This window comes from Caenimonas aquaedulcis, assembly GCF_015831345.1.
Lineage (GTDB): Bacteria > Pseudomonadota > Gammaproteobacteria > Burkholderiales > Burkholderiaceae_C > Ramlibacter > Ramlibacter aquaedulcis.
The window spans coordinates 286,179-512,056 of the sequence record NZ_JADWYS010000001.1 but is presented as its reverse complement, the minus strand read 5'-3'; the positions used below and the strand labels follow the sequence as shown (position 1 = coordinate 512,056).

At 66.9% G+C, this 225,878-nt stretch carries 214 protein-coding genes, 3 tRNA genes and 1 pseudogene (2 of these 218 cut by a window edge); 82 read left to right on the top strand and 136 right to left on the bottom strand.

Annotation, left to right across the window (positions count from 1 at the left end; genetic code table 11):
* The 7 genes from I5803_RS02335 to I5803_RS02305 all read left to right on the top strand — a co-directional run.
* A protein-coding gene (locus I5803_RS02335; protein WP_196984811.1) for a GTP cyclohydrolase II crosses the window boundary here: on the top strand, window positions 1-549 show its 3' portion. Its footprint begins 720 nt before the window's first position; only the last 549 of its 1,269 coding nucleotides appear in the window; its start codon lies off the left edge, out of view; it ends in the stop codon at window positions 547-549.
* Window positions 546-1,811, top strand: a complete 1,266-nt coding sequence (locus I5803_RS02330; RefSeq protein WP_196984810.1) for a URC4/urg3 family protein — start codon at window positions 546-548, stop codon at window positions 1,809-1,811. Before I5803_RS02335 ends, I5803_RS02330 begins: the two co-directional genes overlap by 4 nt.
* Before the next feature lie 7 nt (window positions 1,812-1,818).
* Window positions 1,819-2,448, top strand: coding sequence for a uracil phosphoribosyltransferase (upp, locus tag I5803_RS02325; protein WP_196984809.1), 630 nt, complete (start codon window positions 1,819-1,821; stop codon window positions 2,446-2,448).
* 119 nt (window positions 2,449-2,567) lie between these two features.
* Complete coding sequence (locus tag I5803_RS02320) at window positions 2,568-3,755, top strand: tetratricopeptide repeat protein (RefSeq protein WP_196984808.1); 1,188 nt, start codon at window positions 2,568-2,570, stop codon at window positions 3,753-3,755.
* Window positions 3,752-4,882 carry a HupE/UreJ family protein gene (locus I5803_RS02315; protein ID WP_196984807.1) on the top strand — a complete coding sequence of 377 codons (1,131 nt, stop codon included), beginning with the start codon at window positions 3,752-3,754 and terminating at the stop codon, window positions 4,880-4,882. The genes I5803_RS02320 and I5803_RS02315 overlap by 4 nt, the downstream gene beginning before the upstream one ends.
* Before the next feature lie 2 nt (window positions 4,883-4,884).
* Window positions 4,885-6,132: an amidohydrolase family protein gene (locus tag I5803_RS02310; protein ID WP_196984806.1), complete on the top strand. Its 1,248-nt coding sequence runs from the start codon at window positions 4,885-4,887 to the stop codon at window positions 6,130-6,132.
* Window positions 6,133-6,169: 37 nt separating this feature from the next.
* Window positions 6,170-7,135 carry a tripartite tricarboxylate transporter substrate binding protein gene (locus I5803_RS02305; RefSeq protein WP_196984805.1) on the top strand — a complete coding sequence of 322 codons (966 nt, stop codon included), beginning with the start codon at window positions 6,170-6,172 and terminating at the stop codon, window positions 7,133-7,135.
* Here I5803_RS02305 and I5803_RS02300 read toward each other — a convergent pair.
* A complete protein-coding gene (locus I5803_RS02300) occupies window positions 7,113-8,411 on the bottom strand; it encodes an MFS transporter (protein ID WP_196984804.1) in 1,299 nt (432 codons plus the stop codon). The two genes, I5803_RS02305 and I5803_RS02300, sit on opposite strands and share 23 nt — an antisense overlap.
* A 133-nt stretch (window positions 8,412-8,544) precedes the next feature.
* Between I5803_RS02300 and I5803_RS02295 the strand changes: the two genes are divergently transcribed.
* Genes I5803_RS02295 through I5803_RS02280 form a run of 4 tightly spaced genes read left to right on the top strand, consistent with a single transcriptional unit; the run spans window position 8,545 to window position 11,607 of the window.
* Window positions 8,545-9,507 carry a bifunctional helix-turn-helix transcriptional regulator/GNAT family N-acetyltransferase gene (locus tag I5803_RS02295; protein ID WP_196984803.1) on the top strand — a complete coding sequence of 321 codons (963 nt, stop codon included), beginning with the start codon at window positions 8,545-8,547 and terminating at the stop codon, window positions 9,505-9,507.
* On the top strand, window positions 9,504-10,427 hold the full coding sequence (locus I5803_RS02290) for a DMT family transporter (RefSeq protein ID WP_196984802.1): 924 nt from the start codon (window positions 9,504-9,506) through the stop codon (window positions 10,425-10,427). The genes I5803_RS02295 and I5803_RS02290 overlap by 4 nt, the downstream gene beginning before the upstream one ends.
* Before the next feature lie 8 nt (window positions 10,428-10,435).
* Window positions 10,436-11,038 carry a chromate transporter gene (locus tag I5803_RS02285; RefSeq protein ID WP_435520835.1) on the top strand — a complete coding sequence of 201 codons (603 nt, stop codon included), beginning with the start codon at window positions 10,436-10,438 and terminating at the stop codon, window positions 11,036-11,038.
* Entirely contained in the window at window positions 11,035-11,607 is a 573-nt protein-coding gene (locus I5803_RS02280) for a chromate transporter (RefSeq protein WP_196984801.1), read from the top strand. Before I5803_RS02285 ends, I5803_RS02280 begins: the two co-directional genes overlap by 4 nt.
* Window positions 11,608-11,613: 6 nt before the next feature.
* On the opposite strand, the gene I5803_RS02275 is transcribed toward I5803_RS02280, so the two are convergent.
* From I5803_RS02275 to I5803_RS02250, 6 genes are all read right to left on the bottom strand, one after another.
* Window positions 11,614-12,024, bottom strand: a complete 411-nt coding sequence (locus I5803_RS02275) for a PaaI family thioesterase (RefSeq protein WP_196984800.1) — start codon at window positions 12,022-12,024, stop codon at window positions 11,614-11,616.
* A 15-nt stretch (window positions 12,025-12,039) separates the two neighbouring features.
* A complete protein-coding gene (locus tag I5803_RS02270; RefSeq protein WP_196984799.1) occupies window positions 12,040-12,540 on the bottom strand; it encodes a GNAT family N-acetyltransferase in 501 nt (166 codons plus the stop codon).
* The gene (locus tag I5803_RS02265; protein WP_196984798.1) at window positions 12,537-13,028 is read right to left on the bottom strand and encodes a GNAT family N-acetyltransferase; all 492 of its coding nucleotides are present in this window, start codon (window positions 13,026-13,028) and stop codon (window positions 12,537-12,539) included. The genes I5803_RS02270 and I5803_RS02265 overlap by 4 nt, the downstream gene beginning before the upstream one ends.
* 68 nt (window positions 13,029-13,096) lie before the next feature.
* Window positions 13,097-13,666 (bottom strand): GNAT family N-acetyltransferase, encoded by a 570-nt coding sequence (locus I5803_RS02260; protein WP_196984797.1) that lies wholly within the window; start codon window positions 13,664-13,666, stop codon window positions 13,097-13,099.
* A 13-nt stretch (window positions 13,667-13,679) separates the two neighbouring features.
* Complete coding sequence (gene rlmB, locus I5803_RS02255) at window positions 13,680-14,414, bottom strand: 23S rRNA (guanosine(2251)-2'-O)-methyltransferase RlmB (RefSeq protein WP_196984796.1); 735 nt, start codon at window positions 14,412-14,414, stop codon at window positions 13,680-13,682.
* Window positions 14,415-14,439: 25 nt separating this feature from the next.
* On the bottom strand, window positions 14,440-15,111 hold the full coding sequence (locus tag I5803_RS02250) for an ABC transporter ATP-binding protein (RefSeq protein ID WP_196984795.1): 672 nt from the start codon (window positions 15,109-15,111) through the stop codon (window positions 14,440-14,442).
* Between I5803_RS02250 and I5803_RS02245 the strand changes: the two genes are divergently transcribed.
* Together I5803_RS02245 and mnmH are read left to right on the top strand one after the other, a co-directional pair.
* Window positions 15,110-15,772: an arylesterase gene (locus tag I5803_RS02245; RefSeq protein WP_196984794.1), complete on the top strand. Its 663-nt coding sequence runs from the start codon at window positions 15,110-15,112 to the stop codon at window positions 15,770-15,772. The genes I5803_RS02250 and I5803_RS02245 overlap by 2 nt on opposite strands.
* Entirely contained in the window at window positions 15,769-16,833 is a 1,065-nt protein-coding gene (mnmH, locus tag I5803_RS02240) for a tRNA 2-selenouridine(34) synthase MnmH (RefSeq protein WP_196984793.1), read from the top strand. The genes I5803_RS02245 and mnmH overlap by 4 nt, the downstream gene beginning before the upstream one ends.
* Here mnmH and I5803_RS02235 read toward each other — a convergent pair.
* The 22 genes from I5803_RS02235 to I5803_RS02130 form a co-directional block, all read right to left on the bottom strand.
* Entirely contained in the window at window positions 16,830-17,018 is a 189-nt protein-coding gene (locus I5803_RS02235; RefSeq protein ID WP_196988651.1) for a hypothetical protein, read from the bottom strand. The genes mnmH and I5803_RS02235 overlap by 4 nt on opposite strands.
* A gap of 65 nt (window positions 17,019-17,083) precedes the next feature.
* The gene (locus tag I5803_RS02230; protein WP_196984792.1) at window positions 17,084-18,295 is read right to left on the bottom strand and encodes a PLP-dependent transferase; all 1,212 of its coding nucleotides are present in this window, start codon (window positions 18,293-18,295) and stop codon (window positions 17,084-17,086) included.
* A gap of 31 nt (window positions 18,296-18,326) precedes the next feature.
* Window positions 18,327-18,851, bottom strand: a complete 525-nt coding sequence (locus I5803_RS02225) for a phosphoribosyltransferase (RefSeq protein ID WP_196984791.1) — start codon at window positions 18,849-18,851, stop codon at window positions 18,327-18,329.
* Window positions 18,852-18,865: 14 nt separating this feature from the next.
* A complete protein-coding gene (locus I5803_RS02220; protein ID WP_196984790.1) occupies window positions 18,866-20,194 on the bottom strand; it encodes an adenylosuccinate synthase in 1,329 nt (442 codons plus the stop codon).
* 25 nt (window positions 20,195-20,219) lie between these two features.
* Window positions 20,220-21,380: an ATP phosphoribosyltransferase regulatory subunit gene (locus I5803_RS02215; RefSeq protein ID WP_196984789.1), complete on the bottom strand. Its 1,161-nt coding sequence runs from the start codon at window positions 21,378-21,380 to the stop codon at window positions 20,220-20,222.
* A gap of 76 nt (window positions 21,381-21,456) precedes the next feature.
* Window positions 21,457-21,645, bottom strand: coding sequence for a DUF2065 domain-containing protein (locus tag I5803_RS02210; RefSeq protein ID WP_196984788.1), 189 nt, complete (start codon window positions 21,643-21,645; stop codon window positions 21,457-21,459).
* Between the two features lie 8 nt (window positions 21,646-21,653).
* A complete protein-coding gene (hflC, locus tag I5803_RS02205) occupies window positions 21,654-22,559 on the bottom strand; it encodes a protease modulator HflC (protein WP_196984787.1) in 906 nt (301 codons plus the stop codon).
* A 12-nt stretch (window positions 22,560-22,571) separates the two neighbouring features.
* Window positions 22,572-23,900, bottom strand: coding sequence for an FtsH protease activity modulator HflK (hflK, locus tag I5803_RS02200; RefSeq protein WP_196984786.1), 1,329 nt, complete (start codon window positions 23,898-23,900; stop codon window positions 22,572-22,574).
* Window positions 23,901-23,941: 41 nt separating this feature from the next.
* Window positions 23,942-25,135 carry a GTPase HflX gene (hflX, locus tag I5803_RS02195; RefSeq protein ID WP_231402323.1) on the bottom strand — a complete coding sequence of 398 codons (1,194 nt, stop codon included), beginning with the start codon at window positions 25,133-25,135 and terminating at the stop codon, window positions 23,942-23,944.
* A gap of 6 nt (window positions 25,136-25,141) precedes the next feature.
* The gene (hfq, locus tag I5803_RS22185) at window positions 25,142-25,390 is read right to left on the bottom strand and encodes an RNA chaperone Hfq (RefSeq protein ID WP_196984785.1); all 249 of its coding nucleotides are present in this window, start codon (window positions 25,388-25,390) and stop codon (window positions 25,142-25,144) included.
* 115 nt (window positions 25,391-25,505) lie between these two features.
* Entirely contained in the window at window positions 25,506-26,843 is a 1,338-nt protein-coding gene (gene der, locus I5803_RS02185) for a ribosome biogenesis GTPase Der (protein WP_196984784.1), read from the bottom strand.
* Window positions 26,844-26,864: 21 nt separating this feature from the next.
* Window positions 26,865-28,034 (bottom strand): outer membrane protein assembly factor BamB, encoded by a 1,170-nt coding sequence (gene bamB / locus I5803_RS02180; protein WP_196984783.1) that lies wholly within the window; start codon window positions 28,032-28,034, stop codon window positions 26,865-26,867.
* Window positions 28,031-28,723 carry a YfgM family protein gene (locus I5803_RS02175; protein WP_196984782.1) on the bottom strand — a complete coding sequence of 231 codons (693 nt, stop codon included), beginning with the start codon at window positions 28,721-28,723 and terminating at the stop codon, window positions 28,031-28,033. The genes bamB and I5803_RS02175 overlap by 4 nt, the downstream gene beginning before the upstream one ends.
* A 55-nt stretch (window positions 28,724-28,778) precedes the next feature.
* On the bottom strand, window positions 28,779-30,086 hold the full coding sequence (hisS, locus tag I5803_RS02170; protein WP_196984781.1) for a histidine--tRNA ligase: 1,308 nt from the start codon (window positions 30,084-30,086) through the stop codon (window positions 28,779-28,781).
* Between the two features lie 12 nt (window positions 30,087-30,098).
* Window positions 30,099-31,373: a flavodoxin-dependent (E)-4-hydroxy-3-methylbut-2-enyl-diphosphate synthase gene (ispG, locus tag I5803_RS02165; RefSeq protein WP_196984780.1), complete on the bottom strand. Its 1,275-nt coding sequence runs from the start codon at window positions 31,371-31,373 to the stop codon at window positions 30,099-30,101.
* Window positions 31,373-32,311 (bottom strand): helix-turn-helix domain-containing protein, encoded by a 939-nt coding sequence (locus I5803_RS02160; RefSeq protein WP_196984779.1) that lies wholly within the window; start codon window positions 32,309-32,311, stop codon window positions 31,373-31,375. The genes ispG and I5803_RS02160 overlap by 1 nt, the downstream gene beginning before the upstream one ends.
* Complete coding sequence (gene pilW / locus I5803_RS02155) at window positions 32,304-33,134, bottom strand: type IV pilus biogenesis/stability protein PilW (RefSeq protein WP_196984778.1); 831 nt, start codon at window positions 33,132-33,134, stop codon at window positions 32,304-32,306. Before pilW ends, I5803_RS02160 begins: the two co-directional genes overlap by 8 nt.
* Before the next feature lie 3 nt (window positions 33,135-33,137).
* Window positions 33,138-34,286: a dual-specificity RNA methyltransferase RlmN gene (rlmN, locus tag I5803_RS02150; RefSeq protein ID WP_196984777.1), complete on the bottom strand. Its 1,149-nt coding sequence runs from the start codon at window positions 34,284-34,286 to the stop codon at window positions 33,138-33,140.
* A gap of 19 nt (window positions 34,287-34,305) precedes the next feature.
* Entirely contained in the window at window positions 34,306-34,731 is a 426-nt protein-coding gene (gene ndk / locus I5803_RS02145) for a nucleoside-diphosphate kinase (protein ID WP_196984776.1), read from the bottom strand.
* Window positions 34,732-34,830: 99 nt separating this feature from the next.
* Window positions 34,831-36,228, bottom strand: a complete 1,398-nt coding sequence (locus I5803_RS02140; RefSeq protein ID WP_196984775.1) for a pseudouridine synthase — start codon at window positions 36,226-36,228, stop codon at window positions 34,831-34,833.
* A gap of 2 nt (window positions 36,229-36,230) precedes the next feature.
* Window positions 36,231-36,950: an SMC-Scp complex subunit ScpB gene (gene scpB / locus I5803_RS02135; RefSeq protein WP_196984774.1), complete on the bottom strand. Its 720-nt coding sequence runs from the start codon at window positions 36,948-36,950 to the stop codon at window positions 36,231-36,233.
* A gap of 88 nt (window positions 36,951-37,038) precedes the next feature.
* Window positions 37,039-38,037: an RluA family pseudouridine synthase gene (locus I5803_RS02130; RefSeq protein WP_196984773.1), complete on the bottom strand. Its 999-nt coding sequence runs from the start codon at window positions 38,035-38,037 to the stop codon at window positions 37,039-37,041.
* A 54-nt stretch (window positions 38,038-38,091) separates the two neighbouring features.
* Between I5803_RS02130 and I5803_RS02125 the strand changes: the two genes are divergently transcribed.
* The gene (locus I5803_RS02125; RefSeq protein WP_196984772.1) at window positions 38,092-38,895 is read left to right on the top strand and encodes an outer membrane protein assembly factor BamD; all 804 of its coding nucleotides are present in this window, start codon (window positions 38,092-38,094) and stop codon (window positions 38,893-38,895) included.
* On the opposite strand, the gene yoaA is transcribed toward I5803_RS02125, so the two are convergent.
* On the bottom strand, window positions 38,858-40,876 hold the full coding sequence (yoaA, locus tag I5803_RS02120; protein WP_196984771.1) for a DNA repair helicase YoaA: 2,019 nt from the start codon (window positions 40,874-40,876) through the stop codon (window positions 38,858-38,860). The two genes, I5803_RS02125 and yoaA, sit on opposite strands and share 38 nt — an antisense overlap.
* Window positions 40,876-41,079 carry a YdcH family protein gene (locus tag I5803_RS02115; RefSeq protein ID WP_196988432.1) on the bottom strand — a complete coding sequence of 68 codons (204 nt, stop codon included), beginning with the start codon at window positions 41,077-41,079 and terminating at the stop codon, window positions 40,876-40,878. Before I5803_RS02115 ends, yoaA begins: the two co-directional genes overlap by 1 nt.
* A gap of 108 nt (window positions 41,080-41,187) precedes the next feature.
* On the opposite strand from I5803_RS02115, the gene I5803_RS02110 reads away from it, so the two are divergent.
* Complete coding sequence (locus I5803_RS02110; RefSeq protein ID WP_196984770.1) at window positions 41,188-41,949, top strand: PP2C family protein-serine/threonine phosphatase; 762 nt, start codon at window positions 41,188-41,190, stop codon at window positions 41,947-41,949.
* Window positions 41,950-41,955: 6 nt separating this feature from the next.
* Here I5803_RS02110 and I5803_RS02105 read toward each other — a convergent pair whose 3' ends face one another.
* From I5803_RS02105 to I5803_RS02060, 10 genes are all read right to left on the bottom strand, one after another.
* On the bottom strand, window positions 41,956-42,585 hold the full coding sequence (locus I5803_RS02105; RefSeq protein WP_196984769.1) for a hypothetical protein: 630 nt from the start codon (window positions 42,583-42,585) through the stop codon (window positions 41,956-41,958).
* A complete protein-coding gene (gene zapE / locus I5803_RS02100; protein WP_196984768.1) occupies window positions 42,582-43,679 on the bottom strand; it encodes a cell division protein ZapE in 1,098 nt (365 codons plus the stop codon). The genes I5803_RS02105 and zapE overlap by 4 nt, the downstream gene beginning before the upstream one ends.
* Before the next feature lie 16 nt (window positions 43,680-43,695).
* Window positions 43,696-45,114, bottom strand: a complete 1,419-nt coding sequence (lpdA, locus tag I5803_RS02095) for a dihydrolipoyl dehydrogenase (protein WP_196984767.1) — start codon at window positions 45,112-45,114, stop codon at window positions 43,696-43,698.
* 11 nt (window positions 45,115-45,125) lie between these two features.
* Window positions 45,126-46,394 (bottom strand): 2-oxoglutarate dehydrogenase complex dihydrolipoyllysine-residue succinyltransferase, encoded by a 1,269-nt coding sequence (odhB, locus tag I5803_RS02090; protein ID WP_196984766.1) that lies wholly within the window; start codon window positions 46,392-46,394, stop codon window positions 45,126-45,128.
* Between the two features lie 30 nt (window positions 46,395-46,424).
* Window positions 46,425-49,295 (bottom strand): 2-oxoglutarate dehydrogenase E1 component, encoded by a 2,871-nt coding sequence (locus tag I5803_RS02085; protein ID WP_196984765.1) that lies wholly within the window; start codon window positions 49,293-49,295, stop codon window positions 46,425-46,427.
* Between the two features lie 152 nt (window positions 49,296-49,447).
* On the bottom strand, window positions 49,448-51,343 hold the full coding sequence (locus I5803_RS02080) for a propionate--CoA ligase (RefSeq protein WP_196984764.1): 1,896 nt from the start codon (window positions 51,341-51,343) through the stop codon (window positions 49,448-49,450).
* Window positions 51,344-51,361: 18 nt separating this feature from the next.
* Window positions 51,362-51,967, bottom strand: a complete 606-nt coding sequence (locus tag I5803_RS02075) for an isochorismatase family protein (protein WP_196984763.1) — start codon at window positions 51,965-51,967, stop codon at window positions 51,362-51,364.
* An 83-nt stretch (window positions 51,968-52,050) separates the two neighbouring features.
* Entirely contained in the window at window positions 52,051-52,695 is a 645-nt protein-coding gene (locus I5803_RS02070) for a GGDEF domain-containing protein (RefSeq protein ID WP_196984762.1), read from the bottom strand.
* A gap of 81 nt (window positions 52,696-52,776) precedes the next feature.
* Window positions 52,777-53,220, bottom strand: coding sequence for a response regulator (locus tag I5803_RS02065; protein ID WP_196984761.1), 444 nt, complete (start codon window positions 53,218-53,220; stop codon window positions 52,777-52,779).
* Window positions 53,126-55,438, bottom strand: coding sequence for a sensor histidine kinase (locus tag I5803_RS02060; protein WP_196984760.1), 2,313 nt, complete (start codon window positions 55,436-55,438; stop codon window positions 53,126-53,128). Before I5803_RS02060 ends, I5803_RS02065 begins: the two co-directional genes overlap by 95 nt.
* A gap of 164 nt (window positions 55,439-55,602) precedes the next feature.
* Between I5803_RS02060 and I5803_RS02055 the strand changes: the two genes are divergently transcribed.
* The 3 genes from I5803_RS02055 to I5803_RS02045 all read left to right on the top strand — a co-directional run bounded on the left by I5803_RS02055 (window position 55,603) and on the right by I5803_RS02045 (window position 58,046).
* Window positions 55,603-56,709 (top strand): hybrid sensor histidine kinase/response regulator, encoded by a 1,107-nt coding sequence (locus I5803_RS02055; RefSeq protein WP_196984759.1) that lies wholly within the window; start codon window positions 55,603-55,605, stop codon window positions 56,707-56,709.
* A 37-nt stretch (window positions 56,710-56,746) separates the two neighbouring features.
* Window positions 56,747-57,394 (top strand): response regulator transcription factor, encoded by a 648-nt coding sequence (locus tag I5803_RS02050; RefSeq protein WP_196984758.1) that lies wholly within the window; start codon window positions 56,747-56,749, stop codon window positions 57,392-57,394.
* Between the two features lie 88 nt (window positions 57,395-57,482).
* Complete coding sequence (locus I5803_RS02045) at window positions 57,483-58,046, top strand: C40 family peptidase (protein WP_196984757.1); 564 nt, start codon at window positions 57,483-57,485, stop codon at window positions 58,044-58,046.
* Here the strand turns inward: I5803_RS02045 and lpdA (I5803_RS02040) are convergent, their stop codons facing one another.
* From lpdA (I5803_RS02040) to aceE, 4 genes are read right to left on the bottom strand one after another with little or no spacing between them, the layout of a single operon-like run.
* Window positions 58,047-59,855: a dihydrolipoyl dehydrogenase gene (lpdA, locus tag I5803_RS02040; RefSeq protein ID WP_196984756.1), complete on the bottom strand. Its 1,809-nt coding sequence runs from the start codon at window positions 59,853-59,855 to the stop codon at window positions 58,047-58,049.
* A complete protein-coding gene (locus I5803_RS02035; protein WP_196984755.1) occupies window positions 59,852-60,442 on the bottom strand; it encodes an Ntn hydrolase family protein in 591 nt (196 codons plus the stop codon). Before I5803_RS02035 ends, lpdA (I5803_RS02040) begins: the two co-directional genes overlap by 4 nt.
* On the bottom strand, window positions 60,439-62,088 hold the full coding sequence (gene aceF, locus I5803_RS02030) for a dihydrolipoyllysine-residue acetyltransferase (RefSeq protein WP_196984754.1): 1,650 nt from the start codon (window positions 62,086-62,088) through the stop codon (window positions 60,439-60,441). Before aceF ends, I5803_RS02035 begins: the two co-directional genes overlap by 4 nt.
* Before the next feature lie 31 nt (window positions 62,089-62,119).
* Window positions 62,120-64,831, bottom strand: coding sequence for a pyruvate dehydrogenase (acetyl-transferring), homodimeric type (aceE, locus tag I5803_RS02025; protein WP_196984753.1), 2,712 nt, complete (start codon window positions 64,829-64,831; stop codon window positions 62,120-62,122).
* Window positions 64,832-65,016: 185 nt separating this feature from the next.
* On the opposite strand from aceE, the gene I5803_RS02020 reads away from it, so the two are divergent.
* Genes I5803_RS02020 through I5803_RS02000 form a run of 5 tightly spaced genes read left to right on the top strand, consistent with a single transcriptional unit; the run spans window position 65,017 to window position 71,859 of the window.
* Complete coding sequence (locus I5803_RS02020; RefSeq protein ID WP_196984752.1) at window positions 65,017-67,554, top strand: PAS domain-containing sensor histidine kinase; 2,538 nt, start codon at window positions 65,017-65,019, stop codon at window positions 67,552-67,554.
* Window positions 67,551-68,177, top strand: coding sequence for a response regulator transcription factor (locus I5803_RS02015; RefSeq protein WP_196984751.1), 627 nt, complete (start codon window positions 67,551-67,553; stop codon window positions 68,175-68,177). Before I5803_RS02020 ends, I5803_RS02015 begins: the two co-directional genes overlap by 4 nt.
* A 46-nt stretch (window positions 68,178-68,223) precedes the next feature.
* Window positions 68,224-69,084 (top strand): bifunctional methylenetetrahydrofolate dehydrogenase/methenyltetrahydrofolate cyclohydrolase FolD, encoded by an 861-nt coding sequence (gene folD, locus I5803_RS02010; protein ID WP_196984750.1) that lies wholly within the window; start codon window positions 68,224-68,226, stop codon window positions 69,082-69,084.
* Between the two features lie 55 nt (window positions 69,085-69,139).
* A complete protein-coding gene (locus I5803_RS02005) occupies window positions 69,140-71,185 on the top strand; it encodes a M3 family metallopeptidase (protein ID WP_196984749.1) in 2,046 nt (681 codons plus the stop codon).
* Window positions 71,186-71,205: 20 nt separating this feature from the next.
* A complete protein-coding gene (locus tag I5803_RS02000; protein WP_196984748.1) occupies window positions 71,206-71,859 on the top strand; it encodes a glutaredoxin domain-containing protein in 654 nt (217 codons plus the stop codon).
* Here I5803_RS02000 and rpiA read toward each other — a convergent pair whose 3' ends face one another.
* Complete coding sequence (rpiA, locus tag I5803_RS01995) at window positions 71,860-72,531, bottom strand: ribose-5-phosphate isomerase RpiA (protein WP_196984747.1); 672 nt, start codon at window positions 72,529-72,531, stop codon at window positions 71,860-71,862.
* A 34-nt stretch (window positions 72,532-72,565) separates the two neighbouring features.
* Here rpiA and I5803_RS01990 point away from each other — a divergent pair, with 34 nt between their 5' ends.
* The gene (locus I5803_RS01990; protein ID WP_196984746.1) at window positions 72,566-73,633 is read left to right on the top strand and encodes a quinone-dependent dihydroorotate dehydrogenase; all 1,068 of its coding nucleotides are present in this window, start codon (window positions 72,566-72,568) and stop codon (window positions 73,631-73,633) included.
* Here the strand turns inward: I5803_RS01990 and I5803_RS01985 are convergent.
* The 3 genes from I5803_RS01985 to I5803_RS01975 form a co-directional block, all read right to left on the bottom strand.
* Window positions 73,630-75,747, bottom strand: a complete 2,118-nt coding sequence (locus I5803_RS01985; RefSeq protein WP_196984745.1) for a TonB-dependent receptor family protein — start codon at window positions 75,745-75,747, stop codon at window positions 73,630-73,632. The genes I5803_RS01990 and I5803_RS01985 overlap by 4 nt on opposite strands.
* Window positions 75,744-76,868 carry an NAD(P)/FAD-dependent oxidoreductase gene (locus I5803_RS01980; RefSeq protein ID WP_196984744.1) on the bottom strand — a complete coding sequence of 375 codons (1,125 nt, stop codon included), beginning with the start codon at window positions 76,866-76,868 and terminating at the stop codon, window positions 75,744-75,746. Before I5803_RS01980 ends, I5803_RS01985 begins: the two co-directional genes overlap by 4 nt.
* A gap of 62 nt (window positions 76,869-76,930) precedes the next feature.
* The gene (locus I5803_RS01975) at window positions 76,931-77,848 is read right to left on the bottom strand and encodes a LysR family transcriptional regulator (RefSeq protein ID WP_196984743.1); all 918 of its coding nucleotides are present in this window, start codon (window positions 77,846-77,848) and stop codon (window positions 76,931-76,933) included.
* A 162-nt stretch (window positions 77,849-78,010) separates the two neighbouring features.
* On the opposite strand from I5803_RS01975, the gene I5803_RS01970 reads away from it, so the two are divergent.
* The 16 genes from I5803_RS01970 to I5803_RS01895 all read left to right on the top strand — a co-directional run bounded on the left by I5803_RS01970 (window position 78,011) and on the right by I5803_RS01895 (window position 92,815).
* Window positions 78,011-78,214, top strand: a complete 204-nt coding sequence (locus tag I5803_RS01970; RefSeq protein WP_196984742.1) for a hypothetical protein — start codon at window positions 78,011-78,013, stop codon at window positions 78,212-78,214.
* Complete coding sequence (locus I5803_RS01965; protein ID WP_196984741.1) at window positions 78,211-79,590, top strand: amidase; 1,380 nt, start codon at window positions 78,211-78,213, stop codon at window positions 79,588-79,590. The genes I5803_RS01970 and I5803_RS01965 overlap by 4 nt, the downstream gene beginning before the upstream one ends.
* A complete protein-coding gene (locus I5803_RS01960) occupies window positions 79,587-80,927 on the top strand; it encodes an amidase (protein WP_196984740.1) in 1,341 nt (446 codons plus the stop codon). The genes I5803_RS01965 and I5803_RS01960 overlap by 4 nt, the downstream gene beginning before the upstream one ends.
* A gap of 42 nt (window positions 80,928-80,969) precedes the next feature.
* Entirely contained in the window at window positions 80,970-82,139 is a 1,170-nt protein-coding gene (locus tag I5803_RS01955) for an ABC transporter substrate-binding protein (protein WP_196984739.1), read from the top strand.
* An 85-nt stretch (window positions 82,140-82,224) separates the two neighbouring features.
* Window positions 82,225-83,091: a branched-chain amino acid ABC transporter permease gene (locus I5803_RS01950; RefSeq protein ID WP_231402322.1), complete on the top strand. Its 867-nt coding sequence runs from the start codon at window positions 82,225-82,227 to the stop codon at window positions 83,089-83,091.
* The gene (locus tag I5803_RS01945) at window positions 83,075-84,046 is read left to right on the top strand and encodes a branched-chain amino acid ABC transporter permease (protein ID WP_196984737.1); all 972 of its coding nucleotides are present in this window, start codon (window positions 83,075-83,077) and stop codon (window positions 84,044-84,046) included. The genes I5803_RS01950 and I5803_RS01945 overlap by 17 nt, the downstream gene beginning before the upstream one ends.
* Window positions 84,043-84,825: an ABC transporter ATP-binding protein gene (locus I5803_RS01940; RefSeq protein WP_196988431.1), complete on the top strand. Its 783-nt coding sequence runs from the start codon at window positions 84,043-84,045 to the stop codon at window positions 84,823-84,825. Before I5803_RS01945 ends, I5803_RS01940 begins: the two co-directional genes overlap by 4 nt.
* Window positions 84,803-85,516 carry an ABC transporter ATP-binding protein gene (locus tag I5803_RS01935; RefSeq protein ID WP_196984736.1) on the top strand — a complete coding sequence of 238 codons (714 nt, stop codon included), beginning with the start codon at window positions 84,803-84,805 and terminating at the stop codon, window positions 85,514-85,516. The genes I5803_RS01940 and I5803_RS01935 overlap by 23 nt, the downstream gene beginning before the upstream one ends.
* A gap of 1 nt (window position 85,517) precedes the next feature.
* Window positions 85,518-86,315 (top strand): SDR family oxidoreductase, encoded by a 798-nt coding sequence (locus I5803_RS01930; RefSeq protein WP_196984735.1) that lies wholly within the window; start codon window positions 85,518-85,520, stop codon window positions 86,313-86,315.
* Window positions 86,316-86,400: 85 nt separating this feature from the next.
* Entirely contained in the window at window positions 86,401-87,225 is an 825-nt protein-coding gene (locus I5803_RS01925; protein WP_196984734.1) for a phytanoyl-CoA dioxygenase family protein, read from the top strand.
* Between the two features lie 15 nt (window positions 87,226-87,240).
* Window positions 87,241-88,137 carry a polysaccharide deacetylase family protein gene (locus I5803_RS01920; protein WP_196984733.1) on the top strand — a complete coding sequence of 299 codons (897 nt, stop codon included), beginning with the start codon at window positions 87,241-87,243 and terminating at the stop codon, window positions 88,135-88,137.
* Between the two features lie 15 nt (window positions 88,138-88,152).
* The gene (locus I5803_RS01915) at window positions 88,153-89,091 is read left to right on the top strand and encodes a polysaccharide deacetylase family protein (protein ID WP_231402321.1); all 939 of its coding nucleotides are present in this window, start codon (window positions 88,153-88,155) and stop codon (window positions 89,089-89,091) included.
* A 1-nt stretch (window position 89,092) separates the two neighbouring features.
* Window positions 89,093-90,088, top strand: a complete 996-nt coding sequence (locus tag I5803_RS01910) for an NAD-dependent epimerase/dehydratase family protein (RefSeq protein WP_196984732.1) — start codon at window positions 89,093-89,095, stop codon at window positions 90,086-90,088.
* A gap of 43 nt (window positions 90,089-90,131) precedes the next feature.
* On the top strand, window positions 90,132-90,770 hold the full coding sequence (locus I5803_RS01905; RefSeq protein WP_196984731.1) for a flavin reductase family protein: 639 nt from the start codon (window positions 90,132-90,134) through the stop codon (window positions 90,768-90,770).
* Between the two features lie 47 nt (window positions 90,771-90,817).
* Complete coding sequence (locus I5803_RS01900) at window positions 90,818-91,708, top strand: DMT family transporter (protein ID WP_196984730.1); 891 nt, start codon at window positions 90,818-90,820, stop codon at window positions 91,706-91,708.
* 27 nt (window positions 91,709-91,735) lie between these two features.
* Window positions 91,736-92,815 carry an isocitrate/isopropylmalate dehydrogenase family protein gene (locus I5803_RS01895; RefSeq protein WP_196984729.1) on the top strand — a complete coding sequence of 360 codons (1,080 nt, stop codon included), beginning with the start codon at window positions 91,736-91,738 and terminating at the stop codon, window positions 92,813-92,815.
* A gap of 14 nt (window positions 92,816-92,829) precedes the next feature.
* On the opposite strand, the gene I5803_RS01890 is transcribed toward I5803_RS01895, so the two are convergent.
* The 10 genes from I5803_RS01890 to uvrB all read right to left on the bottom strand — a co-directional run bounded on the left by I5803_RS01890 (window position 92,830) and on the right by uvrB (window position 101,286).
* Window positions 92,830-92,904 (bottom strand) — tRNA-Val (locus I5803_RS01890).
* 38 nt (window positions 92,905-92,942) lie between these two features.
* Window positions 92,943-93,656: a DNA polymerase III subunit epsilon gene (gene dnaQ / locus I5803_RS01885; RefSeq protein ID WP_196984728.1), complete on the bottom strand. Its 714-nt coding sequence runs from the start codon at window positions 93,654-93,656 to the stop codon at window positions 92,943-92,945.
* A gap of 9 nt (window positions 93,657-93,665) precedes the next feature.
* Window positions 93,666-94,004 carry an ISC system 2Fe-2S type ferredoxin gene (fdx, locus tag I5803_RS01880; RefSeq protein ID WP_196984727.1) on the bottom strand — a complete coding sequence of 113 codons (339 nt, stop codon included), beginning with the start codon at window positions 94,002-94,004 and terminating at the stop codon, window positions 93,666-93,668.
* On the bottom strand, window positions 94,005-95,858 hold the full coding sequence (gene hscA / locus I5803_RS01875) for a Fe-S protein assembly chaperone HscA (protein WP_196984726.1): 1,854 nt from the start codon (window positions 95,856-95,858) through the stop codon (window positions 94,005-94,007). It abuts the gene before it with no gap.
* A gap of 4 nt (window positions 95,859-95,862) precedes the next feature.
* A complete protein-coding gene (gene hscB, locus I5803_RS01870) occupies window positions 95,863-96,381 on the bottom strand; it encodes a Fe-S protein assembly co-chaperone HscB (protein WP_196984725.1) in 519 nt (172 codons plus the stop codon).
* Window positions 96,378-96,701, bottom strand: a complete 324-nt coding sequence (gene iscA / locus I5803_RS01865; protein WP_196984724.1) for an iron-sulfur cluster assembly protein IscA — start codon at window positions 96,699-96,701, stop codon at window positions 96,378-96,380. The genes hscB and iscA overlap by 4 nt, the downstream gene beginning before the upstream one ends.
* A 13-nt stretch (window positions 96,702-96,714) precedes the next feature.
* Window positions 96,715-97,101 carry a Fe-S cluster assembly scaffold IscU gene (gene iscU, locus I5803_RS01860; protein ID WP_196984723.1) on the bottom strand — a complete coding sequence of 129 codons (387 nt, stop codon included), beginning with the start codon at window positions 97,099-97,101 and terminating at the stop codon, window positions 96,715-96,717.
* A gap of 43 nt (window positions 97,102-97,144) precedes the next feature.
* Window positions 97,145-98,365, bottom strand: coding sequence for an IscS subfamily cysteine desulfurase (locus tag I5803_RS01855; protein ID WP_196984722.1), 1,221 nt, complete (start codon window positions 98,363-98,365; stop codon window positions 97,145-97,147).
* 58 nt (window positions 98,366-98,423) lie between these two features.
* Window positions 98,424-98,960: a Fe-S cluster assembly transcriptional regulator IscR gene (iscR, locus tag I5803_RS01850; protein WP_196984721.1), complete on the bottom strand. Its 537-nt coding sequence runs from the start codon at window positions 98,958-98,960 to the stop codon at window positions 98,424-98,426.
* A gap of 226 nt (window positions 98,961-99,186) precedes the next feature.
* Window positions 99,187-101,286 (bottom strand): excinuclease ABC subunit UvrB, encoded by a 2,100-nt coding sequence (uvrB, locus tag I5803_RS01845; RefSeq protein ID WP_231402320.1) that lies wholly within the window; start codon window positions 101,284-101,286, stop codon window positions 99,187-99,189.
* A gap of 118 nt (window positions 101,287-101,404) precedes the next feature.
* Here uvrB and I5803_RS01840 point away from each other — a divergent pair, with 118 nt between their 5' ends.
* On the top strand, window positions 101,405-102,601 hold the full coding sequence (locus tag I5803_RS01840) for an amino acid aminotransferase (RefSeq protein ID WP_196984720.1): 1,197 nt from the start codon (window positions 101,405-101,407) through the stop codon (window positions 102,599-102,601).
* On the opposite strand, the gene I5803_RS01835 is transcribed toward I5803_RS01840, so the two are convergent.
* The 3 genes from I5803_RS01835 to I5803_RS01825 are packed head-to-tail and all read right to left on the bottom strand — an operon-like array spanning window position 102,568 to window position 109,561.
* On the bottom strand, window positions 102,568-103,800 hold the full coding sequence (locus tag I5803_RS01835; protein ID WP_196984719.1) for a TIGR03862 family flavoprotein: 1,233 nt from the start codon (window positions 103,798-103,800) through the stop codon (window positions 102,568-102,570). The two genes, I5803_RS01840 and I5803_RS01835, sit on opposite strands and share 34 nt — an antisense overlap.
* Complete coding sequence (locus tag I5803_RS01830; protein ID WP_196984718.1) at window positions 103,797-107,051, bottom strand: UvrD-helicase domain-containing protein; 3,255 nt, start codon at window positions 107,049-107,051, stop codon at window positions 103,797-103,799. Before I5803_RS01830 ends, I5803_RS01835 begins: the two co-directional genes overlap by 4 nt.
* On the bottom strand, window positions 107,048-109,561 hold the full coding sequence (locus I5803_RS01825) for a PD-(D/E)XK nuclease family protein (RefSeq protein WP_196984717.1): 2,514 nt from the start codon (window positions 109,559-109,561) through the stop codon (window positions 107,048-107,050). The genes I5803_RS01830 and I5803_RS01825 overlap by 4 nt, the downstream gene beginning before the upstream one ends.
* 114 nt (window positions 109,562-109,675) lie before the next feature.
* On the opposite strand from I5803_RS01825, the gene trxA reads away from it, so the two are divergent.
* The 5 genes from trxA (at window position 109,676) to I5803_RS01800 (ending at window position 114,992) form a co-directional block, all read left to right on the top strand.
* On the top strand, window positions 109,676-110,008 hold the full coding sequence (gene trxA / locus I5803_RS01820) for a thioredoxin TrxA (RefSeq protein ID WP_196984716.1): 333 nt from the start codon (window positions 109,676-109,678) through the stop codon (window positions 110,006-110,008).
* 190 nt (window positions 110,009-110,198) lie between these two features.
* The gene (gene rho, locus I5803_RS01815) at window positions 110,199-111,464 is read left to right on the top strand and encodes a transcription termination factor Rho (RefSeq protein WP_196984715.1); all 1,266 of its coding nucleotides are present in this window, start codon (window positions 110,199-110,201) and stop codon (window positions 111,462-111,464) included.
* Between the two features lie 109 nt (window positions 111,465-111,573).
* Complete coding sequence (locus I5803_RS01810) at window positions 111,574-111,858, top strand: type B 50S ribosomal protein L31 (protein WP_196984714.1); 285 nt, start codon at window positions 111,574-111,576, stop codon at window positions 111,856-111,858.
* 90 nt (window positions 111,859-111,948) lie between these two features.
* Entirely contained in the window at window positions 111,949-113,640 is a 1,692-nt protein-coding gene (locus I5803_RS01805; RefSeq protein ID WP_196984713.1) for a hypothetical protein, read from the top strand.
* Window positions 113,637-114,992, top strand: coding sequence for an MATE family efflux transporter (locus I5803_RS01800; RefSeq protein ID WP_196984712.1), 1,356 nt, complete (start codon window positions 113,637-113,639; stop codon window positions 114,990-114,992). The genes I5803_RS01805 and I5803_RS01800 overlap by 4 nt, the downstream gene beginning before the upstream one ends.
* On the opposite strand, the gene phoR is transcribed toward I5803_RS01800, so the two are convergent.
* From phoR to pstS, 7 genes are all read right to left on the bottom strand, one after another.
* A complete protein-coding gene (gene phoR, locus I5803_RS01795; protein WP_196984711.1) occupies window positions 114,925-116,286 on the bottom strand; it encodes a phosphate regulon sensor histidine kinase PhoR in 1,362 nt (453 codons plus the stop codon). The two genes, I5803_RS01800 and phoR, sit on opposite strands and share 68 nt — an antisense overlap.
* 44 nt (window positions 116,287-116,330) lie before the next feature.
* Complete coding sequence (gene phoB, locus I5803_RS01790) at window positions 116,331-117,038, bottom strand: phosphate regulon transcriptional regulator PhoB (protein WP_196984710.1); 708 nt, start codon at window positions 117,036-117,038, stop codon at window positions 116,331-116,333.
* Window positions 117,035-117,739 carry a phosphate signaling complex protein PhoU gene (gene phoU / locus I5803_RS01785; protein ID WP_196984709.1) on the bottom strand — a complete coding sequence of 235 codons (705 nt, stop codon included), beginning with the start codon at window positions 117,737-117,739 and terminating at the stop codon, window positions 117,035-117,037. Before phoU ends, phoB begins: the two co-directional genes overlap by 4 nt.
* Window positions 117,740-117,754: 15 nt before the next feature.
* A complete protein-coding gene (gene pstB, locus I5803_RS01780) occupies window positions 117,755-118,540 on the bottom strand; it encodes a phosphate ABC transporter ATP-binding protein PstB (RefSeq protein WP_196984708.1) in 786 nt (261 codons plus the stop codon).
* A gap of 1 nt (window position 118,541) precedes the next feature.
* Window positions 118,542-119,429 carry a phosphate ABC transporter permease PstA gene (pstA, locus tag I5803_RS01775; protein ID WP_196984707.1) on the bottom strand — a complete coding sequence of 296 codons (888 nt, stop codon included), beginning with the start codon at window positions 119,427-119,429 and terminating at the stop codon, window positions 118,542-118,544.
* Entirely contained in the window at window positions 119,426-120,388 is a 963-nt protein-coding gene (pstC, locus tag I5803_RS01770) for a phosphate ABC transporter permease subunit PstC (protein WP_231402319.1), read from the bottom strand. The genes pstA and pstC overlap by 4 nt, the downstream gene beginning before the upstream one ends.
* 84 nt (window positions 120,389-120,472) lie before the next feature.
* Window positions 120,473-121,510, bottom strand: coding sequence for a phosphate ABC transporter substrate-binding protein PstS (pstS, locus tag I5803_RS01765; RefSeq protein ID WP_196984706.1), 1,038 nt, complete (start codon window positions 121,508-121,510; stop codon window positions 120,473-120,475).
* Between the two features lie 130 nt (window positions 121,511-121,640).
* Here pstS and ppx point away from each other — a divergent pair, with 130 nt between their 5' ends.
* Window positions 121,641-123,134, top strand: coding sequence for an exopolyphosphatase (gene ppx / locus I5803_RS01760; protein ID WP_196984705.1), 1,494 nt, complete (start codon window positions 121,641-121,643; stop codon window positions 123,132-123,134).
* Window positions 123,135-123,162: 28 nt separating this feature from the next.
* Here the strand turns inward: ppx and I5803_RS01755 are convergent, their stop codons facing one another.
* From I5803_RS01755 to I5803_RS01735, 5 genes are all read right to left on the bottom strand, one after another.
* Window positions 123,163-123,606 (bottom strand): hypothetical protein, encoded by a 444-nt coding sequence (locus I5803_RS01755; protein WP_196984704.1) that lies wholly within the window; start codon window positions 123,604-123,606, stop codon window positions 123,163-123,165.
* A gap of 134 nt (window positions 123,607-123,740) precedes the next feature.
* A complete protein-coding gene (gene glmM, locus I5803_RS01750) occupies window positions 123,741-125,075 on the bottom strand; it encodes a phosphoglucosamine mutase (RefSeq protein WP_196984703.1) in 1,335 nt (444 codons plus the stop codon).
* Window positions 125,072-125,923, bottom strand: coding sequence for a dihydropteroate synthase (gene folP / locus I5803_RS01745; RefSeq protein ID WP_196984702.1), 852 nt, complete (start codon window positions 125,921-125,923; stop codon window positions 125,072-125,074). Before folP ends, glmM begins: the two co-directional genes overlap by 4 nt.
* Window positions 125,924-126,002: 79 nt before the next feature.
* Complete coding sequence (ftsH, locus tag I5803_RS01740; RefSeq protein WP_196984701.1) at window positions 126,003-127,916, bottom strand: ATP-dependent zinc metalloprotease FtsH; 1,914 nt, start codon at window positions 127,914-127,916, stop codon at window positions 126,003-126,005.
* A gap of 135 nt (window positions 127,917-128,051) precedes the next feature.
* Window positions 128,052-128,735: an RlmE family RNA methyltransferase gene (locus I5803_RS01735; RefSeq protein ID WP_196984700.1), complete on the bottom strand. Its 684-nt coding sequence runs from the start codon at window positions 128,733-128,735 to the stop codon at window positions 128,052-128,054.
* Window positions 128,736-128,758: 23 nt separating this feature from the next.
* On the opposite strand from I5803_RS01735, the gene I5803_RS01730 reads away from it, so the two are divergent.
* Window positions 128,759-129,235: a YhbY family RNA-binding protein gene (locus I5803_RS01730; protein ID WP_196984699.1), complete on the top strand. Its 477-nt coding sequence runs from the start codon at window positions 128,759-128,761 to the stop codon at window positions 129,233-129,235.
* Here the strand turns inward: I5803_RS01730 and I5803_RS01725 are convergent.
* The 20 genes from I5803_RS01725 to rpsB all read right to left on the bottom strand — a co-directional run bounded on the left by I5803_RS01725 (window position 129,213) and on the right by rpsB (window position 149,694).
* Window positions 129,213-129,638, bottom strand: a complete 426-nt coding sequence (locus I5803_RS01725) for a DUF4149 domain-containing protein (RefSeq protein WP_196988427.1) — start codon at window positions 129,636-129,638, stop codon at window positions 129,213-129,215. The two genes, I5803_RS01730 and I5803_RS01725, sit on opposite strands and share 23 nt — an antisense overlap.
* Before the next feature lie 2 nt (window positions 129,639-129,640).
* On the bottom strand, window positions 129,641-130,117 hold the full coding sequence (gene greA / locus I5803_RS01720) for a transcription elongation factor GreA (protein ID WP_196984698.1): 477 nt from the start codon (window positions 130,115-130,117) through the stop codon (window positions 129,641-129,643).
* A 72-nt stretch (window positions 130,118-130,189) separates the two neighbouring features.
* Entirely contained in the window at window positions 130,190-133,420 is a 3,231-nt protein-coding gene (gene carB / locus I5803_RS01715) for a carbamoyl-phosphate synthase large subunit (protein WP_196984697.1), read from the bottom strand.
* Window positions 133,421-134,596 carry a glutamine-hydrolyzing carbamoyl-phosphate synthase small subunit gene (gene carA, locus I5803_RS01710; RefSeq protein ID WP_196984696.1) on the bottom strand — a complete coding sequence of 392 codons (1,176 nt, stop codon included), beginning with the start codon at window positions 134,594-134,596 and terminating at the stop codon, window positions 133,421-133,423. It lies immediately after the preceding gene.
* 125 nt (window positions 134,597-134,721) lie between these two features.
* A complete protein-coding gene (locus I5803_RS01705) occupies window positions 134,722-135,507 on the bottom strand; it encodes a TrmH family RNA methyltransferase (protein ID WP_196984695.1) in 786 nt (261 codons plus the stop codon).
* Window positions 135,504-136,157 (bottom strand): ribonuclease HII, encoded by a 654-nt coding sequence (gene rnhB, locus I5803_RS01700; RefSeq protein WP_196984694.1) that lies wholly within the window; start codon window positions 136,155-136,157, stop codon window positions 135,504-135,506. Before rnhB ends, I5803_RS01705 begins: the two co-directional genes overlap by 4 nt.
* Window positions 136,129-137,247: a lipid-A-disaccharide synthase gene (gene lpxB, locus I5803_RS01695; protein ID WP_196984693.1), complete on the bottom strand. Its 1,119-nt coding sequence runs from the start codon at window positions 137,245-137,247 to the stop codon at window positions 136,129-136,131. Before lpxB ends, rnhB begins: the two co-directional genes overlap by 29 nt.
* Window positions 137,248-137,270: 23 nt before the next feature.
* A complete protein-coding gene (lpxA, locus tag I5803_RS01690) occupies window positions 137,271-138,059 on the bottom strand; it encodes an acyl-ACP--UDP-N-acetylglucosamine O-acyltransferase (RefSeq protein WP_196984692.1) in 789 nt (262 codons plus the stop codon).
* Window positions 138,060-138,069: 10 nt separating this feature from the next.
* Window positions 138,070-138,510 (bottom strand): 3-hydroxyacyl-ACP dehydratase FabZ, encoded by a 441-nt coding sequence (fabZ, locus tag I5803_RS01685; protein WP_196984691.1) that lies wholly within the window; start codon window positions 138,508-138,510, stop codon window positions 138,070-138,072.
* Window positions 138,507-139,475 carry a UDP-3-O-(3-hydroxymyristoyl)glucosamine N-acyltransferase gene (gene lpxD, locus I5803_RS01680; protein WP_196984690.1) on the bottom strand — a complete coding sequence of 323 codons (969 nt, stop codon included), beginning with the start codon at window positions 139,473-139,475 and terminating at the stop codon, window positions 138,507-138,509. The genes fabZ and lpxD overlap by 4 nt, the downstream gene beginning before the upstream one ends.
* An 11-nt stretch (window positions 139,476-139,486) precedes the next feature.
* The gene (locus I5803_RS01675) at window positions 139,487-139,996 is read right to left on the bottom strand and encodes an OmpH/Skp family outer membrane protein (protein WP_196984689.1); all 510 of its coding nucleotides are present in this window, start codon (window positions 139,994-139,996) and stop codon (window positions 139,487-139,489) included.
* Window positions 139,996-142,290: an outer membrane protein assembly factor BamA gene (gene bamA, locus I5803_RS01670; protein WP_196984688.1), complete on the bottom strand. Its 2,295-nt coding sequence runs from the start codon at window positions 142,288-142,290 to the stop codon at window positions 139,996-139,998. The genes I5803_RS01675 and bamA overlap by 1 nt, the downstream gene beginning before the upstream one ends.
* A gap of 58 nt (window positions 142,291-142,348) precedes the next feature.
* Window positions 142,349-143,719, bottom strand: a complete 1,371-nt coding sequence (rseP, locus tag I5803_RS01665; RefSeq protein WP_196984687.1) for an RIP metalloprotease RseP — start codon at window positions 143,717-143,719, stop codon at window positions 142,349-142,351.
* A gap of 18 nt (window positions 143,720-143,737) precedes the next feature.
* Window positions 143,738-144,928: a 1-deoxy-D-xylulose-5-phosphate reductoisomerase gene (ispC, locus tag I5803_RS01660; RefSeq protein WP_196984686.1), complete on the bottom strand. Its 1,191-nt coding sequence runs from the start codon at window positions 144,926-144,928 to the stop codon at window positions 143,738-143,740.
* A complete protein-coding gene (locus I5803_RS01655; protein WP_196984685.1) occupies window positions 144,925-145,779 on the bottom strand; it encodes a phosphatidate cytidylyltransferase in 855 nt (284 codons plus the stop codon). The genes ispC and I5803_RS01655 overlap by 4 nt, the downstream gene beginning before the upstream one ends.
* An 11-nt stretch (window positions 145,780-145,790) precedes the next feature.
* Window positions 145,791-146,525, bottom strand: coding sequence for a polyprenyl diphosphate synthase (gene uppS / locus I5803_RS01650; protein WP_196984684.1), 735 nt, complete (start codon window positions 146,523-146,525; stop codon window positions 145,791-145,793).
* A 22-nt stretch (window positions 146,526-146,547) separates the two neighbouring features.
* Window positions 146,548-147,114 (bottom strand): ribosome recycling factor, encoded by a 567-nt coding sequence (gene frr / locus I5803_RS01645; RefSeq protein ID WP_196984683.1) that lies wholly within the window; start codon window positions 147,112-147,114, stop codon window positions 146,548-146,550.
* Between the two features lie 13 nt (window positions 147,115-147,127).
* On the bottom strand, window positions 147,128-147,850 hold the full coding sequence (gene pyrH / locus I5803_RS01640; protein WP_196984682.1) for a UMP kinase: 723 nt from the start codon (window positions 147,848-147,850) through the stop codon (window positions 147,128-147,130).
* 71 nt (window positions 147,851-147,921) lie between these two features.
* Window positions 147,922-148,845: a translation elongation factor Ts gene (gene tsf, locus I5803_RS01635; protein ID WP_196984681.1), complete on the bottom strand. Its 924-nt coding sequence runs from the start codon at window positions 148,843-148,845 to the stop codon at window positions 147,922-147,924.
* 96 nt (window positions 148,846-148,941) lie between these two features.
* Entirely contained in the window at window positions 148,942-149,694 is a 753-nt protein-coding gene (gene rpsB, locus I5803_RS01630) for a 30S ribosomal protein S2 (protein WP_196984680.1), read from the bottom strand.
* Window positions 149,695-149,875: 181 nt separating this feature from the next.
* Between rpsB and I5803_RS01625 the strand changes: the two genes are divergently transcribed.
* The 3 genes from I5803_RS01625 to I5803_RS01615 are packed head-to-tail and all read left to right on the top strand — an operon-like array spanning window position 149,876 to window position 154,005.
* Window positions 149,876-151,216, top strand: coding sequence for an amidase (locus tag I5803_RS01625; RefSeq protein ID WP_196984679.1), 1,341 nt, complete (start codon window positions 149,876-149,878; stop codon window positions 151,214-151,216).
* A 40-nt stretch (window positions 151,217-151,256) separates the two neighbouring features.
* Entirely contained in the window at window positions 151,257-152,531 is a 1,275-nt protein-coding gene (locus tag I5803_RS01620) for a D-amino acid dehydrogenase (RefSeq protein WP_196984678.1), read from the top strand.
* Window positions 152,532-152,565: 34 nt separating this feature from the next.
* Window positions 152,566-154,005, top strand: coding sequence for an NAD(P)H-hydrate dehydratase (locus tag I5803_RS01615; protein WP_196984677.1), 1,440 nt, complete (start codon window positions 152,566-152,568; stop codon window positions 154,003-154,005).
* Here the strand turns inward: I5803_RS01615 and I5803_RS01610 are convergent.
* A complete protein-coding gene (locus tag I5803_RS01610) occupies window positions 154,002-154,760 on the bottom strand; it encodes an SDR family oxidoreductase (RefSeq protein ID WP_196984676.1) in 759 nt (252 codons plus the stop codon). The genes I5803_RS01615 and I5803_RS01610 overlap by 4 nt on opposite strands.
* 25 nt (window positions 154,761-154,785) lie before the next feature.
* Window positions 154,786-157,008 carry a ribonuclease R gene (gene rnr, locus I5803_RS01605; protein WP_435520870.1) on the bottom strand — a complete coding sequence of 741 codons (2,223 nt, stop codon included), beginning with the start codon at window positions 157,006-157,008 and terminating at the stop codon, window positions 154,786-154,788.
* 42 nt (window positions 157,009-157,050) lie between these two features.
* Here rnr and I5803_RS01600 point away from each other — a divergent pair.
* Window positions 157,051-157,135 (top strand) — tRNA-Leu (locus I5803_RS01600).
* Window positions 157,136-157,193: 58 nt separating this feature from the next.
* On the opposite strand, the gene rimO is transcribed toward I5803_RS01600, so the two are convergent.
* The 5 genes from rimO to I5803_RS01575 form a co-directional block, all read right to left on the bottom strand.
* The gene (gene rimO / locus I5803_RS01595; protein ID WP_196984675.1) at window positions 157,194-158,600 is read right to left on the bottom strand and encodes a 30S ribosomal protein S12 methylthiotransferase RimO; all 1,407 of its coding nucleotides are present in this window, start codon (window positions 158,598-158,600) and stop codon (window positions 157,194-157,196) included.
* 29 nt (window positions 158,601-158,629) lie between these two features.
* Window positions 158,630-159,175: a polyhydroxyalkanoate synthesis repressor PhaR gene (gene phaR, locus I5803_RS01590; protein ID WP_354001610.1), complete on the bottom strand. Its 546-nt coding sequence runs from the start codon at window positions 159,173-159,175 to the stop codon at window positions 158,630-158,632.
* 138 nt (window positions 159,176-159,313) lie between these two features.
* Window positions 159,314-159,390: transfer RNA gene (locus tag I5803_RS01585), tRNA-Val, on the bottom strand.
* 49 nt (window positions 159,391-159,439) lie between these two features.
* Window positions 159,440-161,644, bottom strand: a complete 2,205-nt coding sequence (locus I5803_RS01580) for a RelA/SpoT family protein (RefSeq protein ID WP_196984673.1) — start codon at window positions 161,642-161,644, stop codon at window positions 159,440-159,442.
* Window positions 161,641-162,543 (bottom strand): alpha/beta fold hydrolase, encoded by a 903-nt coding sequence (locus I5803_RS01575; protein WP_196984672.1) that lies wholly within the window; start codon window positions 162,541-162,543, stop codon window positions 161,641-161,643. Before I5803_RS01575 ends, I5803_RS01580 begins: the two co-directional genes overlap by 4 nt.
* A 73-nt stretch (window positions 162,544-162,616) precedes the next feature.
* On the opposite strand from I5803_RS01575, the gene I5803_RS01570 reads away from it, so the two are divergent.
* The gene (locus tag I5803_RS01570) at window positions 162,617-163,387 is read left to right on the top strand and encodes a 3-hydroxybutyrate dehydrogenase (RefSeq protein WP_196984671.1); all 771 of its coding nucleotides are present in this window, start codon (window positions 162,617-162,619) and stop codon (window positions 163,385-163,387) included.
* On the opposite strand, the gene I5803_RS01565 is transcribed toward I5803_RS01570, so the two are convergent.
* Window positions 163,388-164,086, bottom strand: coding sequence for an SIMPL domain-containing protein (locus I5803_RS01565; RefSeq protein ID WP_196984670.1), 699 nt, complete (start codon window positions 164,084-164,086; stop codon window positions 163,388-163,390). It lies immediately after the preceding gene.
* Between the two features lie 186 nt (window positions 164,087-164,272).
* Here I5803_RS01565 and ompR point away from each other — a divergent pair, with 186 nt between their 5' ends.
* Together ompR and I5803_RS01555 are read left to right on the top strand one after the other, a co-directional pair.
* Window positions 164,273-165,004, top strand: a complete 732-nt coding sequence (gene ompR / locus I5803_RS01560) for an osmolarity response regulator transcription factor OmpR (protein WP_196984669.1) — start codon at window positions 164,273-164,275, stop codon at window positions 165,002-165,004.
* Window positions 165,005-165,014: 10 nt separating this feature from the next.
* Entirely contained in the window at window positions 165,015-166,472 is a 1,458-nt protein-coding gene (locus I5803_RS01555) for a sensor histidine kinase (RefSeq protein ID WP_196984668.1), read from the top strand.
* A 7-nt stretch (window positions 166,473-166,479) separates the two neighbouring features.
* Here I5803_RS01555 and ispF read toward each other — a convergent pair whose 3' ends face one another.
* Window positions 166,480-166,962: a 2-C-methyl-D-erythritol 2,4-cyclodiphosphate synthase gene (ispF, locus tag I5803_RS01550; protein ID WP_196984667.1), complete on the bottom strand. Its 483-nt coding sequence runs from the start codon at window positions 166,960-166,962 to the stop codon at window positions 166,480-166,482.
* Window positions 166,959-167,660, bottom strand: coding sequence for a 2-C-methyl-D-erythritol 4-phosphate cytidylyltransferase (ispD, locus tag I5803_RS01545; RefSeq protein ID WP_231402318.1), 702 nt, complete (start codon window positions 167,658-167,660; stop codon window positions 166,959-166,961). The genes ispF and ispD overlap by 4 nt, the downstream gene beginning before the upstream one ends.
* Window positions 167,661-167,737: 77 nt before the next feature.
* Between ispD and mfd the strand changes: the two genes are divergently transcribed.
* Window positions 167,738-171,208, top strand: a complete 3,471-nt coding sequence (gene mfd, locus I5803_RS01540) for a transcription-repair coupling factor (protein WP_196984665.1) — start codon at window positions 167,738-167,740, stop codon at window positions 171,206-171,208.
* A gap of 19 nt (window positions 171,209-171,227) precedes the next feature.
* Window positions 171,228-171,953, top strand: a complete 726-nt coding sequence (gene serB, locus I5803_RS01535; RefSeq protein ID WP_196984664.1) for a phosphoserine phosphatase SerB — start codon at window positions 171,228-171,230, stop codon at window positions 171,951-171,953.
* A 9-nt stretch (window positions 171,954-171,962) separates the two neighbouring features.
* On the opposite strand, the gene I5803_RS01530 is transcribed toward serB, so the two are convergent.
* Genes I5803_RS01530 through I5803_RS01510 form a run of 5 tightly spaced genes read right to left on the bottom strand, consistent with a single transcriptional unit; the run spans window position 171,963 to window position 178,351 of the window.
* Window positions 171,963-174,695, bottom strand: a complete 2,733-nt coding sequence (locus I5803_RS01530) for a sensor histidine kinase (RefSeq protein ID WP_196984663.1) — start codon at window positions 174,693-174,695, stop codon at window positions 171,963-171,965.
* Window positions 174,695-176,266 (bottom strand): alkaline phosphatase D family protein, encoded by a 1,572-nt coding sequence (locus tag I5803_RS01525; RefSeq protein WP_196984662.1) that lies wholly within the window; start codon window positions 176,264-176,266, stop codon window positions 174,695-174,697. Before I5803_RS01525 ends, I5803_RS01530 begins: the two co-directional genes overlap by 1 nt.
* A 15-nt stretch (window positions 176,267-176,281) precedes the next feature.
* Window positions 176,282-177,544 carry an MFS transporter gene (locus I5803_RS01520; RefSeq protein WP_196984661.1) on the bottom strand — a complete coding sequence of 421 codons (1,263 nt, stop codon included), beginning with the start codon at window positions 177,542-177,544 and terminating at the stop codon, window positions 176,282-176,284.
* Window positions 177,545-177,578: 34 nt separating this feature from the next.
* Complete coding sequence (locus I5803_RS01515) at window positions 177,579-177,905, bottom strand: hypothetical protein (RefSeq protein WP_196984660.1); 327 nt, start codon at window positions 177,903-177,905, stop codon at window positions 177,579-177,581.
* A complete protein-coding gene (locus tag I5803_RS01510; protein WP_196984659.1) occupies window positions 177,905-178,351 on the bottom strand; it encodes a hypothetical protein in 447 nt (148 codons plus the stop codon). Before I5803_RS01510 ends, I5803_RS01515 begins: the two co-directional genes overlap by 1 nt.
* Window positions 178,352-178,437: 86 nt before the next feature.
* On the opposite strand from I5803_RS01510, the gene I5803_RS01505 reads away from it, so the two are divergent.
* The 3 genes from I5803_RS01505 (at window position 178,438) to pssA (ending at window position 180,402) form a co-directional block, all read left to right on the top strand.
* Window positions 178,438-179,277 (top strand): helix-turn-helix domain-containing protein, encoded by an 840-nt coding sequence (locus I5803_RS01505; RefSeq protein ID WP_196984658.1) that lies wholly within the window; start codon window positions 178,438-178,440, stop codon window positions 179,275-179,277.
* A gap of 114 nt (window positions 179,278-179,391) precedes the next feature.
* On the top strand, window positions 179,392-179,679 hold the full coding sequence (locus I5803_RS01500; RefSeq protein WP_196984657.1) for an EF-hand domain-containing protein: 288 nt from the start codon (window positions 179,392-179,394) through the stop codon (window positions 179,677-179,679).
* A 96-nt stretch (window positions 179,680-179,775) separates the two neighbouring features.
* The gene (gene pssA / locus I5803_RS01495) at window positions 179,776-180,402 is read left to right on the top strand and encodes a CDP-diacylglycerol--serine O-phosphatidyltransferase (protein ID WP_196984656.1); all 627 of its coding nucleotides are present in this window, start codon (window positions 179,776-179,778) and stop codon (window positions 180,400-180,402) included.
* 17 nt (window positions 180,403-180,419) lie between these two features.
* On the opposite strand, the gene msrA is transcribed toward pssA, so the two are convergent.
* Window positions 180,420-181,121 carry a peptide-methionine (S)-S-oxide reductase MsrA gene (gene msrA, locus I5803_RS01490; protein ID WP_196984655.1) on the bottom strand — a complete coding sequence of 234 codons (702 nt, stop codon included), beginning with the start codon at window positions 181,119-181,121 and terminating at the stop codon, window positions 180,420-180,422.
* A 95-nt stretch (window positions 181,122-181,216) separates the two neighbouring features.
* On the opposite strand from msrA, the gene I5803_RS01485 reads away from it, so the two are divergent.
* The 7 genes from I5803_RS01485 to I5803_RS01455 all read left to right on the top strand — a co-directional run bounded on the left by I5803_RS01485 (window position 181,217) and on the right by I5803_RS01455 (window position 185,809).
* A complete protein-coding gene (locus tag I5803_RS01485) occupies window positions 181,217-181,666 on the top strand; it encodes a hypothetical protein (RefSeq protein ID WP_196984654.1) in 450 nt (149 codons plus the stop codon).
* Between the two features lie 64 nt (window positions 181,667-181,730).
* Window positions 181,731-182,345, top strand: coding sequence for an FHA domain-containing protein (locus I5803_RS01480; protein WP_196984653.1), 615 nt, complete (start codon window positions 181,731-181,733; stop codon window positions 182,343-182,345).
* A gap of 59 nt (window positions 182,346-182,404) precedes the next feature.
* On the top strand, window positions 182,405-182,980 hold the full coding sequence (locus I5803_RS01475) for a hypothetical protein (protein ID WP_196984652.1): 576 nt from the start codon (window positions 182,405-182,407) through the stop codon (window positions 182,978-182,980).
* Window positions 182,981-183,056: 76 nt separating this feature from the next.
* A complete protein-coding gene (locus I5803_RS01470; RefSeq protein WP_196984651.1) occupies window positions 183,057-183,317 on the top strand; it encodes a DUF1488 family protein in 261 nt (86 codons plus the stop codon).
* Between the two features lie 38 nt (window positions 183,318-183,355).
* A complete protein-coding gene (gene trxC, locus I5803_RS01465) occupies window positions 183,356-183,796 on the top strand; it encodes a thioredoxin TrxC (protein WP_196984650.1) in 441 nt (146 codons plus the stop codon).
* A gap of 47 nt (window positions 183,797-183,843) precedes the next feature.
* Window positions 183,844-184,833: an LLM class flavin-dependent oxidoreductase gene (locus I5803_RS01460; RefSeq protein ID WP_196984649.1), complete on the top strand. Its 990-nt coding sequence runs from the start codon at window positions 183,844-183,846 to the stop codon at window positions 184,831-184,833.
* Between the two features lie 55 nt (window positions 184,834-184,888).
* Window positions 184,889-185,809 (top strand): dienelactone hydrolase family protein, encoded by a 921-nt coding sequence (locus I5803_RS01455; RefSeq protein WP_196984648.1) that lies wholly within the window; start codon window positions 184,889-184,891, stop codon window positions 185,807-185,809.
* 13 nt (window positions 185,810-185,822) lie between these two features.
* Here I5803_RS01455 and I5803_RS01450 read toward each other — a convergent pair whose 3' ends face one another.
* Both I5803_RS01450 and I5803_RS01445 read right to left on the bottom strand, forming a co-directional pair.
* The gene (locus I5803_RS01450; RefSeq protein WP_196984647.1) at window positions 185,823-186,272 is read right to left on the bottom strand and encodes a DUF2721 domain-containing protein; all 450 of its coding nucleotides are present in this window, start codon (window positions 186,270-186,272) and stop codon (window positions 185,823-185,825) included.
* Window positions 186,273-186,310: 38 nt separating this feature from the next.
* Window positions 186,311-186,676 carry a YXWGXW repeat-containing protein gene (locus I5803_RS01445; protein ID WP_196984646.1) on the bottom strand — a complete coding sequence of 122 codons (366 nt, stop codon included), beginning with the start codon at window positions 186,674-186,676 and terminating at the stop codon, window positions 186,311-186,313.
* Between the two features lie 156 nt (window positions 186,677-186,832).
* Here I5803_RS01445 and I5803_RS01440 point away from each other — a divergent pair, with 156 nt between their 5' ends.
* Entirely contained in the window at window positions 186,833-187,648 is an 816-nt protein-coding gene (locus I5803_RS01440; RefSeq protein WP_196984645.1) for an aldo/keto reductase, read from the top strand.
* Between the two features lie 21 nt (window positions 187,649-187,669).
* Here the strand turns inward: I5803_RS01440 and I5803_RS01435 are convergent, their stop codons facing one another.
* The 5 genes from I5803_RS01435 to I5803_RS01415 all read right to left on the bottom strand — a co-directional run bounded on the left by I5803_RS01435 (window position 187,670) and on the right by I5803_RS01415 (window position 191,607).
* Window positions 187,670-188,488, bottom strand: a complete 819-nt coding sequence (locus tag I5803_RS01435) for a transglycosylase SLT domain-containing protein (RefSeq protein ID WP_196984644.1) — start codon at window positions 188,486-188,488, stop codon at window positions 187,670-187,672.
* A 121-nt stretch (window positions 188,489-188,609) separates the two neighbouring features.
* On the bottom strand, window positions 188,610-189,608 hold the full coding sequence (locus I5803_RS01430; protein ID WP_196984643.1) for a Bug family tripartite tricarboxylate transporter substrate binding protein: 999 nt from the start codon (window positions 189,606-189,608) through the stop codon (window positions 188,610-188,612).
* An 18-nt stretch (window positions 189,609-189,626) separates the two neighbouring features.
* Window positions 189,627-190,415: an SDR family NAD(P)-dependent oxidoreductase gene (locus I5803_RS01425; protein ID WP_196984642.1), complete on the bottom strand. Its 789-nt coding sequence runs from the start codon at window positions 190,413-190,415 to the stop codon at window positions 189,627-189,629.
* 10 nt (window positions 190,416-190,425) lie between these two features.
* Window positions 190,426-191,028 (bottom strand): DUF2889 domain-containing protein, encoded by a 603-nt coding sequence (locus I5803_RS01420; RefSeq protein WP_196984641.1) that lies wholly within the window; start codon window positions 191,026-191,028, stop codon window positions 190,426-190,428.
* A gap of 24 nt (window positions 191,029-191,052) precedes the next feature.
* Window positions 191,053-191,607, bottom strand: coding sequence for a YidB family protein (locus tag I5803_RS01415; RefSeq protein ID WP_196984640.1), 555 nt, complete (start codon window positions 191,605-191,607; stop codon window positions 191,053-191,055).
* A 63-nt stretch (window positions 191,608-191,670) separates the two neighbouring features.
* Between I5803_RS01415 and I5803_RS22365 the strand changes: the two genes are divergently transcribed.
* The 3 genes from I5803_RS22365 to I5803_RS01400 are packed head-to-tail and all read left to right on the top strand — an operon-like array spanning window position 191,671 to window position 192,351.
* Window positions 191,671-191,739 (top strand): TMEM175 family protein, encoded by a 69-nt coding sequence (locus tag I5803_RS22365; protein ID WP_196988425.1) that lies wholly within the window; start codon window positions 191,671-191,673, stop codon window positions 191,737-191,739.
* A 49-nt stretch (window positions 191,740-191,788) separates the two neighbouring features.
* Window positions 191,789-192,028 carry a type II toxin-antitoxin system ParD family antitoxin gene (locus I5803_RS01405; RefSeq protein WP_196984639.1) on the top strand — a complete coding sequence of 80 codons (240 nt, stop codon included), beginning with the start codon at window positions 191,789-191,791 and terminating at the stop codon, window positions 192,026-192,028.
* Complete coding sequence (locus I5803_RS01400; protein WP_196984638.1) at window positions 192,025-192,351, top strand: type II toxin-antitoxin system RelE/ParE family toxin; 327 nt, start codon at window positions 192,025-192,027, stop codon at window positions 192,349-192,351. Before I5803_RS01405 ends, I5803_RS01400 begins: the two co-directional genes overlap by 4 nt.
* A gap of 117 nt (window positions 192,352-192,468) precedes the next feature.
* Here I5803_RS01400 and I5803_RS01395 read toward each other — a convergent pair whose 3' ends face one another.
* Window positions 192,469-194,508 carry a penicillin-binding protein 1A gene (locus tag I5803_RS01395; RefSeq protein WP_196984637.1) on the bottom strand — a complete coding sequence of 680 codons (2,040 nt, stop codon included), beginning with the start codon at window positions 194,506-194,508 and terminating at the stop codon, window positions 192,469-192,471.
* A gap of 147 nt (window positions 194,509-194,655) precedes the next feature.
* On the opposite strand from I5803_RS01395, the gene I5803_RS01390 reads away from it, so the two are divergent.
* From I5803_RS01390 to I5803_RS01375, 4 genes are all read left to right on the top strand, one after another.
* Window positions 194,656-196,653 (top strand): hybrid sensor histidine kinase/response regulator, encoded by a 1,998-nt coding sequence (locus tag I5803_RS01390; RefSeq protein WP_196984636.1) that lies wholly within the window; start codon window positions 194,656-194,658, stop codon window positions 196,651-196,653.
* Window positions 196,654-197,314: 661 nt separating this feature from the next.
* On the top strand, window positions 197,315-198,688 hold the full coding sequence (locus tag I5803_RS01385; RefSeq protein ID WP_196984635.1) for an LLM class flavin-dependent oxidoreductase: 1,374 nt from the start codon (window positions 197,315-197,317) through the stop codon (window positions 198,686-198,688).
* Window positions 198,685-199,896: an MFS transporter gene (locus I5803_RS01380; RefSeq protein WP_196984634.1), complete on the top strand. Its 1,212-nt coding sequence runs from the start codon at window positions 198,685-198,687 to the stop codon at window positions 199,894-199,896. Before I5803_RS01385 ends, I5803_RS01380 begins: the two co-directional genes overlap by 4 nt.
* Before the next feature lie 68 nt (window positions 199,897-199,964).
* Window positions 199,965-201,227, top strand: coding sequence for a phospholipase D-like domain-containing protein (locus I5803_RS01375; protein ID WP_196984633.1), 1,263 nt, complete (start codon window positions 199,965-199,967; stop codon window positions 201,225-201,227).
* A gap of 8 nt (window positions 201,228-201,235) precedes the next feature.
* On the opposite strand, the gene I5803_RS01370 is transcribed toward I5803_RS01375, so the two are convergent.
* Entirely contained in the window at window positions 201,236-201,805 is a 570-nt protein-coding gene (locus I5803_RS01370; RefSeq protein ID WP_354001609.1) for a cytochrome b, read from the bottom strand.
* An 89-nt stretch (window positions 201,806-201,894) separates the two neighbouring features.
* Here I5803_RS01370 and I5803_RS01365 point away from each other — a divergent pair, with 89 nt between their 5' ends.
* A complete protein-coding gene (locus I5803_RS01365; protein WP_231402317.1) occupies window positions 201,895-202,326 on the top strand; it encodes a DoxX family protein in 432 nt (143 codons plus the stop codon).
* Here I5803_RS01365 and I5803_RS01360 read toward each other — a convergent pair.
* The 4 genes from I5803_RS01360 to I5803_RS01345 are packed head-to-tail and all read right to left on the bottom strand — an operon-like array spanning window position 202,283 to window position 204,655.
* On the bottom strand, window positions 202,283-202,693 hold the full coding sequence (locus I5803_RS01360) for a GFA family protein (RefSeq protein WP_196984632.1): 411 nt from the start codon (window positions 202,691-202,693) through the stop codon (window positions 202,283-202,285). The two genes, I5803_RS01365 and I5803_RS01360, sit on opposite strands and share 44 nt — an antisense overlap.
* The gene (locus I5803_RS01355) at window positions 202,690-203,166 is read right to left on the bottom strand and encodes an SRPBCC family protein (RefSeq protein WP_196984631.1); all 477 of its coding nucleotides are present in this window, start codon (window positions 203,164-203,166) and stop codon (window positions 202,690-202,692) included. Before I5803_RS01355 ends, I5803_RS01360 begins: the two co-directional genes overlap by 4 nt.
* A complete protein-coding gene (locus tag I5803_RS01350; RefSeq protein WP_196984630.1) occupies window positions 203,163-203,492 on the bottom strand; it encodes an ArsR/SmtB family transcription factor in 330 nt (109 codons plus the stop codon). Before I5803_RS01350 ends, I5803_RS01355 begins: the two co-directional genes overlap by 4 nt.
* 56 nt (window positions 203,493-203,548) lie before the next feature.
* Window positions 203,549-204,655 carry an S-(hydroxymethyl)glutathione dehydrogenase/class III alcohol dehydrogenase gene (locus tag I5803_RS01345; RefSeq protein ID WP_196984629.1) on the bottom strand — a complete coding sequence of 369 codons (1,107 nt, stop codon included), beginning with the start codon at window positions 204,653-204,655 and terminating at the stop codon, window positions 203,549-203,551.
* A 135-nt stretch (window positions 204,656-204,790) separates the two neighbouring features.
* Between I5803_RS01345 and I5803_RS01340 the strand changes: the two genes are divergently transcribed.
* From I5803_RS01340 to I5803_RS01330, 3 genes are read left to right on the top strand one after another with little or no spacing between them, the layout of a single operon-like run.
* Window positions 204,791-205,681 (top strand): peptidoglycan-binding domain-containing protein, encoded by an 891-nt coding sequence (locus I5803_RS01340; protein WP_196984628.1) that lies wholly within the window; start codon window positions 204,791-204,793, stop codon window positions 205,679-205,681.
* Between the two features lie 14 nt (window positions 205,682-205,695).
* A complete protein-coding gene (locus I5803_RS01335) occupies window positions 205,696-206,418 on the top strand; it encodes a hypothetical protein (protein ID WP_196984627.1) in 723 nt (240 codons plus the stop codon).
* Window positions 206,415-207,272 carry a hypothetical protein gene (locus I5803_RS01330; protein WP_196984626.1) on the top strand — a complete coding sequence of 286 codons (858 nt, stop codon included), beginning with the start codon at window positions 206,415-206,417 and terminating at the stop codon, window positions 207,270-207,272. The genes I5803_RS01335 and I5803_RS01330 overlap by 4 nt, the downstream gene beginning before the upstream one ends.
* Window positions 207,273-207,310: 38 nt before the next feature.
* Here the strand turns inward: I5803_RS01330 and I5803_RS01325 are convergent, their stop codons facing one another.
* Window positions 207,311-207,562: a hypothetical protein gene (locus I5803_RS01325; protein ID WP_196984625.1), complete on the bottom strand. Its 252-nt coding sequence runs from the start codon at window positions 207,560-207,562 to the stop codon at window positions 207,311-207,313.
* A gap of 192 nt (window positions 207,563-207,754) precedes the next feature.
* Here I5803_RS01325 and I5803_RS01320 point away from each other — a divergent pair, with 192 nt between their 5' ends.
* On the top strand, window positions 207,755-208,765 hold the full coding sequence (locus tag I5803_RS01320) for a CE1 family esterase (RefSeq protein ID WP_196984624.1): 1,011 nt from the start codon (window positions 207,755-207,757) through the stop codon (window positions 208,763-208,765).
* Window positions 208,766-208,972: 207 nt separating this feature from the next.
* On the opposite strand, the gene I5803_RS22360 is transcribed toward I5803_RS01320, so the two are convergent.
* From I5803_RS22360 to I5803_RS01265, 11 genes and pseudogenes are all read right to left on the bottom strand, one after another.
* Window positions 208,973-209,278 carry a CPCC family cysteine-rich protein gene (locus I5803_RS22360; RefSeq protein WP_196984623.1) on the bottom strand — a complete coding sequence of 102 codons (306 nt, stop codon included), beginning with the start codon at window positions 209,276-209,278 and terminating at the stop codon, window positions 208,973-208,975.
* A gap of 285 nt (window positions 209,279-209,563) precedes the next feature.
* Complete coding sequence (locus tag I5803_RS01310) at window positions 209,564-210,004, bottom strand: hypothetical protein (protein WP_196984622.1); 441 nt, start codon at window positions 210,002-210,004, stop codon at window positions 209,564-209,566.
* Window positions 210,005-210,086: 82 nt separating this feature from the next.
* On the bottom strand, window positions 210,087-210,497 hold the full coding sequence (locus tag I5803_RS01305) for a flagellar basal body-associated FliL family protein (protein WP_196984621.1): 411 nt from the start codon (window positions 210,495-210,497) through the stop codon (window positions 210,087-210,089).
* A gap of 23 nt (window positions 210,498-210,520) precedes the next feature.
* A complete protein-coding gene (locus I5803_RS01300) occupies window positions 210,521-215,230 on the bottom strand; it encodes an RHS repeat-associated core domain-containing protein (protein WP_196984620.1) in 4,710 nt (1,569 codons plus the stop codon).
* Between the two features lie 255 nt (window positions 215,231-215,485).
* On the bottom strand, window positions 215,486-216,685 hold the full coding sequence (locus I5803_RS01295; RefSeq protein WP_196984619.1) for a lanthionine synthetase C family protein: 1,200 nt from the start codon (window positions 216,683-216,685) through the stop codon (window positions 215,486-215,488).
* A gap of 48 nt (window positions 216,686-216,733) precedes the next feature.
* Window positions 216,734-217,243 (bottom strand): annotated as a pseudogene (locus I5803_RS01290) (dipeptidase); the annotation flags it as partial.
* A gap of 42 nt (window positions 217,244-217,285) precedes the next feature.
* Window positions 217,286-218,251, bottom strand: a complete 966-nt coding sequence (locus I5803_RS01285; RefSeq protein WP_196984617.1) for a hypothetical protein — start codon at window positions 218,249-218,251, stop codon at window positions 217,286-217,288.
* Between the two features lie 2 nt (window positions 218,252-218,253).
* Window positions 218,254-219,363, bottom strand: a complete 1,110-nt coding sequence (locus tag I5803_RS01280) for a DUF3696 domain-containing protein (RefSeq protein ID WP_196984616.1) — start codon at window positions 219,361-219,363, stop codon at window positions 218,254-218,256.
* A complete protein-coding gene (locus I5803_RS01275; RefSeq protein ID WP_196984615.1) occupies window positions 219,356-220,528 on the bottom strand; it encodes a DUF262 domain-containing protein in 1,173 nt (390 codons plus the stop codon). The genes I5803_RS01280 and I5803_RS01275 overlap by 8 nt, the downstream gene beginning before the upstream one ends.
* A 50-nt stretch (window positions 220,529-220,578) precedes the next feature.
* Window positions 220,579-221,787 carry an aminotransferase-like domain-containing protein gene (locus tag I5803_RS01270; protein WP_196988422.1) on the bottom strand — a complete coding sequence of 403 codons (1,209 nt, stop codon included), beginning with the start codon at window positions 221,785-221,787 and terminating at the stop codon, window positions 220,579-220,581.
* 249 nt (window positions 221,788-222,036) lie between these two features.
* Window positions 222,037-222,744 (bottom strand): hypothetical protein, encoded by a 708-nt coding sequence (locus I5803_RS01265; RefSeq protein WP_196984614.1) that lies wholly within the window; start codon window positions 222,742-222,744, stop codon window positions 222,037-222,039.
* A 163-nt stretch (window positions 222,745-222,907) separates the two neighbouring features.
* Here I5803_RS01265 and I5803_RS01260 point away from each other — a divergent pair, with 163 nt between their 5' ends.
* Window positions 222,908-223,642 carry a dienelactone hydrolase family protein gene (locus I5803_RS01260; protein ID WP_196984613.1) on the top strand — a complete coding sequence of 245 codons (735 nt, stop codon included), beginning with the start codon at window positions 222,908-222,910 and terminating at the stop codon, window positions 223,640-223,642.
* Between the two features lie 34 nt (window positions 223,643-223,676).
* Complete coding sequence (locus I5803_RS01255; protein ID WP_196984612.1) at window positions 223,677-224,645, top strand: Bug family tripartite tricarboxylate transporter substrate binding protein; 969 nt, start codon at window positions 223,677-223,679, stop codon at window positions 224,643-224,645.
* Window positions 224,646-224,672: 27 nt separating this feature from the next.
* On the opposite strand, the gene I5803_RS01250 is transcribed toward I5803_RS01255, so the two are convergent.
* On the bottom strand, window positions 224,673-225,878 hold the 3' portion of the coding sequence (locus I5803_RS01250) for an alpha/beta hydrolase family protein (protein WP_196984611.1). It continues 810 nt past the right edge of the window; the window shows 1,206 of its 2,016 coding nt (coding positions 811-2,016); its start codon lies off the right edge, out of view — the gene reads right to left on this strand; it ends in the stop codon at window positions 224,673-224,675.

Here is a 225,878-nt window from a genome sequence, read left to right as displayed (position 1 = left end):
GAGGTCGAGCTCACCGCCCGCGTGCACGACGAATGCAACGGCTCCGACGTCTTCGGCTCCGACATCTGCACCTGCCGCCCCTACCTCACCCACGCCATCGAGGAATGCATCCAGGGCGCGCAGCGCGGCGGGGTCGGGCTCGTCGCCTATTCGCGCAAGGAGGGCCGCGCGCTCGGCGAAGTCACCAAGTTCCTCGTCTACAACGCGCGCAAGCGCCAGGTCGGCGGGGACACGGCCGACCAGTACTTCGCGCGGACGGAGTGCGTGGCGGGCGTGCAGGACATGCGCTTCCAGGAGCTGATGCCCGACGTGCTGCACTGGCTGGGCATCAAGAAGATCCACCGGCTCGTCTCCATGAGCAACATGAAATTCGACGCGATCACGCAGTCGGGCATCGAGATCGGCACGCGCGTGAACATTCCCGACGAATTGATCCCCGCGGACGCACGCGTGGAGATGGATGCGAAGGTGGCGGCGGGTTATTTCAGCACCGGCCCGGTGCCGGATGCGGAGGAACTCAGGAAGCCCAAGGGCCGGGAGCTCACATGAGCACGCACCTCGGATCGCACCAGGAAGAGGCGTACGCGGCCGCCTCCGCGCTGCGCAAGACGTCCGCCATCCGCGACCGCGCGCGGCACCTGCTGTCCCGCGCACGGCACGGCGAGTCGTCGTGGTTCGTGGTGGACGAGGGCTTCATGGACACCGCCGTGCACGAAGTGGCGAGCGCTTCCAAGACGCGCTATCCCCGCGGACACATCCCCGTGCACAGCCGCTGGCGCCATTTCGAGGCGGGCGGCGTCGACCGCAAGGCGCAGCTCGACACGCTGCTCGCGGACCTGCCACCCACCGAACGGGCGCACGCGCTGATCGACCTCGCCGTGGTGAGCGTGCTGCTCGACGGCGGCGCGGGCGCGGATTGGAAGTACACGGAACCGGCGTCGGGCAAGGTGTTCACGCGCTCGGAAGGCCTCGGCATCGCAAGCTTCCATGCCTTCACGTCCGGCATGTTCTCCAGTGACCCGAAGCATCCGTACCAGGTCGACATGAACGGGTTGCGTGCGCTGCTGACGGAACATTTGGCGACCGCGTTCCAGGCGGCCGAGCACAACCGGCTCGTAGGCCTGGCGGAGCGAGCGACGCTCCTGCGGCGCCTGGGCGAAGTCATGGGCGAGCAGCCCGAGGTCTTCGGCGGTGCCGGGCGGCCCAGCGGCCTCTTCGACATGATGATCAGCCCCAACGGGCCCGGCGTGCCGCACACCGCCAGCGTGCAGGCGCACGACATCCTGTCGCAACTCCTCATGTCGCTCTCGGGCATCTGGCCGTCCGGCAATGCCATCGGCACCGTGCCGCTGGGCGATTGCTGGCGGCATTCGGCCGTGCGCGGTGAAGGTCTTACCGACGGGTGGATGCCGTTCCACAAGCTGTCGCAGTGGCTCACCTACTCGCTGATCGAACCCTTCGAGTGGTCCGGCGTGCAGGTGCGCGGGCTCGAGCAGCTCACCGCCCTGCCCGAATACCGCAACGGAGGGCTGCTGATCGACAGCGGCCTCTTGCGCCTGCGCGACGAGGCGGCCGCGCAGCAGGTCTGGCACCCGGGCGACGAGATCATCGTGGAGTGGCGCGCGTTGACGGTCGCATTGATGGACGACGTCGCCCATGGGGTGCGCAAGCACATGGGGCTGTCCGAGACGCAGATGCCGCTCGCCTGCGTGCTGGAAGGCGGCACCTGGGCCGCCGGACGGGAGCTCGCGCTGCGAAAGCGTGGCGGGCTGCCGCCCCTGCAGGTGATGAGCGACGGCACGGTGTTTTAATTCCATCATGAGCAACGTCCACCACATCACCCATCCCCTCGTCCAGCACAAGCTCACGCTGATGCGCAAGAAGGAGGCGAGCACCAACAGCTTCCGCCGCCTGCTCAACGAGCTCGCGATGCTGATGGCCTACGAAGTCACGCGCGACATGGCCATGCAGGATGTCGAGATCGAGACGCCGCTGGAGACGATGACGGCGAAGGTGATCGACGGCAAGAAGCTCGTCTTCGTCTCGATCCTGCGCGCGGGCACCGGCATCCTCGACGGCATGCTGAGCGTCGTGCCGGGCGCGCGCGTGGGCCACATCGGCCTGTACCGCGACCCGAAGACGCTGACGGCGGTGGAGTACTACTTCAAGATGCCGCAGAACATGCAGGACCGCGACGTCATCGTGGTCGACCCGATGCTCGCCACCGGCAACTCCGCGATCGCGGCCGTGGAGCGGCTGAAGGAGCTCAACCCGAAGTCGATCAAGTTCGTTTGCCTGCTCACCTGCCCGGAAGGCATCGCGGCGCTGCAGGCCGCGCACCCGGATGTGCCGATCTACACCGCAGCCATCGACCGGCAGCTGAACGATCACGGGTACATCCTGCCGGGGTTGGGCGACGCGGGTGACCGGATGTTCGGGACGAAATAAGGCAAGGACGCAGAATTCGCAGAAGTTACGCAGAAAGAAGCCCAGAAAATTCAATTTCTTTTTCTTGTCTTCATTCTGCGTAACTTCTGCGAATTCTGCGTCCAAAAAAACTCACCCCGATGCATAAAGTCCCAGCGATGCTCCTGGCTGCCGCAGTATGCGCAGCATTCAGCGCCACTGCCGCTCCCTTCACCCCCAAGTCCGACAGCGAAGTCGTCGAGCGCCTGCCTTCCACCGCCAACGATCCTTCCATTCGCCGCGTCGACTCCCTGCGCAAGCAGTTGATCGCGAAGCCCGAGGACAGCGCGCTGCGCATCGAAATCGCACGGCGCTATTTCGACCTCGCCATGGCGCAGGGCGACCCGCGCTATGTCGGGTATGCGGCCGCCGCGCTGAACCCGGCCGAGCGGTCGTCCGCGAAGGACGCCAACTTCTGGCTCGCGCGCGGCCTCCTCCAGCAGTACAGCCACGACTTCGAGGGCGCGATGAAGAGCCTGTCGAAGGCCAGCGAGCTCGATCCGCAATCCGCGGAACCGATCGCCTGGCGCGCCGCCATCGATATGGTGCAAGCCAGATATCCCGAGTCGCTCTCCGAGTGCACCAAGCTGGTCCCGCTCACGCATCCGCTGTTCGCGCAAGGCTGCACGGCCTACGTCCAGGCAGCGACAGGGCACCTGCCGGAAGCCTACGCGGCGTTGAAGAAGGAAGTCGCGGCCGCCGGCGCCACGGCGCCCGAACTGCAGCTGTGGGCGCAGACGCGCCTGGCGGAGATGGCGATCCGCCTCGGGCAACCCGCCGAAGCCGAAGCGCACTTCAAGGAGGCCTTGAAGCTCGGCGTGACCGACCAGTTCCTGCTCGGCGCCTGGTCGGATTTCCTCATCTCGCAAAACCGCTCCCCCGAGGCGATCAAGCTGCTCGCGGACTGGGAACGCTCCGACGTGCTGCTGCTGCGCCTCGCGCTCGCGGGCAAGGCGGCGAAGGATTCACGCGCCGCCAACTGGGCGTCACAATTGCGCGAGCGCTTCGACGCCGCCGCGCTGCGCGGCGACCGCCTGCATGAGCAGGAGGCCGCGCGCTTCGAGCTCGATGTCGAAGGCCGGCCCGACAAGGCGCTCGCCTACGCGACCCGCAATTACACGCAGCAGAAGGAATCGCGCGACGCGGAGATCCTCATGCGCACGGCCCTCGCGGCCAACCAGCCCAAGGCGGCGCAGCCGGCGCTCGACTGGCTGCGCGAATCGCACTACCAGGATGCGTCATTCACGAAGCTGGCCGACCAGCTGGCGGCCAAGGGAGCGACGCGATGAAACGCTGGCTCCTGTTCATCGCGTCGATGGTGGTGCTGATGCCGGCCTGGGCGCACAAGCCGAGCGACAGCTACCTCACCGTGCGCGCCGAAGAAGAGCGCGTCCTCATCCGCTGGGACATCGCCCTGCGCGACCTCGACTACGTGCTGCAACTGGACCGCGACGGCAACGGGGAGTTGACCTGGGGCGAGGTGAAGCAGCGCGGCAACGACATCACGCGATACGCCATCGACCATCTCGCGATCACCGGTGGCAACGCGGCATGCGTGCCCGCGGCGTCCGGCGACATGCAGCTCGACCATCACAGCGACGGCACTTACGCGGTGCTCACGCTCGCCGCGCCCTGCCCTCACCTGCGCAGCGGCCTGAAGCTGAACTACTCGCTGCTGTTCGACGTGGACCCGACCCACCGCGGACTCGTGCAATGGATCGCGCCCGGCTCCGCCAGCGCGCAGCCGCTGGTCTTCAGCACCGATTCCGCCGAGCAGGGCCTGCAGCTGCAGGCGCCGAGCGCGGGCGAGACGCTCAAGCAATACGTCGTGGAAGGCGTCTGGCACATCTGGATGGGATACGACCACATCCTCTTTCTGCTGTCGCTGCTGCTGCCCGCCGTCCTGATCCGCATGGCGGGCAGGTGGGAGCCGGCGCCCAGCCTGAAGAAATCGCTGCTCGAGGTGCTGAAGGTGGTGACGGCCTTCACGCTCGCCCACTCGATCACGCTCAGCCTGGCCGTGCTCGGCTTCATCAGCCTGCCCTCGCGTTTCGTGGAATCGACCATCGCGGCGTCGATCATCGTCGCGGCGCTGAACAACCTGCGCGGCTCGATCGAGAAGCGGCGCTGGGTGATGGCTTTCGTGTTCGGGCTGATCCACGGCTTCGGCTTCGCGTCGGCCCTGGCGGACCTCGGCTTGCCGCAGGGCGCGCTCGCGCTCGCGTTGGTCGGCTTCAACCTCGGCGTGGAAGCGGGCCAGATGGCGATCGTCGTGTGCTTCGTGCCGCTCGCGTTCTGGCTGCGCGGCACGAAGTTCTACCTTAGGGGCGTGATGCCGGTCGGCTCCGTCCTCATCGCCATCGTGGCGCTCTACTGGTTCATCCAGCGCGCGTTCGACTTCCAGGGACCGTTCTAGCCATGCTCGACCTCCTCGTCACCCATGCCACCTTGCCCGATGGGCGTACCGACATGTCCGTGGCGGTGCAGGCGGGAAAGATCGTCGAAGTCACGCAGGGCCTGACCGCCCCCGCCGCGGAGACGCACGACGCGATGGGCCACCTGCTGGCCCCGCCGTTTTGCGACGCGCACTTCCACATGGATTCCACGCTCACTTACGGCAGTCCGCGCGTGAACGAAAGCGGCACGCTGCTGGAAGGTATCCAGCTCTGGGGCGAGCTGAAGCCGACGCTGGTGCAGGACGCCATCATCCAGCGTGCCCTGCGCTACTGCGACATGGCCGTGGCGAAGGGCCTGCTGAACATCCGCAGCCACGTGGATACGAGCGACCCCAGCCTTCTCGCCGTGGAGGCGCTGCTGGAGGTGAAAAAGCGCGTGGCGGGCATCGTCAACCTGGAACTCGTGGCCTTCCCGCAGGACGGCGTCCTGCGCAGCAAGGGCGGCGTCGCAAACCTGGAGAAGGCGCTCGACCTCGGCGTGGACCTCGTCGGTGGCATCCCGCACTTCGAACGCACCATGAGCGAAGGCGCGGCCAGCGTGAAGCTGCTGTGCGAGATCGCGGCGGAGCGCGGCAAGCGCGTGGACATGCACTGCGACGAGACCGACGACCCGATGAGCCGGCACATCGAGACGCTGGCCTTCGAGGCGCAGCGCCTGGGCCTGCAGGGCCGCGTGACGGGCAGCCACTGCACCAGCATGCACAGCATGGACAACTACTACGTGAGCAAGCTGATCCCGCTCATCGCGGAAAGCGGTGTGAGCGTCATCGCGAATCCACTGATCAACATCACCCTGCAGGGGCGGCACGACACCTACCCGAAGCGCCGCGGGATGACGCGCGTGCCCGAGCTGATGGCCGGCGGCGTCACGGTCGCCTTCGGTCACGACTGCGTGATGGACCCGTGGTATCCCCTCGGGGCCGGCGACATGCTGGACGTTGCGCACATGGGGTTGCACGTTGCGCAGATGACGAGCGTGAAGGGCATCCAGGCGAGCTTCGACGCCGTGACGGCGAACCCGGCGAAGGTCATGGGACTGCAGGGCTACGGCATCGCGGCAGGCTGCGGCGCGAGCTTCGTGCTGCTGCAAGCGCGCGATGTGGTGGAAGCGATCCGCCTGCGCGCGCATCGGCTGAAAGTGTGGTCTCGCGGGCAATGCCTGGCGCATTCCCCCGAGGTACGGCCGAGCTTGTCCAAAGCGCTAAGCTAGCGCGCTCAATTCAGATTTCGTCGTACAGGAGACATCCATGCGCCTATCCCGCCGCTTCGCACTCGCCGCCGGCCTTGCCGCCACGCTCGCCGCCACCGGCGCCTTCGCCCAGGCCTGGCCGACCAAGCCGATCCACCTCATCGTGCCGTTCTCCGCGGGCGGCGCCAACGACCTGCTGGCGCGTGCCGCGGCCGAAGGCGCGTCCCAGGCGCTGGGCCAGCCCGTGATCGTCGAGAACAAGCCGGGCGGCAGCACGACACTGGGCGCGGACCTCGTGTCCAAGGCCGCGCCCGATGGCTATACCTTCCTCATCAGCGCCGCCGGCGTCATCTCCAACAGCATGATCAAGAAGACCATGCCGTACAAGGACAGCGACCTCGTGCCCGTCGCGATGATCGGCCTCGCGCCGTCCGTGGTGCTGGTGCCGGCCGATGCGCCGTACAACAACCTCAAGGAGTTCATCGCCGCCTCGCAGAAGGGCCCGGGCTTCCATTGGGCCACGGCCGGCACCGGCAGCACGCCGCACTTCGTCTCCGGCGTGCTCGAAACGAAATACGGCGCGAAGCTGGACATCGTTCCCTACAAGAGCGGATCGGAATCGATCACCGCGGTGCTGAGCAAGCAGGTGGAAGCCACCTCCGAGGCGAGCATCGTCGCGCTGGGTTTCCTCAAGAGCGGCAAGCTCAAGGCGCTGGCGGACACCTGGACGACGCGCATCTCGGCGTACCCGCAACTGTCGACCGCGCAGGAGCAGGGCTACGACGAGCTTCGCATCGCGCACTGGGCCGGCATCCATGCGCCGCGCGGCACGCCCGACGCGATCCTCGACAAGATGGCCGCGGCCGTCGATGCGGCGATGAAGACGCCGGCGATCGCAGAGCGGCTGAAGGGCATGGGCATCGAGCCGATCGGCGGCAATCGCGCGTCCTTCGTGAAGTTCGTCGGTGAGGAGCGGGCGCGTCTGGGGGCGGTGGTGAAGGCTACGGGGATGAAGGACGAGTGAGCAGAACGCCTGACGCCTTCCTCAGGGTCCCCAGGCTTGCCACAGCCACCAGGCACATCACGCCGGCCAGCAAAAACGCCGGCGCATAAGTCCCGAGCACATCCCGGCTCACACCCGTGCCAAACGCCATCACGCCCGCGGCCACGTGGTGCGAGGCGAAGATCCACGCGAACACCGCGGGCCCCATCTCCAGCCCGAAGGTCTGCACCGTCAGCTTCACCGATGGCGGGACGGTGGCGATGAAGTCCAGGCCGTAGATGACCGCGAAGATGGTGAGCCCCACCATCGACACGTCCGACATCACGAGCCATAGCAGCGCGAGGCCGCGCAGGCCGTAGTACCAGGCCAGCAGCCAGCGGTTGTCGTAGCGGTCCGACAGCCAGCCGGAGCCGATGGTGCCGATCAGGTCGCACACGCCGATCACCGCCAGCAACCACGCCGACGCAGCCAGGGGCAAGCCGAGGTCCCCGCAGAAGGGCACAAGGTGCGCCTGCGTCAGGCCGAAGCTGGAGATGCCGCAGATGCCGAACGTGAACACCAGCACCCAGAACACCCAGTTGCGCACGCCCAGTTGCAGCGCATCGAAGGTGAGCCGCACGAAGTTGTGCGTGGGCACCGGCGGGACGGGCGTCATCTGCGCCTGCCCGAACGCGGGCAGCCCGACATCCTGCGGGCGGTCATGGGCGAGCCACATGAACAGCGTCCAGCTCACGAGCGCGCCCACGCTGGGGATGGCGAGCGCCACGCGCCAGCCGTAGCGCTCCGCCACCCACGCGGCCAGGGGCATGAAGATGAGCGTGCCCGTGGCCACCGCGCCGCTCATGAGGCCCACGACCAGGCCCCGCCGCGCGACGAACCACCGCGAGGAGATCACCGCGGACAGCTGCATGGCCGTGAGGCCGGGCGCGAGTCCCAGAAGGACGCCCATTCCGAGCCAGAGCTCCCATTTCTGCGTCGTGATGACCGAAATGCCCAGTCCCAGCAGCAGCAAGGCGCCCGAAAGCGCCACCATCCGCCGCACGCCGTATCGCAGCATCAAGCCGCCCGCGAAGGGCGCTGCGAGGCCGAACAGCGCGAGCCGCAGGCCCTGCGGCGCCGACAGGTCCCCGATGCTCCAACCGAGCTCCTTCGACATGGGCAGGATGAGGATGCTCGGCACGCCCATGGCGGACGAAGAGAACACGGCATACATGAAGGCCAGGGCCACCATGATCCAGCCGTAGTGGACGTCCCGGCCGGCGAGCGTCCGCGCGAATCGGTGGCGAAGGGGTGTCATGCGGCGCCTCGGCGGAAGTGGACGGATGAGCTGGCCCGGCCGATCTTCCGGGGTTTGGGGCTGCCCGTCAATTCGAGGGGGCACGCCGCCCGATTGCTTGACTGCGGCAACCGATTGGCTGACCATGTCATCCATGAAGGCCTCCGCTTCGTCCCCTTCGACCGCATCGCCGGTCTCCCCCGCCCACGTCAAGGCCGTGCGCGGCTTCAACCGCTTCTACACGCAGCGCATCGGCGTGCTGGATCCCTACCTGGGCAGCGAGTTCTCGCTGACGGAAGTGCGCGTGCTCTACGAACTCGCGCATCGCGACCAGCCGACGGCGACCGAGCTCGCACGCGACCTCACGCTGGATGCCGGCTACCTGAGCCGGATCCTGCGCCGCTTCGAGTCGCGCGGATGGCTCGCGCGCTCGCCCTCGCCGGCCGATGCGCGCACGAGCCTGCTGCGCTTGACGGCTGCCGGGCACAAGGTCTTCGCGCCGCTCCAGCAGAAGTCGCGCGACGAGGCCGCGGCGCTCCTCGCGGCGCTTCCCGAGACACGCCGCACGGAACTGATCGCCGCGATGGGCACGGTGCAGCGGCTGCTGGACGGCGCGGCGTCGGCTCCAGGCTCGCGCACCATCGTCCTTCGCGACCCGCAGCCGGGCGACATGGGCTGGGTGATCGAGCAGCATGGCGCCCTCTATGCGCGTGAATGGGGCTACACGGCGGATTTCGAGGCGCTGGTGGCCGACATCGCCGCGCAGTTCATCCGGAAATTCGACCCGGCCTGGGAGAAGGCCTGGATCGCGGAGATCGACGGCGAGCGCGTCGGCTCGGTCTTCGTCGTGCGCAAGTCCGCGACCGTCGCGAAGCTGCGGCTGCTGATCCTCACGCCGCAGGCACGCGGGCTGGGCCTGGGCGGGCGGCTCACGGACGAATGCATCGCCTTCGCGCGGGCGAAGGGCTATCGCAAGCTGGTGCTGTGGACGCAAAGCGAGCTCCTCGCGGCGCGCGCCATCTACAAGTCGCGCGGGTTCGTGCGCACGGCCAGCGAGCGCAATAATGCGTTCGGCAAGCGGTTGACGAGCGAGACCTGGGAGCTCGACCTGCGATGAACCTCGCGCTCGTCGCGGCCGCCGCCACGGGCGTCCAGGTGGGCGCCGCGATCGTCGCGTCCCGCTTCGCCGTCGCGGAGATCCCGCCGCTCACGCTGGCCATGCTGCGCTATGCGATCGGCTTCACGTGCCTGCTGCCCTTCGCGATCCGCGCCTGGTCCCGGGACGGCAAGGTGCAACAAGCTCCCGTTCACGGCCGCACGGCGGACCTCCTGGCCATGGCGGCGCTCGGCATCGGCCAGTTCGGCGTCCTCATCGCGCTGCTGAATTTCGGCTTGCGGCATGTCGGCGCCGGACAGGCCGCGTTGATCTTCAGCCTGTTCCCCCTGCTCACGCTGCTGCTGGCGGCCGCCATGGGACGCGAGCGCATCACGCCCCGCCTGCTGGGCGGCGTGATCGTCTCCATCGCCGGCGTCGCGCTCACCCTGTGGCCCAAGCTGGGCGCCGCGTCCGGCCACTGGTGGGGCGAGGCGGCAGTGGCCGCCGCGGCGTGCACAGGCGCGCTGTGCAGCGTGCTGTACCGCCCCTACCTCCAGCGCTATCCGACCGTGCCTGTCTCGGCTTTCGCGATGCTGGCGTCCGTCGCCTTTCTCGCGGCCGCAGCGATTGGCGAGGCCTGGCCATCGCGGATCGCGACGTTCAGCGCTTCGGCATGGGCCGCCACGGCGTTCATCGGCGTCTCCAGCGGCATCGGGTACGTGTGGTGGCTGTACGCCCTCAAGCATGAGTCGCCCACCCGTGTCACGGTGTTCCTCGCCTTGAACCCGGTGACGGCGGCGGTGCTGGGCGTGCTCCTGCTCGGGGAGTCACTACCCGCGGCGTCTCTCGCAGCGGTGGCCCTGATCGGCCTGGGCCTGTGGCTCGCCACACGGCCCGGCAATGCCCGAGTGCCGGCGAGCGGATACGCGGCGCGCCGATAATCGCCCCCATGATGTCCACGACCGAGCCTTCCGCACCCACCGAAACGCGGAACCAGCCGAAGTCGCTGTCCGACCTCTTCATCTCCTTCACCCTGCTCGCCCTGCAGGGCTTCGGCGGCGTGCTCGCCGTGGTGCAGCGCGAACTGGTCGAGAAGAAGAAGTGGATGACGCGCGAGGAGTTCGTCGAGGAATGGGCCGTCGCGCAGATCATGCCGGGCCCGAACGTGATCAACCTCGCGCTGATGATCGGCGACCGCTACTTCGGCGTGCGCGGCGCGGTCGTCGCGGTGGCGGGCATGATGTGCGCGCCTTCGGTGCTGATCCTCATCCTCGCCCTGCTTTACGGCCAGTTCGCCGACAACACGCACGTCGCCGGCGCGCTGCGCGGCATGGGCGCGGTCGCGGCGGGCCTCATCACCGCGACGGGCCTGAAGCTGATGGGCGCGATCCGCAAGCACCCGCTGGGCATCCCAGCGTGCATCGTGCTGGGCATCGCCTCGTTCGTCGGCATCGCGCTGCTGCGCTGGCCGCTGGCGTGGGTGCTGCTCGGTCTCGGGGGCATCTCCTGCGTCCTCACCTACCGCGCCCTCGGCGCCCGGGAGGCCGCATGAACATCGTCATGACCGGCGCGGACTGGTTGTCGCTCTTCGTGCATTACCTCGCGCTGTCGCTGCTGTCCGTCGGCGGCGCCATCACCACCGCGCCGGACATGCACCGCTACCTGGTGGACGAGCGCCACTGGCTCACCGACCCGCAGTTCAGCGCTTCGGTCGCCATCGCGCAGTCCGCGCCCGGCCCCAACGTGCTGTTCGTGGCGCTCATGGGCTGGAACGTGGGCCTCAACGCGGGCGGCTATGCCATGGCCTTCTTCGGCACGATGGTGACGATGGTCGGCATAATGCTGCCCAGCACCACGCTCACCTACATGGCGGCGCGCTGGGGCCATGCGAATCGCGAGTTGCGCGGCGTGCGCGCCTTCAAGCAGGGCATGTCGCCGATCGTGATCGCGCTGCTGGTAGCCACCGGGTGGATCCTCGCCACCGGCGGCAGCTACGCCCGGGAGAACTGGCCGCTGTGGCTGCTCACCATCGTCACGGCCATCGTCGTGTGGCGCACACGGCTGCACCTGCTGTGGATGCTGGGCGCGGGCGCGCTGCTGGGCTGGTTCGGCTGGGTCTGAGCGCCGCTACGCGGCGGCGTCCATGATCAGCTGCGTCTGCGTGACGACGGCGCACAGCTTGCCCTGTGCATTGCGGATGGAGGTCTGCCACACCATCGTCGTGCGGCCCCGGTGCAATGCCACGCACTCGCCGGTGACGACCGTCCCCACCCGTGCGCTCCCGATGAACTTGGTGCTGGAGTCGGTCGTGGTGGTGCGCTTGCCATCCGACATGTTGATCACCGTTCCGACAGCGCCCAGGGTGTCCGCGAAAGCCATGTAGGACCCGCCGTGCAGGATGCCGCCGGCGGTGCAGAGGTCGGGGCGGACGGTGAGTTCGCCCAGCACGCGCTCCGGCTCCAGCACGGTCAGCTTCACGCCCATTAGGCCGGGAAGGAGCGGGTCCAGCATGCGCTGGAGGGTTTCGAGAGGAATCATTGGGTCTCCTTCGGCTCAGCGGGCCAGTATGGCCCAGCGCTCGTGATCGCGCCACCGCCCGCGGATCTTCAGGTAGCGGGGCGAATAGCCTTCCAGCTGGAAGCCGCAGGAGCGCACCAGCGCGATCGACGCGGCATTGGCCGGCTGGATGTTGGCCTCGAGGCGGTGCAACTTGAGCTCGGTGAAGGCCGTGCGCAGCAGCAGGCGCAGTCCCTCGCGCATCAAGCCCTGGCGCTCATGCCCTGCGAACGCGTAGTAGCCGAGGTAGGCGCTGTGGAACGAGCCGCAGACGATGTTGCTGATGTTGAAGATGCCCACGAGCGCGCCCGTGCGCGCGTGCCGCACGACGTAGCTCGCGTTGGCCGGCTCCCTCGATCGCTTGACGAGCGCACGAAACGCTTCCGGCGTCGCCGGGGCGGTGACCCACGGCGCATGGAGCCTTGCGCTGCGGCCGGCCGCTTCGAGGAAATCCGCCTGGTCGCGCGCGGAAACCCGGTCCAGCCGCACTCCGCTCATGGCGCGACCCCCTGCGCAGCCCGGTCCAGGCTTTTGACGAAGACGCGATTTTCGTAATGATCGTCCTCGAACACGTAATCGGTCGCCCCGCAGTCGGCGTAGCCCCGGCCCGCGTAGAACCGCAGCGCGCGGGGATTGCCGATCCAGGCCGTCAGCCACAGCGCCTGGGCGCCGTCCGAGCGCGCCTGCTGCTCGCACCGGCGCAGCAGCGCCTTACCGATGCCCTGGCCCGTGAATCGCTCGTGCACGTAGAGGCGCACCACTTCACTGGCGGGACGGACGTCGACCAGGTCGTGCGCCGTCCCCGAATCCAGCTGGGCGTACCCGACCAGGTGCCCAGCCGACTCCGCGAGAAGCACGACCGTCCCTGGGGTGCGCAAGACAGCCTCTGTCGCTTCGACGGAGAAGTGCTCCAGCACCTCCCGCGCCAGCGGCGGCCGCATGCCTTGGGGCGCATACGTGTCGAGGAAGACATGCGTTCCGAGCATCGCAACATTCAGCGCGTCGTCCAGGCGCCCTTGACGATAGGAGACCGCGGGGTTGGGCGCTTCCACGCTCATGGCAGGCGCGCGTAGAAGCAGGTGCTGCGCAGGTCGCCGGCCGCGGCGCGGCGGTCATGGCGGAAGGTGCCCTCCAGCGTGAAGCCGCAACGCTCGGCCACGCGGCGCGACGGCAGGTTGTCTTCGTCGGTGACGATCTCCAGGCGTACGGCGCGCATGTGGCGCGTCGCGTAATCGCACGCGGCTTCGACCGCTTCGGTGATGTAGCCGCGTCCGGCGCACGACGTGCGCACCCAGTAGCCGATCTCCGCTTTCGGCACCGCGAAGTTCACGCGATGCAGGCCGACGACGCCGGCGATGTCCCCGGTGGCCTTCTCGAAGATCAGGAAGGGAAAGTCCAGCCGTCCTGCGAAGTTCGCGTAGGCCTTGCGGCAGAACGCCTCGGCCGATTCCAGCGTCTGGTCCGCGGCGACCCACGGCAGCGCCCCGAGGTACATGCGCAGCTGGCCGATCGATTCCTCCAGCGCCGGCAACAGCGCGGCGCCGTCGCCCGCGCGGGGCGTGCGCATCGAGAGCCGCTCGCTCTCGAAAGTGTCGGGCAGGTCGATGAGCAGCGGCTCGGTCATCGCGGTCCTCGCTTCAACTGCGCTGGCGCAGCGCCTCGTAGAGGCAGACGCCGCTCGCCACGGAGACGTTCAGGCTTTCCACCGCGCCGCGCATCGGGATGCTGACGAGTTCGTCGCAGGTCTTGCGCGTGAGCTGGCGCATGCCCTCTCCCTCCGCGCCGAGGACCAGCGCCACGGGTGCCTTCAGGTCCGCCTGGTACACCGTGCGAGGCGCGTCGTCGCTCGTGCCGATGCACCAGATGCTGCGTTCCTTGAGCTCGCCCAGGGTACGCGCCAGGTTCGTGACCATGAAGTACGGAACGGTCTCCGCGGCGCCGCTCGCCACCTTCGCCACCGTCGCATTGAGGCCGACCGCATGGTCCTTCGGCGCGATCACCGCGTGCGCCCCCGCGCCATCCGCGACGCGCAGGCATGCGCCGAGGTTGTGCGGGTCCGTCACGCCGTCCAGCACGAGCAGCAGCGGCGGCCCTTCGATGCCGTCGAGCAGGTCGTCGAGCGAGTTGGAGACGGGGATGACTTCCACACGCGCGGCCACCCCCTGGTGGCCGTGGCTGCCCGCGAGCTTGGCAAGCCGCATGCCGTCCGCCTCGATGATGCGCGCCCCGGCCTCGTTGGCCCGTTCGAGGAATTGCCGCATGCGCGCGTCCCGGCGCGTGGGATCGACATAGATCTCGATGACGGATCGCGGCGCGGTCTTGAGGCGGACGCCGACGGCGTGGAAGCCGAAGAGGACTTTGGGGGAGGACATGCCACGATTATCCGTGGCCGGGCGCTCAGTCGACGATCCGCCCCGCCTCGATGGTGATGCGCCGCTCGCAGCGGGCCGCGATCGCCCGGTCGTGGGTCACCAGCACCAGGGTCGTGCCCAGTTCGCGGTTCAGGTCGAACATCAATTCCATCACCGTCTCGCCCGTGGCGAAGTCGAGGCTTCCCGTCGGCTCGTCCGCCAGCAGCACCGCCGGCTGCACGACGAAGGCCCGCGCCAGCGCGACGCGTTGCTGTTCACCGCCCGACAGCACGCGCGGATAGTGCGACAGGCGCTGCGCCAAGCCCACGCGCGCCATCATCTCCGTCGCGGCCTTGCGGGAGTCCTTGCGGCCCGCGAGTTCGAGCGGGAGCATCACGTTCTCCACCGCGGTGAGGTTGCCCAGCAGCTGGAAGCTCTGGAAGACGAAGCCGACCTGCCGTGCCCGCAGCGCGGCCCGCTCATCCTCGTCCAGCGAAAACAAATCGGTGCCCCCGAGGTGAACCGTTCCGCTCGTGGGCGTATCCAACCCGGCGATGATCGACAGCAGGGTGCTCTTGCCCGAGCCGGACGCGCCGACGATGGCCGCGGTCTCCTTCGGGGCCAAGGCAAAATCGATATCCCGCAGAATATCGAGCGTGCCCGTCGAATCGGTCACCGATTTGTACACGTGCGAGGCGGAAATGATGGGATCGGACATGTTGGATGGGTTTTGGAGCCGCCGCCACTTTATCGCGGCTGCGTTAGCCGCAGCTTATGCGCGGGCCGGGGCGGCGGGCCCGACCTCGATCGTCGTGGTCGGCGACTCGCTCAGTGCCGAGTATGGCCTCAAGCGCGGGACGGGCTGGGTCGCGTTGCTGCAAAAGCGCCTGGCCGCCGAAAAGGCGGCTGTCGAGGTCGTCAACGCCAGCATCAGCGGCGACACCACCTCGGGTGGGCGGTCGCGCCTGCCCGCCCTGCTCGCCCAGCACCACCCGGGCGTCGTGATCCTCGAGCTCGGCGCGAACGACGCCCTGCGCGGGCTGCCGCTGGCCATGACGCAGGAGAATCTCACGCAGATGGTGGTCGCGTCCCAGAAGGCCGGCGCAAAAGTGCTGGTGATCGGCCAGCAGGTGCCCCCCAACTACGGCGGCGATTATTCGGCCCGTTTCGCGGCGATGTTCGACTCCGTGGCGAAGGCCCACAAGGCGGCGCTCGTGCCGTTCATGCTCAAGGGCGTCGCCGACGGCGCGGACCCGCTGAAGCTCTTCCAGGCCGACCGCATCCACCCGAAGGAAGAGGCGCATCCGCAGATCCTGGACAACATCTGGCCCGAGCTCAGGAAGCTCCTGGCCTTGCGCCCGGCGAAGGCGGCGGCGTGAGCGTTCGCATGATCCCTGCCGCCGAGGCGATCGGGCGGCTGGACGACTTCAGCTCCATCATCGACGCGCGCAGTGAAGACGAGTTCGCGCTGGACCACCTGCCGGGAGCGGTCAGCTGGCCCTCCCTGGATAACGAGGAGCGCAAGCTCGTGGGCACGCTGTACGCGCAGGTCAGCCCCTTCGAGGCGCAAAAGCGCGGCGCGGCGCTCGTCGCGAAGAACATCGCCCGCCACATCGAGGCGCATGTCATGGACAAGCCCCGCACCTGGCAGCCGCTGGCGTACTGCTGGCGCGGCGGCAAGCGCAGCGGCTCCCTCGCGCTGGTGCTGGGCCAGATCGGCTTCAAGGTGAGCGTGATCGAAGGCGGCTACAAGGCTTTTCGAACCGCGGTGTTGGCCGCCCTGCCCGACCTCGCGGCCCGCCTCGACTACCGCGTCGTGTGCGGCCCCACCGGCTCGGGCAAGACGCGCCTGCTGCATGCGCTCGCGGCCGAAGGCGCGCAGGTGCTGGACCTCGAGGCGCTGGCCAGCCACCGCAGTTCGGTGCTGGGCCTGATCCCGGGGCAGGCGCAGCCTTCGCAGAAGCGCTACGACACGCTGGTGTGGGATGCGATGCGGCGCTTCGATCCTTCGCGGCCGGTCTACGTGGAAAGTGAGAGCCGCAAGGTGGGCAACGTCGCCGTGCCCGATGCGCTGATCGCCCGCATGCGCGCGAGCCCGTGCCTGAGCCTCGAGCTCGCGCACGAGGAGCGCGTGGCGCTGCTCATGGAGGACTACGACTTCTTCGTCACCGATACCGCGCTCTTCCAGGAGCGGCTCTCGGCGCTGACGGAATTGAGGGGAAAGGCCGTGGTGGAAGCCTGGCAGGCCCAGGCGGCGGCGGGCCGGGCGGAAGACGTGGTGCGCGAGCTGCTGCTGAAGCACTACGACCCAGGCTATGCCGCGTCGATGGCGCGAAATTTCAGGGAATTTCCGAGGGCGACACCGGTGGTGCCGGTGGACCGCTCACCCGCGGCCATGGCGGCGCTGGCGCGGGACATCCTGCAGGCGCAGGGCCGTTAGGGCTGGGCGGGGGCCGGGGGATTCTGGGAGGCGTTGTCGCCGTTGCCCTCGGATGACGCGTCGCCTTCGCCCTCACCGCCGGTGCCGGTCTTGCGATGCGCCTTTTCCCTCAGCTTGTCTTCCTTCTTTCGCTTCTTGGCCAGCTCCTTTTGGCGCTTTTCGTATCCGTAATTGGGTGTAGCCACGTGCTTTCCGTTTCAGTCTGTCGGGGGACCAATGTAAGCGATAAACGCGCGGCCGGGTAACGCGGCTAACCCAGCCGGTCCAGGGCCTGCTCCAGGTCCGCCATCAGGTCATCCACGGCTTCGAGACCGGCGGAAAACCGCACCAGCACGCCCTTGTTGGGCCAGGAACCCAGGCGTGGACTGCGCATGGACGCCACATCGTACGGGACCACCAGGCTGACCGGGCCGCCCCAGGAATAGCCGAGCTTGAAGAGCCGGAGGGCGTCGCAGAAGGCATCGATGCGCTCCGCGCCGAACCGCTCGTCGAACACGACCGAGAAAAGCCCTGCCGCCGCGCCGTCCCGCCCGCAGACGGCTTGCCAGTGGTGGTGCCCGGGCGAGTCCCCGAACGCGGGGTGCAGCAGCTGCGCGACTTCCGCGCGGCCCTGCAACCAGGCGGCCAGCTTGCGCGCAGTCGCATCCTGGGCGTGATAGCGCAGCGCGAGGCTGGGCAGCGATCGCAGGACGGCTTCCGCGTCGTTCGCCCCGATGCCCCAGCCGAGGCGCATGTGCGTGCCCTTCAGGCGCAGGTGCAGCGCCTCGTCGCGCGTGACGACGGAGCCCATCAGCACGTCGCCGCCCCCGCTGGGGTACTTCGTGAGGGCTTGCACGACGATGTCCGCGCCGCTGCCCGGCACGCGCGCACCCGCCGGCCCGAGGTCGAAGCCGTTGAAGGCGACCCCGGCGCTCCAGGTGCTGTCCAGCGCGGAGGTCACGCCGCGCTCGCGGCAGATGGCCGCGAGCTGCGCGAGCGGCACGAATTCCATGGTGACGGAGCCCGGCGCCTCCAGCCATACGAGCCGGGTGTTCGGCCCGATGCGCGCCTGCAGGTCGTCGGGGTTCATCGGGTCGTAGATCTGGTGGGTGATGCCCCATTGCTTCAACTCGCCCTCGGCCAGCGCCTTGTTGGGCCCGTACGCGTTGTCGGGGATCAGGACTTCATCGCCCGCCTTGAGGAGGGCCATGCCCGTGAGGGACACCGCGGCCAGGCCGCTGGGCAGCAGGATGCACTGCGTGCCGCCTTCGAGCGCCGCGATGCGCTCTTCCAGCATGAAGGTCGTCGGGGTGCCGTGCAGCCCGTAGGTGTAGCCGTTCTTGTTCTTCCAGTCGCGCGCGCGCATGGCGGCGACATTGGGGAAGATGACGGTGGAGGCCTTGAAGACCCCCGGCTGGGGCGCTTCGAAACCGCGCGGGGGCTGGTAGGGATGGTGGATGAGGTCGGTGATCTGGTGGCTCATGCAGCCATGTTAGCGCGGCCCACCCTGCATCTCACACCTTCCACTTCTCCAGCAGTTTCTCCGGCCCCATGCTGTCGTAGCCTTCGAAGGGCTGGTGGATCCAGGGATTCGTCGGCAGGTATTCCACCGAGTAGTCCGGCGTGAACTTGGAGATGCCCTTGGTCCAGATCACCGCGCTGCGCAGTTCGGTGATCGGCTTGTAGCTGGTGCGCAGCATCTCGAGCACCGCCTGCAGCGTGGCGCCGGAGTCGGCGAGGTCGTCCACCAGCAGGACCTTGCCCGCGATCTCGCCTTGCGGCGTGGTGATGTAGCGCGCGATGTCCAGGTGGCCCTGCACCGTGCCCGCGTCGGCCCGGTACGAGCTGGTGGACATGATCGCGAGCGGCTTGTCGAAGATGCGCGAGAGGATGTCCCCCGGGCGCATGCCGCCCCGCGCGAGGCACAGGATGGTGTCGAACTTCCAGCCGGACTGGTGGACCTTGATCGCGAGCTTCTCGATCAGGCTGTGGTATTCGTCGTAGCTGACGTACAGGTGCTTGCCGTCTTCGGTCAACATTCGGTGTGCTCCAGTCAGGCGAGGAAGGGGTGGCGCATCATGATCGTGTGGTCGCGATCGGGGCTGGTCGAGATCATATCGATCGGGACACCCGCCACCTGCTCGATGCGCTGGAGGTACAGGCGCGCATTGACGGGCAGCTTGTCGTATTGCGTCACGCCCACGGTGCTCTGGGTCCAGCCTTCGAGCGTCTCGTACACCGGCTTGCAGCGCGCGATCTCGTCCGCGCCGAGCGGGAGGATGTCCGTATGTTCGCCGTCCAGCTCGTAGCCGGTGCACAGCTGCAATTCCTTGATGCCGTCCAGCACGTCCAGCTTGGTGATGCAAAGGCCCGATAAGCCGTTCACCTGCGCGGACCGCTTCAGGAGCGCGGCGTCGAACCATCCGCAGCGGCGGCTGCGCCCGGTGGTCACGCCCTTTTCGGCGCCGACGGTGGACAGGTGGTAGCCCACGGTGCCCGGCGTGGCCCAGTCGAGCTCGGTCGGGAATGGCCCGCCGCCCACGCGCGTGCAATAGGCCTTGGTGATGCCCAGGATGTAGTGCAGCATGCCGGGGCCGACACCGGCGCCCGCCGAGGCATTGCCGGCAACGCAGTTGCTCGAGGTGACGTAGGGGTAGGTGCCGTGGTCGACGTCGAGCAGCGTGCCCTGCGCGCCTTCGAACAGCAGGTTGTCGCCGTGCAGGTGCGCCTCGTTCAGCTCGCGCGACACGTCGGCCATCATCGGCCGGAGCAGCTCCGCATGCTTCATGGCCTCGTCGAAGACCTGCTGGTAGTCCACGGCGGGTGCATTGAGGTACTTCGTCAGCACGAAGTTGTGCAGGTCCAGCACGACCTTGAGCTTTTCGCCGAAGCGCTCCGGATGCTTCAAGTCCTGCACGCGCAACGCGCGGCGTGCGATCTTGTCTTCGTAGGCCGGGCCGATGCCGCGGCCGGTGGTGCCGATCTTCTCGGTGCCGCCCTGCTCCCGCAGCGTCTCGCGCGCGATGTCCAGCGCGGCGTGGAAGGGCAGGATCAGCGGGCAGGCTTCGCTGATGCGCAGGCGCGAACGCACCTCGACGCCGGCCTTCTCCAGCCCTTCGATTTCCTCGAAGAGCTTGGCGGCCGAGAGCACGACGCCATTGCCGATGTAGCACTTCACGCCCGGACGCATGATCCCGCTCGGGATGAGGTGCAGCGCGGTCTTCACGCCGTTGATCACGAGCGTGTGGCCCGCGTTGTGGCCGCCCTGGAAGCGCACCACGCCCTGTGCCATCTCGGTGAGCCAGTCGACCAGCTTGCCCTTGCCCTCGTCACCCCACTGGGTGCCGACCACGACCACGTTGCGGCCCTTCGTCTTCGTCATTGCAGTTCCCGGAAAATTGAAAAGATCAGATGGCCTTCACGACCCACCGGCCGGTGTCATGCACCAGCTGGCGGTCGCAGTGGAATTCATCCACTTCGCTGTCGTGGCCCGGCAGGGCGCACACGACGGTCTCGCCCTTGCCCCGCAGCGCAGCGATCGCGGCGCGAAGCTCGGAGGCGCCCGTCCCGCTGTCCAGCCAGGGGGCGCGGATGGCGGGCCGCAGCGGCGGGCGCACCGCCACCGCAACGAGCTCCTTGATGTCGAGGCTGAAGCCGACGGCGGGACGGTTGCGGCCGAACACCGCGCCCACCTCGTCGTAGCGGCCGCCGCGCACCAGCGAGTCGCTCGCGCCGGGCGTGTAGATCGCAAAGCGCGCGCCGCTGTAGTACGCGTAGCCGCTCAGGTCGGCGAGGTCGAAGCTCACCTTCGCGCCTTCGAGATGCCCCGCAAGCCATTGCAGGTTGGCCAGGGCTTCACGCATGGGGGCGGTGGACGGCAGGACCTTGGCGGCCTCGGCCAGCACCTTCGAGTCGCCGTAAAGCGAAACCAGCGCCAGCAGGCCCTCGCGCGAGGCGGTGGGGAATGCCTTCGTGAGGGCGGCCAGCTCGCTCGCATCCTTCGCGGCCAGGGCCGCATGCACGCGCGCCAGCACTTCGGCATCCACCGGCACGCCCGCCAGCAGGGAACGCACGATGCGCGCATCGGCCATGTCCACGGTGAGGTCGCGCACCTGCGTGGCCTTCAGGCAATCCAGGGCGAGGAGCAGCGCCTCCAGATCGGCTTCGAGGCCGGCGTGGCCGTAGATTTCGGCGCCGAACTGGAGCGGTTCGCGCGTCGCGTGGGGGCGTCCGGGCCAGGTGTGCAGCACCGGGCCGCAATAGCACAGGCGGGCGACGCCGTCCCGATTGAGCAGGTGCGCGTCGATCCGGGCGACCTGGGGTGTGGTGTCGGCGCGCAGGCCCATCATTCGGCCGGAAAGCTGGTCGACGAGCTTGAAGGTCTGCAGGTCCAGTGCTTCGCCGGTGCCGGTCAGCAGGGATTCCAGGTGTTCCAGCAGCGGCGGCATGACGAGTTCGAACCCGTAGCCGCGCGCCGTGTCGAGCAGTTCGCGTCGGAGTTCTTCGATGTGCCGGGCCTCGGAGGGCAATACATCGGCGATGTGATCCGGCAGGACCCAGGCGGACATGATTTTGGGGCGCTGTTAAAAACGGTATTTTACAGGTCGCCCGGCACGCGCTACCCGGCGATTCCGGGGCAAGCGCTCAAGAGAGCAGCCAGAGCAGCAGCAGGCCCAGCACGATGCTGCACAGGCCGAAGAAGCGCAACTGCCCGTCGTGCAGGGCCATCAGCCGCTGGAACATCTGGCGCCAGCCGCGCGGCGAGAGGAACGGAAAGAGTCCCTCGAACACCAGCACGAGGGCCAGCGCCAGCCAGATCGTGTCGCTGTCCAACACCCGCCCTACTTGCGGGCGGGTGCGGCGGCCGCGCCGGCGGATCCCCGGAAGGCCTTGAAGAATTCGGAGCCCTGCGGATCGACCACCAGGACGTCGCCCTTCTTGTTGAAGCTGGCCTTGTAGGCTTCGAGGCTGCGATAGAACTGGGCGAACTGCGCGTCCCGTCCGAAGGCCTCCGCATAGGTGGCCGAAGCTTCGGCGTCGCCCTCGCCCTTGACCTTCTGCGCGTCGCGGTAGGCGTTGGCCACGGCCACTTCACGCTGGCGGTCGGCGTCGGCGCGGATCTTCTCGCCTTCGGCACCGCCGGTGGAGCGCAGCTCGTTGGCGACGCGCTTGCGCTCCGCCTCCATGCGGCGGTACACCGATTCGGTGATGGCATCGACGTAGTCGGCGCGCGTGATCCGCACGTCCACGACATCCACGCCCCAGGGCTTGGCTCCCTTCACGACCTGCAGGACTTCCTTCTTGACGTCCGCCATGAGTTGTTCGCGCTTCATCGAGAGGAGCTCGCGCACGGTGAAGCGGTTGATCTCTTCCTGGAAGGCGTTGCGCACGACGCGATTGAGCTGGTTCGCGCCCGCGGCCTCGTCCAGGCCCACGTTGCGGATGTACTGCAGCGGGTCCGTGATGCGCCAGCGCACGTACCAGTCGATCACCATGCGCTGCTTCTCCAGCGTCAGCATGGGTTCGGTGTCCGGGCTGTCCAGCGTGAGCAGGCGCTTGTCGATGTAGGTGACGTTCTGGAACGGCGGCGGCAGCTTGAAGTTCAGGCCGGGTTCGGTGATGACTTCCTTGATCTGCCCGAGCGCGTACACCACGCCGAACTGGCGCTGGTCCACGACGAAGAGCATCGAGCTCAGGAGCGCGAGGGCCACGAGGGCCGAGGTGACGACGAATCCGATTCTGTTCATTGTTCTGGTCCCTTATCGCGTTTCGCGGTCGCGCGTGCGCGAGTTGTCGCGGGTGCGGGAATCCGTCCCGGCGGAGGGCGGCGGGACCGGCGAAGGGGCTGCGCCCGGCGCAGGCACCGGGTCGACCGCCGCGGCGGCCCCGCCCTGAGCGACCTGCTGCATGATCTTGTCGAGCGGCAGGTAGAGCAGGTTCGAGCCCTGGCGCGAATCCACCATGATCTTGGTGACGTTGCTGTAGATCTGCTGCATGGAGTCGATGTACATCCGGTCCCGCGTGACCTGCGGCGCGCGCTGGTACTCGGCCAGCACGGACTTGAAGCGCTGCGCATCGCCCTGCGCCTGCGCGACCACGCGCGCCTTGTACGCGCTGGCCTCCTGGTTCAGGCGCGACGCCGCGCCCACCGCACGTGGAATCACGTCGTTGGCGTAGGCCTGCGCCTCGTTCTTGGCGCGTTCTCGTTCCTGGCCGGCCTTGAGCACGTCGTCGAAGGCGGCCTGCACCTGCTCGGGAGGCCGCACGCCGCCTTGCTGCAGGTTGATGCCCACGACTTCGACGCCGACCTTGTAGCGGTCCAGGATGGTCTGCATGAGCGCGCGCACGCGCGGCGCGATCTGGTCGCGTTCCTCGGACAGCGCCGAGTCCATCTTCATCTTGCCGACGACTTCGCGCACGGAAGTCTCCGCGGCCTGCACCACGGCGTCCTGCGGGTTCTTGCTCTCGAAGAGCCAGGCGCGCGCATCGCTCAGGCGGTACTGCACCGCGAACTTGATCTCGACGATGTTCTCGTCCTCGGTGAGCATCGCGGATTCGCGCAGGCCCGTGGCCTTCACGATGCTGTCCCGGCCGACGTCCACCGAGCGGATCTGCGTGACGAACACCAGCTCATGGCGCTGGATCGGGTACGGCAGGCGCCAGTTGAAGCCCGCGCCGACCGTCGACTTGTAGCGGCCGAACTGGGTGATCACGGCCTGCTGGCCTTCCTGGACGATGAAGAAGCCGGTGCCGAGCCAGATCAGCACGACCACCGCGGCCACCAGGCCCGCACCGATCCCGGCGCTTTTCATGTCGGGCTGGAAATTGCCGCCGCCACCGCCGAAGTTGCCGCCGTTGTCGGGCTTCTTGCCACGGCCGCCGCCGAAAAGGCCGCCGAGCTTGCGGTTGAAGTCGCGCCAGAGTTCGTCGAGGTCGGGCGGTCCCTGGTTGGGACCGCGGCCGTTGTCGGGCTTCTGGGGATCCGGGCGGTTGCCCTCCGACTTGTGGTCGTCGCCCCGGCCCCAGCGCGGATCGTTCAGGTTGAACAGTCCCCTGATCCGGGATAAGAGGTTCGTGGCGAGGTTCATGCGCTTCGTTTACTTTCTTGTTGCAGGCGGATTGTGCCCAATCACGCCGGCGTTTCGTCTAATTCCGCATCCCCCTGGGGGCTTGCATCGGCCGGGCGCCCGGCCAGCTCTTCCACCAGCTGGTGGCGCAGGAGGGCCAGCCCTTCGCCGGTGCGGCTGCTCGTGAAGATGCGCGGCACGCGATGGCCGTCGAGGTCGTAGACGTCGAGCAACTCGCGGGGCCGCTGTTCGGGGGGCAGCGCGTCGATCTTGTTGAAGACGAGCACCTGGGGAACCGACGCGGCGCCGATCTCGTGCAGCACGCGCTGCACTTCGGCGATCTGCTCCGGGTGGTCGGGATTGGAGGCGTCCACGACATGCAGGAGCAGGTCCGCGTCGACGGCCTCCTGCAAGGTGGCCTGGAAGGCATCGATGAGGCCGTGCGGCAGGTCGCGGATGAAGCCCACCGTGTCCGAGAGCGACACGCTCCGGCCGACACCGTTCTCGTCTTTCGAATCGGCCAGGTACAACTGCCGGGTGGTGGTGTCCAGGGTGGCGAAGAGCTGGTCCGCCGCATACGCACGGGCCTTGACCAGCGCGTTGAAGAGCGTGGACTTGCCGGCGTTCGTGTAGCCCACGATGGAAATCGTGAACGCGCCGCGGCGCTCGCGCTGGCGGCGCTGCGTCTGCCGCTGCTTCTTGAGCTTCTGCAGGCGCTCTCGCGTGCGCTTGATCGCATCGCCGATCATCCGCCGGTCCAGCTCGATCTGCTTTTCGCCCGGGCCGCCGCGCACACCCGCCCCGCCCGTCTGGCGTTCCAGGTGGGACCAGCGGCGGACGAGCCGGGTGCTCACGTACTGCAGGCGCGCGAGCTCGACCTGCAGCTTGCCCTCGTGGCTGCGGGCGCGCTGCGCGAAGATCTCGAGGATGAGCAGCGTCCTGTCGTTCACGGGGAGTTCGATGTGGCGCTCGAGGTTGCGCTGCTGGGCCGGGCTCAGCGACTGGTCGAACAGGACTTCCTGCGCACCCGTCTGCGCTGCCAGCGCCTTGATCTCGTCGGCCTTGCCGCTGCCGATGAACAGGGCGGTATCGGGCGCCTTGCGCTTGCACGAAACGCGGGCCACCGGGGTCATGCCTGCGGTTTCGGCGAGCTGGCCGAGCTCTTCCAGCTCGGCGTCGTAATGGGGCAGCCCCAGGTCCACACCGACGAGGATCGCGGGGGTGGAGGGGTGGTTTGGCGGTGTGGGAAAACTCAATGCGCGTTAGGCGGCGCCGGCTTCGGTGCTCTCGGCGGCCTGGAAGTTCACGGCGCGTCCCGGCACGATCGTGGAGATGGCGTGCTTGTAGACCATCTGGGTCACCGTGTTGCGCAGCAGGACCACGTACTGGTCGAAGGACTCGATCTGGCCTTGCAGCTTGATGCCGTTGACCAGGTAGATGGAGACCGGCACGTGCTCGCGGCGCAGTGTGTTGAGGAAGGGGTCTTGTAGTAACTGCCCTTTATTGCTCACGATATTCTCCGTGTTCCGTGTTCGGAAGTGTTGTTGGAAACTGCACCTTACCACAGCAAGACGGCCGTGCAAGTAGGCTGCGGGCGAAATCCGGCGGCAGTGCCGCGCCGGGCGCCTAATCCTTGTCCGCGTAAGGGTTGTGGGAGGTCTTCATCTCCACCCGCAGCGGGGTGCCCACCAGCTTGAATTCCGCGCGGAATCGCCCTTCCAGGAAGCGTTTGTAGGAGTCCGTCACGTGCTCCAGCGAGTTCCCGTGCACCACGATGACCGGCGGGTTCATCCCGCCCTGGTGCGCATAGCGCAGCTTGGGGCGGAACATGCCGGCTCGCTTGGGCTGCTGGAACGCCACGGCCTCCAGGAGCAGGCGCGTGAGCACCGGCGTGGGCATCTTGATCATGGCGGAGCGGTGGGCGGCGGCGATGGACTGCCACACCGGCCCGAGCCCCTGGCGCTTCTTCGCGGAGATGAGGTGCATCGTCGCGAACTTCAGGAATGCGAGCCGCGTCTCGATCTGCCGGTGCACCTGCTCGCGCTGGTACTCGTCCACGGCGTCCCACTTGTTGACGGCCAGCACCACCGCGCGGCCGCTTTCGAGGATGTAGCCCGCGATGTGGGCATCCTGGTCCGTCACGCCCTGCGTGGCGTCGAGCAGCAGGAGCACCACATTGGCCGATTCGATGGCCTGCAGCGTCTTCACGACGGAGAACTTCTCGATCGCCTCGAAGACCTTCCCCTTGCGACGCAGGCCCGCGGTATCGATGAGTTCGAATTTCTGCCCGTTGCGCTCGAAAGGCACCGTGATCGCATCGCGCGTGGTTCCGGGCAGGTCGAAGGCAACCAGGCGCTCCTCGCCCAGCCAGGTGTTGATCAGCGTGGACTTGCCGACGTTGGGCCGACCGGCCACGGCGAGCTTGATGACCGTCGGGTCCGGCGCCGTCTCTTCTTCGTCTTCTTCCGACAGCCCGAGGGGCGCCAGTGCCTCCTCGACCAGGCTGCGGATGCCCTGGCCGTGCGCTGCGGAAATCGCGTGGACCTCGCCCAGGCCGAGCTCGTAGAACTCGGTGAGCTGCACGCCTTCGGTCATGCCCTCGGCCTTGTTGGCGGTCAGCACCGTGGGCTTGCCCAGCTTGCGCAGATACTTGGCGATGTCGTAGTCCTGCGCGGAGAGGCCGCCGCGCGCATCGACGACGAAGATGACGACGTCGGCTTCGGCCACGGCTTGCCGCGTCTGCTTGGCCATCTCCATGTAGATGCCGCTCTCGGCCGTCGGCTCGAAGCCGCCGGTGTCGATCACGATGAATTCGTGCTTGCCGTGCTTCGCGTTGCCGTAATGGCGGTCGCGTGTGAGGCCGGCGAAGTCCGCCACGATGGCGTCGCGCGACTTGGTCAACCGGTTGAACAGGGTCGACTTGCCGACGTTGGGGCGGCCCACCAGGGCCATCACGGGTTTCACGTCGGTGGGTCTCGTGTTGGGTTATTCGGGCACGAAGCCGTACACGCCGCCGTTGCGCGTGACCACGACCATCGTGTTGCCCGCGGCGACGGGCGCGCCGACGATCGCCGAGCCGTCGGTGGCCAGGCGGTTGAGCAGCTTGCCGTCTTCGCGCGACAGCATGTGCACGAAGCCGCTGCTGTCGCCCACGATCACCGAGCGGCCCAGTGCCAGGGGCGCCGACAGGCCGCGGTGCAGCAGCAGCTCGCTCGTCCAGGCCCTGTCGCCGTTCTCGCGCTTCCACGCCAGGACCTTGCCGTCGGCTTCCGCACCGAAGACGGTCTTTTCGTCGCCAGTGAGTCCCTCGTGACCATTGGCGGGCTTGACCCACACCAGGGCGCCGCGGGAGGCGTCGACACAGCCGACGTTGGCCTGGAAAGCCCGCGCGCACAGGTTGTTGCCGACGCGGCTCACGGGGCCTACGAGGTCCACCAGCCGCTCGACGTCGTTGATGCCGCGCGGCGAGGCAATGGGGACCTCCCAGCGCGCCGTGCCGTTTTGCGGGTTCAGTCCGGCCAGCCGGCCCGACAGCCCCACCACCAGCGTATCGCCGACGGCGAGCATCACGCCCGCGTTGCGCAGGACGAGCGGCTCGCCCGGGCGCTGCTGTTGCCACAACTTGCGGCCGGTCTGGCCGTCGTAGGCGGACACGGCACGGTCCGCCGTCAGCACGAATACGCGGCCGCCCGCGACGAAAGGCGCGGTGTATGCCACCGCGGAGAGCTTCTGCCGCCACGCCTGCTTGCCGGCGGACATCACCACCAGTTCGTTCGAACGCGTGACGACGGCGAGTGTCGTGCCGTCGCTGCCGACACCTGCGGCGATCGGGGCGCCGGCGTTCGCACGCCAGACGTCCCGCCCGGAAGCCGGGTCGATGACCGCCACGGTGCCGTCGCCGCCCGCGACCGCCAGCATGCCGCCCGACGTGTTGACGGCCAGCGGGAAGTTGGCCTCGCCCACACGCGAGGTCCATGCCTGCCGGACGCCGATCAGGCCAGGGTTGGGCACGAGTTCGGCCGGCTTGACCTTGTCGGATCCACCGAAGCTCAGGAAGGACGGCATGGACGGCAGCATCGAGCAGCCGGAGAGCGTTGCCGCGGCGAAGGCCGCGGCCAGCGCGGAGCGTGCGCGCATCCTGGGGAAATGGGTCATGGCTTGGCGCCTCCGGAAGCTGCGGTGGCGGCAGGTGCCGCGAGTTTTTGCGCATCGACGCCCAGCGCGTTCAGCTTGAATTCCACCAGGCGGCGGTACTCGTTGCGTTCGTCCAGGCCGGTGTACGCCTTGGCGTACTCGGCCTTGGCTTCGGCCTTCTTGCCCTGGAGGCTCAGGATATCCCCGCGGCGATCCGCCACCAAAGGTTCGAAGTCCTTGGGAAACTCTCCGGCGAGCTGCTTCGAAGCTTCGTCGTACGCCTTCGCGTCCATCAGGATCGCCGAGAGGCGCAGGTGCGCAAGCGCCTGGAGGCCATCGTCCGACGACTTGTCGGCCACCCAGACCAACGCCGCCTTGGCGCCGTCGGTGTTGCCCTTTTCGACCAGCGTCTTGGCCGCCACCAGGCCGGCCTGCTGCGCATAAGTCGTGGACCCGAACTTGTCCTTGATGTCCGCGAAGGCGCGCTGCACGCGTTCCGTGTCCCCCGCCTGCGCGGCGCGGTCCACCTCGTCGTAGAGCGCGGCCGCCTGCGCGGCCTGCGAAGCCTGCCAGCGCTGCCAGCCGGTCCACGCCGCGATGGCGCCGAACACGAGAATCACCACCCAGGTGATGAGGTTGCCGTACTCGTTCCAGAAGTGCTTGAGCTCGTCAAGCTGTTCCTGTTCCTCGAGGTCGAGATTGTTTGCCATTGTTGCTGTGTGTCCTGCTCGCGAGCCTGCGATTGTATGAGGGTGGGCGTGCGCCCTAGCGCAGCTGCGATATCGTCGCGGCGCCGCCGTCGTCGAGCGGCACTTCCAGTTGCGCGGCGTCACGGTCGCGCAGCAGCTTGACCTTGACGGTGTTGGACGCCAGTTCCTGCTCCCCGAAGATCAGCGCGAAGGCCGCCCCGCTCGCATCGGCCTTCTGCAACTGGTTCTTCAAGTTGCCCCCGCCGGCATGCATGAAGACGCTCAGGCCCTGCGCACGCAGTTTCTCGATGAACGGCAGCGCACGCGGGACCGCCGCTTCGGCCGGGATGACTGCGTAGACCTGCGCGAGGCCCGCGGGCACGGGCAGGTCCAGTTCCTGCACGAGCAGGAGCAGGCGTTCGATGCCGAGGCCGAACCCGATGGCCGGCGCCGGCTTGCCGCCCATCTGCTCGATCAGGCCGTCGTAGCGTCCGCCGCCGCAAATCGTTCCCTGGGAGCCCAGGAGGTCGGTCGTCCACTCGAAGACCGTGAGGTTGTAGTAGTCCATGCCCCGCACGAGCCGCGGGTTGATGCGGTAAGCGACGCCCGCAGCATCCAGCAGCGTCCGCAGGCCATCGAAGTGCGCGATGGATTCGGCGCCGAGAAAATCGAGCAGCTTCGGCGCGGCTTCGAGCACCGCTTGCATCGCAGGATTCTTGCTGTCCAGCACGCGCAGCGGGTTGGTGTGCACGCGCCGCCGGGCCTCTTCGTCGAGCACGTCCATGTGCTGCTCGAGGTAGCCCACGAGCGCCTGCCGGTGGGCTGCGCGTTCCGCGGACTGGCCCAGGCTGTTGATTTCGAGGCGCACCTGCTCGCCTTCGACGAGTCCCAGCTCGCGCCACAGCGCGCGCCCCATGAGGATCAATTCCACGTCGACATCCGGCCCCGGCAAGCCGAGGGCTTCCACGTCCAGCTGGTGGAACTGGCGGTAACGGCCCTTTTGCGGGCGCTCGTGGCGGAACATCGGGCCCATGGTCCAGATGCGCAGCGGCCCGTTGTAGAGGGCGTTGTGCTGCACCACCGCACGCACGATGCCGGCCGTGGCTTCCGGCCGCAGCGTGAGCTGGTCCTGGTTCATGGAATCGACGAAGGAATACATTTCCTTCTCGACGATATCGGTCACCTCGCCGAGGCCCCGCACGAACAGGGCCGTCGGCTCCACCACCGGGGTCACGATGTACTGGTAGCCGTAGCGCGCCAGCACGTCGCGCACCACGCCGTCGAACCAGTGCCAGATTGCGGACGTGGGCAGTTTTTCCTTGCGCGAGACGGAGCCCGGCAATATGTCGTTCATGCCTTTGACGGCATTCAGTTTCTCGGCCATGTGTTCAGGGAGTCAGGCGTGCTCTGCCACTTCGGGGTGGCCGAACCGCTTCTCGACGTAGTTTTCGACGAGCTGGTGGAATTCGTTGGCGATGTTGTCGCCGCGCAGGGTGAGCGCTTTCTCGCCGTCGATGAAGACCGGCGCGGCCGGCGCCTCGCCGTTGCCGGGCAGGCTGATACCGATGTCGGCGTGCTTGCTCTCGCCGGGACCGTTCACGATGCAGCCCATCACGGCGACCTTCATCTTCTCGACGCCCGGGTACTTCTCGCGCCACACCGGCATGTTGGCGCGCAGGTGGTCGTCGATCTGCTTGGCGAGTTCCTGGAAGGTGGTGCTGGTGGTGCGGCCGCATCCGGGACACGCGGTGACGCTCGGCACGAAGCTGCGCAGGCCCAGCGACTGGATGATTTCCGAGGCGATCACGACCTCCTGCGTGCGTGATTCGCCGGGCTGCGGCGTGAGCGACACGCGAATCGTGTCGCCGATGCCTTCCTGCAGCAGGATGCCGAGCGCCACGCTCGACGCCACCGTGCCCTTGGTGCCCATGCCCGCTTCGGTGAGGCCGAGGTGCAAGGCGTAGTCGCAGCGCTTCGCGAGTTCCCGGTAGACCGAAACCAGGTCCTGCACGCCGCTCACCTTGCACGACAGGATGATCTGGTTCGCGTCCATGCCCATTTCGACGGCGCGGTGCGCGGATTCGACAGCCGACGAGATGAGCGCTTCGTACATCACGGACTTCGCTTCCCACGGCTGGGCGCGCGCGCTGTTCACGTCCATGAGGTGGGCCAGCAGTTCCTGGTCGAGGCTGCCCCAGTTGACGCCGATGCGCACGACCTTGTTCCAGCGCATCGCCGCCTCGATCATCTGGCCGAACTGGCGGTCGCGCTTGTCGCCCTTGCCCACGTTGCCGGGGTTGATGCGGTACTTGGACAGGGCCTGGGCGCAATCCGGATAGTCGGTGAGCAGGCGATGGCCGTTGTAATGGAAGTCGCCCACCAGCGGCACGTCGATACCCATGCGATCGAGTTGCTCGCGGATGTACGGGACCTGCGCGGCGGCTTCGGGCGTGTTCACGGTGATGCGCACGAGCTCCGAGCCGGCGATCGCGAGTTCCTTCACCTGGATCGCGGTGCCGATCGCATCCACCGTGTCGGTATTCGTCATCGACTGAATCCGCACGGGAGCATCGCCGCCGATGGTGACGGTGCGAGAACCCCAGACGGCGCGCGCCTGGCGGGATCGCCGCGCCTTGGGCGCAGCGGGTTCGATGGGAAGGCAGTCGGACATCACTTGACCTCGAATCTCGCGACGTTGTCGCGCGACACCGGGCGCAGGTCGAACGACTTGCCGCGCACCTGCACCTCCGTGTTGTCCACCCGGCCGATCGTCACGCGAAGCGGCAGCGCACCGGAGACGCCGGCGGCCTCGCCGGACTCCATCTGCCGCCGCAGCACCATGGCGCCCCTGGCATCCGTCACCTCCACCCAGGACTGGCCCTTCGTGCGGACAACGACGATGCCGCTGGCGGGAGCGGCCGGCGCGGCGGGTGCACTCGCACTGGCACTGGCAGTGGCGCCCGAACTTGCGGCGGACGGGGCGGCCACCGGCGGCGCAGCGCTGCTCACTGCGGGCGCCGGCGCCACCGGCGGGGCGGCTGCCGCCACGGGCGTGGAAGCCGCGGCAGCCGGAATGTCCATCGTCGGCGCCGGATTGGGTGGCGGCACCAGGACAGGTTGCGCCTCCGTCGGCATGAGCGCCACGGGCGGCGCCTCATGGCGCGCAGGCAGCAGGATGATCACGATGGCCCCCAGCAGGATGGCGAACACGACCAGGAAGACCGGCTTCGTCACCTGGTCGTACCAGCTGGGCGGCGCCGCATCGCTCGGCGCGCGGAACGGGGCGTTGATCCCTTCGCTGGCCTGCATCAGCCGAGGCGCCGGCGTGCGGGGCAATCGGTCCAGGATGGGCTGCGGATCGACTTTCAGGTTGCGGCAGACGCTGGACGCCAGCGCGCGCACGAACACCGAATCGGTCAGCACGTCCCAGCGGTTGTCCTCCAGGGCTTCCAGCTTTCGCACCGGCACCTTGAGTGCCACGGCCAGGGCGGCGACGTGCAGTCCGGCTGCTTCGCGGGCCTGGCGCAGCAAGGCGCCGGCGGTCACGGAATCGGCGGCCGCCGGGGGCGCCTGGACATCCTGCCCTTCTTGCGCCCAGGACTCACTCATCGAAGGCTCCGCGGTCGTACGCGAGCGCCTCGCGGGTGCGCGGGAAGCGCTTCTTGAGCTGGTCGCCGAGCTGCTGCATGGCCACGCGGTCTCCCAGGCTGCGCTCCACGCGCACGCCGAGCCACAGGGTTTCCGCGTTCGCGGCATCGCTGTTGTTCAGGCGCCGGATGTAGAACTGGGCCCGCACGAAGTCTCCGCGGCGAAACAGCAGCCCCGCCAGCGTGTACCCGGTGACAGGGTTCGCCGCGTCCAGCTCGTACGACCGGGCGAGCGAACGTTCGGCTTCGGCAAGCCGCCCCGCCTTCGCCTCGCAGATGCCCTGCGCCATCAAGGTCTTCGCGCGGCCGGGATAGACGGGGCTTGCCATCGCCGCCTCGAAGGCACGGCCCGCCTCTTCGTAGCGGGCCTGCTGGCACAGGAGCCAGCCGTAGTTGTGCTGGACGTTGCCATCTCGCGGATTGAGCGACACGGCGCGCCGAAAGCTCTCCTCGGCCTGCCGGATGTCGTTCAGCCGCATGTAGATCAGCCCGCGCAGGTTGTACGCATCGGGGTAGGCGGGATCGATCGCGATCACCTGCTTAAGCTCGTCGAGTGCCACGTTGGTCTGGCCCTGCTCGAAATAGCCGACGGCCAATTCCATGCGGATGCGGGCGCGACGCCGCGCTTCGGGTTCATCGGACTCGGTCAGGATGTCGGGCGCCCCGCCGCCTTCGGGCCGCGAAGGGGATGCGCAGCCGCCCAGGGCAACCAGCAGCGCACCCGCCAGCCAGGCCCAGGCCAGCAGCTTCCTCGGGTCGCGGCGGACCGCGGCGGCGTTCGTCATCGTTCAGGTCTCCTTCGCGCCAGCCGCCCGGGCCGGCACCTGCTTGAGCATCACCGTGCGCTGGCGGGCCATCCGCTGGTCGACGCGGGTGCGGTCCTTGACGTCGCCGGCGAGCTGGCCGCAGGCTGCGTCGATGTCGTCCCCCCGTGTCTTGCGCACAGTGGTGACGATACCAGCATCGCTCAGCAATTTCGCGAATGCGAGCACCTGTTTGTGGGGCGAACGCGTCAGGCCGGATTGCGGGAACGGGTTGAAGGGAATCAGGTTGATCTTGCAGGAGACGCCCTGCCCGCCATGGGAGCGCAGGAGTTCGACGAGCTGGCGCGCATGCTCGGGCTGGTCGTTCACGCCATCGAGCATGCAATATTCGAACGTGATGAAGTCGCGCGGCGCGTGGACGAGGTAGCGGTTGCACGCGTCGAGCAATTCGGCAAGCGGGTACTTCTTGTTCAGAGGGACGAGGTTGTCGCGCAGCGCGTCGTTCGGTGCGTGCAACGACACAGCCAGGGCGACGGGACAGTCGATCCCGAGCCGATCCATCATCGGCACCACGCCCGACGTGGAGACCGTCACGCGCCGGCGCGACAGGCCGTAGCCATGGTCGTCGAGCATCACGCGCAGGGCGGGCACCAGGGCCGAATAGTTCTGCAGCGGCTCGCCCATGCCCATCATCACGACGTTGGAGATGACGCGTTCGGCGCCGCCCGTGCGCGCGCGCAGGAAATGCTCCGCGAACCAGAGCTGCGCGACGATCTCGCCGGTGGTGAGGTTGCGCGAAAAGCCCTGGTGGCCGGTGGAGCAGAAGCGGCAGCCGACGGCGCAACCCGCCTGCGACGACACGCAGAGCGTGCCGCGGTCGTCCTCGGGAATGAACACCGCTTCCACGGCATCGCCATTGCCGACATCGAACAGCCATTTGATGGTGCCGTCGGTCGATTCCTGCTGGGAGATGACCGAGAGGCCTTCGATGCGGGCGGTGGTCTTGAGCTTTTCGCGCAGGGACTTCGCGAGATCGCTCATCGCGTCGAAATCGCGGGCGCCGCGCTGGTGGATCCAGCGGAACAGCTGGGTGGCGCGGAAGCGCTTTTCACCCAGGGTTTCGCAAAACGCGGCCAGACCTTCGAGGTCGAAGTCGAGGAGGTTGGCCGTCATCGCATGGGCAATCCCGGGGTTAGCGGGAATACACGTTCATGCCGGGGAAGAAGAACGCGACCTCGCCCTTGGCGGTTTCGGGCGCGTCGGAGCCGTGCACCGCGTTGGCATCGATGCTGTCGGCGAAGTCCGCGCGGATGGTCCCCGCGGCGGCCTTCTTCGGGTCGGTCGCGCCCATCAGGTCGCGGTTCTTCAGGATGGCGCCCTCGCCTTCCAGCACCTGGATCATCACGGGGCCGGAAATCATGAACTCCACCAGGTCCTTGAAGAAGGGACGCTCCTTGTGCACGGCGTAGAACTGCTCGGCTTCGCCACGCGACAGGTGCGCCATGCGGGCGGCGATGATCTTCAGGCCGGCGGCCTCGAAACGCGCGAGGATCTGGCCGATGACGTTTTTCGCCACGGCGTCGGGCTTGATGATGGAGAGGGTGCGTTCGATGGCCATTTGATTTTTTCCTGAGCTGATGAAGTTAAGTTCTCGCCGCGTCGCGAAAGTTCGGCAAAGCCCGCTATTTTAACCCGCGGGCGTGACAGGCGCATGGCCTCAACGGCCCCGGCCCCCGCCGCCCCGGCGCTGGCCGCCCCCGCCCCCACCGCCGCCCCCGCCGCCGCCTCCACGCCGCGGGCCGCCGGGGCCCTGCCCGCCTCCCTGGCGCTGCCGGGTGAAGCTGTCGGCGCCGATGTAACCGAAAGACGTCTTCATCGGGTCCGGCTGGGCCGCCCCGCCGCCCTGGCGGTCGCCTCCGCGGTCCTTGCGGCGTTGCTGCCCTTGCCCGCCACCGCCGCCCGCGCCCTGGAATGGCTGGCCCTGGCCTCGCCCTTGCCCACCACCGTCGCGATTATTCCCGCGGGGGCCGCCGTTACGGTTGCCGCGGCGCCGGTTCCGTCCTCCCTTTGCGCCGTCGCCCCGCTCGCCGTCCCCGCCTTCGCCTTGCGGCGCGCGACGGGATTCGCCCGCGCCAGCGGCATGCAGCAAGGCGCGAATGTCGTGTTCGTCGAGCTCCATGAACGCGCCGCGCTTGAGGCCCCGCGGCAGAAGCATCGCGCCATAGCGGATACGGATGAGGCGGCTCACCGCATGGCCCAGCGCTTCGAAGAGGCGCCGCACCTCGCGATTGCGCCCTTCCGAAATCGTGACGCGGTACCAGGTGTTCGCACCTTCGCCGCCGCCGTCCTCGATGGAGCCGAACTGCGCCCGGCCGTCCTCGAGCTCGACCCCGTCGAGCAGGCGCTGCTTCTCTTCGTTGCTGAGCGCGCCCAGCACGCGCACGGCGTACTCACGCTCGAGGCCGAAGCGCGGGTGCATCAGCTTGTTGGCGAGCTCCCCGGAGCTCGTGAAGAGCAGCAGGCCTTCGGTATTCAGGTCGAGCCGGCCCACGGATTGCCATTTGCCCTGCACCAGGCGGGGCAGCTTGCGAAAGACGGTCGGGCGGTTCTGCGGGTCGTCATGCGTGACCACCTCGCCCACCGGCTTGTGGTATGCGATGACGCGCGCCGGCGGCGGTGCGATGCGAAAACGGATGGGCTTGCCGTTGACCTTGACCTGGTCGCCGAACTGGATGCGCTGCCCGATGTGAGCGGGCTCGTTGTTGACCGAGATGCGCCCTTCCATGATGAGCTGTTCCATCTCGAGGCGGGACCCCAGTCCCGCCTGCGCGAGCACCTTGTGAAGCTTGGGCGTTTCGGCCTGCGGCAGCAGGACGCGCTTGGGCAGGGTGACGTCCGGACTTTCGACTTCCTTGTCGAACTGGCCGGAGATGACGTCCTGGAAGCTGATCGGCACGGTGGGTTCGGACGGCTCGGCGGAACCTTCGCCGCGCGCCTCGCCCTCGCCGTCGTCATCGGCCTCGTCCCAGAGTTCGTCTTCCCGGTCGCGCGAATCGTCCTCCTCACGCATGTCGTCGGCAGAGGGGGCGGGACCGCCCGGCAGGGGTTCGTTCATGTTCAACTTTCGACGGCTTCGGGCGTGTCATCGGCGGCGCCATCGCCGGCCTGCCCCGTATTCGGGGCCTCAAGGGATTCGGCCTCGGGGGCCTGGGGGGCCTCGACGGCCTCTCCGGTCGGGACTTCGGGCGCCGATTCGGTGGGGGCTTGCAGCGCGAGTTCGGCTTCGCCGTCCATCGCCAGCGACGCGAGCAGGTTCGCCTGCTGCGCGGGGCCGTCGAGGACCGGCAACTGGTCCAGCGATTCGATGCCGAGGTCGTCCAGGAATTGCCGGGTGGTCGCGAAGAGCGCGGGCCGCCCGACGGTTTCGCGGTGCCCGATGACCTCGATCCAGCCGCGATCCTCGAGCTGCTTGAGGATCAGCGCGTTGATGGTCACGCCGCGGATGTCTTCCATGTCGCCGCGCGTCACGGGCTGCCGGTACGCGATGATCGCCAACGTCTCGAGCACGGCGCGCGTGTACTTGGGGGGCTTTTCCGGGTGCAGCCGGTCCAGGTATTCGCGCATCTGCGGGCGGCTCTGGAAGCGCCAGCCGCTGGCGACATGCACGAGCTCCACGCCGCGCTGCGCCCAGTCGTTTTGGAGGTCCGCGAGTAACGCCTTGATGGTGTCGGCGGCGAGTTCGTCGTCGAACAGGACACGCAACTCGCGAACCGGCATCGGCTGCTGCGAGCAAATCAGGGCGGTTTCGAGGACGCGCTTCGCATCCGTCGTATTCATGGTCTTGCCGTTCCGGGAAAAGGCGCCAGCGGCGCGCAAATCAAAGGCTGAACAGGGGGCGCTGGAAAAAGTGCGCGTGCCACCCAGGCTAGCCGGGGGCGTGGCTCGTGAGCCATTCGAGGCGATTGTAGCGCAGGCCCCAGGCCGCGAGCGCCCCGCACAGGTCGTCGGGCAACTCCGCGCGGAAATCCAGCGGCACCCCCGTGACGGGATGCGCGAATGCGAGCCGCCAGGCGTGCAGCGCCTGACGCGCCATCCCCGCCGCTGGCGCGCCGCCGTAGACCTCGTCGGCCACCAGCGCGTGGCCGATGTGGGCCATGTGCACGCGGATCTGGTGCGTGCGGCCCGTGCCCAATGTCGCGTGAACCCAGCAGCCCGCCTCGGCATCCTGCAGCAGGCGAAAGGTGGTGGACGCGGGCTTGCCGCCTTCGACGACGGCCATGCGCAAACGGTTGCGGGGATCGCGCCCGATCGGCGCATCCACATGGCGGGTGGCGCCGCCGCTCCAGGGCCGGTGCGCGAGGGCGGCGTATTCGCGCGAGACCTCGCGCGCCGCGATCATGCGCACCAGCGCATCCATTGCGACCCGCGTGCGCGCGACCACCATGAGACCCGACGTGTCCTTGTCCAGGCGATGAACGATGCCGGCGCGCGGCAGCATCGCGGCACCCGGGTCGCGGGCCAGCAATCCGTTGAGCAAGGTGCCGCTCCAGTTGCCGGGCGCGGGATGCACGACGAGGCCCGGCGGCTTGTTCACCACGAGCAGGTGCTCGTCCTCGTGCACGACGTCCAGCGGCATGGCCTCCGGCCGGAAAGCCTGGCTCTGCGGCGTCGGACGCAGCTCGAGCGTGCCTGCCTCTCCCGCCTTCACCTTGCGGGAGGAACGCGAAGCGCGCTCCTGCCCGATCGTGACGGCGCCCGCCTCGATCAATTGCTGCAGGTAGCTCCGCGAAAACTCGGGTGCGAAGTCCGCGAGCGCGCGGTCGAGCCGACCGCCGTGATGCGCCGCGTCGATGACGAACGCCCGCGCTTCGACGTCGGGTCCCGCGTCGGCGAAGTCTTCAGTGACCGCGCTGGTGTCGGTCATGTGGAGGTCGGTCGATATAATGAATTGGCCCTGTTTCCAAGAAAGTCGAGTTACATGCTCCGAGGCAAATTATCGGTCGTCCACGCGGCGGCCCTCTGCATCACCGCACTGCTGGCAGCGTGTTCATCGACCTCCGACGACAAGACGGAAAACTGGAGCCCCAACAAGCTCTACTCCGAAGCGCGCGACGAGGCGAACAACGGCGCCTACGACAAGGCCGTCCCGCTGTTCGAAAAGCTCGAAGGCCGCGCGGCCGGCACGCCGCTGGCCCAGCAGGCTCAGCTCGAAAAAGCTTACGCGCAATACAAGAGCAACGACCAGGCGTCGGCGCTCGCCACGCTCGACCGCTTCATGAAGCTGCATCCGGCCAGCCCGGCGATCGACTACGCCCTGTACCTGAAGGGCATCGTCAACTTCAACGACAACCTCGGCGCCTTCAATTTCCTCGCGCGGCAGGACCTGTCGGAGCGCGACCAGAAAGCAGCCAAGGAATCGTTCGAGTCCTTCAAGGAACTCGTGACGCGCTTCCCGGATTCGCGCTACGCGCCGGATTCGCGCGCGCGCATGACCTACATCGTCAACTCGCTCGCACAGTATGAAGTGCACGTCGCGCGCTACTACTACAGCCGCGGCGCCTACGTGGCCGCGATCAACCGGGCGCAAAGCGCGGTCACCGACTACAAGGAAGTCCCTGCCATCGAGGAAGCGCTCTTCATCCTCATGCGCTCGTACGACGAGCTCGGCATGACGTCCCTGCGGGACGACACGCGCCGCGTGATGGAGCGAAGCTTTCCGAAGAGCGAATACCTGACCCGGGGCTTCAAGTCCAGGCAGGATCCGTGGTGGAAATTCTGGTAGCCGCCAGGCCATCCAGCACCTCCAGGAATTCGTCGTCGCCCTTGAGCACGCGCATCGGCGGCAGCGCCGCCATCAGCCGCCTTCCGTAGCCCATCGTCGCCAGACGCGTGTCGCATACCACGAGCACGCCCTGGTCCGTCTCGCGGCGGATCAGGCGCCCGGCTCCCTGCTTCAGCGCGACCGCCGCCTCCGGAATGAAGTAATCGTTGAAGGGACTGCGGCCCTGCGATTCGAGCCGCTGCGAACGCGCCTCCACCAGCGGGTCGCCCGGCGGCGGGAACGGCAGCTTGTCGATGATCACTAGCTGCAGCGCATCGCCGGGGACGTCCACGCCTTCCCAGAACGATGCCGACGCCACGAGCAGGCAGCCCGGCTTGCCTTGCGACGCGCCTTCGCGGAACCGGTCGATGAGCCGCCGCTTGGGCCACTGACCCTGCACCAGCACTTCGATGCCCGAAGCGGCGTCGAACTGCCGCTGCAGTTCCTCGCCAATGGTGCGCAGCGCTCGCAGTGTCGTGGTCAGCACCATCGTGCCTCCACCCAGCTGCCGGACCGCTTGCGCCGCGAGCGCCGCCACCTGCCCGCTGTGTGCCGGGTCGCCGGGCTTGGCGAGATGCCGTGGGACATACACCGCGGCCTGCGCCGGGTAGTCGAACGGGCTCTCCACCTGCAAGACCTCCGCCGACTCGAGACCGCACGGTTCGGTAAACCACGAGAGCCGCGAATCGTCGCCCAGCGTGGCCGAAGTGAAGATCCAGGACTTCTTCGATGATTCATCGCCGCTGCTGCGAAGGAGCTTCTCGCGGACCGCCTTTGCGATGTCCAGCGGGGACTCGACCAGGCGCAGCTGCGCACCGGCGTCGACCCAACGGACGGAGCCGGCTTCGCAGGGTTCGCAGAAGGCTTGCGCGCGCGTGCCGAGGATGTCCGCGCGCTCGATCAGGCGGGCAAAGTCCGGTGCGATTTCACTGACGGTGGCAAGCGCTTCGGCGGCCCCGGCGCAAGCCTCGCGGACATCCGAAAGCGCGGCTTCCCACGCATCGGGATCAACGTCCGCCGGCGCCTGCGCCACCCATCGCAGGCGGGCGCCGGGCGCCGTGCGGCCGACGACGAGACGCAGGTCGCGCGCGCTCCGCTCCAGGGTGCCGGCCACCTGCTGCCAGTCGACCAGGCCGCGCGCCAGTTGCAGGCCCGCCGCCAGCATGTCGCGGCTGAAATCCAGCAGCTGGCCCGTCGTGAGCTGCGTGCCGAGGAACTGCACCCCCGTCTCGTTCAACTGGTGAGCCTCGTCGAAGATCGCGACACGCACCGTGGGCAGCAGCTCCGCCATGCCGGATTCGCGCACCGCGAGATCCGCGAAGAACAGGTGGTGGTTGATCACGACGACGTCGGCCGCGAGCGCTTCGCGCCGCGCGAGATTGACGTGGCAGGCGCGAAACTTCGGGCACTGCGAGCCCAGGCAGTTCTCGCGCGTCGAGGTGACGAGCGGGATCACCGCCGAGCGTTCGTCCAGGCCGGGGAGTTCCGCGAGGTCGCCCGTGCGCGTCGACTGCGACCACTCCTCGATCTTCGCGAGCACGCGGACCGCACTTCGATCGGGCAGGGTCGAATCCTGCCGCGCCTGCTCCATGCGATGCAGGCAGAGGTAACTGCCGCGCCCCTTGAGCAGCGCGGTGCGCACCGGCAGGCCCAGCGCCTGCACCAGCTTCGGCAGGTCGCGGCCGAAAAGCTGGTCCTGCAGCGTCTTCGTCGCGGTGGACAGCAGGACGCGCTCGCCGCTCAGCAGCGCCGGCACAAGATAGGAAAAAGTCTTGCCGACGCCCGTGCCGGCCTCGACCACCAGCGCCCCGCCCGACTCGATGGTCCTCGCCACGGCCATGGCCATGTCGGTCTGTCCCGGGCGGGGAAGGAAATGTTCGGCGGCGCGCGACAGCACACCGCCCTCGGCGAAGGCTTCGCGAACCGGATCGTGCAGGGGCATCAGGCGGGTTCTTTGGGGTCGTTGGCCAGTTCGAGGCGGGCGATCAGGTCCCGCAGGGCCAGGCGGCGCTTTTTCAGCCGCCGCATCATGAGCTCGTCGACCGGGCTTTCCTGGGAGGCGCGGTCGATCATCGCGTCGAGGTCGGCATGTTCCATCCGCAGTTCGATCAGGCGCCGGTCGGGGGAGTGAAGGTTGGAATCCAAGGAATCTGGGGGCGCGGCGGCCGCCACGGCCGGGTTCGTTCGATAATGCGATTTTCGCAGGGAATGATCCGGCGCACCATAGATAATGGGGCATCGAACCAGCAAGACATGTCCAAGGGATACCGACTCACCGCATCCACCGGCATCCACAAGGGTGACCGCGAATACCAGCAAGACCAGGTCGGGCTGCTCAGTCATCCGCGCCAGCCGGGCTGCGTGCTCGGCATCGTCGCCGACGGCATGGGCGGCCGCAGCGGCGGCCGCAAGGCCTCCGACCAAGTGATGATGACAGCCAAGCAGCTGTTCGAACGCTACTCGCCCGATCACGACGACGCACCCTCGCTGCTCACGCAGATCGTCCACGAAGCGCATATCGTCATCAAGCTGACAGCCATTTCCTCCGAACAGGAGCCGCACAGCACCGTCGCCGCCTACCTGATCAACCCCGGCGGCGACTGCCACTGGGTGCATGCCGGCGATTCGCGCATCTACCACTTCCACAGCGGCCGCCTGGTGTCGCGCACTATGGATCATTCCTATGTGCAGACGCTGGTGGAACGCGGCGAGCTCACCGAGGAAGAAGCCAACGTGCACCCCCAATCCAACATCCTGATGGGTTGCCTGGGCGCCGAGGACGATCCGCCGGCGACGCACCACTTCATTCCCCAGCTCAAGCCGGGCGACGTGCTCATGGCCTGCAGCGACGGCGTGTGGCACTACTTCAGCCCGAGCGAGCTGGGTTCGGTGCTGTCGTCGCTGTCGCCGCGCGAGGCCACGGAATTCCTGATCGAGAAGGCGCGTTCGCGCGGCCGGGGCGGCGGCGACAACCTCTCGCTGGTGATCGTCAAGCTGGAACCGCTCGAGGCCTGAGCCCGGTCAGGGCGGCACGGGCAGGGAACTCGCCGGGGGCTTCTTGCGGGCGGCGATCCGCTTTTCCAGCGCAGCCTTGCGCTCCCTGGCATCCGCCTCCGCCTTCAATCGACGCGCCTTGTTGTCGGCGGCATCCTGCTCGAGCCGGGCACGCGCCTGCGCCATATCCGCCTCCTTGCGGCGCTGCGCATCGCGCGCCTGCGACGCCCGCGCTTCCGCAGCCGCGGCGCGGTCCTGATGCTCGGCAGCTTTCCCGGCGCCACGCACTTCCTTTTCACGCTGGGCCTGCGCCGCCTTCGCCCGCTCCGCCGGGTCCTTGCGTTGCCTTTCCAGCTCGGCGCGTTCATCGTTCTCGCGCTGCCGCTCGGCGCCGCGGCGCCTGCGGATCGAATCGTTGAGGGAAATCTCCTGCCGGCGCAGGTCCGCGATGACCACGCGCCGCTTCGCGCGGGCCTCCTTCAGGCAATCGTTCACGGCGAACTTGCCGTAACAGGCCTTCTCCTGCTGGACGAATTCGGCCTCGGCCTTCGACCGATCGGCGGCGATCCGCGCACGGTGTGCCGTGACTTCGGCGTCTTCCTGCGCCGCCGCGGCGACAGCGCAGCAGAGCGTCGCGAGCAGGACCAGCTTTTTCATGTGAGGCGCGTATCCACGGTGCGGTGCTCCAGGGCCAGGAACTCGGCGGATTGCATTTCGTGCAGGCGCGAAATGGTGCGGGGAAATTCGTGGGCCAGGGGGCCCTCGGTGTACAACGCATCCGGCGGCACGGCAGCCGACATGATCAGCTTCACGCGCCGGTCGTACAGCACGTCCACGAGCCAGGTGAAGCGTCGCGCCTCGGACGCCATGCGCACGGGCATGTGCGGCACGTCGGACAGCAGCACGGTGTGGAACTGCGTCGCGATCTCCAGGTAGTCGTTCTGCGAGCGCGGGCCGCCGCACAGCGTGCGGAAATCGAACCACACGACGCCGCCTGCCTTGCGCCGCGCGCGGATTTCGCGCGCTTCGATGTGAAGCACCGGGTCTTCGTCGCGGGATTCGGCGAGTTGCGTGAAGGCTTCGTCCATCGCCTTGTCCGCCTCGGGGCCGAGCGGCGTATGGTAGAGCTGCACCTGCTCCATCATGCGCCCGCGATAGTCGACGCCGTTGTCCACGCTGATGACTTCCAGCTTCTCGTTGAGCAGGTCGATCGCGGGCAGCAGGCGGTCGCGATGCAGGCCGTTCGGATAGAGGTCGTCGGGCTTGAAGTTCGAGGTCGTGACGAAGCCCACGCCGTTGTCGAAAAGCGCGTCGAGCAGGCGATGCAGGATCATCGCGTCGGTGATGTCCGCGACGTGGAACTCGTCGAAGCAGATCAACCGGTAGCGCTTGGCAATACGCTCGCCCAGCGCATCCAGCGGGTTCACGGTGCCCTGGAGTTCCCCGAGTTCGCGGTGCACTTCGCGCATGAACTCGTGAAAGTGAAGGCGTGTCTTGCGCACGACGGGCACAGCCGTGAAGAAGCAGTCCATGAGGAAGCTCTTGCCGCGCCCCACCCCGCCGTACATGTACACGCCGCGCGGGATGTCGGGTCGGTTGATGAGCTTCTTGAAGACGTTGGAGCGCTGCTCCTTGTATTGCGCCCACTCGGACGCGCAGCGGTCCAGGGCCGCGACGGCGCGCAGCTGCGCGGGGTCACTCACGTAACCGCGCTGCGCCAGCTCCTTGTCGTACTGCTCCTTGACGCTCATCTGCGTGCAAGGAGCGTCAGAAGTTCAAGGTCCGCTTGTCGACGGCCAACGCCGCTTCCTTGGTCGCCTCGGACAGCGACGGGTGCGCGTGGCAGATGCGCGCGATGTCTTCGGCCGACGCCCGGAACTCCATCGCCACGACGGCTTCCGAAATCAGCTCGCTCGCCATCGGGCCGACGATGTGAACGCCCAGGATTTCGTCCGTCGTGGCATCCGCCAGGAACTTCACCATGCCCGTCGTGTCGCCCAGCGCGCGCGCGCGGCCGTTCGCCATGAAGGGAAAGGTACCCGCCTTGTACTTCACGCCGGCGGCCTTGAGCTGCTGCTCGGTCTGGCCGACCCATGCGATCTCGGGGCTGGTATAGATCACCCAGGGGATGGTATTGAAGTTGACGTGCCCGTGCTGGCCCGCGATGCGCTCGGCCACCGCGACGCCCTCTTCTTCCGCCTTGTGCGCGAGCATCGGGCCTCGCACGACGTCCCCGACCGCCCACACATTGGGCAGGTTCGTCTTGCAGTCCCCGTCGACGACGATCGCGCCGCGCTCGTCGAGCTTCAGGCCCACGCCTTCGGCGTTCAGGCCGATCGTGTTCGGCACGCGGCCGATCGACACGATCAGCTTGTCGACTTCGAGCGTCTGGGCCTCGCCCTTCGCATTCGTCCAGGCGACCGACACGCCTTTCTTGCCGGACTTGATCTCGCCGACCTTGACGCCGAGCTCGATCTTCAGGCCCTGCTTGTCGAACGCCTTCTTGGCTTCGCGCGCGATCTGTTCGTCCACGGCGCCGAGGAAAGTCGGCAGCGCCTCGAGCACGGTCACTTCCGCACCTAGGCGGCGCCACACGGAACCCATCTCCAGTCCGATGACGCCGGAGCCGATCAGCCCCAGCTTCTTCGGCACGCCCTGGATACGCAGCGCGCCGTCGTTCGAGAGGATGTTCTCTTCATCGAAGGGCGTGCCGGGCAAGGCGCGCGCATTCGAGCCCGTGGCGACGATGATGTGCTTGCCGACGAGCGACTCCTCGCCGACCTTGATCTCGTAGCCGCCGTCGGCCGCCTTCGCGAAGGAGCCGCGGCCGTGGAAGAACGAGACCTTGTTCTTCTTGAAGAGAAACAGGATGCCGTCGTTGTTCTGCTTCACGACCGTGTCCTTGCGGGACAGCATCTTCGCGAGGTCGAGGTCGAGGCCCTTGACCTGGATGCCATGGTCGGCGAAGTGCTTGCCGGCGTGCTCGAAATGTTCGGACGACTGCAGCAGCGCCTTGGACGGGATGCAGCCCACGTTCGTGCAGGTGCCACCGGGCGCCGGGCCGCCTGCGGCGTTCTTCCACTCGTCGATGCAGGCCGTGTTGAAGCCCAGTTGCGCAGCGCGGATGGCCGCGATGTAGCCGCCGGGGCCGCCGCCGATGACGATGACGTCGAAGTTCTTGGACATCTTCGCGCTCCTCAGATGTCGAAGAGAAGTCGAGCCGGGTCTTCCAGCGCTTCCTTCATCGCGACCAGGCCCAGCACGGCTTCGCGGCCGTCGATGATGCGGTGGTCGTACGACATCGCGAGGTAGTTGATCGGGCGAACCACGACCTGGCCGTTCTCCACCACCGCGCGGTCCTTCGTGGCATGCACGCCGAGGATCGCGGATTGCGGCGGGTTGATGATGGGCGTCGACAGCATCGAGCCGAACACGCCGCCATTGGAGATCGAGAACGTGCCGCCGGTCATCTCCTCGATGCCCAGCTTGCCGTCGCGCGCCTTCGCGCCGTATTCGGCGATCTTCTTTTCGATGTCCGCAAAGCTCATTTGGTCGGCGTTGCGCAGGATGGGCACGACCAGGCCACGCGGCGAACCGACGGCGATGCCGATGTCGAAGTAACCGTGGTAGACGATGTCGTTGCCGTCGACCGACGCGTTGAGCACCGGATACTTCTTGAGCGCATGCACCGCTGCCTTCACGAAGAAGGACATGAAGCCGATCTTGACGCCGTGCTCCTTCTCGAACTTCTCCTGGAAGCGCTTGCGCATCTCCATCACGGGTGCCATGTTCACTTCGTTGAACGTGGTGAGGATCGCGTTGGACGATTGCGACTGCAGCAGGCGCTCGGCGACGCGCGCGCGCAGGCGGCTCATCGGCACGCGCTGCTCGGGGCGCTGGCCGAGATCGGGCGCGGGCGTCGGCGCATTGACCTGCGGCAGCGCCGTCTTCGGCACGCCGGTCGGCGCGGCCACGGGCGCCACGGCGGGCTTCGCGCCGCCGGCGACGGCGCCGAGCACGTCGCCCTTGGTCACGCGGCCATCCTTGCCGGTGCCGGGCACGGAGCCCGTCGCGAGGTTGTTGTCGGCCATGATCTTGGCGGCCGCGGGCATGGCGACGCCGGCCTTCGACCCGCCCGTCGCGGCAGCGGCGGACGCAGGGGCCTGCGCCGGCGCTGCGGGCGCGGCAGCAGGAGCCACGGCGGGCGCGCTCGCGGCGGCCTTGCCTTCGGTGTCGATCTTCGCGATGACCTGTTCGGCGGCGACGGTCGCGCCATCGGCCTGCACGATCTCGGACAGCACGCCGGCGGCGGGCGCCGGCACTTCGAGCACCACCTTGTCGGTTTCGATCTCGATCAGGATTTCATCCAGGGCCACGGCTTCACCGGGCTTCTTCTTCCATTGCAGCAGCGTGGCTTCGGCCACCGACTCCGACAGCTGGGGCACTTTGACTTCGACGAGAGACATTTGAGTTTTTCCTTGGGGAGAGCTGTCGTTTTACTTCGTGAGGACGAAGCCCTTCAGCTTCGCGAATGCGCCGTCGACCAGCGCCTTTTGCTGTTCCTGGTGAAGGTGCGAGTAGCCCACCGCCGGGGAAGCGGAAGCCGCGCGGCCGGAATAGCCCAGCTTCTGGCCATCGAGCATGTTCTCGTGGATGTTGTGCTGGATGTGGAACCAGGCGCCCTGGTTCTGCGGCTCGTCCTGCGTCCAGACGATGTCGGTCGCGTTGGGGTACTTCTTGAGCTCGGCCGCGAACACCTTGTGCGGGAACGGATAGAGCTGCTCGATGCGCAGGATCGCGACGTCGTCCAGCCCCTTCTCCTCGCGCTTCTTGGCGAGGTCGTAGTAGACCTTGCCGGAGCACAGGACCACGCGCTTGACCTTGTCGTTCTTCAGGTCCTTGTTCTCCGGGATCACGGTCTGGAAACCGCCCTTGGTGAATTCGGACAGGGGCGAGGTCGCGTCCTTGTTCCGCAGCAGCGACTTCGGGGTCATGATCACCAGCGGCTTGCGCAGCGGGCGGATCATCTGGCGGCGCAGCACGTGGAAGATCTGGCTGGCGGTCGTGGGCTGCACGACCTGCATGTTGGTGTCGGCCGACAGCTGCATGAAGCGCTCGAGGCGCGCCGAGCTGTGCTCCGGGCCCTGCCCTTCGTAGCCGTGCGGCAGCATCAGCGTGATTCCGTTGACGCGGCCCCACTTCACTTCGCCGGAAGCGATGAACTGGTCGATGACCACCTGCGCCCCGTTGGCGAAATCGCCGAACTGCGCCTCCCAGATCACCAGCGTGTTCGGGTCGTTGGACGCGTAGCCGTATTCGAAGCCCAGCACCGCCTCTTCCGACAGGATGGAGTCGATGACGACGAACGGCGCCTGGTTCTCGGCGACGTTGCACAGCGGGGTGTAGGTGCCCTCATCGAATTTCTCGCGCTTCTGGTCGTGTAGCACCGCGTGGCGGTGCGTGAACGTGCCGCGGCCGCAATCTTCGCCCGAAAGGCGCACCGGATAGCCGCTCGCCACGAGCGACGCGAACGCCATGTGCTCGCCCATGCCCCAGTCCACATTGACCTCGCCGCGGCCCATCGCGGCGCGGTCGTCCAGCACCTTCTTCACGAGCGGATGCGGCGTGAAGTCGGCGGGCACGGCGGTGATCTTCTCGGCCAGGCGCTTCCACTCGGCCGTCGGGATCGCGGAGTCCGCGGCATCCGTCCACTTGCGGTTGAGGTACGGGCTCCAGTCCACCGCGTACTTGCTCTTGAAATTCGTCAGCACGGGGTCGACCGTGTGCTTGCCGTCGTCCATCGCCGCGCGGTAGGACTTCACCATGTCGTCGCCGAGCGTGTCGCCCAGGCCCTGCGCCGCGAGCTTGTCGGCGTACAGCTTGCGCGTGCCAGGGTGCGCCGCGATCTTCTTGTACATCAGCGGCTGGGTGAGCGACGGGGTGTCCTGCTCGTTGTGGCCGAGCTTGCGGAAGCAGACGATGTCCACCACCACGTCCTTGGCGAATTCCATGCGGTAGTCGAGCGCGAGCTGCGTCGCGAGCACCACGGCTTCCGGGTCGTCCCCGTTCACGTGCAGCACCGGCGCCTCGATCATCTTGACGACGTCCGTGCAGTACAGCGTGGAGCGGCTGTCGCGCGGGTCGGAGGTGGTGAAGCCGATCTGGTTGTTGATGACGATGTGCACCGTGCCGCCGGTGAAGTAGCCGCGCGTCTCGGCGAGCGCCAGCGTCTCCATCACCACGCCCTGGCCCGCGAAGGCGGCGTCGCCGTGCACCTGCACGGGCAGCACCTGCTTGCCCTTGGGGTCGGCGCGGCGGTCCATGCGGGCGCGCACCGAGCCTTCGACCACCGGGTTCACGATTTCCAGGTGCGAGGGGTTGAACGCGAGCGACAGGTGGACCGGGCCGCCGGGCGTCGTCATGTCGGAGCTGAAGCCCTGGTGGTACTTCACGTCGCCGGCGGGCAGGTCTTCCTTGGCCGTGTGGTCGAACTCGGCGAACAAGTCCGCGGGCATCTTGCCCATGGTGTTGACGAGCACGTTCAGGCGGCCGCGGTGCGCCATGCCGATCACGATTTCCTGCACGCCCTTCGCGCCGGCCTGCTGGATGAGCTCGTCCATGGAGGCGATGAAGCTCTCGCCGCCCTCGAGCGAGAAGCGCTTCTGGCCGACGTACTTGGTGTGCAGGAAGCGCTCGAGCCCCTCGGCCGCCGTGATGCGATCCAGGATGTGGCGCTTCTGCTCGGCCGTGAAATTCGCCTTGCTGCGGATCGACTCCAGCCGCTGCTGCCACCAGCGCTTGTGCGTCTGGTCGCTGATGTACATGTACTCGGCGCCGATGGTGCCGCAGTAGGTTTCGCGCAGCGCGTTGATGAGCTCGCGCAGCGACATCGATTCCTTGCCGAAGAAGGTGTTGCTGGTGTTGAACACCACTTCCTGGTCGGCGTCGGAGAAGCCGTAGAAGGACGGCTCCAGCTCGGGAATCTTCTCGCGCTCGGCGCGCTTGAGCGGATCGAGGTCGGCCCAGCGCACGCCCACGTTGCGGTAAGCCGCGATGAGCTGCTGCACGGCCGTGCGCTTGCGGGCGGTTTCGAGGTCCGCACCGCCGGCGATGACGACCTGCGTGCCGCCCTGCTTCGCGCGCTCGGCGAAGGCATTGACGACCGGCAGGTGCGGGACGTCCTTGGCATTGCTGCCGTCGACGGCCGGAACGTGCTGGAGGGCGTCGAAATACTCGCGCCAGGTGTCGGGGACGCTGCCGGGGTTGGCGAGGTAGTTTTCGTACATCTCCTCGACATACGGCGCATTGCCGCCGAAGAGATAGGAATTGCCCTGGTAAGCCGTGTAGACGGTGCCGGGATCGCTCATGTTTGCGCTACTTTCCGCCCCCCTTCAGGAGGCATTAGCTGGTTGGGAAACCTTCCGCGACACGGCTGGACCGGTTGGCGGATGCGACGGTGCCTGGGTTGGGGAAGGCCTTTGTTGCGGGCTCAATTGTGCCACTTTCGGGCGACCCGGGCTCACCCCTGCCCCAGCTGGTCCCTGATCTGCTGTAGCGCCGTGGGGTCTTCGATCGTCGTGAGGTCGCCCGCATCGCGTCCTTCCGCCACGGCCTGGATCGCGCGCCGCAACAGCTTGCCGCTGCGGGTCTTGGGCAGGAGCGTCACGAAGTGAACCCGCGCCGGGCGCGCCACGGCCCCGAGCTGGCCGTCCACGACTTTCATGATGTTGCCTTCGAGCTTGAGCCTCGCGGCGGCATCGGCGATCGCCGTCGCATCGCGTGGGACCACGAAAGCCATCGCGACCTGCCCCTTCAATGCATCGGCGACCCCGACCACGGCGACTTCGGCAACGCTGGGATGGCTCGAGATGCTTTCCTCGATTTCCCGCGTACCCAGGCGATGCCCGGCGACATTGATCACGTCGTCGGTACGCCCGAGGATGAAGTAATAACCATCGGCGTCGCGGATGCCCCAGTCGAAGGTGCTGTAGACCATCTTTCCCGGCACGGTCTCCCAGTACGTCCTGACGTAGCGTGCGTCGTCGCCCCAGACGGTCTGCATGAAACCCGGCGGCGTGGGACCCTGGATCACGACGACGCCCTTCTGGCCGGGCGCCGTGAGTTCCTCGCCCGTGGATTCGTGCACCAGGCGCACATCGAAGCCGTACATCGGCACGCCCGGGCTGCCGAAGCGGCTGTCCTTGCGCTCCACGCCATTGGCCACCGTGAGGATCGGCCAGCCGCTTTCCGTCTGCCAGTAGTTGTCGATGATGGGGACGCCCAGTCCTTCGCTGATCCACCGCGCCGTCGGCTCGTCGAGCGGCTCGCCCGCCAGGAACAGCGCCTTCAGGCTGGACAGGTCGTACTTGCCGAGGAAGGCCGGGTCCTGCTTCTTGAGCACGCGCACCGCCGTCGGCGCGCTGAACATGCCCGTCACCTTGTACTTTTCGACCAGGCTCCACCAGATGCCCGCGTCGGGGCGGATCGGCAGGCCTTCGTACATGATGGTCGCCATGCCGGCGATCAGCGGGCCGTAGACGATGTAGCTGTGGCCCACGACCCAGCCGATGTCGCTGGTCGAGAAGAAGGTACCGCCCGGCTCGCCCATGAAGATGTGCTTCATGCTTGCCGCCAGCGCGACCGCGTAGCCCCCGACATCGCGCTGCACGCCCTTGGGCCGCCCGGTGGTGCCGCTCGTGTAGATCGTGTAGCTGATGTCCGTGGCGTCCAGCCATTCGCACGCGACGCCGGCGCTCGCATGTTGCGCGCACAGGGCGGCCCAATCGTGGTCCCGCCCGGCGGTGCGCTCCATCGGCACGAGCCCCCGATCGACCAGCAGCACGGCCTGGGGCTTGTGCGAGGACAGGCGGATCCCCTCGTCCAGCAGCGGCTTGTACGCGACCACCTTGCCGCCGCGCGAACCCGCGTCGGCGCTCACGATGACCTTGGGCGTCGCGTCTTCGATGCGGGACGCGAGGGAGACGGAGGCGAAGCCTCCGAACACGACCGAATGGATGGCGCCGATGCGCGCGCACGCCAGCATCGCAAACGCGGCCTCGGCGATCATGGGCATGTAGATCAGCACCCGGTCGCCCTTGCGAACGCCCAGGGCGAGCAAGGCGGCGGCCGCGCGTTGCACTTCGCCGTGCAGCTCGCGAAAACTGTAGGTGCGTTCGTCGCCGGTTTCGGTGGAAACGTAGATCAGCGCGGGTTGGTCCGCGCGATCGGCAAGGTGCCTGTCCACGGCGTTGTGGCACAGGTTGGTCTTCCCACCCGCGAACCACCGCGTGAACGGAGGATGGGAGTTGTCGAGGATTTGCGGCGGCGCCTCGTGCCAGTCGATCAATCCTGCCTGTTCGGACCAGAACGCCTCCGGCTCGTCGATCGACCGGCGGTAGAACATGTCGTAGGTCATGCGCAGTCTCCTCGGGATTTATTTCAGCAAGGCCAGTACTTCCTTGAAATCGGGATGTTCCGCGGTGCGCAGCCACTCGAAGGCGACCATCTCCGTCGTGACCAGTTCAGCCCCGGCGCCCGCGAGCCGGTCGAACGCCGCGTCGCGATTGCGCTCCGTCCGCGAGCCGCAGGCATCGGTGACGACCCACACATCCATTTCCTCCTCGAGCAGGTCCAGCGCGGTCTGCAGCAGGCAAACGTGCGCCTCGCACCCGGCGATCACGATGGTATTGCGATGCTCCTGCGCCGCCGCGGGTTTCTGCAAGTGCTTGGGCAGGCTTCGCGCGTTGCCGCCGCGCTGGGGCGGCGCGGGCGGCCGAAGCCAGTCGACGAGTCCGTCCGCGACGGCGCTGAAAGCCTGCTTCTCCAGCGTGCGCCGGCAGAGCGACTTCAGCTCCGGCGCCATCGCACCCAGGCCCTGCGGGTTCTCCTCGGTGCCCCATACCGGCAGGTCGAACAACTGCGCGATGCGGGCAAGCCGCCCGGCATTGCGCAGCACGAGCTGCGCCTCGTGGATGGAGGGCATGAGGCGATCCTGGTAGTCCACCAGGACCAGTTGGGATTCGTCGGCGTCGAGGAGCATGGATGGGGCGCTTTCAAGGGATGGCTGGATTATTCCAGTCCCATCCAGGGAAACGCGCCCCGGCCGCGAAAACTCTCCCGGGGTCAGGCCGCCTGGGCCGCGGGCAGCCCGGCGAGCGCCATGGGGCGGGAGTGACGCTCGCGCTCGCGCTGCATCTGCCGATGGCGGCGCTCCTCGCGGGCGTGCAGCGCGGCGAGCTCCGTGCGCAGTTCGCGCTGCAGCTCGCCGACGGACATGGTGCAGGCATCGGCCGTTTCGAGCTGGAATTCCGGGACCATCACGATCTCGCTGCCCCCCGCGTCGAATTCGACACGCATCGGGCTGCCCAGCACGCGGCGGATGCGGGCCACGGCCTTGTCGCGGCCCATGCGGGGCAGGACCACAGTGAATTCCGCGGGGCCGGTCCGGGCCGCGAAACCCCGGTGACCGGCGACGATGCCGAGCTGTCCCACCACGAAGCGCGTCAGCTTGCGGGCCAGCTCCTGGCCATAGATCGCCCGGACTTCCAGCAGGTCGGCGAAGTCGAACACCACGACCGTGAGCGGCCTGCCTCCGTCCTGGCAGCGCTCGAGCAAGGCGTCGCCGCGCGCGTCGAACCCGGCCTGGGTGTACAGCGAAAGGCCCGCATCCATCCGGCCCGCCTGCGCGATGCGCAACAGCACGAACCGGACGGCGACCAACAGGACGACGGCCAGCAGGGCGGCGATGGGAGCTTGCGTTGCATTCATGGTGCCCATGAGACCACGCAGCGCGGGCGCCGCCTTACGGAAAGGCGACGGCGCGCTTAGGTCAATTCCCTAGCGGCCGCCTCAGCCTCCCAGTTGCGGCTCGTGAACGAGGAGCCAGTACACCTGCAGGCGCCGCACCTGTTCGACGAAGAGGCCGAAGTCGACCGGCTTGCGCACGTAGCTGTTGGCGCCGTTCTTCAGGCTCGCCAGGATGTCCTCCTCCTCGCTGGACGAAGTGAGGATGACGACGGGAACGAACCGGGTGCGCTCGTCGTCGCGGATCCGCCGCAGCACCTCGATGCCGCCCAGCTTGGGCAGCTTCAGGTCCAGCAGGACCAGGGCGGGCACGTCGCGCGGATCGCGTCCTTCGTGGCGGCCGGTCCCGAAGAGGTACTCGAGCGCCTCGATGCCGTCGTTCGCCACGACGATTTCATTGCGGACGTTGTTCTCCTCCAGTGTCATCAGGGTGAGCTCCCGGTGGTCCGGGTTGTCCTCCACCAGGAGGATGCGGCTGCTGGCTTTCATCGACTGCTCCAGACTTCAGGGTGAACAGGAATGTGGCGCCCTCGCCGGGACGCGCCTCGGCCCACACGCGCCCCCCATGGCGGGTGACGACGCGATGGACGGTCGCCAGGCCGATCCCGGTGCCTTCGAAGTCGGTCGCGGCGTGCAGGCGCTGGAACGGCTGGAAGAGCTTGTCGGCATAAGCCATGTCGAAGCCCGCGCCGTTGTCCGCCACGTAGATGACGCACTCGCCGGCCCCGGCCGGCTTGCGGCCGACGCGGATGCGGGCGTCCGGGGTGCGGGCGGTGAACTTCCATGCATTCTCGAGCAGGTTTTCCAGCACGATGGCCAGCAGCCGCACGTCACCGGTACAGCGCATGTCGTCGTCGATCTCCACGGCGACCTCGCGCAGGGGAAAGCGCTGGCGCAGCCGCTCCACGGCCTGCGCGGCACGGGGCGCGAGGTTGAGGGGCTCCGTCCGCAGCTCGGTGCGCGTGACCCGCGCGAGCGACAGCAGGTCATCGATCAGCTCGCCCATCTGCCGCGTGTTCTCCCGGATCCGGCTCAGGTAATGCCGCCCCTTCTCGTCCAGCGATTCGCCGCAGCGCGCCACCAGGGACCGGCTGAAACCGTCGATCACCTGCAGGGGCGCGCGCAGGTCATGCGACACCGAGTACGCGAACGACTCGAGCTCGCTGTTGGAGAGCGCCAGTTCGCGGGTGCGCTCCGCCACGCGCCTCTCCAGCGTGTCGTTCATCTGCAGCACGGCCTGCTCGGCGCGGTAGGCTGCCGTGATGTCGCTGAAGACCACCACGACGCCGTCGCGCGTGCCTTCCGGCGCGCGCAGCTCGCGCGTGTCGCCCTGGATGATCTTCTCGGCACCGCCCGACAGGCGCCCGCGCACGACAAGGCGGAAGTGGTCCATGGTCTGGCCCGCCAGGGCGCGCAGCGCGGGTCGCCCTTCGTGCGGCAGCGGCGTGCTGCCGTCCAGCTCGTAGATACCCCAGTCGCCTTCGGCCGGCCGCAGCTGCGAGCCCTGCCGGTTCATCTCCGAGAGCCCGGGCAGGATGCGATGCGCCGCCGAATTGATGTGGATGAAGCGTCCTGCGTTGTCGAGCACCAGCACGCCCTCGGCCATGCTTTCCAGGATCGACTCGAGCAATGTTTTCTGGCCCGCGAGCTCGGAGAGCGCTGCGTCGCGCAGGACCGCGCGCGCGCTGAGGCTGCGAGCCATCTCCTCGAAACTTTCGTCCAGCACGCGAAGCTCCTTGAGGCCCGAGGGCGCGGCGTCGGGTGCCGCGACTTCGTTTCGCCGCAGGGCCTCGATGCGTGCGAGCGTCCTGGAGATCGGCCCCGCCACGACGCGATCGCCGAAGAGCCACGCCGCGACTGCGGCGGCCAGCGCGATGAGCGCCAATGCCGCGAGCTGCACGTGAAGCCGCCGCGTCGATGACGCGAGCAGGTCCGCACTGGACATCATGGCTGCCACGTACAGCCGCCCCTCGGAGCCCCCGCCGGTGGGCTGAACGGCGTAGAGCCAACGTTCGCCGTCCGCGCCCGTCTCGTGGGCGAACCCTGGCCGGTTCGCGGTCACCGCGCCTCGCAGGAACTCCTCCGGCAAGGGGACGCCGATGCGGCCTGCCCGTGGACCCGCCGCCGCCATCACGGTCCCGTTGCCATCGGACACCAGCATGGTCATCTCCGGGGCGAGCGCGAGGCGCCGCAGCTGTGCGTCGGCTTGCGTCAGGTCGAGCGCCAGGTAGGCGACGCCGCGCAGCTGGCTTCGCGCTTCGTCGGCGTAGACCGGCAGGCCGAACGTCAGCACGGGGCGGCCGCTGGCACGGCTGATCGTGAACTCGCCCACGCTGAACCGCCCCGTCTTCAGGGCGTTGCGAAAGAACAGCCGGTCGCTGGAGTTGACGGGCGTGGCGGGAGGCGTCGCGCGACAGGTGAGGTTGCCTTGCGGATCCAGCACGCCGAAGATGCCGAATCCGCTGGGATATTGGTTCTGCAGGCGGCGCATGTAGGCGCTGCAGGCCTGCGCGTCTCCCTGGTAGACCGGCGGCGCGTAGGCGACGGCGGCCAGCACCTGCCGCGCGCCTTCGATGAACCTTTCCTGTTGCGCCGCGCCAAGCTGAACCATGGAACGCAGCGAGGCCTCCGCGCGTTCCACGCGCGCGCTGCTCTCGGCGAGCGAGGCCTGCACCACGACCCCGAACACCGGCGCGATCGCAATCAACACCAGCAGCGTCAAAGCAGAACGCAGCCCGAAGGAACGTATCACCCTGTCTTCCCTGTCGCTTGTTGTGGGTCGAGTGTCGCCCGGTGGCGTGTGCTGTCAAGTGAGAAGTTCACATCGGCGCTCCGTGAAAGCACCTAAACTGAACGCATCCACGCCGCGCCATGAACCTACTCGACGCTGAACCAACCTCCGGGTCTCCGCAGCCCATCCGTCTGCTTTGTGTCGAGGACAACCCCGACGATTTCGACCTGCTGGGATTTGCCTTGGAGCGCGCGGACCCGCAGCGCCGATATGCGCTGGAGCGCGTCGAGGACGCCGCGTCGTTCACGCAGGCGTTGCAGAAGGAATTCGACGCCATCCTGTGCGACTTCAACCTGCCGCGCTTTTCGCCTTATGCCGCACTGCAGATCCTGCTGGCCCGCCGCTCGGGAACGCCCCTGGTCGTGGTGACGCGCGCGATCGGCGAAGAAGCAGCGGTGCACGTGCTGCGATGCGGCGCGAAGGACTACGTCACCAAGGACAAGCTCGGCACCCTCCCCCAGATCATCGACCGGGTGATGACGGAGCGGCATCGCGTGCTCGAACAGGAACGCCTGGGGCGCGAACTGGAGGCGGCCTACGGCCGGCTGAAGCGGCTGTCGGCGCGCCTGGTCGTGGCCCAGGAGCGCGAGCGCACGTTGATTTCACGCGAGCTCCACGACCAGCTCGGCCAGACGCTGACGGGCATGGTCATTCACCTCCATGCGGCCAAGCGCGCCGCTGCGGAGGCCGACGCGCAAAAACACACCGACACGGCCATGGACATGGCGCAGGCAGCGGTATCGCAGCTGAAGACGCTCTCGTTCAACCTGCGCCCGGCGCAGCTCGACTATCTCGGGCTCACGGCGGCCGCGCAAACCGCGGTGCAGCGGATGGCCGAGCCCGCGGGCATCGCCTTCAGTGTCGTCGCCCGCGGAGCCGAACCCGCGCCGCCCGGCGACGCCGCCTCCGTGGCACTGCGGCTCATCCAGGAAGCCCTCACCAACATCATCCGCCACGCGCGCGCCTCCTTGATCACCGTGCGGCTCAGGTACCTCCCGGGCGGCCGCATCGGCGTGCTGGTGGTCGACGACGGCGTGGGGTTCGACAAGCACCAACTGCTCGATGGGCAGACGAGCGAGCGCAACTTCGGCCTGCACGGAATGATCGAACGGACCGAACTCGCCGGCGGAAAGCTGCACATTCGCACGAGGCCCGGACAGGGCGTGGCCATCCGGGCTGTCTTGTGAAGGAGGCCTGCGGTATAACGGCAAGCAAGGAGGCTCCATGAGAAACAACGCGCCATCCAAGCACGTTCGCATCGTGCTCGCCGACGACCATGACCTGGTCCGCTCCGGCATCAAGGCGCTGCTGTCGATGATCGAGGGCGTCGAGGTGATTGCCGAGGCGCGCGACGGCAATGAGCTGATCGCCCTGGTGGACGATCTCGACCCCGACATCGTGATGACCGACATCTCCATGCCCGGCATGGACGGCATCGCGGCCATCGCCGAAATTCACGCGAGGAAGCCCGGCACGCGGATGCTCGTCCTGTCGATGTACGACACGGTGGATTTCGTCAAGCGTGCGGTGGCCAGCGGCGCTTGCGGCTATCTCATGAAAGACGCTCCGCCGTTCGAGCTCGAACAGGCCGTGCGCAGCGTGATGGCCACGGGCAGCTATTTCAGCCCCGCCATTGCCCAGCGCCTGTTGCAACCCTCCGAGCCGACGGTGGACGACGAGCTCACCAACCGCCAGGTGGAAATCCTGAAGCTCATCGCCCAGGGACGCGCCTCCAAGGAGATCGCCTACCAGCTGGGCCTGTCTCCCAAGACTGTGGACGTGCACCGGGCGCGCATCATGGAGCGCCTGCGCCTGAACGACATCGCCAGCCTCACGCTCTATGCCGTGCGAAAAGGGCTGATCAAGCCCTGACGACCTGTTGCTTTTTTATAAAAATCAAGGGTTTACGCGCGAATGCTCACTTGACTTCTCACGATCTGGGCGGCTATCCTTGGCCCCAATGTCCAGATGGCTCATCCTTGTCCTGTTGGCGGCCGCCAGCGCCGCCCATGCGGCCCCGCCTGCTTCGGCGGAGGACGACATGACGCGCTTCATGGAAGAGAAAGGCCTGCTCGGCAAGCTCGAGAAGGTGCGCGTCAACATGTCGGACCGCGCCTCCGAACTGGTGGTCACCGCGATGGGCTTCCTCGGCGTGCCCTATCGCCGCGGAGGCAACAACGCGGATACCGGGTTCGACTGCAGCGGTTTCGTCCGCGCGATGTACGAGCAGACCGTCGGCCTCGTCCTGCCCCGCCGCGCCAATGAGCAGGCCGCCGCGACCCAGACGATCGACCGCAAGGACCTGCAGCCCGGGGACCTCGTGTTCTTCAACACGATGAAGCGCGCGTTCAGCCATGTCGGCATCTACGTCGGTGAAGGCAAATTCATCCACTCGCCCAAGCCCGGCGCGCAGGTGCGCGTGGAGGACATGAGCGGGAATTACTGGCAGCAGCGCTTCAACGGCGCCCGCAGGGTGATGCCCAGTCCGCAGGCCGCGGCCGAAACACCCTCCCTGCAGCCCTGATCAGCTTTTGCGCACCGGCGGCACGTCCGTGCAGGTGCCGTGCGCGATTTCCGCCGCCATGCCGATGCTCTCGCCGAGCGTCGGGTGCGGGTGGATCGTCTTGCCGATATCGATCTCGTCCGCGCCCATCTCGATCGCCAGGGCCACCTCGCCGATCATGTCGCCCGCATGCGTGCCGACGATGCCGCCGCCGAGGATGCGGTGGGTCTGCGCGTCGAACAGCAGCTTGGTGAAGCCTTCGTCGCGCGTGTTCGCAATGGCCCGCCCCGAGGCCGTCCAGGGGAAGTGGCCCTTCTTGATCGCGATGCCCTGCGCCTTCGCCTGGTCCTCGGTGAGACCGACCCACGCGACTTCCGGGTCGGTGTAAGCCACGCTCGGGATCACGCGGGCGTTGAACGCGGAGTTCTCGCCGGCCGCGACTTCCGCGGCCACGTGTGCCTCGTGCACCGCCTTGTGCGCCAACATGGGCTGCCCCACGATATCGCCGATCGCGAAGATGTGCGGCACGTTCGTGCGCATCTGGATGTCCACGGGGATGAAGCCGCGGTCGCTTACCGTCACGCCGGCCTTCTCCGCGCCGATCTTCTTGCCGTTGGGGCTGCGGCCCACGGCTTGCAGCACCAGGTCATAGAGCTGCGGCTCCTTCGGCGCCTGCTCGCCCTCGAACTTCACGAGGATGCCATCCTTGGTCGCTTCGGCGCCGACGGTCTTCGTCTTGAGCATGATGTTGTCGAAGCGCGGCGTGTTCATCTTCTGCCACACGCGCACGAGGTCGCGGTCCGCGCCCTGCATGAGGCCGTCCAGCATTTCGACCACGTCGAGCCGTGCGCCGAGCGTCGAATACACCGTGCCCATCTCCAGGCCGATGATGCCGCCGCCGAGGATCAGCATGCGCTTGGGGTTGCCGGCGAGTTCCAGCGCGCCGGTGGAGTCCACCACGCGCGGGTCCTTGGGCATGAAGGGCAGCTGCACCGCCTGTGAGCCCGCCGCGATGATCGCGTTCCTGAACTTGATCGTCTGCTTCTTGCCCGTCTTCTCCAGGGCGGCGCCTGAGGTCTCCTCGACCTGCAGGTGATACGGGTCCACGAACTGGCCGAGGCCGCGCACTACCGTCACCTTGCGCATCTTGGCCATGGCCGAGAGGCCGCCGGTGAGTTTGCCCACGACCTTGGCCTTGTGGGCGCGCAGCTTGTCCAGCTCCACCTTGGGCTTGCCGTAGCTGATGCCGAGCGCCTCGAAGTGGCTCACTTCGTCCATGACTGCGGCGACGTGGAGCAGCGCCTTGGAAGGAATGCAGCCGACGTTGAGGCAGACGCCGCCGAGCGTCGCATAACGCTCGACCAGCACCACCTTCATGCCCAGGTCCGCCGCCCGGAACGCGGCGGAATAGCCGCCGGGGCCCGCGCCGAGCACGAGCATGTCGCATTCGAGGTCCGCGCCGCCGCCGTACGTGGAGGCGACCGGAGCGGCCACCGGCTTGCTCGCTCCACCGCCGGGGGAGGGTTGGGGTGGGGCCACTGCAGCGGCGGCCGGGGCTGGCGTGGGCGAGGCACTGGCGGCTGCGGCAGCGCCGGCGGCTTCCACCGTCAGCAGCACTGTCCCCTCCTTCACCTTGTCTCCCAGCTTGACCTTCATCTCCTTCACCACGCCCGCGTGCGTCGACGGAATCTCCATCGACGCCTTGTCGCTCTCCACCGTCACGAGCGACTGCTCGGCCTTGATCGTATCGCCGGCCTTCACCAGCACTTCGATCACCGCGACCTCGTCGAAATCGCCGATGTCCGGGACCTTGACGTCGACGAGGCTCATTTGGCTTCCTTCATCTTCAAGGTGAACACGTCGGCGGGGGCGGCCGAGTTGCGGTCGAATTCGCAACCGGCGGCGATGCCGGCTTCGGCCACTTCCTTGGCGGTCTTCGCCTTGCCGTAGATCGAGTGCATCGCGCCGAGCGCGAAGCTGCGTCCGGAGCCGATGCCCCAGAACTCCTTGAACTCGAACACTTCACGGTAGCTGTACAGGCCGTAGATGCCGGTGGCGTTGGCGATCACCACGCTGAACTGGCTGGACTCGTAGGGGTCGCTGTCTTCTTCCTTGGTCTGCAGGAAGAAGTTGTCCTTGAGGTAAGGATGCAGCTTGGTGAAGGTATCGAAGACGTCGTCGCGGCTGCCCAGCTTGAGCAATTCGCGCGGCATCGAGCCGATCGCCTTGCGCAGCACCGGGAAGTGCGCCACCGTGCCGGCCATGCCGAGGAAGCTCGGCCCGGCGTCGGTGTCGACCTTGAAGATCTTCGTGTTGTCCTCGTAGCGATTGGACAGCCGCGTGTCGCCGAAAGTCACCAGCGTGTCCGCGGCGATGGCCACTTGCCCCGCCTTTTTTACTACCACCACAGTTGTCATAGGAGAACGCGGCGGAAGTCCGCGAGTATCTGGCCCAGGTAGGCGTTGAAACGGGCTGCCGACGCGCCATCGATGACGCGGTGGTCCCACGAAAGGGACAGCGGCAGCATCAGCCGGGGCTGGAACTGCTTGCCGTCCCAGACCGGTTCGGTCTGGCTCTTGCACACCCCGAGGATTGCGACTTCGGGGGCGTTGATGATAGGCGTGAAATAGCGCCCGCCGATGCCGCCGAGCGACGAAATCGTGAAGCACGCGCCGGACATGTCGGCAGGGCCGAGCTTGCCGTCGCGCGCCTTCTTCGCGAGTTCGCCCATCTCCTGGCTGATCTGCAGCACACCCTTCTTGTCCGCGTCCTTGATGACCGGCACGACCAGGCCGTTGGGCGTGTCGGCGGCGAAAGCGATGTTGAAGTACTGCTTGAGGACCAGCTGGTCGCCGTCCAGCGACGAGTTGAACTCGGGGAATTTCTTCAGCGCCGCGACGCAGGCCTTGATGAGGAACGCGAGCATCGTGACCTTGACGCCGGACTTCTCGTTTTCCTTGTTCGTCGACACGCGGAACGCTTCGAGCTCGGTGATGTCCGCGTCGTCGTGGTTCGTGACGTGCGGGATCATCACCCAGTTGCGGTGCAGGTTGGCCCCGCTGATCTTCTTGATGCGGCCCATCTCCTTGCGCTCGACGGGACCGAACTTCGCGAAGTCGACCTTGGGCCAGGGCAGCAGGCCGAGCGCCTCGCCACCGCCGCCGCCCGCAGGCGCCTTGCCCGCGGCAGCCTTGGTGCTGGCCTCGCCCTTCATCACGGCCTTGGTGAAGGCCTGCACGTCTTCCTGCGTGATGCGGTTCTTGGGACCCGTGCCCTTCACTTCCTCCAGCGGCACGCCGAGTTCGCGCGCGAACTTGCGCACGGAAGGCGACGCATGGGGAAGCGCGCCGGTGGGCGCCGACGGCTCATGCGGAGGCAGTGCCGCGGTGGGCGGCGTGCGCTCCGGAGCCGGACTCGCACCCCCGCCGGGGGAGGGTTGGGGTGGGGGCATCGGCGCAGCAGCCGCTCCCGGAGCAGCGGAGGCTGCGCCCGCCCCTTCCACGATCCCGATCAGGTCTCCGATGTTGACCTTGTCGCCGACCTTGACCTTCAACTCCTTGAGCACACCTGCCGAGGACGAAGGGATCTCCATCGATGCCTTGTCGGACTCGACGGTGATCAGCGATTGCTCGACCTTGATCGTGTCGCCGGGCTTCACGAGCAGCTCGATGACCGCGACGTCCTTGAAGTCGCCGATGTCCGGGACGCGGATCTCGATGGACTTGCTCCCTCCCCCAGGCGAGGGTTGGGATGGGGGCACCGGGGCGGCAGCGGGTGCGGGAGCGGGCGCGGACGGCTGGGGAGAAGGCACAGCCGCGGCTGCACCCACCCCTTCCAAAACCAGGAGCACAGATCCTTGCTTCACCTTGTCGCCGAGCTTGACCTTCAGCTCCTTGACGACGCCGGCCTGGGACGACGGAATCTCCATGGAGGCTTTGTCGGACTCGACCGTCACGAGCGACTGCTCCGCCTTGACGGTGTCGCCGGGCTTGACGAGCAGTTCGATGACCGAAACCTCGTCGAAGTCCCCGATGTCGGGGACCGTCACTTCAATCGATGCCATGTTTCTTGTTCTCCGGTCTTCTTGTTTTGCGTCAAGCGTACAGCGGATTGATCTTGTCTGTCTTGATGCCGTACTTCTTGATGGCCTCGCTGACCTTCGCGACCGGGACGGTGCCGTCCTCGCTCAGCGACTTGAGCGCGGCCAGCACGATGTAGTGGCGGTTGACTTCGAAATGCTCGCGCAGGCGGCTGCGGAAGTCGCTGCGGCCGAAACCGTCGGTGCCGAGGACCTTGTAGGTGCGGCCCTTCGGCATGAACGGGCGGATCTGCTCGGCGTAGGCCTTCATGTAATCGGTGGAGGCCACGACCGGGCCGCTGTGCTTTTCGAGTTGTTGGGCGACGAAGGGTAGCCGGGGTTTGCCTTCCGGGTGCAACAGGTTGTACCGTTCCGCATCCTGGCCTTCGCGCGTGAGCTCGTTGAAGCTCGGGCAGCTCCACACGTCCGCGGCGATGCCCCATTCCTTCTCGAGCATCTCCTGCGCGGCGATCGACTCGCGCAAGATGGTCCCGCTGCCGAGCAGCTGCACGCGCGGCGCCTTTGCCATGGCCGGGCCCTGCTTGCACATGTACATGCCCTTGACGATCTGCTCCTCGGTCCCCGCCGTGAGGCCGGGCATCGCGTAGTTCTCGTTGAGCAGCGTGATGTAGTAGAAGACGTTCTCCTGCTTCTCGACCATGCGCTTGAGGCCGTGCTGCATGATGACCGCCACCTCGTGCGCGAAGGTCGGGTCGTAGCTCACGCAGTTGGGGATCGTGCCCGCCATGATGTGGCTGTGGCCGTCCTCGTGCTGCAGGCCCTCGCCGTTGAGCGTCGTGCGGCCCGACGTGCCGCCCAGCAGGAAGCCGCGTGCCTGCATGTCGCCGGCGGCCCAGCAGAGATCGCCCACGCGCTGCAGCCCGAACATCGAGTAGTAGATGTAGAACGGGATCATGATGCGATTGTTCGTGCTGTACGACGTCGCCGCCGCCACCCAGCTCGCCATGCCGCCGGCCTCGTTGATGCCCTCCTGCAGGATCTGCCCGTTGACTTCTTCCTTGTAATAGGAGACCTGGTCGCGGTCCTGCGGCGTGTAGTTCTGGCCCGCCGGGTTGTAGATGCCGATCTGGCGGAACAGGCCCTCCATGCCGAAAGTGCGCGCCTCGTCCACGAGGATCGGCACCACGCGGGGCCCGAGTTCCTTGTCGCGCAGCAGCGCGGTGAGGAAGCGCACGTAGGCCTGCGTCGTGCTGATCTCGCGGCCTTCGGCCGTCGGGTCGGTCACCGACTTGAAGGCGTCGAGCCCCGGCACGGTGAACTGCTCGTCCGCCTTCACGCGGCGGTGCGGCAGGTAGCCGCCGAGCGCCTTGCGCCGCTCGTGCAGGTACTGCATCTCGGGCGTGTGCTCCTCGGGCTTGTAGAACGGGATGTCGGCGAGCTTGTCGTCCGGGATCGGGATGTTGAAGCGGTCGCGGAAGGCCCGCACGTCGTCGTCGCCGAGCTTCTTGGCCTGGTGGGCGATGTTCTTGCCCTCCCCGGCCTTGCCCATGCCGAAGCCCTTGACCGTCTTGATCAGCATGACGGTGGGTTGGCCCTTGGTGTTCACGGCCTTGTGGTACGCCGCATAGACCTTCTGCGGATCGTGGCCGCCCCGCTGCAGGCGCCAGATGTCGTCATCGCTCATCTTCGCGACCATCTCCAGCGCCTTGGGATGGCGGCCGAAGAAGTTCTTGCGCACGAAAGCGCCGTCGTTCGCCTTCATCGCCTGGTAGTCGCCATCCAGCGTGTCCATCATGATCTTGCGCAGGATGCCTTCCTTGTCGCGCGCCAGGAGCGGATCCCAGTAGCTGCCCCAGATCAGCTTGATGACGTTCCAGCCCGCGCCGCGGAATTCGCCTTCGAGCTCCTGGATGATCTTGCCGTTGCCGCGCACCGGGCCGTCGAGGCGCTGCAGGTTGCAGTTGACGATGAAGATCAGGTTGTCGAGCTTCTCGCGCGCGGCGACGCCGATCGCGCCGAGCGATTCGACTTCATCCATTTCGCCGTCGCCGCAGAACACCCACACCTTGCGGTTCTCGGTGTTCGCGATGCCGCGTGCGTGCAGGTACTTCAGGAAGCGCGCCTGGTAGATCGCCATCAGCGGGCCGAGGCCCATCGACACCGTGGGGAACTGCCAGAACTCGGGCATGAGCTTGGGGTGCGGATAGCTGGACAGGCCCTTGCCGTCCACTTCCTGGCGAAAGTTCAGCAGCTGTTCCTCGGTGAGCCGGCCTTCGAGGAAAGCACGCGCGTAGATGCCCGGGGAGCTGTGGCCCTGGATGTAGAGGCAGTCGCCGCCGTGGCCTTCGCTCTCCGCATGCCAGAAATGGTTGAAGCCCGCGCCGAACATGGTGGCGAGCGAGGCGAAGGAGCTGATGTGGCCGCCGAGGTCGCCGCCGTCGGCGGGGTGCAGGCGGTTGGCCTTCACCACCATCGCCATCGCATTCCAGCGCATGTAGGCCCGCAGGCGCTCCTCGATCTCGAGGTTGCCGGGGCAGCGCTCCTCGTCGCCGGGCTCGATGGTGTTGACGTAGCCGGTCGTGGCGGAGAACGGCAGGTCGATGCCCTCCTGTCGGGCCTGTTCGAGCAGCTGCTCGATCAGGAAGTGGCCGCGCTCACGGCCCTCCGAGGCGATGACGGCGGAAAGCGCGTCGATCCACTCGCGGGTTTCCTGGGCGTCCGCGTCGTTGGCGGCTGAGCCGAACAGGTTGTCGGGCTGTGCTGACATGTCTTTGTCTCCTGAATTGCGCGCCGTGTGGCGTCACGTAATTTAGTACGGCCTCTCCGTACCGTGACGCGAGTGTGGCACAGATTTTTTAACATTTCAAATGGTGCTTGTCGATTTCATATTGTGGTTTGCACGTACGCAGGACCCGCATCCCCCGAATGCACTGCCCCTACACTCGAAGCTTCATGCAAGACTCCACCCACGCTCCCGACATGCACGACGCCGCAGTGCCAGCGTCCTGGTGGCGGCACTGGTGGCGCCGCCAGACGCCGGTGCGCCAAGACCGCTTCGCGATGCTCGCGCCGCTCGCCGCGGTCCTGCTCTTCCTCGCCGCGATCGTCTCCGCATTCGGATACCTGCGGCTCGAGGAGATGGACCGCGAGCAGGAAGCGGTGAAGCGCGACGTCGAATACGCGCAGCAGCGCATCCGCCTGCGCCTGCTCGAGCGGCAGGAACAGCTCATGCGGATCGCGCGGGACATCTCCAACAAGGAAGTGGACGCCGAGGAATTCATCGGCCGCGCCGAGTCGATGGTGATCCAGTACCCAGAGCTGCAGGCCGTCACCTGGATCGACGAGAAGCGGCGCATCAAGGCGACCTACGCCGCGCCCAGCCTCGGGAGCCAGCAGGTGCGCAATCCCGGGGAAGTGCTTCGCACAGGGGAGACCGAAAGCATCTACACGCTGGCCCGCGACCTGCAGCAGCCCGTCTACTCGCAGCCGGCCCCGAATGCGGAAGGCAACACCGGACTGCTGCAACTGCACATTCCCCTCACCGACCAGGGTCGCTTCGCCGGCGTGATCCTCGGCGAATACTCCATCGACGGCCTGCTGCGTTACGGCGTGCCCACCGAGGTGTCGGCGAAGTACGCCGTCGCGCTGCTGGACGGCAAGTCGCGTGTGCTCGCCGGCAGTTCGGTGCCGCCGCGCAACCCCGCGACCCAGCTGCTGCCCTGGGCAGCGCAGCCCAACGAATACGAGGTGCCCGTCTCGCCCGTCGGCAACGGCCTCATCATCCGCGCACAGGCGTACCGCACCTCGCTCGGCGTAATCGGCAGCGGCCTTTTCTGGCTCGTGATCGCCCTGTCGGCCATGACCGCCTGGATGCTGATCGGCAACTGGCGCCACACGCGGCGCCGCATGCAGGCGCAGCAGGCGCTGCTCGCCGAGACGAGCTTTCGCCGCGCGATGGAAAATTCCATGCTCACGGGCATGCGCGCGCTCGACCTGCAGGGGCGCATCACCTATGTGAACGCGGCGTTCTGCCAGATGACGGGCTGGAGCGAGTCGGAGCTGGTCGGGCGCACGCCGCCCTTCCCCTATTGGCCCGAGGATGACCGCGACCTGCTGGCCGCGCGCCTGGATGACGAACTCCAGGGCCGCACCACCGCCGGCGGGTTCCAGGTTCGCGTGAAGCGCAAGGACGGCAAGCTGTTCGACGCTCGCCTGTACGTGTCCCCGCTGGTCGATGCGAAGGGCCACCAGAGCGGCTGGATGACCTCGATGACGGACATCACCGAGCCCAACCGCATCCGCGAGCAGCTCTCGGCCTCCTACGAGCGCTTCACCACGGTGCTGGAAGCACTCGACGCGTCCGTCTCCGTCGCGCCGCTGGGCAGCGAGGAACTGCTGTTCGCCAACAAGCTGTATCGCCTGTGGTTCGGTGTGCAGACGGCCGGGCACCTGCAGATGGTCGCGCAGGCCGGCGTGCCCGAGCAGCCGCGCACCGACGAATCGCTCGACGAGGTGGACTCGTTCGTGGGCCTGCCCACAGGCGGCCTCACCGCCGCGCAATCCGAGAACGCCGAGATCTTCGTCCCCGAACTGGGCAAGTGGCTGGAAGTGCGATCGCGCTACCTCAACTGGGTCGATGGGCGGCTCGCGCAGATGGTGATCGCGACGGACATCACGCCGCGACGCCATGCCGAGGAAATGTCGGCGACGCAGGCCGAGCGCGCCCAGTCGGCCAGCCGCCTCGTGACGATGGGCGAGATGGCATCCAGCGTGGCGCATGAATTGAACCAGCCGCTCACGGCCATCAACAACTATTGCAACGGGCTGGTCTCGCGCATCAAGGGCAAGCAGATCAACGAGGAAGACCTGCTCGCCGCGCTCGACAAGACCGCCCGGCAGGCGCAGCGCGCGGGCCAGATCATCCAGCGCATCCGCTCCTTCGTGAAGCGCAGCGAGCCCAACCGCACGCTCTCCGACGTGGCGCTGATGGTCAACGAAGCGGTGGAACTCGCCGAGATCGAACTGCGCCGCCGCAACGTGCGGCTGTCGCACTACGTCGCCGCGCGCCTGCCCCGGCTGCTCGTGGACCCGATCCTGATCGAGCAGGTGCTGGTGAACCTGCTGAAGAACGCGGCGGAATCGATCGAGCACGCGCGGCGTCCGGCGTCGCGCCGCAGCGTGGAGCTGCGCGTGATCCCGCGGCAGATCGAGCAGCTCTCGGTGGTCGAGTTCTCGGTGCTCGACTCCGGCGCGGGCCTCGCGCCCGAGGTGATGGACAGGCTCTACGAAGCCTTCTTCTCCACCAAGGTGGAAGGCATGGGAATCGGCCTGAACCTGTGCCGCACCATCGTGGAATCGCACCAGGGGCGCATGCAGGCCGAGAACATCTACAATGGCGCGGAAGTTGCCGGCTGCCGCTTCTCCTTCTGGATTCCTGTCTCCGGCGCTACAAATAGCATAGCTAACAAGGACGCCGGGATTACAGTATGAGTTTGATTCCCAAGAAGGGCACCGTCTATGTGGTCGACGACGACGAAGCGGTCCGCGATTCCCTGCAATGGCTGCTCGAAGGCAAGGACTACCGCGTCCGCTGCTTCGATTCCGCCGAATCCTTCCTCTCCCGCTACGACCCGCGCGAAGTCGCCTGCCTGATCGTCGACATCCGCATGGGCGGGATGACGGGGCTGGAGCTGCAGGACCGCCTGATCGAGCGCAAGTCGCCGCTGCCCATCGTCTTCATCACCGGCCACGGCGACGTGCCGATGGCCGTGAACACGATGAAGAAGGGCGCGATGGATTTCATCCAGAAGCCCTTCAAGGAAGACGAGCTCGTGAGCCTGGTCGAGCGCATGCTCGACTACGCGAAGGGCGCGTTCGCCGAATCCCAGAGCGCCGCGAGCCGCGACGCCCTGCTGTCCAAACTGACGTCGCGCGAAGCGCAGGTGCTCGAGCGCATCGTCGCAGGCCGCCTGAACAAGCAGATCGCGGACGACCTGGGCATCAGCATCAAGACGGTGGAGGCGCACCGCGCCAACATCATGGAAAAGCTCAACGCGAACACGGTCGCCGACCTGCTGAAGATCGCGCTCGGCCAGAACGCCCCCAAGGGTTGACGGGTTCAACGCGACCCTCGCGGGACGCGTCCTATTTCCTCCTTTCATGACTGCATCCATCATCGACGGCAAGGCGCTTGCCCAGCAGATCCGCGCCGAAGTGCTCGGGCGCACGCAGGCGCTGAAGGCGCGGGGCATCCAACCGGCGCTTTCCATCATCATGGTCGGCGACGACCCCGCCAGCGCGGTCTACACGAAGCACAAGGTCAACGACAGCACCGAGACCGGCTTGGCGGCGACGCTGGAGCGCTATCCGGCCACGCTGACGCAGGACGAGCTCCTCGCCCGCATCGAGGCGTTGAACAACGACCCCGCCGTCCACGGCATCCTCGTGCAGCTGCCGTTGCCCAGGCACATGGATTCGCAGCGCGTGATCGAGACCATCGCTCCCGCCAAGGACGTCGACGGCTTCCACGTGGCCAACGCCGGCGCATTGATGGTCGGGCGCCCCGGATTCTGGCCGTGCACGCCGCACGGCTGCATGAAGATGCTGGAATCCATCGGCTATGACCTGCGCGGCAAGCACGCCGTCGTCATCGGACGCAGCAACATCGTCGGCAAACCGATGGCGATGATGCTGCTCGGCCGCAACGCGACCGTCACCATCTGCCACAGCGCGACGCGCGACCTGAAAGCGATGACGCTCCAGGCCGACGTGGTCGTGGCCGCTGTCGGCAAGCGCAATGTGCTCACCGCCGACATGGTCAAGCCCGGCGCGGTCGTCATCGACGTCGGAATGAACACCAACGAGGCCGGCAAGCTCTGCGGTGACGTGGATTTCGCCGGGGTGAGCGAGGTCGCCGGCTGGATCACGCCCGTCCCTGGAGGCGTGGGGCCCATGACGCGGGCGATGCTGCTCGTCAATACGCTGGAAGCAGCGGAGCGGGCGGCGAATCGCGCCCATTGAGAACGGCAATGCCGCGGCCCGTTGAAAGGGCCGCGGCTGACGCAAAATGAGGGGGATGAGCAATCCCCTACTCGACTTCACCGACCTTCCCCTCTTCGACGCCGTGCGTCCGGAGCACGTCGCCCCCGCGATGGATTCGCTGTTGGCGGACGCCGACGCCGCGCTGGAGCAGGTGACGCAACCCGGCTTCCCGAGCCGCTGGGACGACATCGCCAGGGTGCTTGACACCGCGACCGAGCGCCTCGGCCGCTCATGGGGCGTCGTGAGCCACCTCAATGGCGTGGCCGACACGCCCGAACTGCGCGCGGCCTACAACGAGTCGCTGCCGAAAGTCACCGAGTTCTGGACGCGCCTCGGCTCGGACGAGCGGCTCTACGCGAAGTACAAGGCGATCGACCCCGCGAACCTCAACCCGGAGCAGCGCCAGGCCCACAAGAATGCCATCCGCAACTTCGTGCTGGGCGGCGCCGAGCTGACCGGCGCCGCGAAGGAGCGGTTCGCCGCCATCCAGGAAAAGCAGGCGGAAGTCGGGCAGAAATTCAGCGAGAACGCACTGGATGCCACCGACGCCTTCGCGTACTACGCGAGCGAGGGAGAACTCGGCGGCGTGCCGGAAGACGTCGTCCAGGCGGCCCGCGCAGCGGCGCAGGCCGACGGCAAGGACGGCTACAAGCTCACGCTGAAAATGCCCAGCTACCTGCCCGTGATGCAGTTCGCCACCGACCGCGCCCTGCGCGAGCGCATGTACCGCGCCTATGTGACCCGCGCGAGCGACCAGGGCGATACGAAGTTCGACAACAGCGCCAACATCCGGGAGATCCTGTCCCTGCGCAAGGAAGAAGCGCAGCTCCTGGGCTTCGCCAACTTCGGGGAGGAATCCCTGGTCGCGAAGATGGCCCACTCGCCCGCGGAAGTCGTCAACTTCCTGCGCGATCTCGCCAAACGCGCCCGGCCCTACGCCGAACAGGACGTGGCCGACATGCGCGATTTCGCCGCGGCGAAGCTCGGTATCGCAGACCCGCAATCCTGGGACTGGCCCTTCATCGGCGAGAAGCTCAAGGAGGAGCGCTACGCGTTCAGCGAGCAGGAGGTGAAGCAGTACTTCACTGCGCCGAAAGTGCTGGCTGGCCTCTTCAAGATCATCGAGACGCTGTTCGAAGTGACCATCCGCCGCGACGTCGCGCCCGTGTGGAACCCGGGCGTCGAGTTCTATCGCATCGAGCGCGAACGCAAGCAGGGCGAGCGGATGACGACGGAACTCGTCGGCCAGTTCTACCTCGATCCCGCGGCGCGGACGGGCAAGCGCGGCGGCGCGTGGATGGACGACGTGCGCGCCCGCTGGCTGCGCCCGGACGACGGCCGGCTGCAGACCCCCGTCGCGCATCTCGTGTGCAACTTCGCCGAGGGCGTGGACGGCAAGCCGCCGCTGCTCACGCACGACGACGTCATCACCCTCTTCCACGAATCGGGCCATGGCCTGCAGCACATGCTCACGCAGGTGAACGAACGCGACGTCTCGGGCATCAGCGGCGTCGAGTGGGACGCGGTGGAACTGCCCAGCCAGTTCATGGAAAACTTCTGCTGGGAATGGAGCGTGCTGCGCCACATGACCGCCCATGTGGAGACCGGCGCGCCGCTGCCGCGCGAACTCTTCGACAAGATGCTCGCCGCCAAGAATTTCCAGAGCGGCCTGGGCACCCTGCGCCAGATCGAATTCGCGCTGTTCGACATGCTCCTGCACACCGAGCACGACCCGGCCGAGGATTTCATGCCCCTGCTCGCCAAGGTGCGCGAAGAAGTGTCCGTTCTGCAGCCGCCTGCGTTCAGCCGCACGGCGCACACCTTCAGCCACATCTTCGCGGGCGGCTATGCCGCCGGCTACTACAGCTACAAGTGGGCCGAGGTCCTGAGCGCCGACGCGTACGCCGCCTTCGAGGAAACGGCGGGCAAAGACGGCTTGCCAAGCATCGAAACCGGGCGAAAATACCGTCAAGCCATCCTGGAATCCGGCGGAAGCCGGCCCGCCATCGAGTCTTTCAAGGCGTTCCGCGGGCGCGAGCCCACCCTGGACGCCCTGCTGCGGCACCAGGGCATGGCGTGACACTCAAGGAGATGACACCGATGATTCTTGCCCGCCCCATCGCCGCCGCCGCCGTCCTCGGGTGCCTCGCGCTCACCGGAATCGGTGCAAGCGATGCAAATGCGCAACAGATCTATCGCATCGTCGGGCCGGATGGCCGCGTGACCTTTTCCGACAAGCCGCCCGCCGACGGAAGCGGCTCCAAGGGTTCGACGCTGTCGCTGAGCGCTGCCACGGACGCCGCGTCGTTCCCCTTCGAGCTGCGGCAGGCCGCGACCCGCTATCCCGTCACGCTCTACACCGCGCCTGGCTGCGGGCCCTGCACGACGGGCCGGGGCATGCTGATGGCGCGCGGGATCCCGTTCAGCGAAAAGTCCGTCACGAGCAATGAGGACATCGAGGCGCTCAAGCGCCTGGCCGGCGCGAGCTCGGTTCCGTTCCTCACCATAGGCGGCCAGCAGTTGCGCGGCTATTCGGAAGTCGAGTGGACCCAGTTTCTCGACGCGGCAGGCTACCCCAAGACATCGCAGCTGCCCGCGGGTTACGCAAGGGCGCCGGTGACGCCGCTCGTGGCAGTCCAGGAGCAGCAGGCGGCGAGGCCGGCCCCGCCGCCGCCGCCAGCGCCGGCCACTGCCGCGGGCCCTGCCGCGGAGCCCGGCCCGACGCCCGACAACCCCAAGGGCATCCGCTTCTGATCAGTATTCGATCGTCCTGACGCCGCCGGCGGTGCCCAGCAGGCACACGGCGGCCTTCTGGTGCGCGAATACGCCCACGGTCACCACGCCGGGCCACTGGCTCACTTCATCCTCGAATGCCAGCGGGTCCGCGATGCGCAGCCCGCTCACGTCCACGATGGACTGGCCGTTGTCGGTCACCAGCGCCTTGCCATCCTTCATCCGCACTTGCGCGCTGCCGCCCATCGCCGCGAATTGCCGGATCAGGCGCTGCGTCGCCATCGGGATGACCTCCACCGGCACGGGGAAACGCCCGAGCGTCCCGACCAGCTTCGATTCGTCCGCGATGCAGACGAAGCGCCGCGACTGCGCGGCGACGATCTTCTCGCGCGTGAGGGCGGCGCCGCCTCCCTTGATCATGTAGCCGCGCCCGTCGATCTCGTCGGCGCCGTCGATGTACACCGAGAGTTCTTCCACCGCGTTGCTGTCGAACACCGGGATGCCCAGCGCCTGCAGGCGCTCGGTAGAGGCGACGGAGCTCGACACCGCGCCCTTGATCCTGTCCTTCATCGAGGCCAGCGCGTCGATGAACTTGTTGACGGTCGATCCCGTGCCGACGCCCACGATTTCTCCTGGCACCACGTATTGCAGCGCCGCCTGGCCGACCAGCGCTTTCAGTTCATCCTGGGTCATTTGAGACAATTCCTTCAGTTCACGCAAATTATCCATGTCGCTGCTCCCCTACTCGCTCGCCCGCCCCTTCCTGTTCGGCCTGGACCCGGAGACGGCGCATGAATTGACGATGCAATCGCTCGCACGGCTGCAGGGCACGCCGCTCGCGTGGGCATACACCAACGGCATGGTGCAGGACCCGGTGGAGATCGCCGGCCTGCGCTTTCCCAATCGGGTCGGGCTGGCCGCCGGCCTCGACAAGAACGCGCGCTGCATCGACGGGCTGGGCGCGATCGGCTTCGGTTTCGTCGAAGTGGGCACGGTAACGCCCAAGCCGCAACCGGGCAACCCGAAGCCGCGGATGTTCCGGCTGCCGCGCGCGGGCGCGCTGATCAACCGCCTCGGCTTCAACAACGACGGCCTCGATGCCTTCATCGCGAACGTCAAGCGCTCGTCCTTCCGCGCGAAGGGCCGCATCCTCGGGTTGAACATCGGCAAAAACGCCGCCACCCCGATCGAGAACGCGACCAGCGACTACCTCACCTGCCTGGACGGCGTGTATCCGCATGCGGACTACGTGACCGTCAACATTTCCAGCCCCAACACGGCCAACCTGCGCTCCCTGCAGTCCGACGAGGCGCTGGACGGCCTGCTCGGCGCCATCGCGGCCCGGCGGGAGGAACTGGCGCGCCTGCACGGACGGCGCGTGCCCGTCTTCGTGAAGATCGCCCCGGACCTCGACGAAGCGCAGGTGCGCCTGATCGCCGCGACCTTGAAACGCCATGGCATGGATGGCGTCGTCGCGACGAACACCACCATCAGCCGGGAAGCGGTCAAGGGGATGCCGCATGCGGAAGAAGCGGGAGGCTTGAGCGGCGCGCCGGTGCTCGCGGCGAGCAACCGCGTGATCTCGCAACTGCGTGCAGCGCTAGGTCCGGATTTCCCGATCATCGGGGTGGGCGGCATCATGAGCGCCGAAGACGCGGTGAGCAAGATTCGCGCGGGCGCGGACCTGGTGCAGGTCTATACCGGCCTGATCTATCGCGGGCCCGACCTCGTCAGCCAGTCCGCCCGGGCGATCCGCGAGCTGGCGCGCGAACGGCAGGCCGCCCGACCGTCCTAGAACGCGTAGCTGCCCGCGAATTTGACGATGTAGCTGCGGCCCGGCGCGGGCTCGAAGTAGCGGCCGTTCCCTTCGTTCACGATCACGGATCCCGCGTAGCGGCGATCGAGCAGGTTGTCGATGCGCGCCGTGACGGCGAGCGTCCAGGGCTGCAGGTCGAACACGTAGCCGCCATTCAGTGCGACCGTCGTGAATGCGGGAGCGGCATCGCTGTTGCTGTCGTTCACGTAGACGCGGCTGGAGCGGCGCAGTTCCGCACCCGCCTGCCAGCCGGTGCGTGGCGCCCAGGCCACTTCGGCCGCCGTGGTCGAGCGCGCGGTGCCGGGAATGCGATTGCCGGAAGGAACCACGAGGGACGGCGCCGCGCAGGGCGTGACCGCGCACGTGCGGAAGGCCTCCCGGTACCGGGCATCCAGCCAAGTCTGCGCGAACTGCATGCGCCACCCGGGCGCCAGGCTTGCGGACCAGGAGAGCTCCACGCCTTCGCGACGCGTGGTGCCGGCGTTCTGGAAGGTGCTGCGGCCGGCGCCGTTGGTCTGGGTCACGATTTCGTCGCGCGTCCGTGTGCGGAACCAAGCCGCGCTCCAATGCGTGCGAAGCGAGGCGATGTCGCCGCCGCGTCCCTTGATCCCGGCCTCCAGGTTCGCGCTGCGCGCGGGCCGCAGCGCGAAGTTGAGTCCCGGCGTCCCGTCCGGCCGGTACGCGAGCTCGTTGAAGGTCGGCGTTTCGAAGCCCCGTCCGGACGCCACATAGACACGCGTGTCCGGCGCCAGTGCGAACATCAGCGCGGCGGCAGGCAGGGTTGCGCTGTACCGCACGCTGCCGCTGTCGTCGCCGTTCGCGCCCGACACGTAGCGGTCGCTCGACGAGAAGCGCACGCTGCTGTGCCGCACACCGCCCGTGAGCGTCCAGCGCGGCGCGAGCTTCCACACTCCCTGCAGGTAGGGGTCGAGGTTCGAGACGCGGTTGTCTTCATCGCGCCGCAACGCACCTTCGACACCGAGCAGCGGCCCGATGAAGTTCTGGCGCCCCACGCGGTGTTCGTCCATCGTGTCGAAGGCCACGCCCCCAACCCACTCGAGCGCCTGACCGGCGAGCTCGCCCTTCGACGTCCAGCGCAGGTCCGCACCTGTATAGCGGCGAGCCAGCCCGATCACGCCTCCGGGATGCAAGGGGCTGGCCTGCGCACCGACGGGGATCGCCTGGAACTGCTGTGTGTCCCGCTGACCGCCGTACACCATCACGCGCAGGCTGTTGCCGGCGCCGAGTTTTCTCTCGTTCACGAGTCCCAGCTGGCTTTGCCGCACGGTCTTTCGCGTGTCGAAGGCCCCGGCGGACGCGTCCACGCTCCGCGGCGCGGTTTCGAACTGCGCGCGCGAGAGGCCGAGCGGATCGTCCGCGCGCAAGTCCAGCGCGTTGGCCACCAGCATCCAGTCGCTGTCCGCGCCATGCTGCCAGTCCAGCCGTGCGTTGGCGACGTCGCGTTGCGCGCCGCTGTGGTCGCGAAAGCCATCGGTCGTGAAATGGCTGGCGCCCACCGAATAGCCCAGCGATGGTGTCGAGCCGCTGGCTCGAACGGACGGGCGCGACAGCCCGTCGCTGCCGGTTGCGAAGCTTGCGGAAACGACAGGCGGGCCGGCACCGCGCTCGGTGAACACCTGAAGTACCCCACCGGACGAATTGCCATACAGCGCGGAAAAAGGCCCGCGCAGCAATTCCACGCGGCCGGCCGACGACAGGTCGATGTGCGAGAGCTGGCCTTGGCCGTCGGGCATGGTCGCGGGAATGCCGTCGACATAGATGCGCACGCCGCGCACGCCGAAGGTCGAACGCGCTCCGAAGCCGCGGATGGACAGCTGCAGGTCCTGCGCGTAGTTCTGCCGGTCGCGCGCGGCGACGCCGGGCACCCCCGCGATGCCTTCGGACAGGTTGACTTCCGCACGGCCCGCCGAGCGCAGCCTGTCGCCTTCGATCACGTCCACGGACGCCGGTACTTCGAAGGGCGCGGCTTGTGTTCGTGTCGCGGTGACGGTGACCGCCGGCAAGGACTGCGCGGCCGCGTGCCCCGCCAGCGCCGCAACGAGCCACGCGATCCAGGAGAGGGGCCGCTTCATGCCGCTGCGTCGCCCAGCAAGGCGTCCACATGCTCCGCGATCGCCAGCGCGCTGGTGAGGCCGGGCGACTCGATGCCGAAGAGATTGACCAAGCCCGGGACGCCGTGCAGCGACGGTCCGTCGATGCGGAAGTCGGGCGCGAGCTCGCCCGGCCCGTGGATCTTGGGCCGCACACCGCTGTAACTTGGCTGCAGCGCGCCGTCGGGCAGTGCGGGCCAGTAGCGGCGAACCTCGGAGTAAAAACCGTGGGCACGGTGCGGATCCACCGTGTAGTCGATCTGAGACGGGTCGCGGACGTCCAGCCACTCGAAGTCCGGGCCGAACTTCGCCTGGCCACCCAGGTCGAGCGTGAGGTGCACCCCCAGCCACGAGTCCGCCGGCGCGGGATAGATCAGCCGGGCGAAGGGGGCGCGTCCGGCGAGCGAGTAGTAACTGCCCTTGGCAAAATAGTCGTGCGGGATGAAACGTTGATCCAGACCTTCGAAATGGCGGGCCAACGCGCATGCGTGCAAGGCGGCGGAGTTGACAACGATGCGTGCTGCCACCTCGCTGCCGTCGGCGAACGTGACGACATGCGGTTCGCCGCCCTTCCCCAGTCGCGCCGACACGACAGCCGAACCCAGCGCGACCATGCCACCGGCGGCTTCGAAATCGCCCTGCAGCGCGAGCATGAAACCGTGACTGTCGACGATCCCGGTGGTGGGCGACGAAAGCGCCGCAACACATTGCAGCGCGGGTTCGAGCTCCCGTGCCTGGCTGGCGTCCATCCAATCCACCGGGACGCCGTTGGCCATCGCACGATCCTGCAAGCCCCTCAGCGCAGCGATCTCGTTTCCGGTACAAGCGACGACCAGCTTGCCGCAGTTGCGGTGCGAAACCCCGTGCGATGCGCAGAGTTCGTACAGCAATTCCTTGCCGCGCACGCAAAGCCGCGCCTTGAGCGAGCCAGGTGCGTAGTACAGCCCTGCGTGGATCACCTCGCTGTTACGGGAGCTCACGCCTTGCCCTATGGCGGTTTGCGACTCGCACGCGATGGTCTCGAGTCCAGCATGGGCCAGCGCGCGAGCCACCGCCAGGCCCACGGCGCCCGCACCGATCACGATTGCATCGACTTTGTCCATGTTTTCGATTGTGGCGCAGCGGTGCGGCGCCTGCGGCAGCACCACTCGACGAACCGCCTTGGTCAATTCGCTGCGGAAGCGCCGGATATCTTTTGAATGGCCGGGTCACTCGGCACCATTTCCTTCAGTACCTGTATGAACGCACGCGCGGCAGGCCCGAGCAATCGCTTGCTGCGATAGAGCACTCCCAGCTCCCGTCGGGCCACTTTTCCCGGCATCGGTTCATAGTGCAGGCCTTTGACATTCAGGCCGGACAACGCGCTCCCCGGCAAGACCGTGATGCCCATGCCATGGCGAACCAGGGCAAGCGCCGTGGCCATGTGGGCTACTTCGAAAGCCGGCGTCACCCTGACCTTGCTGAGCTGCAATGCGCGCTCCGCGGAACCCGAGCCGAGCAGGATCAGTGGATGCCTGCCGAGCGTTTCCCAACTCACTTTGCCCTGCACGGCCGGGTGACCCATCGGCGCGACGACCATCAGGCGGTCGGTGAAAAGCGGCATGAATTCGAGTTCCGGATCGCCCGACAGGGCACCGGCAATGCCGAGTTCCACCTCACCTTGCTTCACCGCACTGATGACGCCGGTGTTGAGCGCCTCCCTCATCTGCATGCGGACGTCGGGATATTGCAGGTGAAAGACGCTGACCGCCTCGGCGAGGATCCCGGAGGCCAGCGATGCCACTGCCGCGATCTCCACTTTGCCCCGTCGACCTGCGCTGATGTCGCGGGCGTGCTGGTAGACCGACTCCAGGTCCTGCAGCACCGCATGAGCTTCCTCGTAGAAGGACGCACCGGCCGCCGTCATATGGCAACTGCGGGTGGTGCGCTCAAAAAGCTGCATGCCCAGGTCGTGCTCGAGTTCGCGGATCAGGACCGAAAACGAAGGCTGCGTGACCGCAAGCGCATCGGCAGCGCGGACGAAGGATCCGAGTTGCCCAGCAAGCGTAAAGGCCTTCAGCTGCCTGTACTTGATGTTCATCATGAGCTTCTCCCGTACGTTGGTCGCGTCCACACTGTCCAGCTGTATGAGCCAGCTTATCACTGCTTATAGTCATTCGCTAATAATCGCTAACGATTATCAAATACAAACTTCATTTCAACCTGATTTACTTCGAGCACTGCAAAACGAAATCAAGGTATCGACATGGCGGATCAGGAAGTCCTGATGCTTGACGAAGCTCATAGGCTGCTGCTGTCCGAAGCAGGCCTGGAAGAGGCGATGGCCCTGTTTCCGGCGGACGTTATGGCCGCAGTCAGAACCGCAATCAATGTCCGTGAATCCTTTGCGGCGTTGATCCGCGCAGACAGCGGGCTGTCGCCGGCCATCGCGGAAACGGATGGCATGTGAGCGACCTTCACTGGTTGACCGCCACCGAAATCGGCGCTGCCTACGCGAGCCGCGAGCTCTCGCCTGTCGAATTGGTGGGCAGCCTGCTTCAGCACATCGAGCACACCGAGCCACGGTTCAACGCCTTCATCCGGATCGAAGCCGATAGCGCGATGGATATGGCGGCGCTCGCAACCAGGGAGATTGCCGCGGGCAGATCACTCGGCCCGCTGCACGGCGTACCCGTCGGCATCAAGGACATCATCGATGTCGCAGGGTTGCCGACCACCTGCCACTCGAAGATCATGCTGGACAACATCGCTGCGTCGGACGCGGACGTCGTGAGCCGGCTGCGCGCCGCCGGCGCGATTTTCCTGGGGAAGCTGGCATTGCACGAATTTGCCATCGGCGGGCCGGCACATGACTTGCCCTTTCCACCGGCGCGAAATCCCTGGAGCCGCAACCACCAGCCCGGCGGCTCGTCTTCGGGAAGTGGCGCGGCAGTCGCGAGCGGCATGCTGCCGGTCGCGCTGGGCACCGACACCGGGGGCTCGATTCGCAACCCCGCCGGACACTGCGGCATCGTGGGCCTCAAGCCGACTTACGACCTCGTGTCGCGCCGCGGCGTATTCCCGCTTTGCCACACACTCGACCACGTCGGGCCCATGGCGCGGACGACGGCCGACCTGGCCCTGATGATGGACACCATTGCATCGGTCGTCGCCCACGAGTGCCGGCCTCGGTATGGAGCGGACCTCGACCGCGGCGTGCGCGGGCTACGGATAGGCCTGGTGCGGCAGTTCCACGAAACCGACCTTCCGGCATCGCCTGAAGTCACCGCCGCGATCGACGACGTGATGCGCGTGCTGCAACACGATGGAGCTGTCGTGCGCGACATCGGACTGCCGCGGCTGCAGAAGTTCACGGCGGTGCAGCGCGTGATCTTCCACGCCGAGTCCTGGGCCGTCCATGCCAAATGGATGGCCGAGCGACCGGCCGACTACTCGGGCATCTCGCGCCGCAAGCTGATCCCGGGCGCGCTGCTGTCGGCGGGCCAGTATGTGCAGGCGCAGGAGGAGCGTGGCAGGCTGATCTGTGCGGTCGAAGATGCCTTTCGCGATGTGGACATCCTGGTGGCGGCCAATTCCCTGGACCCGGCCTGCGAAATCGACGACGAAGAGGCCTGCACGCGCACCTACTCGCGCAATGCGCGCTCGCCGTTCAATCTGACGGGCCATCCCGCACTCGCATTGATGGCGGGCTCGTCGCAAAGCGGCCTGCCGCTGTCGGTGCAGTTCGTCGGCCGGCAGCACGATGAAATCACCGTGCTGCGCGCCGGCGCGGCGTATGAGCGCGCAACGCGGACGATGCAGCGCCGACCGGGTATCCCGCCATGACCGCACAGTTCATCGAACCGACGCAACGTGGGCTGCCAGCCTGGCGGCGGGCCCTTGATATCACAGCCGCGATCGACGGCGGCCAGGCGACGCCCGAGAGCGTCATGGAGGAATGCCTCGAGCGCATCGCGCAACGCGAGCCGCATATCAAGGCCTGGGCCTGGCATGACGCCGCCCAATCACGGCGCGCGGCAGGCGCGCTCAAACCCCGCACCTCCGTGCAGCCGCTGTATGGCGTGCCGGTCGGCATCAAGGACATCATCGACACGGCAGACATGCCGACCGGCTACGGCTCGGCACTCTACGAAGGCCACTGTCCGGACACCGACGCGACCGTCGTCAGCCGCTTGCGCGCGGCGGGCGCGATCATCATGGGCAAGACAACCACGACCGAGTTCGCGTACGTGCATCCTGCGGCCACCTGCAATCCGCATGACGTGCGGCACACGCCCGGTGGTTCATCCAGCGGCTCGGCGGCCGCGGTAGCCGACGGCATGGTGCCGGTCGCCCTCGGATCGCAGACCGGCGGATCCACCATCAGGCCTTCGGCCTATTGCGGCGTTGTCGGGTTCAAGCCCTCGTTTGCCGCGGTGACGATGGCGGGGATCCGCCCGTTGGCGCCCAGCATGGACACGATAGGCATCCATGCGCGCAGCGTCGCCGATGTCGCACTCATGTATCCAGTGCTGGCCGGGATGCACGTACGTACTGGACAACCGGCGGCGCCACGGCGCGAGCCCCTGCGCGTTGGTGTGTATCCGGGCCCGCACGTTGACGAAGCAGATGCGGCCTCGCGCGAGGCGCTCGAGCTGGCTGCGCGACGGATGCGGCTGCACGGGATGACCGTCAGCCCCGCCGATCTGCCCTTGTCCCTCTTTGCCGGATTGAGTACAGCGAACCGCACCATCATGGCCTATGAGGGTGCGCGCATCGCCGACGACGACTACCGGCGCGGGCGCGAGCTCCTGGGACCCCCTACGCTCGCATTGATAGAAACCGGCCGGTCGATTACCGACACAGACTACGACAACGCGCGCAAACTCGCGCAGAACTGCCGCCGGATATTCGCGGCGACGATGCTTCACTTCGACCTGCTGCTCAGCTTCAGCGCGCCAGGCGAAGCGCCGGTCAAGAGCGAGGGAACCGGCAGTTCCACCTTCAATCGTGCGTGGACCACCTTGGGAGCGCCCTGCCTGACCTTGCCGTTCGGTCACGGCAAATCCGGGGTCTTGCCACTGGGCGTGCAGCTCATCGGTGCTTGCGGCGCCGATCAGGCCCTGCTGGACAGCGGGGCGCTCGTCGAAAGGGCACTGGATGCAACGAAGCTGAATCTTTGACGCAGGCACTGGTTGTGCATTTAATTTTTACTGGAGTACGACATGTTTAAGAAATTGAAAGCGATTGCTTTTGTCGCGGCTTGCCTTCTCGCGGGGAGCGCTGGTGCGCAGGAGGAACTGAAGATAGGCGGCATTGGCCCGCTGTCCGGCGGCGGCACCGCGTGGGGCATCGCACTGCAGCGAGGCATGCAGATGGCGATCGACGAAGTACAGGCTGCCGGCGGGCTGAAGATCGGTGGCAAGACGTACGCGCCCAAGCTGGTGATGTTCGACGATCAGTACACCTCAGCCGGTGGCCGTCTCGCGGCCGAGCGCCTCGTCAACGTCGAGAAGGCCAAGTTCATCATCGGCCCCATCGGTTCGCCGTCTGTCCTGAGCGCGGTCGCGGTGACCAGCCCGGCCAATGTCCTGCTCCTGTCGAACGGCTTTTCCAGCGCCATCCTGAAGAACGACGCCGGATCGCCCTACAACTTTCGCGTGATGGACAGCACGACGGAGTTCGCGCCGGCCATGATCAAGTGGTATCGCGCCGCCCATCCCGAGACCAAGAAGGTCGCATTGATCGCCCCGAACGACGCGGTCGGTCAATCCGTCGTTCCGATGCTGGAGGCCTATTACAAGGAAAACGGCTTCACGGTCTGGAAAGAACTCTACGATCGCGGCACCAAGGAGTTCACGCCGCTGTTGACACGCATGATGGCGCAAAACGTGGACCTGCTGGACCTCAACAGCAATGCCCCCGGTGAATCCGCGCTGCTGGTCAAGCAGGCGCGCCAGGCGGGATTCAAGCCGCCGATCTGGCAGGTGGGTGGCCCGTCGGTCGACGAAGTGATCGACATTGCCGGCCCGCTGGCGGAAGGCTTCACATCGCTCAACGTGTTCGATTTTTCGCAGCCCGAGGCTCAGAAATTTCTCAAAACCTACAAGGATAAGTACGGCAATAGCGTGCTGAACGCACAGACACCTGTCTGGTACAACGCCACTCGCATCATGTTCGAAGCAATGCGCCGCGCCGGCACCACCGATGTGACCAAGGTGCGCGACACGCTGGAGAAAATGGACGGGTACGATGCAGGCCTGTTTGGCCCGGTGAAGTGGGGCGGCATGGGCGACTATGGCGTGCGCCACCAGTTGCTGCTCAAGTTCTGGATCGTCGAAGTCAAGAACGGCAAGCAGGTCACGCGCGCCGTTGTGCTCCCCGAGCAGCGTTGAGTAGCGAAACCCAATAACGCACTGTCGCCGACCCGTCCGGGCGATTCGCCCGCGGGTCCGCCAAACATCGCTCCCGGAGTACCCTATGTTTACCTTGCCGATCCTGATTCAGGTGCTGATCAATGGCCTGAGCCTGAGCGCGATCTATGTGCTGGTGGCCCTGGGTTTCACACTGCTGTTCGGCATTATGAAAGTCGTCAACTTCGCGCACGGCGGCTTTGCGATGCTGGGCGGGTATGCACTGTATTACCTGTACGGCGTCTACGACCTGCCGTACCCGGTCGCGATCCTGGGTGGTGCGCTGCTGGTGGCGCTGGGTGCGATGATTCTCGAGCGCCTCGTCTTCCGCTGGTTCTATCACAAGATGTTCCAGAGCATGATCGCCCTGCTCGGGCTGAACATGGCTATCGTCTATGGCGCGGTGATGCTCTTCGAGGTGAATGAAAAATCCATCCCGACAGCGGCGCGCGGCATCCTGCAAGTGGCTGGCATGGTCGTGCCGTACGACCGCCTCGTGATCATGGGCGTTGCGCTCGTCGTGCTTGCTGCGTTCTGGTTCTTCGTGACCCACACACGGCACGGCCTGGCGATGCGGGCAGCGTCGCAGGATGTCGAGATCGCGGCGTCGCAGGGCGTGAACACGGTTTTCATCTACAAGCTGGCCTTCTTCATTGCCGTGTTCATGACGGCGCTGGCCGGCGGTCTCTACGCGCAGACGTATGCGCTCTCGCCGTTCATGGGCGAAAGGCCGCTGATGGTGGCGTTCATCGTCGTCATCCTGGGCGGCATGGGGAGCATCCCGGGGGCCGCGTTGGGCGGTGTGCTGCTCGGCTTCGCCGAGAGTTTCCTGTCTACGTTCTATGGAGCGTCCGTCTCTGCTTTCCTGTCATTCGGCGTGGTGATCGCCTTGCTCATCTTCAGACCGTGGGGGCTTCTTGGAAAACCCGAATAACGCCCGAAGCCGGGTCTGGTCCTGTACCGGCCTGGGCATCCTGCTGGTCGTGTTGCTGACCTGGCCGCTGGTCTTCAGCAATCCGTTTTACGTGACACTGGGTACCATGCTGGTCCTGGCGACCATAGGTGCGACCAGCCTGAACCTGATCATCCGCACCGGACACATCTCGCTGGCACACGCTGCGTTCATGGGCGTCGCCGCCTACACCTGCGTGGTGCTCGAGATGCGAATGGGCTGGCCGTTCTGGTTTGCGATCACCGCCGGCTGCTGTGCCTCGGGGCTGCTCGCGCTGATGCTGGGCCCCGTGGTGCTGCGCCTGACCGGCAAGTACTTCGTGCTGGTCACTTTCCTCGTCGGCGAAATCATCCGGATGGTGTTCGTCGAATGGCAAGGCATCACAGGCGGCGCCAACGGAATCCAGCAAATCCCTTTGAGCCTGGACTTGTTCGGCTCTTCGCTCCAGTTTTATTACTTCGCGCTGCTGGTTTCGGCGATCTGCGTGGGCATCGTCTGGCGCATCCTCACTTCCGACCTCGGGCGCGTCATCGATTCGGTGCGCGAAGCCGACCGGGTTGCCGAGTGCTCGGGAGTGCCGGTGATTCGCATCAAGGTCATGGTGTTCGTCATCGCGTGCATGCTGGTCGGCATCCAGGGCGGGCTGCAGGCGCACCTGGTGCGCGCCATCGACCCAAGCGCCTACAACATGGACGCCTCGCTCAACATGGTGGTGATGAACGTGCTTGGAGGCATGTACTACCTGGCGGGCCCGCTGGTCGGCACTGGATTCATGGTTGCGCTGCCCGAGATGCTGCGCGGTTACGTCGAACTGCAGCAAGTCATCTTCGGCATCATCCTGATCATCGTGATGGCCGTTCTGCCTGGCGGCATGATCGGCGCTTTCGCACTGGGCCGCGCGCTGCTGCGAAGATTCCTGCATAGGGAAAAAGCATGAGCAACCTCCTTGAAGTCAAAGGACTGTCGCGCAGGTTTGGCGGCCTCCACGCCGTGCGCGACCTCGACTTTTCCGTGGCGCAGGGCGAAATTCTCGGACTGATCGGGCCGAACGGCGCCGGAAAGACCACTGTCGTGAACCTCGTGAGCGGCATGATCCTGCCGGACAGCGGCACCGTCACCTTCGACAGCGAAGACGTCACCCGGCTCGCGCCACACAAGCGGGCGCGCCGCGGCCTGGTGCGCACCTTCCAGTCCACGGCGGTTTATGGCAGCCGCACGGTTCGCGAAAACGCCATTCGCGGCGCCTTCCTGCATTGCTACCCGGGCCATTTCGCAGCCTTCTTTGGAACGGCCCGCGCACGCGAATTGCAACGCAAGACCATCGAGCGCGTGGAGGGCCTCATGAACTGGCTGGGCCTTGAAAGCGTCGCATCCGCGCAAGCCGATGCGCTGCCCTATGGTTACCAGAAGACCCTCGGCATCGTCATTGCGCTCGCGGCCGAGCCGCGAATGATCCTGCTCGACGAACCGGTCGCCGGGCTCAGCGCCGAGGAGACCGACCAGGTGCGCGACACGATTAAGCGGGTACGCGACCGCGGCATCACGGTCGTCGTCATCGACCACAACATGCGCTTCATCTCCGGCCTGTGCGACCGGCTGGTCGTCGCGTCGCAGGGGGAAAAAATCGCGCAGGGCACACCGCAAGAGGTGCTGGGCAATCCATTGGTGATCGAAGCCTATCTGGGAAAAGCATATGCCGCTGCTAAAAGTCACTGACCTCCACGTTCGCTACGGCCACATCCAGGGAACCAATGGCGTGTCGTTCGAGGTCGAGGCCGGCGAGACGATGGCGCTGATCGGCTCGAACGGGGCGGGCAAGAGCAGCACGCTCAAGGCCATCCTCGGCATGGTGCCGATCGCCGGTGGCCTGATGGAGTGGGAAGGCGGGAAGATCAACGACGTCAAGCCCTACAACATCCTGCGCCTGGGCATCGGCTTTTCACCTGAAGGCCGCCGCGTTTTTCCGGGGCTGACGGTGGGCGAAAACTTGAAGATCGGCGGCTACACGCGCAGCACCGCGGAAATCCAGGCGCGCATGGAGCAGATGTTCAATTACTTTCCCCGCCTGCGGGAGCGGCACAAGCAGGACGCGGGCAGCCTGAGCGGCGGCGAGCAGCAGATGCTCGCGATCGGCCGCGCACTGATGTCGTACCCGCGCCTCTTTCTCCTGGATGAGCCTTCGCTAGGCCTGGCACCCATCATCGTCGAGCGGATCGGCGAAATCCTGCTGGAGATTCAGGCGACCGAAAAGATCGCCGTGATCCTGGCCGAGCAGAACGCGACCTGGGCGCTCGGCATCGCTTCGCGCGCGGTGATCCTGGAGCTTGGAAAGAATGTCGCCGAAGGCACGTCGCAAGAGCTGATCCAGAGCCCGAAAATCCGCAGCGCCTATCTCGGGATTGAATGACATGACCCATCCTGCAGGCAGCATGCCGGCGTCGTCTCAAAAACTCGCGGGCCGCGTCAGCATCATCACGGGGGCGGCCTCGGGCATAGGCGCCGCGACGGCCGAGCTCTTTGCGTCGCACGGCTCGAAAGTCGCCCTTATCGACATCGATGGCACCGGCCTCGAGCAGGTGGCGGGGAAATTGCGCCTCCAGGGCGCGGAAGTATTCACCGGCGTCGCGGACGTCACCGCCGGCATCGCCGCTCGCGAGACGGTCGCGGCGATCGTCGCGCGTTGGGGTCGCATCGACGTGGTCATGCCGTGCTCCGGCATCTCCGTCGGCGGCACCGTCGCCACGATCGACGAAGCCATGTGGGACAAGGTCTTCGCAGTGAACGTCAAGGGCAGCTACCTCTGGATGCATGAGGCGCTGCCCCACATGATCGAGCGTTGCAGCGGCTCGGTCATTCTCCTGGGCTCGCAGCTTGTCGCGTCCAGCGCCGGGAACAATGCCGCCTACATTGCCTCCAAAGGCGCGCTCGCCACCCTTGCGAAGACCATGGCCGTCGACCATGCGCGCGACGGCATCCGCGTCAACGTGCTGATGCCGGGTGTGATCGACACCGCGATGTCGCGCAAATCGCTCACCCGATATCCGGATCCGGCCGCGACGCGCGAGCGCTGGGCAAATCGCCACGCGATGCAGCGGTTCGGACAACCGGAAGAGGTCGCGCGTGCGGCACTTTTCCTTGCGTCGGATGACTCGTCCTTTACCACCGGCAGCCAGCTGTTCGTCGATGGCGGGTGGTCCGCGATGTAGGTCGTGCGCCGCCCGCCGAGCGAACTTCCACCGATTCAACTCTTTCCATTCGTCCACCTTCCAAGGTTCATCAAAGGAGATCACCATGGGTAAAAAACTCAGCCAAGACCAGATCGATCACTTCAACCACAAGGGATTTGTCGCGCCCATTGACGTGTTCAGCCGTGAGCAGGCCAAGGCATACCTCGACATGCTCGAGTCCTTCGAGCAATCGCAGAACCTGGAGCTGGGCAAGGGCTTCAACTTCAAACCGCACCTGCTTTTCAAGTGGGTGGACGAGATCGCCCGGCACCCTGCCGTGCTCGACGCGGTCGAAGACCTGATCGGCCCGAACATCCGCCTCTTTCACCTGTCGGTGTGGCCGAAGAAGGCCAATGACCCGGCCTACATCGGCTGGCACCAGGACGCGACCTATTTCGGCCTCGACCCCAGCACCCAGATCACCGCGTGGGTCGCGCTTTCCGATGCGCCGGTCGCGGCTGGCTGCATGGAAGTCGTTCCAGGCTCTCAAAGATTGGGGCAACTTCATCACGCGGAAAATCACACCAACAACATTCTGCTTTCGAAGGGGCAGACCGTTGACGTGCCCTTCGACAAATCGCACACCGAATTCATGCCAGTGGCGGCGGGGCAGATGTCATTGCACGACACCTACCTGGTGCACTGCTCGGGCCCCAACGAAACCAATTTCCGCCGCGTCGGGCTGGGTTTCAGCTACATCCCGACGAACGCCCGCAGCACCAGCAAGACACGCCTGACCTCAGCCCTGGTGCGCGGCGTCGACGAATATGGGTACTACGACGACGAGCCGCGTCCGCAAACCGACTACGGGACCGCCGAGCGGAAATTCCACGCGGACGCAGTCGCCCGGTTTCGCGCCTCGAACGACGAACAGGCTGCCAAGTACTGATCCAACGAGTTCGACATGCATCTTCCCCACCACGGCCGCTACGACTATTCGGCCATTCCCCGCCGTCCGGACTATTCGTTTCCGGATGGCAAGCGTCTTGGAATCTACTTCGCGCTGAACATCGAGCACTTTGCATTCGGTGCGGGCCTGGGCCATGCCGTCTCCAACGAACTCCCCCCGCCCGATGCGCGCACCTTTGCGTGGCGCGACTATGGCAACCGGGTCGGCGTCTGGCGGCTGTTCGACCTGCTCGAAGAATTCGGCCTGCCGGCCTGCCATCTGGTCAACACCGCCGTATTCGACTATTGCCCCGAAGTGATCGAGCCGATCATCGCGCGGGGCGATGAAATCATCGGCCACGGCCGCACCAATGCGGAGCGGCAGGGCCAGTGGTGGGAAGCTGACGAAGCGCACATGATCGCCGCGGTCCGGGACACCATCCTCGAGAGAACCGGTCGCGCGCCACGTGGCTGGATGGGTCCCTGGATGTCGCAGAGCCGTGTCACCCCTGACCTCCTCAAGGAGGCCGGCTACCTGTTCGAGATGGACTGGCCTTGCGACGACCAGCCGATCTGGCTGCGGACGCGCGACGGCGGCAAGCTGATGTCCATGCCCTATTCGCTGGAGATCAACGACTCCCCACAGGTACTGGTGCGCCACCACTCCGGCGAAGAGTTCGCCAACATGATCGTCTACCAGTTCGAGGAAATGCTGCGCCAGTCCGAACGGCAACCCCTGGTGCTCGGCATTGCGCTGCACACCATGATCGTCGGCCAGCCTCATCGCCTCCATTCGCTGCGCAAGGCGATCGAGCACATCGTCAACCATCCGCAGCGCGACAAGGTCTGGATCACGCGCCCCGGGGAAATCTACGACCACTGCGCCGCGCTGCCGCCGGGCATCATGGTCTGACGCACGGTACCTCACATGACAACTGGCAAAGCCCCCACCACGCCGCCGACACGCATGCCGCTGCCGACGCACGATCGCTATCCGTTTTCCGTCATCGACCAGCGCAAGGATTTCAGCTGGCCCGGTGGCAAGCGGCTGGCTTTCTACCTGTGTTTCAACATCGAGTACTTTGCCTTCGGCGCGGGCATGGGCTCGGACGTCGGGCTGGCGAACCCGGCGCCCAACCATCGCAGTTACGCGTGGCGCGACTACGGCAACCGTGTGGGCCTGTCCCGGATGCTGGACCTGGTGGACGAACTCGACCTGCCGGCGTGCCACAACGTGAACTCGTTCCTCTACGACGCCCATCCCGAAATCTTCAAGCGCATCCGCGCGCGGGGGGATGAAGTCATCGGCCACGGCCGCACCAACGCCGAGCGCATTCTTCCCGCGTGGGAAGAGGACGAGCGGCGCCTGATCGCCGAGGCCACCGCGGCCCTCAACCGCAACGAAGGCAAGCCACCCAAAGGCTGGCTGGGCCCCTGGCTGGCCGAGACCTGGGTGACGCCCGACTTGCTCAAGGAGGCGGGCTACACCTATCTGCTCGACTGGGCCTGCGATGACCAACCGATCTGGATGAACACGCGCGCAGGAAAGATCCTGTCGGTGCCTTATCCCATCGAAGTCAACGATTCCCCGGCGATCGTATTTCGCCATCATTCGGCACGCGAGTTCGCCGACATGATCGTCGACCAGTTCGACGAGATGCTCAGGCAGTCGGAGCGCCAGCCCTTGGTCTGCCCCATCGCACTGCATACGTTCGTCGTCGGCCAGCCATTTCGCCTGGGGCCGCTGCGCCAGGCGCTCAAGCACTGCAAGACCCACCCGCAGGCCGACCGTGTCTGGTTCACGCGCCCCGGCGAGATCGCGGACTATTGCTACTCGATGCCACCGGACACCCTGGTGTCGGGCTGAGATGCGCGTCCTGATCACTGGCGGGACGGGGTTCGTCGGCCTCAACCTGGCGCAAGCCCTGCTCGGGCACGGTCACCAGGTTGACTTCTTCGACTTGCGCGAGCCGCCTGCGCCCTTCATGCAGGCCATCGGCGACGCGCGGGCACGCGTGCGCGTTGAAACTGGGGATGTCTGCAATGCCAGCCACATCGAGCGGGTCTTCGGTGCGGGAGGCATCACGCACGTCTTCCATGGCGCGGCGATCACACCCGGCCCCGCCCGGGAATCGCTTGCGCCCCAGCAGATCATCGACGTCAACTTGTCGGCAACCCTTGCCATCGTGCGAGCGGCGGCGCAGGCGGGTGTGCAGAGGCTGCTGTTTCCGAGCTCGCTGACGGTCTACGGCGAGCATCTGTATGGAACCGCGCCACTCGATGAAGAGACGACTCCACCGGTCCCCGACAGTCTCTACGCCATCACGAAGTACGCCGCCGAACGGGCGGCCTTGAAGTTGGGAAAGGCCTGGGGCCTGGACGTCATCGCGGGTCGCATCGGTGCGGTCTTCGGTCCGTGGGAAGGCAACACCCAGGTGCGCGACCTGCTCAGCCCCTTCTGCCAGGTCGCCGCGGCTGCGGCGCGAGGCAAGCCAGCCGTCCTGCCCGAGGTGTATGCACCGCGCGAGATGATCTACAGCCGCGACCTCGCCGACGCCTTGATGCTGCTGCTGTCCGCCCAACGCCCCGCCCACAAGGTTTACAACCTGTCGGTCAATGCGGATTGGAGTGGCGTGCTGCCGCAGTGGTGCGACATGCTCCAGGGACGCATGCCAGGCTTCTCATGGCGCTACCGGTCCGAAGCCGATATCCCTACGATCCATTTTCCGGACAACCGCCCTCGCACCACGCTGAGCACGGACCGCCTTCGCGGCGATCTGCATTTTTCGCCGCAGTTCACGGCTGCCCCAGCGTTGGCCGATTACGCCGGGTGGCTGGCAAGCCACAGCAGCTACTTCCACTGAATCCTTGAACCGTTTTCCGCATACGTGCTCCGAAAAGCGCTCCATGAAAATCGACATCAACGCCCTTCCCCCTGCGGACCAGTACAAGCTGCTCTCATCCACCATCGTGCCGCGCCCTATCGCGCTCGTGAGTACCTGGTCGGAAAAGGGCGGCGACAACGCCGCGCCTTTCAGTTTCTTCAATGTCATGGGCGAGAACCCACCGGTCCTCGTGCTGGGCCTGGAGACCAAACGTGGGAGCGGCGCCCTGAAAGACACGACGATCAACATCCGCGACAACGGGCAATACGTTGTCCACATGGTCGATGAGGCACTCGCGCAGGCCATGAATATCTGCGCCATCGATTTCCCCAGTGGTGAAAGCGAAACCAGTCACGCCAAGCTGGAGCTTGCCGAATCGAGCCTGGTCAAACCGAAACGCATCGTCGCGGCGCCCGTGGCCTTCGAATGCGAGCGCATCGCGCTGCTGCAGGTCAGCCCCGGTAGAAACATCGCGCTGGGCAAGGTCGTCATGATGCATGTGCGCGATGGCTTGCTCGACCCCGTCACCCACTACATCGATCCGGAGAAGTACCACCCGATCGGCCGCATGTTCGGCAGGCTCTATACGCGAACCCGTGACCATTTCGAGATGGTGGTGCCGGGCCATGCCGACTGGCTTGCGAATCAAGCCGACGTTTGAATACTTCAACGACCGGGGAAGTTTCGCCGGAAGCTTCGGCAAGTCGCTTGCGCCCGCTCTGGCCTACCTACCTCAAGCTCACCGGCGTCGCCATATTCTGGGCCGGAACCTTCGTCGCGGCCCGGACCATTTCGGCAAGCCTGCCACCTGCGACTGCCGCCCTGCTCCGGTTCGTGGTGGCGGGCCTGGTGCTGGCGGGGACGCTTCATTTTTCCCAGGGCCTTGGCGTACTGAGACAGGTCACCCGCCCGCAGTTGATCGGGACCATGGTGATGGGCGCCAGCGGAATCCTGCTCTACAACCTGTGTGTGTTTTACGCCGCGAGCTTGATGGAAGCCAGCCGCACCTCCGTCTTTGTCGCGCTCAACCCTGTCGCGACCTTGCTGCTCGCGGCGGTGTTCCTGCGCGAACGCATCTCGCCCGCGCGCTGGCTGGGCGTCGTGATGGCGGTCGCAGGCGTCTGGATCGTGGTCGCGCGAGGAGACTTCGCCAACCTGTCGATGTCCTTTGGCAAGGGGGAGCTCGCCATGCTGGCCGCTGTGCTCGGATGGTCGACCTACACGCTTCAAGGCCGCAAGACCCTACGCACCATGGAGGCAATGGTCGCGTCGCTGCTGGCATCGCTCTGGGGCACGCTCTTCCTGGCGATCATTGCGGTTCCGGAATGGGCCGGCATCACTTCCAGCGCGTTCACCCCGGGGGTCATCGCCTGCTGCATCTACACCGGCGTGTTCGGCACGGCCATTGCCTTCGTCTGGTATTCCCAGGGCATCAGCCACATAGGCGCCGCAAAGACGGTGGTGTTCAACAACCTGGTGCCGCTGCTGGGAGTGGGTTTCGGCTGGTTGTTCCTCAACGAGCCACTGACTGCCAGCAAGCTTGCCGGTTGCGTGCTCGCGATTGCCGGTGTTTTTCTGGTGAACCGCACTGCACGTTGAATGCGTCATTCCTTACGCGAAGGTTTTATGAAAATCGTTGTTTTGCCAGGTGATGGCATCGGCCCCGAGACCATGGCTGCGACGGTTGCCGTACTCGAAGCGGCGTCCAGGCGTTTCAGCTTGAACCTCGAACTCGTACACGACATTGCCGGCCACGAAAGCCTGAAGCAGCATGGCGCCACCGTGACCGCTGCGCTGCTTGAAAAGGTTCGGTCAGCCGACGGCCTGATGCTGGGGCCGATGGCAACCTATGAGTTCAAGGATGAATCCAGAGGGGAAATCAACCCGTCCATGTTCTTTCGAAAAAACCTGGACTTGTACGCCAATATTCGACCCGCCCGGACTTATCCGGGCATGCGGGCCCGGTTGGGTGAATTTGACCTCGTCGTGGTGCGCGAAAACACGGAGGGCTTCTACTCCGACCGCAACATCGAGTCGGGCAGCAGCGAAATGTTGGTCACGCCCGACGTGGTCATTTCGCTGCGGCGAATCACCCGAAAGTGCTGCGAACGAATCGCGCGCTCTGCCTTTGAGCTGGCGATGACACGCAACAGGCACGTCACCATCGTGCACAAGGCGAATGTCCTGAAAATGGGCGATGGCATGTTCATCGACATCTGTCGCCAGATAGGCAAGGAGTTTTCGGGCGTTCAGATCGACGAATTTATCGTCGACGCCATGATGGCGCATGTCGTGCGTGCGCCGCAACGCTTCGACGTGATCGTGACGACCAACATGTTCGGCGACATCTTGTCGGACTTGACGGCCGAGTTATCAGGAAGCATCGGGCTGGGTGGCTCACTGAATGCTGGCTACGACCACGCCATGGGGCAGGCTGCCCATGGATGCGCACCCGATATCGCAGGCCAGGACATTGCCAATCCGTTCTCGCTGATCCTGTCAGCAGGCATGTTGCTGGGCTGGTATGGCCAACGCAAGGGCAATCAATCTTTTCTGGACGCAAGTGCCGCCATTGAAAGAACTGCCGTGTCGGCGGTGGCGGCAAACGAGGTGACGCGCGATGTTGGCGGCAAGCGCGGCACGCGTGAAACGGGAGCGGCGTTCGTGGCGCGCCTCCTCAACGAAGGGCACCCCAAGGTGCCGTAACTCGTTGAATCCGCTGGTGGGTGATGCAGGGTTTGAACCTGCGACCCCTGCCGTGTGAAGGCAGTGCTCTACCGCTGAGCTAATCACCCTTCTCTCTCGAGACTGCCCCTTGCGGGACAGCCTCAGATTATGCCATAGGCTGAGTCTGGATCCGCCAGAGCGTCTTGCCTCCGCTCGCCTTGTCCAACTGCTTGAGCACTTCCTCGTGGGCACTGGTCTCCTGGTCGTTCGCGAGCAGCACCTGCAGCGTGAACTGCGTGAGGTCCACGCGCGTGACGATACCGCCCATGGTGTCGTTGTCCTGGATATCGATCAGCAGCGCGTCCTGGCCGCGCGTCAGGTTGATGTAGACGTCGGCCAGCAGTTCGGCGTCCAGCAGCGCGCCGTGCAGCGTGCGGCTGGAGTTGTCCACGCCCAGGCGGTCGCACAGCGCGTCCAGGCTGTTGCGCTTGCCCGGGTACATCTCCTTGGCCATCGCGAGCGTGTCGGTGACCTGCGCGCAGAACGTCCTGAAGCCGGGCTTGCCGAGCAGCTCGAGTTCCTTGTTCAGGAAGGCGACGTCGAACGCGGCGTTGTGGATGATGATCTCGGCGCCCGCGCAATAATCCATCAATTCGTCGGCGATCGCCGCGAACTTCGGCTTGTCGCGCAGGAACTCGTTGCTGATGCCGTGCACCTTGAGCGCGTCCTCGTGGCTGTCGCGCTCGGGATTCAGGTAGAAGTGCTTGTTGTTGCCGGTGAGCTTGCGTGCGACGAGTTCGACGCAGCCGATTTCGATGATGCGGTCGCCGCCTTCGGCGGACAACCCGGTGGTTTCGGTGTCGAGGACGATCTGGCGCATGCCGCGATTTTAGTGGTTCTCTTTCGCGTGGTTGATCGAGTATTTCGGAATTTCCACCACCAGGTTCTCCTGCGCCACGATCGCCTGGCAGGACAGGCGCGAGTTGGGCTCCAGCCCCCACGCCCGATCCAGCAAATCTTCCTCGTTCTCGTCCATTTCGTTGAGGGACTTGAAGCCCTCTCGCACGATCACGTGGCAAGTCGTGCAGGCGCAACTCATGTCGCACGCATGTTCGATCGCGATGTCGTTGTCCAGCAACGCCTCACAGATCGACGTGCCCGCAGGCGCCTCGACTTGGGCGCCCTGCGGACAGTATTCCGGATGGGGCAGGATCTTGATGATGGCCACTTAAATCGTCTCCACGTTCTTGCCTGCCAGCGCTTTCTGGATGCCGTGATTCATGCGCTCGGCCGCGAAGGCTTCCGTGCCTTTGGCCAGCGCCTCGGTTGCCGCTTCGATCGCGGCGGCGTCCACGCTGTTGTCCGCGATGGCGCGCAGCGAGGCCATGAGGGCGTCGATGCGCGCGCGCTCCTGCGCGTCGAGCAGTTGTCCATCGGCGTCCAGCGCGGTCTGCGTCGCGAGCAACATGCGGTTCGCGTCGAGCTTCGCCTCGGCGATCGAGCGGGCCTTCATGTCCTCTTCCGCCGTCGTGAAACTTTCCTGCAGCATCCGGGCGATCTGCTCGTCGGACAGGCCGTAGGAAGGCTTCACATCGATGCGTGCCTCGACGCCGCTGCCCTGTTCGCGCGCCGACACGCTCAAGAGCCCGTCGGCATCCACGGTGAATGTGACGCGGATGCGCGCGGCGCCGGCCACCATCGGCGGGATGCCGCGCAGCTCGAAGCGTGCGAGGCTGCGGCAATCCTTGACGAGGTCGCGCTCACCCTGGACGACGTGCAGCGCAAGCGCCGTCTGGCCATCCTGGTAGGTGGTGAAGTCCTGCGCCTTCGCGGTGGGAATGGTCTCGTTGCGCGGCACGATGCGCTCGACAAGGCCGCCCATGGTCTCGATGCCCAGGGACAGCGGGATCACGTCGAGCAGGAGCAGGTCGCCGGCGGAGTCGTTGCCGGCCAGCTGGTTCGCCTGGATCGCGGCGCCCAGCGCCACGACTTCATCGGGGTTGAGGTTGGTCAACGGTTCGCGGCCGAAGAATTCGGCCACGGCACGCCGCACCTGCGGCATGCGGGTGGAGCCGCCCACCATCACGACGCCGCGGATGTCGTCCTTGCCCATCTTCGCGTCGCGCAAAGCCTTGCGCACGGCGGCGATGGTGCGAGCCGTGAGTTCGGCCGTCGCCGCTTCGAAGTCGGCGCGCGAAACATGGATCACTTCGCTCGAATTGGGGACGCGTATCGCGGCACGTTCGGAAGATGAGAGTTCTTCCTTCGCCACGCGCGCCGCCATCTTGATCGCCGCCTTGTCGCCGGCAGCCTGGAGCGTCACGCCGGACTTCGCCAGCACGTGGTCCGCCAGTGCGCGGTCGTAGTCGTCGCCCCCGAGCGCGGAGTCGCCGCCGGTCGCAACGACTTCGAACACGCCGCGCGCCAGCCGCAGGATGGAGATGTCGAAGGTGCCGCCACCGAGGTCGTAGACGGCATAGACACCTTCGCTCGCGTTGTCCAGGCCGTAGGCGATTGCAGCCGCGGTGGGCTCGTTGATCAGCCGCAGCACCTTGATGCCCGCGAGCTGGGCGGCGTCCTTGGTGGCCTGCCGCTGCGCATCGTCGAAGTACGCGGGCACGGTGATCACGGCGCCGTAGAGGTCATCGTCGAAAGTGTCTTCCGCGCGAAAGCGTAGCGTCGCGAGGATCTCCGCGCTGATCTCCACGGGCGACTTCTCGCCGGCACGGGTGTGCAGCGTCACCATGCCGGGCTGGTCGATGAACCGGTAGGGCAGCTTCTCGCGACTGGCGATGTCGGTGAGGCCCCGCCCCATGAAGCGCTTCACCGAAGCGATCGTGTTTTCCGGATCGTCCGCCTGCGCGGCATGGGCGTCGTGACCGATCTGCCGCCCGCCGTCCTCGAGATACCGAACGACCGATGGAAGGATGACGCGGCCCTGTGCATCGGGCAGGCACTCGGCCACGCCGCTTCGCACGGCAGCGACGAGCGAATGCGTCGTGCCCAGGTCGATGCCCACGGCGATGCGGCGCTGGTGCGGATCGGGGGCTTGCCCGGGTTCTGAAATCTGTAGGAGCGCCATCGGACTATTGTCCCAGTTGATCGACGCGTTGCTCCACGTCGTGCGCGAATCTCTCGATGAACATGAGGGCTCTCACCTGCCGGGCCGCGGCCCTGGCGTCGCCCGTGTCATCCAGGAGCGATGCGATCCGCTTCAGGATGTCCTGGCGTGACCGATCGAGCACGCCCTCGAGCGCTTCGAGGTCTTGCGCGCTGCGTGCTTCATCGAGCTGCTCGCGCCACTCCATCTGCTCGACCAGGAAGTCCGCGGGCATGGCCGTGTTGTTCTCCGCCTCGATGGGTGCGCCGCGCAATTCGCACAGGTAGGCGGCGCGTTGGAGCGGATCGCCCAGGCGCTTGTACGCTTCGTTGATGCGCACCGACCATTGCATGGCCACGCGCTGGGCCGCATGGCCCTGGGCGGAGAAGCGGTCGGGATGGGCTTCGCGCTGCAGTTCCTTCCAGCGCGCGTCGATGGCGCCGCGGTCCTGCTCGAACCGCTCGGGCAGGCCGAACAGCTCGAAATCCGTCGACTGGAGGTTCACACCCGGAACGATTCCCCGCAGCCGCAGCGGTCGCGTTCGTTCGGGTTGTTGAACTTGAAGCCTTCGTTCAGCCCTTCGCGGACGAAGTCGAGCTGCGTTCCGTCGATGTAGGCAAGGCTCTTGGGGTCGATCAGCACCTTGACGCCGTGGTCTTCGAACACGACGTCCTCGGGCGCGATCTCGTCCACGTATTCGAGCTTGTACGCGAGGCCGGAGCAACCCGTGGTCTTCACGCCCAGGCGCACGCCGACGCCCTTGCCGCGCTTGCCGAGATACCGCGTGACGTGCCGTGCCGCCGCTTCTGTCAGGGAGATTGCCATACGTCCGGAACGATCAGTGAGCGTGCTTCTTCTTGTAGTCGTCGACAGCCGCCTTGATGGCGTCTTCGGCGAGGATCGAGCAGTGGATCTTCACCGGCGGCAGCGCGAGCTCTTCGGCAATCTGGCTGTTCTTCAGCGCCGCGGCCTGGTCCAGCGTCTTGCCCTTGACCCATTCGGTCACGAGCGAGCTGGAGGCGATGGCGGAGCCGCAGCCGTAGGTCTTGAAGCGCGCGTCCTCGATCACGCCCGTCTGCGGGTTGACCTTGATCTGCAGCTTCATCACGTCGCCGCAGGCGGGCGCGCCCACCATGCCGGTGCCGACGGACTCGTCACCCTTGTCGAAGGAGCCGACGTTGCGGGGGTTTTCGTAGTGGTCTACGACTTTTTCGGAATAAGCCATGGTGAACTCCTGTGTCTCTCGTGTCTCTCGTGTCTCTCGTGTCTCAATGCGCGGACCACTGGATGGCCGAGATATCGACGCCATCCTGGTACATCTCCCACAGCGGGCTCAACTCGCGCAGGCGCGCGACGTTTTGCCGGATGGTGGAGATCGCGTAGTCGATTTCTTCCTCGGTCGTGAAACGGCCGATGGTCATGCGAAGGCTGCTGTGCGCGAGCTCGTCGCTGCGGCCCAGGGCGCGCAGCACGTAGCTGGGCTCCAGCGAGGCCGACGTGCAGGCGGAACCGGACGACACCGCCAGACCCTTGATGCCCATGATCAGCGACTCGCCCTCGACGAAGTTGAAGCTGATGTTGAGGTTCTGCGGCACCCGGTGTTCCAGGTTGCCGTTGATGAACACCTGTTCGACGTCCTTCAGGCCGTCCAGGAGGCGCTGCTGCAGCGCGCGCGCCTTGGCGTTGTCCTGCGCCATCTCGGCCTTGGCGATGCGGAAGGCTTCGCCCATGCCGACGATCTGGTGCGTGGGGAGCGTGCCCGAACGCATGCCGCGCTCGTGCCCGCCGCCGTGGATCTGCGCTTCGAGGCGCACGCGGGGCTTGCGGCACACGTACAGCGCGCCGATGCCCTTGGGGCCATAGGTCTTGTGCGAAGCGAGGCTCATCAAGTCGACAGGCAGCTTCTTGACGTCGATCTCCACCTTGCCCGTGGCCTGCGCCGCGTCGACGTGGAAGATGATGCCCTTCTCGCGGCACAGCGCGCCGATGGCCGGGATGTCCTGGATCACGCCGATCTCGTTGTTCACGAACATCACGCTCACGAGGATGGTGTCCGGCCGGATCGCGGCCTTGAGCACGTCCATGTCGAGCATGCCGTCTTCCCGCACGTCGAGATAGCTCACCTCGAAGCCCTGGCGCTCGAGCTCGCGCATCGTGTCCAGCACGGCCTTGTGCTCGGTCTTCACGGTGATGAGGTGCTTGCCGCGCGTCTTGTAGAAGTTGGCGGCGCCCTTGATCGCGAGGTTGTTCGATTCGGTCGCGCCGGAGGTCCACACGATCTCGCGCGGGTCCGCGCCGATCAGGTCGGCCACTTCGCCGCGGGCCTTCTCCACGGCGGCTTCCGCTTCCCAGCCCCACGCATGGCTGCGCGACGCCGGGTTGCCGAAGTGCTCGCGCAGCCAGGGGATCATCGCGTCGACGACGCGCGGGTCCACCGGCGTCGTGGCGCCGTAATCCATGTAGATCGGGAAATGCGGGGTCATGTCCATGGCTGGATCTTTGAAAACGAAGGGTGGCTGGTCGGGACTTGGCGAACGGGTTGCAGTCTTAGGACTTGGCAAACGAGTTGCCAAGGGCGAACACCGAATTCGGCGCATTCACGCGAATCGGCTTGACCACCGGCTGGCTCGAGATCGCGCGCTTCATCGCGGGCTTGTCCTCGATCTGCATGCCCTTGGCGAGCTGGTCGTCCACGAGCTTTTGCAGCGTCACGGAGTCGAGGAACTCGACCATGCGCTGGTTCAGCTGGGACCACAGCTCGTGCGTCATGCAGCGGCCGCCGTCGCCATGGCAGTTTTCCTTGCCGCCGCACTGCGTGGCATCGATGGGTTCATCGACCGAGACGATGATGTCGGCCACGGTAATCGCATCCGCCTTGCGGCCGAGCGTGTACCCGCCGCCCGGGCCACGGGTGGACTCCACCAGCTCATGGCGGCGCAGCTTGCCGAACAGTTGCTCGAGGTACGACAGAGAAATCTGCTGGCGCTGGCTGATGGCCGCCAGCGTGACCGGACCGTTGTTCTGGCGCAGGGCCAGGTCGATCATGGCGGTGACCGCAAAGCGGCCTTTGGTAGTGAGACGCATCGCAAGCTCCTTGTGTTGCTTACCTATCCTGAATCCCCGGGAAACCAGTTCCCGGGGCCCGTCTCCATCCCCTGGTCCGGCTCCCGCCGGCCTCCATCAATGCTGTGCAAGCCATTGACTTCATTGAACTTTTTGGAGTTTTGGGCTGTTCTTGAGTGATTCCGTCAAGTATACCAGAAAGCCCATTGTTTCGCTCGGGTATACCCCAGCAGGGGCGCTCGGCCCGTCAGCTGCGCTGGCCGGCCTGGATGGGCACCACGTTGTCGTGGACGACGGCGCCGAAAGCCTGTTCCTTGAGGATCGCGAGCTGGTCCCGCACGCGCGCCGCCTTTTCGAATTCCAGGTTGCGGGCGTGCTCCAGCATCTGCTTTTCCAGCCGCTTGATCTCGCGGGCGATGTCCTTCTCGGACATGTCCTCGACCATCGCGCGCTGCAGCTCCTGCTTTTCCATCTCGCGCTCGGTCTTGGCGCTGTACACGCCGTCGATCAGGTCGCGCACTTCCTTCTTGATGCTGCGGGGTGTGATGCCGTGCAGCTCGTTGTGGGCGATCTGCTTGACGCGGCGGCGCTCGGTTTCGCCGATCGCTTTCTGCATCGATTCGGTGACCCGGTCAGCGTAGAGGATGGCCCGCCCGTGCAGGTTTCGCGCGGCCCGGCCGATGGTCTGGATGAGCGAACGCTCCGCGCGCAGGAAGCCTTCCTTGTCGGCGTCCAGGATGGCGACGAGCGAGACCTCCGGGATGTCCAGTCCTTCGCGCAGCAGGTTGATGCCCACCAGCACGTCGAAGGTGCCCAGGCGCAGGTCGCGCAGGATTTCCACGCGTTCGACGGTGTCGATGTCGCTGTGCAGGTAGCGCACCTTGACGCCGTTGTCGGACAGGTAGTCCGTGAGCTGCTCGGCCATCCTCTTGGTGAGCGTGGTGATCAGCACGCGCTCGTTCTTCTCGACGCGGATTCGGATCTCCTGCAGCACGTCGTCCACCTGGTGGGTGGCCGGGCGCACCTCCACTTCCGGGTCGATCAAGCCCGTGGGACGCACCAGCTGTTCGACGACCTGGCCGGCATGCTCCTGCTCGTAAGCCGCCGGGGTGGCCGACACGAAGATCACCTGGCGCATGCGCGTCTCGAACTCCTCGAACTTCAGCGGCCGGTTGTCCAGCGCGGACGGCAGGCGAAAGCCGTATTCGACCAGCGTCGTCTTGCGCGAACGGTCGCCGCTGTACATCGCCCCGAGCTGGCCGATCATCTGGTGGCTCTCGTCCAGGAACATCAGCGAGTCCTTGGGCAGGTAGTCCGTGAGCGTGGATGGCGGCGCCCCGGGCGGCGCGCCCGACAGGTGGCGTGTGTAGTTCTCGATGCCCTTGCAATGGCCGATCTCGCTGAGCATCTCCAGGTCGAAGCGCGTGCGCTGCTCCAGGCGCTGCGCCTCCACCAGCTTGCCCATGCCGACGAGCTCCTTCAGCCGCTCGCCCAGTTCGAGCTTGATCGACTCCACGGCGGACATCACCTTCTCGCGCGGCGTCACGTAGTGGCTGGACGGGTACACCGTGAAGCGCGGGACCTTCTGGCGGATGCGCCCCGTGAGCGGGTCGAACAGCTGCAGCGATTCGATCTCGTCGTCGAAGAGCTCCACGCGGATCGCGAGCTCGCTGTGCTCTGCGGGGAAAATGTCGATCGTGTCGCCGCGCACGCGGAAGGTGCCGCGCGAGAAGTCCTGCTCGTTGCGGTTGTACTGCATGCGGATCAGCTGGCTGATGATGTCCCGCTGGCCGATCTTGTCGCCCACGCGCGTGATGAAACGCATCTGCGTGTAGTCCTCGGGCGCGCCGATGCCGTAGATCGCGCTCACCGTCGCGACGATGATCGTGTCGCGGCGCTCCAGCACGCTCTTCGTGGCCGACAGCCGCATCTGCTCGATGTGCTCGTTGATCGAGCTGTCCTTCTCGATGAACAGGTCGCGCTGGGGGACGTACGCCTCGGGCTGGTAGTAATCGTAGTAGCTGACGAAGTACTCGATCGCGTTGCGCGGGAAGAATTCACGGAATTCGCTGTACAGCTGCGCGGCCAGGGTCTTGTTCGGCGCGAACACGATGGCCGGCCGCCCCAGGCGCGCGATCACGTTCGCCATGGTGAAGGTCTTGCCGGAGCCCGTCACGCCCAGCAGGGTCTGGAAGACCTCGCCGTCGCGCACGCCCTCCACCAGCTTGTCGATCGCGGCGGGCTGGTCGCCCGCGGGCGGATACGGCAGGAACAGCTCGAAAGGGGAATCGGGGAAGGAGATGAACTCGCCCTTCCTGTCCTCGGTGACTTCTGAAATCTCTTGCATGGCCTTATGTGGGAACTGCTGGGTCGTCAACGGTAAAATCCAGGGCAGCCGGACAGGTTACCGCAACCCCGCCCCGCTGTGCTACTGACAACTCTCTCTCCACGCTTGAAGGAAACCCATGTCCCTGTTCTCCGCCGTCGAGATGGCCCCGCGCGACCCGATCCTGGGCCTCAACGAGCAATACAACACCGACGCGAACCCCCACAAAGTCAACCTGGGCGTGGGCGTGTACTACGACGACGAGGGCAAGCTGCCGCTCCTGAAGTGCGTCCAGGCCGCGGAAAAGCAGATGATGGAAGCGCCCAAGGCCCGCGGCTACCTGCCGATCGACGGGATCGCGGCTTATGACAGCGCCGTGAAGAGCCTCGTATTTGGGGCCGAAAGCGAGCCGGTCAAGTCCGGCCGCGTGGCCACCGTGCAAGCCCTCGGCGGCACGGGCGGCCTGAAGATCGGCGCGGACTTCCTCAAATCGATCAACCCCACCGCCAAGGTGCTCATCAGCGACCCGAGCTGGGAGAACCACCGCGCCCTGTTCACCCAGGCCGGCTTCACGGTCGAAACCTATCCGTACTACAACGCTGCGAAACGCGGCATCGACTTCGACGGCATGCTGACCGGCCTCAACATGGCCCCCGAGGGCACCGTGGTCGTGCTGCACGCCTGCTGCCACAACCCGACAGGCTACGACATCACCGCCGAGCAATGGGACCAGGTCATCGCCGCCGTGAAGGCCCGCAAGCTGGTGCCCTTCCTCGACATGGCCTACCAGGGCTTCGGCCACGGCATCGCCGAAGACGGCGCGGTCATCGCGAAGTTCGTCGCGTCGGGCCAGAACTTCTTCGTCTCCACGTCGTTTTCCAAGAGCTTCAGCCTCTACGGCGAGCGCGTCGGCGCCCTGTCGGTGCTCTGCCAGGACAAGGAAGAGTGCAGCCGCGTGCTGTCCCAGCTGAAGATCATGATCCGCACCAACTACAGCAACCCGCCGACGCACGGCGCGACGGTGTGCGCGACGGTGCTCAACACGCCCGAGTTGCGCGCGATGTGGGAGAAGGAGCTCGGCGACATGCGCCTTCGCATCAAGCAGATGCGCCTCGCGCTGGTGGAAAAGCTCAAGGCGGCCGGCGTGAAGCAGGACATGAGCTTCATCACCGACCAGATCGGCATGTTCAGCTACTCGGGCCTCTCGAAGGACCAGATGGTGCGCCTGCGCAATGAATTCGGCGTCTACGGCACCGACACGGGCCGCATGTGCGTCGCCGCGCTGAACAGCAAGAACATCGACTACGTCTGCGCGTCCATCGCCAAGGTGCTCTGATACGCGAGCGCGCCTGACGCCGCGGCGCGGCCCGTGGCGAAGCAGGCCGTCAGGAGGTAGCCGCCGGTCGGCGCCTCCCAGTCCAGCATCTCGCCCGCGCAAAACACGCCGGGCATGGCGCGCAGCATGAGGTGTTCGTCCAGCGCCTCGAAGGCGACGCCTCCTGCCGTGCTGATCGCCTCCGCCACCGGCCTCGCAGCCGACAGGCGGACCGGCAACCCCTTGATCGCCGCGGCCAATCGCTCCGCATCCTGGAAGGCATCCTTCGGCAGCAACTCGTGCAGCAGCGCGAGCTTGATCGCGTCGAGTCCCAGCCGGCTCTTCAAATGGCTGGAGAGCGAACGCGAGCCGCGCGGATGGCGCACCTGCGCCAGCACGTCCTCGCGCGAACGCACGGGCAGCATGTCGAGCTCGAAGTTCGCCTCGCCGCGCGCCAGGATGGCGTCGCGCAGCAGCGCGGATGCGGCATAGACGAGGCTGCCCTCGACACCGGTGGCAGTGGCCACGAATTCGCCGGCCTTGTGGAAGCCATCGAAGTTGATGGCGACGGACTTGAAGGGCTGGCCCGCGAACCGCGAGGAGAAATGTTCGCTCCAGCCTCCCTGCACATCGAATCCGCAGTTGGACGGCAGCAAGGGGGCCACCTGCACACCGCGCTGCTGGAGCAACGGGGCCCAGGCGCCGTCCGATCCGAGACGCGGCCAGCTGGCCCCGCCCAATGCGAGCACCGTGCAGTCCGCGGCGACGGTGCGAGTGCCCTGCGGGGTGGCGAAGCAAAGGGCCCCGGTCGCATCCCACCCCGTGAACCTGTGCCGCATGTGGAACTTCACGCCCCGCTCGCGCAGCCGATGCAGCCACGCGCGCAGCAGGGGTGCCGCCTTCATGTCGGCGGGAAACACGCGGCCCGAAGTCCCCACGAAAGTGGCGATCCCGAGGCCTTCTGCCCACTCGCGCAGCGCGGCCGCATCGAATGCCGCCACCAGCGGCTCGAGCCGCGCGCGCCGGGGTCCGTAACGGGACAGGAAGGCCTCGGCCGGCTCCGCATGCGTGAGGTTCAGCCCGCCTTTGCCGGCCAGCAGGAATTTGCGGCCCGCGGAGGGCATGGCGTCGAAGACTTCGACCTGGCGCCCCGCGCCGGCCAAGACCTCTGCCGCCATCAACCCTGCCGGACCGGCACCGACGATCGCGACGGGTGTCATTCGACCACCACCAGCCTGCCCTGGCCGGTCAGGAAGGCAGCCCGCACGACGGCACCGGGATGGGCCGCTTGCACGGCCGCGCGGTAGCCGCGCATCTGGTCCTGCAACACTGCCTGGTCGTGCGGCCGCGAGGCGGTCTTGTAGTCGAGCACCCACCACTCGCCCGAATCGGAGCGGCGCACCAGGCGGTCCAGCCGCAGCGCAGCGCCGGCATGGGCGACCGGCACTTCATTCGCGTGCCAATCGACCAGCGCGGAATCCCAGGCCCAGGCGCCCTCGCCTTCCAGGATCCGCCGCGCCACGGCTGCGGCATCACGGGCGCCTGCATCGTCCAGCGCGAACTGGCGCGCCACCGCCCGCAGGTGCGCCGGAGGAAAAGCGCCGGGGCCGGACGCCAGTTCCAGCAGCCGGTGCACGGCTTGGCCGAACCGGGATGCATCGGTGTCGTCGGCGGGCGCCCTGGCCGTCGCAGGCGGGGCGCGCCTGGCTGCTGCGATAACGGGCAAGGCACGAACCGCGAAGCGATCGCCCTGCCGCCCTGCATCTCCACGAGCCACGACGTCCGCCGGTGCGGCAAGCGTCGCACACAGCGGCTGCACGCGCTGCCACCAGCTGGTCGCGTTCTGCACATGCGGCTGTACGCTGGACAGCACGAGCCGCACGCGCGCGCGCGTCATCGCGACATACAAGCCGTTGAGCTCCTCGCGCTCCCGCGCCGCACGCTCGACGTCTAGCGCGACCGTGCTGCACGGGGGCAGTCTCGTTTCGCTGGCAATGAACGAGAAGCGCCGCGGCGCCGGCAGCTCCCCGGGCCAATCGACGATCACGCCCATGGTGTCGGCGCGCGGCGGCGCGCTGTCGGTATCCAGCATGAGGACGGTCGAGGCTTCCAGGCCCTTCGCGCCATGCACGGTCAGCAGCTGCACCGCGTCGGCGGCCGAAACCGCGGGGGCCTGGATGCCGCCCGCCTTGAGCGCCCGGACGAATGCGTAGGGCGTGGCATAGCGCGCGCCGGCCACCTGCAGTGCCGCGCCCGGCAGGGCGCGCAGCCGCGCCATCACCGGCTCCCGCAAAGGTGCCGGCGCGGCCGCACCGAACTTCTCGATCACCCCGGCCTCGCGGTAAATGATCTCGAGCAGGTCGTGGGGCGGCAGCGTATCGACCAGGGGCCTCCACCGGCGCAAGGCGGCGGCCGCCGATTCCAGGCCCGGTGCCTGCACCGCGCCGGACAGCAGCAGGTCGAACCAGCTTCGCGCCGGGCCGTCGTCGCGACTCGCGCGCGCCGCGACTGCCAGTGCGACGAGCGCATCGTCCCCCAGGCCGAACAGCGGCGACTTCAGGGCGCGTGCGAGCGACAGGTCGTGCGTGGTCGACACCAGCACGTCCAGCAGCGCGGTGATGTCCTGCACCTCCGGGGCCTCGCACAGGTCCGACTTCTCCGGCTGCTGCGCGGGAATATGCAGCTCGCGCAATTCCTCTTCCATGGCCGCCAGGCGATCGCGTCGGCGCGCGAGGACCATGATGTCGCCCGGCGGCGTGCCCGCGGCGATCCCGTTTGCGATCCACCGCGCCGCTTGCCGGCACTCGAGCGCCACCAGCTTTTCCTCGGGAAGTTCGCGCGGCGTCAGCAGGCTGTCGCGCCATTGCAGGCCTTCGCCTTCATCACCTGGGGCCGGAACGCGCTGGTCCCGTGCGATCGCAGGCAGGCCCGCGACGACGCCGGAAGCATCCGACTGGGTCGTGTGCGCGCGAAAGCCTTCGTACTCGCCGGCATCCTGCGCACGCGTCATCACGTCGTTGACCGCCGCCAGCACCGCCGGCGCGTTGCGATGCGTGTGGTCGCAGCTGAGCAGGTCGCCCTCGAAGGACTGCACCACGAAGGCCTGCGCCGCCCTGAATACCTGAGGCTCGGCGCGGCGGAAGCGGTAGATGCTCTGCTTCGGGTCGCCGACGATGAAAAGCCCGGGCGCACCCGCGCCCGCGCCTGCATACCCGGAGAGCCAGGATTGCAGGGCCTGCCACTGCAGCGGATTCGTGTCCTGGAATTCGTCGATGAGCAGTTGCGACACGCGAGCGTCCAGGCGTTCCTGCATCCATCCCGCCAGCACCGGGTCCGACAGCATGACGAAAGCCGTGCGCTCCACGTCGTTCATGTCGATCCAGCCGCGCTCCCGCTTGAGCTGTGCGAACTCGCGAATCAGCACGCGCGCCAGCCGGGTCATGCGTCCGTGGTGCAGCCAGGCCGCGTGCTGCGCCTGCGCCTCGCACAGCACACGCAGTTCCGCCTCGGCTTCCTGCGCGGCCTCGAACTTCGTGAGGTGCTGCGTCAGCCGGTCCTCCGACGCGACGAAGAACCCCTTGCGCAACATCGCCGCGCGTTCGCCGAGATGCGGGATCTCGAACGCATCGATGATCGCCTGCGCCGCCTTTTGCGGCGTCTTGTTGGTTTGCGTGCCCAGCGCACGGGCGCGCGCATGCCACCGGGCGCGCACGGCCTCGCCGTCGACCAGCATTTCGGGTTCCGCATGGCCGGCCAGCGCGGGCGAATGCGCCGTGAAGTGCAGCACGGACGGCTCGACCGCGCCCTGCGCGTCGGCCAGGACGAACTCCACGCGCTTGGCCAGCGCCGCCAGCAGCGCCTTCTGGGTATTGAACCGGCCGTGCGCCGCGACCGATGCCTCGAAGTCGGCACGCGCGGCGGGATCGGCCGAGACCGCGACGTGAAAACGCCGCCAGACCAGCGCGATCGCTTCGCTGTCGTTCTCCAGGAGTTCGTAGCGCGCGGGCAGTTGCAGTTGCTCCAGCACCGCGAGCGGCGCGTTGCGCACGAGCGCGGCGAACCAGCTGTGGAAGGTGCGGATCTGCACCGGCCGGCCGATCGCGAGCAACGCGGCGTGAAGGCCGCGCAGCGCGGCGACCTCCGCATCCGACGCCTGCGGCACGCCGCGCATGGCGAGTTCGCGCCGCAAAGCCGCATCGTCGGCCACGGCGAAATCGGCCAGCCAGTCGTGCAGGCGTTCGCGCATCTCGCCGGCCGCCTTGCGCGTGAAGGTGATCGCGAGGATCTCGTGCGGCGGCGTGCCGGCGAGCAGCGCGCGCAAAATGCGCGAGACCAGCATCCAGGTCTTGCCCGCGCCCGCGCAAGCCTCCACCGCCACGCTGCGCCGCGGGTCGCAGGCGATGGCGTAGAAGCGCTCGCGCGCGACGTGCGCGCCGTTGTGCTGGTAGGCGGCTTCCAGGGCGGCGTTCATGACCAGAAATCCCGGCGGCACAGGCCGCGCGCCGCACAGAACTCGCAGGCCTTGCCCTCGCCCAGCGCGTGCAGCGGCTCGCCCGAGCGGATGCGCGACAGGTCGTGAAGAATGCCGTCCACCAGCATGTCGCGCGCGTCCACGACGTGTTCCTGCTCCACGGTATCGGTCTTGCCCCGCTCGCCGACGTTGATGTATGCGGCGCGCAGCGTGTCGTCGTGCAGGAGCGCCGCGTAGAACGCGAGCTGCGTGTCCTCGCCCGGGTTGCGCACGCGCTCCACGCTCGCGGGCCGCGCTTCCGTCTTGTAGTCCATCACCATGCGCCGGCCGTCCGGCAGCGCATCGATGCGATCGATTCGGCCGACGAGCTGGATGTCGCCCAGAGAGGTCTCGTGCCTGCTCTCCGCGCTCTCGAAACGCGCGCCTTCCTTGGCCTCGTGGTTGGCCAGCCATTCCAGATAGCCATCGCGCACCTGCGGCCAGGCCGCGGCGAACGGCAGGAACTCGCCCTCCTCGAAGCGTTGCGCCCGCGTGACCTCCTCGGCGGTGATGTCCAGCAGCGTGCGGCGTCCCGGGCCCGGCGGCTCCCAGCTGTCCGCCATGGCCGTGTGGAAATTGCCGAGCACGTCGTGCAGCCAGTTGCCGAAGTCGCGCTTGTCCAGGTCCGCGTCGATCTCGTCGGCCTCCTGTAGGTTCAGCTGGCGCATCGCAAAGAAGCGGTAGGGGCACCTGCGCAAGTCCTCGTAGGCGCTCGCCGAGAGCTGTTGAACCGGGAGTTCATTGCCCAGCGCTTCGGGACGCGCGGTCGGCGCGGCCTTCACATCCACCAGCGGCCGGGGGTCCGCGGCAGGCACCGCAGCGCGCTCCTGTTGCAACGCCTGCACCAGGGGACTGGCGAGTATCGATTCGCCGCTGTCGTCGTGCGTGCGCCAGAGCAGGTCGGCATGCGGCACCTGGAGCGCCTGGCGCCACGCGGCGCGCAACTCGGCCTCCAGCGTTTCGCGGGGGGGCAGTCCGAGAACCTCCCGTTGCGCGGCCGTCCAGCCGCCCTCGGGCTGCGGCGAGGGCGCCAGCCGCGTCTCGTCGCAACCCGCGAGCACCATCGAAGCGAAGGGACGTCCCAGCATCTGGTGCAATGGGAGGATCACGACCTGCGGATCCGCGCAGGACGCCTTGAAGCTATGCGCTTCCAGCGTTTCGTTCACCCACGCCGTGAAGGCATCGAGGCCGAAGCGGCGGGACGCCTGCGGCAATTCCGCCCATTCGAGCGCCGCGCCTTCCTGCAGCCGCAGCGCGGAAATGACGGAATCGCCCGCGGCGTCTGCGACGAGGCCATTCCATTGGCCTGTGTCTTCCAGGACGCTGCGCAAGTCCGCCAGCCAGCGCGTCAGCGGCCGTGCGGCCTGCAAGCGCTCGCGCCAGGCATTGACCCGCTCCAGCAGCGCCTGCTGGCCGTCGGTGAAATCTCCGGCGCGCACCGAACGCCAGTCGCGAATGCCCGCGCGCCGCACCCGCCGCTCGATGGCGAGCACCGTATTCGCGGGAACGAGCGGGGCATTCTTCAGCCAGTCGAGCACCGCATCGGCCCCGGCGCTCCAGGTGCTCGCGCGCAGCGCCAGCATCACGTGCGCGCCGGCCCGCGTGGTGGACAGCTTCCACCCGGTCTCGTCGGAGATCGCGACCTGGTCTTCGAGCATGGCGCGCACGCGCCGCGCGAGGATGCGATCGAGCGCGGGCAATGCCACGGGCACGCGCCCCGCCGCCACGTGGCGCAGCACGCAGGCCGCGGCGCGCGCCGCTTCGTCGGCCGGATCGAGCGCCTCGTGCAGGTGCAGGTCGCCCGGCGTTCCCTGCGCATCGAGCTCGAGCAGCTCGGCGCGTCCCGGCATCGTTTGCGCCAGTGCGGTGGCGAATGCGTCCGAGCGCAGGCCGCGGACCACCACGAGCAGGTCGACCGACGACGCCGCGCGCGGATCGAACAAGGCATCGCCCGGATAGGACGAAGCAGCTGCCCATTCGAGCGCGACACGCGACACGGCTGCTTCGAGCGCGAGCACCGGCGCGTCCTGCCCCTGCGCCAGACTCGCGCGCGCAGCCGCCGCCCACGCCGCGCGGCGACCTGGCGCAACGGCGGCCGCGGCGCCCGCGAGCTGGCCCGCGGCTTCGACGAGGCGCTGCGCGAGCACGTCGGAGCGAGCGCCGAGGCCCGCGCGTTCCAGCAAGGCCTGCGCCGTCAGCAGGTCCCGTCCCACGTCGCCGGTCCAGTCGTCCGGTCCGGGCGAGAACAGGTGTTGCGCCGCCCAGGTCTGCGTCGTCTCGAAGCGGGGCGTGAAGCCGTCGGGCGAATGCAGGGCCCACGCGTCCCGCGCAAGCGGAAGGAGGTGCATGAACGGCATGAGCACGACAGTACGCGCGGGATGCGCGCCATGCGTACGCATCCGCTCGCGCAACTGGCTCATCAGCGCGTCGAGCGCAAGGGTGGCGCGATGTGTTTGGGCTATCGCATCCATAGGATTCGGGAGGGCGTGCACAGGCGACGCGGGGACTTGGTTTCTGTCACAATTCCCTCACTGTACTTGGACCGGCGCAGCGTCTTTGCCGGCTCGCAACAACAAGGAACAATCATGGCCAGCGATCTCATCAAGCATATTTCCGATTCCAGCTTCGAAGCCGACGTGCTGCAAGCCGGCAAGCCGGTGCTCGTCGATTACTGGGCCGAGTGGTGCGGTCCGTGCAAGATGATCGCGCCCATCCTCGACGAAGTCGCGGGCACCTATGGCGACAAGCTGCAGATCGCCAAGATGAACGTCGACGAGAACCGCGACATCCCCGCGAAGTTCGGCATCCGCGGCATCCCGACGCTCATGCTGTTCAAGAACGGCGAACTCGCGGCGACCAAGGTCGGTGCGATGAGCAAGGCGCAGCTCACGGCCTTCATCGACCAGCAACTCGCCTGAACCGGCGCGGGCCCGCCCCGCACCGATCGAACAAGGGCCCCATCGGGCCCTTTGTTTTGCTCTATACTCCCCTCCAGATCACCGGCTGGCCACACGAAGGCTTCCGGTTCGAGTTTCCGGCACGCGAGGCCATCTCGCCCCGCGCCACCTCCCCCCAAGATTTCAACAAACTCCGTCCAGGAGTCACTCCATGCACTTAAACGAACTCAAGGCACTGCACGTGTCCGAGGTCCTCAAGCAGGCCGAAGAGCTCGAAATCGAAAACACCGGCCGCATGCGCAAGCAGGAGCTGATGTTCGCGATCATCAAGAAGCGCGCCCGCGCCGGCGAACAGGTGTTCGCCGACGGCGTGCTGGAAATCCTGCCGGACGGCTTCGGCTTCCTGCGCAGCCCCGACACCAGCTACACCGCGAGCACGGACGACATCTACATCTCGCCGAGCCAGGTGCGCCGCTTCAACCTGCACACGGGCGACATGGTCGAGGGCGAAGTCCGCACGCCGAAGGACGGCGAACGTTATTTCGCGCTCACCAAGCTCGACAAGGTGAACGACGGCCCGCCGGAGCAGAACAAGCACAAGGTGATGTTCGAGAACCTGACGCCCCTGTTCCCCAAGGAGCAGATGAAGCTCGAGCGCGACAACTTCAAGGGCGAAGAGAACGTCACCGGCCGCATCATCGACATCATCGCCCCCATCGGCAAGGGCCAGCGCGCGCTGCTGGTCGCTCCGCCCAAGAGCGGCAAGACGGTGATGATGCAGCACATGGCCCACGCGATCGCGGCCAACTACCCGGACAGCCACATGATGGTGCTGCTCGTCGACGAGCGGCCCGAGGAAGTGACCGAAATGCAGCGCTCGGTGAAGGCCGAGGTGATCGCCTCCACCTTCGACGAGCCCGCCGCGCGCCACGTGCACGTGGCCGAGATGGTGATCGAGCGCGCCAAGCGCCTGGTCGAACTCAAGAAGGACGTGGTGATCCTCTTGGACTCCATCACGCGCCTGGCCCGCGCCTACAACAACGTCGTGCCCTCGTCGGGCAAGGTGCTCACCGGCGGCGTGGACTCCAACGCCCTGCAGCGCCCCAAGCGCTTCCTGGGCGCCGCGCGCAACGTGGAAGAGGGCGGCTCGCTGACCATCATCGCCACCGCGCTGATCGACACCGGCTCGCGCATGGACGAAGTGATCTTCGAAGAGTTCAAGGGCACCGGCAACAGCGAAATCCACCTGGACCGCCGCCTGTATGAAAAGCGCGTGTTCCCGTCGATCCAGCTCAACCGTTCCGGCACCCGCCGCGAGGAGCTCCTGCTGGCCCCCGAGATCCTGCAGAAGACCCGCATCCTGCGCCAGTTCATGTACAACATGGACGAGATCGAGGCCATGGAAATGGTCCTGAAGTCCATGAAAGCCACCAAGACCAACGTCGAGTTCTTCGACATGATGCGCCGGGGCGGCTGAGCCCCGGGCGGAGCTGGTAAGTGGTTGATTTCTATGTATAATTGAAGGCTTCGCGGAAAGTAGCCTGGAATCGTCCGGGCCGGCTACCGCTACCGACACAAGGAAGACCATGAAAGAAGGCATTCACCCCGGCTACCGCGAAGTTCTCTTCGTGGACCTCTCCAACGGTTTCAAGTTCGTGACGCGCTCCTGCGTGCAGACGAAGGAAACCGGCAAGACCGACGACGGCCGCGAGCTGCCGCTCTTCAAGCTGGACACCTCCAGTGAATCGCATCCGTTCTACACGGGCACCCAGAAGTCGGTCAACGACATGGGCGGCCGGGTCGACAAGTTCTTCAAGAAGTTCGGCAAGAAGCCAGAAGGCGACGCCAAGGGCGACACCAGCGCCGCCTGATCGCAGCGCCACCGCCAGAGTCAGGGCAGCCCGGGTCACCGCGCTGCCCTTTTTCATGCCGCGGCCTCCCGCCGCACCATAATTGCGCGCTTGAACCAGCCGACCCCCGCCATCGTCACCCAGGACGCCGTGCGCCGCCTGCCGCGGGCGGCCCTGCTGCTGTTTTGCCTGGCCTACGTGGTACCCGGGTTCATCGGCCGCGAACCGTGGAAGAACGCGGACGTCACCGCGTTCGGCTACATGTTCGAAATGGCGCGCGGCGCGTCCTCCTGGTTCGCGCCGGTGCTGGTCGGCCAACCGCCCGAATTCGACGCGCTGCTGCCCTACTGGCTGGGCGCGTGGGCCATCCAGGCTGCCCCGGCCTGGATCCCCGCGGACTTCGCGGCCCGCATTCCGTTCATCCTGCTGCTCGCGCTCACCCTGCTGTCCACCTGGTACGGCGTCTATGCCCTCGCGCGCAGTCCCCGTGCCCAACCCGTGCCCTTCGCCTTCGGCGGCGAAGCCAGTCCGCCGGATTACGCGCGCGCGATGGCCGACGGAGGCCTGCTGGCCCTCATTGCCACCCTGGGACTTGCGCAGTTCACGCACGAGACGACGCCATCGCTCGCCCAGATCGCGTTCACCGCGCTGGCGTTCCAGGGCATGGCGGCGCTGCCGCGGCGGCTCGTCACGGCAGGGGCCTCGCTGATGGCAGGCCTCGTGGGGCTGTCGCTCAGCGGGGCGCCCGTCATGGCGGTGCTGTTCGTCGCGGGCGGACTCGCGATCGAACTCGCCGACAGCAGCCCGGACGACGAATTGCGCGGCCATTCGAGGGGCACATGCGTCGCGGTGCTCGCCGGGTCGCTGGCCGCGACAATCGCGCTCGCCACCTGGCTGGGCCTGTGGCAATGGCGCATCAGCGCGGACTGGCTGGCCCGCGACTGGGGCCCGCTCGGGCGCCTCCTGCTGTGGTTCACCTGGCCGGCGTGGCCCCTGGCCCTGTGGACGCTGTGGCGCTGGCGCCGTCAGCTCGCGGCACGCCACGTCGCCCTGCCCTTGTGGTTCGTCGTGGTGGCGGTCGGCACTTCGGTGGCTGCCCCTTCCTCGGACCGCTCGCTGCTGCTCGCCCTGCCCGCCCTCGCGACCCTCGCCGCGTTCGCGCTGCCCACCTTCAGCCGCAGCGTCGGCGCGTTGATCGACTGGTTCACGCTGCTCTTCTTCAGCGGCTGCGCGATCGTCATCTGGGTGATCTGGATTTCGCTGCAGACCGGCGTGCCCGCGAAGCCCGCGGCCAACGTCGCGCGGCTGGCGCCGGGCTTCGAACCGAGCTTTTCGATCTGGGCCTTCGCTGCCGCACTGCTGGCCACCATCGCCTGGGCCTGGCTGGTGCGTTGGCGCACGGGCCGCCACCGGACCGTGATCTGGAAAAGCCTCGTGCTGCCCGCCGGAGGCGCGGCACTGTGCTGGCTGCTGCTCATGACGCTGTGGATCCCGGTGCTCGACTACGCGCGCAGCTACGGTCCCGTGGTTCGCGGCGTTTCGCGGCTGATGGAGCGTCCGGGCTGCGTAGAGACCTTCGGCTTGAGCCGCGGCCAGCTCGCCGCCTTCCGCTTCCACGGCGGCATGGACCTGCGCGTCGCCGCGCGCGCGCCGGCGTGCCCCTGGCTCCTGGCCGCGGCCGACGTGCAACCCGCGATGCCCGTCGCCCTCGACATGCGTGCGTGGCAACTGGTTTCCAGCGTGCGGCGTCCCGCAGACGCCAACGACAACGTGCTGCTGTTTCGCCGCGCGACCCGCCCGTGACGGAGCTGCGCCACATCCTGCGGCAAGCGACGCCCGTGCTTGTCGGGCAACTCGCGGTCATGGCCTTCGGCGTGACCGACACCATCGTCGCCGGACGCTTTTCGCAGCAGGCGCTGGCCGCGCTGTCGGTCGGCTCGGCGGTCTACATCAGCGTGTTCGTCGCGCTCGTGGGCGTGCTGCAGGTCTTGCTGCCCGAATGGTCCGAACTGCATGGCGCGGACCGGCCGGCGCACCTCGGGCGCGCAGTCCGGCAGTCGCTCTACCTCGCCGCGATCATCACGGTCGTCGGCTTCGTGGTGCTCGTGTTCTCCGGCCCGCTCCTGTACTGGACGGATGTGCCCGAATCGCTGCAGGCCGACGTCAAGGCCTACCTGTCCGCGCTGGCGCTCGCCCTTCCGGCCGCGCTCCTCTTTCGCATGTACGGCACGCTCAACCAGAGCCTGCACAAGCCGCTGCTCGTCACCTGGCTGCAGGCGCTGTCGCTGGCGCTGAAGATCCCGCTGTCGATCTGGTTCACCTTCGGGGGCTTCGGGCTGGACGCGCACGGCGCCGTCGGCTGCGCGTGGGCGACGGTGGTCGTCAATTACCTGCTGCTGGCCGGCGCTCTGGTGCTGCTGCGCACGCAGTCGCTGTATAAGCCCTACGCGCTCTGGTCGCGCCTCGAGCCGCCCGACTGGCCGGCCATCGGGCGGCTCTTTCGCCTCGGCATCCCCGCAGGGCTCGCCGTCATGGTGGAAGTGACCTCCTTCACCCTGATGGCGCTCTTCATCGCGCGCCAGGGCACGCTCGCTTCCGCCGCGCACCAGGTCGTGACGAACCTCGCCGCGGTGATCTACATGATCCCGCTGTCGATCGCGATCGCCACGAGCGCGCGCGTGAGCTACTGGCTGGGCGGCAACGACGCGAAGAAAGCGCGAGGCGCGATCCGCGCGGGCCTGAAGCTTGCGATCCTCACCGCCCTCTTCCTGTCCATCGCGCTGTGGGTCACCCGCGAGCAGGTCGCGGCCATCTACACGTCCAACCCCGAAGTCGTCACTCTCGCGGCCTCGCTGCTCGCCTGGCTCGCGCTCTACCAGGTCGCCGACGCCACGCAGGCCGTGTGCATCTTCATCCTGCGTTGCTACCGCGTCGCGGTGGCGCCGCTGGTCGCGTATTGCGTGCTCCTCTGGGGAGCGGGTTTGACGGGCGGCTACCTCCTCGCCTACCGAGGCATCGGCCCGTGGCCCGCGCTGAATTCGCCGGCGGCCTTCTGGATCATGAGCACCGTCGCGCTGGTGCTGCTGGCTATCGTCCTGCCGCTGATTCTGTGGCGGGCCGTGCGTTCGTACCCGCCGTTGCAGAAGCCGGCCTGAGCCGTCCGGCGGGCAGCACGATCGCAAACGTCGAGCCGACGCCCGGCGTGCTGTCGATGCGCAGTTCCGCGCCGTGCCGTTGCACCACGTGCTTGACGATCGCAAGACCCAGGCCCGTGCCGCCCGTCTCGCGCGAACGGCTGCGGTCGACGCGGTAGAAGCGTTCGGTCAGCCGCGAGATGTGTTCGGGTGCGATGCCCACGCCGGAGTCACGCACCGAAATCTCTCCCCGTCCGTCGGGCAGGTCTCGCCATTGCACGTGCACCGAACCGCCGTCGAGCGTGTAGCGCACCGCGTTGCCGACGAGGTTGGACATGGCGCTCAGCAACTCGTGGGGTTCGCCCGAAATTTCCAGGGCCGGCGGCGGTCCGAACTCGATGTGCAGGTCCTTGGCTTGCATCGCCGCGAGCGCTCTCGCGTCCTCTTCGCACTGCACCATCAGCGTCGCCATCGGTGTCCACTCCGCGGCGCGCGGCGGCGGGCTGCCTTCCAGCCGCGACAGGGTCAGCAGGTCGCTCACGAGGGTCTGCATGCGCTGCGCCTGCTGCGACATGAGCGCGAGGTAGCGCGCACGGTCCTCCTCGCCGAGCGGCAGGGTCTGCAGGGTCTCGATGAATCCGCCGAGCACCGTGAGCGGCGTCCGGATCTCGTGCGACACGTTCGCGACGAAGTCGCGCCGCATGGCCTCGGCCTGCTCGATGCCCGTGATGTCGCGCGTCAGCAGCAGGCGCCGCCCGCGGCCGTAGGGATGCAGCTGCACGGACACGCGCATCGGCCGCGACGGCGAGCTGTCCCGCCCCTGGATCACGATCTCCTGCGTCAGGTCGGAGCCGGCCTGGTAGGCAGCGAACCCGGGGTCGCGCAGCAGGTTGCCGATCAACTGTAGCAGGTCGCGCTGCGGATCGATGCCCAGGTGATGCGCCGCGGTCTGGTTGCTCCATTCGATGCGGCCGTCGGCATCGAGCAGCACGACGCCATTGGGCGAAGCCTGGATCGCGGCAAGGAAGTCCTGCAACCGCTCCTGCGCCTCGACGACCTGGTGGTCGCGCGCGCGCAATGCGCGCCGTGTGCGGTCCGCCGCTTCGCCCCAGAGCCCACCCATGGCAGGCGCAGGCTCCGGCGAGCCCGCGCGCAGCCAGCGCACCATCCGGGCACCGCGGGAGCCGTCGAAAATGAACCAGCCCAGCCCACCCGCGACGGCGCCTGCCGCGGCGCCCGTTTCGGCGCCCGCGAACCCTCCCAGGGCGACGCCGGCGACCTGGCATGCGAGGAAGGCGAAGAGGCGCCAGAACATGATGGGATTGTGCGGGCCGTTGATGAATCCGGCGCCATGACTTGTCAGGCCGCCGAGCCCACCGGGATCTGCCCGCTGATGCGGTAGCCCGCTCCGCGCACGGTTTCGATCAGGGCGCCCGCGGGGCCCAGGGCTTCGCGCAGGCGCTTCACGTGCACGTCGACCGTACGCTCCTCGATGAAGACGTGGTCGCCCCACACCTTGTCGAGCAGCTGCGAGCGGCTGTGGACACGCTCCGGGTGCTTCATCAGGTATTGCAGCAACTTGAATTCCGTCGGGCCGACCTTGACGGGCTTGTCCTTCCACGTGACACGGTGCGTGGAGGCATCGAGCGCGAGCCCGGCGATCGCCACGATGTCGCCCGCGTGTTCCGGTGCGCGGCGGCGCAGCACGGCCCGGATGCGCGCGAGCAGCTCCTGCGTGGAGAACGGCTTGCTGATGTAGTCGTCCGCGCCCGCATCCAGGCCCGCGACCTTGTCGGGCTCGTCGCCGCGCGCGGTGAGCATGAGGATGGGCACGGCGCGGGCCCGCGCATCCGCGCGCCACTTGCGCGCGAGCGCCAGCCCGCTCTGGCCGGGGAGCATCCAGTCGAGCAGGATCACATCCGGCAGCACGGAGTCGATTTCCCGCTGCGCGGCAATGCCGTCCTCGGCCCACACGGGCTGGAAGCCGTTGTGGCGCAGGTTCACCGCGACCAGCTCGGCGATCGCGGGTTCGTCTTCGACGATCAGGACGCGCGGTACTTGCTTCATTTGACTGCGGACTCGATCTCTTCCATCGAAGTATGGCGGACGTCCGCCCCTTTGACGATATAGATGATGAACTCGGCGATGTTCTTCGCGTGGTCGCCGATCCGTTCGATCGCCTTCGCGAGGAACAGCAGGTCCAGGCTCGCCGAGATCGTGCGCGGGTCTTCCATCATGTAGGTGATGAGCTTTCGAACGAAGCCGTCGAACTCGCGGTCGATCAGGTCGTCTTCCTTCAGGATCGCGACGGCGGTGGTCGTGTCGAGCCGCGCGAACGCATCGAGCGCCTTGCGCAGCAGGCCGGAAGCGAGATCGGCGGCCACGCGCAGTTCGGACGACGGCAAGGCGCGCACCGTGCCGCTCTTCTCGACGATCGACAGCACCATGCGGGCGATCTTCTGTGCCTCGTCACCGACGCGTTCGAGGTTCGCCGTGGTTTTGGAAATCGCCATGAGCAGGCGCAGGTCGCGCGCCGTGGGTTGGCGGCGGCCGATGATGGAGGACACCTCGCGGTCGATGTCGACTTCCATCGCGTTGACCGTGGTCTCGATCTCGATCACCTTCTGCGCCGACTCGGAGCTGAATTGCGACAGCGCGTACATCGCGTGCCGCAGCTGCGATTCGACCAGCCCGCCGAGTTCCATGACGCGCGAGGACACCGCGTTGAGTTCGCTGTCGAATTGCGTAGAGAGATGCTTGTCAGCCATGTCGTCTTCCCCTGCCTAGCCGAAGCGGCCGGTAATGTAGTCTTCCGTCTCTTTGCGCTTGGGCTTGAAGAAGATCTGCTCCGTCTCGCCCACTTCCACGAGGTCGCCGAGGTACATGTATGCCGTGTAGTCGCTGCAGCGCGCGGCCTGCTGCATGTTGTGCGTGACGATCACCACGGTGTAGTCGGCCTTCAGCTCGGCGATCAGCTCCTCGATCTTCGCGGTGGAGATCGGGTCGAGCGCCGAGCACGGCTCGTCGAGCAGCAGCACCTCGGGCTTGATCGCGATGCCGCGCGCGATGCACAGGCGCTGCTGCTGGCCGCCGGACAGGCCCGAGCCGCTCTGCCCCAGCTTGTCGCGCACCTCGCCCCACAGCGCGGCCTTGCGCAACGCCCACTCGACGCGTTCGTCCATGTCGGTGGCGCCCAGATTTTCGAAGAGGCGCACGCCGAAGGCAATGTTGTCGTAGATCGACATCGGGAACGGCGTGGGCTTCTGGAACACCATGCCGATCTTCGCGCGCAGCAAGGCGACGTCCTGCTTCGAGGTGAGCAGGTTCTCGCCGTCCAGCACGATCTCGCCTTCCGCGCGCTGCTCGGGATAGAGCTCGAACATGCGGTTGAAGGTGCGCAGCAACGTGGACTTGCCGCAGCCCGACGGCCCGATGAAGGCCGTGACCTTCTTTTCCGGGATTTCCAGGTTGATGCCCTTCAGGGCGTGGAACTTGCCGTAGTAGAAGTTCAGGTCCTTGACCGAGATCTTGGAGGCGGTGTCGCCGGCGGTGAGGGTGGTGCTTGGCATGTCAGGTCCTGTTGCGCGTGACCAGGCGGGCGACGATGTTCAGCCCCAGCACGGCCAGCGTGATGATGAAGACCCCCGCCCAGGCCAGCTGCTGCCAGTTCTCGTAGGGGCTCATCGCGAATTTGAAGATGGTCACGGGCAGGCTGGACATCGGCTGCGACAGGTCCGTCGTCCAGAACTGGTTGTTGAGCGCGGTGAAGAGAAGCGGCGCCGTCTCCCCGGAGATGCGCGCCACCGCGAGTAGCACGCCGGTGACGACCCCCGCGCGCGCCGCGCGCAGGGTGATCCCGAGGATGACCTTCCACTTCGGCGCACCCAGCGCATACGCCGCTTCGCGCAGGCCCGACGGCACGAGCATCAGCATGTTCTCCGTCGTGCGGATCACCACCGGGATCACGATCAGCGCGAGCGCGAGAATCCCGGCCCAGCCGGAAAAGGTCTTGTAGCGCGCGACCACGACCGCATACACGAAAAGGCCGATCACGATGGACGGCGCCGACAGGAGGATGTCGTTGACGAAGCGCGTCAGCGACCCCAGCCAGCCCTTCACGTCGTATTCGGCCAGATAGATGCCCGCCATGATGCCGATGGGCGTGCCGACGAAGGTGGCAAGCGTCACCATCACGAGCGATCCCCACAATGCGTTGGCGAGGCCGCCCGCCTCGTTGGGCGGCGGCGTCATCTGCGAGAACGTGGCCCAGGCCAGGCCGCCGACACCCAGGCGCACCGTTTCCCACAGGATCCACACCAGCCAGAACACGCCGAAGGCCATCGCCAGCAGCGACAGCGTCAGCGCAACCTGGTTCACCCGCTTGCGGCGCGCGTACACGCGCTCGCGTTCCGTCGCCCGGTCGGCCGCCTGCAGGAGGTGCGCGCCTGTTCCCTTCACGATTTCGCCCCTTCGCCCTTGCGCATGCGCGCCAGCAGCAGCTTGGAGAACGTCAGCACGACGAAGGTGATGAAGAACAGCACGAGGCCGAGGTAGATCAGCGCCGCCTGGTGCAGCCCGGAGGCGGCTTCCGCGAATTCGTTGGCCAGCGCGGAGGTGATGCTGTTGGCCGCCTGGAAGAGGGAGAGCGAATCGAGCTGGTTGAAGTTGCCGATCACGAAGGTGACGGCCATGGTTTCGCCGAGCGCGCGGCCCAGCCCCAGCATGATGCCCCCCACGACGCCCGCCTTGGTGTAGGGGAGCACCACGCGGGAGACGACCTCCCAGGTCGTCGAGCCCAGCGCGTATGCGGACTCCTTGAGCATCGGCGGCGTCACGTCGAACACGTCGCGCATCACCGACGCGATGAACGGGATGATCATGATGGCGAGGATGATTCCCGCGGACAGGATCCCGATGCCCACCGGAGGACCGGACACCAGCGCGCCGAGGTAAGGCACGCCCGCGAAGAGCGACTGCAGCGGCTGCTGCACGTAGGTCGAGAGGATCGGGCCGAACACCAGCAGGCCCCACATGCCGTACACGATGGAAGGCACGGCCGCGAGCAGTTCGATCGCGGTGCCGAGCGGGCGTTTCAGCCATGCCGGCGACAACTCCGTGAGGAAAAGCGCGATGCCGAAGCTCACCGGCACCGCGATCACCAGGGCGATCAACGAGGTGGCGACGGTGCCGTAGATCATCACCAGCCCGCCGAATTCCTCGCCCACCGGGTCCCACACGCTGGACGAGAGGAAACCCAGTCCGTACTTGTGGATCGCGGGCCAGGCCCCCACCACCAGCGCGACGAGGATGCCCAGCAGCAAGCCCAGCGTCAGGAGCGCCGCGCCCCTGGCCGCCCACCCGAACAGGCGGTCGGCCATGGCGGCGAAGCGGCGGGACACGGGCGATGGCGGTGTCATGCCGCGCTCGCGCCGCCCGGGGACGGCGCGGGAGAGTTCCAGTGTGGCCTCATGGGCCGGGAGTGTAGAGGACAGGATGCCTCCCTACTTGGCGGCGTAAACGGGTTTGCCGCCTGCGTCCTTGATGTCGCCCCAGGCCTTTTCGACCTTCGCCTTGACCGCATCCGGCATCGGCACGTAGTCCAGTTCGTCGGCGGTCTTGTCTCCGTTCTTGAATGCCCATTCGAAGAACTTCAGCGTCGCGGCGGCTTCGGCCGGCTTGTCCTGCGACTTGTACATGATGATGTACGTCGGGTTGGTCAGCGGCCAGGCGTCCTTGCCCGGCTGGTCGGTGGTGATCTGGTAGAAAGTCTTCGCCCAGTCGGCGCCGGCGGCCGCGGCCTTGAAGGCGGTGTCGCTCGGCGGCACGAAGTTGCCGTCGCGGTTCTTGAGCAGCGTGTAGGTCATCTTGTTCTGCTTGACGTACGCGTATTCGACGTACCCGATCGAATTGGGCAGGCGCCCGACGAACGCGGCCACGCCCTCGTTGCCCTTGCCGCCCGCGCCGGCCGGCCAGTTGACGGCCGTGCCCTCTCCCACCTTGGACTTCCACTCGGGGTTCACCTTGGACAGGTAGTTGGTGAAGATGAAGCTGGTGCCCGAGCCGTCGGCGCGGCGCACCACCGCGATGGCGGCGTCCGGCAGGGACACGGAGCCGTTCAGCGCCTTGATCGCGGGGTCGTTCCACTTGGTGATCTTGCCCAGGTAGATGTCGCCGAGCACCTGGCCGTCGAGCTTGAGCTGGCCGGGCGCGATGCCCTTGATGTTCACCACCGGCACGACGCCGCCGATCACGACGGGAAACTGCATCTGGCCCTTCTTGGCCAGGTCCTCATCCTTCAGCGGCATGTCGGACGCACCGAAAGCCACCGTCTTCGCGTCGATCTGCTTGATGCCCGCGCCGGAGCCGACGGATTGGTAGTTGATCTTCACGCCGGTCGCCTTGTTGTAGTCGGAGGCCCACTTGGCGTACAGGGGAGCCGGGAAGGTCGCGCCCGCGCCGGTCACGTCCTGGGCCAGGGCGGCGCCCGAAAAGGCCAGCACGGCGGTGCCCGCGAGGAGGAAGCGAAGGTTCTTTTGCATGAGGTTCACCTCTGGGGTTGGAAAACTGTGTTGCAGCGACTGTATGAAGGCTATGTGACAGTGGCATGACACGCGACATCTCGGGCGCCGCCCGCCCGCAGCACCGGACGCTGCGCTATGCTGGCCCGACATGCAAAACGGAACACTCGTCGCCGCCGTCGATCTCGGGTCCAACAGCTTCAGGCTCGAGATCGGTCGCTTCAACCACGGGCAGGTCCAGCGCGTCGAATACCTCAAGGAAACCGTGCGCCAGGGCGGCGGGCTCGACGAGTCGCGCAACCTGACCCCGGAGGCGATGCAGCGCGGCTGGGAGTGCCTGTCGCGTTTCGGCGAGCGGCTGGCCGGCTTCAGGAGAGCGCACGTGCGTGCCGTGGCGACCCAGACGTTAAGGGAGGCGCGCAATCGCGACGTGTTCCTCGCGCAGGCGAACAAGGCGCTGGGCTTTCCGATCGACGTCATCTCCGGCCGCGAGGAGGCCCGCCTGATCTACCAGGGCGTCGCCCACCTGCTGCCCCAATCGGATGAGCGCCGGCTGGTCGTGGACATCGGCGGTCGTTCGACCGAACTCATCCTCGGCTGCCGGTTCGACGCGCAGGTCACCGAAAGCTACCGCGTGGGCAGCGTGGCGTGGTCGATGCGCTATTTCCCGCACGGACAATTCAGCGAAGCAGCGTTCCAGGCAGCTGAAATCGCAGCCAAGGCGGTGCTCGACGAGGCGCTGGGCGACTATTCGCGGAACCGCTGGGACGTCGCATACGGGTCGTCCGGCACCATAGGTGCCGTGGCGGACGTCCTCGTGCAGCACGGGGCGCCGCCCGGCCTCGTGACCCGTGAAGGCCTGGATTGGCTGCATGCCGAGTTGCTCGCGGCCCGCAACGCGGATCGCGTGCGGCTGGACGGACTCAAGGAAGACCGGCGACCGGTGATCGGAGGTGGTGTCAGCGTGCTGCGCGCCGTCTTCGACCTGCTTGAGATCGACGAGATGCGCGCAGCCGAAGGCGCGCTGCGCCACGGGCTGCTCTACGACCTGCTCGATCGCGAGCAGGGTGAAACCGATGTCCGTTCCGCGACGGTACAGCGGCTGGCTTCGACATTTCGCACCGATGCGGCGCAGTCGGAACGAGTGTCCGCCGTGGCCCGGATGCTCTTCGCGCAACTGCAAGCATCGGACGATGGCAACGACCTGGAAGCTCACCAGCGCACCCTCGGCTGGGCCGCGCAATTACACGAGATTGGGAGCGCGATCTCCCACAGCGACGGCCACAAGCACGGCGCGTATATCCTCGACAACTGCGACGCGGCAGGATTTGCGCAGCCAGAGCTGCATCGCCTGGCACGGCTGGTCTTCGGCCATCGCGGAAAGCTGCGCAAACTGGAGGGCGAGCTGGACGATGAGTCGTTCGTGCACCAATTGGTGTGCCTGCGCCTGGCGGTGATCCTTTGCCACGCAAGGCGCACGCCCGACACGGAGGGCCTCGAGCTGGCCCACCGGGGCGATCAATTCGTCGTTACCGTCCGGCCCGGATGGTCGGCAGAATATCCGCAATCCGCCCACCTGCTGCGCGAGGAGGTTCTCGCTTGGCAGAAGACGGCCTGGCCGCTCTCGCTAGAGGGTGCGAGCTGATCCGACGCGCATCACCTGGCGGCAACGCTCAGAACTTCATACCGGCCGAGAAACGCAGGGTCTCGGCGGGCGTCAGCATGAATTTGGAGTCGTACGACAGGCGCACGAAATAGCGCGGCCAGTCGTAGCTCAGGGAGAGGCCCAGGCGGTCGGCGCCCCGTCCGCCGGTGAGCTGCAACGACAACGATTGCCCGTTGTCCCAGCGGTAGCCTCCCGCGATGCTGAGCGCATCGGCCGAGCCCGGTCCCGAAGTCACCGGGCTGTACTGCGCGCCGCGCCCTACCGCGACCTGCGCATACCAGTTCAACCCTGCGTTCAGCGACAGGCCCGCGCCGGAAAACGACTCGCTCTTCACGAGCGCGGGATGGATGCTGTAATCGGCCGCGAAAGCCTGGGCGTTCGCGGTGAACGGGCAAGCGAGCACCACCGCCGCCAGCGGTGCCCGAAGAGGAGTGAGGATGGCGGCACGCATGAGTTCAATGTAGACGTTGCGTGCGTTTCCCTCCAGCATTTCGCCGACGGCGTGTCGCTTCGGTGCGACGGGCGGCCATGCGCGGTTCGCAACCCTGTACGGGCATACATCGCCGCGCTGCGGCGATGGCGGGGTCACCCGGCCCGGATGGCCTTGGCCAGGCGCTCGGCCGATGCCTTTGCGAGTGCCGCATCGCGCGCTTCCACCATCACGCGCACGACGGGTTCCGTTCCGCTGGCCCGAATCAGTACGCGACCGTGGTCGCCCAGCTCCGACTCCACGGCGCGCGTTTCGCGCGGCAGCGATTCGCCCTTCTTCCAGTCCTGCCCCGGCTGCAGGCGCACATTGATCAGGGTCTGCGGGAAGAGCGTGACGTCCTCGAGCAGCTGCGCGAGCGACTTGCCGCTGCGCACGCTGGTCATCAACACCTGCAGTGCGCTCACCAGGCCGTCGCCGGTGGTGTGCTTGTCGAGCGCGAGCAGGTGGCCCGAGCCCTCGCCGCCCAGGATCCAGCCGCGCTTGTCCAGTTCTTCGAGCACGTAACGGTCGCCGACCTTCGCGCGCACGAACTCGATCCCCTGCCCCTTCAAGGCCACTTCCACGGCCATGTTGGTCATGAGGGTGCCCACCACGCCCGGCACTTTTTCGCCGCGCGCGATGCGGTCCATCGCCATCAGGTAGAGCAGCTCGTCGCCGTTGTAGAGGCGCCCGTTCGCGTCGACGATCTGCAGCCGGTCCGCGTCGCCGTCGAGCGCGATGCCGATGTCCGCCTTGTGCGACTTCACGGCCTGCACCAGCGCCTCCGGGTGCGTCGCGCCGACGTGGTCGTTGATGTTCAGGCCGTCCGGAGAGCAGCCGATGCTGATCACCTCGGCGCCCAGTTCATGGAACACCTTGGGCGCGATCTGGTAGGCCGCGCCATGGGCGGCGTCCACGACGATCGTCATGCCGCGCAGGCTCAGGTCGTTCGCGAATGTGCTTTTGCAAAATTCGATGTAACGGCCGGCCGCGTCGTCCAGGCGCCGGGCCTTCCCCAGAGATGCCGAGTCCGCCCAGACCGGCGGTTCCTCGAGGGCCGCCTCGACAGCGGACTCCCATTCGTCCGGCAGCTTGGTGCCCTGCGCGCTGAAGAACTTGATGCCGTTGTCGGGAAACGCGTTGTGACTTGCGCTGATGACTACGCCGAGGCTCGCGCGCTGCGCACGCGTGAGGTAGGCGACGCCGGGCGTCGGCAGCGGCCCCAGCAGCACGACGTCGACGCCGGCGGAGTTGAAACCCGACTCCAGCGCGCTTTCCAGCATGTAGCCGGAGATGCGCGTGTCCTTGCCGATGAGGACGGTGGGGCGTTGCTGTTTCTGCTTCAGCACGCGCCCCACCGCATGGGCGAGGCGTAACACGAAGTCGGGGGTAATGGGGGGCTGGCCAACCGTGCCGCGGATGCCGTCGGTGCCGAAATACGTTCTGCTCATGGGGTGGATTGTGCTTCGTTTTGGGCCGCGAGCACGGCCTGCCGGACCTCGATCACAGCCAAGGTCTCGCGCACATCGTGGACGCGCACCACGTGCGCGCCGCGCTCCACCGCGAGGAGCGCGGCCGCGAGGCTGGGCGCGAGGCGCTCGTTCACAGGCAAGCCTGTTACCGTGCCGAGCGACGACTTCCTCGACCAGCCCGCGAGCAAGGGATAGCCGTCCACCAGCAGCTCTTCCTGCCGCGCGAGCAAGGCGAAGTTCTGATCGATCGTCTTGCCGAAGCCGATGCCCGGATCCCAGGCGATGCGGTCGGCGGCGACGCCTGCCGCGCGAAGTCGGGACGTCGCCTCCTGCAGGAAAGCGTGCACCTGCGGCACCGCATCGCCTTCCATGGGCGAGCGGTGCATGGTTCGGGGCTCGCCGTGCATGTGCATCACGCAGACCCCGCAGTTCGCATGGCCCGCAACCGCGTCGATGGCACCGGGCTGCCGCATGCCCCAGATGTCGTTGATGATGTCCACGCCCAGGGCCAGCGCTTCGCGCATGACTTCGGGCTTGTAGGTGTCGACGGAGACCGGAACGCCGAGCGTCACCGCCTCGCGCAGGACCGGCAGGACGCGCGCCAGCTCTTCATCCAGCGGCACCGGCGGCGTGCCAGGGCGGCTCGATTCGCCGCCGATATCCAGGATGTGCGCGCCGTCCACCAGCAGCTTTTCGCAGTGGGCGAGCGCCGCGCTCGTGCTGGCGAAATGGCCGCCGTCGGAAAACGAATCCGGCGTCACGTTGACGATGCCCATCACCTTCGGGCGTGAAAGATCGATGCAAAAACGCGTGGTCTGCCAGTGCATGCGCGCGATTGTGCAGTACAAAAGTACGAAGGGGCCGCATGGGCCCCTTTCGTTTACTTCCTGATGCTTTCCGCCATCGTTACGCGGCGTTCGGCGCCGGGTCGGCAGCAACGGCGGACCCGCCGGAACCGCCATTGCCCGACGAAGGCGAACGGGGCGTCCAGTCCTTGGGCGGACGCGGATCCTTGCCGGCCATGATGTCGTCCAGCTGTTCCCGGCCGATGGTTTCCCATTCGAGCAGGGCCTTGGTGATCGCCTCGACCTTGTCGCGCTGGCTCTCGATGATGCGGCGCGCCATGGCGTACTGCTCGTCGATGATGCGGCGCACTTCGGAGTCGACCTTCTGCATCGTCGCTTCGCTGATGTTGGTCGTCTTGGTGACCGAGCGGCCCAGGAACACCTCGCCTTCGTTGTCGGCGTAGACCATCGGGCCCATCAGGTCCGACATACCGTAGCGCATGACCATGTCGCGGGCGATGGCGGTGGCGCGCTCGAAGTCGTTGCTCGCGCCGGTCGTCATCTGGTTCATGAACACTTCCTCGGCAATGCGGCCGCCAAAGAGGCTCGCGATGTTCGCGAGCATGTATTCCTTGTCCTGCGTGTGCCTGTCCTTCTCGGGCAGGTAGAAGGTCACGCCGAGGGCGCGGCCGCGCGGCATGATCGTCACCTTGTGCAGCGGGTCGTGCTTGGGCAGGTTCAGCATGACGATCGCATGGCCGGCCTCGTGATAGGCCGTCGTCTTCAGGTCTTCGGCGTCCATCACGGCGCTCTTGCGCTCCGGGCCCATGAAGATCTTGTCCTTGGCCTTCTCGAAGTCCTGCATCTCCACCACGCGCGCATTGCGGCGCGCGGCCATCAGGGCGGCTTCGTTGCAGAGGTTGGCAAGGTCGGCGCCCGACATGCCCGGCGTGCCGCGCGCGATGATGCTCGCGTTGACGTCCTGGCCGATCGGGATCTTGCGCATGTGGACGTTCAGGATCTGTTCGCGGCCGCGGATGTCCGGCAGCTGCACGTAGACCTGGCGGTCGAAGCGGCCGGGTCGAAGCAAGGCGGCGTCCAGGATGTCCGGGCGGTTGGTCGCGGCCACGACGATCACGCCGAGGTTGGTCTCGAAGCCATCCATCTCGACCAGCATCTGGTTCAGGGTCTGCTCGCGCTCGTCGTTGCCGCCGCCCAGGCCCGCGCCACGCTGGCGGCCCACGGCGTCGATTTCATCGATGAAGATGATGCAGGGCGCGTTCTTCTTGGCGTTCTCGAACATGTCGCGCACGCGGGCCGCGCCCACGCCGACGAACATCTCGACGAAGTCCGAACCGGAGATCGAGAAGAAAGGCACTTTCGCTTCGCCGGCGATGCTCTTGGCGAGCAGCGTCTTGCCGGTGCCGGGAGGCCCGACCAGCAGCAGGCCGCGCGGGATGCGTCCGCCGAGCTTCTGGAATTTCTGCGGGTCCTTCAGGAAGTCGACAACTTCCTTCACTTCTTCCTTCGCCTCGTCGCAACCGGCGACGTCGGCGAAGGTGACGGTGTTGTTGTTCTCGTCGAGCATGCGCGCCTTGCTCTTGCCGAAGCTGAAGGCGCCGCCCTTGCCGCCTCCCTGCATCTGCCGCATGAAGTAGATCCATACGCCTATCAGCAGCAGCATCGGTCCCCAGCTGACCAGGAGCGTCATGAGGAGCGAGCCCTCCTCGCGCGGCTTGACGTCGAACTTGACGTTGTTGTTGATCAGGTCGCCGACGAGGCCGCGATCGAGGTAGGTGGCCGTCGTGCGGATCTTGCGGTCATCGGTGGTGATCGCGACGATCTCGGTACCGCCCTGGCCTTCCTGGATGATGGCGTTCTTGATCCGCTTGCCGCGGACCTCTTCGAGGAAGTCCGAGTAGCCCATGACGGTTGCGCCGGCGGCGCCGCGCGTGTCGAACTGCTTGAATACGGTAAAGAGCACGAGGGCGATGACCAGCCACACGGCAATTTTGGAAAACCACTGATTGTTCACTGCGTCTCCGGAGATGTTGGCGGGCGCCCCAAGGGCCGTCCGGCGTACTTGCTGCCCATTCTAGGGGTTTCAAGCTGGGCAATGATGTATTTTCGCTACGCGGCCTATAGCCTGCAGGGCGATTTCAGGGGCAATTCACGGATTCGTCGCCCCAGGGGCCTTGACGCCCGGCTTCAAACCGATCCCCACGAGAAAGGTCTCGGAGGACCGGTCCCGCGACGCCTTTGGCTTCATCGGCTTGACGGTGCGGAAGGTTTCCTTGAAGAGCTTGACGAGCTGGCTGTAGCCGCTGCCGTGAAAGACCTTGGTGACCAGCGTTCCCTCGGGCTTCATGTGGTTGACCGCGAATTCGATCGCAAGTTCGACGAGGTGGGCAATTCGAGCAGAATCCGCCGACTCGATGCCCGACAGGTTGGGCGCCATGTCGGACACGACGATGTCTGCCTTCCGGCCCCCCACGGCATCGACCAGGCGGGCGAGCACCTCGGGTTCACGAAAGTCGCCCTGCAGGAAAGTGACGCCTTCCACGGGCTCCATGGGCAGGATGTCCAGCGCGACGATCGTGCCGTTGAGCTGCCCGGAGGCCGCGCCCTCCGGCGCCATCTTTCGGCGCAGGTACTGGCTCCACGCCCCGGGCGTGGAGCCCAGATCCACGACGAGGTGCCCGGGCTTGACCAGCCCGAGCGTCTCGTCGATCTCCTTGAGCTTGAACGCCGCGCGCGCGCGATAGCCCTCTTTCTGGGCCATCTTCACGTACGGGTCGTTCATGTGGTCGTTCAGCCACGCGCGATTGACCTTCTTGCTCTTGGATTTCTTCATTGCCGTTCTCGGATAATACGTTCATGCCCGCCATACAACTCACCATCGCCGAACGCAAGGCGCACCGCGCCGACGCCCACCATCTCGACCCCGTCGTGATGATCGGCAACGACGGACTCACCCCCGCCGTCAAGAAAGAGGCGGACGCCGCCCTGAACGCCCACGGGCTCATCAAGATCCGCGTGCAGGGCGACGACCGGGCGGCACGCGAGGCGGTCTACCTGGAACTCGCCGACAGCCTCAATGCGGCCCCCATCCAGCACATCGGCAAGCTCCTGGTGCTGTGGCGCCCCAAGCCGGAAAAGGTCAAGCCCGTGGACGAGGACCGCAAGGCCGCGCCCAAGGACTTCAAGGTGCTGAAGTACAGCTCGCGGGGCGGCCAGCGGCCGGAAGTCAAGACCTTGCGCGTGCTGGGCAACCAGCGCCTCACGCCCGGCGGGCAGGTGAAGCGCGCCAAGCCGCCCAAGCAGAAATCGATCAAGAAGGGCCGGATGACCTGAGCGAGGTCAGTTTCCAGAGCGCCACGCCGGCGCACAACCATTGCGCCAGGTACATCGCGCTGCCCAGCCCATGCCAGAGCGCCAGGTTCTCCCGCGCCACGATGCGCGGCGCCACGGCGAATTCCACGAGGAGCGCCAGCAGCACCCCGGCAAAGACGTACACCAGCACCCCGCCAGCCCAACCCATGCGAGCCTCGCCATCCCGCGGGCGCGACGCCATCATCACGAGCACACCGCAGGCAATGCTGAGCCAGGTCTGGCCGCTGAAAAGCCTCGCGGCGGTCTGGCCCGCCATCGCCGGCGTGGGAAGCACGTTGAAGAGCAAAGGCACGACGAGGAAACCGACCGCTGTGAGCGAGCCCCACCACAGCGCCGCGGCGAACACCGGGACGCGCGCCCGCAGGTTCACAGGTAGCGGACCGCGACGATCTCGTAGCGCTTGACGCCGCCGGGCGCCTGCACTTCGGCCGTGTCGCCCTCCTCCTTGCCGATCAGCGCGCGCGCGATCGGGCTGGAGATGTTGATGAGCCCCTGCTTCAGGTCGGCCTCGTCCTCGCCCACGATCTGGTAGGTCACCTTCTCGCCGGTGTCCTCTTCCTCGAGGTCGACGGTCGCGCCGAAGACCACCTTCCCGTTCGCATCGACGGCCGACGGATCGATGACCTGGGCGGCCGACAGTTTGCTGTCGATCTCCTGGATGCGGCCTTCGATGAAGCCCTGGCGATCCTTTGCGGCTTCGTATTCGGCGTTTTCCGAGAGATCGCCCTGGGCACGCGCCTCGGCGATCGCGTTGATCACCCAGGGGCGGTCCACGGTCTTGAGCTTGTGCAGTTCGGCCTTGAGCTTCTCGAAGCCGCGCGTGGTGAGGGGGATGGTGGCCATGGTGCAGTGTGTTGGATAAAAGCAAAACCGCCGAGCGTTGCCGACCGGCGGTTTGTTCTTGGAATGGCTGGATTATGCCAGTTGGGCGTGCAGTTCCTGCAACGAGTACACGTCGAGGTTGTCCATGTACTTCATGCCTTCGACGGCGGCCTCCGCGCCGGCGATGGTCGTGAAGGTCGTGACGCGCGCCAGCAGCGCCGACGTGCGGATCGCCCGCGAATCCGCGATGGCATTGCGCCGTTCTTCCACCGTATTGATCACCATCACGATCTCGTTGTTCTTGATCATGTCGACGACGTGCGGACGGCCTTCCGTCACCTTGTTGACCGTTTCGCAGGCGATGCCCGCGGCGCCGATGGCGGCGGCCGTGCCCTTGGTCGCGACGATGTCGAAGCCCTGCGCGGCCAGTTGCCGGGCGACTTCGACCGCGCGCGGCTTGTCGCTGTTCTTCACCGTGAGGAACACCTTGCGGGCGGCATCCGTCGGGCGCGGCAGCTTGGTGCCCGCGCCGAGCTGGCTCTTGATAAACGCCTCGCCGAAGGTCTTGCCGACGCCCATCACCTCGCCCGTCGACTTCATCTCGGGGCCGAGGATGGTGTCCACACCAGGGAACTTCACGAACGGGAACACCGCTTCCTTCACGCTGAAGTAAGGCGGCGTCACCTCGGCCGTGATGCCTTGCGACTTCAAGGTCTGGCCCACCATGCAGCGTGCGGCGACCTTCGCGAGCTGGATGCCCGTCGCCTTGCTCACGAAAGGCACGGTGCGCGAGGCGCGCGGATTGACTTCCAGCACGTAGATGACGTCCTTGCCGTCCTGCTCCTGGATCGCGAACTGCACGTTCATCAGGCCCACGACGTTGAGGGCACGCGCCATCTCGGCGGTCTGGCGCTTGATCTCGTCGATCGTGGCCTTCGACAGCGAGTACGGCGGCAGCGAACACGCGGAGTCTCCCGAGTGCACGCCGGCCTGCTCGATGTGTTCCATCACGCCGCCGATGAAAGTCTGCTGCCCGTCGGACAGGCAGTCGACGTCGCACTCGATTGCGTCGTTGAGGAAGCGGTCGAGCAGCACGGGCGAGTCGTTGGAGACTTTCACGGCCTCGCGCATGTAGCGCTCGAGGTCGCGCTGCTCGTGCACGATCTCCATCGCGCGGCCGCCGAGCACGTAGCTCGGGCGCACGACGAGCGGGTAGCCGAGCGCCGCGGCCTTTTCGAGGGCCTCCGGCTCGGTACGCGCCGTGGCGTTCGCGGGCTGCAGAAGCTTCAACTCATGCAGCAGCTTCTGGAAACGCTCGCGGTCCTCCGCGGCGTCGATCATGTCTGGCGAGGTGCCGATGATGGGCACGCCCTCGGCTTCCAGGCCCAGCGCGAGCTTCAAGGGGGTCTGGCCGCCGTACTGCACGATCACGCCGAAGGGTTTTTCCTTGTCGACGATCTCGAGCACGTCTTCCAGCGTGAGCGGCTCGAAGTACAGGCGGTCCGAGGTGTCGTAGTCGGTGGACACGGTCTCGGGGTTGCAGTTGACCATGATGGTCTCGTAGCCGTCTTCGCGCATCGCGAGCGCCGCGTGAACGCAGCAATAGTCGAACTCGATGCCCTGGCCGATGCGGTTGGGCCCGCCGCCCAGCACCATGATCTTCTTGTTGTTCGTCGGCTCCGACTCGCACTCGTCCTCGTAGGTCGAGTACATGTACGCGGTGTTCGTGGCGAATTCGGCTGCGCAGGTGTCCACGCGCTTGTAGACCGGGCGGATGCCCAGCGCCCGGCGCCTGTCGCGGATCACCTTGTCGGTGGTCTTCAACTGCCTCGCGAGGCGGCGGTCCGAGAAGCCCTTCTGCTTGAGCATGCGCAGCGTGGGTGCGTCGATCGCGTCGAGCGTCGTCTTCTCCAGCTCCAGCTCGATCTGCACGATCTCCTCGATCTGCGCGAGGAACCACTTGTCGATCTTCGTGAGGTCGTAGACCTCATCCACCGACAGGCCCATCGCGAAGGCGTCGCCCACGTACCAGATGCGCTCCGGGCCCGGCTCGCCGAGTTCCTTCTCGAGCACTTCGCGGTCCTGGGTCTTTTCGTTCAGGCCGTCCACGCCGACCTCGAGGCCGCGCAGGGCTTTCTGGAACGACTCCTGGAAGGTGCGGCCCATAGCCATCACTTCACCCACCGACTTCATCTGCGTGGTGAGGCGCGAGTCGGCCGTCGGGAACTTTTCGAAGGCGAAACGCGGGATCTTCGTCACGACGTAGTCGATGCTCGGCTCGAAGCTCGCGGGCGTCGCGCCCCCGGTGATGTCGTTGCGCAATTCGTCGAGGGTGTAGCCGACGGCCAGCTTGGCCGCGACCTTCGCGATCGGGAAACCCGTCGCCTTGGAGGCGAGCGCGGACGAGCGCGACACGCGCGGGTTCATCTCGATCACGATCATCCGCCCGTCCTTGGGGTTGATCGAGAACTGCACGTTAGAGCCGCCGGTGTCCACGCCGATCTCGCGCAGCACCGCGAGCGACGCGTTGCGCATGATCTGGTATTCCTTGTCGGTCAGCGTCTGCGCGGGAGCGACGGTGATCGAGTCGCCCGTGTGCACGCCCATCGGGTCGAGGTTCTCGATCGAGCAAATGATGATGCAGTTGTCCGCCTTGTCGCGCACCACTTCCATCTCGTACTCTTTCCACCCGAGGAGCGATTCCTCGATCAGCAGTTCGCTGGTGGGAGAGGCTTCGATGCCGCGCTTGCAGATCGTCTCGAACTCTTCCGGGTTGTAGGCGATGCCGCCGCCTGTGCCGCCAAGCGTGAAGCTCGGGCGGATCACGACGGGGAAGCCCACCGTCTTTTGCACCGCCCACGCCTCGTCGAGCGTGTGAGCGATGCCCGAGCGCGCGGAACCCAGTCCGATGCGCGTCATCGCATCCTTGAACTTCAGGCGGTCTTCCGCCTTGTCGATCGCCTCGGGCGTGGCGCCGATGAGTTCCACCTTGTACTTGTTCAGCACGCCGTGGCGCCACAGGTCGAGCGCGCAGTTGAGCGCCGTCTGGCCGCCCATCGTGGGCAGGATCGCGTCGGGCTTTTCCTTGGCGATGATCTTCTCGACCGTCTGCCAGGTGATCGGCTCGATGTAGGTGACGTCGGCGGTGGCCGGGTCCGTCATGATCGTCGCCGGGTTGCTGTTGATCAGGATGACCTTGTAGCCCTCCTCGCGCAGCGCCTTGCACGCCTGCACGCCGGAGTAGTCGAACTCGCAGGCCTGCCCGATGACGATGGGGCCGGCGCCGATGATGAGGATGCTCTTGAGGTCTGTTCGTTTGGGCATTTACTTTTTCTCCCCGGCCTGGTCCATCAACCCGGTGAACCGGTCGAAGAGGTAGCCGATGTCGTGCGGGCCGGGCGAGGCTTCCGGGTGGCCCTGGAAGCAGAACGCAGGCTTGTCGGTGCGGGCAAGGCCCTGCAGCGTGCCGTCGAACAGGCTCACATGCGTGGGCCGCAGGTTCGCGGGCAGCGTCTTCTCGTCCACCGCGAAGCCGTGGTTCTGGCTGGTGATGCTCACGCGGCCGTTGTCGAGGTCCTTCACGGGATGGTTCGCGCCGTGGTGGCCGAATTTCATCTTGAAGGTCTTGGCGCCCGAAGCGAGCGCCATGATCTGGTGGCCCAGGCAGATGCCGAAGGTCGGGTAGCCTTCCTCGATCAGCTCGCGCGTCGCGGCGATGGCGTAGTCGCACGGCTCCGGGTCGCCCGGGCCGTTGGAGAGGAACACGCCGTCCGGCTTGAGCTTTTTCACTTCGGACGCGGGGGTCTGCGCCGGCACCACCGTGACCTTGCAGCCGCGCTCGGCCAGCATGCGCAGGATGTTCTTCTTCACGCCGTAGTCGAACGCGACGACGTGGTACTTCGCATCCTTCTGCTCCCCGTAGCCGGAGCCCAGCACCCATTCGCTTTGTGTCCAGTCGTAGGGCTTGGTGACAGACACCACCTTCGCCAGGTCCAGCCCGCTCATGGCCGGCGCGCCGCGCGCCGCGGCCGTCGCGCGCGCGATCGCATCGGGCGTGGCCTGCTCACCCGCGGCCAGCGCGGTGATGCAACCGTTTTGCGCGCCCTTGTTGCGCAGCAGCCGCGTCAGCTTGCGCGTGTCGATGTTCGCGATGGCCACGGTGCCCTGCGCGAGCAGATAGTCGCTGAGGGTCTGGCTGGTGCGGAAGTTGGACGCGACCAGCGGAAGGTCGCGGATGATGAGGCCCGCGGCATGGACCTTGCCGGCTTCGACGTCCTCCTCGTTGACCCCGTAGTTGCCGATATGCGGATACGTGAGCGTCACGATCTGCTGGCAGTAGCTGGGGTCGGTGAGGATTTCCTGGTAACCGGTGATCGCCGTGTTGAACACGACTTCGCCGGTGGTGGAGCCGGGGGCTCCGATCGAGTTGCCGATAAAGACCGTGCCGTCTGCAAGCGCCAGGATGGCGGTCGGGGCGGTTCCCTGTCGAGACAAAAGCACTGGGTTCTCCGTGATGGTGACGGGTACGCCCAAACGCAACCAAGAGCGGCTCTTGTTTGCTTGCTTTGTTCAGGGAGTGGCTGGATTGCGCTAGGCGTACGGGGGGTTTGCGGGAAAGCCCTTGATTATAACCTTGCGGGCGCGGCGGCCGCGCTCGCGTGCAGGCAAATGGCTGCAGCCGTGGCGACATTCAGGGATTCCTCCCCGCCCGGCTGGACGATCCGCACCGCCGCCGAAGCGCGGGAGGCGACGTCATCGCCGACGCCCTGCCCCTCGTGGCCGAACGCCCACGCGCAAGGCCATGGCAATTGCTGCTGGTGCAGCAGGCCGCCCTGGTGGGAACTCGTCGTCAGGATGGGCACTGCAAGCTTGTCGAGCACCGAGGGATCGGCGGCATCGATGAGCGACAGCCCGAAATGCGCGCCCATGCCCGCGCGCAGGACCTTCGGGCTCCACAACGCCGCCGTGCCCTTGAGCGCCACCACCTGCGTGAACCCGAAAGCGGACGCGCAGCGCAGGATCGCCCCGACGTTGCCCGCGTCCTGGACCCGATCGAGCACGACAGTGGGCGCCATGGGCGCCAGCGCAGGTTCATCCGGCAGGGCCAGCACGAAGCCGATCGAAGCCGGCGACTCGAGGCCGCTGATGCCGGAGAAGAGCGCAGCAGGCAGGACGACGTTGCGTGGCGCGGCCGACGCAAGCGACGCGTCCGCCAAGGACCATGCTGACTCGGTGAACACGCCGGTGGCGGGCTTCACGCCCCGAGCGAGCGCCGCCCGGCAGAGGTGATCGCCTTCCAGCCAGACCTGGCGCTGCTTGCGCCACGCGCCCGCGTCCTGCGCAAGGCGCCGCAGGTCCTTCAGCCAGGCGTTGTCGCGAGAACTGATGAGCTGGGGGCCGCTGGTGGTCACGAATCCGCCAGGACGATGGTGTGCCCGTCCGGCGTCATGAAGGTCGCGGCGACAGGACCGAAGAACTTGCGGTGATGCCGGCACGCGCCGTGCAGGCGCAGCGCTTCCAGGTGTTCCGGCGTGCCGTAGCCCTTGTGCGAGGCGAAGCCGTACTGCGGAAATTCCTCGTGCAGGTCTTTCAGCAGGCGGTCGCGATGCACCTTCGCGAGGATGGACGCGGCGGATATCGAGCGCACCGTGGCGTCGCCCCCGATCACGGCCTCGGCGAGGACGTCGATGGTCGGGAGGCGGTTGCCGTCCACCAGCACTTTCGCGGGCTTCAGCCGAAGCCCTTCGACCGCGCGCTTCATCGCAAGCATCGTCGCGTGCAGGATGTTCAGCGTGTCGATCTCGTCCACCGTGGCCTGCGCGACGGAGCAGCACAGGGCCTTCTCGCGGATCTGGTCGTAGAGACGGTCGCGCTGCAGCGGGGTGAGGACCTTGGAATCGGCCAGGCCGCGGATGCGTTTGCTGTCGTCCAGGATGACGGCGGCGGCGACCACCGGGCCGGCCAGGGGCCCGCGCCCTGCTTCATCGACGCCGGCCATCAGGCCCACGGGATCCCATTGGAGGCGGGCCTGTTCAGCCTTCGAGAACTTTTTGGATGGCATCGCTGGCAAGTCGCGGGGTGTCGCGCCGCAAGACAAGATGCAGCGCCCGGAATTTCTCCTGTACGGCCGCCATTGTGTCAGGGGACTGCAGCCAATCGAGCAGCGCCGCAGCAAGCGCGTCGGGATTGGCGTCGTGCTGGAGCAACTCCGGCACCACGAATTCGCCGCAGAGGATGTTGGGCAGGCCGACCCAGGGCTGCAGTTGGCGCGGCCGCATGATGCGGTGGGTGAGCCAGTTCACCGCATAGGCGATGACCATCGGGCGCTTGAACAGGGCCGCCTCCAGCGTCGCCGTGCCGCTCGCCACCAGCACGAGGTCGCAGGCGGCCAGCACGGCGTGGGACTGGCCGTCCACGATCCGGACCTGGCCGTCCAGCCTGGACGCCCGCACAGCCTTCTCGATGCCGTCCCGCCGGCCGGGCGCCGCGGGAACCAGGAAGCGCAGGCCGGGGCGGGATTTTCGCAACAGCACGGCGGCCCCGAAAAATCGCGGCGCCATGTGCGCGATCTCTGACGCGCGGCTGCCCGGAAGGATGGCGAGAACTTCCTCGGCCGGCCCGATCCCCAGCGCCTGCCGTGCCGCAGACTTGTCCGGCTCCATCGGAATCACGCCGGCCAGCGGGTGACCGACGTAGGTCGACGCGATGCCGTGCGAGGCGAGCAATTCGGGCTCGAAGGGGAAAAGGCACAGCACGTGATCCGCACTGGCCCGCAGTTTCTCCGCGCGCTCGGGGCGCCATGCCCAGATCGAGGGGCAGACGAAGTGCACGGTCCGGATGCCGCGCTGCTTCAACGCCGCCTCCAGGTCGAGGTTGAAATCCGGCGCATCGACGCCGACGAAAAGATCGGGCGGCTCCTGCAGCAGCCGCTCGCGCAGGCGATTGCGGATGCCGACGAGTTCCCGGTAATGGCGCAGCACTTCCACGTACCCGCTGACGGCCAGCTTCTCGTGCGGCCACCAGCTCTCGAAGCCCTGCACACGCATCTGCGGACCGCCGATGCCGGCCGCCCGCAGCCCGGGCCAGCGCGCATGCAAGCCTTGCAGCAAGAGACCGGCCAGCAGGTCGCCGGACGCCTCGCCGGCGACCATGGCGAGTCGCGGTGGCGTCATGGTCAGCGCGCGATGCCGCGGGTGGCGGCCGTGAGGAAAGCGCTCATCAACGCCACGTCCTTCGCGGACTCGGGCGACTGAGCTGCCAGCCCCTCGATCGCTGTGCGCGCCTGCTCGAGCGTGCGGCCCTCGCGATACAGCAGCCGGTGCATCTGCTTCACGACGGCGATGCGCGGCGCATCGTAGTCGCGGCGTTTCAGGCCCGTCGCGTTGATGCCGCGCACCGCCAGCGGATTGCCGTCGACCAGCATAAAAGGCGGCACGTCCTGCGACACCGCGCTGGCGAACCCGACCATGGCGTGCGGGCCCACCTTCACGAATTGGTGGATGCCGCTCAGGCCGCCCACCGTCACCCAGTCGCCCAGCTCGACATGGCCGCCCAGCGTGGTGTTGTTGGCGAGCGTGGTGCGGTTGCCGACCTGGCAGTCGTGCGCGATGTGCACGTACGCCATGATCCAGTTGTCGTCGCCGATCCGGGTGACGCCGCCGCCGCCGGGCGAGCCGATGTTGAAGGTGGTGAACTCGCGGATGGTGTTGCGGTCGCCGATCACCAGTTCGCACGGTTCGCCGTCGTACTTCTTGTCCTGCGGGATCGCACCGATCGAGGCGAACTGGAAGATGCTGTTGTCGCGACCGATCGTGGTGTGCCCCTCGATGACCGCGTGCGGCCCGACCGTCGTGCCGGCGCCGATGGTGACGTGCGGTCCGATGACGGTGTACGGCCCGATGGCCACCGAGGCATCGATCCGCGCCTGCGGATCGACGACGGCCGTGGGATGGATCAGCGCCACGCCTGCCCCGTCACGCCACCGTGCGCATCGTGCACATGAGCTCGGCCTCGCAGGCGACGTCGTCGCCCACCCGCGCCACGCCCTTGAACTTGTAGATGCCCGCGCGCGAGCGCTCCAGCGTCACTTCCATCACCAGCTGGTCGCCCGGCTCGACCGGGCGCTTGAAGCGCGCGCCGTCGATGCCGGCGAAATAGATGACCGACTTGTTGTCGGGCGCGGCGCCCTCGGCGGCGAACGACAGCAGCGCGGCCGTCTGGGCCATCGCCTCGAGCATGAGCACGCCCGGCATCACCGGGCGGTGCGGGAAGTGACCGAGGAAAAACGGTTCGTTGATCGTGACGTTCTTCAGCGCCTTGATGCGCTTGCCCGGGTCGACTTCGAGCACACGGTCCACGAGCAGGATCGGATATCGGTGCGGCAGCTTCTTCAGGATTTCGTGGATGTCCATCATGTCTTCTTCTCCAGGGCCTTGACGCGATCGCGCAGCTTGTGCAGCTGCTTGAGCGTCGCGGCATTCTTTTCCCAGCTGGCATTGTCGTCGATGGGGAAGATGCCGCTGTAGTGCCCGGGCTTCAGGATGGAGCGGGAAACGAAGGAACCCGCGGAGATGTTCACGCCGTCGGCGAGCGTGAGGTGGCCGAGGATCATGGCGGCGCCGCCGATCGTGCAGTGCGCGCCGATGTTCGCGCTGCCCGCGATACCCGCGCAGCCGGCGATGGCGGTGTTGCGCCCGATGCGCACGTTATGGCCGACCTGGATGAGGTTGTCGAGCTTCACGCCGTCCTCGATGACGGTGTCGGCGAGCGCGCCGCGATCGATGCAGGTGTTGGCGCCGATGTCCACGTCGTTGCCGATTCGCACGCCGCCGAGCTGTTCGATCTTTTCCCACACACCCGCGTTCGGGGCGAAGCCGAAACCGTCGGCGCCGATCACCGCGCCGGGATGCAGTGTGCAGCGGTCACCGATGACGCAGCCTTCGGCCACCGTGACGCGCGCCTTGAGCACCGTCCCCGGGCCGATGTGCACCCCACGTTCGACGACGCACAGCGCGCCGATACGCGCGGTCGGATGCACGACGGCCTCTGGGTCGACCACGGCGCTGGGATGAATCGCGGGGCCGGCGGGCGGCGAAGACAGGCGCTTCCAGAGCTGCGTCACCCGCGCAAAATAGAGGTAGGGGTGCGGCGCGACAATGCAATCGCCGCGGGCCCGCGCCGCTTCGAACTGCGCGGGTGCGACGATGACGCAGCCGGCTTTCGACGAAGGCAGAAGAGACAGAAGTCGAGCGTTGCCGAGGAAGCTCAGCTGCGACGGCGTGGCCGATTCGAGCGGGGCCAGCCCGTCGACCTCGCGCCGCGGGTCCCCGTGCAACTCGCCGCCGAGCGCCTCAACGATGGAGCCAAGGCGAAGCTGCACGGGACTGGAGGCTACTTGGCCGAGTTGAGCGCCTTGATCACCTTGTCGGTGATGTCGTGCTTGGGGTTGATGTACACGGCTTCCTGCAGGACGACGTCGTACTTCTCGGCCTCGGCGACCTGCTTGACCACGCGGTTCGCGCGCTCGAGCACCTGCTGCAACTCCTCGTTCTTGCGGGAGTTGAGGTCTTCCTGGAATTCGCGGCGCTTGCGCTGGAAATCGCGGTCCTGGTCGACCAGCTGCTTTTGCCGCTGCGCGCGCTGGCTCTCGGAAAGCGTGGGCGCTTCGCGCTCGAATTTGTCGGACGCGTTCTTCAGCGTGTTGCCCAGGTCGTTCAGGTCCTTCTCGCGCTTGGAGAATTCCTGCTCCAGCTTCGCCTGCGCGGTCTTGGCCGTGTTGGCCTCGCGGAAGATGCGATCCGTGTTGACGAAGCCGACCCGGAAATCCTCGGCCTGCGCCTGCGTACCCAGCGCGAAAGCGCCGAGCAGAATCGCCAGGAGGTGGCGGGACAAGTACTTCATTAGAAAGAGGTTCCGATCTGGAATTGCAATTTCTGGATTCTATCGCCGGGGAATTTTCGCACCGGATGAGCTACGGCGATGCGCAGGGGGCCGAGCGGCGAAATCCAGGACACGCCCACGCCCACCGAGGCCCGCATGTCGCTGAAGCTGAACTTCTCGTCTTCCCCGTAGACATTGCCCGCGTCGAAGAAGCCGAACATGCGCAAGCTGCGGTCGTTGCCGGCCCCCGGGAACGGCGTGATCACCTCTGCGTTCAAGGTCAGTTTCTTCGGACCGCCGATGCTCGAGCCCGTCACGTCACGCGGGCCCAAAGTGCCCTGGTCGAACCCGCGCACCGAACCGAGGCCGCCACCGTAGAAGTTCTTGAACACGGGGTAGGGCCGGCTGCCCAGGCCCTTGCCGTAGCCGAACTCGGTGTTGAACGCGAAGGTGAACTGCTTGTTGATCGGGATGTACTGCTGGAACTGGTAGTTGGTGCGCAGGTAGCGCGCATCGCCGAACACGCCGGCCTCGCCCGAGATGCGCTGGAACCGCCCGCTGGTGGGCGCGACCGCGCTGTCGCGGCTGTCGCGCGACCAGCCGATCGCCAGCGGGAAAGCGGTGCTGGTGTAGCCGAAGCGCTCCGCGTACGCAAGGTACGCCGCCGGGATGTTGGTGCCGGGCTTGATTTGCGTGCGCTCGGCGCTTGCGCCGAAATACACGGTGTCGAATTCGCTGAACGGCACGCCGAAGCGCAGGCTCGCGCCGGCGGTGGCGATCTGGTAGTTGCCGCCCTGGTCCTCGTACGGGCGCGAGGTCCGGTAGTACAAGTCCGTCGAGCGCGAGATGCCGTCGGGCGTGAAGTACGGGTTCACCGAGCTGAAAGCGATGGTCCGGTTGTACTTGCTGGTGTTGACGTCGACCCCCAGGTAATTGCCGGTGCCGAACGCGTTCTCCTGCTTGATGGAGAACGACAGCGCGAGCTTTTCGGCGCTGGAGAAGCCGGCGCCGAGCTGCAGGCTGCCCGTGGGCTTTTCGGTGACGCTGACGTTCAGGTCGACCTGGTCGGGGGCCCCCGGGACGTCGCTGGTCTCGACGTTGACGTCCTTGAAGTAACCGAGCCGGTCGATGCGATCGCGCGACAGCTTGATCTTGTCGGCGTCGTACCAGGAGGACTCGAACTGCCGGAATTCGCGGCGGATGACTTCGTCGCGCGTGCGGTTGTTGCCGGCGACGTTGATGCGCCGCACATATGCGCGCCGCGACGGATCGGCCGCCAGCACGAAGGCGACGCGGTTGTTGACGCGGTCGATCTCGGGCCGCGCCTCCACGTTGGCGAAAGCGAAGCCGAAGTTACCGAAGTAGTCATTGAACGCCTTGGTCGTCTCCGCCACGCGGTCAGCGTTGTAGGGCTCTCCGGGCACGATTTTCACCAGCGACTTGAACTCCTCTTCCTTGCCAAGGTAGTTGCCCTCCAGCCGCACGGAAGAGACCACATAGCGCTCGCCTTCCGTGACGTTGACGGTGATCGCGATGTCCTGCTTGTTCGGGGAGATCGCGACCTGGGTGGAGTCGATGCGGAATTCCAGGTAGCCGCGCGCCAGGTAGTAGGAGCGCAGCACCTCGAGGTCGGCATTGAGCTTGGCGCGCGAGTACCGGTCCGACTTGGTGTACCAGGACAGGAAGCCGCCCGTGTCGAGGTCGAACAGGTTGCGCAGCGTGGAGTCGCTGAACGCGCTGTTGCCGACGATGCGGATTTCCTTGATGCGCGCCGGTTCGCCCTCGGTCACCGTGAAGGTGAGGTTCACCCGGTTGCGCTCGATCGGCGTCACGGTGGTGACGACTTCGGCGCCGTAGAGGCTCTTGTTGATGTACTGGCGCTTGAGTTCCTGCTCGGCGCGGTCGGCCAGGCTCTGGTCGTACGGGCGGCCTTCCGTGAGGCCGATCTCGCGCAGCGCCTTCTTCAGCGCGTCCTTGTCGAATTCGCGGGACCCCGCAAATTCCACGTCGGCGACGGTGGGACGTTCCTCGACGATCACCACCAGCACGTCGCCGTTGGTTTCGAGGCGCACGTCCTTGAACAGGCCCAGTGCGAAGAGGGCCCGGATGGCGGCCGAACCCTTGTCGTCGCTGTACTGGTCGCCGATGCGAAACGGCAGCGAAGCGAAGATGGTGCCGGGCTCGACGCGCTGCAGGCCTTCGACACGGATGTCACGAACGGTGAACGGGTCCACCGCCCACGCATTCGCGGCGAACATCATGGCGACCATCGCGGAAACTGTACGCACGCGAAAGCGCTTCATTTGTTTTTTCATGCATCAAGGTTGGCCAGGCGGCGCCCCGGGGGCGTTCGAGCGTCAGCGGCCGAAAAAGTTAACCAAAGAGACGGGTGACGTCGTTGAAGAGCGCGATAGACATCATGACCAGCAGCACCGCCACACCGCCGCGCTGGAGCCGTTCCATCCACGCGTCGGAGACGCCCCTGCCCGTCACGGCCTCCCAAAGATAATACATCAGGTGCCCTCCGTCCAAGACGGGCAGCGGCAACAGGTTCAGCACCCCGAGGCTCACGCTGATCAGGGCCAGGAACACCAGGTACTGCGTGAGGCCGAGACTCGCGGACTTGCCCGCATAGTCGGCGATGGTGAGCGGGCCGCTTAGGTTCTTCAGCGATGCCTCGCCGATCACCATCCGGCCCATCATGCGCAGCGTGAGGAGCGAAACCTCCCAGGTGCGCTGCGCGCCTTTCCACACGCCCTCGAGCGGACCGTATTGCACGGTCACGAATTCGGGCGCCGCGCCCACATAGGCGCCGATGCGTCCGACCGCCGCACCCCCGTCTTGAACGACGTCCGGCTGGACCGCAACCTCCAGGGCCCGGCCATCGCGGCGGATCTGCCAGGTACGGGTGAGCGCCTTGCCGTCCTGCACGCTGCCGCGAATGAGCTCGCGCAACTGCTGGCCATCCACGACTTCCTGCGTATCCACGGAAACGACGGTATCGCCCTTGCGCAGCCCGGCGCGGCGCGCGGCCCCTTCCATGACGTCGCCGATGACGGGCGGCGTCCACGGTCCGAGGATGCCGATCTGCCGAAAGAGCTGGGCGTCCGCTTCGCGCGACGGCAGCTGCGTGAGCGGCAGGAGCACCTGCGCGCCGGGCTTCCGGTCGCCGGACGCGAGCTGCAGCCGGACATCCCGCCCGTCCAGCGCGCCGCGCGTCAGCAACCAACGCATGTCCTCGAACGAACGAACCGGCTGCAGGGCCTCGCCCTCGAAGCCCGCCTGCTCCACCTGTTCGCCGCCGTGCAGGCCGGCGCGTGCGGCAATGGAGCCCTGCGCGGGACTCGCCAGGATCGCCTTGGGTTCCTGCACGCCGATCCAGCTGACCGCGGCATAAAGGAGGATCGCCAGGAGCAGGTTGGCGACCGGCCCGGCAGCAACGATGGCCGCCCGCGACCTCAGGGGCTGCGTGTTGAACGCGAGGTGGCGCTCTTCCGGCGCGACGGGCGCCTCGCGCTCGTCCAGCATCTTCACGTAGCCGCCCAGCGGGAAGGCGCCGATCACGAATTCGGTGTCCTGGCCCGGCCGCTGGCGCTTCGGCCTGTAGCTGTACAGCGTCTTGCCGAAGCCGACGGAAAAGCGCAGGACTTTCACGCCGCAGGCCACGGCCACGCGGTAGTGGCCGTACTCATGCACCGCGATCAGAAGGCCGAGCGCAACGACGAAAGCAACGATGGTCAACATGGTGACAAGGCTCCAGGTTCAGGCCGCCAGCCGTCCGATGAGCTGCCCGGCGGCATCGCGCGCCGACGCATCCAGGTCCAGCAGGTCTTCCAGCGACCGTGGCTTGGAGATGGTCACGGCGTCCAAAGTTGCAAGGTTGAGCGCATGGATCTGGTCGAAGCGGATGCGGCGCTCCAGGAAAGCGGCCACGGCCACCTCGTTCGCGGCGTTGAGCACCGCCGTCGTCCCCGAAGGGGCACGCAAGGTCTGCCAGGCCAGCGCGAGCCCCGGGAAGCGCTCGGCGTGGCCACGCGTGTCCAGGTCTTCGAAACTCATGTCCGCGAGGCTGCGGAAATCGAGGGCCTGCGCGCCCGATGCGACGCGCTCGGGCCATGCGAGCCCGTAGGCGATGGGCACGCGCATGTCGGGCGTGCCCAACTGGGCCACGACGGACGTGTCGCGGTACTGCACCATCGAATGGATGACGCTCTGCGGATGGATCACGACTTCCAGCCGCTCGGGCCGCAGCCCGAACAGGAAGCGCGCCTCGATGACTTCGAGCGCCTTGTTCATCATCGTCGCGGAGTCGACCGAAATCTTGCGGCCCATCACCCAGTTGGGATGCGCACAGGCTTGCTCGGGCGTGACGTCGCGCAGCGACTTCGGATCACGGGTGCGGAACGGGCCGCCGGATGCCGTGAGGATGATCTTCTCGACGCGCGTATCCCACGTCGACGGGTCCTCGGGCAGCGACTGGAAGATGGCGGAGTGTTCGCTGTCGATCGGCAGGAGCGTGGCGCCGCCCTCCTTCACCGCCTCGATGAAGAGTTCGCCGCCCACGACGAGCGCTTCCTTGTTGGCCAGCAGCAGGCGCTTGCCGGCGCGTGCCGCGGCCATGCACGACGACAGCCCGGCGGCGCCGACGATGGACGCCATCACCGCGTCCACGTCTTCGTGCGAGGCGACTTCGTCCAGTGCCGGAGCACCCGTGAGGACTTTCGTCGAGAGGCCTTCGGACTCGATGCGGCCCGCCAGTTCGCGGCCGGCATCCTCCCGCGCCATCACCGCGAATCTCGGCTTGAAGCGCGCGCACTGCTGCAGCATCAGGTCGACCTGGCTCGAAGCACTGAGCGCGAACACCCGGAAGCGGTCCGGATGGCGCCCGATGACATCGAGCGTATTGGCACCCACCGACCCGGTGGAGCCCAGCACCGCGATGCGAAGCGTCATCGCGCCGCCAGGCCCGCGAGCATCATGGCCAGCGGCAGCGTGGGAAGCAGCGCATCGACACGGTCGAGCACCCCGCCGTGCCCGGGCAGGAGGTTGCTCGAATCCTTGGCGCCGGCACTGCGCTTGACCAGCGACTCCGAAAGATCGCCCACGACGCTCATCGCCGCCATGAAAACGGAAGCCACCACCAGCAACCACCAACCTTGTGCAGCCAGGCGCGAGTAGAGGCTGGGCACGGACGCGTTGAAGTGCCTGTCCGCGAGCGTCCAGACCACGGCGAGCACGATCACGCCCAACATGCCGCCCCATACGCCTTCCCAGCTTTTGCCGGGGCTGATGGCCGGTGCGAGCTTGCGCTTCGTGAATTTCAAACCGAAAGTGCGGCCCGCGAAGTACGCGAAGATATCCGCGACCCACACGAGCACGAGCAGCGACAACAGGAAGTTGATCCCGATCATGCGGGCCTGCGATACCGCAAGCCACGCGACCCACAGCACCAGCACGCCGCCGACCAGCCGGAGCACGCGTGGAATCTTCGGCCAGCCCGCCACTCCCGCCCGGATCAGCCAGGCACCTGCCAGCACCCAGAACCCGCCGGCAATGCACCACAGGACCAGCAGCGAGCGGTCCAGCCAGCCGGCGTACCACGCCGCGGCGCAGAGCACGAGGCACGCGGCAGCGATGCCGATCGAGCCGCCCTTCCCCGCCCCGTTGAGGCGCCCCCACTCCCACGCTCCCGCGGCGATGAGGACGAGAGAGATCACGGTGAATGGAAGCGGCGTCGACCAGAACAGGGCCGGCAGGAGGATCGCCAGCATGACGATGGCGGTGATGACGCGCTGCTTGAGCATGGGTGGGGTACTTAAGCCGCCTTGCGGTCGGCCGGGGTGGCGGGCGCGGCAACCTGCTCGGATGTCATCCCGTAGCGCCGCTCGCGCGAGGCATAGGCCGCGAGCGCCTCGTCCAGCGCGGCGGCATCGAATTCGGGCCAGAGCCGCTCGCTGAAAAAGAGTTCGGCGTAGGCGGCCTGCCACAGCAGGAAGTTGCTCAGCCGCTCCTCGCCCCCGGTGCGGATGATGAGGTCCGGATCGGGCACATGGGCAAGCGCCAGCGCGGCACCCAGCGACTTCTCGGTAATGGGCTCGCCCCGTTCGGCGAGCTTCGCCGCAGCCTGGGCGATGTCCCACCGGCCGCCGTAGTTGAAACAGACGTTGAACACGAGGCGGTTATTGGAAGCGGTGTCGGCCTCCGCCTGCGCCAGGCCGGCACGGACCTTTTCGGAGAGCGGCGCACGGTCACCCACGAACTGCACCCGCACGCCTTCGCCGCGAAGCTGGGGGATCTCCCGCGCCAGCGCCACGGCGAGCAACTCCATCAGGCCCGACACCTCGTCGGCGGGGCGGCTCCAGTTCTCCGAGGAAAACGCGAAGACGGTGAGCACCTTGATGCCGCGTTCGCCGCAATGGCGCAGGCATGCACGCAAGGTGTCCATGCCCTTCTTGTGGCCGGCCACCCTCGGCAGGTAGCGCCGCGTCGCCCAGCGGCCGTTGCCGTCCATGACGATGGCAACGTGGTGGGGGATCCGCGGCTGCGTCATGGATGTTCGGCGGTGATCCGGCTCAGACGGCCATGATCTCCTGCTCCTTGCCGGCGACCAGCTGGTCGATCTCGGCGATGTGGCGGTCGGTGATCTTCTGGATCTCCGCCTCGGAGCGCTTCTGGTCGTCCTCGGACGCGAGCTTGTCCTTCACCAGCTTCTTCACGTGGTCGTTCGCGTCGCGGCGCAGGTTGCGCACCGCGATCTTCGCGGCCTCGCCTTCATGGCGCACGACCTTGGTCATCTCCTTGCGGCGCTCCTCGCTCATCGGCGGCACGGGCACGCGGATGAGGTCGCCCATGGAGGCGGGGTTCAGGCCCAGGTCGCTCTCGCGAATCGCCTTCTCGATCTTGGCGGCCATCCCCTTTTCCCAGGGCTGGACGCTGATCGTACGGGCATCCAGCAGCGAGACGTTCGCCACCTGGCTGATCGGCATCATCGAGCCGTAATAGTCCACGTGCACGGTGTCGAGGATGCCGGGGCTCGCGCGGCCGGTGCGGATCTTGGACAGGCTGGTGCGGAACGCGGCGATGGACTGGTCCATCTTGCCTTCCATGGTTTTCTTGATGTCTGGAATCGTCGTCGTCATTTCTTCGGTCTCCTCAGGCGTAGACGAGCGTGCCTTCGTCCTCCCCCATCACCACGCGCCGAAGGGCGCCGTGCTTGAAGATGGAGAACACCTTGATCGGCAGCTTCTGGTCGCGGCAGAGCGCGAAAGCGGTGGCGTCCATGATGCCGAGATTCTGCGCCATCGCGTCGTCGAAGCTGATCTTCGTGTAACGGGTGGCGTGCGGATCCTTCTTGGGGTCCGCCGAATAGACGCCATCGACCTTCGTCGCCTTGAGCACGAGCTCGGCGCCGATCTCGGCTCCGCGAAGCGCCGCCGCGGTGTCGGTCGTGAAAAACGGGTTGCCGGTGCCGGCCGCGAAGATCACGACCTTGCCTTCTTCGAGGTACTGCAGCGCCTTGGGGCGCACGTACGGCTCCACCACCTGTTCGATGGCGATGGCGGACATGACCCGTGCAATCAGGCCCTGCTTGTTCATCGCGTCGGCGAGTGCCAGGGCGTTCATGACCGTCGCCAGCATGCCCATGTAGTCGGCGGTGGCGCGGTCCATTCCGACCGAGCCACCGGCCACACCGCGGAAGATGTTGCCGCCACCGATCACGATGGCGACTTCCACGCCCATGTTCACCACCTCGGCGACCTCCTCGACCATGCGCACGATGGTCGCGCGGTTGATGCCGAACTGGTCGTCGCCCATCAGCGCCTCGCCCGACAGCTTCAACAAGATTCGCTTGTGCGCCGGCTGGGCTTCGGACATGTAAAGGCTCCTTGTTCTGGACGGGATGAGTGTAGCGGCCTTGGTGCGTTGCGGGCGGCGGTTCGCGGGATTCAGGCTCCGCCCTTGGCGGCGGCGACCTGCGCCGCGACTTCGGCTGCGAAGTCGTCGACCTTCTTCTCGATGCCTTCGCCGACGACGTAGAGCGTGAAGCCCTTGACGCTGGCGCCGGCGGCCTTGAGCATCTGCTCGACCGTCTGCTTGTCGTTCTTCACGAAGGGCTGGTTGAAGAGCGACACCTCCTTGAGGTACTTCTGCACACCGCCCTCGACGCGCTTCGCGACGATTTCCGGGGACTGCGCGGGCTTGCCGGCAGCCTCGGCGGCCTTGCGGTCTTCCTCGGCCTTGCCCACGGCAACGGCGCGCTCCTTCTCGATCAGCTCGGCGGGCACGTCGTTGCTCGTGAGCGCGACGGGCTTCATGGCGGCCACGTGCATGGCAACGTCCTTGGCGGCGGTGTCGTCACCCTCGTATTCGACGACCACGCCGATGCGCGTGCCGTGCAGGTACGCGGCGAGCTTGTTCGAGCCGGCAAAACGCTTGAAGCGGCGGAAGCTCATGTTCTCGCCGATCTTGCCGATGAGGCCCTTGCGGACGTCCTCGAGCGTGGGGCCGAAGCTGTCCTGGCTGTACGGCAGTGCGCCGAGCGCGGCGACGTCGGCGGGGTTGTGCTTCGCGATCAGTTCGGCCGCGGCCTTGGCCATGGCCAGGAAGCTGTCGTTCTTGGTGACGAAGTCGGTCTCGCAATTCGTCTCGAGCAGCGCGCCGGTGGTGCCGTCGATGAAGGACGTGACGACGCCTTCCGCGGTGATGCGAGAGGCGGCCTTGCCGGCCTTGCTGCCGAGCTTGACGCGCAGCAGTTCCTCGGCCTTTTCCATGTTGCCTTCGGCCTCGGTGAGGGCCTTCTTGCATTCCATCATGGGCGCATCGGTCTTGCCACGCAGTTCGGCGACCATGCTCGCGGTGATTGCAGCCATTTTTTGCCTTTCAAATTTCTCGTTGGACGCCCGCACGGGGCTTGGATGGGAAAAGGGGGCTCAAGAGCCCCCTTCGTGGTCGTAGGGACCGGGGAGTCAGGCGCCGGCGCCTTCTTCCACTTCGACGAATTCGTCACTGCCTTCGGACACGGCCTTGACCACGTCGTTCACGGCGTTGGCACGGCCTTCCAGGATCGCGTCGGCGATGCCGCGCGCATACAGCACCACAGCCTTGGAGGAGTCGTCGTTGCCCGGGATGACGTAGTCGATTCCCTCGGGCGAGTGGTTGGAGTCCACCACGCCGATCAGCGGGATGCCCAGCTTCTTGGCTTCGGACACGGCGATCTTGTGGAAGCCGACGTCGATCACGAAGATCGCGTCGGGCAGCGTGGCCATGTCCTGGATGCCGCCGATGTCCTTCTCGAGCTTTTCCATCTCGCGGGCGAACATCAGCTGCTCTTTCTTGCTCATGGACTCCAGGCCGGCTTCCTGCTGGGCCTTCATGTCCTTCAGACGCTTGATGGACGTCTTGACGGTCTTGAAGTTGGTCAGCATGCCGCCGAGCCAGCGCTGGTCGACGAAGGGCACGCCCGCGCGCTTGGCTTCCATGGCGACGGTCTCGCGCGCCTGGCGCTTGGTGCCGACCATGAGGATGGTGCCGCGGTTGGCTGCCAGCTGCTTCACGAACTTGCTGGCTTCCTGGAACATCGGAAGCGACTTTTCCAGGTTGATGATGTGGATCTTGTTGCGATGGCCGAAGATGTACGGGGCCATCTTGGGGTTCCAGAAGCGCGTTTGGTGACCGAAATGGACACCGGCTTCCAGCATCTGACGCATGGTGACGGACATGAATGGTTCCTGAAGGTTGGGTCTAAAATCCGGCCCGAAACCGGCGCACGGCTCTGGGCTGTGCACTGGCACCCTGGTGGGCTGGATTCGCGTATTTGCCTTGCTGACAGCACGGTGGCGCACTCGCATTCCACGGCCCAGCAAAACCCAAAGATTATAGCACGGGCCTCCCACTACACACATGCGCCAAGACCTCCTCGCCACCCGGGAGCGCCTCCGCGACGGCGCCACGAACGCCACTGCCGAAATGGACGCTTCCATCGCCATCGCGCAAGCGCCCGCCAGCAGGCACGTATTCATGCGCACGGATGTCGACGCGGCCCGCGCTGCGGCGTCGCGCTCCTCCCCCTGGATGCCCCTGGCAGGCCTTGCGATCTCGGTGAAGGACCTGTTCGACGTGTCGGGGGAAGTCACCGCCGCCGGCTCGGCCGTGCTGGCGCACGCGCCGCCCGCCGTGGCGGACAGCCCGGCCGTCGCCCGGCTCAAGTCGGCAGGCGGGGTCGTGCTGGGGCGGACCCACATGACCGAGTTCGCCTTCTCGGGGGTCGGCACCAACCCGCACTACGGCACCCCCGCCAACCCCGCCGACCCGGCCACGCCGCGCATCCCCGGGGGCTCTTCCTCCGGCGCGGCGGTCTCGGTCGCCAACGGCGCCGCGTTCATCGGCCTCGGATCGGACACGGGCGGGTCGATCCGGGTCCCCGCGGCCCTGTGCGGCATCGTGGGGTTCAAGAGCACGGCCCAGCTGGTTCCGCGCGAAGGCGCCCTGCCGCTGTCCTCGACGCTCGACACCGTGTGCGCGATGACCCGTTCGGTGCGCGATGCCATCCTGGCCCACGAAATCCTCGCGCGCCGCATCGTCACCCGCAGCCACGCACCGCTGTCGGGCTATCGGCTGGCCGTCGCGCGCACGACCATGCTCGACGGGCTGGACGCCACGGTCGCGCACGCTTTCGACCGGGCCGTGGCGACCTTGCGCGATGCCGGCGCGCAGGTGACGGACATCGAATTGGGGGAGATCCGCAACCTCGGCGCGATCCAGTCCACCGGCGGCTTCACCGCCGCCGAGAGCTATGCCTGGCATCGCCACCTGCTGGAGAAGCACTCGGCCGGCTACGACCCGCGCGTGCTCGCACGCATCGTCCGCGGCGCCAACATGAAGGCGTACGAATACATCGAACTCATCCATGCACGGTCCGGGTGGATCGCCTCCATCGACAAGGCGCTGCGGGGATTCGACGCCGTCCTGTCTCCGACCATCCCGATGGTGGCGCCCCCGATCGCGCAGGTCGCGCCCGGAGCCGAACGCGACGACGAGTTCTTCCGCGTCAACACCCTCCTGCTGCGCAACACGAGCGTCGTCAACATGCTGGACGGTTGCGCCATCTCGATTCCATGCCATGTGCCCCCGGAACTCCCATGCGGCCTCATGATCTGGCAAAGTGCGATGCGGGACGACACGGTCCTCAACATCGCCTTGCGCGCGGAAAGCGCGCTGGCCAGCATCACGGAACCTACATGAGCGAAGCGAGCAGCGGACGCACCGCGGGAGAAGTGCGCGGATGAGAATCGCCGTCATCGGCGCCGGGATCATCGGCGTCACCACGGCCTGGGAACTGGCCGCGGACGGGCATGAAGTCACGGTGTTCGAACGCCGCGCTTCGGTGGCCGAGGAAACCAGCTTCGCGAACGCCGGCGTCGTCGCGCCCGGCTACGTCACGCCCTGGGCGGCGCCCGGCATGCCCGCGAAGGTCGCGCGATTCCTCCTGTCCGAGCATGCGCCGGTGCGCGTGAGCTTCCCGCTGAGCGCGGCGGACATGAAGTGGATGTGGCGCTGGTACCGCGCCTGCGACCTCGCCGCCTACCAGGCCAACCGCGCGCGCCTGCAGCGCCTCGCGTTCTACAGCCGCAAGCGCCTGGACGAGCTGACGGAGGCCCTGCAGCTGGAGTACGACCGCAGCACGGGCTACATGGTGCTGCTGCGCGGCGACAAGGATCGCCAGATGGTGCAGCCGGGCCTGGCCGTGCTGCGCGAAGCCGGCGTGACGTTCCGCGAGATCGGCCCCGACGAGGCACGCGCGGTCGAACCCGCGCTCAACCCGGACACGAAATTCGCGGGCGCCATCCACCTGCCCCAGGACGGCGTCGGCAACTGCCGCCAGTTCGCCCTCCTGCTCAAGGCCGAAGCGCAGGCGCGCGGCGTCCGGTTCGAGTTCAACACGGCGGTGAGCGCGCTCGATGCGGCCCGCCCCACGTCGCTGGCGGTCTGGAGCCTCGATGCGCAGGCGCCGGTGCAGCGGGCCTTCGACGCCGTGGTGATCTGCGGCGGCGTGGATTCCGCCGCATTGTTGCAGCCCCTGGGCCTGAACGTCCCGCTCGCGCCGGTGTACGGCTACTCCATCAGCGCGCCGATCCGCGAGCCGCTGAACGCACCGCGCAGCGCCTTGATGGACGAACGTTACAAGGTCGCGATCAGCCGCCTGGGCAATCGGGTGCGGGTCGCCGGAAGCGCCGAGATCGGCGGCACGCCGGACCGCAAGCGCCCGGCCGCCATCCAGACCCTCTACAAGGTGCTGCACGACTGGTTTCCCGGCGCGGCGCAACTCGCCAACACCGGGGCCGCGGTCCAGGAATGGAAAGGCGCCCGGCCCATGCTGCCGGACGGCCCGCCGATGCTTGGTGCCACCGGCATCCCGGGCGTGTGGATCAACCTGGGCCATGGCTCGAGCGGCTGGGCACTGTCGTGCGGCAGTGCGCGCGCGGTGGCCGACCTGATGGGCGGCCGCGCCCCGGAAGTCGACGTCGAGGGACTGGGCGTGGAGCGTCTCCACGCCTGAGTGCCGGCGCGCCTCTACGAGGGGACAATAGGCCATGCTTCGCGTCACCCCCCAACGCCGATGGCCGCTGTTCGACACGGCCGCGGTCCGCACGCTGGAAACCTCGGCCGCCGCGGGCCTTGCCCCTCACATGCTCATGCAGCGCGCCGGCCTGGCGGTGGCGCGCCTCGCGCTGGCGATGGCACCCCACGCGCGCTCGGTCTGGATTGCCTGCGGACCCGGCAACAACGGCGGCGACGGCATGGAAGCCGCCGTTCACCTGAAGCAATGGGGCAAGCAGCCCGTGGTGACCTGGGCGGGCGACGAATCGCGTGCGCCGCCCGATGCCTTGGCCTCCATGCGCAGCGCACGTGCCGCGGGCGTCGAATTCGCTGCCGCGCCACCGGCCACCTACGACCTGGCGATCGACGCGATGCTGGGCATCGGCAGTTCCCGCCCGCTCGACGGCGTCATGCTGGAGTGGCTGGAGGCGATGAACACGGCGGGCGCACCCGTGCTCGCGGTGGACGTGCCCTCCGGTCTCGACGCCGACACCGGCCACGGGCAGGCGGTCCGCGCCAGCCACACGCTGTGCCTGCTCGGGTTGAAGCCGGGCCTTTTCACCGCAGGGGGCCGCGACGCATCCGCAGAAGTCTGGGTCCACGACCTCGGCGCTTCGATCGATGAAGCGCAGGCGACGGCGTGGCTCGCCGGCCCGCCCGGGGCGCCACTGCGTGCGCATGCATCGCACAAAGGCAGCTACGGGGACGTCGCTGTCATCGGCGGCGCACCGGGCATGGCCGGCGCCGCGCTCCTGGCGGCGAGCGCGGCGCTGCACGCCGGTGCCGGCCGCGTGTACGCCGCGCTGCTCGACCCGGCTGCGATCACGGTCGACCCCTCGCAACCCGAACTGATGCTGCGGGCCTGGGAGACGCTGGATATCTCCACCATGCACGTCGCCTGCGGCTGCGGGGGTGGTGACGCCGTCCGCGCGGTGCTCCCCAAGGTGCTGGCCGCCTCGGGATCGCTGGTGCTGGACGCCGACGCGCTGAACGCCATCTCGTCGGACACCCACCTGCAGAACCTGCTGCGCTCGCGCGGCCGGCGCGGCAAGCCGACGGTGCTGACCCCGCACCCGCTGGAAGCAGCGCGACTGCTCGGCTGCAAGACGGCCGACATCCAGTCGGACCGCCTGCGCCGGGCGCGCGAACTGTGCGAAAGCTATGAATCGGTCGTGGTGCTCAAGGGATCCGGCACGGTGGTCGCCGCGCCGGGAACCTTGCCGTCCGTCAACCCCACAGGCAACGGACGCCTGGCCACGGCAGGGACCGGGGATGTGCTCGCCGGGATGATCGCCGCGCGGCTTGCGCTGGGCGACGCGCCGGCCGATGCGGCACGCGGCGCGGTGTTCCGGCACGGGCTCGCGGCCGACGACTGGCCCGCCTCGGAAGCACTGACCGCATCCGCGCTCGCGCGCCGGCAGGCGGGCGGCTAGCCGCGTCCCACGAAAGGCATCTTCGTGGCCATCACCGTGTGGAACAGCACGTTGGCCCCCAGCGGCAGGTTCGCCATGTAGACGACCGACTGGCCCACGATGTTCACGTCCATCAGCGGCTCGATCGCGATCTCGCCGTTGGCCTGCGGAACGCCCTTGGCCATGCGCGCCGCCATCTCGGTGTGCGCATTGCCGATGTCGATCTGCCCCACCGCGATGTCGTACTTGCGGCCGTCGAGCGCCGCGGTCTTGGTGAGGCCCGTCACTGCGTGCTTCGTCGCTGTATACGCAATGGACTGCGGGCGTGGTGCGTGGGCGGAAATCGAGCCGTTATTGATGATGCGCCCGCCCATCGGCTTCTGCGACTTCATCACGCGGAAAGCCTGCTGGATGCCATAGAACATCCCGTTCAGGTTGGTGTCCACGACCTTCTTCCACTGCTCCAGCGGCATGTCTTCCAGCGGCTGCGCCGGCGCGCCGGTGCCCGCATTGTTGAACAGCATGTCGACGCGGCCCCAGGCCTTCACCGTCGCATCGAAGAGCGCCTTGACCGACTCGGGGTCCGTGACGTCGGTGGGCACCGCGAGCGCCATGCCGGGATGCGCCGCCGCCAGCTCGTCGAGCGGTTCCTTGCGGCGCCCGGCGACCGCGACGCGCCAGCCGTCGGCCAGCAGCGCGAGCGCCGCGGCCTTGCCGACGCCGCTGCCGCCGCCGGTCACGATGGCGACCTTGCCGCCGGGGGTGGATGTGGACATGCGTTGACTCCTCGTGTTGTTCGTATCAGCGCCGCGGCCTGCGGCTCTTGCTCTTGGTGGCGGGCTTCTTCGCGGCCTTCTGGGCGCCGACGGCGGGCTTGGGCCCCGCCGCCTTGCGCCCGCGCTTGGCCGACTTGGGCGCATCGTCACCGCGTGCGGGCGCCACGCCCTTCTCCTTCATGGCGCGCGCGAGGACTTCCTCGTCGTCGCGCACCAGCCGGAAGTCGATCTTGCGGCCGTCCAGGTCCACGCGGCTCACCTGCACCCGCACCCGGGTGCCGATCGCGTAGCGGATGCCCGTGCGCTCGCCGCGCAGCTCCTGCCGGGCTTCGTCGAACTTGAAGTATTCGCCGCCGAGCTCGGTGATGTGCACCAGGCCCTCGACGTACATCTGGTCGAGCGTGACGAAGATGCCGAAGCTCGTCGCCGCCGTCACGATGCCGCTGTATTCCTCTCCGAGGTGTTCGCGCATGTACTTGCACTTGAGCCAGGCTTCGACATCGCGGCTCGCCTCGTCGGCGCGGCGTTCATTGGCACTGCAGTGCAGGCCCGCGGCCTCCCACGCCTGCACTTCGCGCGTCGGCGGCGGCGCGGGCTTTTTCAAGCGGTTGCCGGGCGCCTTCACGCGCGCGGCCAGGCGGCGCGCAAGCTTCTCGTGCGCCTCGCCCGGGGTGGGCAGCACGGGCAGTTCGTACTTGCCGCCCGCGAGGATGGCCTTGATCACGCGATGCACCAGCAGGTCGGGATAGCGTCGGATCGGGCTCGTGAAGTGCGTGTACGCGTCGTAGGCGAGGCCGAAGTGACCGCTGTTGATCGGCGTGTAGATCGCCTGCGACATCGAGCGCAGCAGCATCGTGGAAATCTGCTGCGCGTCGGGCCGGTCGCGCGTGGCCTCGGCGATCCGCTGGAACTCCGCGGGCAGCGGGTCCTCGCTGATCGACAGGCCCACGCCGAGCGCCTTCAGGTAGTTGCGCAGCAGGTCCTTCTTCTCGGGCGTCGGGCCTTCGTGCACGCGGAAGAGGCCCGGGTGCTTGCTCTGCTGGATGAAATCCGCCGAGCACACGTTGGCGGCCAGCATGGCCTCCTCGATGAGCCGGTGCGCGTCGTTGCGCACGCGGGGCACGATGCGCTCGATGCGGCCGTTCTCGTCGCAGATGATCTGCGTCTCGGTCGTCTCGAAGTCCACCGCGCCACGCGCGTTACGGGCTTTCAGCAATGCGCGATACACATCGTGCAGGTTGATGAGGTCCGTCACGCGGTCCTTGCGGCGCGCCGCTTCGGGGCCGCGCGTATTCGCGAGGATCGCGGCGACTTCCGTATACGTGAAGCGCGCATGGCTGAACATCACCGCGGGATAGAACTGGTAGGCCTGGATCTCTCCGGTGGCCGTGATCAGCATGTCCGCGACCATGCACAGGCGCTCGACTTCGGGGTTGAGCGAGCACAGGCCGTTCGACAGCTTCTCCGGCAGCATCGGAATCACGCGGCGCGGGAAGTACACGCTGGTCGCGCGGTCGTACGCGTCCACGTCGATCGCGCTGCCCGTCTCCACATACTGGCTCACGTCGGCGATCGCCACCAGCAGTCGCCAGCCCTTGCCGCGGCCGACCTTCGCCGGCTCGCAATACACGGCGTCGTCGAAGTCGCGGGCGTCCTCGCCATCGATGGTGACGAGCGGCACATCGGTGAGGTCCACGCGATGCTTCTTGTCCTGCGGTCGCACCTTGTCCGGCAAGGCGCGCGCGAGGCCGATGCAGGCATCGGAAAACTCGTGCGGCACCCCGTACTTGCGCACCGCGATCTCGATCTCCATGCCGGCGTCGTCGATCTCGCCGAGCACTTCCTTCACGCGCCCCACGGGCTGGCCGTAAAGGCTTGGCGGCTCCGTCAGTTCGACGACGACGACCTGCCCGGGTTTGGCCAGGCCGGTCGCGCCCTTGGGGATCAGCACGTCCTGCCCGTAACGCTTGTCTTCGGGTGCGACGAGCCACACGCCGCTCTCGTGCAGCAGGCGGCCGATGATCGGTTGCGGCGGGCGTTCGATGATCTCGACGACGCGTCCCTCGGGCCGGCCCTTGCGGTCGTGGCGCACGATGCGCGCCTTGACGCGATCCTTGTGCAGCACCGCGCGCATTTCGTTGGGCGGCAGGTAGATGTCGGTCTCGCCGTCGTCGCGTGCCACGTATCCGTGGCCGTCGCGATGGCCCTGGATCACTCCCTCGATTTCATCGAGCAGCCCGTGGCCGATGTGTTCGATATTTTTGATATAGAATCCTTTTCTTTCCTGAAAGCCCAGATGGCGGAATTGGTAGACGCACTAGTTTCAGGTACTAGCGAGTAACATCGTGGAGGTTCGAGTCCTCTTCTGGGCACCATCATCATAAAGCCGGCGCATTGCAAAATGGGTCGGCCTTTTTGTTTGCGCTTTCGCTTTCAGACAGGCAGCCCCACGAGGTCATGCCCATCGGTCGCGACGATGCGCGCTCGGGTGAATTCACCCACCTTCATCTGCTTGCTGATCTTCTCCGGCGGCAGCAGTTTCACCGTCCCGTCGATCTCCGGCGCATCCGCGTAGGAGCGGCCCACGCCGCCCTTGCGGCCGAGGGCCGGCGCTGAATCCACCAGCACCTGCATGGTCGCGCCGATGCGTTCCTTGAGCTTCGCGGCCGACACTTGCTCGGCGACCGCCATGAAGCGCGCGCGGCGTTCCTCGCGGACTTCCGTGGGCAGCATGCCCGGGATGTCGTTGGCCACCGCGCCCGTCACCGGGCTGTAGGCGAAGCACCCCGCGCGATCGATCCGCGCTTCGCGCATGAAGTCCAGCAGGTGCTGGAACTCGGCCTCGGTCTCGCCGGGGAAGCCGGCGATGAAGGTGCTGCGGATAACGATCTCGGGGCACGCTGCGCGCCACTGCTGGATGCGCTCGAGGTTGCGCTCGCCGCTGGCCGGCCGCTTCATGCGTTTGAGGACGTCCGGGTGGCTGTGCTGGAAAGGCACGTCGAGGTAAGGCAGAACCTTTCCTGTGGCCATCAGCGGGATCACTTCGTCCACAGATGGGTACGGATAGACGTAATGCAAGCGCACCCAGGCGCCGTAGGGCTCGGCCATATCGCCGAGCGCCTGCACGAGCTCCAGCATGCGCGTCCTGATCGGCTTGCCGTCGTAGAAGCCGGTGCGGTACTTCACGTCGACGCCGTAGGCGGACGTGTCCTGGCTGATCACCAGCAGTTCCTTCACGCCGCCCTCGAAGAGCGCCTTCGCTTCCTTGAGCACGTCGCCGATCGGCCGGCTCACCAGGTCCCCGCGCATCGACGGGATGATGCAGAAGGTGCAGCGGTGGTTGCAGCCTTCGCTGATCTTGAGGTACGCGTAGTGCCGCGGCGTGAGCTTGATGCCGGCGACGCCGAACGATCCGGCGGCGGGATTGGGCACGAGGTCGATGAACGGGTCGTGCGGCTTCGGCAGGTTCAGGTGCACCGCATCCATCACCTCCTGTGTCGCATGCGGGCCGGTGACGGCCAGCACCGAAGGATGCATCTGCTTCACGAGGTTGCCCCCGCCTTCGCCGGCCTTGGCGCCGAGGCAGCCCGTCACGATGACGCGGCCGTTCTCGGCGAGCGCTTCTCCGATCGTGTCGAGGCTTTCGCGCACCGCGTCGTCGATGAACCCGCAGGTGTTGACGATGACGAGGTCCGCGCCCTCGAAGGTCTTGGACGTCTGGTAGCCCTCGGCGGAGAGCTGCGTGAGGATGAGTTCGGAATCCGTCAGGGCCTTGGGGCAGCCCAGGCTGACGAAGCCGACTTTGGGGGTCTTGGTTTCGGGGGTGGCGATGTCGCTCATCCCCCTATTGTCCCAGCTATCGCGCGTGTCTATCGTTTGATCCCAAATGCACCCAGCATCTGCTCCGTCTGCTTGGCCATCTGCTCCTGCATCTTGTCGAACGCGCTCTTGGACTGCTCGACGTAGTTGCCCATGAGCCCCTGCATCAACGGGTTCTGCATGCGCATGAACTGCGCCCACATCTCGGGCGTCAGCGTCTTGGATTGCTCGGTCAGCTTCGCCTGGATGTCGGTGAAAGCCTGCACGTTCTTCTCGAGGTAGGAACCCATGAAGGCCTGCGACGCGTGGCCGTAGATGCGGATCAGGTTCGCGAGCGCGGCTTCGCTAAACATCGGCTGGCCGCCCGCCTCTTCCTCCAGGATGATCTGCAGCAGGATGCTGCGCGACAGGTCCTCGTTGGTCTTGGCGTCGCGCACGACGAAGGGTTCGCTGTCCATCACCAGTTGCTTGACCTCGGCCAACGTGATGTAGGTGGAGGTGTCGGTGTCGTAGAGCCGGCGGTTGGGATACTTCTTGATGACTCGCTGCGCGGGCTTGCCCGTGGGGCTGCCGGCGGCTGCTTTCTTGCTTTGCACTGGATGGCTCCTGGCACGCGGGCCGGGGCGGCTCGCGGGTACTGCACTGCAGCACATTCTAGGGAGGGGGCCAAAACCGCCGTCCCAAGGTTTTCCCTATGGGAACAAGCCCTAGGGAGAATGCCGGGAGGCGGAAATTGGTAGGCGCGATTGGACTCGAACCAACGACCCCCACCATGTCAAGGTGGTGCTCTAACCAGCTGAGCTACGCGCCTGAGTTCGTATTCGAGCCTTTGATTATAGCAGGCCCGCGCGGGTGTTCCTTCAGCGCCTGCGCGCCGAACGCACGCCCTGCACTTCCGCCACCAGTCCCAGCACCTTGTTCAGCCGCTGCGAATCGCCGATCTCCACCGTGAACGTCATCCACGCCGTGCCCTTGATCGATTGCGTCTGCACGCCGATGACGTTCATCTTTTCCTTGGCGAACACCTCGGAGATGTCGCGCAGCAGGCCCTGCCTGTCGGACGCCTCCACGGACACGTCGACCGGGTAGACGGCGCCATCGCCGGACTTACCCGCGCCCCACTCCACGTCGATCACGCGCTCCGGGCCCCGCGCCGCCATCTCGCGGAAGTTGCTGCAGTCGCGGCGGTGGATGCTCACGCCCTTGCCGCGCGTCACGAACCCGCCGATCGCATCCGGCGGCGCGGGCTTGCAGCATTTGGCGAGTTGCGTCATGAGCGAATCGATGCCCACCACCAGCACGCCGCCCTTGGGCGTGCGCTCGGTGTTGCGCGACTTGCGCAGCAGCAGCAGGTCGTCGACGGGCATCGGCGCCTCGGCCGGCTTCAGCACGGCCTCGATGTTGCGCAGCGAGTATTCGTCCTTCCCCACCACCGCGAAGAGGTCCTCGGCCGACTTGAAACCGAGCTGCGAGGCGAGGTCTTCCAGCTTGACCGCCGTCTTGCCTTCGCGCTGCAGCAGGCGTTCGACGGACTCGCGGCCGCGCGCCACGGTCTCGTGCTTGATCTGCTCGTTGAACCACGCGCGCACCTTCGCCTTCGCGCGGTGGCTTGCGAGGAAGCCCAGGTCGGCGTTCAGCCAATCGCGCGACGGCCCGCCCTCCTTGGCTACGATCACCTCGACGGTCTGGCCGTTCTGCAGCGGCGTGTTGAGCGGCACCATCGCGCCGTCCACGCGCGCGCCGCGGCAGCGGTGGCCCAGGTTCGTGTGCACCGAATACGCGAAGTCGACCGGCGTCGCCCCCTGCGGCAGCTCCACGATGGCCGCATCGGGCGTCAGCACGTAGATGCGGTCTTCGAAGAGCCCGGCGCCGGAGCCCGCGAGATCCCGCTCCCACGCCAGAAGCTGGCGCAGCACCGCGATCTTCGCGTCGTACTCGCCGCTCGCGGAATGCCCCGAGTAGCCCTTGTGCCCTGCTTCCTTGTACGCCCAGTGCGCCGCGACGCCGTGCTCGGCGTGGTCGTGCATGGCCTGTGTGCGGATCTGGATTTCGATCGCCCGGCCCGCCCCGTCCCGCACGATGGTGTGCAGCGACTGGTAACCGTTCGCCTTCGGCTTGGCGATGTAGTCGTCGAACTCCTCGACCAGCGGCGTGAAGCGCTCGTGCACCCAGGAGAGCGCCGCGTAGCAATCGTCCACCGTCGGCACGATCACGCGCAGCGCGCGGATGTCGAATACCTGGTCGAAATCCAGCGACTTGCCGCGCATCTTCTTCACGATGCTGTAGATGTGCTTCGGGCGGCCGTACACGCTCGCCGCGATGCCCTGCGACTTCAACTCCGCTTCGAGGCGGGCGCGGATCTCCTCGACATACGCCTCGCGCTCGATGCGCTTCTGGTCCAGCAGGCCGGCAACCTGCTTGTACTTGTCCGGCTCGAGGAAGCGGAAGGCGAGGTCTTCCATCTCCCACTTCACCTGCCAGATGCCCAGGCGGTTGGCGAGCGGCGCGAAGACGTTCAGCGCCTCGCGCGCGACGCTGGGCGGCGCCACGGTCTTGTTGGCCGCATGCCAGCGCAGTGTCTGCAGCCGCGACGCGAGCCGCAGCATCACCACGCGCAGGTCGCGCGAAAACGCGAGCAGCATCTTGCGCACGTTCTCGGTCTGCACCTTCGGGTCGTCCACGAGCTGCGCCGATTCCTCCGCGCCGCGCGCCTGTTGCTGCACGCGCACCAGCTTGGTGGTCTCCATCGCGAGCGCGGCGTAGTTCTCGCCGAAGGCTTTCGCGATCACCTCCTGGGGCTTGTTGAGATGGGTGCAGGCGTAGACGAGATAGCTCGCGGCCTGCATGGCCTCCGAGCCGCCCATCGTCTTCAGGATCGCCGCGACCGCGTCCGCGTGCGCGAGCGTGTTCTCGCCGGTGTCCAGCACTTCGCTCGCGATGAAGGGCTCCGCGAACGCGCGGGCGCGGGCCAGGGCGTTGGCCTGGTGCGGCATCGCCTGCTCGGCGGCGGCCACCAGTTCGGGGATCGCGGCGGAGCCTTGCTGCTCCGCCTTCAGGCTTTTCATGGCAGCAGGAACGAGGTGACGGCCTCGACCTGGTCGGGCGCGATGAAAGTCGGGGCGTGGCCCACGCCCGCGAACTCGACGAGCTTCGCGCGCGGCCCGCGCTGCGTCATGGCCTGCGCAGTCTCGCGAGACAACAGGTCGGAGTTCGCGCCGCGCGTGATGAGCGTCTGCGCGCGGATGTTGTCGTAGACCTGCCAGAGCGCGGCCTGGCCTTGCGCCGCGGCTTCCTCCGTGAGCGTGCGAAACGGCACTGCGATGGCCGGGTCGTAGTGGAGGGTGAAACCGCCTTCGGGCAGCGGCTTCACCATCGCCTGCGAGAGCGCCAGCCATTGCTGCGGCGTATGCGGGCCGAAACTCGTGGAAATCGTCCACATCGCGTCAGCGGCCTGCTGGACCGAATCGAACTTGCCGGTGTTGCCGAGATAGGTGCCGATGCGCTGCAGCGCCTGCCACTGGATCGCGGGGCCGACGTCGTTCAGCACGAGGCGGCGCACAGGCGCCGGCAGCGGCAGCTTCGGCGTGCCCGCCACGCCCATGCCGATGAGCCCGCCCATGCTGGTGCCGACCCAATCCAGGGTAGCGACCGGCGCCTGCCGATTCAGTTGCGCGAGCATCGCGAGCATGTCGCCCACGTAGCCCGGAATCTGGTAGCCCATGGGGTCCTTGAGCCAGTCGCTTTGCCCGCGTCCCACGACATCGGGGCAGACGACCCGCAACGCGCCGGACGCGCGCTCGACCAGCGCCTGCGCCAGCACGTCGAAATCCCGCCCCTGCCGCGACAGGCCATGCGCGCAAACGACGACGTGCCCGGCGCCCGCGCCGCCCCACTGCCAGTAAGCCATGCGATGGCCGCCGGAGGCGTCGGGGCAGGATACGTAGTTCAGCGTAGGTTCGGTCATGGTGTGGGAAAACCGGGATACTTTCGGTCTCTCTGGCGCTTCGCCACCATCCTAATTCAAACGGAGACTCCCCATGCTCAAAGGCAAGACCGCCCTCGTCACCGGCTCCACCAGCGGCATCGGCCTGGGCATCGCCAAGGCGCTCGCACAGCAGGGTGCGAACATCGTCCTCAACGGCTTCGGCGATGTCGAAGGCCCGAAGGCGCAGGTGCAGGCGCTCGGGGTGAAGGTGGCGTATCACGGCGCGGACATGAGCAAGCCCGCCGAGATCGAGGAGATGATGAAATTCGCGGCCGGGGAGTTCGGGCGCGTGGACATCCTCGTGAACAACGCCGGCATCCAGCACGTCGCCCGCGTCGAGGACTTTCCGCCGGAGAAGTGGGACGCGATCCTCGCGATCAACCTGTCGAGCGCCTTCCACGCCTCGCGCCTCGCGATCCCCGCGATGAAAGCCGCGAACTGGGGCCGCATCATCAACGTCGCGTCGGTGCATGGCCTCGTGGCATCGGCCGAGAAGTCGGCGTACGTCGCCGCGAAGCACGGCCTCGTCGGCCTCACGAAGGTCACCGCGCTCGAGAACGCGACCACCGGCATCACCTGCAATGCCATCTGCCCCGGCTGGGTGCTGACGCCGCTGGTGCAAAAGCAGGTCGACGCCAAGGCCGCCGCAGGGGGCATCAGCAACGAGCAGGCGACGAAGCAGCTGCTCGGCGAGAAGGAACCGTCGATGCAGTTCACGACGCCCGAAGAACTGGGCCAGCTCGCCGTGTTCTTCTGCTCGCCCGCCGCGAACAACGTGCGCGGCGTGGCGTGGAACATGGACGGCGGCTGGGCCGCGCAGTAACTACCTGAGCTGCACCGTCCCCGACACGGTGACGGTCACGCTCGCCCTGCCCGGCTCCACGGGCACCGCGGCTTCCGCGACGCCCGCTTTGGCTTGCATTGCCATGCGTGGCCGCGGGTAGTTGCCGGGATCGTTCGCGTTCACGGCGACCTCGCGCAGCGTGTAGCCGGAGAACCCGAAGCCCTTCGCGAGTTCGCCGGCCTTCTGCTTGAACTGGTCGATCGCGAGCTGCTGCGCGTCGCCCTCCACTTTCGCCCGCTGCTCGCGGCTGAGGCCAAAGCTCACGCCGCCGAGGGTCAAGGTGGAGATCCTCGCCGCCGCCTGGGTGATGCGGGAGAAATCGCGCCCTTCCAGCACCAGCTCGGCCGTGCCGTTCCAGCCGCTGATCTTGCCGCCCTGCGTGTAGCGCGGATAGAGGCCGAAATTGCCGGTGCGCACGTCCAGCTGACCCGGCTGGGCGGACTTCTTCGCCTCCGTGAGCGCCGCATCGAGCGCGGCCTTGAGCTGCGATTGCACGGTGTTGGCATCGGCACCGTCGCGTGTGGTGGTGAGGGTGAGGCTCAGGAGGTCCTGTTGCACTTCCACGCTGCCGCTCGCGGACAGTTGCAGAACATTCTGGGGAGGCGCGTAGGGGGCGACCTGGGCCCAGGCGCCGCAGGAGAGCGACGCGGCGACAAAAGCGGCAAGGAGTGTTTTCATGTGGTGGGCAGTGTAGTGAAGACTCTTCGTTCAACGACAGCAGAGCAGGACGGTTCACAGCCGGCACGTGAAGCCTTGCCGGGTGGGGCAACATTTGTAACACTGTGAAAAGCAACAGGGGAAACACCGCAATCCCCTGCGTTAGCCCCTCAAAATCGGCTCTGTTACATATTCTCCTGGAGCACCATGAACCAAGCCGCAGCCCGCACCGACAAGATCCTCGTCGTCGACGACGACGCGCGCATCCGCGACCTGCTGCGCCGCTATCTCACCCAGGAAGGCTTCGAAGTCATCCTCGCGGAGGACGGCAAGGCCCTCAACCGTTTGATGCTGCGCGAAACCGCCGACCTCATCGTGCTCGACCTGATGATGCCCGGCGAGGATGGGCTGTCGATCTGCCGGCGCCTGCGCGCCGCCAACGACCGCACGCCGATCATCATGCTCACCGCCAAGGGCGAAGACGTGGACCGCATCGTCGGCCTGGAAGTCGGCGCGGACGACTACCTCGGCAAGCCCTTCAACCCGCGCGAACTGCTGGCCCGCGTGCACGCCGTGCTGCGCCGCCGCCCCGCGCAGGAAGCCCCGGGCGCCCCGTCCAGCGACAACGAAGTCGTCAATTTCGGCCCCTTCGCCTTCGACCTCGGCGCACGCACCCTGCGCAAGAACGGCGAGGAGCTGCCGCTCACCACCGGCGAATTCGCGATGCTCAAGGCGCTGGTGCGCCACCCGCGCCAGCCGCTGTCCCGCGAAAAGCTGGCCCAGCTGGCCCGCGGCCGCGAGTTCGAGCCCTTCGACCGCTCGCTGGACGTGCAGGTCTCGCGCCTGCGCAAGCTGGTCGAGATCGACCCGGCCGCGCCTCGCTACATCCAGACCGTCTGGGGCGTGGGCTACGTGTTCGTGCCGGACGGCGCGGGCTGATCCCCTGGCCATGATTCGCGGAGAAACCACCAGCATCCACGTCACCGGGCCCGCCCCGCTCGAAACCGCGCCGGCGCCGCTGGAAATGCGGCCGCGCCTGGGGCTGTCGCTCTTCTGGCGCACCTTCTTCCTGCTGTCGCTGCTGCTCATCGGCAGCATCGTCGCCTGGCTGCAGACCTTCCGCGCGCTCGAATTCGAGCCGCGCGCGGTCCAGACGGCCCAGCAGATCGCCTCGCTCGTCAACCTGAGCCGCGCTGCGCTCGTCCACTCGGATTCCATCGCGCGCGTGTCGCTCATCAAGACGCTGGCCGACCAGGAAGGCGTGCGCATCCTGCCGCGCGAGCCGTCCGACAAGTCCACCCCCTTCGACTCCGGGGAACTGGATACGCGCATCGTCGAGGAATTGATGACGCGGCTCGGCCCCGGAACGGTGATCGCCGGGAGCGTCAACAAGGAAGAAGGCCTGTGGATCGGGTTTCGGATCGAGCAGGACCAGTACTGGATGCTGCTCGACCGCGCGCGCTTCACGCGGGTCGGCGGCAAGACCTGGCTGATCTGGCTGATCACCGCGGCAGGCCTCTCGCTCGCGGGCGCCGCGCTGATCGCGCGGCTGATCAACCGCCCGCTCAAGCAGCTGTCCTTCGCGGCCAGCCGCGTGCGCGACGGGGACTTCGACGCGAGCCGGCTCGACGAGAAGGCCGTCACCAGCGAGATCCGCGAGGTGAACATCGGCTTCAACCGCATGGCCCAGCAACTGGCCAAGATCGAACAGGACCGCGCGGTGATGCTCGCGGGCATCTCGCACGACCTGCGCACACCCCTCGCGCGCCTGCGCCTGGAAACCGAGATGAGCGTGGCCGACCAGGACGCGCGCGACCACATGGCCGCCGACATCGACCAGCTCGACGCGATCATCGACAAGTTCCTCGACTACGCGCGCCCGGACCACGCCGAGCTCAAGCCGGTACTGCTCAACGATGTGATCGAGGCCTGCCTCTACGCCGTGCAGGACCAGGGCGACATGCGCATCAACCTCGACATCACCAAGGACCTCACGGTGCTGGCCGACGAGGTCGAGCTTGCGCGGGTGATCTCCAACCTGCTGGAGAACGCGCGCCGCTATGGCAAGACACCGGAGACGGGCATCGCGATCGTGGACATCGCCGCGAAGTCGCGCAACGAATGGGTGCTGCTCAAGGTGCGCGACCACGGGATGGGCGTCGCGCCGGAGGCCCTGCCCAACCTGATCAAGCCCTTCTTCCGCGGCGACGCGGCGCGCACGGCGGCGACGGGCGCGGGCCTGGGCCTGGCCATCGTCGACAAGACCGTGCAACGCATGGGCGGCATCTTCGCGTTGGCCAACACCACGTCGGGCGGCCTCGCGGCGCACATCAAGCTGCAGAAGCCGAAGGCGCAAACCGGGCAGCCGGAAGACGCTCCGAAGCCCAAGGCCGAAGCGGCTTATTGAAGGCGGGTCAGCCCGCCATCAGCAGCACGATCGCCCGGGCCTCGATTGCCAGCCCCTCACCCACCGGACCGAGCTTCTCCGCGGTCTTCGCTTTCACGTTGACCTGGTTCACCGGCAAATCCAGTGCTTGCGCGATCGCGGCCCGCATGGCTTCGATATGCGGCGCGAGCTTCGGCGCCTGCGCGATCACGGTGCTGTCGACATTGCCGATCTGGAAACCCTTCTCGCGGACACGCCGGGCCGCCTCTTTCAGCAGCACCGAGGAATCGGCGCCCCTGAACCGCTCGTCCGTATCGGGAAAGTGCTTCCCGATATCGCCGAGCCCGGCGGCCCCCAGCAGGGCATCGGTGATCGCGTGCAGCAGTACGTCCGCATCGGAGTGGCCCAGCAGTCCGCGGTCGAACGGGATGTCGACCCCGCCGATCACGAGCTTGCGGCCCGGCACGAGCGCATGCACGTCCCAGCCTTCGCCGATGCGAAACGAACTCATCGGGTGCGGGCCTTCAGCACCGCCTCGGCCAACGCGAAGTCGTCCGGGTAGGTGACCTTGAAGTTCTGCGTGCCGCCCTGGACGAGCAGCGGCTGCAGGCCGAGCGATTCGACAGCCGTTGCTTCATCCGTCACCTGCCCGCCGGCTTTCTCCAGCGCCTGCATGAGCAGGCCGATGCGGAACATCTGCGGCGTCTGCGCGAGCCACTTATCCTCGCGGTCCAGCGTTTCCGCGACGCGCCCGCCTGCTTCACGCTTGAGCGTGTCCGGCAGCTTCTGCGCGAGCAGGCCCCCGACCTCGTCGCCCGCGCAGGCATCGATCAGGGAATCGATGAGCGCGGGCGTGATGAGGCAGCGCGCCGCATCGTGCACCAGCACCCAGTCCGTGTCCGTCGCGCCGGCGCGCGTGAGCTCGTAGAGCCCGTTGGACACGCTCGATGCACGCGTCGCGCCTCCGCAGGGCACCACCAGCGCGGAAGTCGGGTTGCGTTCGAAGAAACCGTCGCCGGGGGCCACCACCACCAGCGTGCGGGAAATGCGCTTGACCGCCTGCAAGGCGGCCAATGTGTGCCAGACCATCGGTTGGCCGGCAATGCGTTCGTACTGCTTCGGGCCCGGCGTGCCGGCCCGGCTGCCCGTGCCCGCGCACGGAACCAACGCATAGAAGCGGGAATTCGGTTTGCTGTCGCTCGTTGCCATGATGTCCATTCTAAAATCGTCCCATCGCACCCCGCCCTGTCCAGGCGCGGGGTGTTTTGTCTTTTTCCGGGCCTTGCATGGATTTACCCAAACTTAAAGCCGGCCAGCGTTTCACCCTGCCCCGCCCACCCGGCTCAGCCGATGCCTTGCTGCTCGCGCGGCTGGGCGAACGGACCAAGGCGGAACGCCGCCTCACGGCCCTCGTCACCGCCGACGCGACGGATGCCCAGCGCCTCATCGACGAGATTGCATTTTTCGCGCCCGACCTGCGCTGCGTGCTCTTTCCCGACTGGGAAACGCTGCCGTACGACACCTTCTCGCCGCACCAGGACCTGATCAGCGAACGGCTTTCCACACTGTGGCGGATTTCGCAAGGCGATGCGGACGTCGTGGTCGTTCCCGCGACGACGGCCCTCTACCGCGTCGCGCCCCCCGGCTTCCTCGCAGGGTACACCTTCCACTTCCAGGTGAAGCAGAAGCTGGAGGAAGCCAAACTGAAGGCCCAGCTGACACTCGCGGGCTACAGCCATGTCACCCAGGTGGTGAGTCCCGGCGAATACGCCGTGCGCGGCGGCCTGATCGACCTGTTCCCGATGGGCTCGAGCGTGCCCTACCGCGTGGACCTGTTCGACGACGAGATCGACTCGATCCGCACCTTCGACCCCGACAGCCAGCGCAGCCTGTACCCGGTGCCCGAAGTGCGCCTGCTGCCGGGCCGCGAATTCCCGATGGACGACGATGCGCGCGCGAAATTCCGCAGCCGCTGGCGCGAGCTATTGGAAGGCGACCCGACCAAGAGCCGTATCTACAAGGACATCGGCGCGGGCGTGGCGACTGCCGGTATCGAGTACTACCTCCCGCTCTTCTTCGATGAAACCGCGACGGTGTTCGACTACGTCGGCGAGAAGGCCACGGTCGTGCTGCACGGCGAGATCGACGCGGCCTTCCAGCGCTTCTGGCAGGACACGAAAGACCGCTACCGGCTGGTGCAAGGCGACCCGGAACGGCCGGCCCTGCCGCCTGACACTTTGTTTCTCACGGCCGAGCAGTTCTATGGCCGCGCGAACGAGCACGAGCAACTGGCGATCAGGCTTCCCCTCCCGCTTGCGGGAGAAGGCGGGGGCGAAGGTCTTTCCCCCTACCCCGAATTCGATGCGCTGCCGCCGATGTCCGTCGTGCGCGGCGCCGAAGAGCCGCTCGCGAAACTCAAGGAGCACCTGCGCAACACGCAGCACCGCGCACTGATCCTGGCCGAGAGCGACGGCCGCCGCGAGAGCCTGCTGGACTTCCTTCGCGCGAGCCACCTGAGCCCGCCCGCCTTCGACTCGCTCGCGGAATTCCAGGCGAGCGACGAGAAGGTCGGCATCGCGACTTCCGCGCTCAACACCGGCTTCGCGTGGCTCGAGGAAGGCATCGACTTCGTCACCGAAACCGAGCTCTTCGCCGCCGGTCCCACGACGCGCCGCCGCAAGAAGCAGGAGCAGGTCAGCGATGTCGAGGCGCTGATCAAGGACCTCTCCGAGCTGAACCTCGGCGACCCGGTGGTGCACGCGCAGCACGGCATCGGGCGCTACCGCGGCCTGGTCAACATGGACCTGGGCCAGGGCAGCACGGAATTCCTGCACCTCGAATACGCGGACAAGGCGCTGCTCTACGTGCCCGTGAGCCAGTTGCACCAGATCAGCCGCTACACCGGCGTGTCCGCCGACGAGGCGCCGCTGCACAAGCTCGGCTCCGGCCAGTGGGAAAAGGCCCGGCGCAAGGCCGCCGAGCAGGTGCGCGACACGGCCGCCGAACTGCTGAACATCTACGCGCGCCGCGCCGCGCGCGAGGGGCATGCCTTCCGCTTCTCGGCGCAGGACTACGAAGTCTTCGCCAACGACTTCGGCTTCGAGGAAACGGCGGACCAGAACGCCGCGATCCACGCCGTGATCCAGGACATGGTGTCGCCGCAGCCGATGGACCGGCTGGTTTGCGGCGATGTGGGCTTCGGCAAGACCGAGGTCGCGCTGCGCGCCGCCTTCATCGCGGTGACGGGCGGCAAGCAGGTCGCCTTCCTCGGCCCCACCACGCTACTGGTGGAGCAGCATTACCAGACGCTGGTGGACCGTTTCAGCAAGTGGCCGGTGAAGGTGGCGGAAGTCTCGCGCTTTCGCTCGTCCAAGGAAGTCACCGCCACCCTCAAGGGCCTCGCGGACGGCAGCGTGGACATCGTCGTCGGCACGCACAAGCTCCTGTCGGAATCGACCAAGTTCAAGAACCTCGGCCTGCTGATCATCGACGAGGAGCATCGCTTCGGCGTGCGCCACAAGGAGGCCATGAAAGCCCTGCGCGCGGAAGTGGACGTGCTCACGCTGACGGCCACGCCGATCCCGCGCACGCTGGGCATGGCGCTGGAAGGCCTGCGCGATCTCTCGGTGATCGCGACCGCGCCGCAGAGGCGCCTCGCGATCAAGACCTTCGTGCGCAACGAGGGCAACGGCGTGATCCGCGAGGCCGTGCTGCGCGAATTGAAGCGCGGTGGGCAGATCTACTTCCTGCACAACGAAGTCGAGACGATCGAGAACCGGCGCGAGGCGCTGGAGCGCCTGCTGCCCGAGGCGCGCATCGCGGTCGCCCACGGCCAGATGCCCGAGCGCGACCTCGAGCGCGTGATGCGCGACTTCATCGCCCAGCGCTACAACCTGCTGCTGTGCTCCACCATCATCGAGACCGGCATCGACGTGCCCTCGGCCAACACCATCGTCATCAGCCGCGCCGACAAGTTCGGCCTCGCCCAGCTGCACCAGTTGCGCGGCCGCGTCGGGCGCAGCCACCACCAGGCGTATGCCTACCTGATGGTGCCGGACACGGAAAGCCTCACGCGCCAGGCCTCGCAGCGGCTCGACGCGATCCAGCAGATGGAGGAACTCGGCTCGGGCTTCTACCTCGCGATGCACGACCTCGAAATCCGCGGCGCGGGCGAGGTGCTCGGCGAGAACCAGAGCGGCAACATGCTGGAGATCGGCTTCCAGATGTACAACGAGATGCTCGCCGAAGCGGTGCGCGCGCTCAAGGCCGGCCAGGAGCCCGACCTGCTCGCCCCGCTCTCGGTGACGACCGACATCAACCTGCATGCGCCCGCGCTGCTGCCGGACGACTATTGCGGCGACGTGCACCTGCGCCTGTCGTTCTACAAGCGCCTGGCCACCGCGAAGACCACCGACCAGATCGATGCCCTGCTCGAGGAAATCGTCGACCGTTTCGGCAAGCTGCCGCCGCAGGCCCAGACCCTCATCGACGTGCACCGCCTGCGCGTGCTCGCGAAGCCCTACGGCGTGGTGAAGGTGGACGCCGCGCCCGGCGTGACGAACATCACCTTCCGCCCCAACCCGCCGATCGACCCGATGCGCATCATCGACCTCGTGCAGAAGAACAAGCACATCAAGCTCGCGGGCAACGAGAAGCTGCGCATCGAGCGCGAGCTGAAGGACCCGAAGGACCGCGCGCAGATGGTGCGCGACGTGCTGCGTTCGCTCGGCCAGCCAAAGGTCGCCGCACCCGCCTGACATGAAACAATCCGATCCCATGACTCCCGCGAAAGAAATCTCCCCCGGCCTCGTGGTCCAGGGCATCGTGCCGCCCCTGTCCCTGAAGGACTTCCGACTGATCGCCTTCGATATGGACTCGACGCTGATCAACATCGAGTGCGTCGACGAGATCGCCGATGCGGTCGGCCGCAAGGAAGAAGTCGCCGCGATCACCGAGGCCGCGATGCGCGGCGAGATCGCCGACTACAAGGAAAGCCTGCGCCGCCGCGTCGCGCTGCTGCGCGGCGTGACCATCGCCGACATGGAGCAGGTTTACGTGGAGCGCCTGCGCCTCAACCCGGGCGCCCGCGAACTGGTGGCGGCCTGCAAGGCCGCGGGCATGAAGGTGCTGTTGGTATCGGGCGGCTTCACGTTCTTCACCGACCGCGTGCGCGACGAACTGGGCATCGACTTCACACGCTCGAACGTGCTGGAAGTGGAGTCCGGCCCCAACTGCGGCCAGCTCACGGGCCGAATGGTGGACCAGCCCTGGGGCGACATCTGCGATGGAGCCGAAAAGCGCAGGATGTTCCTGGAGACCTGCGCGCAACTGGGCATCTCGCCCCGGCAGGCGATCGCGATGGGCGACGGCGCCAACGATTTGCCGATGATGGGCGAGGCCGGTTTGTCGGTGGCGTACCACGCGAAGCCGAAGGTACGCGAGCAGGCGATGGTGGCGATCAACTCCGGTGGGCTGGACCGGCTGCTGGAAATCGTCCGGTAGGCATCGGCATCATCCCGGCAACTTCACCGTAAACGTCGTCCCGCGCCCCAGTTCGCTGCGCACCCGGATTTCACCGCCGTGCATCTCCACGGCGTTCTTCACGATCGCCAGGCCCAGCCCCGTCCCCGGGATGCTCCCCACATTGCTCGCTCGGTGGAAGGAGCCGAACAGGTGGGACACCTCCTCCGCCGGGATGCCGATGCCCTGGTCGGCGACCTCGAATTCCGTCGCGCCTTGCGTCCTCCGCACCTTGAAACCCACCTCCCCGCCCGCGGGTGAGTACTTCAGCGCGTTCGACAGCAGGTTGCTGAAGATGTGCCGCAGCAGCTTCTCGTCGTAGTCGCCCGGCCCCGGGTTCCCCTCGAAATCCGTCACGACGACACTGGTGCTGTCGGGCTGCTGGGCGCGCGCCTCGTCCACGAACTTCCTGCACAGGGGCACGATGTCGATGCGTTCCGGGGCGAATTCCAGCATCCCCGCATCGGCCTTGCCGAGCAGCAGCACGCGATCCATCATGCGCGACATGCGCTGCACGCCCGAGGCGATGCTGTCCAGCACTTCGAGCCGCTCGGCCTGCGGCAGCCGGTCGCCGTAGTGGCGCAGCAGCTCCTCGGCGGACATGATCGCGGCGAGCGGCGTGCGGAACTCGTGGCTGGTCATCGCGACGAAGCGGTTGCGCAGTTCGTTGAGCGCCTTTTGCTGCTCGAGCGCCTCGATCATCTCGGCCTCGGACTTCTTGCGGCCGGTGATGTCCAGGAAGGTCCAGATCACGCCCGAATCCGGATCGTTCGGCCGGATGCAGCTGCCGCCCATCTCGACCCAGAAGAGCTCGCCGCTGCGGCGCTTCAGTTGCCGCTCGCAGATGTAGGAGCCGGTTTCGATCAGCGCCGCGCGCGCCTCGCGGCCGAAACGCTCCCACGACTCCTCGTCGGGATGGATGTAGCTCGAAGGCTGCCCGATCAGCACCTGCCGCGGATAGCCCAGCATGCTGGCGAATTTCTCGTTCACCCATTCGTGGCGCCGCGCGACCGACAGCACGATGCCCACGAGCGCGCTGTTGAGGATCGCCTCGCGCTCGGAATTGTTCTTCTTCAGTTGCTCTTCGAGCGCCTTGCGCTGCGTGATGTCCATGATCACCCAGACCGTCCCCTGCGAGAGGTCCTCGCGGCTCACGGCCTTGCCCGACAGGAAGATCCATCCGCGCGTGCCGTCGAACTTCTGCACCTCGAGCTCGCGCTGGTAGGTTTCGCCGCGCGCCGCATGGGCCGCCACTTCCGCGCCGACCTCGAGGTACTCCTCGCGGCTCAGGTAGAAGCGCTCCATCGAATGCACCTGGTTCGCGCGCGCGCCGAAGATGTCCAGCATCGCGCGATTGGCCCAGCGCATGCGCCCCTTCGCCGTCAGGAAGACGATGCCGACGATCGAGTTCTCGAGAATGTTCTCGCGCTCCTCCAGCACCGCCTTCAGGCGCGACTGCGACTGCGCGAGCGCCTCCACCATCGCATGCTCCGCGGCGATGCGCGCCTGCGCCTGCTCCTTGAAGCGGCGCGCGACATTGATGCGGTCGGCCAGCGCGAAGGACAGCATCACCATCTCAAGCGCCGAGCCGATCAGCAGCGCATTGGCGGTGAAGATGTTGGAAGGCAGCACGCCCACGTTGTGCAGCGCCAGCGTGACGACGCCGATCAGCAGCAACGTCCACGCGCCGAAGAAATTGCGCGCACCCGCATAGTCGCGGCGGATGCTAATGACGCCGATGGCCACCATGGACGCCACGCTCACGACGGCCAGCCCCGTCACCATGTACGACGACACCGAGTACGGCAGCGTGAGGGCGGCCGCGATGGCCGCCGCCCAGCCGGCCATCTGCACCAGCAGGAAGCGGTCGATGCGCGGCATGCGCACGGCGCTCGAGAGGAAGTTGCGCGCGAACTGCAGCCCGAAAAGCGCCGCGCCCGCGAGGCCCACGGGAGGCGACACCGTGTTCCACCAGGTCCACGGCGTCCAGAGGAACTGCGCGCCCAACCCCGTCAACGCCGCCTGCCCCAGGCCCATGAAGGCGACGAAGCCGACGTAGATCAGGTAGCCGCTGTCGCGCACCGACACCCACAGCAGCAGGTTGTAGAGCAGCAGCCCGATCAGCAGGCCGAAGTACAGGCTCAGCGTGGCATAGGCGGCGAGGTCGCGCTGCCAGAGCGCGGCGGGCCGCCACAGCGTCGCGGGGACGGATACCGTGCCTTCGGACTGCACGCGCAGGTAGATCGTCGCCTCGCCCGTGCGCGGCAGGCGAAGCGGCAGCACATGGTTGCGGTGCGCGATCGCGCGTTCCGCGAAGGGCCGCGTATCGCCGCCGACCTGCCTGTCGTAGCCGAATGCATCGTCGGGCGCGTAGAGCTCCAGCTGGTCCAGCGGCGGGTAGGCGATCTCCAGCAGCCAGTCGTTGGGGGTGAGCGTCGTCGTCGCGAGCGTCGCCCGCAGCCAGATCGCCGAGTCGGTCAGGCCGAAATTCGCGCCGGGCCCGGTGCGCGCCAGGGGCCTGAACTGCGCCTGGCGCGCGGGCGCGAGGATGTCGTCCAGCGTGAGCCGGCCCGTCGGGTCCTCCAGGTACTGGAAGCTGCGCGTGAGCGGATAGCTGGGATCGGCGCCGATGGGAATGACGGCGGAGGAGGACGGCCCCGGTGCCTGTGCGTGCGCGCAGGCCAGCACCAGCCAGCATGCGAACGCCAGGCACCAGGCGCGCATCAGGCCCGCTCCAGGCGCCGGCTGCCCGCAGCCACCGCGAAGCGCGCGAGCGTCTCGATCTTCGTGTCCGGCCGCGTCACGTCGTCGACGACGCGCAGCGTGGCGGTGAGCTTCGATGGCGTGAACTCCGCGACGCCATAGCCCTTGCGCTCGGCGTCGGCAAAGACGAAGTGCGGGTTCTCCGCGATGCGCTCCGCCGTCTTCGCATTGCCGCCGGAGCGCGAGGTGATGCTGGTGCCGCAGAGCTCCACGCCGAGCGTCGCGCTGTCCGGGCGGTCGTAGTCCGCCATCACGTGCCCGACCCAGTTCTCGTGGACGTCGCCGCCGAGCAGCACCGGGTTGGCAACGCGGTGTTTCTGCAGCGATTGCGTGAAGCGCGTGCGAGCGGCGGCGTAGCCGTCCCAGCCGTCGTTCCACAGGGACTGCCCGGGCCCCGCGGTGAAGTCGCGGCGGCCGAACAGGGATTGCTGCGCGACGATGGTCCAGCCCTCGCCCGCCGCCGCCAACGTGCCATCGAGCCAGGACTCCTGCGCGGCGCCCAGCAGCGTACGCGCGGGGTCGTTCCATGCCGCGCACGTGGCGGGGTCGAGCGTGCTCGATCCGGGTTTGCCCCCGCGGCTGCACACCTGCGCGTCGCGGTACTGGCGGTCGTCCAGCACGATGAGGCTTCCCAGGCGGCCCAGCCGCTGCCGCGAATACAGCCGCATCTCCGCGCCGGCTTGCAGGCCCGCAAGCGCGCGCGTCAAGGCGCTCGCGCGCACGGGCATGTTCTCGTAGAAGGCCTGGTAGGCCGCCGCGCGCCGCGCCGCGAAGTCCGCCACCTGCGGCCCGCTGTCGCCGGGTGTGAGGCCGGCGTAATCGTTCTGCACCTCGTGGTCGTCCCAGGTGACGATCCACGGGCAGGCGGCGTGCATGGCCCGCAGGTCCGCTTCGCTCTTGTGCAGCGCGTAGCGGTCGCGGTAGTCGGCAAGCGTCGTCACCCAGGTGCCCGGCGGCGTGCGCGCGGGCTTCGAGGCTGTGGGGTACTCGTAGATGTAGTCGCCGAGGAACACCACCGCGTCGAGGTTCTCCTCGCGCATGTGCCGGTAGGCGCTGAAGTACCCGTGCTCCCACCGCTGGCAGGAGGCATAGGCGAGGCGCAGCGATTGCACGGCGGCGTCCGGCGCGGGAAAGGTGCGCGTGCGGCCGACGGGGCTGGTCGCGCCGCCCGCCATGAACCGGTAGAAATACCAGCGGTCCGGCTCCAGGCCGCCGGCTTCCACGTGCACCGAATGCCCGAGCGCCGCCAGCGCCTGCGCCTGGCCGCGCTGGACGATGCGCGTGAAGCCTTCGTCGTGCGCCATCTCCCACTGCACCGTGAGGGCGTCCGCGCCGGGCGGGACGTTGGCCAACCGTGTCCAGAGCACGACGGAGTCATGCAGCGGCGAGCCGCTCGCGATGCCCAGCGCGAACGGGTCCCCCGCGAAAGCCGCCTGCGACCACGCCGCGCGCGGCAGCCACAGGGTGGAGGCGGCGGTGCCCGCCCATTGCAGCAGGCTGCGCCTGTCGATGCCGGTATCGAAATCCTTCATGCCGGCCATTCTGGTTCAAGCCATGCGCGCCACGGAAGAGCTGGAACCCTGAGCCCGTGCGAGCCGGACGCGATAAAGCAAGAAAATCACGATGCTCACGTTCAGCAGGTTCCAGGCGATGCCGTTCAGGAACGCGGCGCGGTAGGAACCGGTGAGGTCGAACACCGCGCCCGACATCCAGCCGCCCAGCGCCATGCCGAAGAGCGTCGCCATCAGCACCGTGCCGACGCGCGCGCCCGCCTCCTTCGGCGAGAAGTGCTCCCGCACGATGAGCGCGTAGGCGGGCACGATGCCGCCCTGGAACAGGCCGAACATTCCGGACACGAGGTACAGCGACACCAGCCCCTTGAAAGGCAGGAACATCAGCAGCGCGATGCCTTGCAGGATAGAGCCGAGCAGCAGCGTGCGCAGGCCGCCGATGCGGTCGGACACCCAGCCCGAGACCAGCCGGCTCACCACGCCCATCCCGAGCATCACCGACAGCATCTCCGCGCCGCGCGCCGGGCTGAAGCCCAGGTCGCCGCAGTACGCGACGATGTGCACCTGCGGCATCGACATCGCGACGCAGCACGACACCCCCGCCACGCACAGGAGCGCCTGCACCGCGTTGGGACTCATGCCCATCGGCCGGTCCGGGGCACGGCCGCCGCCCGCGTCCGCCAGCGGCGCCGGCGCCTGGGGCGGCGGCGCGCGGCGCAGCACCAGCGCGAGCGGCAGCATGGTCGCGACGCAGAAAACGCCGATGCCCATGTAGGTCTGGCGCCAGCCCACGGCGTCGATGAAATGCTGGATGACCGGCGGCCAGATCGCGCCGGCCACGTAGTTGCCGCTCATGCAGATCGCGAGCGCGACGCCGCGGCGGCGATCGAACCACTGCGAGGTGTCGGCCACCAGCGGCGCGAAGGTCGCGGCCGTGCCGAGCAGCCCGATGAACAGGCCCTGCGCGAGGCTGAACATCCACACGCCCGGCGCGAGACCCGCGCCGACGAAGCCCAGCCCGATGCCGACGGCGCCCAGCATGACGGGCATCCACACGCCGAAGCGGTCGGAGAGCTTTCCCATCAGCACGCCGCCGAGCCCGAAGCCGATCATCGTCAGGGTGTAGGGCAGCGAGGCGTCGCCGCGCGCCAGCGAAAAATCCTGCTGGATGCGCGGCAGCACCACGGCCACCGAGTACATGCCGGCGCCGCCGATGGTCATGAGAAGAAGGCTCACGGCCAGGCGCATCCATGCGTAGGCCGATTCGATGTCGTCGCGCGTGGCGGGGGTCCTGCTCATCCGCGTATTGGACACGAAAGCCGCCGGCGCCGCCTCAGGCCTGCCAGACGCCGAAGCCGGCCTTGCGCAGCATGATGCCGAGCTCCACCTCCATCTCCCGCGCGGCTTCGTAGGGCATGGGGTTGTAGCGCTCGTACAGCGCCGGCACCAGCCGCAGGCCGTACTCCAGCACGTAGCGGTTGGACTGGATGCCCGCCTTGTGCTTGTCGAAGCGCACATCCGGGTCCAGGCCCGTCATGCCGACATAGACGAAGGGTTTGCCCAGCTGGTAGCCGGGGTTCGCGCGGCGAAAACGCGCGAGGTTCCACACGCGGTCGGACAGCTCCACGACGTACACGTGATAGTGCGGGCGGCGCGCCATCAGTGCCGCGACAGGTCCCGCAGGGCCTGCGCCTGCCAGGCGAATTCCGGCGCGAAGGCGTCCGGGTCCTTCACGGCATAGCCGCCGTACGCGTAGACCGTGGCGTACGCCGCGTAGTCGGCGGCCTCCAGGGCCTTGCCCGCCAGCGCCTTCGCGACCGCATAGGTGGCCGACACGGCGGCGTGCGCCGCGCCGTCCAGCGAGGCCGAGCCGCGATGGCCATTGGCCACCTGCGCGGCCTCGTCGACCGCGCGCGCGAAAGCCTCGTCGTCCACGCCACCCGCCACGCGCGCGCGCAGCGCCTGCAGGCATTGCACGGCCCGCGGGTCTTCCAGCAGGTGCGCGACGCGCTCCACGCAGGCCAGGCCGAATGCCAGCCGCCATTCCCGGCGGTCGGCCGAATCGAGCCCGATGTCACGGGCGAGTTGCGTGAGTTCGGTGTTCATGCCGGCCGTCCTTGTCCTTCCGAGCGCCGTGAAAGTCTTCACGACTATAGCTGTAAGCAATACGCAAGCGCCACGACAGAAGGGCCATGACCACACCCCACGACCTCCTGTTCGAGCGGGCCGCATCCGCCGCGCACGTCGTCTTCGTCGGCAGGCGATGCGCCAGCGCCAACCTGCTGCACGACTACGCCAGCGGGATCCTCCACTTCGTGCGGGAAGGCCACGCGCGCATCGAGACGGCGGGCGGCCCACCCATCGAGCTCGACCGGCCCTCGCTCGTCTTTTTCCCGCGCGCGGGCAGGCACGCCATCCAGTCCGTCGACGAATCCGGCGTGGAGCTCGTGTGCGCCATCACCCGGTTCAGCGAGCCGTTCCTCCAGACCCTCGGGCCGGCCTTCCCCGAAACGCTGGTCGTGCCGATGGAGGAGCTCGCGCCGATCCGCTATGCGGTGGAAGCCTTCTTCGCCGAGGCGCAGGCCGCGCCGCCCGAAGGCCGGCAGCTTGCCGACCGCCTGTGCGGCATCGTGCTCGCCTACCTGCTGCGGCACCTGGCGCAGCGCCAGGCCGGCCAGTCCGGCGGGCCGGCGCAGGGGTGCTCGGGAATCATCGCGGCGGCGAGCGACCAGCGCATTGCCGGGGCCATGAACGCGATCCACACGTCCTTCGACGCCGCGCTCGACCTCGCGACGCTCGCGAGGGTCGCCGGCATGTCGCGCAGCCGCTTCGTCGAGCACTTCAAGCGCCTGGTCGGCACGAGCCCGCACAACTATCTCGTCAACTACCGCATCGGCGTCGCCCAGCAATTGCTCGCGAGCCGCGTACCGGTGAAGACGGTCGCCGGCCGTGTCGGCTACGAGACGACGGCCTCCTTCGTGCGCAAGTTCAAGGAAGTCGTGGGCGTTTCCCCCGGCGCCTGGGCGAAGTGACGCTGCCGCCGGACTTTCGCACAACACATCGGGACGAAGCGAACACTTCGCGCGCGGCCGCCCCGGCAAAGTACGCCTGCTGTTTCCCTCAACCACCCACAGGAGATCCTCCCCATGAAGCTCAAGCAACTCACCGGCGCCATCGCCATCGCCACCTCCCTCCTCGCCTGCGGCACCGCGTTCGCGGCGGGCCCGACCAACGCCGAGTACTACCCCTTCGCCGAGATCATGTCGATGAAGATGATCGACAAGAACAAGGACGGCATGGTGTCGAAGAAGGAGTTCATGGACATGATGACCATGGCCTGGGAGATGAACACGAAGAAGATGGGCGGCAAGCCGGACATGATGACGGACGCCCAGTTCAAGGAATTCCTCATGTACCTCAAGGCCGGCAGCTGATCCGCGTCGGACAGCGCCGACACGGCAGGCGAAAGGGTCCCACTGACGGGGCACCCGAAATCGGCTAGCGTGGAAGGGTCACCAAAGGACCCATCCATGCAGAGCACCGCCCCACGCCACTTCTCGATGCTGCGCGAGTTCCACCTCGCGGACTTCTTCACCCTCGGCAATGCGGCATGTGGCGTCGGCGCCGTGTTCCTGGCCATGGCCTACATGGCCAGCCACTCGCTGACGCATTTCTACGCCGCCGCGGTGCTCGCGCCGCTCGCCTTCATCTTCGACGTGCTCGATGGCCGCATCGCGCGCGCGCGGCACCAGCACTCCGCCCTGGGCCGCGAGCTCGATTCCCTGTCGGACGTGATTTCCTTCGGCGTGGCGCCCGCCGCGCTCGGGTTCGCGGCCGGCCTGCAGGGCGGGTGGGACGCCGCCGCGCTGATCTTCTTCGTGTGCTGCGGCGTCAGCCGCCTCGCCCGCTTCAACGTCACGGCCGAACAGCTCTCCGGCGCCAGCGGCAAGGTGAAGTATTTCGAAGGCACGCCGATCCCGACGAGCGTGGTGCTCACCGGCGTGCTGGCGCTGGCTGCCTGGCAGGGCCGCCTGGGCGATGCGCTGTGGGGCGGCGTCTGGCAGGCCGGCCCCTGGCAGCTGCATGTGCTGTCGCTGATGTACGTGCTGTCGGGCAGCCTCATGATCAGCAAGACGCTGCACATCCCCAAGTTCTAGGGCGCTGCGGCCCCCGGTCAGTTCTTCGCGGCCACCAGCACCGGCTTGTCGCGGTAGGCCTCGGGCATCAGGGCCTTGAGGTTGGCGATCTTCGGCAGGTCGAAGGTCGCGATGTAGGGCGAATCGGGATGCAGCGTCGCGTAATCCTGGTGGTAGGCCTCGGCGGGGAAGAACGCGGTGAGCGGCGCGAGCTGGGTCACGATCTTCGCGGGGTACGCCTTCGCCGCGTCCAGCTGCGCGATGTAGCGCTCGGCCACGGCTTTCTGCGACGCGTCGGTATAGAAGATCGCGGAGCGATATTGCGTGCCTGTGTCCGGCCCCTGCCTGTTGAGCTGGGTGGGATCGTGCGCGACGGAAAAGTAGATCTGAAGCAGCTTCGCGTAGGAGACCTGCTTCGGGTCGTACGTGACCTGCACCGATTCCGCATGGCCCGTCGCGCCGCTGCCCACCATCTCGTAGCGCGCGGTTTCCTTCTGCCCGCCCGCGTAACCCGAGACGGCCATCGTCACGCCCTTCGTGTGCTGGAACACACCCTGCACGCCCCAGAAACAGCCCCCGGCGAACACCGCGGTCGCCTGCGCCGCGTTGGCGGGGGCCGGGTCGTATGCCGCGGGCGGAAGCTTCACGGCCTTCTCGGCCGCGCCGCCGGCACCGGTCGCAACGAAAAACATCAGGCCGGCGGCGGCGGCGACCGCCATCAGCTTCAGGGAGGCGGACATCGGGGAATTGCTGCGTTCCATGGGGACCTCGGCGGGAAAGGAAAAGATTGTGGACCTGTGCGTGGGTCGGCGCCGCGGGCCTATCCTTACACCCCATGGCGATCCCAGGCTTCCCGCGCAGGCGCTTTCTCATCGGGGCGGCCGCATGCTGCCTGGCGGGGTGCGAGCCCGCGGCCGACTCGGCGGCGCAGGACGACATCCGCGACCTGCTGGTCGGCACGTGGCTGCGGGAGTACGAGGACGGCGGCGTGCGGGTGCGCCGCGTGCTGGCGCTCGATGCGGCGGGGCATTTCCGGGAGTCCTCCCGCATCGTCCAGCCCGGCGCCAACGAGATCGAATCGGAACACGCGGGCGACTGGCTCTACGACGGCACCAACCTCAAGCGGCACTACACGATGATGGACGGGCGCCCGCCGTCCGCGCCGACGATTCCCTTCGCGACCTTCGAGCTCCAGTTTCCCACGCGCAACGAATTCACCGGCATCGACCGGGTGCGCCGGCTCGAAGTCACCTACCGCCGCGTCGACGACGGGACCCGGCCATGACCCCATTGCGCGCGCCGCGGGAGTCGGTCTACCATCTGCGCAACTCATCCGCAAAGCGAGTCCCATGCCGCAACTCATCGCATCGGTCGAAGGCGTCGAGATCAAGCACGTCTACCTGCAGAAGGACCGCACGACCCTCGGGCGCAATGCCGACAACGACATCGTGTTCGACAACATGGTCGTGAGCGGCAGGCACTGCGTCTTCGAGATGCACGGCCTGGCGGACGTGTACCTCGAAGACCTGCGCAGCACGAACGGCACGTACATCAACGGCCAGATGGTCAAGGAGCGGCGCCTGCTGCGCGACGGCGAGGTGATCGCCATCGGCAATTTCCGCATCCAGTACCTGCAGGAGTCCGAGCGCCCGAGCGGCTTCTCGCAGACGACGGCCATGCGGATCGACGGGCCGGGCGGGCCGATGCAGGCGGCGTTCAAGGTGCTCAACGGGTCCTCGGAAGGCCTGGAGGTTCCCGTCGTCAAGGCCGTCACCACCTTCGGCAAGCCGGGCGTGGCGGTGGTCGCCGTGAGCCACCGGCGCGACGGCTACTACGTGGCCTACATGGAAGGCGCCACGCGCCCCACCCTCAATGGCCAGCCGCTCGGCGAAAAGGCGGTGCAGTTGTCCAGCCACGATGTGCTGGAACTCGCCGGCACGCGAATGCTGTTCCGGCTCGAATAGCCTCCTCACGCCATAATCGCCCTGAACGGGCAACGAGGGGGATCGAAACGATGGGGCTGTTGAAGAAGTTTTTCGGCGCGGGCAATACCGAAGCCGCGACCCAATTCCATGAATCGGAGAGCACGGCCGAGGACACCGACTCGTCCAATACCGGACGCCGGGAAATGGTGCACGTGGTGCTGCGCGACATCATGCGCAAGCACGGCATCCCCAGCGACTGGCTCGAGTGCCGGGTTCTCTCGGGCCAGACGCGCCAGCAGCGTCCCGGCATGCACGTGCAGTTCATCGTCCTGAACGGCGAGGAGCAACTTCTCGGCTATATCCACGCCTTCCAGGACAGCTTCTGGCGCGAGCTGGAGCGCTACGACTCCAGGGCCCGCGACTGGCTCTTCAGCGTGGCCTGGCAATTCGAGGGCCCCGCCAAGGACGGCATGGGGAAGATGCCCGTGTTCCGCGGCTGGGACGAAGAGGCGCAGTCGCCGGACACGCAACCGTCGGAGCTGGACACGCGGCCGCCCGAGGGACACGAGGACGAATTGAAGTCCGACCTCGAGCAGCTCTTCGCCATCCGCGACGCCGCCTTGTCCGAGCCGCCCCCCGCGGCCCACGCGCCGCCGGCCAAGCCCAGGCCCTGAGCGCCCGCCACCGGAACAACGCCCATTGACTTGGGCCCGTCCCTCTCCATACTCGATGCATGAGCAGGAGTGGACCATGGCGCGGTTGAGCATCTCGAATCCTGTGGCAGGCCTGGACGGCGTCGAATTCCTCGGCATCCGCGACGGTGTCGCCCAGAAATTCGTGCTGTACCGCGACGGCCTCGAGGACATCGAGGACAAGCTCATCGAGACCGACGACGAACTGCTCGACGCCTTCTCCAAGCATGCGGCGCACATCGCGCAAGTCGCCGCGAAGGCGCTGGACGACGGCAAGGGCGGGCCCAAGCCGGTGGTGCTGCAGACGCTTTTCCTCTAGCGCTTGCGTTTCCTGCGGGCCGCCCCTATTTTCAGGGGATGAGCGCCGATCCCCTGCACATCGTCTGTCCCCATTGCCACACCACCAACCGCGTCCGCGGCGACGACCTGTCGAAGTCCCCCGACTGCGGCAGTTGCCACCGGCCGCTGTTCACGGGCCATTCCACCGCCCTCGACGAAGCCGCGTTCGACCGGCACATCGGGCGCAGCCAGATCCCGGTGCTGGTGGATTTCTGGGCGCCCTGGTGCGGCCCGTGCCGGCAGATGGCGCCCGCTTTCGAGCAGGCGGCGGCGCAGCTGGAGCCCGCCGTGCGGCTCGCGAAGGTGAACACGGATGAGGCACAGAACCTGGGCGCGAAGTTCCAGATCCGCAGCATCCCCACGCTCGCCCTCTTCGTGAACGGCCGCGAGGTGGCGCGCCAGCCCGGCGCCATGGGCGCGGCGGACATCGTGCGCTGGGTGAAGGCGCACGCGGGCTGAATGCCCCGCGCCCGGCACGCCCACCGCAGAACCGCAATACTGGGGCCATGATCCCGTTTTCCGTCCTCGACCTCTCCCCCATCGCCGAAGGCAGCCACGCCGGCCAGTCGTTCGCCAACTCGCTCGACCTCGCGCAGCACGCCGAACGCTGGGGCTTCAACCGCTACTGGCTCGCCGAGCACCACGGCATGCCCGGCATCGCCAGCGCCGCGACCTCCGTGCTGATCGGCCACATCGCGGGCGGCACGAAGACCATCCGCGTCGGCGCCGGCGGCATCATGCTGCCGAACCACTCGCCCCTCGTGATCGCGGAGCAGTTCGGCACGCTGGAGGCGCTCTATCCCGGCCGCATCGACCTGGGCCTCGGCCGGGCGCCGGGTTCCGACCAGGCGACCGCGCGCGCCCTGCGCCGCAACCTCACGAGCGACGCCGACGAGTTTCCGCGCGACGTCGTGGAACTGATGGACTTCATGTCCGACGAGCCGCGCCAGCGCATCCGGGCGGTGCCGGGCACGGGTGCGAAAGTGCCGGTGTGGATCCTCGGCTCCAGCCTGTTCGGCGCGCAGCTCGCCGCGATGCTGGGCCTGCCCTTCGCGTTCGCGTCGCACTTCGCGCCGCAGCAGATGATGCAGGCGATCGAGATCTACCGCGAAACCTTCAAGCCCTCGGCGCAGCTCGAGAAGTCCTACGTCATGCTCGGCTTCAACGTCTTCGCCGCCGACACGGAGGAGGAAGCGCAGCTGCGTGCGACGTCGATGCAGCAGTCCTTTGTCAACCTGCGCAGCGGCCGGCCCGGTCGCCTGCCACCCGTCGTGCCGGGTTACCGCGAGAACCTCGGGCCGGCCGAGCGCGCGCTGCTCGAAAGCGTGCTGTCGGTCGCGGCCATCGGCGCGCCGGACACGGTGCGCGCGCAGATCCAGGCCTTCGTCTCGCGCACGGGCGCCGACGAATTGATGATCACGTCGAACATGTACGAGCACGCGCACCGCCTGCGCTCGTACGAGATCGCGGCGCAGGTGCGCAGCGCCATCGCCTGACCTGCAGGTTTCGCGCCGGGCGGCTATGCTGCGCGCTCCACATCAAGGAGTAAGCATGCCACCGCGTCTCACCGCCAGCGACTTCGACCAGGAACTCCTCATCCTCTTCGACGCCTATGTCCACGGCAACCTCGACCGGCGGGGCTTCCTCACCAGGGCGCAGAAGTTCGCCAAGGCCGGCGTCACGGCGGCGGGACTTCTGGCCGCGCTCAGTCCGGACTTCGCGGCGGGCCAGCAGGTGAAGAAGGACGATCCGCGCCTGAAGACCGAATGGGTGAGCTACCCCTCCCCCCAAGGCAACGGCACGATGAAGGGCTACCTCGCGCGCCCCGCGAGCGCCGGCGCCGCCAGGCTCGCGCCCATCCTCGTCATCCACGAGAACCGCGGGCTGAACCCGCACATCGAAGACATCGCGCGCCGCCTGGCGCTCGACGGCTTCATGGCCTTCGCGCCGGATGCGCTCACGCCCCTGGGCGGCTATCCCGGCGACGAGGACAAGGCACGCGAGGCGCTCGCGAAGCTGGACCAGGCCAGGGCGCAGCAGGACTTCCTTGCGGCCGCGGCATGGCTGCGCGCGCGCGCCGATGGCAACGGCAAGCTGGGCGCGGTGGGCTTTTGCTATGGGGGCGGCGTGGTGCACATGCTGTCCACCCACCTGCCTGACCTCGACGCGGCCGTACCCTTCTACGGCAACACGCCGGCACCGGATGAAGCCGTCAAGGTAAAGGCGCCGCTGCTCATCCACCAGGCGGAAGTGGACGAGCGCATCAACGCCGCATGGCCCGCATACGAAGCCGCGCTCAAGGCCGCCGGCGTGCGCCATACGGCGTATCGCTATCCCGGGACGCAGCACGGCTTCAACAACGACACGACGCCGCGCTTCGACGCACCGGCGGCGAAGCTGGCCTGGGATCGCACCGTCGCATTCTTCCGGATGAACCTCGCGGCGGGCGGCACGGCCCCGAGCGCCGGCTGAGCGTGCGCTCGCGCTACTGGCGCAGCATGTGGAAGTTGAGCAGCCTCGTGGCGACCACGGTCTCCGCGAGGAAGCAGAGCAGCGCGCAGAGGAAGCACACCACGCCCAGCAGGAAGCTCGCGACGGCCAGCTTGTTGATCTGGAATGCCGTGGTCTCGCCGAGGAAGAGCAGGACGATCGTGAGGCCGATGAGGAAGGCGCAGGTGGTGAGCAGCGCGATGCAGCCGTTGGCCAGCCGGCCGCGCTGGCGCAATTCCGCGAGCTCCGCGTAGGAACGCGCGAGGAATTCCTGGTCGGTGGAGACGCGTGCACGGTCTTCCACGAGCCGGGCGCGATCGATGATGCGCGCCAGGCGCCCCGCGACCGCGCCGATCATGCCGGAGACGGCCGTGAGGAGGAACACCGGCGCCACCGCGAGCTGGATGCCGTGGGTGACTGCGCTGGTGTCGAGGGGAAAGGGCATCGGGCGATTATCGCCCGCGCCCCCAGCCCCCGATCCGGTCAGCTCCTGTTCGGATTGTTCGGGCGGCTGTCGAAGCGGTTCGGCACGCCGTCGCCGTCGCGGTCACCGCGGACCCAGCGGCCCGGGCGCATTTCCCAGCGGCCGTCGCGCTGGACCCAACGCTCCGGCTCCCAGTGCTGGCCGCGGCGCGCGCGCAGCCAGTGGCCCTCGATCCACACATGGCGGTTGCCGCGCCACTCCCAGTGGCCCGGCGCCCAGGCGTAACCGCGGCGCGGGGCCGGCATGGCTTCCTGGCGCGGCTCGGGCGGCGCTTCGCGAATGATGATCGTGCGCGAGAACGAGGCGACGGGAACGCTGGCGAACGAGGCGCCGATCAGCGTGGCGAGGAGGATTTTCTTGAGCATGGATGTCTCCCGAAATGGTGGCTCTCGAGCTCCGACATGAAGCTCGCTTGTCCAACGCCCAGCGTCGCGCCCAGTTGACAGCGGTCCTGTAGGAGAACTACCCGTTCACCTCATCCGCGCCGCGCGTTCCGCGCGCGGCTGCAGTATCGTTCCGGCATGCAGATGCGTCCCATCCCTTCGACCGGCGCGGCGCTCCCCGTCATCGGCTGCGGCACCTGGCTGGGCTTCGACGTCGGGGGCTCGCCGGCGGAATGGCCCGAGCGGGGCCGCGTCCTGGATGAGCTTTTCAAGGCGGGCGGGACGGTCATCGACAGCTCGCCCATGTACGGCACGGCCGAGCAGGTGGCCGGCAGCCTGCTCGAGCGCGCCGGCGACCGCGACAAGGCCTTCATCGCGACCAAGGTCTGGACGAGCGGCCGCGAGGCGGGAATCGCGCAGATGGAGCGGTCGTTCGCGCATTGGCGCGCCAGGCGCATCGACCTCATGCAGGTGCACAACCTCGTGGACTGGAAGACGCACCTGTCGACGCTGCGCGAATGGAAAGCGCTCGGGCGCATCGGCTATCTCGGCGTGACCCACTACACCGAATCGGCGTACGCGGAACTGGAAACCGTCATGCGCGCGGAGCCGCTCGACTTCGTGCAGTTCAACTATTCCATCGCGCACCGGCAGGCGGAGCAGCGGCTGCTGCCGCTGGCCGCGGAACGTGGCATGGCGGTGCTGGTCAACCTCCCCTTCGGCGCCGGCAAGGAACTGGCGCGGCTGCGATCGAAGCCGCTCCCGCCGTGGGCCGGGCCCATCGGGTGCTGGAGCTGGAACCAGGTGCTGCTCAAGTTCGTGCTTTCGAATCCGGCGGTGACCTGCGTGATCCCGGGAACCTCGAGCGCGGACCACATGCGGGAGAACGCGATGGCGGGTGCGGGAGAGATCCCGCCGCGCGAATTCTGGAAAGGGAAACTGGACGGCTTGTGATCCCGCCCGCGCGGGGATGCGCTACCGGCTCGCCGTCAACACCGCACGCGCGGTGCCATCGTCCCCGCCGAAGCGCCCGGCCCGCGACTGCGCATCGAGCCAGGCCGCCTCCTGCGCACCCATCCTCGCGTTGAAGATATGGCGCTGCGTTTCGACCGGCAGACGGCTCGCGTTGAGCCCGTTCCACTGCGCGCGTCCCTTGCTCGAGAGGTTGTAGTAGACGGAGATGCCTTCGCGCAGCTTGTCGGCGCGCTCGTCGGCGCCCAGCCGAAGGCGCGCCACGCGCTCCGAGCTCCACATCGCGGCTTCCTTCATGTGCACCGCGGCGACGTGCACGGCTTCCACCAGGTCGTTGGGGTCGCGCACGCCGAGCGCGCGGGCGGTGGCGGGCTCGAACTGCGCCACGCCATAACTCGGCGTGCCGCGACGCCCCGCGCCGCGCCGGGGCACCCAGGAGGTCTCCGCGGTGATGAGCCCGTACACGTCGCGGTACCCCAGCCCGACTTCGGCGAGGCCGGCGCGCTGCGCGGCGGACTTGGCCAGCAACAGGCGCGTGTCGTAGTCCGGGGCGTTGCCCAGGCGCGTGGGCATCCAGCGCACGCGGGTGCGCAGGGCGTCGTAGTAGCTGCGTTCGGACATCGCCACGGGCGCGCCGGCGGCCGGTTCGGCGACGGCCGCGGCGGCCGTCGCAGGCGCCCGGGCGAAAGCCACGGCCGGCGAGGCGACGGGCTCGAGGGCAGCATGGCGCCACTGCCCGACGATCACCAGGGACACATAGATCAGCGCGGCCGTGGCGAAGCCTGCGATCGCGCAATGGATGGGCCAGGTCTCGCGGGTCATGTAGTCCTTCTCCGACAAAGCGGGAAGGAGCAGGACTACAGGATGAAGTTCAGCGCTGTTTCAACGGATGAGCGAGGCAGATGCGAAAACGAGGAAAAATCACGCCCTGCCGCGCGCGGGCTCAATCGGGTTTGGCGCCCGATTCCTTGACCACGCGCGCCCATTTGGTGGTCTCCGCCTGCATGAAGGCCGCAAGCGCCTCCGGCGTGCCGGTGTTGATGTCCAGGCCGAGGTTCGCGAGTTTTTCGCGCACATCGGGCATTGCCATCACCTTGGCCGTCTCCGCGTTGATGCGCATCTGCACGTCGCGCGGCAGCCCCGCCGGCGCGTACAGCGCGAACCAGGACGTCGCTTCGAAGCCCGGCAATCCGGACTCCGCCACCGTGGGAATGTTGGGCGCGGCCGGCGAGCGGGTCGCGCTCGTCACCGCGATCGCGCGCACTTCGTTGCCCTTCACCAGCGGCAGCGCCGACGGCATGTTGTCGAAGATCATCGTGATGCGCCCGCCCAGCAGGTCCGGCACCGCCTGCGCGCGGCCCTTGTAGGGAATGTGCTGCATCTTCACACCCGCCATCGTGTTGAAGAGCTCGCCCGACAGGTGGATGGACGTGCCGCTGCCCGAGGAGCCGAAGCTGAGCGGCTCCTTCTTCGCAAGCTCGATGAGCTCCTTCACGTTCTTCGCGGGCACGCCGTTGTTCACCACCAGCAGGTTCGGCGTGGACGCGAGGAAGCTCACGGGCGTGAAGTCCTTGATGTGGTTGTACGGCATCCTGTCGTACAGCGCCGCGTTGATCGCGTGCGTGCCGACCGTGCCCACGACCAGCGTGCTGCCGTCCGGCGCGCTCTTGGCGACGAAATCGGCGCCGATGTTGCCGCCCGCGCCGGGCTTGTTGTCCACGGTGAAGGTCTGCCCGAGCGCCTGGCCCCATTTGTCCGCCAGCACGCGGGCGAGCGTGTCGGGCGCGCCGCCGGGCGGGAAGGTGACGACGATGCGCACCGGCTTGGTGGGCCACACCGGCGCCTGCGCACGCGCCTGCGTGTAACCCAGGCCCAGCGCGACGACGGCGCCGCAGAGGATGAACCAGCGCCGCCCCGGCGCGCGAAGCGTTTGTCGAGCCATCGATGTCTCCAGTCGTTTTTACTTCACGGGAATCTGCACGGGCTGGCGCGCGCCGAGGTGCGTGCCGCCGTCCAGCAGCAGCAATTCGCCCGTCATCGTACGCGCGCCCGCCACCAGCCACACGATCGCCTCGGCGACATCCTCGGGCGTGCTCGCGCGGCCCAGCGGCGTCGCCTGCTCCACGCTCGCCTTGACCTTCTCGAAGCCCTCCTGGCCGATGCCCTGCACGAACCAGCGCGAGGTGATGAGGCCCGGGCACACGGCGTTCACGCGCACCTCGGGCGCGAGCGCGCGCGCGAGGTGCAGCGTCATCGCGTTGACGGCGCCCTTGGAAGCGATGTAGGGCACGGAAGACCCGATGCCCAGCGCGCCGGCGATGGAGGAGACGTTGACGATCGCGCCCTTCGATTCCTTCAGGTGCGGCGCGCAGGCGCGGACCATCTGGAACAGGCCGATGCTGTTGACCGCCAAGATGCGCTGGAAAGTCTCGGCGTCCAGCGCCTCCCACGTGGACGCCGGCCCGAAGACGGAAATCCCCGCGTTGTTCACGAGCGCGTCGATGCGCTTCCAGCGCTTGTGCGCCGCCTGCACCATCGCGCGGCATTCGGCGTCCTGCGCCACGTCCCCGCGCAGCAGCAGCGTGTCCGCGCCCGCGGCTTCGCAGGCCGCCTGCGATGCGCGCGCTTCCTGCTCGCTGCGCGTGTAGTTGATGACGAGGTTCCAGCCGCGCTGCGCGAGCATGAGCGCGGTGGCCGCCCCCACCCCGGTGCCCGAGCCGGTGACGATGGCGACCTGTCGTTCGTTCATCGCCCGCAATCTAGCTGCTTTTGGGCGGCGCGTCGACCTTGCGAAGCAGCGGCTGCCAGCCCGCGAATTCGGGATGGTGCCGCGCGACGACCGGGCCGTTGAAGTCCCAGGCGATGCACTTGCCCAAGTGGTAGGGCGGCTGCGTGCCGGAGTACGCGGGCTTCCCCGCTTCGCGGCGCAGGCGCGCCTGGTAGGACGGGATCGTCTGGTAGGCGGCCGTCGCCATGTTGAACAGCAGCTCGCGCAGGTGCGTGCAGCCGCGTGTGTTGCCCAGCGCGCGGTCGATCGCGACGCGCCAGCCGGGCCCCAGTTTCGCGCCCACCATCTGCTGCATCGGCGGGTTGCCCGCCTGGCATTCGTCGAATGGCGTGTGGTCCTGGGCGCTCGCGATCTCGCGGATCGTCATCGTGTCGTCCACGGTGATGCGGATGGACATGCCGTGGATCGGCGTGCCGGGCGGCATGGTGCCGCGCTGGGAGCGCTCGAGCGCGTAGGTCTTGGTGTCGGAAAGCTCCGCCTCGATGTCCCACAGGCCGTCCTCGCGGTGGTAGCCGCGGTAGACCACGGCGCGGGTGTGGAGGTGCTTGCGGGGTTGGGGGGCGGGCAATGGCATGGCGCCATTTTCGCACCCGCCGATTCAGCCCCGCCTGCCGAACATCTGGTCGATGGACGCGAGGCCCGCGCCCAGCACGTCGTCGGCGTCCTGCGGCACTTCGCCCGAGGGCGTGAGGTGGTCCACCACCTGCGGCATGATCTGCGCCATGCCGCCGGCGACCTCGTCTTCGGATACGCCGAGCTGGCGCGCGAGCTGCGAGAGCTCGTTCGATCCCATGACGTCGGTCACCGCCTGCGCATCCAGCGGCTCGTTGTCGCCGGTGGACACCCAGGACGACGCCTGCTGGCTGTAACCCTTCTGCCGGAACTTCTGGAGCACGGCGCCCAGCCCGCCATTGCGCTGGACCCACTGCATGGCCAGCGGAAGCAGCATCGCGATGATCGCGCCCTTGCCGCCGAACCCGCCGCGCTGGATGCCGCGGTCGTCCTGCTGCCCGCGTCCCCCGCCCAGGACACTGCCGAGCACGCCCCCGAGGCCCCCGCCGCCCAGGCCGCCGAGCCCGCCGGGCATGCCTTGCGCGCCCGCGCCGCGTCCGAGCACGCTGCCGAGAATCTGGGAGAGGAAATCGCTGGACATGGAGTGCTCCTGAAATGGTTGATTCCATGATACGCACAGGTCGCTCTACCTTAGGAAGTCGGCATGTTCCTGTCCTACCTGCTGAGCTTCATCTATGTCGGCATCTACTGGAACAACCACCACTCCGGCTGATCGGCTCCTCGCATTTGCCAAATTTTGCCAATTGGGCTAGGATTCCAGCATGAGCACGATGAACATCTCATTGCCCGAAACGATGAAAGCCTTCGTTGACGAACAGGTCGAAACACGTGGCTATGGAACGAGCAGCGAATACGTTCGCGAGTTGATCCGCAAGGACCAGGATACGGAACAGATGCGCGCGCTCCTTTTGAAGGGCGCCAGGTCCCCGGTGGTCGGCATGATGGACGACGCCTGGTTCGACAGCTTGCGCCAACGCTCTCGCGAGCGCGGGGCCGAATGACCGCGAAGGCGGTTGTACGTCGCAGTCAGGCGCAAAAAGACATCCAGCGTGCGGCGGACCACTACTTCGCCGAGGGCGGCACTGCATTGGAGGTGCGCTTCATCGATGCCATGCAGGCCGCTATTCGCAAGATCAGTGCGCATCCAGGCATCGGTTCACCGAGGCATTCGCAAACCCTGTCGGTTCCGGGCCTGCGCGCATGGCGGCTGACCCGCTTTCCCTACCTCGTTTTTTATGTCGAGCGCGAAGATGCGATCGACGTCTGGCGGGTGTTGCATGAGCAACGAGACATTCCCGCGCGTTTCGCGAGTGGTGGGACGTAGCGATGCCCGCCGATCCCATCACCTTCCGCCCCCTCGCCCGCGCAGACCTTCGGATGCTGCACGAGTGGATGTCGCGTCCGCATTGGCGCGGGCCGGTCAATTACCTGCGGTCCCTCTTCACTGGAACCCCCTGAACAGCCTGTTCAGGAAATTCGTGAGGCCCTGGATCGCATCGCGCGGCGGCGCGCCCGGCGCCGGCTCACGCGGTTGCGGGCGCGGCCTCGGGATGTCGAATTCCACCTGCGGGTCGATCCACTTCGCGCGCAGCGCCTGCTGGAACACGTCGCCCACCATGGGCAGCGCGCTTTTCGCGCCGGGCCCCCAGGCATCGCCCATGGTCATGCTGCTGTCGTTGAAGCCGACCCAGGCGCCCGCCACCATCTGCGGGTGCATGAGGATGAACCAGCCGTCGGTGTTCTCCTGCGTCGTGCCGGTCTTGCCCGCCACGTCCGCCTGGATGCCGTGACGCGTGCGGATGGCGGTGCCCGTGCCCTCGTCCACGACGCCGCGCATCGCATTCACGAGCTGCAGCGACTGCGAGCGCGACATGGCCTGCTCCGGCACGGCCTGCTGGAAGGCCTCCAGCACCTTGCCCTCGCGGTCCTCGACCTGCACCACCATGGCCGGGTCGATGTAGCGCCCGCCGTTCGCGATCGAGCCGTAGGCGGCGACCATCTCCCGCAAAGTCACCGGGCTGGTCCCCAGGGCCAGCGAAGGCACTTCGTCGAGCTTGCTCACCCGCACGCCCATCGCGCGCGCGAACTGCGCGACGCGCTGCGGGCCGACGCGCATCATCAGTTGTGCGGTGATGGTGTTCTTCGAATACGCGAGCCCCTCGCGCAGCGTCATCGGCGCGCCGGTGGGCGGCGTGCCGTCGGTGGGGCTCCAGATGCCGCCACCGGGCAGGTGGATGGCGAGCGGCTGGTCGATGAATTCGTCGCGCGGGCTCATGCCCATCTCGAACGCGGCGCCGTAGACGAAGGGCTTGAAGGTGGAGCCCGGTTGGCGCCGCGCCTGGTTCACGTGGTCGAACTGCTCCGTCGCGAAATCGCGGCTGCCCACCCAGGCGAGGATGTGCCCGTTGCGCGGGTCCACCGCCATGAAGCCCGATTGCAGCAGCACGCGCTCCTCGCCCTTCCTGCGGCGCCGGTCCGCGAGCGACTGCAGCGCATCGAGCTGCCGCGCCATCGCCTGGTTGGCCGCCTTCTGCAACCTGGCGTTGAGCGTCGTGCGCACCACGAGCCCGTCGGAGTGGATGTTGTAGCCGCGGTTGTCGGCCCACGCGATGAGCCATTTGCGAATCCATTGCGCCGCGTGCGGCGCGGGCCCCAGCGCGACGTCCTGCCGCTCGAAATCCAGCTTGAGCGGCGCCTTGGCCAGCGCCTGCGCGCGCGCCGCGTCGAGCTTGCCGTACTTCACCATCTGCGCCAGCACCACGTTGCGCCGCTCGCGCGCGCGCTCGGGGTTGAGCACGGGGTTGTAGTAGCTCGTGCCCTTGAGCATGCCGATGAGCGTGGCGGCCTCCTGCACGTTCAGCTGCTGCGCCGACTTGTCGAAGTAGGTGCGCGCGGCCATCTCGATGCCGAAGGCGTTGTACAGGAAGGGCACGGTGTTGAGATAGGTCTCCAGGATCTCGTTCTTCGAGTACACGGCCTCGATCTTGAGCGCCGTCAGCGCCTCCTTCACCTTGCGGTTGATGCTGATGGAGCGGCCGATCTCCTCCGGGAACAGGTTGCGCGCGAGCTGCTGCGTGATGGTCGAGCCGCCCTGCGTATTGCCGCGCAGCGTGTTGAGCACGGCGCCGGCGGTGCGCCGCAAGTCCAGGCCGTGGTGCTCGTAGAAGCGCCGGTCCTCGGTGGCGATGAGCGCGTTGACCACGTTCGGCGAGATCTCCGCCAGCGGCACCCACTCGCGGTTGAGGCGCTTGTACTCGGCCAGCACCGACCCGTCCGACGCCATCACGACCGACGGCACCTCGGACTTCGCCTTGCGCAGGTCGGCGATGCCGGGCGTGAAAGGCAGCAGCGCCAGAATGTAAAGCAGCACCAGCGCGGGCAGGATGGACGCCGTGCGCCAGGGGTGGCGCCGGGCCAGTGCCCAGGCCTGCTGCGCGGCGACTTCGGTTCGGGTCCAGGCGCGGCTGGCAAGTGGGTGCATCCCCCGACTCTACTGCTGTGTTTCGCGCGCCCCTGTAGGAAAGCAGCGCCACGCGCGGGTGTAGGCAGGCTCCTACACACCGTGCAGTGGCAGTCCGCTACGCTTGAGCCGCCGCGGCCGCCTTCGCCAACCTACAAGAACAATCGCGTGAACAGCAACGACATCCATCGCCTTATCAAGTCCGTTCCCGGCTCCTTCCTGGTCCTGCGCGCGGACCCGCAATTCACCATTGCCGCGGCCAGCGACGACTACCTGCGCCTCGCGCGCTGCGACGAGTCGATCTTTGGCAAGGCCCTGTTCGACGTGTTCACCGACGACCCGGCCAATCCCGATGCGACAGGGGTGAAGAACCTGCGTGCGTCGCTGCAGCGCGTGATCGACAACAAGGCGAGGGATGCCCTGCCCATGCAGCGCTACGACATTCCGGAAGCGGGCGGCCAGCGCTTCGAGGAGCGCTACTGGACCCCGGTGAATTCACCGGTGCTCTCCGAGACGGGGGAAGTCGAGTACATCGTCCACCGCGTGGCCGATGCGCAGTCGATGGCGCCGGACATGTCCTTCTACTTCCGCGATCTCGAGGAGCAGAAGAAACTGCAGGAGGAGCGCCAGCGCCTGGAGCTCGAGTCCGAACGGCTGCGCCGCATCTACGAGGCCGCGCTCGACAGCACCCCGGACTTCGTCTACGTATTCAACCTCGACCACAGCTTCCTCTACGCCAACGTGGCCCTGCGCACGATGTTCGGCGAGCCGGAGACGCGCGGCAAGAAGTGGCTGGAGCTCGGGTACGAGCAGTGGCATGCGGACATGCACGACCGCGAGATCGACCAGGTGATCGCGACCAGGATGCCGATCCGCGGCGAAGTTCCCTTCACCGGCACCAACGGCCGCCGCATCTACGACTACATCTTCGCGCCGGTGATCGGCGCCGACGGCGAGGTGGTGGCCGTCGCCGGCACCACGCGCGACGTGACCGACCGCAAGCAGGCCGAACAGGCGATCGCCGAGCACGCGAAGCAGCTCGCGGAGTCGGACCGCGCGAAAGACGAATTCCTCGCGACGCTCTCGCACGAGCTGCGCAACCCGCTCGCGCCGCTGCGCAATTCGATCGCGCTCCTGAAGCTCGCCGGCGGGACCGGCGACGCGCGCACGGCCGGCATCCACGCCATGATGGAGCGCCAGGTCAACCACCTGGTGCGGCTCGTGGACGACCTGCTGGAGGTCTCCCGCATCAGCCGCGGCACCCTCACGCTCCGCAAGGAGCGCGTGGAACTCGCGCAGATCGTCCGCAACGCGATCGAGACGAGCGACCCGCTGATGCAAGCCGCCGGGCACTCGGTGACGGTGGAACTGCCCTCGAAAGCGATCTGGCTCCACGGCGACCCGGTGCGGCTCACGCAGATCATCGACAACCTCCTGAACAATGCCGCCAAGTACACGCAGGAGGGCGGCCGCATCGCGGTGCGCGCGGGCGCCGAGGGCGGCAGCGCCGTCGTCCGCGTGAGCGACAACGGCCCGGGCATCAGCGCCGAAGCGATGCCGCGCCTCTTCGAGATGTTCAGCCGCGGCGACCGCGACGCGAGCCGCGACCCCAGCCGCGGCCAGGGCGGCCTGGGCATCGGCCTCGCCCTGTCGCGGCGCCTCGCGCAGATGCACGACGGCACGCTGGAGGCGCGCAGCGCCGGGCTCGGCCAGGGCAGCGAATTCATCCTGCGGCTGCCGCTGGCGGAGCAACCGGCCGACGAAGCCCCGGGCGCCGCGCCGGCGGGCGAAGCGCTCGGCAAGACGCGCGTGCTGGTGGTCGACGACAACCACGACGCGGGCGACAGCCTCGGGCAGATCCTGGAGCTGCTCGGTGCGGACGTGCGCGTGGCGCGCGACGGCCCGCAAGCGCTCGAAGCCTTCGCCGATTACCACCCGTCCGTCGTCCTGCTCGACATCGGCATGCCGGGGATGGACGGCTATGAGGTCGCCCGCGCGATCCGCGAGCGGCATCCCCACGACGCGGCGACGCTCGTCGCGCTCACCGGCTGGGGGCAGGACGAAGACAGGAAGCGCGCGCGCGACGCGGGCTTCGATCACCACATCGTGAAGCCGGCGGAAATCGACGCGCTGCAGAGGCTGCTGTCTTCCATCGAGACGGGGTAAGTTGGTTCCTTCGTCGATCGCTGAGTCTTGTGGCTCGCGCTGGGTCGCGTCAGGCGGTATGCGGCAGGGGCTCATACTGTGGCGGTTTTTGCTCTGCAAAAACTCCGCTGCTTTCGCTGCTCCGGCGGCGGCACCGCAAAAACTCGCTTCGCTGCGCTCTCGCTCAAACACTTGCGGTGAGTCAGTTCACAAGGCGCGCAAGCGCGCTCCGCCGCCGGAACAGCGAAAGCAGCCGCCACAGAAATCGCCCCTGCCGCATACCGCCTGACGCGACCCGGGGAGTGCCGCGCCTGCGGGTTTGAACATCCGAGTGCCACTCTCCGGGTCGCGGCAGGCGGTGCCCGGTGGGGGCGATTTCTGCGGCGCCTGGGATTTGCGGGCTGGGGGCGGGCGCGCTTGCGCGCTTCGTGAACTAGCTGGCCGCAAGTGTTTGAGCGAGAGCGCAGCGAAGCGAGTTTTTGCGGCCCCGCCCCCAGCCCGGAAATCCCAGGGAAGTTTTGCGAAGCAAAACCGCCGCAGTATGAGCCCCCACCGGGCACCGCCTGACGCGGCCCTGCGCGCGCCACCCAGCGCACGACGGATGCGCGACGCACGCGGAAGCTCCCCTCGACACCACCGACCGCAACCCCGATACTCCTGTGCACTTCGACTCGGGCCATCCATGCCGCGCCAGCTCCACATCAACGCATTCGACATGGCCTGCGTCGGCCACATCCAGCAGGGACTCTGGACGCATCCGCGCGACCAGTCCACGCGCTACGCCGACATCCACTACTGGACGGAGTACGCGAAGCGGCTGGAGAAGGGGCTCTTCGACGGCATCTTCTTCGCCGACGTCGTCGGCGTGTACGACGTGATGGGCGCAAGCCCCGACGCGGCGGTGCGCCACGCCGTGCAGGTGCCGGTGAACGACCCGATGATGCTGATCCCCGCGATGGCGGCCGCGACCACGCACCTCGGCTTCGGCGTGACGGCCAACCTGACCTACGAGCAGCCCTTCCTTTTCGCGCGCCGCATGTCCACCCTGGACCACCTGACGCAGGGCCGCATCGGCTGGAACATCGTCACCGGCTACCTCGACAGCGCCGCGCGCGCAGCGGGCCTGTCCGGGCAGATGGCGCACGACGACCGCTACGACCTCGCGGACGAATACATGCAGCTCGTCTACCGCCTGTGGGAAGGCAGCTGGGACGATGGCGCCGTGCTGCGGGACAAGGCGAGCGGCGTGTACGCGGACCCTTCGCGTGTGCGCGTGATCCATCACCACGGCAAGCAATACAAGGTCGATGCGATGCACCTGAGCGAACCCTCGCCGCAGCGCACGCCGGTGCTCTACCAGGCCGGCGCCTCGGCGCGCGGGACGCGCTTCGCGGCGACGCATGCGGAATGCGTGTTCCTCAACGGGCAGGCGCAGCCCGCCGTGCGCAAGATCGTGGACGGCATCCGCGCCCAGGCCGTGGAGCAGGGGCGAGATGCGCGCGACGTGAAGATGTTCCTCGGCGCCACGATCGTCACGGGCCGCACCGAGGCCGAGGCCAGGGACAAGTTCGAGGACTACAGGCGCTACGCCAGCTCCGAGGCGGCGCTGGTGCACGCCGCGGCGTCGATGGGCATCGACTTCTCGAAGTACGACCTGGACGAGCCGGTCGAGACGGGCAAGAGCCAGGCCATCGTCTCCAACGTGGAGGCGATGACGCGCAGCGCGGGGCCGCAATGGACGCGGCGCAAGCTGCTGGAGCAGATGGTGCTGGGCAGCCGCCAGGCGCCCTGGGTCGGGTCCGCCGACCGGATCGCGGACATGCTGGTCGAATGGAGCGAGGCCGCCGACGTCGACGGCTTCAACCTGTCGCGCACCGTGGTGCCCGAATGCTTCGACGATTTCATCGAGCTCGTCGTGCCGCGGCTGCAGGCGCGCGGCGCATACAAGACGCGCTACACGCAAGGGACGCTGCGCGGCAAGCTCTTCGGGCACGACCGCCTGCCCGCCACGCACGCCGCGGCGCCCGCGCGCGGCGCCGGTCCCGCCGCTTCATGACCGCGCGCCGCGCCAAGCGGACGTCGCTCGCCATCCTCGTGGCCTGCGAAGTGCTGGCGATGACGGTGTGGTTCTCCTCGGCCTCGGTCGTCGCGACCGTGCAGCGCACGCAGGACGTGAGCGCACAGCAGGTCGCGCTGCTCACGAGCGCGATCCAGGCGGGATTCGTGCTCGGCACCCTGCTCAGCGCCCTGCTCTCGCTGGCGGACCGCTTCGATCCGCGGCGGCTCTTCATGGGATCGGCGCTCGTCGCCGCCGCTGCCACCGCATGCCTGGCGTTCCTGCCGCCCACCGGGCTGGCCGTGTACGCCCTGCGGGTGCTCACCGGCATGTGCATGGCGGGCGTGTACCCGGTGGGCATGCGCCTGGCCGCGACATGGGCGGATGGCGATCTCGGGCTCCTGATCGGGCTGCTCGTCGGCGCCCTCACCTTCGGCTCGGCGAGCCCGCACCTGCTCGCGGCCCTGGGCGGCGCCGACTGGCGCATGGTGTACGGCGTGGCGGCCGCATGCTCCGCGCTCGCGGGCCTCGGCATCCTCGCGTGCAGTGTCGGCCCGAACATCAAGCGCGCCGCCGCCATCGACCTGCGCAAGTTCACGCAGGCCTGGCGCAAGCCCGCGGTGCGCCTGGCCAACCTCGGCTACTTCGGCCACATGTGGGAGCTCTATGCGATGTGGGCGTGGCTGGCCGTGTTCCTGCAGGCGAGCTTCGCGGCGAGTGGCGTCGCGCAGCCCGCGCACGACGCCAGCCTGCTCACCTTCGCCACGATCGCCGCCGGCGCGCTCGGCGCCTGGGGCGGCGGCATGCTGGCCGACCGCGTCGGCCGCACGGCGGTGACGATAGGCGCGATGGCGATGAGCGCCGCATGCGCGCTCGCGATGGGCTGGCTGCTGGGCGCATCGCCCTGGATCGTCGGCACGGTGGCGGTGGTGTGGGGCGTGACCGTGATCGCCGACTCGGCCCAGTTCTCCGCGAGCATCGCAGAGTTGAGCGAGCCCGACTCCGTGGGCACGCTGCTCACGGTGCAGACCTGCGCGGGCTTCCTCCTCACGCTGGTAAGCATCCACCTGGTGCCGCACGTGGTCGCGGCCGCGGGATGGCAAGGCGCCTTCACGATGCTGGCCGCCGGCCCCTTGCTCGGGTGCGTCGCGATGTGGCGATTGCGCGCGCGTCCTGAAGCGGCACGGCTCGCGGGCGGCCGGCGGTAGGGGCAGCTCATCCACAGTCGCGGCGCTCGCTGACACGCCGCTGGCTCTGCTTGAGCCACACTGCGCCGATGAGTGAATCCCCCTGGGTCTGGCTGCCGCTTCTCGTCATCGTCGTCCTGGTGCTGTTCATCTGGTCGCTCAAACGCGTGCGCGCGCCCATCCTCAAGATCGAATGCGACTACCCGATCGACGAGCTCACCGGATCGCTCGCCGGGTTGACGCTCGGCACCCCGATTTCCGGCAACTCGTGGGAGCTGTTCGAGAACGGCGCGTTCTTCGATGCGCTGATCGAAGGCATCCGCTCCGCGAAATACTCCGTGCACTTCGAGACCTTCCTCTGGAAGGAAGGCGCGCTCGGCTCGCGCGTGGCCGACGCCCTGTCCGCGCAGGCGCGCACCGGCAAGCAGGTTCGCGTGATGCTCGATGCGACGGGGTCCAAGGCCATCGGCAAGAACGTCGTCGAGGAGATGCGCAAGGCGGGCTGCAAGGTGAAGTTCTTCCACAAGCGCGGCCTGCGCAACCTGGGCGTGCTCAACGACCGCGACCACCGCAAGCAGGTCATCATCGACGGCCGCGAAGCGTACGTGGGCGGCCACTGCATCGTGGACGACTGGCTGGGCGACGCCGAGGACCACAAGCACTTCTCGGACGTGAGCCTGCGCCTGCGCGGGCCGATCGTGCACAGCATCCAGGGCTGCTTCAGCGAGAACTGGGGCGGTGAGACGGGTGAACTGTTCGTGGGCGAGGACGTCTTCCCGAAGCTCGAGCCCACCGGCGACGCCGAGATCCACGCCGTCTTCCTCAAGCCGCAGGGCTCGACGCCCGCGGTGAAGATCCTGCATCACACCGCCATCTGCCTCGCGCGCAAGAAGATCTGGATCCAGAACCCGTACTTCATCCCGGAGCCGGAAGCGATCGACGCCTTCGGCGACGCCGTGAGGCGCGGCTGCGACGTGCGCGTGCTGATGCCCTCCACGCAGGGCTCCGACAACCCGATGGTGCAGCACGCGGGCCACCGCAACTTCGAAAAGCTGCTGGAGAACGGGGTGCGGCTCTTCGAGTATCCGCACACCCTGCTGCACCAGAAGATCATGACGATCGACGGCGTGTGGAGCGCCATCGGCTCGTCGAACTTCGACGACCGCTCCTTCGAGACCAACGACGAGATCACCCTCGCGGTGAAGGACGCGGAACTTGCCAAGCGGCTGGACGCGATCTTCGAGAAGTATGTGGCGCGCGCCACGGAGATCGAGCTCGAGAAATGGCGCCACCGCGGCGCGTGGCACAAGCTCAAGGACAACGCGGTCTACGTGATCAACGAGTTTTTGTAGGGAAAGCTTCAGCGGAACCACATGCGGTGGAACACGCGATCCTTGTCGACCAGCAGGTGCTTGAGGCCGCCCAGTGCGTGAAGTACCACGAGGCCCACCAGGATCCACACCGTGAATGAGTGGATGTTGAAAAACAGCTTGGCGGTCGCGCGCGTGGGCGTCACCCAGGCGGGGAGCGCCACGCCGAAGAAGGCCAGCCCGGCGCGCGAGTACATGGAGCCGAGGATCCCCGTGATGGGCATGACGAGCATGCACACGTAGAGCAAACCTTCCGTCCACCGCGAGGCTGCCACCTGCCAGCGCGGCGTGCCGGCGGGCAGCGGCTCGGGCCTGTGCCCCAGCCGCCACAGCACGCGCAGCAGGACGAGCGCGAACACGATGAGCCCGAAGGACTTGTGCAGGTCGATGTACCACTCGCCGCCCGGCTCGTGTTCCACCGTCATCATGTACCAGCCCAGGCACAGCATGAAGACGATCAGCAGCGCCAGCGCCCAGTGCAGCACGATGGCGGGCATGCCGTAGCGCCATTCGGCCGCGCTGGCGGCGGCGGGTTTCTGGGGGGCGTAGGACTTGGACACGGTCGGCTCCGTTCGGGTGTGGCTCCACCATGAAGTATGGCCGCATCGCGCAGCCCCGCGTGTCGGTCTTGGGCGCGACAATAGACGCCATGCACCCCGCCCTCTCCGTTCGCATGGAGACCCGCCCCGCCACCGCGGCGCTGGTGTTCGTGTTCCTGTGGTTCCTTCTCGGCGGCATCGCGCACTTCGCCTTCACCGAGGCGGAGATGCGTATCGTGCCGCCGTGGCTGCCGGAACCGCGCCTCGTGGTGTGGGTGAGCGGCGTGTTCGAGCTGCTGGGTGCGCTCGGATTGTTGTGGAAACCCACACGGCGCTGGGCAGCCTGGGGCCTGTTGGCATTGACGCTCGCGGTGACGCCGGCGAATGTCTACATGCTGCAGCACCCGGAGCTCTTCCCTGCCGTGCCGCACTGGGCCCTGGTGCTGCGCCTGCCCCTGCAGGTGGTGTTGCTCGCGCTGATTGCGTGGGTGGCCGTCCTCAGCCCGGCATCTTCTCGAACGCCGGCACGGCGGGGTCGATGAAATCCCATGGCAATGCGCGCATGCGATAGGTGACGGCCTGCGGCGCGAAGCGAGCCGGGTCGTCCAGGCTTGCGGCATGCACGGTGAAGATCTGCGGCATGGCCGCGAAGCGCAGGTAGACGGGCGAGCCGCACGCCGGGCAGAACCCGCGCGTCTTCACGTTGCCGCTGTCGCCGACCATGTCCCACTGCGTGGCCTTGCCCGTGAGCTTCACGCCTTCCGAGGCGAACGTGAGGTAGGACCCGTGGCCGGTGCCGCTCTTGCGCTGGCAGTCGCGGCACTGGCAGTGATTCATGAACACGGGCTCGCCCGGGATCTCGTAGCGGATCGCACCGCAGGCGCATCCGCCGGTGTAGGCGGCGCTCATGACTTGTTCCCGGCGCCGCCGTCGACGAAGTTGCGCAGGTTGGGCACGACCTTGCGCCAGCCTTCGCTCATGTTGCGGAACGCGGTGTCGTTGACGGGCGTCTCGAAGCCCGAATGGACGAGCGTGAGGCGCGTGCCTTGCGGCACTTTCGCCAGCGTGAAGGTAACGACGGTGTCCAGCCGCGAGCCGTAGCCCTGGTTGGCCTCGTCGCCGCCGCGCCATGCATACACGAAGCGCTCGTGCGGCACGACTTCCAGCACTTCGCAGTGGATGGTGCCGTCCCACGCGCCGGCCGGCTTCGTCTGGTAGGTGAAGCGCGTCCCGGGCACGGGCGCGAAGCCCTTGGGCGCCATCAGCCAGCGCGCCATCAGATCGCCGGTGGTGAGCACCTTCCAGAGGGTTTCCGGCGCGTGCGGAAACACTTCGTCCACCACGATGTCTTGCGTGGCCGGCTTCAATGCGGAATCGTTCATGGGTCGATCTCTTTCAGGAGGGTTCGGAGGTTGGCGAAGCGCTTGCGCCAGAACACGCCGTAGTGGCCCATCCAGTCGGCCAGCGGCGCGAGGCCTTTGGGGTCGGCGCGATAGAACACGTTGCGGCCCTGTGCGCGGTCCACGACGAGGCCCGCGCGCTTGAGCGTGCCCAGGTGCTGCGAAATCGCGGATTGCGAGACGCCGCTGCCCTCTGTCAGCTCGGCGACGCTGATCTCGTGGGCATGCGCGATGCGTTCGAAGACGGCCCGGCGGGTCGGGTCCGCCAGGGTGCGCATGACGGTGTCGAGGGCCTCGGTTTGCAGCATGGTCTCATATTAGCCCGTGCTAATTGATAAGTCAAGGCTAACGTGTCGACGCGACCCTAGAACACCACCACCGACCGGATCGACTCCCCCGATTTCATCAGCTCGAAGCCCTTGTTGATGTCCTCGAGCGGGAGGGTGTGCGTGATCAGGTCGTCGATGTTCAGCTTGCCTTCCATGTACCAGTCGACGATCTTCGGGACGTCGGTGCGGCCGCGCGCGCCGCCGAAGGCCGAGCCCTTCCACTGCCGGCCCGTCACGAGCTGGAACGGGCGCGTGCTGATCTCCGCGCCCGCCGGCGCCACGCCGATGATGATGCTCTGGCCCCAGCCCTTGTGGCAGCACTCCAGCGCCTGCCGCATCGTGGTGGTGTTGCCGATGCATTCGAAGCTGTAGTCCGCGCCGCCATCGGTGAGCTGCACGATCGCGTCGACCACGTTCGGGTGGTCCTTCGGGTTGATGAAGTGCGTCATGCCGAACTTGCGCGCCATCGCCTCGCGCGCCGGGTTCAGGTCGACGCCGATGATCTTGTCCGCGCCGACCATCTTCGCGCCCTGGATGACGTTCAGGCCGATGCCGCCGAGGCCGAACACCACGACGTTCGCGCCCGCCTCCACCTTGGCGGTGAAGATCACGGCGCCCACGCCGGTGGTGACGCCGCAGCCGATGTAGCAGACCTTGTCGAAGGGCGCGTCGCTGCGGATCTTCGCCACCGCGATCTCCGGCGCGACGATGTAGTTGCTGAAGGTGGACGTCCCCATGTAGTGCAGCACGGGCTTGCCGTCGAGGGAGAAGCGCGAGGTGCCGTCGGGCATCAGGCCCCTGCCCTGCGTGCCGCGAATGAGCTGGCACAGGTTCGTCTTGCGCGAGAGGCAGAACTTGCACTGCCTGCACTCGGGCGTGTAGAGCGGGATGACGTGGTCGCCCTTCTTCAGGGACGTGACACCGGCGCCGACGTCGACGACGACACCCGCGCCTTCATGGCCCAGTACGGCGGGAAAGAGCCCTTCCGGGTCCGCGCCCGACAAGGTGAAGTAGTCGGTGTGACAGATGCCGGTGGCTTTGATTTCGATGAGCACTTCACCGGCGCGCGGGCCGTCGAGGTCGAGGGTTTCGATGGTGAGAGGTTGGTTGGCCTGCCAGGCCACGGCTGCGCGGGTTTTCATGGGGGCAGTCTATCGCGGCCGCGGCGCGACGCTTCATCCTCCATTCGGAGGAGGCGGCGAGCCCCACAGCCTTGTGCGCGTGGCGCGCCGCGGCGAAGATTGCCGGCGGGACACCACAAGCGGTAGGGGGTTGTCATGACCACACTGGAAGCCATCGCCGGAGGCGCGCCGGCGCTTCCCCTGGCGATGATCGGCGGCGACGAGGCGCTGGCGCGCCAGGTGCAGAAGCGGCTGGCCGCGATCGGCCTGCTGGACCCGCCGGACGACGGCGCATTCGGCCCCGTGTCGCAATGGGCGCTGCAGGAGTTCGTGCGCTATACGGGCGTTGCGCAAGACCGGCTCGACGCTTCGGTCGCCGAGGCGCTGCTGGACGACGACGCGCACGGCATGCTGCCGCTGCATCCCGGGGCGAACCTCGCCGGCCGCGTGGTCCGGGCGCTGCAGGCAAAAGGCTGGTGGATCTGCCGGCACCCCGACGCGGTGAACATCGTGTACGTCGAGGGCATGAACCTCGACGGGCGCGACAACGCGAACACGCCGAACCAGTTCAACGACGCGCGGCTGCTGCTGCGCATCTCCGTCTCGGGCGAGCCGCAACTCGCAGGGGCGTGGCAGGCCACCACCGAGCCGGGCCGGTTCTACACCGAATCCCCGTTGAGCCCCCTGGGCGCGGCGCGCATCGCGTTCGGCCAGTACAAGGCGTGGTCGGTCGGCATGCACGGCAAGAGCGACCGGCACCAGGCCCTGGTGCAGACCGCGAACATCACCGTCTGCCGCGACAAAAACCGCGACTTCATGCGCGACGGCGACGTGCGCGACACGGGCGTGTTCGCCGTGAACCAGCACTGGGGCTACGACATGAAGCAGAGCGACATCGGCAACGCGAGCGCCGGCTGCCTGGTGGGACGCCTGCGCGCGGGGCATCGCGAGTTCATGGCGCTGTGCAAGGCCGACCCGCGCTTCGTCGCCAACAACGGCTACCGTTTCATGGCCGCCGTCTTGCCGGTGGCCGACGTGCCCGACTGAAACAAGGAGGACCCATGACACGCTTCTCACCTGCCAGGCTGCTGCTGATCCTGATTCTCGTCGGCTGCGGGCCGCTGCGTGCGCAGGTCTGCCCGGGCGCCGGCGCTTCGCCCAAAAGCGTGCGCGACGCGATCAGCGACTTCCAGAAAAACAGCCGCGAACCGGCCGGTGCGGATTGCGCTTACCGGTGGGCCAACAACTATGTCTTCACGGGCTCCATCGGGCGCGACGACATGGACTTCTTCCGCGTCGCGGCGGACGTGCAGCGGCGCGCATCCGAGAAGCGCCGCGCGGCCGGCGTGCTGGCGGAAGCGGACGACTACCTCGAAAAGGAAATCACCATCCGCCGCAAGATCCTGGACGAGCTGCTCAAAGACCCCGACGCCAAGGTGGCGGCGGCAACGCGACCCGCCGTCGTGAGCCACCTGTCCTTCCTCGTCAGTGCCATGGCCCTTCGGCGGCAGTACGAGAAGGCGGCCACCTACCTCGCGGACCGGACGGATACGTCCGTGATCGACGACGAAGCGCTCAAGGTCTGGCTGCAGGCCGTGTGGTCCTGCGCCAAGTGGGACGGCAACAAGACCAACGTGTGCGCAGCCGCCACGCGCATCATCTGCAGGGACAAGATCAACGACTTCCTGGAATCGGTGTCCTCCATGGGCAACCGCACGTTCCCGCCGCAGGCCAAGCGCGACATCTCGCGCCTGCGTGAACTCGCGGACGGGTGCCTCAAATGAGCCGGCTGTACGCCTGGATCGCCGCGGCTTTCGCGGCGCTGTGCATGCAGGCATCGGCGCTGGCCGCGCCGCCGCAGGAGCCCGCCACGCAGGCGGCGACGGAGTCGAAACCGCCGGCCCCGAACGGCCAGACGGATCCGCTGTCGGTCACGGTGCTTGGCGCGCCGACCAACCGCGTGGGCGACGTTGCCTATGTCGTCATCGCACTGCGCAACGTCTCGGACCGGCCTGTCGTCCTGAAGAACATGACCGTGGCCGTCGACGGCCCCGCCATCGACCGTTTCATCGACCCCGCCCCTTGTCTGCTCCAGCGCAGCGACGAGATCACGATCGGGCGCGGGCTCACCTTCGAGCAGACCTGCCGGTTTGCGATGAAGGAGGCCAGGGTGTGGGCGGGCGGCAGCCAGGTGCAGAGTTCGCTGCTCTCGGCGGACATCCGCCTGCAGGTCGCCGTGGAGTTGATGCAGCTGGGCAGCTTTCAATACTTCCCGGTGTTCACGGTGAAGGCGCCGGAGATCGGCATCTTCATCGGCGGGTTCGCCGGCGCCTTGATGCTCGCGCTCTTCGTGCTGATCGAGCGCGTGCTCAAGCACCCCGAGGCGCGCGAAGCGTGGATCCGCACGGTGATCGTGACGCTCACCATGGGGTTTCGCGGAGGGCTGATGGCGATCATCGCCCTGCTGCTCAGCAAGACGACGCAGGGACCGGGGTCGCCGGTCAGCCTCACGGTCTCGGATTTCGGGGGCGGCGTCCTGATCGGTCTCTTCTCCTATCCGCTGGCCGCCTGGATCTCATCGACGCTCAAGCTCGAGCAGGCCTATGTGCCGCAGGCCAAGCCCGGCGCCCCGAACTGAAAACCCCGGTTCGACGCCCGGCGCCGCCGGGCGCCGCCCTACTTCTTCCCGCCCGCGCCCATCTTCCCCTGCAGCACCATCACCAGGTGCTCTTTCGCCTCGGCGAGTTGCGCCTTGTCCGCATCGTGGACCTTGCGGAAGAACGCCGCGCATTCGGGAGAGCCCGCGGCCTCGGCGTCCTTGATGTATTGGTCATACGCGAGCAAGGCCTGCGCCTTGTTCTGCATGAGCGTGATCCAGTCGTACGCGAGGTCGCTGAGGGGATGGGGGTCGCTAGGTTTTTCCTGCATGGTGTTCCTTCCTGAATGTCGATGAACGAATTGCAGGATACGGCAGGCATGCCGCGCCGTGGGGCTCAGCAGTGGCCACCAGCGCAACCTCAACGATTGCTTACAGCAGGGCCACAAGCGCGCGCACTCCCCCTACATTGACAGCAACGGCGCCACAACGCCGTCATAGCTGAGCCATACCAGGGAGAAGAGATGAAGTCGAACCTGCCACTGTCCGTCGCGGTCGCCGCAGCCTTGCTCGCGGCGCCGATCGCACAAGCCGCCACCCCCACCCAAGCCACTGCCGGCAAGCACGTTACTGCGAAAAAGAAGGTCAAGACGAGTCGCGCCAAGGTGCCCCCCAAACAGGTCGCCGCCGCGCAGACGCCGCAGCTCAAGCTGCCGCAGCAGACGATCAGCGCGGCGCGGCCCTCGCCCGGGCTGGACGAGTGGCTCACAGCGGGCGACCACCGCTTCACCATCCAGCAGGACGGCCTCACGCGCAGCTACCGCGTGCACGTGCCGCCGCGTTACCGGCCGACGGAGACGACGCCGCTGCTCGTCGCGCTCAACAGCTATCGCGGCGCGCAGCCCACCGACGACGGCTTCGACAGCCTGCTGCGCGCGTCCGACTACCAGGGCTTCATCGCCGTGTACCCGGATGCGTATGGACCCCGGGGCAAGCCGGCGGCGTGGAACATGGGCAACGGCCCGGGCAACGACGTCGCCTTCATTGCGAAGGTGGTGCACAACGTGTTCCGCCAGACCAGCGTGGACCGCGGCCGCATCTACGCGGCGGGCGTGTCCGACGGCGGCACGATGGCGTACCGACTCGCGTGCCAGTTGCCCGACGTGTTCCGCGGCGTGGCGTCCGTGGGCGGCATGGACACGAGCACCAATTGCGCGGAAGGCAAGGCCGTGTCCGTCTTCCACCTGCACGCGCAGAACGACCCGAAGGTGCCCTTCAGCACCGCTCCGCTCACGACAGCGAAATGGGCGCAGTTGAACGGCTGCGAGCTGGCGCCGAGGAAGGTGCTGCAGCAAAGCGGCGCGTACTGCGAGGCCTACACCTATTGCAGGAGCCGGACGGCGGTGGAGCTGTGCGCGACGCAGACGGGCGGGCACTCCTGGCCAGGCGCGAATGCGAAGGCGGGTGCGGGGGATGTGCCGTCGCAGGCGATCGATGGGACGGCGAGCATGTGGGCGTTTTTGAGGACGCATTGACCGGCGCTCTAAGTCACACACCAAGTCGTGTAGTTGCGGATGCGAAAGCCGATGAGAAGGCACACTGCTAGCAAGGTCTGCTTCCCCGTTGGCGAGTTGCTCGACTCCTTGGGGCTCGCCTACGCGCAATGGAGCCCGGGAAGATTACAGACCTGAGCCCAACCAATAGTCTGGACGCCAGTAGTATGCGGTTCCCTTTTGTGGGTCTTATTCTTCGGGATCAAATCTATCCTGCGCCGATATCAATCTCCATTCGATATCGGGTGCAAAACGCGAAGCGGAAGCCAGGCGCGCTTTGAACCGATCCAGACGCGTGTCCGAGATTCCGGAAGCCGCATAGTTTGTTTGCCCGCTTTCCAGCGAGACCTTATTGGGGCCTAGCACATTGAAAGGATCAAGCAAGCCGAATAGATCGTCCTGCCAGAAACAGACAGGACAAATCTCTTCGGAGCCTGCAGCCTCCGAAAAGACCAGCCGCCCGCAACACGGGCACGGAAATGGCGTTATGTTCATACAGAGTCGTTAATCTGAGCCGCCGCCGAGTTTGGGCCCGCAAACGTTGGACCACCGTGCTCATCTACGCCTCTATTGGCAGTGTTCGAGAGACTTCCAGTGAAGCCAAGGCCGTTCTCAAACGCCATCGGGGTCTGTTTGGACGCGCTTCGCTTCATCGCGAATCGCTTCCTCGAACATGGCTCTATCCTCTGGACGGGCGCGTATGGCTCCCGGCCCAAAGCAAAAGCTGGGTCCCGCGCCAGTGGCGATGCCAGGGAGAGGCGGCGCGGAGGCCCGATACGACTAGTCCTTCTCCACTTCTAAGTAGAAGCCGAATTGCAGGCCTACGCTGTGTTGCACCAGCAATTCTGCAATCTGCGGCGTCACCAGCGGGCCACCGCCTGTACCGTTACCCTCCCAGTAAAACTGCAACAAGCACTGGAAGCCAAGATTCTGCAGTTGGGACAGCAGAAAGTCTGCGTGGACTTGATCCAACACCCACCTCAGGTGTTCGTACACATCAAATCCATTGACAAAGCCTTCGCTGCTGAAAGTCCACTGATATCTTGGCAGGCCCACACGCTTGTGGACGCCCTTTCGCGCTAACCGGTCGAAGCATGCAAGTCGTTCTGGCGACTCGTTATCTTCAAATACGATTTGGAATTTTCGACGGCTCTTTAAAAAACCCTCAGGCAGTTTCGCGTGAACATCCGAGCGGATATGAAGGGAGCAAAAGTCAGTCATTGTTCGTTCCTACTCTTCAATACCGCCACGGCCGCCAGCAATTTGGGCTTTCGTTTTGAAATCGACTGTCATTCGTAAGCGATCAATTGCACGCGCCACCTGTTGATGAGGTCTCCGTCAGATCTGCTAGAAGGCACGGCTTACCGGGCATGTCCGTCACCCCGCCTATATAGGAAAGCACTCGACTGCGCTGCTCGCTTGACAACCGGGTCCGATAAAAGCTCACATATGTTTGCCGCATTTTCTGGTCTCCGCGCAGGGCGCCTATGAGTGCCCAGTTTTCTTCGAGCGCCGGGATCTTGTCCCTTTGCGCTCGCTCGAAAAGCGCTTGTATTGCCTCCATTTTCCCGGCGTTGGCTGCGCTAACAAGGGCCGCACTTTCTGGGTCGTCCTCATCACAGCAGTGCGCAGTTGGGAGAAAGAAATACCCAGCAATGCCAATTGCCACCAAGAGCCCGGCAAAGACGAGTAGGCGAGATTTGAGTTTGCTCACTTCTTTTCTCCGGGATAAGTAATCTAGCTCCCAGGCCAGTAAGGAATCGCACGCTCCGTCCCTGGGATGGAAAAGGAACGCCAAGCACCAAGGTCTTTATCTCCGAAGGTCAAAGTCCTGCTGTCCGCTCCAGTCACGTTCGTGCGAAGTACGCGTGCGAGGTCCTTAGCAATATTCGAGGCACCCTCGGCTGTTCTACATGCGTCCAGTTTGATAGGCATTCCGTCCTTCCACATCCCACTCTGCTTGATCAAATCGGCCAGTCCCTGCGCATCCTTTCCCGCGACTTTATTTGGATTTCCATGCGAATAGATGACCAACTGGCCGGGTACGTCCGGCGCGGCTGCGGCGGCTGGAAAGTTGATGTCCTCCTTCGGAAGCAATATCAACTTCTCAAGTCCCAGGGGATCGATGTAAGTGAGAGGCGCCGCCCCTACATACGCGAATCTATTCGAACCGCCTCGCAGGCCGGTGGGGTCGGGCTGTGTGTACCTGACACCCATCTTGGGCTCATAGCTTCGGAACCCGTTGTAGTTCCACCCCGACTCCGAGTCAAAGTACTGCCCCGGATACCTAAGGTTCATCTCCACCGTCGGGCTGGTGCCTCGGAGTTTGGCCGTACCCGAACCGGTGCTCGCCGCAAGCACGCCAATCGGCCTGTTACTCCCAAACGCGCTATACGGCCACTGCCACACCACAGCCTTCTGCGCATCCGTGATCAACCTCGGTGTTCCCAGGTGATCGGAGTGCACCGCGTACAACCCTCCGCTGCGGTAGATGCCCACAGGAATCGCCCGCCTCGCCTCGGTCGGCAGCCAGATGTACTCCACGTTCCCCCGGCCTTGCACCGTCCCGTTGTCGTACTCGCCAATCAGGTTCCACTGCTCGTCGTAGACGTACGCCATCCCGGTCGTGCTCTTGGCATTGGCGGCCGACAGCGTCCACCCGAAGGTGCTTTGCAGCCACTTGACGAAGCCCTGCGTCAGCGACTTCTCGCCCGGCGGCAGCGCTTCGGCCTGCGGCTCGCTCTTGAACACGCGCTGACCGAGCGCGTTGTGCCAGTAGTTCACCGACACGGTGTCTCCCTGGCTCATGACCTGCGTCTTGGCAAGGCGGTTGCTTGCGTCGTATACGTAGCTGCGCACCGCATCCTTCGTGAGCGCTCCGTTCGCATCGAGGCCGTAAGTGACAGGGCCGCCCGTGACCGCAGCTCCGATTCCCGTCGTGGTGATCTCCGGCGTGTAGCCGAGCAGGCGGTTACTCGTCGCTTCGATGTCCAGCCTGCGCGTCACGGTCTGGCTGGCGGGGTCGCTGTCGAACTGGCCGTCCAGGTCCGAGTCGCTCGTCGCCGTTTCCACTGAGGTCAGGCGGTTGCTGTTCGCGTCGTAGGTGTACGTGCTGCTGCTTCCCGTGCGGGCGAAGCTGGTCAGCCGGTTGCGGCTGTCGTAGCCTGCGGTCCAGGTGATGGGAACCTGGTACGGCGCAGGCTTCCTGGCGCTCGTGTCCGTCGCCCAAAGGTTCTGCGTGACGCTGGTGACGCGGCCTGCTGCGTCGTAGCCATAAGTGGCGATCTCACTGGCGACCATGCGCCCATCCGCGTCGAACGTGCGGCTGGCACCGTCGCCGTTGACCCAGCTCCACGCCTTGGGGGCGCCCAACGCGGTATGCGTCAGTCCTGAGAGGAACGCCACTGCCGGCTGCACCTTGCCGCCCTTGGCCGGTGGCTGTACATCGATACCGGTGATGCGCCCAGCAACTCGCCGATACGTCACCTTCAAGCCGCTCGGATAGGTGATGCTCGCCAGGTCTCCTGCCGCATAGCCGTACTGCACGGCATATGCGCTGGGCGTGGGCGGGTTGTCCTGGACGGTTTGGGTCTTGCTCAGGACGCGGCCCTGGGCATCCCGGGCATACACCGTGCTGCCCGAACTGTCGTCCATGCGGCTCACGTTGCCTGCCGCGTCGTACGCGAACGTGCTGGCGAACCCGGGCGCGTATTCGATGCGGGTCGGCCGCCCCAACGCGTCGCGTTCGATCTTCGTGATCTGGCCTTTGGCGTCCTGCGTCGTCACCACCGCGCCGTTGGCATCGCGCGTATAGGTGATGCTGCCGATATCCGGACTGGTTTCCTTCATCACTTCGCCGAAGGCATTGCGCTCGTACTGCGTCGCGACGCCCTTGGGGTCGGTCACTTGGACCAGTGCGTCGAGTGCGCTCCACGCCTGTCGTGCGGAGTTGTTGTCCGCAAAAATGGTGGCGGTGGGGCGGCGCAGCGCGTCCAGCGTCTGGCGCGTGGTCTGGTTCAACGGGTCGGTGACGGTGAAGGGCTCGCCGTTGGCGTCGTAGCCCATGCCCGTGGCTTGGCCCTGCGCGCCCTGGACGGCGGCGACGCGGTTCAGGCTGTCGATCACGCGCGCGGTGGTCAGCGCAAGATTGCCGTTGGCATCGCGCACCTCCTCGCGGATGCGGTTGCCCATGGCGTCCAGCGTGTAGGTGATGCTCGCGCCGCGGTTGTCGGCGATGGACACGAGGCGCTGCGCGGCGTCGTAGGCGTAGGTGACCTGCACGCCGTTGGGCAGCGTCGCGCTGGCGAGCTGGCCGGCTGGCGTGTAGGTGTAGGTGCGGGTCTCGCCGCCGGTGGCCAGCGATATCAATCGGCCGCGCACGTCGTAGAGATGGGCGGTGACGAGCCCGTTCGGATCCGTCTGCGTCAGCACGCGTCCTGCGGCATCGAAGGTATAGGCGGTTTGACGCCCCAATGGATCCGTCACGCTCGTGCGATTGCCGGCGGCGTCATAGCCGAAGCGCCAGAGGCTGCCCTTTGCGTCGGTCATGGTCTCCATCAACCCTTGGGATGTGTAGCTCCAGCGCACCGTGCGTCGCTGACCCGTCGCCGTGTCGGTCACGGTTTGGCTCAGGGTGTTGCCGCGACTGTCGTACTCGTAGGCCGTGGTCCGGCCCGGCTCGCCGACAAGCAGCGGAAGCCGCAATGACGGATGCCACTCGACCACCCTGCTCTGGGCCTCCTGTGTTCCGGCCGCCCGCGTTTGAGAGACGGGCAGCTTGCGTGCCTCGTCGTAGGTGTATTGGCTGGCGACGCCGGAGAAGTCTGTAGCCTGCGTGACCTTGCCGACCGCGTTGACCACCGTGCCGGCTGCGTTGCCCCTGCAGTCCGTGCAGGGCAGCGAACTGCCGGCGAAGACCTGCCGTCCGGCTACGTTCTGGTGCTGCAGCAGTCGCTGCACGCCCAATGGATCGGTGACCACCACGCCGGCACTGCTTGCATCGAAGTCCAGCGCGAAGCGTTCGACCCCGCCGGCGTGTTCGCTGCCCACCGCCCGGCCTCTTGCGTCATACCGCCACGTGGCGAAGCGATTGCCGTTCTGATCGATCAGGCCCGTCAGCGCGTACGGGTACGAAGGGTTCTCGTACAGATACTGGCGACTGGTGCCATCCGCGTACGTCACCGAGCCAAGGTGCCCGTTCGCGCCGTAGCCGTAGCGCATCGCCTCACCCCCTGGCGCTGCGACCTCCGCCAGGCGGCCCCGGGAGTCGTAGGCGAATGCAAGCGCCCGCCCGAAGTCGTCCGTGACGGACTGCAATGCCCAGCCGCTATAGGCCAGCCGCACGCTGCGGCCACCCCGATACGTGATCAGGATCGGAAGCCCGTTCGCGTCGTACCACTCCACGGTGTCCGCGCCCGTGACAAGTTTCCAGGCCGGATCGCCCGGGCTCGTGGCATTCAAGCGTACGAGCGTCTCGACGACCGTGGCGTTGGAGGTCCATGCGCCCGCACCGGCGCCGTTGAAGACCAGCGTCTTGCCGTCGGGGCGCACGGCGATCGCCGTGCCGCCGCCGGCGCGGATGCGCATCATGTAGTTGTGCACCCAGGTTTTCAGGCCCGAGTTGTAGTGGCGCACGAGGCTGAGCACACCGGGGCCGACGTAGTCCACCTCGCGCTGGTACTTGTTGCCGGTTCCCGCAAAGATCGGGTTGCCCGGTGCGTTGACGATGTTGGCCGACGAGCAGGTCGACCCCTCTTCGTTTTCGGGCAGGCCGATGTCCTCGCCCGCATCGGGCACGTCGGCCGTCGGCGTCCCGTCGTTTTGCCGCGGTGTGTCGGGAGGCGGCGGCGGATTGGGCATGGGTGAATTGCCGACACACTCGTAGAAGCCGCCCGCCCCTGCCGCACAGCCCTCGGACGGATACGGGATGGGCGGAGGCGGTGGAGGGGGAGCCGGCGGTGGCGGCGGTGGCGGTGGCGCGGGATTGGGTGGAGGCGGCGGCGGCGGGGGCGGCGGCGGAGGCACGGGCGGGCCGTCTTTCTGGCACGCCGGGTCGAGCGTGACACCGTCTTCAGTCCACGCGCCGACGTATTGGAAGTCCGCAGGGCATGTGTAGATCGCAAAGGCGTACAGCGTGGGCTGCGCGTACCACTGGTTCTGGTTGTCCTGGAAGGTGACGATGGCCCAGCCATCCTCGTTGGTGCCGGTATAGGCGCAACTCTTCATGTACGGCACGTTGCCGGGGTACGAGCAAAAGGCAGCCGCGCCGCCGGTGAGCGCCGCGGCCTGTGTGCTGTATTGCGTGCTTTCGAAGGAGTTGCCCCAGGTCACAGTGGGCGACACGATCGTTGCGGAGGCGGAGCCCGCGGCTGCGGCCAAAGCCAGGCCAAAGGGCGCGAGCAGCCACTCGGCGCGCGCGGACGAGCGTTTACGTCGGGACGTCTTCACTTCTGGTTCTTCCTCGAGAATGAAATGCCATGCCCCGACGCCTGGGCGATGGGGTGCGATGTACTTCGGGGGTGCGCGAATGAAACTTGCGCGCTTTCGAGGCGAAGCCGTGCGGGAACGCTGGCTTGTCGAAAGTTACTGCGTCACGCGTGGTGACTTACGGCTGCTGTGCGGTGACGCGATGCACAGGGACTGCTTGAGATCGAGGCGCGGAGTATAGCCAAAGAAAATGCGACGAAGTGCCAAGGCCCGCAGCTAGCCGAAAAACACATCCACCGTCGGAAACCGGTCCTGCGCCCGGATGCAATCCCACAGGTAAATCGCAAACCCGACGTCGCCCGTCCAGAGTGAGTAGCGACCCTGCCCGTACTCCGTGCGCGCGGCATCCACCTGCGCGATGCCGTGCATGGCAAACGCGCGGGCGCGCTCCAGCCACAGCGCATCACCGGTGCGGCGGAACATCTTGAGGAATGCGTAGCCATTGCCGCCGGTGCCGTGGCACAGGTTGGGGCCCTTGCGCAAGGGGCCGGCCGCCCAGGTCGCCTCCGCACCCGCTGCCAGCACATCATCCAGCTCGCTCCCGGGAAAGTCGCCCAGGCAAATGACGAACCCCGGCGCGCCGTGGCAGTACTGCATGAGCTTCAGGTCACCGGGCGGCGCGTCGGCGAATGCGTGCCAGCTGGCCAGCGGCCCCTCCCAGCGCGCCGAGCGGCGCACGGTGTTGGCGATGACCTCGCGCCAGCCCTCCCACTCTCCAGCGCCCAGCAAGTCGCGGCCCTGGATCAGCGGCGGCGCCGTGCCGACGAAGCCGTGCACGGCGTCGATGTAGAAGGTGTGCGAGCCGTAGAGGTCCTGGCTCCACAACCGGCAGGTGCCATCGGGCGAAGGCTCCAGCTCGGACCACAGGATGGCCGCGGTCTCACGGAACAGGCGCGCCCAGGTGTCGTCGCCCGTGCGGCGATACAGGAACAGCGCCGCCATCAGCGTACCCGGCGAGCCCCACATCATTTCGCGCGAGGGATGGTGCTGGGTGCCTTCGATCAACCGCGCCAGTTCCGCTGCGGTCGTCGCCGATGGAGCGGCTTCGAACTCCATCAGGCGAATCGGCGTGTCGCCCATCAGGTACGCACCGAACGGCTGCGCCGGGTCGGCTTCCATCTGCGCACGGTTGGGTGCGACCAAGGCCGGGAGGATCTCGGTGTAGTCGTTGGCGAGTTGCGCCGCGCCCTGGCTCGCGAGGTAGCGCAGCGCCCAGATCACGCCCGTCGCGCCGAAGTACAGGCAGTGCTGCGGCGCCGGGTCCTTGACGTCCATCGGATGCGTCGGCCACAGGCGGGCCGGGCTGAACGCGGATTCGGCATCGCGCACGATCTGCGCGATGCATTCACGCGCGCGGGCTTCGTCCCAGGCCGCGGGGAGCAGCGGCTCGTGGCGGTCGGCTGCCCAGAGGTTCATGCGGGGACTGTAAGCGGCGAGGCTGGGCGGCGCAAGCGCGCCGGCCACCTACGCGGGCAAGGTCGCCAGCAGCAAGCGCAACACATTTCCGCCCATGATCGCCGTGATGTCCTCTTCGCTGAAACCGGCCTCCAGCAGGCCCTGGGTCAACAAGGGCAGGCCGGTGACATCGAACGGCGCGCGGATGCTGCCGTCGAAGTCCGAGCCCAGAGCCACGTGCTGGATGTCGGCGATTTTGGCCGTGTAGCGCGTGGCGGCGACGATGGCGAGCACGTCCGTGCCGCACACGGCGCCGTCGAAGAATCTGATGCCGATCACGCCCCCGGTGGCGGCGATCTTGCGGACATGCTCGTCGGAGAGGTTGCGCGGCCCGCGGCAGGTGCCCTTCACGCCGGTGTGCGAGACCAGCACCGGCCGCGTGGCCATGGCCAGCACGTCGTCGATCACGCGCGCCGAGGCATGCGCCAGGTCCACGAGCATCTGCTTTTGTTCGAGCCGCCGGACAACGTCCTTGCCGAAAGGCGTCAGGCCGCCCTTCTCCATGCCGTGCGCCGAACCGGCTTTCGTTGTCGAAGAGCTGAGAGTGCGGGCAGCAGCAGATCACTGATACTTTGTGGTCGGCAGGTGATCCCCTATGTATCCAATTACGAATGCACGGTCCGCCGGATCCTCTAAAAAATATATTCGATGGCGCTCGGAGACGTTCAAATGCTTGGAAAAGACTGCCGTTCCGCCAGCTGGCATCCGAAAGGTACGGGCTCTAACAAAGGCCTCGTTGTTCATCGTCGACTCGCTTTCCGGCCGCCAACTAAACTGATAATCTGGTGCAGGCGAACCCGACTTTTGCCACCTGAGACCGGTCGCATTTATTCGCGCGAGCTTCTTGATGGCGTTCTCAAACTGCGGGCCGGGAATTGCTTTCACCTGGTCATCAACGTCGGGAGAAAAGCGAAGGGCTATGAATGCCGCTCCCCTGTTCGCGGCAAAAAGACGGAGGTCATTGAGGCTTCTAAGGAGGAGCTCATCTCTTGCTTCTCGTATCGCAGGGATGTGCCCCACGCGACTCGCATGCTCCACCGACGCATTCCTGATCTGCGCACCTGCGTCATCCAAAATCACAACATCAACGCTGGGCGCACTCCACAGCGACGCCGTGTCCAAGCTGATCAAAACGTTGTCAGTCTGATATGCAAGCCCAAGCGCCAGCGAGGAAGGCCCCGACGCAGACCCTGCGCAGTAAGTGAACGCGATCAACTCATCTTCAGCTCCCGGTCCGAATACGACACTCGAACCGAGCGGAATCTTAGTATCAAGAGCACGGATTAGCGAGAGAACCTCTCTGTCAACGCCGCCGCCTTCTAGCCAGTCGTAGGATTGCCAGACGCCCCCTGCAGACAGGGCCAACTCCAGGAACATTAGGCTGTACTCAGTATGGACAACTGGATTGGAAAGCCCATCATCAATCAATCCGGCAACTGTTTGGATTAATTGGTCATATGCGCCCCGCGCAGCGTCTGCATTGGAAAAGACTGTCAGGGACGTGTCATTGAAGACCATCTCGGACACGTTCACTCCTTAGTTCCGGGACGTCGCACTAAGGCCGCAAGATCTCTATCATGTTGATCAAAGAAGCCCTCGGGCCAAAATGAAAGACGACCCTCACTGTCGAGGGTTGGCGTTTGCACTCTCGACGTCACCCCGTCACGTACCAGATAATGAAACGCAACCTGATCGGCGCTCAATTCGCGGCGTTTGACTGCGACGCGGATGCCGTTCATAACGTGATCGCTATGCGTTTCTACGATGACTTGAGCCAAGCTCGACGCTCGCACAATTAAGCGGGCTAGAGAAGATTGTCCGCGCGGATGCAAATGCGCCTCAGGATTCTCCAGCAGTATTAGTGACTTCTTAGTGGAACAAAGCAGGGCCACGATCATCGAGATCGAATATGAGAGCCCAAATCCCACATTTGCCGGGCGGTAGTATCTGGAAGCGACGTCGCCCTTGCGATCAAAACCGAACCCAGCTGATGCCAAGCCGACGGATTTCAGAGCTTGAACGTCCATTTTTACGCCCGGACTAATTTCTCCTAACCATGCAGCGACTTGGTGCAGAAGCCCCTTTCCCAATGCTTGAGGGTGGTGGAGGGAAAGATTCTCTACGGGATCATCGCCATGGTCCAACAGATGTCGGAATGTGTACTGACCTAGAACTCCCAACGACCCTTCAGGCTCGCTGTCCTCATAAGGGTACGTTGTACGTGGACCCCAACGTTCAGCAGCCAAATATGTCAAAGGCAAAGCCCGCACAAACTCTAAGTCTTCACGCGAGATGACGTCCTTGGAAATCAGCTTTCCTGAGGTCGGCAGATAGTCAAAAATCCATTCACGCCTCTCTCCAGAATCCATTCCCACACCAATGCTAAGAACGTCCGTTTTTGCATATTCGTGCAGAAGATCCCTGCCCGTACCCAGAGACAGAAACTGCCCGGTTGGAAGTAGCTCCGCATGGTCCGTGTTGGGGCTGCGTTGCCAATCGATCTGCCTCAATAAAACTAATGCTTGTATGACAGAGCTTTTTCCCGAACTGTTTGGCCCGCTCAGAAGAGTCAACTGTCGCAGGCCAATCGACTCTTCCTCGAATCCCTTGAAATTTCGCAAGTGAACGGAGTTAAGCACTTAAGACTCCCAAGATCAAAGACTTGATTTCGATGAATCGCTTCCGGACGTTGGCTGCCGACCCAGTACCTATTGAAATCGATTCTTCAAAGCTTCTGTCCCTCATAAGCTCACCGAACTTCTGGAGCACTACTTCCTTTCTTTCGACCAACTTGACCGCCTGTTCATCCGAAACTCCCGCAAAGGTTACAGTCCAAACCTCAAAGAGCGCCTTGTTTATGGGGCTAAGCCGATAGTTTGCGCCGTAGTATTTGCGAAATGCCCACTTTCCAAGGACTAACTTCGAGAGTTTCAGAGAACGCAGGAAGATACTGCTTAACTCGACTAATTGCAGCGGTGACCAGTGATTGATCTTTTCCATCGCATCTATTAGGAAAGTATCCAGATCAACGTTTGGATAGGAACTTGACTCGGTGATCCAGAAGGCGCAAAACCGCAGCACGCATTCGCGGTCTGCCATCCGTTCGTCTTTGATGCTGCTTCTCGTCGCATCCTTGAATTCAGGACTTTCTGCCAGTTCTTTCAGAAGGTGGGTAGCGTGACCTTGCTTGATGGCGTGACGAATCTCCTGGGCTGAAAGTGGAAGCCCGCCTGTATTGATCCTCTTAAATATGTTAAACATGACTGCAGGTGGCGTACCGGGCTGAATAATATGGACCGTCAACTCGGTCTCTTGAATACGGCGCTGCATCTCACGCGATAGTCCATCGAAATCGCAGTCGTTAAGGTGTCCCAAAAATTCAAGATTCTTCAAGGTTAACGACTTGTCAACTATGAATTCCTTCAAAGTCGTGATGCGCTGAAGCCCGTCGACCACGGACCAGCGCTCATTCTTATCTGCGGCCACATAGAAGACAGGCAAAGGTATTCTCAACAAGAGCGACTCAACCAAGCGAGACTTCCGGGTCTGGTCCCAAATGCCTGCCCGTCGCTGGAAATCTGGCATCAAGTCAATTTCACGTTGACCGCCACGGATTCGGGACATCAACAAGTCCACAACCATAGGCTTGGTCTTGACGTCGATTTGATCCGGGTCGAAAGGCTCCTTGATAGTCGCGCTGGGATCTTCGACCCGCTCTACCTCGACGCCTGAACCCACCTTTTCCGAGGTGACATCCTCAAGGACAGGCAACTCTTGCCTATCAGTAGATGCTGGAGTAACCATCTGCTATCCGATCAATGTAAGTACGCTTCTGAAGTGGGTAGGGCCTCGCACTACTCTACCTGAGGCCCAGCCAGCGCCTTCCCCAACCTTCCCACGCCCTCCTCAATCTTCGCCACATCCGCCGTAGCAAAGCTAAGCCGAAGGGTCGAGAGATCCGGATCGTTCGCATAAAACGGCGCCCCCGGCACAAACGCCACGCCTTTCTCGATCGCCCGCTTCGCAAACTCGCCAGCATCCTTCAACTTCCCGCCGGCCCCCGTCAGCCGCGCCCAAAAGAACAACCCACCCTGCGGCTGCGTAAATTCAATCGCATCCCCCAACTCCTTCTTCAGCGCCGCGCCCATCGCCTGCGCCCGCTCCGCATACACCTTCCGCACCTTCGCCAGCGTCGCCGGCATCCGCCCGCTCTTCAAATACTGCGCCGCCGTCGCCTGTGCAAACGTGCTGGTGTGCGCATCGCTGAACTGCTTGCACATCGTCGCCTTCGCCAGCAGCTCCGGCGGGCCGATCAACCAGCCCACGCGCAAGCCCGGGCTCAGCACCTTGCTCATGCTGCCGCAATGCGCGATCCACTCGCGGCTGCCCGGCACCTGGCTGCTCAAAGCCAGGATGCTGGGCGGCGGCGGCTCGCCGAAGTACAGGTCGCCGTACGGGTCGTCTTCGACGATCAGCGTCTGGTGCTTCACCGCCATCTCCAGCACCTTCATGCGGCGCTCGCGGCTCAGCATCGCGCCGCTCGGGTTGCCGAAGGTGGGGATCAGGTAGACGAACTTGGGTTTGTGCTCGGCGATCAGCTGCTCCAGCTTGTCCGTCTGCACGCCGTTCGCGTCGACGGGGGCGGTGATCAGCTCCGCGCCGTACAGGCGGAAGCACTGGATGGTCGCGAGGAAGGTCGGCGCTTCGACGATTACCTTGTCGCCGGGACTGATCATGGTTTTGCCCAGCAGGTCGAGCGCCTGCTGGCTGCCCGTGGTGACGATCAAGCCCTGGGGCTCGATGTCCTTGACGCCCTTGCTTTGCATGAAGGCGGCCAACTGGGTGCGCAGCGGCTCGTAGCCTTCGGTGGCGCCGTACTGGAGGGCGCCGCCGGGCTCCTCGGTCAATGCCTTGTTCGCGGCTTCCTTCAGGCCTTCGACGTCGAACATCGCGCTGTCGGGGAAGCCGCCCGCGAAGGAGATGATGCCGGGCTTGCCGAGGAGTTTGAAGAGCTCTCGGATGGCGCTGGTTTCTACGTTGTTTAGGCGGGTGGCGAAGTTCAAAGGCATGGTGGGTCTCTTTGGCCGGGAGCGGGATTTGGGGTCAGAGCCGAATTTCGTGGGGATATTTTGGCGCTTCGGGGGGATCATCTCCGAAAATCGGATCTGACCCCAAATCCCTGGGGGCGTGCCACCCCAAAACCGAAGGCACCCGCCCCTCGGCGCGCCAGCGCCGCTCCTGTACACGCGCAGCGCTGACGAACGAAAGCACGCCGGCGTTGCGCCGGCGTTCAGAATCAAATAGAAAGCGATTTACTCGCGGTCGCCGCGGCTCGGCTTGCCGTCCGCGTCGCGCATCTCGTTGCGCGGCGCATCGCCGAAGGCGAAGGCTCGCTCGGTGGACACACGGCCCGCGCGGTCCTCCAGCGTTTCCGGCGGGCGTTCGGTGTTCGCATAGCGCTGCACCGCCGGCTGGTCGGTGCGGCGCTGCGCCACGTAGTCGCGCAGCGGCATCTTGCCGTCGCGCATGAAGGCATGCACGCCCGGGCGCGTCACGTCGTGGTCGCCCAGGTCGGTGTCGCCGTCCCAGCCCTCGTCTTTCCACTGGTGGGCGCGGTCCGTCACATCCACGGCGCCGAGTTCGTGCATCAGCAAAGCGGCGCTTTCGGCCTGCGCGTCGTCGCGGGCATCCACCACCACGACGGATCCGCCGCGGCGCACCGCTTCGGAATAGGCGCCCGCGCGCCGCTTGTGGTCCTTGCCCATCAAGCTAACGAAGAAGTTGCCGATGGACTCCAGCACGCCGCGGTCCACGGCGACTTCGCGCTCGGCGGTGTGCATCGCCATGTCGCCCAGGGCGCGGTCCTGTGCGTCGGAGGCTGCGGCGGCGGTCGTCGGCGTGTCGCCGGCGACGGGCTCCTGCAGGTGAAGGTCGCTGCGCGAGAAGCCCGCATCCACGAGGCGCTCGATGGCGCGTCGCGCCGTGGCACGGTCGTCGAAGACACTGATCAATGTTTGCATGGCTCTTCCTTTACAACACGCCGCTTTCGCAGCCTTGGCGTCATCATGGGCGGCCCGGGTGCTGCGCCGCGTCGGTGATGCAAGGGTTTGCAGGTAGGCACCGGACTACCGGCTGAGGGGCACAATCGATGAGCCTGAACCCACGCTGCCGGAGACGCGCGCCATGACGCTGATCGAGAAGGAACTGGACATCCCCACGCCCGACGGCGCGATGAATTCCTTCGTCGTCTATCCCGATGGCGGCAAGCACCCCGTGGTGCTGTTCTACATGGACGCGCCGGGCAAGCGCGAAGAACTGCACGACATGGCGCGGCGCCTCGCGGTGGCCGGCTACTACGTCGTGCTGCCCAATCTCTATTACCGCCGCACGCGCGATTACTGGCTGCGCGAACGCACCGAAGCCGCGATGGCCGTGATGTTCGAGCACATGCGCGCCACCACCACCGCGCTCAACGTGCGCGACACCGGCGCGCTGCTGAAATTCGTCGACGCACAGCCCGAGGCGGACGCGTCGCGCATCGGCGCCGTCGGCTACTGCATGAGCGGCCCTTTCGTCGTCGCCGCAGCCGCGAACTTCCCGGACCGCTTCCAGGCCATCGCCTCCATCCACGGCGCGGGCATGGCGACGGACGCGCCCGATTCCCCGCACCGCCTGGCCGCGAAATTGAAGTGCGAGAGCTACTTCGCGTGCGCCGAGATCGACAAGTGGGCGCCGAAGAAGGACATCGACGCACTGGCCGCCGCGCTCGAAGGCAGTGGCGCGCCCTACACCATCGAGTGGTACCCCAAGGCCGAACACGGCTTCGTGTTCCCGCAGCGCAAGGGCGTCTACCACGAGCCGAGCGCGGAGCGGCACTGGGAAAGGCTGCTGGCGCTCTTCGCGCGCAACCTGCGTTGAGCGAACCCCCCGGATCATCAAGGAGACAAGACGAATGTATCGACGCAACCTCATCGCCGCCGCCCTCGCGGCCGGCGTTTTCCCGCGCGCGTTCGCGCAGGCCGGCTGGCCCGGCAAGCCGATCCGCCTCGTCGTGCCCTTCCCGCCCGGCGGCGGCACGGACACGGCCTCGCGCCTCATCGCCGAGAAGTTCACCACCGTGCTGGGCTGGACCGTCATCGTGGACAACAAGCCCGGCGCGGGCGGCAACATCGGCATCGACTTCGTCGCGAAGTCCGCGCCGGACGGCTACACGATCGGCATGGGCCAGGCGTCCAACCTCGCGATCAATCCGTCGCTCTACGCGAAGATGCCCTTCGACCCGCTGAAGGACCTCACGCCCATCGTCGCGATCTCCGAGCAGCCGGTGGTGCTCGTCGTGCGCGCGGATTCGCCCTACAGGACCTTCGCGGATTTCGTGAAGGCGGCGCAGGCCAAGCCCGGCGCCATCGGCATCGCGCAGGCGGGCAACGGCACGGTCGGCCACCTCGCGGGCGAACTGCTCGAGCGCCAGATCCACGCGCAGATCATGCAGGTGCCGTACAAGGGCGCGGGCCCGGCGATGAACGAATTGCTCGGCGGGCAGGTGCCGGCGTATTTCGGCAGCAGCCCGTCGGTGATGCCGCAGCTCGCGGGCGGCAAGATCCGCGCGCTGGCCGTCACCTCCGCGCGCCGCCTGGGCTCGATGTCCGCGGTGCCGACGGTGGCCGAGCAGGGCTATCCGGGCTTCGCCGCGACGACGTGGCTCGGGCTCGTCGGCCCCGCGGGTATGCCGGCGGATGTCGTCAACCGCATCAGCAGCGAGACGCTCAAGCTGCTTGCGCGGCCCGAGGTGAAGGAGAAGCTCGAGTTCGACGGCAGCGAAGTCACGCCGGGCAACCCGCAGCAGTTCGCCGCGCACATCAAGGCGGAGCACGCCAAGTGGGGCGCGCTCATCAAGGAGGCCAACATCAAGCTGGAGTGAACGCCCCGGCGCCGGGGCAGCGCGCGGCTAGGGCTTCGCGCCGATGTTCTTGTCCAGGAACTTCTCGACTCGGCTCCAGAAGTCCACGCGCGTTTTCGGGTTCAGCCAGCCATGGCCCTCGTCGGTGTATTCGATCCACTCGACGGCCGGGTTGGTCTTCTGCACGGCGTCGCGGAACCGGACGCCGTGCACGATGGGCACACGCCTGTCCGCGCCGCCATAGGCCATCAGCAGCGGCTGCTTGATGCGTGACGCCTGCAGCAGCGGCGACGTCGCCTTGAGCTGCTCGGCATCCTTCTCGCGGTCGCCCACCAGCACCGGCATGCCGTAGGTCTTGAACTCCGAGCCGAAGTCGCTCCAGGTCACGGAGTACATGAGGTCGATGTCGGTCACTCCCGCCCACTCGACGCCGCAGCGGTACAGGTCGGGGTCGTTGACCAGCCCCATCAAGGTCGCATAGCCGCCGTAGCTCGCGCCGGCGATGCAGATGCGCGAGGGCTCTGCGATGCCCTTGTCGACCGCCCAGCGCGCGCCATCGGCCAGGTCATGCTGCATGGCGAGGCCCCACTGCTTCCAGCCGGCGCGAAAGTGCCGCATGCCATACCCGCGCGTTCCGCGAAAGTCAGGCTCGAGCACGGCGTAGCCCCGCGTCGCGAGGAACTGGCTTTCGGCCTTCCACTCCCAGCTGGACGCGCCGATGTACGGGCCGCCGTGCACCAGCACCACCAGAGGCAGCTTCCTGCCCTTCGCGCCCGGCGGAAGCGTGAGCCACGCCGGAATGTCCAACCCGTCGCGCGCCTTGTAGCGGACGAAGTCGCGCTGGCCCATCTGCTTCGCATCGATGCCCGGCATCACCTGGCCGAGCTCCGTGAACTTCCCCGTTTGCCGGTTGTAGATGTAGTAGGTCCCGGGGTTCGCGTCGGAAAACGACTGCACCAGCACCACCGGCGTCTCGGCCCTGTCGGGCACGTCCAGCCGGTTCACCGCACCGGGCAACGCCTTGTCGATGGTGGCCTGCAATTGCTTCAGCTCGGGGTCGAACCAGGCCGTGGCCTCGGCGTCCGAGACGTACCGGATGCCCAGCAGGCGCTTGCCGTCCGAGAGGAGTTGTCCGCGAAAATCGTGCCCCGCCACGCCGACCACGGGGGCCGGGTCCACGGCGCGCGCCTTGAAGTCGTACTGGTACAGCGCGGAGGTTCCCGCCGCGCCGCGCTGCTGGCGCACGAAGAGCGA

Excerpts from the sequence above, each read along its gene's own strand:
- I5803_RS01445 (WP_196984646.1), bottom strand. The coding sequence starts at position 186,676 with ATGCTCAAGAAAATCCTCCTCGCCACGCTGATCGGCGCCTCGTTCGCC.
- phoB (WP_196984710.1), bottom strand. The coding sequence starts at position 117,038 with ATGAAGCAAGTACCGCGCGTCCTGATCGTCGAAGACGAACCCGCGATC.
- I5803_RS02260 (WP_196984797.1), bottom strand. The coding sequence starts at position 13,666 with ATGACCGAGCCGCTGCTCATCGACCTGCCCGACACTTTCGAGAGCGAG.
- I5803_RS01365 (WP_231402317.1), top strand. The coding sequence starts at position 201,895 with ATGCACCCCGCCCTCTCCGTTCGCATGGAGACCCGCCCCGCCACCGCG.
- I5803_RS01580 (WP_196984673.1), bottom strand. The coding sequence starts at position 161,644 with ATGAAAAGCCTGAAGGCGGAGCAGCAAGGCTCCGCCGCGATCCCCGAA.
- I5803_RS02230 (WP_196984792.1), bottom strand. The coding sequence starts at position 18,295 with ATGAGCCACCAGATCACCGACCTCATCCACCATCCCTACCAGCCCCCG.
- I5803_RS01940 (WP_196988431.1), top strand. The coding sequence starts at position 84,043 with ATGAGCAACCTCCTTGAAGTCAAAGGACTGTCGCGCAGGTTTGGCGGC.
- rho (WP_196984715.1), top strand. The coding sequence starts at position 110,199 with ATGCACTTAAACGAACTCAAGGCACTGCACGTGTCCGAGGTCCTCAAG.
- I5803_RS01915 (WP_231402321.1), top strand. The coding sequence starts at position 88,153 with ATGACAACTGGCAAAGCCCCCACCACGCCGCCGACACGCATGCCGCTG.
- scpB (WP_196984774.1), bottom strand. The coding sequence starts at position 36,950 with ATGAATACGACGGATGCGAAGCGCGTCCTCGAAACCGCCCTGATTTGC.
- ompR (WP_196984669.1), top strand. The coding sequence starts at position 164,273 with ATGAACCAAGCCGCAGCCCGCACCGACAAGATCCTCGTCGTCGACGAC.
- I5803_RS02300 (WP_196984804.1), bottom strand. The coding sequence starts at position 8,411 with ATGACACCCCTTCGCCACCGATTCGCGCGGACGCTCGCCGGCCGGGAC.
- I5803_RS01990 (WP_196984746.1), top strand. The coding sequence starts at position 72,566 with ATGTCGCTGCTCCCCTACTCGCTCGCCCGCCCCTTCCTGTTCGGCCTG.
- I5803_RS01275 (WP_196984615.1), bottom strand. The coding sequence starts at position 220,528 with ATGGTTACTCCAGCATCTACTGATAGGCAAGAGTTGCCTGTCCTTGAG.
- phoR (WP_196984711.1), bottom strand. The coding sequence starts at position 116,286 with ATGTTCTGGCGCCTCTTCGCCTTCCTCGCATGCCAGGTCGCCGGCGTC.
- I5803_RS01380 (WP_196984634.1), top strand. The coding sequence starts at position 198,685 with ATGACCGCGCGCCGCGCCAAGCGGACGTCGCTCGCCATCCTCGTGGCC.
- pssA (WP_196984656.1), top strand. The coding sequence starts at position 179,776 with ATGCAGAGCACCGCCCCACGCCACTTCTCGATGCTGCGCGAGTTCCAC.
- lpdA (WP_196984767.1), bottom strand. The coding sequence starts at position 45,114 with ATGTCCAAGAACTTCGACGTCATCGTCATCGGCGGCGGCCCCGGCGGC.
- I5803_RS02330 (WP_196984810.1), top strand. The coding sequence starts at position 546 with ATGAGCACGCACCTCGGATCGCACCAGGAAGAGGCGTACGCGGCCGCC.
- fabZ (WP_196984691.1), bottom strand. The coding sequence starts at position 138,510 with ATGATGGACATCCACGAAATCCTGAAGAAGCTGCCGCACCGATATCCG.
- I5803_RS02250 (WP_196984795.1), bottom strand. The coding sequence starts at position 15,111 with ATGTCCGATCCCATCATTTCCGCCTCGCACGTGTACAAATCGGTGACC.
- odhB (WP_196984766.1), bottom strand. The coding sequence starts at position 46,394 with ATGTCTCTCGTCGAAGTCAAAGTGCCCCAGCTGTCGGAGTCGGTGGCC.
- glmM (WP_196984703.1), bottom strand. The coding sequence starts at position 125,075 with ATGAGCAGAACGTATTTCGGCACCGACGGCATCCGCGGCACGGTTGGC.
- I5803_RS01925 (WP_196984734.1), top strand. The coding sequence starts at position 86,401 with ATGGGTAAAAAACTCAGCCAAGACCAGATCGATCACTTCAACCACAAG.
- uvrB (WP_231402320.1), bottom strand. The coding sequence starts at position 101,286 with ATGCAAGAGATTTCAGAAGTCACCGAGGACAGGAAGGGCGAGTTCATC.
- I5803_RS01655 (WP_196984685.1), bottom strand. The coding sequence starts at position 145,779 with ATGCTCAAGCAGCGCGTCATCACCGCCATCGTCATGCTGGCGATCCTC.
- ispD (WP_231402318.1), bottom strand. The coding sequence starts at position 167,660 with ATGGCAACGAGCGACAGCAAACCGAATTCCCGCTTCTATGCGTTGGTT.
- I5803_RS01520 (WP_196984661.1), bottom strand. The coding sequence starts at position 177,544 with ATGAGCAGGACCCCCGCCACGCGCGACGACATCGAATCGGCCTACGCA.
- pstS (WP_196984706.1), bottom strand. The coding sequence starts at position 121,510 with ATGCAAAAGAACCTTCGCTTCCTCCTCGCGGGCACCGCCGTGCTGGCC.
- I5803_RS02245 (WP_196984794.1), top strand. The coding sequence starts at position 15,110 with ATGTTGGATGGGTTTTGGAGCCGCCGCCACTTTATCGCGGCTGCGTTA.
- carB (WP_196984697.1), bottom strand. The coding sequence starts at position 133,420 with ATGCCCAAACGAACAGACCTCAAGAGCATCCTCATCATCGGCGCCGGC.
- mfd (WP_196984665.1), top strand. The coding sequence starts at position 167,738 with ATGGATTTACCCAAACTTAAAGCCGGCCAGCGTTTCACCCTGCCCCGC.
- I5803_RS01510 (WP_196984659.1), bottom strand. The coding sequence starts at position 178,351 with ATGAACACCGAACTCACGCAACTCGCCCGTGACATCGGGCTCGATTCG.
- I5803_RS01950 (WP_231402322.1), top strand. The coding sequence starts at position 82,225 with ATGTTTACCTTGCCGATCCTGATTCAGGTGCTGATCAATGGCCTGAGC.
- I5803_RS02125 (WP_196984772.1), top strand. The coding sequence starts at position 38,092 with ATGCTCCGAGGCAAATTATCGGTCGTCCACGCGGCGGCCCTCTGCATC.
- I5803_RS01755 (WP_196984704.1), bottom strand. The coding sequence starts at position 123,606 with ATGCGTGCCGCCATCCTCACTCCTCTTCGGGCACCGCTGGCGGCGGTG.
- I5803_RS01975 (WP_196984743.1), bottom strand. The coding sequence starts at position 77,848 with ATGATGAACATCAAGTACAGGCAGCTGAAGGCCTTTACGCTTGCTGGG.
- I5803_RS02290 (WP_196984802.1), top strand. The coding sequence starts at position 9,504 with ATGAACCTCGCGCTCGTCGCGGCCGCCGCCACGGGCGTCCAGGTGGGC.
- I5803_RS02035 (WP_196984755.1), bottom strand. The coding sequence starts at position 60,442 with ATGACAACTGTGGTGGTAGTAAAAAAGGCGGGGCAAGTGGCCATCGCC.
- hscA (WP_196984726.1), bottom strand. The coding sequence starts at position 95,858 with ATGGCGCTCCTACAGATTTCAGAACCCGGGCAAGCCCCCGATCCGCAC.
- I5803_RS01330 (WP_196984626.1), top strand. The coding sequence starts at position 206,415 with ATGAGCCGGCTGTACGCCTGGATCGCCGCGGCTTTCGCGGCGCTGTGC.
- I5803_RS01855 (WP_196984722.1), bottom strand. The coding sequence starts at position 98,365 with ATGGACATGACCCCGCATTTCCCGATCTACATGGATTACGGCGCCACG.
- I5803_RS02280 (WP_196984801.1), top strand. The coding sequence starts at position 11,035 with ATGAACATCGTCATGACCGGCGCGGACTGGTTGTCGCTCTTCGTGCAT.
- frr (WP_196984683.1), bottom strand. The coding sequence starts at position 147,114 with ATGACGACGACGATTCCAGACATCAAGAAAACCATGGAAGGCAAGATG.
- I5803_RS01440 (WP_196984645.1), top strand. The coding sequence starts at position 186,833 with ATGCAGATGCGTCCCATCCCTTCGACCGGCGCGGCGCTCCCCGTCATC.
- I5803_RS01255 (WP_196984612.1), top strand. The coding sequence starts at position 223,677 with ATGTATCGACGCAACCTCATCGCCGCCGCCCTCGCGGCCGGCGTTTTC.
- I5803_RS01415 (WP_196984640.1), bottom strand. The coding sequence starts at position 191,607 with ATGTCCAGCGATTTCCTCTCCCAGATTCTCGGCAGCGTGCTCGGACGC.
- I5803_RS01505 (WP_196984658.1), top strand. The coding sequence starts at position 178,438 with ATGACCACACCCCACGACCTCCTGTTCGAGCGGGCCGCATCCGCCGCG.
- lpdA (WP_196984756.1), bottom strand. The coding sequence starts at position 59,855 with ATGAGCCTCGTCGACGTCAAGGTCCCGGACATCGGCGATTTCGACGAG.
- I5803_RS01620 (WP_196984678.1), top strand. The coding sequence starts at position 151,257 with ATGAGAATCGCCGTCATCGGCGCCGGGATCATCGGCGTCACCACGGCC.
- I5803_RS02075 (WP_196984763.1), bottom strand. The coding sequence starts at position 51,967 with ATGCTCCTCGACGCCGACGAATCCCAACTGGTCCTGGTGGACTACCAG.
- I5803_RS02220 (WP_196984790.1), bottom strand. The coding sequence starts at position 20,194 with ATGACGAAGACGAAGGGCCGCAACGTGGTCGTGGTCGGCACCCAGTGG.
- rlmN (WP_196984777.1), bottom strand. The coding sequence starts at position 34,286 with ATGACGGCCAACCTCCTCGACTTCGACCTCGAAGGTCTGGCCGCGTTT.
- I5803_RS01460 (WP_196984649.1), top strand. The coding sequence starts at position 183,844 with ATGATCCCGTTTTCCGTCCTCGACCTCTCCCCCATCGCCGAAGGCAGC.
- I5803_RS01730 (WP_196984699.1), top strand. The coding sequence starts at position 128,759 with ATGCCCGCCATACAACTCACCATCGCCGAACGCAAGGCGCACCGCGCC.
- I5803_RS01960 (WP_196984740.1), top strand. The coding sequence starts at position 79,587 with ATGACCGCACAGTTCATCGAACCGACGCAACGTGGGCTGCCAGCCTGG.
- I5803_RS01265 (WP_196984614.1), bottom strand. The coding sequence starts at position 222,744 with ATGCAAACATTGATCAGTGTCTTCGACGACCGTGCCACGGCGCGACGC.
- pyrH (WP_196984682.1), bottom strand. The coding sequence starts at position 147,850 with ATGTCCGAAGCCCAGCCGGCGCACAAGCGAATCTTGTTGAAGCTGTCG.
- I5803_RS02215 (WP_196984789.1), bottom strand. The coding sequence starts at position 21,380 with ATGTCCGCCTGGGTCCTGCCGGATCACATCGCCGATGTATTGCCCTCC.
- I5803_RS22360 (WP_196984623.1), bottom strand. The coding sequence starts at position 209,278 with ATGAACATAACGCCATTTCCGTGCCCGTGTTGCGGGCGGCTGGTCTTT.
- I5803_RS02175 (WP_196984782.1), bottom strand. The coding sequence starts at position 28,723 with ATGGCAAACAATCTCGACCTCGAGGAACAGGAACAGCTTGACGAGCTC.
- I5803_RS01405 (WP_196984639.1), top strand. The coding sequence starts at position 191,789 with ATGAGCACGATGAACATCTCATTGCCCGAAACGATGAAAGCCTTCGTT.
- rlmB (WP_196984796.1), bottom strand. The coding sequence starts at position 14,414 with ATGTCCTCCCCCAAAGTCCTCTTCGGCTTCCACGCCGTCGGCGTCCGC.
- I5803_RS02225 (WP_196984791.1), bottom strand. The coding sequence starts at position 18,851 with ATGTTGACCGAAGACGGCAAGCACCTGTACGTCAGCTACGACGAATAC.
- I5803_RS01565 (WP_196984670.1), bottom strand. The coding sequence starts at position 164,086 with ATGAAAACACTCCTTGCCGCTTTTGTCGCCGCGTCGCTCTCCTGCGGC.
- greA (WP_196984698.1), bottom strand. The coding sequence starts at position 130,117 with ATGGCCACCATCCCCCTCACCACGCGCGGCTTCGAGAAGCTCAAGGCC.
- I5803_RS01420 (WP_196984641.1), bottom strand. The coding sequence starts at position 191,028 with ATGCCATTGCCCGCCCCCCAACCCCGCAAGCACCTCCACACCCGCGCC.
- I5803_RS02320 (WP_196984808.1), top strand. The coding sequence starts at position 2,568 with ATGCATAAAGTCCCAGCGATGCTCCTGGCTGCCGCAGTATGCGCAGCA.
- I5803_RS01385 (WP_196984635.1), top strand. The coding sequence starts at position 197,315 with ATGCCGCGCCAGCTCCACATCAACGCATTCGACATGGCCTGCGTCGGC.
- I5803_RS02070 (WP_196984762.1), bottom strand. The coding sequence starts at position 52,695 with ATGAATGCAACGCAAGCTCCCATCGCCGCCCTGCTGGCCGTCGTCCTG.
- rimO (WP_196984675.1), bottom strand. The coding sequence starts at position 158,600 with ATGAGCGACATCGCCACCCCCGAAACCAAGACCCCCAAAGTCGGCTTC.
- ispG (WP_196984780.1), bottom strand. The coding sequence starts at position 31,373 with ATGTCCGACTGCCTTCCCATCGAACCCGCTGCGCCCAAGGCGCGGCGA.
- I5803_RS02130 (WP_196984773.1), bottom strand. The coding sequence starts at position 38,037 with ATGACCGACACCAGCGCGGTCACTGAAGACTTCGCCGACGCGGGACCC.
- aceE (WP_196984753.1), bottom strand. The coding sequence starts at position 64,831 with ATGTCAGCACAGCCCGACAACCTGTTCGGCTCAGCCGCCAACGACGCG.
- I5803_RS01830 (WP_196984718.1), bottom strand. The coding sequence starts at position 107,051 with ATGAACGCCGCCCTGGAAGCCGCCTACCAGCACAACGGCGCGCACGTC.
- rpiA (WP_196984747.1), bottom strand. The coding sequence starts at position 72,531 with ATGACCCAGGATGAACTGAAAGCGCTGGTCGGCCAGGCGGCGCTGCAA.
- I5803_RS01955 (WP_196984739.1), top strand. The coding sequence starts at position 80,970 with ATGTTTAAGAAATTGAAAGCGATTGCTTTTGTCGCGGCTTGCCTTCTC.
- I5803_RS01320 (WP_196984624.1), top strand. The coding sequence starts at position 207,755 with ATGAAGTCGAACCTGCCACTGTCCGTCGCGGTCGCCGCAGCCTTGCTC.
- I5803_RS02055 (WP_196984759.1), top strand. The coding sequence starts at position 55,603 with ATGAACCTACTCGACGCTGAACCAACCTCCGGGTCTCCGCAGCCCATC.
- I5803_RS01840 (WP_196984720.1), top strand. The coding sequence starts at position 101,405 with ATGTCCCTGTTCTCCGCCGTCGAGATGGCCCCGCGCGACCCGATCCTG.
- I5803_RS01430 (WP_196984643.1), bottom strand. The coding sequence starts at position 189,608 with ATGGCTCGACAAACGCTTCGCGCGCCGGGGCGGCGCTGGTTCATCCTC.
- I5803_RS01930 (WP_196984735.1), top strand. The coding sequence starts at position 85,518 with ATGACCCATCCTGCAGGCAGCATGCCGGCGTCGTCTCAAAAACTCGCG.
- I5803_RS01340 (WP_196984628.1), top strand. The coding sequence starts at position 204,791 with ATGACCACACTGGAAGCCATCGCCGGAGGCGCGCCGGCGCTTCCCCTG.
- I5803_RS02015 (WP_196984751.1), top strand. The coding sequence starts at position 67,551 with ATGAGTTTGATTCCCAAGAAGGGCACCGTCTATGTGGTCGACGACGAC.
- I5803_RS01675 (WP_196984689.1), bottom strand. The coding sequence starts at position 139,996 with ATGAAGTACTTGTCCCGCCACCTCCTGGCGATTCTGCTCGGCGCTTTC.
- hflK (WP_196984786.1), bottom strand. The coding sequence starts at position 23,900 with ATGAACCTCGCCACGAACCTCTTATCCCGGATCAGGGGACTGTTCAAC.
- I5803_RS02080 (WP_196984764.1), bottom strand. The coding sequence starts at position 51,343 with ATGACCTACGACATGTTCTACCGCCGGTCGATCGACGAGCCGGAGGCG.
- pstB (WP_196984708.1), bottom strand. The coding sequence starts at position 118,540 with ATGCCAAGCACCACCCTCACCGCCGGCGACACCGCCTCCAAGATCTCG.
- I5803_RS01295 (WP_196984619.1), bottom strand. The coding sequence starts at position 216,685 with ATGAACCTCTGGGCAGCCGACCGCCACGAGCCGCTGCTCCCCGCGGCC.
- I5803_RS01825 (WP_196984717.1), bottom strand. The coding sequence starts at position 109,561 with ATGGATGCGATAGCCCAAACACATCGCGCCACCCTTGCGCTCGACGCG.
- I5803_RS01345 (WP_196984629.1), bottom strand. The coding sequence starts at position 204,655 with ATGAAAACCCGCGCAGCCGTGGCCTGGCAGGCCAACCAACCTCTCACC.
- I5803_RS01450 (WP_196984647.1), bottom strand. The coding sequence starts at position 186,272 with ATGCCCTTTCCCCTCGACACCAGCGCAGTCACCCACGGCATCCAGCTC.
- I5803_RS02110 (WP_196984770.1), top strand. The coding sequence starts at position 41,188 with ATGTCCAAGGGATACCGACTCACCGCATCCACCGGCATCCACAAGGGT.
- I5803_RS02045 (WP_196984757.1), top strand. The coding sequence starts at position 57,483 with ATGTCCAGATGGCTCATCCTTGTCCTGTTGGCGGCCGCCAGCGCCGCC.
- dnaQ (WP_196984728.1), bottom strand. The coding sequence starts at position 93,656 with ATGCGCCAGATCGTCCTCGACACCGAAACCACCGGGTTGTCCGCCGAA.
- aceF (WP_196984754.1), bottom strand. The coding sequence starts at position 62,088 with ATGGCATCGATTGAAGTGACGGTCCCCGACATCGGGGACTTCGACGAG.
- bamA (WP_196984688.1), bottom strand. The coding sequence starts at position 142,290 with ATGAAAAAACAAATGAAGCGCTTTCGCGTGCGTACAGTTTCCGCGATG.
- I5803_RS01615 (WP_196984677.1), top strand. The coding sequence starts at position 152,566 with ATGCTTCGCGTCACCCCCCAACGCCGATGGCCGCTGTTCGACACGGCC.
- I5803_RS01970 (WP_196984742.1), top strand. The coding sequence starts at position 78,011 with ATGGCGGATCAGGAAGTCCTGATGCTTGACGAAGCTCATAGGCTGCTG.
- I5803_RS01500 (WP_196984657.1), top strand. The coding sequence starts at position 179,392 with ATGAAGCTCAAGCAACTCACCGGCGCCATCGCCATCGCCACCTCCCTC.
- I5803_RS02275 (WP_196984800.1), bottom strand. The coding sequence starts at position 12,024 with ATGATTCCTCTCGAAACCCTCCAGCGCATGCTGGACCCGCTCCTTCCC.
- I5803_RS01325 (WP_196984625.1), bottom strand. The coding sequence starts at position 207,562 with ATGCAGGAAAAACCTAGCGACCCCCATCCCCTCAGCGACCTCGCGTAC.
- I5803_RS01625 (WP_196984679.1), top strand. The coding sequence starts at position 149,876 with ATGCGCCAAGACCTCCTCGCCACCCGGGAGCGCCTCCGCGACGGCGCC.
- msrA (WP_196984655.1), bottom strand. The coding sequence starts at position 181,121 with ATGTCCGCCTCCCTGAAGCTGATGGCGGTCGCCGCCGCCGCCGGCCTG.
- I5803_RS01570 (WP_196984671.1), top strand. The coding sequence starts at position 162,617 with ATGCTCAAAGGCAAGACCGCCCTCGTCACCGGCTCCACCAGCGGCATC.
- iscA (WP_196984724.1), bottom strand. The coding sequence starts at position 96,701 with ATGGCAATCTCCCTGACAGAAGCGGCGGCACGGCACGTCACGCGGTAT.
- uppS (WP_196984684.1), bottom strand. The coding sequence starts at position 146,525 with ATGACGCAGCCGCGGATCCCCCACCACGTTGCCATCGTCATGGACGGC.
- I5803_RS01810 (WP_196984714.1), top strand. The coding sequence starts at position 111,574 with ATGAAAGAAGGCATTCACCCCGGCTACCGCGAAGTTCTCTTCGTGGAC.
- folD (WP_196984750.1), top strand. The coding sequence starts at position 68,224 with ATGACTGCATCCATCATCGACGGCAAGGCGCTTGCCCAGCAGATCCGC.
- I5803_RS02085 (WP_196984765.1), bottom strand. The coding sequence starts at position 49,295 with ATGAGCGATCCCGGCACCGTCTACACGGCTTACCAGGGCAATTCCTAT.
- lpxB (WP_196984693.1), bottom strand. The coding sequence starts at position 137,247 with ATGGTCGCCGGCGAGGCGTCCGGCGACCTGCTGGCCGGTCTCTTGCTG.
- I5803_RS02305 (WP_196984805.1), top strand. The coding sequence starts at position 6,170 with ATGCGCCTATCCCGCCGCTTCGCACTCGCCGCCGGCCTTGCCGCCACG.
- serB (WP_196984664.1), top strand. The coding sequence starts at position 171,228 with ATGACTCCCGCGAAAGAAATCTCCCCCGGCCTCGTGGTCCAGGGCATC.
- I5803_RS02160 (WP_196984779.1), bottom strand. The coding sequence starts at position 32,311 with ATGAGTGAGTCCTGGGCGCAAGAAGGGCAGGATGTCCAGGCGCCCCCG.
- I5803_RS01935 (WP_196984736.1), top strand. The coding sequence starts at position 84,803 with ATGCCGCTGCTAAAAGTCACTGACCTCCACGTTCGCTACGGCCACATC.
- I5803_RS02020 (WP_196984752.1), top strand. The coding sequence starts at position 65,017 with ATGCAAGACTCCACCCACGCTCCCGACATGCACGACGCCGCAGTGCCA.
- trxA (WP_196984716.1), top strand. The coding sequence starts at position 109,676 with ATGGCCAGCGATCTCATCAAGCATATTTCCGATTCCAGCTTCGAAGCC.
- iscR (WP_196984721.1), bottom strand. The coding sequence starts at position 98,960 with ATGCGTCTCACTACCAAAGGCCGCTTTGCGGTCACCGCCATGATCGAC.
- phoU (WP_196984709.1), bottom strand. The coding sequence starts at position 117,739 with ATGGCTGACAAGCATCTCTCTACGCAATTCGACAGCGAACTCAACGCG.
- pilW (WP_196984778.1), bottom strand. The coding sequence starts at position 33,134 with ATGACGAACGCCGCCGCGGTCCGCCGCGACCCGAGGAAGCTGCTGGCC.
- trxC (WP_196984650.1), top strand. The coding sequence starts at position 183,356 with ATGAGCGCCGATCCCCTGCACATCGTCTGTCCCCATTGCCACACCACC.
- I5803_RS02295 (WP_196984803.1), top strand. The coding sequence starts at position 8,545 with ATGAAGGCCTCCGCTTCGTCCCCTTCGACCGCATCGCCGGTCTCCCCC.
- I5803_RS01375 (WP_196984633.1), top strand. The coding sequence starts at position 199,965 with ATGAGTGAATCCCCCTGGGTCTGGCTGCCGCTTCTCGTCATCGTCGTC.
- I5803_RS02270 (WP_196984799.1), bottom strand. The coding sequence starts at position 12,540 with ATGAGCGGAGTGCGGCTGGACCGGGTTTCCGCGCGCGACCAGGCGGAT.
- rpsB (WP_196984680.1), bottom strand. The coding sequence starts at position 149,694 with ATGTCCGTCACCATGCGTCAGATGCTGGAAGCCGGTGTCCATTTCGGT.
- I5803_RS01515 (WP_196984660.1), bottom strand. The coding sequence starts at position 177,905 with ATGGCGCGCCGCCCGCACTATCACGTGTACGTCGTGGAGCTGTCCGAC.
- I5803_RS01555 (WP_196984668.1), top strand. The coding sequence starts at position 165,015 with ATGATTCGCGGAGAAACCACCAGCATCCACGTCACCGGGCCCGCCCCG.
- I5803_RS01480 (WP_196984653.1), top strand. The coding sequence starts at position 181,731 with ATGCCGCAACTCATCGCATCGGTCGAAGGCGTCGAGATCAAGCACGTC.
- tsf (WP_196984681.1), bottom strand. The coding sequence starts at position 148,845 with ATGGCTGCAATCACCGCGAGCATGGTCGCCGAACTGCGTGGCAAGACC.
- ppx (WP_196984705.1), top strand. The coding sequence starts at position 121,641 with ATGCAAAACGGAACACTCGTCGCCGCCGTCGATCTCGGGTCCAACAGC.
- folP (WP_196984702.1), bottom strand. The coding sequence starts at position 125,923 with ATGCACTGGCAGACCACGCGTTTTTGCATCGATCTTTCACGCCCGAAG.
- rnhB (WP_196984694.1), bottom strand. The coding sequence starts at position 136,157 with ATGCCATCCAAAAAGTTCTCGAAGGCTGAACAGGCCCGCCTCCAATGG.
- I5803_RS01985 (WP_196984745.1), bottom strand. The coding sequence starts at position 75,747 with ATGAAGCGGCCCCTCTCCTGGATCGCGTGGCTCGTTGCGGCGCTGGCG.
- I5803_RS01400 (WP_196984638.1), top strand. The coding sequence starts at position 192,025 with ATGACCGCGAAGGCGGTTGTACGTCGCAGTCAGGCGCAAAAAGACATC.
- I5803_RS01455 (WP_196984648.1), top strand. The coding sequence starts at position 184,889 with ATGCCACCGCGTCTCACCGCCAGCGACTTCGACCAGGAACTCCTCATC.
- I5803_RS01735 (WP_196984700.1), bottom strand. The coding sequence starts at position 128,735 with ATGAAGAAATCCAAGAGCAAGAAGGTCAATCGCGCGTGGCTGAACGAC.
- I5803_RS01350 (WP_196984630.1), bottom strand. The coding sequence starts at position 203,492 with ATGCTGCAAACCGAGGCCCTCGACACCGTCATGCGCACCCTGGCGGAC.
- I5803_RS01905 (WP_196984731.1), top strand. The coding sequence starts at position 90,132 with ATGAAAATCGACATCAACGCCCTTCCCCCTGCGGACCAGTACAAGCTG.
- iscU (WP_196984723.1), bottom strand. The coding sequence starts at position 97,101 with ATGGCTTATTCCGAAAAAGTCGTAGACCACTACGAAAACCCCCGCAAC.
- I5803_RS01260 (WP_196984613.1), top strand. The coding sequence starts at position 222,908 with ATGACGCTGATCGAGAAGGAACTGGACATCCCCACGCCCGACGGCGCG.
- I5803_RS01910 (WP_196984732.1), top strand. The coding sequence starts at position 89,093 with ATGCGCGTCCTGATCACTGGCGGGACGGGGTTCGTCGGCCTCAACCTG.
- I5803_RS01835 (WP_196984719.1), bottom strand. The coding sequence starts at position 103,800 with ATGACACCCGTCGCGATCGTCGGTGCCGGTCCGGCAGGGTTGATGGCG.
- I5803_RS02265 (WP_196984798.1), bottom strand. The coding sequence starts at position 13,028 with ATGCTCGGAACGCATGTCTTCCTCGACACGTATGCGCCCCAAGGCATG.
- I5803_RS01395 (WP_196984637.1), bottom strand. The coding sequence starts at position 194,508 with ATGCACCCACTTGCCAGCCGCGCCTGGACCCGAACCGAAGTCGCCGCG.
- I5803_RS01310 (WP_196984622.1), bottom strand. The coding sequence starts at position 210,004 with ATGACTGACTTTTGCTCCCTTCATATCCGCTCGGATGTTCACGCGAAA.
- zapE (WP_196984768.1), bottom strand. The coding sequence starts at position 43,679 with ATGAGCGTCAAGGAGCAGTACGACAAGGAGCTGGCGCAGCGCGGTTAC.
- I5803_RS02000 (WP_196984748.1), top strand. The coding sequence starts at position 71,206 with ATGATTCTTGCCCGCCCCATCGCCGCCGCCGCCGTCCTCGGGTGCCTC.
- ispC (WP_196984686.1), bottom strand. The coding sequence starts at position 144,928 with ATGACGCTTCGCATCGCGGTGCTGGGCTCCACCGGGTCGGTGGGTGCC.
- hflC (WP_196984787.1), bottom strand. The coding sequence starts at position 22,559 with ATGAACAGAATCGGATTCGTCGTCACCTCGGCCCTCGTGGCCCTCGCG.
- I5803_RS02005 (WP_196984749.1), top strand. The coding sequence starts at position 69,140 with ATGAGCAATCCCCTACTCGACTTCACCGACCTTCCCCTCTTCGACGCC.
- yoaA (WP_196984771.1), bottom strand. The coding sequence starts at position 40,876 with ATGCCCCTGCACGATCCGGTTCGCGAAGCCTTCGCCGAGGGCGGTGTG.
- I5803_RS01610 (WP_196984676.1), bottom strand. The coding sequence starts at position 154,760 with ATGTCCACATCCACCCCCGGCGGCAAGGTCGCCATCGTGACCGGCGGC.
- I5803_RS01525 (WP_196984662.1), bottom strand. The coding sequence starts at position 176,266 with ATGAAGGATTTCGATACCGGCATCGACAGGCGCAGCCTGCTGCAATGG.
- I5803_RS01360 (WP_196984632.1), bottom strand. The coding sequence starts at position 202,693 with ATGAGCGCCGCCTACACCGGCGGATGCGCCTGCGGTGCGATCCGCTAC.
- upp (WP_196984809.1), top strand. The coding sequence starts at position 1,819 with ATGAGCAACGTCCACCACATCACCCATCCCCTCGTCCAGCACAAGCTC.
- bamB (WP_196984783.1), bottom strand. The coding sequence starts at position 28,034 with ATGACCCATTTCCCCAGGATGCGCGCACGCTCCGCGCTGGCCGCGGCC.
- I5803_RS01470 (WP_196984651.1), top strand. The coding sequence starts at position 183,057 with ATGGCGCGGTTGAGCATCTCGAATCCTGTGGCAGGCCTGGACGGCGTC.
- I5803_RS02315 (WP_196984807.1), top strand. The coding sequence starts at position 3,752 with ATGAAACGCTGGCTCCTGTTCATCGCGTCGATGGTGGTGCTGATGCCG.
- I5803_RS02105 (WP_196984769.1), bottom strand. The coding sequence starts at position 42,585 with ATGAAAAAGCTGGTCCTGCTCGCGACGCTCTGCTGCGCTGTCGCCGCG.
- I5803_RS01575 (WP_196984672.1), bottom strand. The coding sequence starts at position 162,543 with ATGACCGAACCTACGCTGAACTACGTATCCTGCCCCGACGCCTCCGGC.
- ispF (WP_196984667.1), bottom strand. The coding sequence starts at position 166,962 with ATGAGTTCGTTTCGCATCGGCGAAGGCTGGGACGTGCATGCGCTCGTG.
- I5803_RS01335 (WP_196984627.1), top strand. The coding sequence starts at position 205,696 with ATGACACGCTTCTCACCTGCCAGGCTGCTGCTGATCCTGATTCTCGTC.
- I5803_RS02285 (WP_435520835.1), top strand. The coding sequence starts at position 10,436 with ATGATGTCCACGACCGAGCCTTCCGCACCCACCGAAACGCGGAACCAG.
- I5803_RS01920 (WP_196984733.1), top strand. The coding sequence starts at position 87,241 with ATGCATCTTCCCCACCACGGCCGCTACGACTATTCGGCCATTCCCCGC.
- rseP (WP_196984687.1), bottom strand. The coding sequence starts at position 143,719 with ATGTTGACCATCGTTGCTTTCGTCGTTGCGCTCGGCCTTCTGATCGCG.
- I5803_RS01895 (WP_196984729.1), top strand. The coding sequence starts at position 91,736 with ATGAAAATCGTTGTTTTGCCAGGTGATGGCATCGGCCCCGAGACCATG.
- ndk (WP_196984776.1), bottom strand. The coding sequence starts at position 34,731 with ATGGCCATCGAACGCACCCTCTCCATCATCAAGCCCGACGCCGTGGCG.
- I5803_RS02065 (WP_196984761.1), bottom strand. The coding sequence starts at position 53,220 with ATGAAAGCCAGCAGCCGCATCCTCCTGGTGGAGGACAACCCGGACCAC.
- I5803_RS02310 (WP_196984806.1), top strand. The coding sequence starts at position 4,885 with ATGCTCGACCTCCTCGTCACCCATGCCACCTTGCCCGATGGGCGTACC.
- hisS (WP_196984781.1), bottom strand. The coding sequence starts at position 30,086 with ATGGCCGAGAAACTGAATGCCGTCAAAGGCATGAACGACATATTGCCG.
- I5803_RS01980 (WP_196984744.1), bottom strand. The coding sequence starts at position 76,868 with ATGGACAAAGTCGATGCAATCGTGATCGGTGCGGGCGCCGTGGGCCTG.
- I5803_RS01355 (WP_196984631.1), bottom strand. The coding sequence starts at position 203,166 with ATGAACGATTCCGCATTGAAGCCGGCCACGCAAGACATCGTGGTGGAC.
- I5803_RS01435 (WP_196984644.1), bottom strand. The coding sequence starts at position 188,488 with ATGACCCGCGAGACCTGGCCCATCCATTGCGCGATCGCAGGCTTCGCC.
- I5803_RS02140 (WP_196984775.1), bottom strand. The coding sequence starts at position 36,228 with ATGAACGAACCCCTGCCGGGCGGTCCCGCCCCCTCTGCCGACGACATG.
- I5803_RS01485 (WP_196984654.1), top strand. The coding sequence starts at position 181,217 with ATGGCGATCCCAGGCTTCCCGCGCAGGCGCTTTCTCATCGGGGCGGCC.
- pstC (WP_231402319.1), bottom strand. The coding sequence starts at position 120,388 with ATGACACCGCCATCGCCCGTGTCCCGCCGCTTCGCCGCCATGGCCGAC.
- I5803_RS02050 (WP_196984758.1), top strand. The coding sequence starts at position 56,747 with ATGAGAAACAACGCGCCATCCAAGCACGTTCGCATCGTGCTCGCCGAC.
- I5803_RS01425 (WP_196984642.1), bottom strand. The coding sequence starts at position 190,415 with ATGAACGAACGACAGGTCGCCATCGTCACCGGCTCGGGCACCGGGGTG.
- I5803_RS01530 (WP_196984663.1), bottom strand. The coding sequence starts at position 174,695 with ATGCGCGCCTGGTGCCTGGCGTTCGCATGCTGGCTGGTGCTGGCCTGC.